At 65.1% G+C, this 228,801-nt stretch carries 201 protein-coding genes, 2 tRNA genes, 8 pseudogenes and 1 riboswitch (1 of these 212 cut by a window edge); of the genes and pseudogenes, 78 read left to right on the top strand and 133 right to left on the bottom strand.

Annotated elements, in window-relative coordinates; all coding sequences use genetic code 11:
- Window positions 1–65: 65 nt before the first annotated feature.
- Complete coding sequence (locus tag RGUI_RS01140; protein WP_081531373.1) at window positions 66–1,667, bottom strand: NAD(P)H-hydrate dehydratase; 1,602 nt, start codon at window positions 1,665–1,667, stop codon at window positions 66–68.
- 169 nt (window positions 1,668–1,836) lie between these two features.
- Between RGUI_RS01140 and RGUI_RS01145 the strand changes: the two genes are divergently transcribed.
- Together RGUI_RS01145 and glnA are read left to right on the top strand one after the other, a co-directional pair.
- The gene (locus RGUI_RS01145) at window positions 1,837–2,175 is read left to right on the top strand and encodes a P-II family nitrogen regulator (protein WP_081531374.1); all 339 of its coding nucleotides are present in this window, start codon (window positions 1,837–1,839) and stop codon (window positions 2,173–2,175) included.
- Between the two features lie 75 nt (window positions 2,176–2,250).
- Complete coding sequence (glnA, locus tag RGUI_RS01150; protein WP_081531375.1) at window positions 2,251–3,657, top strand: type I glutamate--ammonia ligase; 1,407 nt, start codon at window positions 2,251–2,253, stop codon at window positions 3,655–3,657.
- A 414-nt stretch (window positions 3,658–4,071) separates the two neighbouring features.
- Here glnA and RGUI_RS01155 read toward each other — a convergent pair whose 3' ends face one another.
- Together RGUI_RS01155 and RGUI_RS01160 are read right to left on the bottom strand one after the other, a co-directional pair.
- Window positions 4,072–4,677, bottom strand: coding sequence for a biotin transporter BioY (locus RGUI_RS01155; protein WP_081535912.1), 606 nt, complete (start codon window positions 4,675–4,677; stop codon window positions 4,072–4,074).
- Window positions 4,678–4,745: 68 nt separating this feature from the next.
- Complete coding sequence (locus tag RGUI_RS01160) at window positions 4,746–5,210, bottom strand: DUF6314 family protein (protein ID WP_253798714.1); 465 nt, start codon at window positions 5,208–5,210, stop codon at window positions 4,746–4,748.
- Between the two features lie 25 nt (window positions 5,211–5,235).
- Here RGUI_RS01160 and purB point away from each other — a divergent pair, with 25 nt between their 5' ends.
- The 4 genes from purB (at window position 5,236) to RGUI_RS01175 (ending at window position 9,058) form a co-directional block, all read left to right on the top strand.
- Window positions 5,236–6,546 carry an adenylosuccinate lyase gene (gene purB / locus RGUI_RS01165; RefSeq protein ID WP_081531377.1) on the top strand — a complete coding sequence of 437 codons (1,311 nt, stop codon included), beginning with the start codon at window positions 5,236–5,238 and terminating at the stop codon, window positions 6,544–6,546.
- Between the two features lie 104 nt (window positions 6,547–6,650).
- Window positions 6,651–6,815, top strand: a complete 165-nt coding sequence (locus tag RGUI_RS21050) for a hypothetical protein (RefSeq protein WP_156882831.1) — start codon at window positions 6,651–6,653, stop codon at window positions 6,813–6,815.
- A gap of 163 nt (window positions 6,816–6,978) precedes the next feature.
- Window positions 6,979–8,043, top strand: coding sequence for a flagellar motor switch protein FliG (locus RGUI_RS01170; protein ID WP_172841051.1), 1,065 nt, complete (start codon window positions 6,979–6,981; stop codon window positions 8,041–8,043).
- Between the two features lie 124 nt (window positions 8,044–8,167).
- Complete coding sequence (locus RGUI_RS01175) at window positions 8,168–9,058, top strand: lysophospholipid acyltransferase family protein (protein ID WP_081531379.1); 891 nt, start codon at window positions 8,168–8,170, stop codon at window positions 9,056–9,058.
- 10 nt (window positions 9,059–9,068) lie between these two features.
- Here RGUI_RS01175 and RGUI_RS01180 read toward each other — a convergent pair whose 3' ends face one another.
- Window positions 9,069–9,767: a thioredoxin family protein gene (locus tag RGUI_RS01180; RefSeq protein ID WP_081531380.1), complete on the bottom strand. Its 699-nt coding sequence runs from the start codon at window positions 9,765–9,767 to the stop codon at window positions 9,069–9,071.
- A gap of 223 nt (window positions 9,768–9,990) precedes the next feature.
- Between RGUI_RS01180 and acnA the strand changes: the two genes are divergently transcribed.
- Both acnA and RGUI_RS01190 read left to right on the top strand, forming a co-directional pair.
- Window positions 9,991–12,741, top strand: coding sequence for an aconitate hydratase AcnA (gene acnA / locus RGUI_RS01185; RefSeq protein WP_081531381.1), 2,751 nt, complete (start codon window positions 9,991–9,993; stop codon window positions 12,739–12,741).
- A gap of 122 nt (window positions 12,742–12,863) precedes the next feature.
- A complete protein-coding gene (locus RGUI_RS01190; protein WP_081531382.1) occupies window positions 12,864–13,487 on the top strand; it encodes a hypothetical protein in 624 nt (207 codons plus the stop codon).
- A 267-nt stretch (window positions 13,488–13,754) separates the two neighbouring features.
- Here the strand turns inward: RGUI_RS01190 and RGUI_RS01195 are convergent, their stop codons facing one another.
- The 10 genes from RGUI_RS01195 to yajC all read right to left on the bottom strand — a co-directional run bounded on the left by RGUI_RS01195 (window position 13,755) and on the right by yajC (window position 20,792).
- Window positions 13,755–14,303 carry a DsbE family thiol:disulfide interchange protein gene (locus RGUI_RS01195; protein WP_253798717.1) on the bottom strand — a complete coding sequence of 183 codons (549 nt, stop codon included), beginning with the start codon at window positions 14,301–14,303 and terminating at the stop codon, window positions 13,755–13,757.
- Window positions 14,296–14,454: a heme exporter protein CcmD gene (gene ccmD / locus RGUI_RS01200; protein WP_081531383.1), complete on the bottom strand. Its 159-nt coding sequence runs from the start codon at window positions 14,452–14,454 to the stop codon at window positions 14,296–14,298. The genes RGUI_RS01195 and ccmD overlap by 8 nt, the downstream gene beginning before the upstream one ends.
- Window positions 14,451–15,179 (bottom strand): heme ABC transporter permease, encoded by a 729-nt coding sequence (locus RGUI_RS01205; RefSeq protein ID WP_081531384.1) that lies wholly within the window; start codon window positions 15,177–15,179, stop codon window positions 14,451–14,453. The genes ccmD and RGUI_RS01205 overlap by 4 nt, the downstream gene beginning before the upstream one ends.
- A 55-nt stretch (window positions 15,180–15,234) precedes the next feature.
- Complete coding sequence (gene ccmB / locus RGUI_RS01210; RefSeq protein ID WP_081531385.1) at window positions 15,235–15,891, bottom strand: heme exporter protein CcmB; 657 nt, start codon at window positions 15,889–15,891, stop codon at window positions 15,235–15,237.
- Window positions 15,888–16,502 (bottom strand): heme ABC exporter ATP-binding protein CcmA, encoded by a 615-nt coding sequence (ccmA, locus tag RGUI_RS01215; RefSeq protein WP_081535914.1) that lies wholly within the window; start codon window positions 16,500–16,502, stop codon window positions 15,888–15,890. Before ccmA ends, ccmB begins: the two co-directional genes overlap by 4 nt.
- Before the next feature lie 190 nt (window positions 16,503–16,692).
- Window positions 16,693–17,058 carry an Mth938-like domain-containing protein gene (locus tag RGUI_RS01220; RefSeq protein WP_081531386.1) on the bottom strand — a complete coding sequence of 122 codons (366 nt, stop codon included), beginning with the start codon at window positions 17,056–17,058 and terminating at the stop codon, window positions 16,693–16,695.
- A gap of 9 nt (window positions 17,059–17,067) precedes the next feature.
- Window positions 17,068–17,823 carry a sulfite exporter TauE/SafE family protein gene (locus RGUI_RS01225; protein ID WP_081531387.1) on the bottom strand — a complete coding sequence of 252 codons (756 nt, stop codon included), beginning with the start codon at window positions 17,821–17,823 and terminating at the stop codon, window positions 17,068–17,070.
- Window positions 17,816–18,787 (bottom strand): protein translocase subunit SecF, encoded by a 972-nt coding sequence (gene secF, locus RGUI_RS01230; protein WP_081531388.1) that lies wholly within the window; start codon window positions 18,785–18,787, stop codon window positions 17,816–17,818. Before secF ends, RGUI_RS01225 begins: the two co-directional genes overlap by 8 nt.
- A gap of 7 nt (window positions 18,788–18,794) precedes the next feature.
- On the bottom strand, window positions 18,795–20,456 hold the full coding sequence (gene secD, locus RGUI_RS01235) for a protein translocase subunit SecD (RefSeq protein WP_081531389.1): 1,662 nt from the start codon (window positions 20,454–20,456) through the stop codon (window positions 18,795–18,797).
- Window positions 20,457–20,462: 6 nt separating this feature from the next.
- Window positions 20,463–20,792, bottom strand: a complete 330-nt coding sequence (gene yajC / locus RGUI_RS01240) for a preprotein translocase subunit YajC (protein ID WP_172841052.1) — start codon at window positions 20,790–20,792, stop codon at window positions 20,463–20,465.
- Window positions 20,793–20,928: 136 nt separating this feature from the next.
- On the opposite strand from yajC, the gene RGUI_RS01245 reads away from it, so the two are divergent.
- The 6 genes from RGUI_RS01245 (at window position 20,929) to RGUI_RS01265 (ending at window position 25,597) form a co-directional block, all read left to right on the top strand.
- On the top strand, window positions 20,929–21,498 hold the full coding sequence (locus RGUI_RS01245) for a trypsin-like serine protease (protein ID WP_081531390.1): 570 nt from the start codon (window positions 20,929–20,931) through the stop codon (window positions 21,496–21,498).
- On the top strand, window positions 21,495–21,644 hold the full coding sequence (locus tag RGUI_RS21055; RefSeq protein WP_156882832.1) for a hypothetical protein: 150 nt from the start codon (window positions 21,495–21,497) through the stop codon (window positions 21,642–21,644). The genes RGUI_RS01245 and RGUI_RS21055 overlap by 4 nt, the downstream gene beginning before the upstream one ends.
- 397 nt (window positions 21,645–22,041) lie before the next feature.
- Window positions 22,042–22,824: a hypothetical protein gene (locus RGUI_RS01250; protein ID WP_156882833.1), complete on the top strand. Its 783-nt coding sequence runs from the start codon at window positions 22,042–22,044 to the stop codon at window positions 22,822–22,824.
- 5 nt (window positions 22,825–22,829) lie between these two features.
- Window positions 22,830–23,570 carry a pentapeptide repeat-containing protein gene (locus tag RGUI_RS01255; protein WP_081531392.1) on the top strand — a complete coding sequence of 247 codons (741 nt, stop codon included), beginning with the start codon at window positions 22,830–22,832 and terminating at the stop codon, window positions 23,568–23,570.
- 36 nt (window positions 23,571–23,606) lie between these two features.
- Complete coding sequence (serS, locus tag RGUI_RS01260) at window positions 23,607–24,896, top strand: serine--tRNA ligase (protein ID WP_081531393.1); 1,290 nt, start codon at window positions 23,607–23,609, stop codon at window positions 24,894–24,896.
- Window positions 24,896–25,597, top strand: a complete 702-nt coding sequence (locus tag RGUI_RS01265; protein WP_081531394.1) for a hypothetical protein — start codon at window positions 24,896–24,898, stop codon at window positions 25,595–25,597. The genes serS and RGUI_RS01265 overlap by 1 nt, the downstream gene beginning before the upstream one ends.
- Window positions 25,598–25,869: 272 nt before the next feature.
- Here RGUI_RS01265 and der read toward each other — a convergent pair whose 3' ends face one another.
- Genes der through RGUI_RS01280 form a run of 4 tightly spaced genes read right to left on the bottom strand, consistent with a single transcriptional unit; the run spans window position 25,870 to window position 29,403 of the window.
- Complete coding sequence (gene der / locus RGUI_RS01270) at window positions 25,870–27,339, bottom strand: ribosome biogenesis GTPase Der (RefSeq protein WP_081531395.1); 1,470 nt, start codon at window positions 27,337–27,339, stop codon at window positions 25,870–25,872.
- A 49-nt stretch (window positions 27,340–27,388) separates the two neighbouring features.
- The gene (locus RGUI_RS21990; RefSeq protein ID WP_253798732.1) at window positions 27,389–28,225 is read right to left on the bottom strand and encodes a PQQ-like beta-propeller repeat protein; all 837 of its coding nucleotides are present in this window, start codon (window positions 28,223–28,225) and stop codon (window positions 27,389–27,391) included.
- The gene (locus RGUI_RS21995; protein ID WP_253798735.1) at window positions 28,222–28,710 is read right to left on the bottom strand and encodes a hypothetical protein; all 489 of its coding nucleotides are present in this window, start codon (window positions 28,708–28,710) and stop codon (window positions 28,222–28,224) included. The genes RGUI_RS21990 and RGUI_RS21995 overlap by 4 nt, the downstream gene beginning before the upstream one ends.
- Window positions 28,711–28,764: 54 nt before the next feature.
- Complete coding sequence (locus RGUI_RS01280) at window positions 28,765–29,403, bottom strand: hypothetical protein (RefSeq protein ID WP_081531396.1); 639 nt, start codon at window positions 29,401–29,403, stop codon at window positions 28,765–28,767.
- Window positions 29,404–29,678: 275 nt separating this feature from the next.
- Here RGUI_RS01280 and RGUI_RS01285 point away from each other — a divergent pair, with 275 nt between their 5' ends.
- The 4 genes from RGUI_RS01285 (at window position 29,679) to RGUI_RS01300 (ending at window position 35,144) form a co-directional block, all read left to right on the top strand.
- Window positions 29,679–30,893: an efflux RND transporter periplasmic adaptor subunit gene (locus tag RGUI_RS01285; protein WP_081531397.1), complete on the top strand. Its 1,215-nt coding sequence runs from the start codon at window positions 29,679–29,681 to the stop codon at window positions 30,891–30,893.
- Window positions 30,890–34,462, top strand: a complete 3,573-nt coding sequence (locus RGUI_RS01290; RefSeq protein WP_081531398.1) for an efflux RND transporter permease subunit — start codon at window positions 30,890–30,892, stop codon at window positions 34,460–34,462. The genes RGUI_RS01285 and RGUI_RS01290 overlap by 4 nt, the downstream gene beginning before the upstream one ends.
- A 138-nt stretch (window positions 34,463–34,600) precedes the next feature.
- On the top strand, window positions 34,601–34,852 hold the full coding sequence (locus RGUI_RS01295; RefSeq protein WP_081531399.1) for a type II toxin-antitoxin system ParD family antitoxin: 252 nt from the start codon (window positions 34,601–34,603) through the stop codon (window positions 34,850–34,852).
- Complete coding sequence (locus RGUI_RS01300; protein ID WP_081531400.1) at window positions 34,833–35,144, top strand: type II toxin-antitoxin system RelE/ParE family toxin; 312 nt, start codon at window positions 34,833–34,835, stop codon at window positions 35,142–35,144. Before RGUI_RS01295 ends, RGUI_RS01300 begins: the two co-directional genes overlap by 20 nt.
- Window positions 35,145–35,175: 31 nt before the next feature.
- On the opposite strand, the gene RGUI_RS01305 is transcribed toward RGUI_RS01300, so the two are convergent.
- A complete protein-coding gene (locus RGUI_RS01305) occupies window positions 35,176–37,017 on the bottom strand; it encodes an ABC transporter ATP-binding protein/permease (RefSeq protein WP_081531401.1) in 1,842 nt (613 codons plus the stop codon).
- A 92-nt stretch (window positions 37,018–37,109) separates the two neighbouring features.
- On the bottom strand, window positions 37,110–37,241 hold the full coding sequence (locus RGUI_RS22320) for a hypothetical protein (protein ID WP_256387865.1): 132 nt from the start codon (window positions 37,239–37,241) through the stop codon (window positions 37,110–37,112).
- 130 nt (window positions 37,242–37,371) lie between these two features.
- Here RGUI_RS22320 and RGUI_RS01310 point away from each other — a divergent pair, with 130 nt between their 5' ends.
- The gene (locus RGUI_RS01310; RefSeq protein ID WP_081531402.1) at window positions 37,372–37,929 is read left to right on the top strand and encodes a TIGR00730 family Rossman fold protein; all 558 of its coding nucleotides are present in this window, start codon (window positions 37,372–37,374) and stop codon (window positions 37,927–37,929) included.
- Here the strand turns inward: RGUI_RS01310 and rarD are convergent.
- Window positions 37,866–38,810: an EamA family transporter RarD gene (gene rarD, locus RGUI_RS01315; RefSeq protein ID WP_081531403.1), complete on the bottom strand. Its 945-nt coding sequence runs from the start codon at window positions 38,808–38,810 to the stop codon at window positions 37,866–37,868. The genes RGUI_RS01310 and rarD overlap by 64 nt on opposite strands.
- A gap of 5 nt (window positions 38,811–38,815) precedes the next feature.
- Window positions 38,816–39,955 carry a pyridoxal phosphate-dependent aminotransferase gene (locus RGUI_RS01320; protein ID WP_081531404.1) on the bottom strand — a complete coding sequence of 380 codons (1,140 nt, stop codon included), beginning with the start codon at window positions 39,953–39,955 and terminating at the stop codon, window positions 38,816–38,818.
- A 59-nt stretch (window positions 39,956–40,014) separates the two neighbouring features.
- Here RGUI_RS01320 and RGUI_RS22455 point away from each other — a divergent pair.
- From RGUI_RS22455 to RGUI_RS01335, 4 genes and pseudogenes are all read left to right on the top strand, one after another.
- Window positions 40,015–40,368: pseudogene (locus RGUI_RS22455) on the top strand (M48 family metallopeptidase); the annotation flags it as partial.
- Between the two features lie 98 nt (window positions 40,369–40,466).
- Window positions 40,467–41,366, top strand: a complete 900-nt coding sequence (locus RGUI_RS01325; RefSeq protein ID WP_371587444.1) for a tetratricopeptide repeat protein — start codon at window positions 40,467–40,469, stop codon at window positions 41,364–41,366.
- A complete protein-coding gene (locus tag RGUI_RS01330; protein ID WP_081531405.1) occupies window positions 41,363–42,079 on the top strand; it encodes a thioredoxin domain-containing protein in 717 nt (238 codons plus the stop codon). Before RGUI_RS01325 ends, RGUI_RS01330 begins: the two co-directional genes overlap by 4 nt.
- 90 nt (window positions 42,080–42,169) lie before the next feature.
- Window positions 42,170–42,916 (top strand): DsbA family protein, encoded by a 747-nt coding sequence (locus RGUI_RS01335; RefSeq protein ID WP_081531406.1) that lies wholly within the window; start codon window positions 42,170–42,172, stop codon window positions 42,914–42,916.
- A gap of 76 nt (window positions 42,917–42,992) precedes the next feature.
- Here RGUI_RS01335 and ispG read toward each other — a convergent pair whose 3' ends face one another.
- From ispG to RGUI_RS01355, 4 genes are all read right to left on the bottom strand, one after another.
- Window positions 42,993–44,129: a flavodoxin-dependent (E)-4-hydroxy-3-methylbut-2-enyl-diphosphate synthase gene (gene ispG, locus RGUI_RS01340; protein ID WP_081531407.1), complete on the bottom strand. Its 1,137-nt coding sequence runs from the start codon at window positions 44,127–44,129 to the stop codon at window positions 42,993–42,995.
- Window positions 44,130–44,218: 89 nt separating this feature from the next.
- Window positions 44,219–45,460, bottom strand: coding sequence for a helix-turn-helix domain-containing protein (locus RGUI_RS01345; RefSeq protein ID WP_081531408.1), 1,242 nt, complete (start codon window positions 45,458–45,460; stop codon window positions 44,219–44,221).
- A gap of 119 nt (window positions 45,461–45,579) precedes the next feature.
- On the bottom strand, window positions 45,580–46,803 hold the full coding sequence (gene hemA / locus RGUI_RS01350) for a 5-aminolevulinate synthase (RefSeq protein ID WP_081531409.1): 1,224 nt from the start codon (window positions 46,801–46,803) through the stop codon (window positions 45,580–45,582).
- A 450-nt stretch (window positions 46,804–47,253) separates the two neighbouring features.
- Window positions 47,254–47,835, bottom strand: a complete 582-nt coding sequence (locus RGUI_RS01355; RefSeq protein WP_081531410.1) for a hypothetical protein — start codon at window positions 47,833–47,835, stop codon at window positions 47,254–47,256.
- A gap of 128 nt (window positions 47,836–47,963) precedes the next feature.
- Here RGUI_RS01355 and RGUI_RS01360 point away from each other — a divergent pair, with 128 nt between their 5' ends.
- Complete coding sequence (locus RGUI_RS01360) at window positions 47,964–49,337, top strand: M20/M25/M40 family metallo-hydrolase (RefSeq protein WP_081531411.1); 1,374 nt, start codon at window positions 47,964–47,966, stop codon at window positions 49,335–49,337.
- A 346-nt stretch (window positions 49,338–49,683) separates the two neighbouring features.
- On the opposite strand, the gene RGUI_RS01365 is transcribed toward RGUI_RS01360, so the two are convergent.
- The 12 genes from RGUI_RS01365 to RGUI_RS01420 all read right to left on the bottom strand — a co-directional run bounded on the left by RGUI_RS01365 (window position 49,684) and on the right by RGUI_RS01420 (window position 65,384).
- Entirely contained in the window at window positions 49,684–50,256 is a 573-nt protein-coding gene (locus tag RGUI_RS01365; RefSeq protein WP_081531412.1) for a VPLPA-CTERM sorting domain-containing protein, read from the bottom strand.
- 177 nt (window positions 50,257–50,433) lie between these two features.
- Window positions 50,434–50,655 (bottom strand): RND transporter, encoded by a 222-nt coding sequence (locus RGUI_RS01370; protein WP_081531413.1) that lies wholly within the window; start codon window positions 50,653–50,655, stop codon window positions 50,434–50,436.
- Window positions 50,656–50,684: 29 nt separating this feature from the next.
- Window positions 50,685–50,761 (bottom strand) — tRNA-Asp (locus tag RGUI_RS01375).
- Window positions 50,762–50,791: 30 nt separating this feature from the next.
- A tRNA-Asp gene (locus tag RGUI_RS01380) sits at window positions 50,792–50,868 on the bottom strand.
- 121 nt (window positions 50,869–50,989) lie between these two features.
- Window positions 50,990–51,931 carry a zinc metalloprotease HtpX gene (gene htpX, locus RGUI_RS01385; RefSeq protein WP_081531414.1) on the bottom strand — a complete coding sequence of 314 codons (942 nt, stop codon included), beginning with the start codon at window positions 51,929–51,931 and terminating at the stop codon, window positions 50,990–50,992.
- Between the two features lie 226 nt (window positions 51,932–52,157).
- Window positions 52,158–54,050: a 4-alpha-glucanotransferase gene (locus RGUI_RS01390; RefSeq protein WP_081531415.1), complete on the bottom strand. Its 1,893-nt coding sequence runs from the start codon at window positions 54,048–54,050 to the stop codon at window positions 52,158–52,160.
- Entirely contained in the window at window positions 54,047–56,137 is a 2,091-nt protein-coding gene (gene glgX, locus RGUI_RS01395) for a glycogen debranching protein GlgX (RefSeq protein ID WP_081531416.1), read from the bottom strand. The genes RGUI_RS01390 and glgX overlap by 4 nt, the downstream gene beginning before the upstream one ends.
- Window positions 56,134–57,561: a glycogen synthase GlgA gene (gene glgA, locus RGUI_RS01400; RefSeq protein WP_081531417.1), complete on the bottom strand. Its 1,428-nt coding sequence runs from the start codon at window positions 57,559–57,561 to the stop codon at window positions 56,134–56,136. Before glgA ends, glgX begins: the two co-directional genes overlap by 4 nt.
- A complete protein-coding gene (glgC, locus tag RGUI_RS01405) occupies window positions 57,558–58,820 on the bottom strand; it encodes a glucose-1-phosphate adenylyltransferase (RefSeq protein ID WP_371587092.1) in 1,263 nt (420 codons plus the stop codon). Before glgC ends, glgA begins: the two co-directional genes overlap by 4 nt.
- Before the next feature lie 18 nt (window positions 58,821–58,838).
- Window positions 58,839–61,049 (bottom strand): 1,4-alpha-glucan branching protein GlgB, encoded by a 2,211-nt coding sequence (gene glgB, locus RGUI_RS01410; RefSeq protein WP_081531418.1) that lies wholly within the window; start codon window positions 61,047–61,049, stop codon window positions 58,839–58,841.
- A gap of 4 nt (window positions 61,050–61,053) precedes the next feature.
- Window positions 61,054–63,459 carry a glycogen/starch/alpha-glucan phosphorylase gene (locus tag RGUI_RS01415; protein WP_081531419.1) on the bottom strand — a complete coding sequence of 802 codons (2,406 nt, stop codon included), beginning with the start codon at window positions 63,457–63,459 and terminating at the stop codon, window positions 61,054–61,056.
- A gap of 533 nt (window positions 63,460–63,992) precedes the next feature.
- Complete coding sequence (locus tag RGUI_RS01420; protein ID WP_081531420.1) at window positions 63,993–65,384, bottom strand: divergent polysaccharide deacetylase family protein; 1,392 nt, start codon at window positions 65,382–65,384, stop codon at window positions 63,993–63,995.
- Window positions 65,385–65,525: 141 nt separating this feature from the next.
- Between RGUI_RS01420 and RGUI_RS01425 the strand changes: the two genes are divergently transcribed.
- The 7 genes from RGUI_RS01425 to lexA all read left to right on the top strand — a co-directional run bounded on the left by RGUI_RS01425 (window position 65,526) and on the right by lexA (window position 71,556).
- Window positions 65,526–66,107 carry an aminodeoxychorismate/anthranilate synthase component II gene (locus RGUI_RS01425; RefSeq protein WP_081531421.1) on the top strand — a complete coding sequence of 194 codons (582 nt, stop codon included), beginning with the start codon at window positions 65,526–65,528 and terminating at the stop codon, window positions 66,105–66,107.
- Entirely contained in the window at window positions 66,104–67,123 is a 1,020-nt protein-coding gene (trpD, locus tag RGUI_RS01430) for an anthranilate phosphoribosyltransferase (RefSeq protein WP_081531422.1), read from the top strand. Before RGUI_RS01425 ends, trpD begins: the two co-directional genes overlap by 4 nt.
- The gene (locus RGUI_RS21060; RefSeq protein WP_156882834.1) at window positions 67,120–68,343 is read left to right on the top strand and encodes a hypothetical protein; all 1,224 of its coding nucleotides are present in this window, start codon (window positions 67,120–67,122) and stop codon (window positions 68,341–68,343) included. The genes trpD and RGUI_RS21060 overlap by 4 nt, the downstream gene beginning before the upstream one ends.
- On the top strand, window positions 68,340–69,149 hold the full coding sequence (trpC, locus tag RGUI_RS01445) for an indole-3-glycerol phosphate synthase TrpC (RefSeq protein ID WP_081531425.1): 810 nt from the start codon (window positions 68,340–68,342) through the stop codon (window positions 69,147–69,149). The genes RGUI_RS21060 and trpC overlap by 4 nt, the downstream gene beginning before the upstream one ends.
- The gene (moaC, locus tag RGUI_RS01450) at window positions 69,149–69,628 is read left to right on the top strand and encodes a cyclic pyranopterin monophosphate synthase MoaC (protein ID WP_081531426.1); all 480 of its coding nucleotides are present in this window, start codon (window positions 69,149–69,151) and stop codon (window positions 69,626–69,628) included. Before trpC ends, moaC begins: the two co-directional genes overlap by 1 nt.
- Window positions 69,625–70,797 carry a gephyrin-like molybdotransferase Glp gene (gene glp, locus RGUI_RS01455; protein ID WP_081531427.1) on the top strand — a complete coding sequence of 391 codons (1,173 nt, stop codon included), beginning with the start codon at window positions 69,625–69,627 and terminating at the stop codon, window positions 70,795–70,797. Before moaC ends, glp begins: the two co-directional genes overlap by 4 nt.
- Window positions 70,798–70,866: 69 nt before the next feature.
- A complete protein-coding gene (lexA, locus tag RGUI_RS01460) occupies window positions 70,867–71,556 on the top strand; it encodes a transcriptional repressor LexA (protein ID WP_081535917.1) in 690 nt (229 codons plus the stop codon).
- Here lexA and RGUI_RS01465 read toward each other — a convergent pair.
- Window positions 71,550–73,580, bottom strand: a complete 2,031-nt coding sequence (locus RGUI_RS01465; RefSeq protein WP_081531428.1) for a ComEC/Rec2 family competence protein — start codon at window positions 73,578–73,580, stop codon at window positions 71,550–71,552. The genes lexA and RGUI_RS01465 overlap by 7 nt on opposite strands.
- Before the next feature lie 78 nt (window positions 73,581–73,658).
- Between RGUI_RS01465 and gltX the strand changes: the two genes are divergently transcribed.
- The 3 genes from gltX to RGUI_RS01480 all read left to right on the top strand — a co-directional run bounded on the left by gltX (window position 73,659) and on the right by RGUI_RS01480 (window position 77,046).
- Window positions 73,659–75,071, top strand: a complete 1,413-nt coding sequence (gltX, locus tag RGUI_RS01470; protein WP_081531429.1) for a glutamate--tRNA ligase — start codon at window positions 73,659–73,661, stop codon at window positions 75,069–75,071.
- Between the two features lie 86 nt (window positions 75,072–75,157).
- On the top strand, window positions 75,158–76,453 hold the full coding sequence (gltA, locus tag RGUI_RS01475; RefSeq protein ID WP_081531430.1) for a citrate synthase: 1,296 nt from the start codon (window positions 75,158–75,160) through the stop codon (window positions 76,451–76,453).
- Between the two features lie 155 nt (window positions 76,454–76,608).
- A complete protein-coding gene (locus RGUI_RS01480) occupies window positions 76,609–77,046 on the top strand; it encodes a hypothetical protein (protein WP_156882835.1) in 438 nt (145 codons plus the stop codon).
- A gap of 17 nt (window positions 77,047–77,063) precedes the next feature.
- On the opposite strand, the gene RGUI_RS01485 is transcribed toward RGUI_RS01480, so the two are convergent.
- From RGUI_RS01485 to RGUI_RS01500, 4 genes are all read right to left on the bottom strand, one after another.
- On the bottom strand, window positions 77,064–77,840 hold the full coding sequence (locus RGUI_RS01485; RefSeq protein ID WP_081531432.1) for an enoyl-CoA hydratase-related protein: 777 nt from the start codon (window positions 77,838–77,840) through the stop codon (window positions 77,064–77,066).
- Between the two features lie 76 nt (window positions 77,841–77,916).
- Window positions 77,917–78,378 (bottom strand): cytochrome c-type biogenesis protein, encoded by a 462-nt coding sequence (locus RGUI_RS01490; RefSeq protein ID WP_081535918.1) that lies wholly within the window; start codon window positions 78,376–78,378, stop codon window positions 77,917–77,919.
- Window positions 78,379–78,386: 8 nt separating this feature from the next.
- Complete coding sequence (locus tag RGUI_RS01495) at window positions 78,387–80,363, bottom strand: heme lyase CcmF/NrfE family subunit (RefSeq protein WP_081531433.1); 1,977 nt, start codon at window positions 80,361–80,363, stop codon at window positions 78,387–78,389.
- Window positions 80,364–80,600: 237 nt separating this feature from the next.
- Window positions 80,601–80,861 carry a hypothetical protein gene (locus RGUI_RS01500; RefSeq protein WP_081531434.1) on the bottom strand — a complete coding sequence of 87 codons (261 nt, stop codon included), beginning with the start codon at window positions 80,859–80,861 and terminating at the stop codon, window positions 80,601–80,603.
- A gap of 387 nt (window positions 80,862–81,248) precedes the next feature.
- Here RGUI_RS01500 and RGUI_RS01505 point away from each other — a divergent pair, with 387 nt between their 5' ends.
- Both RGUI_RS01505 and RGUI_RS01510 read left to right on the top strand, forming a co-directional pair.
- Window positions 81,249–81,842 carry an exopolysaccharide biosynthesis protein gene (locus tag RGUI_RS01505; RefSeq protein ID WP_081531435.1) on the top strand — a complete coding sequence of 198 codons (594 nt, stop codon included), beginning with the start codon at window positions 81,249–81,251 and terminating at the stop codon, window positions 81,840–81,842.
- Between the two features lie 153 nt (window positions 81,843–81,995).
- On the top strand, window positions 81,996–83,384 hold the full coding sequence (locus RGUI_RS01510) for a DEAD/DEAH box helicase (protein WP_081531436.1): 1,389 nt from the start codon (window positions 81,996–81,998) through the stop codon (window positions 83,382–83,384).
- A 51-nt stretch (window positions 83,385–83,435) separates the two neighbouring features.
- Here the strand turns inward: RGUI_RS01510 and RGUI_RS01515 are convergent, their stop codons facing one another.
- The 32 genes and pseudogenes from RGUI_RS01515 to RGUI_RS01670 all read right to left on the bottom strand — a co-directional run bounded on the left by RGUI_RS01515 (window position 83,436) and on the right by RGUI_RS01670 (window position 113,879).
- Entirely contained in the window at window positions 83,436–84,122 is a 687-nt protein-coding gene (locus RGUI_RS01515) for a VPLPA-CTERM sorting domain-containing protein (RefSeq protein ID WP_081531437.1), read from the bottom strand.
- A 204-nt stretch (window positions 84,123–84,326) separates the two neighbouring features.
- Window positions 84,327–86,000, bottom strand: a complete 1,674-nt coding sequence (locus tag RGUI_RS01520) for a ribonuclease J (protein ID WP_081531438.1) — start codon at window positions 85,998–86,000, stop codon at window positions 84,327–84,329.
- Window positions 85,997–86,775: pseudogene (locus RGUI_RS01525) on the bottom strand (type III pantothenate kinase). Before RGUI_RS01525 ends, RGUI_RS01520 begins: the two are co-directional and overlap by 4 nt.
- 10 nt (window positions 86,776–86,785) lie before the next feature.
- A complete protein-coding gene (locus RGUI_RS01530; protein WP_256387868.1) occupies window positions 86,786–87,565 on the bottom strand; it encodes a biotin--[acetyl-CoA-carboxylase] ligase in 780 nt (259 codons plus the stop codon).
- On the bottom strand, window positions 87,555–88,997 hold the full coding sequence (nuoN, locus tag RGUI_RS01535; protein WP_081531439.1) for an NADH-quinone oxidoreductase subunit NuoN: 1,443 nt from the start codon (window positions 88,995–88,997) through the stop codon (window positions 87,555–87,557). Before nuoN ends, RGUI_RS01530 begins: the two co-directional genes overlap by 11 nt.
- A gap of 10 nt (window positions 88,998–89,007) precedes the next feature.
- Window positions 89,008–90,549, bottom strand: coding sequence for an NADH-quinone oxidoreductase subunit M (locus RGUI_RS01540; protein ID WP_081531440.1), 1,542 nt, complete (start codon window positions 90,547–90,549; stop codon window positions 89,008–89,010).
- 1 nt (window position 90,550) lies between these two features.
- Window positions 90,551–92,650 (bottom strand): NADH-quinone oxidoreductase subunit L, encoded by a 2,100-nt coding sequence (gene nuoL / locus RGUI_RS01545; protein WP_081531441.1) that lies wholly within the window; start codon window positions 92,648–92,650, stop codon window positions 90,551–90,553.
- Between the two features lie 6 nt (window positions 92,651–92,656).
- Window positions 92,657–92,962, bottom strand: a complete 306-nt coding sequence (gene nuoK / locus RGUI_RS01550; RefSeq protein ID WP_081531442.1) for an NADH-quinone oxidoreductase subunit NuoK — start codon at window positions 92,960–92,962, stop codon at window positions 92,657–92,659.
- Between the two features lie 49 nt (window positions 92,963–93,011).
- On the bottom strand, window positions 93,012–93,620 hold the full coding sequence (locus tag RGUI_RS01555) for an NADH-quinone oxidoreductase subunit J (protein WP_081531443.1): 609 nt from the start codon (window positions 93,618–93,620) through the stop codon (window positions 93,012–93,014).
- The gene (locus tag RGUI_RS01560; protein WP_081531444.1) at window positions 93,617–94,033 is read right to left on the bottom strand and encodes a carboxymuconolactone decarboxylase family protein; all 417 of its coding nucleotides are present in this window, start codon (window positions 94,031–94,033) and stop codon (window positions 93,617–93,619) included. Before RGUI_RS01560 ends, RGUI_RS01555 begins: the two co-directional genes overlap by 4 nt.
- On the bottom strand, window positions 94,030–94,524 hold the full coding sequence (gene nuoI, locus RGUI_RS01565) for an NADH-quinone oxidoreductase subunit NuoI (protein WP_081531445.1): 495 nt from the start codon (window positions 94,522–94,524) through the stop codon (window positions 94,030–94,032). The genes RGUI_RS01560 and nuoI overlap by 4 nt, the downstream gene beginning before the upstream one ends.
- Before the next feature lie 3 nt (window positions 94,525–94,527).
- The gene (nuoH, locus tag RGUI_RS01570; RefSeq protein WP_081531446.1) at window positions 94,528–95,565 is read right to left on the bottom strand and encodes an NADH-quinone oxidoreductase subunit NuoH; all 1,038 of its coding nucleotides are present in this window, start codon (window positions 95,563–95,565) and stop codon (window positions 94,528–94,530) included.
- Window positions 95,566–95,640: 75 nt separating this feature from the next.
- The gene (nuoG, locus tag RGUI_RS01575; RefSeq protein ID WP_081531447.1) at window positions 95,641–97,662 is read right to left on the bottom strand and encodes an NADH-quinone oxidoreductase subunit NuoG; all 2,022 of its coding nucleotides are present in this window, start codon (window positions 97,660–97,662) and stop codon (window positions 95,641–95,643) included.
- 41 nt (window positions 97,663–97,703) lie between these two features.
- On the bottom strand, window positions 97,704–98,132 hold the full coding sequence (locus tag RGUI_RS01580; protein WP_081531448.1) for a DUF5333 domain-containing protein: 429 nt from the start codon (window positions 98,130–98,132) through the stop codon (window positions 97,704–97,706).
- 2 nt (window positions 98,133–98,134) lie between these two features.
- Window positions 98,135–99,430, bottom strand: coding sequence for an NADH-quinone oxidoreductase subunit NuoF (gene nuoF, locus RGUI_RS01585; protein ID WP_081531449.1), 1,296 nt, complete (start codon window positions 99,428–99,430; stop codon window positions 98,135–98,137).
- A 228-nt stretch (window positions 99,431–99,658) separates the two neighbouring features.
- Window positions 99,659–100,375, bottom strand: a complete 717-nt coding sequence (locus RGUI_RS22000) for a hypothetical protein (RefSeq protein ID WP_253798741.1) — start codon at window positions 100,373–100,375, stop codon at window positions 99,659–99,661.
- A 75-nt stretch (window positions 100,376–100,450) separates the two neighbouring features.
- Window positions 100,451–101,185, bottom strand: a pseudogene (nuoE, locus tag RGUI_RS01595) (NADH-quinone oxidoreductase subunit NuoE); the annotation flags it as partial.
- Window positions 101,185–101,550: a hypothetical protein gene (locus tag RGUI_RS01600; protein WP_081531450.1), complete on the bottom strand. Its 366-nt coding sequence runs from the start codon at window positions 101,548–101,550 to the stop codon at window positions 101,185–101,187. The gene RGUI_RS01600 and the pseudogene nuoE, both read right to left, overlap by 1 nt.
- Window positions 101,550–102,761, bottom strand: coding sequence for an NADH-quinone oxidoreductase subunit D (locus RGUI_RS01605; protein ID WP_081531451.1), 1,212 nt, complete (start codon window positions 102,759–102,761; stop codon window positions 101,550–101,552). Before RGUI_RS01605 ends, RGUI_RS01600 begins: the two co-directional genes overlap by 1 nt.
- A complete protein-coding gene (locus RGUI_RS01610) occupies window positions 102,761–103,369 on the bottom strand; it encodes an NADH-quinone oxidoreductase subunit C (RefSeq protein ID WP_081531452.1) in 609 nt (202 codons plus the stop codon). The genes RGUI_RS01605 and RGUI_RS01610 overlap by 1 nt, the downstream gene beginning before the upstream one ends.
- Window positions 103,370–103,371: 2 nt before the next feature.
- Window positions 103,372–103,905, bottom strand: a complete 534-nt coding sequence (locus RGUI_RS01615) for an NADH-quinone oxidoreductase subunit B family protein (protein WP_172841055.1) — start codon at window positions 103,903–103,905, stop codon at window positions 103,372–103,374.
- Entirely contained in the window at window positions 103,896–104,261 is a 366-nt protein-coding gene (locus RGUI_RS01620; protein ID WP_081535920.1) for an NADH-quinone oxidoreductase subunit A, read from the bottom strand. Before RGUI_RS01620 ends, RGUI_RS01615 begins: the two co-directional genes overlap by 10 nt.
- Window positions 104,262–104,518: 257 nt before the next feature.
- Window positions 104,519–105,313, bottom strand: coding sequence for a crotonase/enoyl-CoA hydratase family protein (locus RGUI_RS01625; protein ID WP_081531454.1), 795 nt, complete (start codon window positions 105,311–105,313; stop codon window positions 104,519–104,521).
- Window positions 105,306–106,184: a hydroxymethylglutaryl-CoA lyase gene (locus RGUI_RS01630; protein ID WP_081531455.1), complete on the bottom strand. Its 879-nt coding sequence runs from the start codon at window positions 106,182–106,184 to the stop codon at window positions 105,306–105,308. The genes RGUI_RS01625 and RGUI_RS01630 overlap by 8 nt, the downstream gene beginning before the upstream one ends.
- A gap of 84 nt (window positions 106,185–106,268) precedes the next feature.
- Complete coding sequence (locus RGUI_RS01635; protein WP_081531456.1) at window positions 106,269–106,928, bottom strand: glutathione S-transferase family protein; 660 nt, start codon at window positions 106,926–106,928, stop codon at window positions 106,269–106,271.
- A complete protein-coding gene (locus RGUI_RS01640; RefSeq protein ID WP_081531457.1) occupies window positions 106,925–108,874 on the bottom strand; it encodes an acetyl/propionyl/methylcrotonyl-CoA carboxylase subunit alpha in 1,950 nt (649 codons plus the stop codon). Before RGUI_RS01640 ends, RGUI_RS01635 begins: the two co-directional genes overlap by 4 nt.
- Window positions 108,864–109,289 (bottom strand): ASCH domain-containing protein, encoded by a 426-nt coding sequence (locus RGUI_RS01645; protein ID WP_081531458.1) that lies wholly within the window; start codon window positions 109,287–109,289, stop codon window positions 108,864–108,866. The genes RGUI_RS01640 and RGUI_RS01645 overlap by 11 nt, the downstream gene beginning before the upstream one ends.
- Window positions 109,290–109,449: 160 nt before the next feature.
- Window positions 109,450–109,860, bottom strand: coding sequence for an ASCH domain-containing protein (locus RGUI_RS01650; protein WP_081531459.1), 411 nt, complete (start codon window positions 109,858–109,860; stop codon window positions 109,450–109,452).
- A 158-nt stretch (window positions 109,861–110,018) separates the two neighbouring features.
- Window positions 110,019–110,429 (bottom strand): ASCH domain-containing protein, encoded by a 411-nt coding sequence (locus RGUI_RS01655; RefSeq protein ID WP_081531460.1) that lies wholly within the window; start codon window positions 110,427–110,429, stop codon window positions 110,019–110,021.
- Between the two features lie 12 nt (window positions 110,430–110,441).
- On the bottom strand, window positions 110,442–112,046 hold the full coding sequence (locus RGUI_RS01660; RefSeq protein ID WP_081531461.1) for a carboxyl transferase domain-containing protein: 1,605 nt from the start codon (window positions 112,044–112,046) through the stop codon (window positions 110,442–110,444).
- A 112-nt stretch (window positions 112,047–112,158) separates the two neighbouring features.
- Complete coding sequence (locus RGUI_RS01665) at window positions 112,159–112,677, bottom strand: lysozyme inhibitor LprI family protein (RefSeq protein ID WP_081531462.1); 519 nt, start codon at window positions 112,675–112,677, stop codon at window positions 112,159–112,161.
- Window positions 112,678–112,715: 38 nt separating this feature from the next.
- The gene (locus RGUI_RS01670) at window positions 112,716–113,879 is read right to left on the bottom strand and encodes an isovaleryl-CoA dehydrogenase (RefSeq protein ID WP_081531463.1); all 1,164 of its coding nucleotides are present in this window, start codon (window positions 113,877–113,879) and stop codon (window positions 112,716–112,718) included.
- Between the two features lie 136 nt (window positions 113,880–114,015).
- Between RGUI_RS01670 and RGUI_RS01675 the strand changes: the two genes are divergently transcribed.
- Window positions 114,016–114,477 (top strand): CreA family protein, encoded by a 462-nt coding sequence (locus tag RGUI_RS01675; protein WP_081531464.1) that lies wholly within the window; start codon window positions 114,016–114,018, stop codon window positions 114,475–114,477.
- A 121-nt stretch (window positions 114,478–114,598) separates the two neighbouring features.
- On the opposite strand, the gene RGUI_RS01680 is transcribed toward RGUI_RS01675, so the two are convergent.
- Both RGUI_RS01680 and RGUI_RS01685 read right to left on the bottom strand, forming a co-directional pair.
- A complete protein-coding gene (locus RGUI_RS01680) occupies window positions 114,599–115,786 on the bottom strand; it encodes a DegT/DnrJ/EryC1/StrS aminotransferase family protein (protein WP_081531465.1) in 1,188 nt (395 codons plus the stop codon).
- 3 nt (window positions 115,787–115,789) lie between these two features.
- The gene (locus RGUI_RS01685; RefSeq protein WP_081531466.1) at window positions 115,790–116,461 is read right to left on the bottom strand and encodes an HAD-IA family hydrolase; all 672 of its coding nucleotides are present in this window, start codon (window positions 116,459–116,461) and stop codon (window positions 115,790–115,792) included.
- Between the two features lie 125 nt (window positions 116,462–116,586).
- On the opposite strand from RGUI_RS01685, the gene glmU reads away from it, so the two are divergent.
- Window positions 116,587–117,936: a bifunctional UDP-N-acetylglucosamine diphosphorylase/glucosamine-1-phosphate N-acetyltransferase GlmU gene (gene glmU / locus RGUI_RS01690; RefSeq protein WP_081531467.1), complete on the top strand. Its 1,350-nt coding sequence runs from the start codon at window positions 116,587–116,589 to the stop codon at window positions 117,934–117,936.
- Window positions 117,937–117,940: 4 nt separating this feature from the next.
- Window positions 117,941–119,763: pseudogene (gene glmS / locus RGUI_RS01695) on the top strand (glutamine--fructose-6-phosphate transaminase (isomerizing)).
- 752 nt (window positions 119,764–120,515) lie between these two features.
- Here glmS and RGUI_RS01705 read toward each other — a convergent pair.
- Complete coding sequence (locus RGUI_RS01705; protein WP_081531469.1) at window positions 120,516–123,077, bottom strand: FAD-dependent oxidoreductase; 2,562 nt, start codon at window positions 123,075–123,077, stop codon at window positions 120,516–120,518.
- A 64-nt stretch (window positions 123,078–123,141) separates the two neighbouring features.
- Window positions 123,142–123,999 (bottom strand): formyltetrahydrofolate deformylase, encoded by an 858-nt coding sequence (gene purU, locus RGUI_RS01710; protein ID WP_081531470.1) that lies wholly within the window; start codon window positions 123,997–123,999, stop codon window positions 123,142–123,144.
- Between the two features lie 394 nt (window positions 124,000–124,393).
- Between purU and RGUI_RS01715 the strand changes: the two genes are divergently transcribed.
- From RGUI_RS01715 to RGUI_RS22005, 3 genes are all read left to right on the top strand, one after another.
- Entirely contained in the window at window positions 124,394–125,440 is a 1,047-nt protein-coding gene (locus RGUI_RS01715; RefSeq protein WP_081531471.1) for a GlxA family transcriptional regulator, read from the top strand.
- Window positions 125,441–125,675: 235 nt separating this feature from the next.
- On the top strand, window positions 125,676–126,779 hold the full coding sequence (locus RGUI_RS01720) for an ABC transporter ATP-binding protein (RefSeq protein ID WP_156882836.1): 1,104 nt from the start codon (window positions 125,676–125,678) through the stop codon (window positions 126,777–126,779).
- A gap of 79 nt (window positions 126,780–126,858) precedes the next feature.
- Window positions 126,859–127,026, top strand: coding sequence for a hypothetical protein (locus RGUI_RS22005; RefSeq protein WP_156882837.1), 168 nt, complete (start codon window positions 126,859–126,861; stop codon window positions 127,024–127,026).
- 47 nt (window positions 127,027–127,073) lie between these two features.
- On the opposite strand, the pseudogene istB reads toward RGUI_RS22005, so the two are convergent.
- The 12 genes and pseudogenes from istB to RGUI_RS01785 form a co-directional block, all read right to left on the bottom strand.
- Window positions 127,074–127,900, bottom strand: a pseudogene (istB, locus tag RGUI_RS01725) (IS21-like element helper ATPase IstB).
- A pseudogene (gene istA, locus RGUI_RS21070) lies at window positions 127,833–129,575 on the bottom strand (IS21 family transposase); the annotation flags it as partial. The pseudogenes istB and istA, both read right to left, overlap by 68 nt.
- Before the next feature lie 149 nt (window positions 129,576–129,724).
- Window positions 129,725–130,330 (bottom strand): annotated as a pseudogene (locus RGUI_RS01740) (transposase); the annotation flags it as partial.
- A 189-nt stretch (window positions 130,331–130,519) separates the two neighbouring features.
- Window positions 130,520–131,929, bottom strand: a complete 1,410-nt coding sequence (locus RGUI_RS01745) for an L-serine ammonia-lyase (RefSeq protein ID WP_081531474.1) — start codon at window positions 131,927–131,929, stop codon at window positions 130,520–130,522.
- Window positions 131,930–133,198, bottom strand: a complete 1,269-nt coding sequence (gene glyA, locus RGUI_RS01750; protein WP_081531475.1) for a serine hydroxymethyltransferase — start codon at window positions 133,196–133,198, stop codon at window positions 131,930–131,932.
- 17 nt (window positions 133,199–133,215) lie between these two features.
- Window positions 133,216–133,770 (bottom strand): sarcosine oxidase subunit gamma, encoded by a 555-nt coding sequence (locus RGUI_RS01755; RefSeq protein WP_081531476.1) that lies wholly within the window; start codon window positions 133,768–133,770, stop codon window positions 133,216–133,218.
- A 12-nt stretch (window positions 133,771–133,782) separates the two neighbouring features.
- Entirely contained in the window at window positions 133,783–136,773 is a 2,991-nt protein-coding gene (locus RGUI_RS01760; RefSeq protein WP_081531477.1) for a sarcosine oxidase subunit alpha, read from the bottom strand.
- A complete protein-coding gene (locus RGUI_RS01765) occupies window positions 136,770–137,072 on the bottom strand; it encodes a sarcosine oxidase subunit delta (RefSeq protein ID WP_081531478.1) in 303 nt (100 codons plus the stop codon). The genes RGUI_RS01760 and RGUI_RS01765 overlap by 4 nt, the downstream gene beginning before the upstream one ends.
- Window positions 137,073–137,111: 39 nt before the next feature.
- Window positions 137,112–138,365 carry a sarcosine oxidase subunit beta family protein gene (locus RGUI_RS01770; RefSeq protein ID WP_081535922.1) on the bottom strand — a complete coding sequence of 418 codons (1,254 nt, stop codon included), beginning with the start codon at window positions 138,363–138,365 and terminating at the stop codon, window positions 137,112–137,114.
- Between the two features lie 273 nt (window positions 138,366–138,638).
- A complete protein-coding gene (locus RGUI_RS01775) occupies window positions 138,639–139,766 on the bottom strand; it encodes a hybrid-cluster NAD(P)-dependent oxidoreductase (RefSeq protein WP_081531479.1) in 1,128 nt (375 codons plus the stop codon).
- Window positions 139,763–141,037, bottom strand: a complete 1,275-nt coding sequence (locus RGUI_RS01780) for an SRPBCC family protein (RefSeq protein ID WP_081531480.1) — start codon at window positions 141,035–141,037, stop codon at window positions 139,763–139,765. The genes RGUI_RS01775 and RGUI_RS01780 overlap by 4 nt, the downstream gene beginning before the upstream one ends.
- 485 nt (window positions 141,038–141,522) lie before the next feature.
- Window positions 141,523–144,357, bottom strand: coding sequence for a DUF2339 domain-containing protein (locus RGUI_RS01785; protein WP_172841056.1), 2,835 nt, complete (start codon window positions 144,355–144,357; stop codon window positions 141,523–141,525).
- 267 nt (window positions 144,358–144,624) lie between these two features.
- Between RGUI_RS01785 and RGUI_RS01790 the strand changes: the two genes are divergently transcribed.
- The 5 genes from RGUI_RS01790 (at window position 144,625) to RGUI_RS01810 (ending at window position 148,523) form a co-directional block, all read left to right on the top strand.
- Complete coding sequence (locus tag RGUI_RS01790) at window positions 144,625–145,269, top strand: YfdX family protein (RefSeq protein ID WP_081531482.1); 645 nt, start codon at window positions 144,625–144,627, stop codon at window positions 145,267–145,269.
- 160 nt (window positions 145,270–145,429) lie between these two features.
- Window positions 145,430–145,750: a YidH family protein gene (locus RGUI_RS01795; protein WP_081531483.1), complete on the top strand. Its 321-nt coding sequence runs from the start codon at window positions 145,430–145,432 to the stop codon at window positions 145,748–145,750.
- Between the two features lie 203 nt (window positions 145,751–145,953).
- The gene (locus RGUI_RS01800) at window positions 145,954–147,234 is read left to right on the top strand and encodes an NAD(P)/FAD-dependent oxidoreductase (RefSeq protein ID WP_081531484.1); all 1,281 of its coding nucleotides are present in this window, start codon (window positions 145,954–145,956) and stop codon (window positions 147,232–147,234) included.
- Between the two features lie 24 nt (window positions 147,235–147,258).
- Window positions 147,259–147,954: a DUF4336 domain-containing protein gene (locus RGUI_RS01805; protein WP_081535923.1), complete on the top strand. Its 696-nt coding sequence runs from the start codon at window positions 147,259–147,261 to the stop codon at window positions 147,952–147,954.
- A gap of 53 nt (window positions 147,955–148,007) precedes the next feature.
- Window positions 148,008–148,523: a DUF1269 domain-containing protein gene (locus tag RGUI_RS01810; RefSeq protein ID WP_081531485.1), complete on the top strand. Its 516-nt coding sequence runs from the start codon at window positions 148,008–148,010 to the stop codon at window positions 148,521–148,523.
- A gap of 78 nt (window positions 148,524–148,601) precedes the next feature.
- Here the strand turns inward: RGUI_RS01810 and RGUI_RS01815 are convergent, their stop codons facing one another.
- Window positions 148,602–149,948 (bottom strand): HAMP domain-containing sensor histidine kinase, encoded by a 1,347-nt coding sequence (locus RGUI_RS01815; protein ID WP_081531486.1) that lies wholly within the window; start codon window positions 149,946–149,948, stop codon window positions 148,602–148,604.
- A complete protein-coding gene (locus RGUI_RS01820) occupies window positions 149,935–150,612 on the bottom strand; it encodes a response regulator transcription factor (RefSeq protein ID WP_081531487.1) in 678 nt (225 codons plus the stop codon). The genes RGUI_RS01815 and RGUI_RS01820 overlap by 14 nt, the downstream gene beginning before the upstream one ends.
- Window positions 150,613–150,699: 87 nt before the next feature.
- Between RGUI_RS01820 and RGUI_RS01825 the strand changes: the two genes are divergently transcribed.
- From RGUI_RS01825 to RGUI_RS01840, 4 genes are all read left to right on the top strand, one after another.
- Entirely contained in the window at window positions 150,700–151,305 is a 606-nt protein-coding gene (locus tag RGUI_RS01825) for a hypothetical protein (RefSeq protein WP_081531488.1), read from the top strand.
- A gap of 267 nt (window positions 151,306–151,572) precedes the next feature.
- The gene (locus RGUI_RS01830) at window positions 151,573–152,235 is read left to right on the top strand and encodes a DUF1344 domain-containing protein (protein WP_172841057.1); all 663 of its coding nucleotides are present in this window, start codon (window positions 151,573–151,575) and stop codon (window positions 152,233–152,235) included.
- A 55-nt stretch (window positions 152,236–152,290) separates the two neighbouring features.
- A complete protein-coding gene (locus RGUI_RS01835; protein WP_156882839.1) occupies window positions 152,291–153,403 on the top strand; it encodes an alpha/beta fold hydrolase in 1,113 nt (370 codons plus the stop codon).
- Window positions 153,404–153,421: 18 nt separating this feature from the next.
- Window positions 153,422–155,845, top strand: a complete 2,424-nt coding sequence (locus RGUI_RS01840) for a plasma-membrane proton-efflux P-type ATPase (protein ID WP_081531490.1) — start codon at window positions 153,422–153,424, stop codon at window positions 155,843–155,845.
- Window positions 155,846–156,029: 184 nt separating this feature from the next.
- Here RGUI_RS01840 and RGUI_RS01845 read toward each other — a convergent pair whose 3' ends face one another.
- Window positions 156,030–156,521, bottom strand: coding sequence for an asparaginase domain-containing protein (locus RGUI_RS01845; RefSeq protein WP_081531491.1), 492 nt, complete (start codon window positions 156,519–156,521; stop codon window positions 156,030–156,032).
- Window positions 156,522–156,755: 234 nt separating this feature from the next.
- Between RGUI_RS01845 and RGUI_RS01850 the strand changes: the two genes are divergently transcribed.
- Window positions 156,756–158,195: a sodium:alanine symporter family protein gene (locus RGUI_RS01850; protein ID WP_081531492.1), complete on the top strand. Its 1,440-nt coding sequence runs from the start codon at window positions 156,756–156,758 to the stop codon at window positions 158,193–158,195.
- A 134-nt stretch (window positions 158,196–158,329) separates the two neighbouring features.
- Here RGUI_RS01850 and RGUI_RS01855 read toward each other — a convergent pair whose 3' ends face one another.
- Both RGUI_RS01855 and RGUI_RS01860 read right to left on the bottom strand, forming a co-directional pair.
- Entirely contained in the window at window positions 158,330–160,366 is a 2,037-nt protein-coding gene (locus RGUI_RS01855; RefSeq protein WP_081531493.1) for a bifunctional diguanylate cyclase/phosphodiesterase, read from the bottom strand.
- Window positions 160,357–161,220, bottom strand: coding sequence for a phosphate/phosphite/phosphonate ABC transporter substrate-binding protein (locus RGUI_RS01860; protein WP_081531494.1), 864 nt, complete (start codon window positions 161,218–161,220; stop codon window positions 160,357–160,359). The genes RGUI_RS01855 and RGUI_RS01860 overlap by 10 nt, the downstream gene beginning before the upstream one ends.
- A gap of 436 nt (window positions 161,221–161,656) precedes the next feature.
- Here RGUI_RS01860 and RGUI_RS01865 point away from each other — a divergent pair, with 436 nt between their 5' ends.
- Together RGUI_RS01865 and RGUI_RS01870 are read left to right on the top strand one after the other, a co-directional pair.
- On the top strand, window positions 161,657–163,558 hold the full coding sequence (locus RGUI_RS01865) for a methyl-accepting chemotaxis protein (RefSeq protein ID WP_081531495.1): 1,902 nt from the start codon (window positions 161,657–161,659) through the stop codon (window positions 163,556–163,558).
- 236 nt (window positions 163,559–163,794) lie between these two features.
- The gene (locus RGUI_RS01870; RefSeq protein WP_172841058.1) at window positions 163,795–166,284 is read left to right on the top strand and encodes a bifunctional diguanylate cyclase/phosphodiesterase; all 2,490 of its coding nucleotides are present in this window, start codon (window positions 163,795–163,797) and stop codon (window positions 166,282–166,284) included.
- A gap of 34 nt (window positions 166,285–166,318) precedes the next feature.
- On the opposite strand, the gene panC is transcribed toward RGUI_RS01870, so the two are convergent.
- Together panC and panB are read right to left on the bottom strand one after the other, a co-directional pair.
- On the bottom strand, window positions 166,319–167,170 hold the full coding sequence (gene panC, locus RGUI_RS01875; RefSeq protein ID WP_081531497.1) for a pantoate--beta-alanine ligase: 852 nt from the start codon (window positions 167,168–167,170) through the stop codon (window positions 166,319–166,321).
- Entirely contained in the window at window positions 167,167–167,997 is an 831-nt protein-coding gene (gene panB / locus RGUI_RS01880) for a 3-methyl-2-oxobutanoate hydroxymethyltransferase (RefSeq protein WP_081531498.1), read from the bottom strand. The genes panC and panB overlap by 4 nt, the downstream gene beginning before the upstream one ends.
- Window positions 167,998–168,150: 153 nt before the next feature.
- Here panB and RGUI_RS01885 point away from each other — a divergent pair, with 153 nt between their 5' ends.
- Window positions 168,151–169,620, top strand: coding sequence for an ABC transporter substrate-binding protein (locus RGUI_RS01885; RefSeq protein ID WP_156882840.1), 1,470 nt, complete (start codon window positions 168,151–168,153; stop codon window positions 169,618–169,620).
- A 139-nt stretch (window positions 169,621–169,759) separates the two neighbouring features.
- On the opposite strand, the gene RGUI_RS01890 is transcribed toward RGUI_RS01885, so the two are convergent.
- Window positions 169,760–170,965, bottom strand: a complete 1,206-nt coding sequence (locus RGUI_RS01890; protein WP_081531500.1) for an aminopeptidase P family protein — start codon at window positions 170,963–170,965, stop codon at window positions 169,760–169,762.
- A gap of 221 nt (window positions 170,966–171,186) precedes the next feature.
- On the opposite strand from RGUI_RS01890, the gene RGUI_RS01895 reads away from it, so the two are divergent.
- The 8 genes from RGUI_RS01895 (at window position 171,187) to RGUI_RS01930 (ending at window position 179,546) form a co-directional block, all read left to right on the top strand.
- The gene (locus RGUI_RS01895; protein WP_081531501.1) at window positions 171,187–172,131 is read left to right on the top strand and encodes an ABC transporter permease; all 945 of its coding nucleotides are present in this window, start codon (window positions 171,187–171,189) and stop codon (window positions 172,129–172,131) included.
- Complete coding sequence (locus tag RGUI_RS01900; protein ID WP_081531502.1) at window positions 172,128–172,949, top strand: ABC transporter permease; 822 nt, start codon at window positions 172,128–172,130, stop codon at window positions 172,947–172,949. The genes RGUI_RS01895 and RGUI_RS01900 overlap by 4 nt, the downstream gene beginning before the upstream one ends.
- A complete protein-coding gene (locus RGUI_RS01905; RefSeq protein WP_081531503.1) occupies window positions 172,946–174,517 on the top strand; it encodes an ABC transporter ATP-binding protein in 1,572 nt (523 codons plus the stop codon). The genes RGUI_RS01900 and RGUI_RS01905 overlap by 4 nt, the downstream gene beginning before the upstream one ends.
- A gap of 9 nt (window positions 174,518–174,526) precedes the next feature.
- The gene (locus tag RGUI_RS01910) at window positions 174,527–175,975 is read left to right on the top strand and encodes an aldehyde dehydrogenase family protein (protein ID WP_081531504.1); all 1,449 of its coding nucleotides are present in this window, start codon (window positions 174,527–174,529) and stop codon (window positions 175,973–175,975) included.
- Between the two features lie 10 nt (window positions 175,976–175,985).
- Window positions 175,986–177,098: a hypothetical protein gene (locus RGUI_RS01915; protein ID WP_156882841.1), complete on the top strand. Its 1,113-nt coding sequence runs from the start codon at window positions 175,986–175,988 to the stop codon at window positions 177,096–177,098.
- Window positions 177,099–177,131: 33 nt separating this feature from the next.
- Window positions 177,132–177,872: a glucose 1-dehydrogenase gene (locus tag RGUI_RS01920; RefSeq protein WP_081531506.1), complete on the top strand. Its 741-nt coding sequence runs from the start codon at window positions 177,132–177,134 to the stop codon at window positions 177,870–177,872.
- 67 nt (window positions 177,873–177,939) lie between these two features.
- On the top strand, window positions 177,940–178,932 hold the full coding sequence (locus RGUI_RS01925) for a P1 family peptidase (RefSeq protein ID WP_081531507.1): 993 nt from the start codon (window positions 177,940–177,942) through the stop codon (window positions 178,930–178,932).
- A gap of 53 nt (window positions 178,933–178,985) precedes the next feature.
- On the top strand, window positions 178,986–179,546 hold the full coding sequence (locus RGUI_RS01930) for a hypothetical protein (RefSeq protein WP_081531508.1): 561 nt from the start codon (window positions 178,986–178,988) through the stop codon (window positions 179,544–179,546).
- 100 nt (window positions 179,547–179,646) lie between these two features.
- Here the strand turns inward: RGUI_RS01930 and RGUI_RS01935 are convergent, their stop codons facing one another.
- Both RGUI_RS01935 and RGUI_RS01940 read right to left on the bottom strand, forming a co-directional pair.
- Entirely contained in the window at window positions 179,647–180,459 is an 813-nt protein-coding gene (locus RGUI_RS01935; RefSeq protein ID WP_081531509.1) for an alpha/beta hydrolase, read from the bottom strand.
- Window positions 180,460–180,580: 121 nt separating this feature from the next.
- Window positions 180,581–180,943: a globin domain-containing protein gene (locus RGUI_RS01940; RefSeq protein ID WP_253798746.1), complete on the bottom strand. Its 363-nt coding sequence runs from the start codon at window positions 180,941–180,943 to the stop codon at window positions 180,581–180,583.
- 223 nt (window positions 180,944–181,166) lie between these two features.
- Here RGUI_RS01940 and RGUI_RS01945 point away from each other — a divergent pair, with 223 nt between their 5' ends.
- From RGUI_RS01945 to RGUI_RS01965, 5 genes are all read left to right on the top strand, one after another.
- On the top strand, window positions 181,167–183,323 hold the full coding sequence (locus RGUI_RS01945; protein WP_081531511.1) for an esterase-like activity of phytase family protein: 2,157 nt from the start codon (window positions 181,167–181,169) through the stop codon (window positions 183,321–183,323).
- A gap of 187 nt (window positions 183,324–183,510) precedes the next feature.
- A complete protein-coding gene (locus RGUI_RS01950; RefSeq protein ID WP_253798749.1) occupies window positions 183,511–184,629 on the top strand; it encodes a hypothetical protein in 1,119 nt (372 codons plus the stop codon).
- A 482-nt stretch (window positions 184,630–185,111) separates the two neighbouring features.
- Entirely contained in the window at window positions 185,112–186,005 is an 894-nt protein-coding gene (locus RGUI_RS01955) for an SPFH domain-containing protein (RefSeq protein ID WP_081531512.1), read from the top strand.
- Window positions 186,005–186,271 carry an NfeD family protein gene (locus tag RGUI_RS01960; RefSeq protein WP_081531513.1) on the top strand — a complete coding sequence of 89 codons (267 nt, stop codon included), beginning with the start codon at window positions 186,005–186,007 and terminating at the stop codon, window positions 186,269–186,271. The genes RGUI_RS01955 and RGUI_RS01960 overlap by 1 nt, the downstream gene beginning before the upstream one ends.
- A 164-nt stretch (window positions 186,272–186,435) precedes the next feature.
- Window positions 186,436–188,370 (top strand): elongation factor G, encoded by a 1,935-nt coding sequence (locus RGUI_RS01965; protein WP_081531514.1) that lies wholly within the window; start codon window positions 186,436–186,438, stop codon window positions 188,368–188,370.
- Between the two features lie 63 nt (window positions 188,371–188,433).
- Here RGUI_RS01965 and RGUI_RS01970 read toward each other — a convergent pair whose 3' ends face one another.
- From RGUI_RS01970 to RGUI_RS01995, 6 genes are all read right to left on the bottom strand, one after another.
- The gene (locus tag RGUI_RS01970) at window positions 188,434–188,907 is read right to left on the bottom strand and encodes an Hsp20 family protein (protein WP_081531515.1); all 474 of its coding nucleotides are present in this window, start codon (window positions 188,905–188,907) and stop codon (window positions 188,434–188,436) included.
- Window positions 188,908–189,045: 138 nt separating this feature from the next.
- Entirely contained in the window at window positions 189,046–189,807 is a 762-nt protein-coding gene (locus RGUI_RS01975) for a serine protease (protein WP_081531516.1), read from the bottom strand.
- A 3-nt stretch (window positions 189,808–189,810) separates the two neighbouring features.
- A complete protein-coding gene (locus RGUI_RS01980; protein ID WP_371587114.1) occupies window positions 189,811–190,641 on the bottom strand; it encodes a serine protease in 831 nt (276 codons plus the stop codon).
- A gap of 63 nt (window positions 190,642–190,704) precedes the next feature.
- Window positions 190,705–191,985, bottom strand: coding sequence for a glycolate oxidase subunit GlcF (gene glcF, locus RGUI_RS01985; RefSeq protein WP_081531517.1), 1,281 nt, complete (start codon window positions 191,983–191,985; stop codon window positions 190,705–190,707).
- 4 nt (window positions 191,986–191,989) lie between these two features.
- Window positions 191,990–193,117: an FAD-binding protein gene (locus RGUI_RS01990; RefSeq protein ID WP_081535927.1), complete on the bottom strand. Its 1,128-nt coding sequence runs from the start codon at window positions 193,115–193,117 to the stop codon at window positions 191,990–191,992.
- A 60-nt stretch (window positions 193,118–193,177) separates the two neighbouring features.
- On the bottom strand, window positions 193,178–194,611 hold the full coding sequence (locus RGUI_RS01995) for an FAD-linked oxidase C-terminal domain-containing protein (RefSeq protein ID WP_081531518.1): 1,434 nt from the start codon (window positions 194,609–194,611) through the stop codon (window positions 193,178–193,180).
- 83 nt (window positions 194,612–194,694) lie between these two features.
- Between RGUI_RS01995 and RGUI_RS02000 the strand changes: the two genes are divergently transcribed.
- Window positions 194,695–195,396: a DUF599 domain-containing protein gene (locus RGUI_RS02000; protein ID WP_081531519.1), complete on the top strand. Its 702-nt coding sequence runs from the start codon at window positions 194,695–194,697 to the stop codon at window positions 195,394–195,396.
- 36 nt (window positions 195,397–195,432) lie between these two features.
- Window positions 195,433–195,783: a hypothetical protein gene (locus RGUI_RS02005; protein WP_172841059.1), complete on the top strand. Its 351-nt coding sequence runs from the start codon at window positions 195,433–195,435 to the stop codon at window positions 195,781–195,783.
- Window positions 195,784–195,804: 21 nt separating this feature from the next.
- Here the strand turns inward: RGUI_RS02005 and RGUI_RS02010 are convergent, their stop codons facing one another.
- Genes RGUI_RS02010 through RGUI_RS02025 form a run of 4 tightly spaced genes read right to left on the bottom strand, consistent with a single transcriptional unit; the run spans window position 195,805 to window position 202,491 of the window.
- Complete coding sequence (locus tag RGUI_RS02010) at window positions 195,805–197,856, bottom strand: glutamine amidotransferase (RefSeq protein WP_081531521.1); 2,052 nt, start codon at window positions 197,854–197,856, stop codon at window positions 195,805–195,807.
- On the bottom strand, window positions 197,853–200,615 hold the full coding sequence (locus tag RGUI_RS02015) for a DUF4159 domain-containing protein (RefSeq protein ID WP_081531522.1): 2,763 nt from the start codon (window positions 200,613–200,615) through the stop codon (window positions 197,853–197,855). Before RGUI_RS02015 ends, RGUI_RS02010 begins: the two co-directional genes overlap by 4 nt.
- Complete coding sequence (locus RGUI_RS02020) at window positions 200,615–201,487, bottom strand: DUF58 domain-containing protein (protein ID WP_081531523.1); 873 nt, start codon at window positions 201,485–201,487, stop codon at window positions 200,615–200,617. Before RGUI_RS02020 ends, RGUI_RS02015 begins: the two co-directional genes overlap by 1 nt.
- Complete coding sequence (locus RGUI_RS02025) at window positions 201,484–202,491, bottom strand: MoxR family ATPase (RefSeq protein WP_081531524.1); 1,008 nt, start codon at window positions 202,489–202,491, stop codon at window positions 201,484–201,486. Before RGUI_RS02025 ends, RGUI_RS02020 begins: the two co-directional genes overlap by 4 nt.
- Before the next feature lie 59 nt (window positions 202,492–202,550).
- Here RGUI_RS02025 and RGUI_RS02030 point away from each other — a divergent pair.
- Window positions 202,551–203,152, top strand: a pseudogene (locus tag RGUI_RS02030) (DUF1285 domain-containing protein).
- Between the two features lie 70 nt (window positions 203,153–203,222).
- On the opposite strand, the gene polA reads toward RGUI_RS02030, so the two are convergent.
- From polA to RGUI_RS02050, 4 genes are all read right to left on the bottom strand, one after another.
- Entirely contained in the window at window positions 203,223–206,036 is a 2,814-nt protein-coding gene (gene polA / locus RGUI_RS02035) for a DNA polymerase I (RefSeq protein WP_081531525.1), read from the bottom strand.
- A 63-nt stretch (window positions 206,037–206,099) separates the two neighbouring features.
- Window positions 206,100–206,870 (bottom strand): DsbA family protein, encoded by a 771-nt coding sequence (locus tag RGUI_RS02040; protein ID WP_172841060.1) that lies wholly within the window; start codon window positions 206,868–206,870, stop codon window positions 206,100–206,102.
- 4 nt (window positions 206,871–206,874) lie between these two features.
- Window positions 206,875–207,687, bottom strand: coding sequence for an alpha/beta fold hydrolase (locus RGUI_RS02045; RefSeq protein WP_253798752.1), 813 nt, complete (start codon window positions 207,685–207,687; stop codon window positions 206,875–206,877).
- Window positions 207,684–207,893: a zinc-finger domain-containing protein gene (locus RGUI_RS02050; protein WP_081531528.1), complete on the bottom strand. Its 210-nt coding sequence runs from the start codon at window positions 207,891–207,893 to the stop codon at window positions 207,684–207,686. Before RGUI_RS02050 ends, RGUI_RS02045 begins: the two co-directional genes overlap by 4 nt.
- Window positions 207,894–207,993: 100 nt before the next feature.
- Here RGUI_RS02050 and RGUI_RS02055 point away from each other — a divergent pair, with 100 nt between their 5' ends.
- Together RGUI_RS02055 and RGUI_RS02060 are read left to right on the top strand one after the other, a co-directional pair.
- Complete coding sequence (locus tag RGUI_RS02055) at window positions 207,994–208,938, top strand: ABC transporter ATP-binding protein (protein ID WP_081531529.1); 945 nt, start codon at window positions 207,994–207,996, stop codon at window positions 208,936–208,938.
- Window positions 208,935–209,486, top strand: coding sequence for a pseudouridine synthase (locus tag RGUI_RS02060; RefSeq protein WP_081531530.1), 552 nt, complete (start codon window positions 208,935–208,937; stop codon window positions 209,484–209,486). Before RGUI_RS02055 ends, RGUI_RS02060 begins: the two co-directional genes overlap by 4 nt.
- 59 nt (window positions 209,487–209,545) lie before the next feature.
- Here the strand turns inward: RGUI_RS02060 and RGUI_RS02065 are convergent, their stop codons facing one another.
- Both RGUI_RS02065 and RGUI_RS02070 read right to left on the bottom strand, forming a co-directional pair.
- Window positions 209,546–209,926 carry an HIT domain-containing protein gene (locus RGUI_RS02065; protein ID WP_081531531.1) on the bottom strand — a complete coding sequence of 127 codons (381 nt, stop codon included), beginning with the start codon at window positions 209,924–209,926 and terminating at the stop codon, window positions 209,546–209,548.
- A gap of 87 nt (window positions 209,927–210,013) precedes the next feature.
- A complete protein-coding gene (locus tag RGUI_RS02070; RefSeq protein WP_253798755.1) occupies window positions 210,014–210,787 on the bottom strand; it encodes a ZIP family metal transporter in 774 nt (257 codons plus the stop codon).
- 95 nt (window positions 210,788–210,882) lie between these two features.
- Here RGUI_RS02070 and RGUI_RS02075 point away from each other — a divergent pair, with 95 nt between their 5' ends.
- The gene (locus RGUI_RS02075) at window positions 210,883–212,046 is read left to right on the top strand and encodes an alpha-hydroxy acid oxidase (RefSeq protein ID WP_081531532.1); all 1,164 of its coding nucleotides are present in this window, start codon (window positions 210,883–210,885) and stop codon (window positions 212,044–212,046) included.
- A gap of 102 nt (window positions 212,047–212,148) precedes the next feature.
- Window positions 212,149–212,769: a 50S ribosomal protein L25/general stress protein Ctc gene (locus RGUI_RS02080; RefSeq protein ID WP_081531533.1), complete on the top strand. Its 621-nt coding sequence runs from the start codon at window positions 212,149–212,151 to the stop codon at window positions 212,767–212,769.
- A gap of 93 nt (window positions 212,770–212,862) precedes the next feature.
- Here RGUI_RS02080 and RGUI_RS02085 read toward each other — a convergent pair whose 3' ends face one another.
- Both RGUI_RS02085 and RGUI_RS02090 read right to left on the bottom strand, forming a co-directional pair.
- A complete protein-coding gene (locus tag RGUI_RS02085; protein WP_156882842.1) occupies window positions 212,863–213,291 on the bottom strand; it encodes a hypothetical protein in 429 nt (142 codons plus the stop codon).
- A 411-nt stretch (window positions 213,292–213,702) separates the two neighbouring features.
- The gene (locus RGUI_RS02090) at window positions 213,703–214,014 is read right to left on the bottom strand and encodes an antibiotic biosynthesis monooxygenase (protein WP_081531535.1); all 312 of its coding nucleotides are present in this window, start codon (window positions 214,012–214,014) and stop codon (window positions 213,703–213,705) included.
- Between the two features lie 89 nt (window positions 214,015–214,103).
- On the opposite strand from RGUI_RS02090, the gene pth reads away from it, so the two are divergent.
- Entirely contained in the window at window positions 214,104–214,793 is a 690-nt protein-coding gene (pth, locus tag RGUI_RS02095; RefSeq protein WP_081531536.1) for an aminoacyl-tRNA hydrolase, read from the top strand.
- 8 nt (window positions 214,794–214,801) lie between these two features.
- The gene (locus RGUI_RS02100) at window positions 214,802–215,185 is read left to right on the top strand and encodes a DUF2237 family protein (protein WP_081531537.1); all 384 of its coding nucleotides are present in this window, start codon (window positions 214,802–214,804) and stop codon (window positions 215,183–215,185) included.
- Here RGUI_RS02100 and RGUI_RS02105 read toward each other — a convergent pair.
- Window positions 215,139–215,603, bottom strand: a complete 465-nt coding sequence (locus RGUI_RS02105) for a helix-turn-helix transcriptional regulator (RefSeq protein ID WP_081535929.1) — start codon at window positions 215,601–215,603, stop codon at window positions 215,139–215,141. The genes RGUI_RS02100 and RGUI_RS02105 overlap by 47 nt on opposite strands.
- 621 nt (window positions 215,604–216,224) lie before the next feature.
- Here RGUI_RS02105 and RGUI_RS02110 point away from each other — a divergent pair.
- Window positions 216,225–216,416: a hypothetical protein gene (locus RGUI_RS02110; RefSeq protein WP_216640091.1), complete on the top strand. Its 192-nt coding sequence runs from the start codon at window positions 216,225–216,227 to the stop codon at window positions 216,414–216,416.
- A 321-nt stretch (window positions 216,417–216,737) separates the two neighbouring features.
- Here RGUI_RS02110 and trpB read toward each other — a convergent pair whose 3' ends face one another.
- The 13 genes from trpB to RGUI_RS02175 all read right to left on the bottom strand — a co-directional run.
- Window positions 216,738–217,958 carry a tryptophan synthase subunit beta gene (gene trpB, locus RGUI_RS02115; protein WP_081531539.1) on the bottom strand — a complete coding sequence of 407 codons (1,221 nt, stop codon included), beginning with the start codon at window positions 217,956–217,958 and terminating at the stop codon, window positions 216,738–216,740.
- Between the two features lie 15 nt (window positions 217,959–217,973).
- A complete protein-coding gene (locus tag RGUI_RS02120; protein WP_172841062.1) occupies window positions 217,974–218,420 on the bottom strand; it encodes a GNAT family N-acetyltransferase in 447 nt (148 codons plus the stop codon).
- Window positions 218,421–218,590: 170 nt separating this feature from the next.
- On the bottom strand, window positions 218,591–219,247 hold the full coding sequence (locus RGUI_RS02125; protein WP_081531541.1) for a phosphoribosylanthranilate isomerase: 657 nt from the start codon (window positions 219,245–219,247) through the stop codon (window positions 218,591–218,593).
- A gap of 8 nt (window positions 219,248–219,255) precedes the next feature.
- The gene (locus RGUI_RS02130; RefSeq protein WP_081531542.1) at window positions 219,256–219,621 is read right to left on the bottom strand and encodes a lipopolysaccharide assembly protein LapA domain-containing protein; all 366 of its coding nucleotides are present in this window, start codon (window positions 219,619–219,621) and stop codon (window positions 219,256–219,258) included.
- Complete coding sequence (gene ihfB / locus RGUI_RS02135) at window positions 219,622–219,924, bottom strand: integration host factor subunit beta (protein WP_081531543.1); 303 nt, start codon at window positions 219,922–219,924, stop codon at window positions 219,622–219,624.
- A gap of 286 nt (window positions 219,925–220,210) precedes the next feature.
- Complete coding sequence (rpsA, locus tag RGUI_RS02140) at window positions 220,211–221,890, bottom strand: 30S ribosomal protein S1 (RefSeq protein WP_081531544.1); 1,680 nt, start codon at window positions 221,888–221,890, stop codon at window positions 220,211–220,213.
- 240 nt (window positions 221,891–222,130) lie between these two features.
- Entirely contained in the window at window positions 222,131–222,367 is a 237-nt protein-coding gene (locus tag RGUI_RS02145; RefSeq protein WP_081531545.1) for a hypothetical protein, read from the bottom strand.
- Window positions 222,368–222,723: 356 nt separating this feature from the next.
- Window positions 222,724–223,329, bottom strand: coding sequence for a d(CMP) kinase (locus tag RGUI_RS02150; protein WP_081531546.1), 606 nt, complete (start codon window positions 223,327–223,329; stop codon window positions 222,724–222,726).
- Window positions 223,326–224,678, bottom strand: a complete 1,353-nt coding sequence (gene aroA, locus RGUI_RS02155; protein WP_081531547.1) for a 3-phosphoshikimate 1-carboxyvinyltransferase — start codon at window positions 224,676–224,678, stop codon at window positions 223,326–223,328. Before aroA ends, RGUI_RS02150 begins: the two co-directional genes overlap by 4 nt.
- Window positions 224,679–224,828: 150 nt before the next feature.
- A complete protein-coding gene (locus tag RGUI_RS02160; RefSeq protein WP_081531548.1) occupies window positions 224,829–225,545 on the bottom strand; it encodes a tRNA (guanosine(46)-N(7))-methyltransferase TrmB in 717 nt (238 codons plus the stop codon).
- Between the two features lie 141 nt (window positions 225,546–225,686).
- A complete protein-coding gene (gene metK, locus RGUI_RS02165) occupies window positions 225,687–226,853 on the bottom strand; it encodes a methionine adenosyltransferase (RefSeq protein WP_081531549.1) in 1,167 nt (388 codons plus the stop codon).
- A 6-nt stretch (window positions 226,854–226,859) separates the two neighbouring features.
- Window positions 226,860–226,910: riboswitch (SAM-SAH riboswitch) on the bottom strand.
- Window positions 226,911–226,944: 34 nt separating this feature from the next.
- Entirely contained in the window at window positions 226,945–228,441 is a 1,497-nt protein-coding gene (gene lnt / locus RGUI_RS02170) for an apolipoprotein N-acyltransferase (RefSeq protein WP_081531550.1), read from the bottom strand.
- 32 nt (window positions 228,442–228,473) lie between these two features.
- Window positions 228,474–228,801: the 3' portion of a hemolysin family protein gene (locus tag RGUI_RS02175; protein ID WP_081531551.1), read on the bottom strand. The gene runs 563 nt beyond the window's last position; only the last 328 of its 891 coding nucleotides appear in the window; the start codon falls outside the window, past its right edge; it ends in the stop codon at window positions 228,474–228,476.

Below are 228,801 nucleotides of genomic sequence, written 5' to 3' on the forward strand. Positions count from 1 at the left end.
GCGAGGGGAAAAACACCCAAAAGGGTTAAGGTCCTGCGCGTCCTGTCCGCCTGTGCCGGACCGGGTTACACCTCCCCTTGGGCAAGCGCCTGCAAGACGCCGGGCAACGCCTCTGGCAGGTCTTCGGCGATCAGCCCGGCGCCGAAACGGCGCGCGGCTTCGGCATGCAGCCATGCCGCATTCCGCGCCGCCGGATAGGGCGACAGCCCCCGCGCCAGAAGCCCCGCGATCATCCCCGCCAGCACATCCCCCGCGCCTGCCGTCGCCAGCCACGGCACGGCCCGGTCATAGAGCGCGGCATGGATCGACGCCTGACCATCCGGCGCGGCGATCACCGTGTCCGGCCCCTTCATCAGAACGATGCATCCGGCCAACCGGGCGGCCTCCCGCGCCGCATCGACCCGTGAATAGGCCGGCCCGTGTTGCGCCGGTTCGGCCAACCGCGCGGCGATGTCCGGAAACAGCCTTGCGAACTCTCCCCCATGGGGTGTCAGCACGCAAAGCGGATGCAGGGCCGAAAACAGCGCCTTGTCCCCCGCCACCAGGGTCAGCGCATCGGCATCCAGAACGGTGGGCCGTCCCGCGGCCAAAACGGTGGCCACCAGCTCCCCCTCCCGGTCCGACAGGCCCATGCCCGGCCCCACGCACAGCGCGTTCAGCCGCGGGTCCTGCAGCAACGCGGCAAGCGTTTCGGCTTCGTCACAGCGGCGCAACATGACGGCCGTCACATGGCAGGCGCACTCCATCAGGGCCGCCCCGGGTACCGCGAGCGTCACCAGACCCGCCCCGATCCGCAACGCCCCCCGGGCGGCAAGCCGCGCCGCACCGGTACGCCCGGCCCCGCCCGAGATCACAAGCGCATGGCCATGGCTGTACTTGTGCCCGTCCCCGGGTCGTTTCAGGACGGCGGTTGAGGGGCGCTCGACCGTTCGGAGACTCTCCGTCGCCCGCCCCGCAGGATCCTCGCGCTCTTCCGGGGGCGGTAACCCGATATCAACGAGTCTGAGCTTGCCACAAAGCCCCGCCCCGTCGGGCTGCCATCCGGCATCCGGTTGCAGAAAATGGCCGATCTTTGCCCTGTGAAACGTCACCGTCAGCGCCGCCGGCATGGCCGTGCCAAGGACCCGCCCGCTGTCGCTGCACATGCCCGACGGCAGATCGACCGCCACCGTCGGCGGCCCCGCGCCGTCCCCCCAAAGCCGCGCATAGGCGAGGAACGACCGAAGCGGGGGCGCGTCCGCGACCGGGCGGCTGAGCCCCGTGCCAAACAGGGCATCGATGAAAACCGCCGCCCCCAATGCGATCAGATCGTCCACGGATGCCATGTCGGCGGCGGCACCAACCGGCCCAAGCTCTTCCCAAAGCACACAATTCCGGCGTGCATCCAGCGGCAACCGCTCAGCCGCGCCGAACATGAACACATGCACTTGCCAGCCGCGCGCCTTCAGCAGGCGCGCAATGACGAACCCGTCGCCACCATTGTTGCCGGGCCCGCACAGAACCACCGCCACCGCAGGGGCCGCCCTCAACTCCGGCCATTCGTCCAGAATCGCGTCCACCACGCCGCGCCCGGCACGCTCCATCAGGCTCAGACCAGAGACCGCGCCCGACTCGATTGCGCTTCGTTCGGCGGCGCGCATCTGTGCCGCAGTCAATAATTCACCCATCTGATTGCCTCGGCGTTTCATTTCTGCTCAATACTCTGGCAGAGCGCTCATGTGACAGGCAAAGACCAGCTTCGCGCGAAGACGGGTCTTCTGCCCGAACTCTATGCAATTGTAGCCGGCATGGGGAAGTGCTCTGTCCCGTTTGACAATCACGGCGAGGAGGCCCTGCATGAAAAAGATCGAGGCGATCATCAAGCCCTTCAAGCTCGACGAGGTCAAAGAGGCCCTGCAAGAAGCAGGTGTCCAAGGCCTTAGTGTGATCGAGGTAAAGGGCTTCGGCCGCCAGAAGGGGCATACGGAGCTCTACAGGGGCGCCGAATACGTCGTCGATTTTCTGCCCAAGGTGAAAATCGAGGTCGTGCTGCCCGACGATCAGGTCGATACTGCTGTCGACGCAATCGTGAATGCCGCCAAGACCGAGAAGATCGGCGACGGCAAGATCTTCGTTTCCCCGGTGGAGCAGGCGATCCGCATCCGTACCGGCGAAACCGGCGAAGACGCACTCTAAGCCAAGCAAGACATTGTCAGGCCGGGCCAACCGGCAACCCAGGGACCATACCTAAGAAAAGGGGATGAAGGTCACATGAGCAAAGACGCAGTTCTCAAGACCATCAAGGACGAGGATGTCGCCTATGTCGATATCCGTTTCACCGATCCGCGCGGCAAGCTGCAGCACGTGACGGTGATGGCCGACCAGGTGGACGAGGATTTCCTTGAAGAAGGCTTCATGTTCGACGGCTCGTCGATCGCCGGCTGGAAGTCGATCGAAGCATCGGACATGAAACTGATGCCCGACACCGAAAGCGCCTATATCGATCCGTTCTACGCCGAAAAGACGCTGTGCGTGCACTGCTCGATCGTCGAGCCCGACACCGGCGAAGCCTATGACCGCGATCCGCGCGGCACCGCCGAGAAAGCCGAGGCCTACCTGAAATCCAGCGGAATCGGCGACGTCGCCTATTTCGGCCCCGAGGCCGAATTCTTCCTGTTCGACGACGTCAAATACGCCGTTTCCCCGAACAAGGTGGCCTATGAGATCGACGCCGACGGCGCCGCCTGGAACACCGACGCCGAGTTCGAAATGGGCAATACCGGCCACCGTCCCGACTTCAAGGGCGGCTACTTCCCGGTGAACCCCTCCGATGACGGGCAGGACATCCGTTCGGAAATGCTCTCGACGATGAAGCGTCTGGGCATGAACGTGGACAAGCACCACCACGAGGTGGCCACCACCCAGCACGAGCTTGGCCTGATCTTCGACAGCCTGACCAAGCAGGGCGACAACCTTCAGAAATACAAGTATGTCATCCACAACGTGGCGCTGGCCTACGGCCGCTCGGCGACCTTCATGCCGAAGCCGATCCAGGGCGACAACGGCTCGGGCATGCATGTGAACATGTCGATCTGGAAGGACGGCAAACCGCTGTTTGCCGGCGACAAGTATGCCGACCTGTCCCAGGAAGCGCTCTACTACATCGGGGGCCTGCTGAAGCACGCCAAGACGCTGAACGCCTTCACCAACCCGTCCACCAACTCCTACAAGCGCCTGATCCCCGGCTTCGAAGCCCCGGTTCTGCGCGCCTACTCGGCCCGCAACCGCTCGGGCTGCGTGCGGATCCCGTGGACCGAAAGCCCGAAGGCCAAGCGCGTCGAGGCCCGCTTCCCCGACCCGTCGGCGAACCCTTACCTGTGCTTCTCGGCCCTGCTGATGGCCGGTCTCGACGGGATCAAGAACAAGATCGATCCGGGCGAGGCGATGGACAAGAACCTCTACGACCTGCCGCCGGAAGAGCTGGAAGGCATCCCGACCGTCTGCGGCTCGCTGCGCGAAGCCCTGGAGGCGCTGGAAGCCGACCACGACTTCCTGCTGGCTGGCGACGTGTTCACCAAGGACCAGATCGGCGGCTATCTCGACCTCAAGTGGGAAGAGGTCTACGCCTTCGAACACTGCCCGCACCCGGTCGAATACAAGATGTATTACAGCTGCTGATCGACAGCGGAACCGGAACGATAGAGAGGCGCCTGCGGGCGCCTCTTTTTTTGTCTTGGCAAGGCACGCCAAGGCGCCGCCATGTCTGGTGTGAGAGAATGACCGCTTGTGCCAGCGGTGCCTTTGACGTCAGGGAACCGGGCATGGAGCGAAGGACGGTAGGCCCGCCCGCGTTATCGCCGGGCCGCCCGCACGGCGCGGTGCGCCGTTAAAGCGTGCGCGACAAACGGATCGCAGACGCACTTGGAACGATAAAGCGTGCAGGCTGGTCCGTTGGTGCGCCGCGCCTCGACCCCGCGATCGCCCCGCTCTCTTGAAGGTTCCGGCCACACCGGCAAGGGTCACAAAACAATAAAAGAAAACGCGGCCCCCAAAGGGCCGCGCTCCAACTCTGTAAGCGATCGGTCTTGTGCGTCAGGCGCGCAGCTTGCCGATCAGCTTCCACACCGCCGGGATCAGCAGTGCGGCCAGCGCCAGTTTCAGCGCGTCGCCGATCAGGTAGGGCGTCAGGCCCCAGTTGAGCGTCTGCGCCCAACCGGTGGTGAACTGGTTCAGCCACAGCACACCCGGCACATAGATCAGCGCGTTGCCGACCAACAGCGCCGCCGCCATCCCGAGGACCGAGCGGTCAAGCCCGCGCCGCGCCGCAAACCCCAGCGCCAGCGTCGCCAGCACGTAGCCCACAAGATACCCGCCGGTGCCGCCCATCATGTAGGACAGGCCGTTCACCTCGGCCGTGGACGAGGCGAACACGTCAAAGCCAAGCGCGCCCACCAGCATGTAGCCGAGGATCGTCACCAGACCCAGCCGCGGGCCATAGGCCGCGCCCAGCGTCAGCACCGCGAAGGTGCCCAGCGTGATCGGCACGGGCGAGGGCCACATCGGCACCCGGATCTTGGCCGCGACCGTCAGCAGGGCGATCCCGGCGACGACCAGCAGCGCCTGCTTCACGCGCCGGGCGGTGCCATGATCGGCAAGCAGATTTTCGGCAAGCACCTTGTCGGTGAGGGTATGGGCCATGGTTCGGTTACTCCCGTTGCATTCGTTCAGCCGGTTTTGCCCCAGCCCCCGCCAGCGCGCAAGCCCCCTCACCCCGCCGGCGCAAAGTCAGACCGCATGACATAGTCCTTTCGCGGGCCGCTGACCTGCCAAACGCTCGTCCACCGGGGCCACTGCGCGAAATCATAGCGCACGTGATATCGGTCCGGCGCGCAATCATGCATCGCCTCGGGGCGGTCACCGGGGCCGATGGCATGAAAGAACCGGCCATCGTTGAAGAACACCTCTACCCCGCCCGGACCCTGCCGCCAGAGATACTGCCGCTCTGCCGTCATCGGCGCCTGCCCCGGCAGGCAAAGCACGCCGCGCTCGACATACATCAGCCCGCCGTCGCCCGGCGAAAAGCACGCCCGCCCATCGAACCGAGCGTTCTGGCCGGCATATGCGTCGCGGATCTCTCGCGTCAGGGTCCAGTCGCCGACAAACTCTTCCAGATCCGGCATGATCGCGCGCTCCTTGCCCCGTCCTCCGCCAAGCGCTATCAGACCCTGCATTCCCGTTCCAAGCCAAGGCTCGCCGATGATCCCCCGTTATGCCCGCCCCGAGATGACCGCGATCTGGGACCCCGCCACCAAGTTCCGCATCTGGTACGAGATCGAGGCCCATGCCTGCGACGCACAGGCCGCCCTTGGCGTGATCCCCAAGGAAAACGCCGAAGCCGTGTGGAAAGCCAAGGATGTGGAGTTCGACGTCGCCCGCATCGACGAGATCGAGGCCGTCACCAAGCATGACGTCATCGCCTTCCTGACCCATCTGGCCGAACATGTCGGCAGTGACGAGGCCCGCTTTGTCCATCAGGGCATGACCTCGTCCGACGTGCTGGATACCTGCCTGAACGTTCAGCTTGCCCGCGCCGCCGACATCCTGCTGGCCGACATGGACAAGCTGCTGGCCGCACTGAAGCGCCGCGCCTATGAGCACAAGGACACGGTGCGCATCGGCCGCAGCCACGGCATCCATGCCGAACCCACCACGATGGGCCTGACCTTCGCGCGCTTTTATGCCGAGATGGACCGCAACAAGGCCCGCCTTATGGCCGCGCGGGCGGAAATCGCCACTGGCGCCATTTCCGGCGCGGTCGGAACCTTCGCCAATATCGACCCCGCCGTCGAAGAGCATGTCTGCAAGATGATGGGCCTGACGCCGGAACCGATTTCCACGCAGGTGATCCCCCGTGACCGGCACGCGATGTTCTTCGCCACCCTCGGCGTGATCGCCAGCAGCATCGAGAATGTCGCGATCGAGATTCGCCACATGCAGCGGACCGAGGTTCTGGAAGGGGAGGAATTCTTCTCTGCCGGGCAAAAGGGCTCCTCCGCCATGCCGCACAAGCGCAACCCGGTGCTGACCGAGAACCTGACCGGTCTGGCCCGGCTGGTGCGCGCCACCGTGATCCCGGCGCTGGAAAACGTGGCGCTCTGGCATGAGCGCGACATCTCGCATTCCTCTGTGGAACGCGGCATCGGGCCGGATGCGACCGTCACGCTCGATTTCGCGCTGAACCGGCTGGCGGGCGTGATCGACAAGATGGTCGTCTACCCCGAGAACATGTTGAAGAACATGAACAAGTTCAAAGGCCTGGTGATGTCCCAGCGGGTGCTTCTGGCGCTGACGCAGGCCGGGGTCAGCCGCGAGGACTCCTATCGCCTTGTTCAGCGCAACGCGATGAAGGTCTGGGAAGAAGGCAAGGACTTCAAGGAAGAGCTTCTGGCAGATGCGGACGTCACCGCGGCCCTTTCGCCGGCAGAGATCGAGGAAAAGTTCGACCTTGGCTATCATACCAAGCATGTGGACACGATCTTTGCACGGGTCTTCGGCGAAACGGCGTAAAGAGCGGCTTGGGGCAGCTTCCGCAACCTGAAGTGGCGCAGGGCAGTTTGGAAATCCGGATTTCCGTGCTACCTTGTGTCGCACATGGACTAGGGAGATGCACCATGACCTTCAGGATGATCGTCTCGGCGGGCCTTCTGGCGCTTGCCCCGACACTGGCACTGGCCGAGGGATGCGGCTGGGAGAAGAAGATGAATGCCAGCCAGTGCGGCCAGGGCCAGACCTACGACACCGCCTCGGGAACCTGTGTGGATCAGGCCACAAGCTGAGGCTTCCCAACATCAATCAGCCTTGATGGCGCGGTGCTTCACCGCGCCTTTTTCTTGCCCGAAACCCCGAATATTTCGCCCGAATAGTTCAAATGCTACGGGTCGCACGAAGCCATGCTTACTGCGCCTTAACGATGATCGGTCCAACTACCCGCAAAAGCGAATGGAGCGCAAAGTGAACAGCCTGGCGCAGTTTTCAGACTTCGGGGATGCCGCCCTGCCCCCGCCTTCCGGACTGACCCGCCGGCAGAAGGCGGCGATCATCGTGCGGCTGGTCCTGAACGAGGGGATCGAGTTTCCGATCGGAGAGTTGCCCGCCCAGCATCAGGCCGGAATTACCGACGCAATCGCCGATATGCGCTATGTCGACGACAACACGCTGCAATCGGTGATCATGGAATTCATCGCCGAGCTGGAACAGTTCGGCCTGTCCTTTCCCGGTGGCATCGACGGCGCGCTGGCCCTTCTTGGCGATCATCTCAGCCCCGAGGCTTCGGCCTATATAAAGGCCAAGCACGGGCGCATGGGCGGGCCGGACCCATGGGCACTTCTGTCCGCACAGGATCCCGCGAAACTTGCCGAACTGCTTGTCGACGAAGCCCCGGAAATCGGGGCGGTCGCGCTTTCGAAGCTGCCCAGCGACGTGGCCGCCAAGATCCTTGGGAACATGCCGGGGGCACAAGCCCGCCGCGTGGCGCTTGCCATTTCGAAAACCGGCAGCGTGCCGCCCAGTGCGGTCGTGCGGATCGGCAAGGCGCTGGCCGACCGGATGTCGGACACCCCTGTCGTCGCCTTCGATACCGAACCGGAACTGCGCATGGGCCAGATCCTCGATGTCGCCACGTCTGCCACGCGCGACGATGTTCTGGAAGGGATTGCAGAAGAGGACGAGGAACTGGCCAAGCGCGTCCGCATGGCCGTCTTCACCTTCGCCGACATCGCAACACGGGTCGAACCGCGGGATATCCCGTCGATCACCCGCGCCGTGGAACAGTCGGTCCTGATCACCGCAATGGCGGGCGCCGATGCAAAGTCGCAGGCCGCGGTCGACTTCATCCTGAACAACATCTCGCAGCGCATGGCCGACCAGTTGCGCGACGAAGTCTCCGAACGGGAAAAACCGTCTCAGGAAGAGGCCGAAGAGGCGATGTCGCAGATCACCAGCAGCCTGCGCGGGATGGAAGCCGCGGGCGAGATCACGCTGAAATCCGGCGCCCCGGAAGAGTGATGCCCAAACCCCTTGGGGGTGACGGGCGGCGGGTACGGGCCCTTGCGCGGCTTGTGCCCGGCCCTGCACTTTCCTATCACGGCGCCAGTCGACACCCCGGCAGGCAGAGGCATGACGGCAGCCGATGAAAAGGCGCGCAAGCAAAGCAGCACTGATCGCGGACTGGATCGTGGACCGTGCCTTGCGGGGGCTGATCGGGCTGGCGTTGCTGCTGCCCTATGACCGGCGCGTCGGCTTTGTCGGATGGGTGACCCGGGCGGTGGTTGCACCGCTTGCCGGGTACCTGTCCCGGGCCGAGGCGAATCTTCACCTCATCCACCCCCGGATGCCGAAGGCCGTGCGGCGCCGCATCGCGCGCGCCGTGGCCGACAATGCCGGGCGCACCCTGATCGAGAACTATTCCACGCAAGATTTCCTGGCGCGCATGGCCGATGCCACCCCGCATGGCCCAGGTCTTGCCGCGCTGGAGGCTGCCCGCGCCGCCGGCCGCCCGGTGATTCTCGTCACCGGCCATTTCGGGAATTACGAGGCCGCCCGTGCGGCCCTTGTCGCACGGGGGTTCCGCATCGGCGGTCTTTACCGCCCAATGGCAAACCGCTTCTTCAACGCCCATTACAAGCGCACGATGGAGGCGTTCGGCGGCCCGGTCTTCCCCCAGGGCCGCAAGGGCACGGCCGGTTTCGTGCGCCATCTGAAAGCCGGCGGCATCCTGGTTCTGCTGACCGACCAGCACGACCGGCGCGGCCCCGTCCTGTCCTTCATGGGCCACCCGGCCCGCACCGCGCTATCGGCCGCCGAGCTGGCCCTGCGATACGGGGCCGATCTGATTCCCTTCTACGCCCGCAGGCTGCCCGACGGGTTGTCCTTTGATATCGAGATCGAGGCGCCGGTTCCCCATACCGATGCGGAACAGATGACACAGGCCCTGAATGATCGGCTGGAAGCCCGGGTCCGGGCGGCGCCAGAGCAGTGGTTCTGGATTCACAGGCGCTGGAAAGTCGGCAAGGGCGGATAAGGCCCGCGACTCAGCGCATTTGCAGGGCTGCGAGGATCCGCCCCGGCCCCCGTTCCTGCACGATGGCCACGACGGGTTCGTCGCCGTCGGTCTCGACATCGACCACCAGCGGCTCCGCCCCGTTCCAGCGGGTGACGGCCTGCCACTGGTTCACGATATTGGTGTAAAGCAGGGTCTTGCCGGCATTTTCCCCGCGCTTGATCTCGACCGATTTCTCGGGGATGTAGCTGACGATCTGCAAGATGACGTCTTCGTCGAACACCCTGTCAGAGGTCACCGTGACCTTCACGTCGTTTCCATCCCGATCCATGTGGATGCTGACGGGGCTTTCCAGTTTATGATTGGCTTCTATCGCCGCGGCCAGGTCCATCGGGCGATAGCCGACCACGTGATCCGTTCCGCCAACGACCATCTGCGGCGTATAGACCGTCTTTTTCCCCGCCACGCGGGCATAGGCCTTTTGGCGCACGGTGTTGGCCGGGTCGGCAAAGACATCCTTCCAGCCGATATAGTCCCAATAGTCGACATGCAGTGCCAGCGGGATCACGTCGGTCCGCTCGGCCAACTCGGCGATCAACTCATCGGCCGGCGGACAGGACGAACACCCCTGCGACGTGAACAGCTCCACCACCACCGGTCCCCCGTCGGCGCGGGCCAGACCCGCGGCGGCGAGCCACGCAACCGTCAGGACCGAGATGAATTTGCGCATGTGTTTCGCCCCCGTCTCCCCTTGTCCAACTTACCTACCGGAGCCGGTGCACACCTGCCAATCAAGGATTCGGGAGCCTGCCGCGCGCATTGGCCGCTTTTCTGTGAACTTTTGTGCACCGTAGTATACAAAAAACGTCGATGCCCCCTTGAACGCCTTCAAACGTTAGGGCATGAGCAAGCGTAAACAGATACGCGCCCCTTATCACGGAGACCGACCATCCATGCCGATCATTGTTGGACAGGACACCGCCAAGACCCGCAAAACGCTCACCGCGGGGGGCAGCACCGTCGCCTACTACTCGATTCCCGCGGCCGAGGCGGCGGGCCTTGGCAACTTCGCCCGCCTGCCCGCGGCGCTGAAGGTCGTGCTTGAAAACCTGCTGCGCTTCGAAGATGGCAAGACCGTCAGCGTCGACGACATCAAGGCGTTCTCGGAATGGGCCGACAACGGTGGCAAGGCCCTGCGGGAAATCGCCTATCGCCCGGCCCGGGTGCTGATGCAGGATTTCACCGGCGTGCCCGCGGTCGTTGACCTTGCCGCGATGCGCGACGGGATCGTGGCCCTTGGCGGCGACGCGCAAAAGATCAACCCGCTGAACCCGGTGGATCTGGTCATCGACCACAGCGTGATGATCGACGAATTCGGCAACCCGCGCGCCTTCCAGATGAACGTGGATCGCGAATACGAACGCAACATCGAACGCTACACCTTCCTGAAATGGGGTCAGAAGGCGTTCAACAACTTCCGCGTGGTCCCGCCCGGCACCGGCATCTGCCACCAGGTGAACCTGGAATACCTTGCGCAAACCGTCTGGACCGACACCGACCAGAATGGTGAGGAAGTGGCCTATCCCGACACGCTGGTCGGCACCGACAGCCACACCACCATGATCAACGGTCTTGGCGTTCTGGGCTGGGGCGTCGGCGGGATCGAGGCCGAGGCCGCGATGCTGGGCCAGCCCGTGTCGATGCTGATCCCCGAGGTCGTCGGCTTCAAGCTGACCGGAGAGATGGTAGAAGGCACCACCGCGACCGACCTTGTCCTGCGCGTCGTCAAGATGCTGCGCGACAAGGGCGTGGTCGGCAAGTTCGTCGAATTCTATGGCCCCGGCCTCGATCACCTGCCGCTGGCCGACCGTTCGACCATCGCGAACATGGCGCCCGAATACGGCGCGACCTGCGGCTTCTTCCCGGTGGATGACGAAACCATCCGCTATCTGCGCCAGTCGGGCCGGGACGAGGGGCGCATCGCGCTGGTCGAAGCCTATGCCAAGGAAAACGGGTTCTGGCGCGGGCCGGATTACGACCCGGTCTATTCCGACACGCTGGAGCTGGACATGGGCGATGTCGTGCCCGCCATCTCTGGCCCGAAACGCCCGCAGGATCACCTGCCCCTCGACCAGGCGGCGGAGTCCTTCTTCAACGTGGTCGCCGAATACCGGGGCGAGGATGAAAGCCCCGCAGCCCAGGACATGCTGGCAGAGGCCCCTGCCCCCGACGTGCTGTCCGACCCGCGCAAGACCGCGAAAGTCGACGGCGAAGAGTACGAGATTCGCGACGGCGCGGTCGTGATCGCCTCGATCACCTCCTGCACCAACACCTCCAACCCCTATGTGATGATCGGGGCCGGTCTGGTGGCGCGCAAGGCGCGCGCGCTGGGCCTGACCGCCAAGCCGTGGGTCAAGACCTCTCTCGCCCCCGGGTCGCAGGTCGTCAGCGCCTATCTTGAGGCCGCGGAACTGCAAGAGGACCTCGACGCGCTGGGCTTCAACCTCGTGGGTTACGGCTGCACCACCTGCATCGGCAACTCCGGCCCCTTGCAGGAGGAGATCTCCAAGGCCATCCACGACAACGACCTGATCGCGACCAGCGTGCTGTCGGGCAACCGCAACTTCGAGGGACGGATCAGCCCGGACGTGCGCGCCAACTACCTCGCCTCGCCGCCGCTGGTCGTCGCCTATGCCATCGCGGGCGACATGAATGTCGATCTTACCCGCGACCCCATTGGGCAGGACAAGGACGGCAACGATGTCTTCCTGAAAGACATCTGGCCGACCCAGAAAGAGGTCGCGGACCTTGTCGAGAAGACCGTCACGCGAGAGGCGTTCCAGGCGAAATATGCCGACGTCTTCAAGGGCGACGAAAAATGGCAGGCGGTGGAGACGACCGAGCAGGAGACCTATGACTGGCCCGAGGCGTCGACCTATGTCCGCAATCCCCCGTACTTCCAAGACATGGGGATGGAGCCGGGCGAGATCACCGATATCGAGGGCGCCCATGCCCTTGCCGTCCTCGGCGACATGGTCACCACCGACCACATCAGCCCCGCGGGGTCGTTCAAGGACACAACGCCTGCCGGCCGTTACCTGACCGAACGGCAGGTGCCCCAGCGGGAGTTCAACTCCTACGGCTCCCGCCGCGGCAACCACGAGGTGATGATGCGCGGCACCTTTGCCAATATCCGCATCCGGAACGAAATGCTGTCCGGCGTGGAAGGCGGCTATACCAAGGGGCCCGACGGCAACCAGACCTCGATCTTCGAGGCCGCGATGGCCTGGCAGGAAAAAGGCACCCCGCTTGTCGTGATCGGCGGCGAACAATACGGTGCCGGGTCCTCCCGCGACTGGGCGGCCAAGGGCACCGCGCTTCTGGGCGTCAAGGCGGTCATCGCCGAAAGCTTTGAGCGTATCCACCGCTCCAACCTCGTCGGCATGGGTGTCATCCCGTTCGAATTCACCGGCGAGGATACCCGCAAAACGCTGGAACTGACCGGGGAAGAAACCTTCTCGATCAGCGGCTTGGCGGGCGATCTGAAACCGCAGGACGAGGTGCCCTGCACCATCACCTATGCGGACGGGTCGACCAAGACGATCACGCTCAAATGCCGGATCGATACCGCGATCGAGAAGGAATATGTCGAACATGGCGGTGTGCTGCACTACGTGCTGCGCAACCTCGCCAAATCGGCCTGATCCCGCGAACGGCGAAAGAACTTTCTTGAACTGAAAGATGCACCCCTGCCACGGCGGGGGTGTATTGCTTTTGGGCAAGGCATCGCTAAGCTCTGATCCGTCGATCAAAGCTATGTCACGATATGCCATCGCAAACCGTTTCCTACCCGCCCACAGCGCTCGCGAAGAACGCGACTCACAAGGAAAAGGGCGCATGGGGAGAGGCGGTTGTCGCCGCGCAGCTTTTTTCCAGCGGGGTCGACTGGATCTTCATCCTCGAAAACTCCCGCGGCCAGGGCTTTGACATCATCGCGCTGGAGGACGGCGCGACGCAGCGCGTTCTGACCTTCATCGAAGTGAAGTACAACACGTCGCGATTAAGCGCGCGTCAGAAAGAAGGCGGCGAAGCCTATGCCATCGCATCCATTTGCGAGGCATCGTTCCTCGAAAAGTTCGGCTCTGCCACCGACACGTCCAGAATCATGCGCAGGGTTGGACCGCCCGGCAAATCCGGTCAGGCCATCGTCACCGAAAGCAGCGCGACGGAGATCAGAGACGCGGTCATGACCCTGTTGAACGACCGTCCCGGCAAGCTGTCACAGACTGAAATCGACGAACTTCTCGTTCAGATGGGCGTCAATACGCCGATCACGCCCAAACCGGCCCGGCCTGCATGGCTGGGGCAAAACTCCATTCCGGTTGTGGTGAACTACCGCGTCAGCAGGGTCATGCCGGGCGGAAATATCCTCGACAGTCTTTGGCCCTGATCTGTGCGGCCCCGCCCGACGGGGGTCGACGGGCGCGCAACAGGGCCCGGGGGGCCGGAACCGAAGCCCTCCGGCGTTTCCAATCGCAGAACGCTGTGTTCACAGGGAATGAAAGTTAACGACCTATGAACGCCTCTGCCGCCGCGGTATCGTCCTGACAGTGCCAGAGAAAAGACATAGTCAGGGCGACGGGTCGTTGCCCGCATTTGACAAACGGGCCTTTATTTTTCGACCGCCCCGCCATCGTGCCGGGCACCGGCCCCGCGGCTATTGAGCCGCAGCTTTTTCCAGCGCGGGCAGTATGATCCGCGTCAGCACATCGGCAGTGATCGGACCGGCATGGCGAAGGTGTATGACACCTTCGCCATCCACCACGAAGGTTTCCGGCGCGCCATAGACACCCCAGTCGATCTTGGTCCGCCCGGTCGTGTCTTCCCCCAGCGCGGTAAAGGGATTGCCCTCCCGCTCCAGGTACCCGGTCGCGCGGGCGGGGGTGTCGTCATAGTTGATGCCGTGGATCACGATGCCCTGCTCTGCCATCGCCAGAAGCTGCGGATGCTCCTGCCGGCAGGCCACGCACCATGTGCCCCAGAAATTGACCAGCTTGGCGCCCGGCTCCCGCAGCACGTCATCGGTCAACAGCGGCACATCGGCCAGCGGCGCCAGGGCCACCCCCGGCGCCGCCTGCCCGATCAGGGTAGAGGGCAGCGCATTGGGATCCTCCCGCTGCATGCCGATGAAGAACAGGGCCGCAAGCCCGGCAAAGATCACCGGCGGCAGGAACATCAGGGGCGAGAGTTTCTTCTTGTCAGCCATCGGATTTCCTGCGTGCTTCGATTTCATCGAGTTGCCGGCGCACCCGCCCGCCCCGCCACAGCGACATCAGGATCAGCCCGACCATCAGGACCAGCGACACCCCATAGGACGACAGCACCGCGGCGGCGTATTTTCCAAGCTCCGGAATCATCCCATCCGCTCCCGCGCGACAAGCGCCTGAATGCGCCGGGCCCGTATCTCGGTTCGCGTGCGAAACAGAACCAGCGTGATGAACAGCAGAACGAACCCCGCGATGCAAACCAGAAGCGGCAGGTAATAGACGTTGGCCACGTTCTCTTCCTTGTCGAGCGAGAGAGAGGCGCCCTGATGCAGCCCCTGGTTCCAGAAATTCACCGCATAGCGAGACAGAACCGCAAAGACCGAGCCCACGATGCACAAAACGCTGGTCAGGTCGGCGGCGGCGTCGGGGTTCTCGATCGCCTCCCACAAGGCCATGTAGCCAAGGTAGAACAGGAACAGGATCAGGAAGGAGGTCAGTCGCGGGTCCCACGCCCAGTAGGTGCCCCACATCGGCTCTCCCCAGATCGCCCCGGTCACCAGCGCGATCAGCGTCATGGTCACCCCCACCGGCGCCGCCGCGCGGGCGGCAAGGGCCGACACATGGTGACGGCGCACCAGCCAGATCAGCGAGGCCACCAGCATCATCAGCCACGCATTGATCGCCATCAGCGCGGCGGGCACGTGGATGTAGATGATCTTGACGGTCGAGCCGAAATTCACAGCCTCTGGCGTCAGGAAGAACCCCCAGACCAGACCCACGGCAATGCAGAGCGCCGTGGCCACCGCAAAGAACGGCAGGACCACGTCGGTGGTGCGCATGAATTTCTGCGGGTTGGCATATTCCCAAAGCGACATGAGCGTTTCCTAGTGACGTTTCCGGTGGGCCTCAAGTGACGAGCACGTGAGCCCCCTAGCGCAGGTTGATACGGATCGCCGCAGCCGCGGCAAAGGGCAAAAGCGCCAGCGTCGCCAGCGTGATCCCCGCCAGCATCAAAAGCGGCGTGGCGGTCGCCATCCCGTCGGTACCGCGCGTGACGGTTTCGGCCCCGAAGATCAGCGTGGGCACGTAAAGCGGCAGCACCAAGAGCGACAGAAGCAGCCCGCCGCGTTTCAGCCCCACGGTCAGCGCCGCGCCGAACGTGCCGATCATCGACAGCGCGGGCGTGCCAAGCGCAAGGCTGACCACCAGCCACAGGTATCCGGTGCTTTCAAGATGCAACAGAAGCCCCAAGCCCGGCGCGGCCAGCGTCAGCGGCAGCCCCGTGGTCACCCAATGCGCCGCCGCCTTCATCGCCACGACGCCTTCCAGCGGGATCGGGGACGTCGCCAGCAGGTCAAGCGAGCCGTCCTCGTAGTCCAGCGCGAAGATCCGGTCGAGCGACAGTAGGCAGGCCAGAAGCGCCCCAACCCACAGGATGCCCGGCGCGATGGCCGACAGGATGGCACTTTCGGGGCCGACACCGAAGGGCACCAGAACGACAAGGATCAGGAAGAACGCCAGCCCCAGCCCGAAGCCGCCCCCGGCCCGGATCGCAAGGCTGAGGTCGCGAAGGAACAATGCGATCACAGGAAGGCCTCGTCAAAATGATCCAGTTCGCGCGGGACGGCGCGAAACTGCGCGACATCCAGTTCCCGCGCCTCGAACCCCAGATCGATATGGGTCGCGATCAGCGCGGCCCCGCCCCCCGCCAGATGATCGGCCACCGCCCGCCCGAAGAGCGCAACCGAGGCCACGTCGAGCGACACGGTGGGTTCATCCAGCACCCAGATCGGCCGCCCGGTGACCACCAGCCGCGCCAACCCCAGCCGCCGCTTTTGCCCGGCCGACAGGTTCTGAGCCTGCCGGTGGCGCAGATCGGTCAGGTTGAACGCCTCCAGCGCAGCCTCGATCCCGTCATGGGCAAAGATGCTGGCCCAGAAGGCCAGGTTTTCCGCGACCGTCAGGGTGCCCTTCAACCCGTCCGCATGGGCGGCATAGGCCATCGTCTCTGGCGGGACGGACACGGTGCCCTTGACCGGCGGCTGAAGCCCCGCAAGCGTGCGCAAGAGCGTCGTCTTGCCGATCCCGTTGGGCCCGCGCAAAAGCAGCGCCTGCCCGGCGGCCAGCGTGAAGCGGACCCCTTCCAGAACGGGCACGCCGCCCCGGGCACAGGCCAGATTTTCAACGATCATTTCCATGGGGGCGAGGCATAGCGCAAAGCCGGGCGGGCGGAAAGCGGCAAGCGGCAAGCGGGAGCTCCCGCCCGGGACCGGCGCGGGGCAAGCCCGCCTGGTCCCGGTTGGGCCGGGCGCGCCCATGCGGGCGCGTGCCTCCGGCGGGGGTATTTAGGCCAAGAAGAAGGCAGGCGCAGACGCTGGTACGCCGACGTCAGGCAGCCGGGCCGACGGGGAGGAGCGCGACGGCCACCCGCCGCCCTTCGGACAGCAGCACGTTGTAGGCGCGCGCGGCCGAGGGCGAGGCCATGATTTCGACGCCGAGCCCCGCCTCCTCCAGCCGCGGCTGAAGGCGGTTGGGCAGCGGCGCAAGGCTGTTGCCGGTCCCGATCAGAAGCACGTCGATCCGGCCGGCCAGCGCCATCAGCGGGGCTTCGTCGCCGGTTCCGCCCCAGTGGAGAAGCCGGCCGTCGGCGACAAGAACCGTGCCTTCCTGCACCTCACCGCCGACGCGGAAGAAACCCGGCCCGTAGCCGTCCACCGGCAGGCCCTGCGGGATGTGCATCTCGGAAAGTTTCATGGGATCCTTTCAACTGTCGAACAGCGGCAATCCGGCAAGGATTGACAGCGCGATGATGGCATAGGCGAGCCACCGGTAAAACCGCTCCCGCGTTGGTGTGAACAGCCGCTGACCGATCAGCAGCGCCAGAACGTAGGGCACCGCCACCAGCAGGCTGAGCGCGAGCGCCCGGCCCGAGATCATGTCCCGCAGCAGGAGCGTTCCCAGCACGCCGATATCGAGGACCATCAGGAACAGGATGGTGTTGGCCCGCACCCGCGCGGCACCCGCCGTGCCGGCAAGGTAGAACAGCATCACGGGCGGCCCGGCCAGCCCGGTCAATCCGCCCAGCCCGCCCGCCGCCGCGCCGATCCCGGCCAGACCCGGCCGCGTGACGGTGCCGTGATAGCGCCAGCCCGACAGAAGCGCGATCAGCGTCACGCTGGCCACGCCCGCAATGCCCCAGCGGATCGGAATCGGGTCAAGCACGGCCAGAAGCGCGACGCCAAGGGGCGCGGCCAGAACCGCCGCGGCCGACAGAATCCCGACCTCGGGCAGGTCGGCCTGCCGCACCGCGCGGGGGCCAAGCGTGCCCCATGTCGCGATATCGGCCAAGGTCAGGACCACCAGCGCCTCGACCGGGGGCAAGGCCCTTGTGGCGACCGGCATCACGATCAGCGCCGTGCCGAAGCCGGTGAAACCGCGGACAAGGCCCGCGGCGAGATAAACGGCGATCAGGAAGGGCAGGCCCGGGACCGCAAGCGCGGCCCCGAACGCCTCAGGCATCGACGTTGGCGAATTGCGTGCCCGCGCCGCCGTCGCTGTCCTTGGACCAGTCGCGTTTCACACCCAGCATCAACAGGATGTTCGACGCCACGAAGACCGACGAATAGGTGCCCACGACCACGCCCCAGATCATCGCGAAGACGAAGCCGCGGATCACGTCGCCGCCCAGGATGAAGAGCGCGATCAGCGCCAGCAGCGTGGTGAACGAGGTCATAACCGTCCGGCTGAGGGTTTCGTTGATCGAGAGGTTCAGCACCTCTTTCAACTCCATCTTCTTGTACTTGCGCAGGTTTTCGCGGACCCGGTCGAACACGACCACGGTGTCGTTCAGCGAATAGCCGACGATGGTCAGAAGGGCCGCGATGATCGCGAGGTCGAACTTGATCTGGATCGCGGCAAACACCCCGATGGTCAGGACCACGTCGTGGATCAGCGCCGCGACAGCGCCAAGCGCGAACTGCCATTCGAAGCGCAGCCAGATATAGACCAGCACCGCCCCGATGGCGGCCAGCACCGCAAGAACCGCGGTCTGTACCAGCTCGCCCGACACTTTCGGCCCGACGCTTTCGACGGACGGGAAGGTGATGCTGGGATCGACCGTTTGCAACGCCTCCTCGACCGCGGCGATCATCTGGGCCTGCGCGCTTTCCTGCCCTTCCTGCGCCTGGATGCGGACCTGCGCGACATGCTTGTCCTCGCCAAAGCCGGGATCGAAGACCTCGGAAATCGTGACATCGCCAAGGTTCAGCGTCGACAGGACGTCGCGATAGGCGCCGACATCGACGGGTTGCGCGCTTTCGGTGCGGATCGTGGTACCGCCGCGGAAGTCGATCCCGAAGTTGAGCCCGAGGATCAGGAACAAAAGGATCGAGGCCACGACCGCGGTCACCGATCCACCGAAGGTGAATTTCGCGGCGGCGAAGAAGTTCCAGTTCGTTTCGGAGGGGACGAGTTTCAGACGCATTGGGCCCTCACACGACAAGAGTTTTGGGGCGGCGACGGTCCAGCCACATCACGATCATCAGCCGCGTCACGAAGATCGCGGTGAAGACCGAGGTGACGATCCCAAGGCCGAGCGTCACCGCAAAGCCCCGCACGGGACCGGCGCCCATGACATACAGGATCACCGCGGTGATGAAGGTGGTGATGTTGGCGTCGATGATCGCCGACAGCGCGCGTTCATAGCCCAGTTCGATGGCCCGGGATGGCCCGCGCGCGGATTTCAGTTCTTCCCGTATGCGTTCGAACACCAGCACGTTGGCGTCGACCGCCATCCCGATGGTCAGAACGATACCGGCGATACCCGGCAGGGTCAGCGTGGCCCCGATCAGCGACAGAAGCCCGAAGATCAGCCCCACATTGATCAGAAGCGCCGCATTGGCGAACAGCCCGAACCGGCCATAGCTGGCCCACATGAAGCCCAGAACGGCGACAAAGGCCACGACGCAGGCGATCTTGCCCGCCTCGATGCTGTCGGCGCCAAGTTCCGGCCCGATGGTGCGTTCTTCCAGAAAGACCAGTTCGGCGGGCAGCGCGCCGGCATTCAGCAGCACGGCAAGCTGGGACGCGGTTTCGGGCGTGAAGGTGCCGGTGATCTGCCCCGACCCGCCCAGGATCGGCTCCCGGATCACGGGGGCAGAGATCACCTCGTCATCCAGCACGATGGCAAAGGGCTGGCCGACGTTTTCGGTCGTGTATTGGCCGAACTTGCGCGCACCAGAGGCGTTGAAGCGGAAACTGACCGAGGGCAGACCGTTCTGGTCCTGATCGGCAAGCGCTTGGGTCAGGTCCTCTCCGCTGACCACCGCGGCCCGTTCGAGGATGTAATAGACCCCCTCGTCGTCCATGTCCGGCAGCAGCACATTGCCCGTGCCCGGATTGTCGTTGGGGTTGGAGGTGCGCGAAACCACCGGATGAAAGGTCAGCTTCGCAGTCGTCCCGATCAGGGCCTTCAATTCGTCGGCAGAGCCGATTCCCGGCACCTCGATCAGGATGCGGTCGTTGCCCTGTTTCTGGATCGTCGGTTCGCGGGTGCCGACCTCGTCCACCCGGCGGCGCACGACCTCCAGCGACTGCTTGATCGTGCGGGTGTCGGTCAGCAGTTTCTCTGCCTCCGACAGGGTGACTATCAGCGTATCGCCCTGCCCCCGCACCTCGATATCGGAACTGCCGACGCCGGTCAGGCTGGTGACCGGGCGGGCGAGCTTTCTGACCGCGGCGATCGCCGTCTGCATCCCCTCGGGCTGAGAGATCCGGATCCGCAATTCATCGGGCGGGCCGTCCTGCCGGCGGATCGTGCCGACCTCGGCCCGCACCTCGCGCAGGGCGTCGCGCACATCGGTCCACATGCCGTCGATCCGGCCGGCATAGACCTGATCGACCTTCACTTCGGCCAGAAGATGCGCGCCCCCCCGCAAATCGAGGCCCAGATTGACGATGCCCGAGGGCAGCCATGACGGCCATGCCCCGCGCTGGGCGACGAGGTCTGGGGTTTCCCCCTGGTTTTCGATCAGCTTGACGGCCTGGTTATGCCGCTCCACCCGTTCGTAAAACAGGTTGGGCGCGGCCAGTGCCAGCCCGATCAGAACGACGGCCCAGATCGTGACCCGTTTCCACAGCGCGATGTTCAGCATGGGGGCTTACGCCTTCTCCGCCGGCTCGGTCTTGTTGATCACCTGGGCAATGGTGCCGCGGATCACGCGAACCTTGACGCCCTCGGCGATCTCGACCTCGACTTCCTCGTCGTCCTTGACCTTCGACACCTTGCCGATCAGCCCGCCCTGGGTGACGACCTGATCGCCACGGCGCAGGCTGTCGACCATTGCCTTGTGCTCTTTCATCTTCTTCTGCTGGGGACGGATCAGCAGGAAATACATGATCGCGAAGATCAGGATCAGCGGAACGAACGAGCCGAAAGCGCCCATGGCGCCGCCACCGGCCGCTTGCGCGAACGCAGGTGTTGCAAACATGTGAAATTCCCCTCTTGGCGGGCGCGGAAACGGCCCGGTTCTCGGTTGGCGCGCACCCTATTGCGTGGCCTCTGGCTTGGCAAGGCGCGCGGCTTGCCGCTTCTAATGGCCGCGCGGGTCGGGCATAGCAAGGGCCATGTCGACTCGTTTTGGCTCTGCCCTCTGCCTCGCTCTCCTGCTTGTGATGGCGCATCTGCCCGCCCACGGGCAGGCCGTCCCGCTAAGCGATGCCGACCATGTGGCGTGGCGCGCGGTGGGGCGGGTCAACGTCGCGGGGCTGAAACGCCGGGTGATCTGCACCGGCACGCTGATCGCGCCCGACAAGGTGCTGACGGCGGCCCATTGCCTGTATGGGTTGGGCCGCGGGCTCTTGGCCTCGCCGGCGGATGTGCATTTCGTCGCCGGATGGCTGAAGGGCGGCTATGCGGCCCATCGCACCGGCGTCGCGATCCAGATCTTTCCCGGCTACACCCCCGGCAAAAGCACCACCCCCGAACGGCTGGCCGCCGACATGGCCATCGTCACGCTGGAGGCGCCGATTGCCTCTGCCGCCGCGCGCCCCATCGCCCCCGACCCCGACGCCCGGCCAAAGGGGCGCTGTCGATCATCGGCTACCGGCGCGACAGGCCCAATGCACTCAGCCGCCTGTCGGGCTGCAATATCCGCGCGGCAGAGCGGCGTCTTCTGGGCCTCGACTGCCCGGTGACCTTCGGCACCTCCGGCGCGCCGGTCTTGGCCGAGACGGACAAGGGCTGGCGGGTGATCGGTGTGGTCTCTGCCGGCAATAACGGCGACGGCCCGGTGCGCACCATCGCCGCCCGGCCAAGTGCTGCTTTCCTGAACGCGCCCTGAGGGGCGGGCGAAAAGTTTCGCATGCGAAACAGATTGATAGGGGGTTAACCGGAGGGCGTCGCAAGACGGCCCCCGGGCCAAACCCGCCCCCCCTGTGCCAAGGGCAGCGCCCGACCCTGGGAGGGCGCCGCGGCACACCCGAGCAAAGCGCTTTATCCCGAAAGCCCGAACGACCTGCCCGCAGCGAACGCCGCCGCCACAGCGCCCTCCCGCCCCAAGGGTCGGGCGCGGCCCGGGCTGGTCGCCCGCGCCAAGCGTGGGGGATCGCCCGCCCTCGCCCACCCACGCGGGCCCGGTGGCGCCGCAGCCCGGTCGCCCGATTGGCCGCACCTGTGCCCGGTTCACAGGGGCAGGGTGTTTGGGCAAGCTGTGGGGGACGTGACCACCGGGGGCGATGATGACCGGCAGACTGAAGACATTCCGGGATTGGTTGTCCTGCCTGTGGCGGCCGGATTTCGCGCGCTGCACGGGCTTCGGGCTGATCGTCCGCGCACTCGTCCTGCTTGTCGTCCTTGCGCTTCTCTCGATTCCGCTGCTTGCGCTCCTGTCACTCATCGTCCAGTTCGTGCTGGCGACCCTGCCGTATGAGGCGATCCGCAGCCTTCTGAACCTGCCCGAAACGGGCACCGTACTCGACAAGTTCAGCCCGTTTAAATCAGGGAAGGCCGAGGTCGATCAGTTCGAGGCGATCCGCAATATCGGCCTTGGCCTTGCCGCGTTGATCGGCGTGCCCTTCCTAATCTGGCGGTCCGTGGTGGCGCAGGCGCAGGCGGACACCGCGCAGCGGCAAGCGGATCTGGCCGAACAGGGGCTGATCACCGACCGGCTGACCAAGGCGGTGGAGGGGCTGGGGGCGATGAAGACCGTCAAGCGGCAGCGTCGGGATGACGACGGCATCCTGCTCTATGCCAAAGGCGGGGACGGCGAACCGGACACGGCCCAACCGCTGATCGAAGAAGTTACTGAACCCAATATCGAGGTCCGCATCGGCGCGATCTATGCTCTGGAACGCATCAGCAAGGACAGCGACCGCGACCATGCGAACATCATGGAAATCCTGTGCGCCTATATCCGGGAGAATGCCCCGGCGAAGGATACGAGGACGCCAGAGCAGGACGGGATCGCCCGGTGGAGGAGTTGCCCCAAAACGCCCCTGACGACAACCGGAACGCATACCTGAAGGCCATGGAGGACCGCACAGAGAAATTGAAGGCCTGGGCAAGAGACCTCGCCCCGCCCCGCAGTGATGTCCGGATCGCGCTGGAGGTTATCGGGCGGCGTGCGGCAAACCGGATCGTGTTGGAAAAGGCGGAAAACTACCGGCTCGACCTTCGGAAGGCCAACCTGCAAGGCGCCGAACTGAGGGGGGCACATCTGGAGGGGGCCGACCTCTGGGAGGCGCGTCTGGAGGGGGCCATCCTCAGTGGGGCGCATCTGGAGGGGGCCATCCTCAGTGGGGCGCATCTGGAGGGGGCCAGCCTCGGGGAGGCGCATCTGGAGGGGGCCTTCCTCGGGTGGGCGCATCTGGAGGGGGCAAACCTCGTGTGGGCGCGTCTGGAGGGGGCCAACCTCGTGTGGGCGCATCTGGAGGGGGCCAGCCTCGAGGGGGCGCGTCTGGAGGGGGCCGGCCTCGTGGTGGCGCGTCTGGAGGGGGCCTTCCTCGAGGGGGCGCGTCTGGACAATCGCACATCCTTCACGGCGGCTACTCTCCGAGGTGCCGCCGTGAAGGATGTGGATTTTACACCAATAGCACTCACACAGGATCAGATCGACTCCGCCTTCGGCGATGGCTCCACCAAACTCGGCAATCTGAAGCGCCCCGCGCACTGGCCCAGCGCCGACCTCAACGGGCACGAGTTCGAGGAAGAATGGCGCCGCTACCTCTCCAACCCCGCCTCTTACGTCCCTCCGCAAGATCGGGCATAACCCCCGCGACTCCGACACCACCCCGAGGATACTCCCATGCACGACATCCGCGCCATCCGCGAAGCCCCTGACGCGTTCGACGCCGCCCTTGGCCGCCGGGGGCTGGCGCCCGTGTCGCCGGATATCCTTGCCATAGATGCCGAGCGGCGGGCCAAGATCCTCGCCGCGGAAACCGCGCAGGCGGAGCAGAACAAGGCGTCCAAGGAAATCGGCAAGGCCAAGGCGTCGGGCGATGAGGCGGCGTTCGAACGGCTCCGCGCGCTGGTCGCCGACAAGAAGGCCGAGGTCGCCCGCCTGAATGACGAGGCCAAGGCCGAGGATGCCCGCCTGACCGACATGCTGATGGGCCTGCCCAACCTGCCGCTGGCGGATGTGCCCGACGGCGCGGACGAGGCCGACAATGTCGAACGCCACCGCTGGGGCGCGCCGCGCGAGTTCACCTTTGCGCCGAAGGAGCATTACGACCTGGCCGGCGTCAAACCGGGCATGGATTTCGAGACGGCGGCGAAGCTTTCCGGCGCGCGGTTCGTCGTGTTGAAGGGCGCGGTCGCGCGGCTGCACCGGGCGCTGGCGCAATTCATGCTGGACACCCATGTCACCGAGAACGGCCTGACCGAGGTCAACGCCCCCGTGCTGGTCCGCGAAGAGATGATGTACGGCACCGGGCAATTGCCGAAATTCGGCGAGGACAGTTACCTGACGCGCGAGGGCTGGTGGCTGATCCCGACATCGGAGGTCACGCTGACCAACACCGTCAATGACACGATTCTGGACGAGGCCGACCTGCCCCGCCGGATGACCGCCCATTCCCTGTGCTTCCGGTCAGAGGCTGGCAGCGCCGGGCGCGACACCGCCGGCATGCTGCGCCAGCACCAGTTCGAGAAGGTCGAGATGGTTTCCATCGTGCACCCCGAAAAGGGCCGCGAGGAACATGAGCGGATGACGAAATGCGCCGAGGGGATCCTTGAAAAACTCGGCCTGCCCTATCGCACCATGGTGCTGTGCACCGGCGACATGGGCTTTGGCGCGCAGATCACCCATGATCTGGAGGTCTGGCTGCCGGGGCAGAACACCTATCGCGAGATCTCCTCGGTCTCGCTGTGTGGCGATTTCCAGGCGCGGCGGATGAATGCGCGCTTCCGGCCACAGGGCGGCAAGCCGGAATTCGTGCATACCCTGAACGGCTCCGGCCTTGCCGTGGGGCGCTGCCTGATCGCGGTGCTGGAAAACGGGCAGGAAGAGGACGGATCGGTCACCCTGCCCGAGGCCCTGCACCCGTATCTGGGCGGCAAGACGCGCCTGACCGCAGAGGGGGAGTTGGCCTGATGGACCCGATCAAGGCGGTCTTCGTCTTCGTCGCGACGCTGTTTTTCGTGATCTCGGCGGTCTATCCGGGCGGGTTCACGGGGTTCGAACCCGACCAGTTCCCGGTGCCGCAGGACAACCCGCCGGTGCAGCCCGCGGGCTATGCCTTTGCGATCTGGGGGCTGATCTATGTCTGGCTGACGGTCTCGGCCGTGTTCGGCATGGTCAAGCGCGGGACGGACCCGGTGTGGGAACCCGCGCGCCTGCCGCTGATCCTGTCGGTCGGGCCGGGCGCGGCGTGGATCGGGGTGGCGCAGATGTCGCCGCTCTGGGCCTCGGTCCTTTTGTGGTGGATGCTGGCGATGGCGCTTTGGGCGCTGGCCCGCACGCCCTTCGTGGACCGGTGGTGGTATCAGGCGCCCTTGGCCGTCTATGCTGGCTGGCTGACCGCGGCAAGCTGGGTGTCGGTGGGCCTTTTGGGCGCGGGCTACGGGTTGGTTTTCGGAGAGGTCATCTGGGCGCTGATCGCATTGGCCGGGGCGCTGGTGACGGGTGCGCTGGTCCTGTTGTGGCTGGATCGGGCGCCGGAATACGGGGCCGCGCTGCTTTGGGCGCTGGTGGGCGTCGTGGTGGCCAACCTTCTTGCCGTGCCGGTGGTGTCGATTGCCGCGATTGCGGGCATCCTGCTGATCGGGCTGATGACGGTGCGCGCGGCGACCTGAGACAAGGCCCCTGCGCTGGGATATTCAAGTGTCGGCTTCAGTTTCGCCGTAGCCGAAAGCGCGGAATCGAGGGGCGTCAGCCCCGCCGCGCCATCGACGGGCCAACCCCACGGCCCGGCGATTTGGCAAAACCCGCGCAACGCCCAAATGTTCGACGGAAATGGCGTCATAAAGGACACCGATCCACCGTCGGATCGCCGCGCCCCGGCCCGTCGATGGCGCGGCTCCGCACAACGATCTGAAGAACGGCCTTGTCAGGCGGGCGACCGACCTTACCCGCCCGCCGGCCCCTTGCCCAGATGTTTACGCAGCCGCGAGGGCGTGGATTTCTTGCGGCCCTTGAAGGGGTTCTTGTCGCCCTGCCCGCGGAAGTTGAGCCGAATCGGCGTTCCGGGCATGTCGAAATCCTCTCGCAGGCCATTGATCAGATAGCGGCGATAGCTTTCGGGCAGTTTCTCGGGGATGGAGGCCATGACGACGAATCCGGGCGGCCGGGTCTTGGCCTGGGTCATATAGCGCAGCTTGATCCGCCGTCCGCCGGGCGCGGGGGGCGGGTGCATCTCGACCATACCGGCCAGCCAGCGGTTCAGCTTTGCGGTGGGCACGCGGCGGTTCCAGACCTTGTAGGCGGACAGGCACGCATCATGCAGCCGGTCGAGCCCCCGGCCCGTCAGTGCCGACACGGTGACCAGCGGCGCGCCGCGCAATTGCGGCAGCAGGCGGGCAAAGTCTTCTTTCAGCGCCTTCAGCTTGCCCTGCCGGTCGTCCTCCAGATCCCATTTGTTGATCGCCACGACGACGGCGCGGCCCTCGCGCTCTGCCAGGTCGGCGATCTTCAGGTCCTGCGCCTCGAACGGGATCTGGGCGTCCAGCAGGACCACCACGACCTCGGCGAATTTCACGGCGCGAATCCCGTCGGACACCGACAGCTTCTCGACCTTGTCCTGCACCTTGGCCTTTTTGCGCATCCCGGCGGTGTCATACAGGCGCACGGGCGTGCCCTGCCAATCCTTCGACACCGAAATGGAGTCGCGGGTGATCCCGGCCTCGGGGCCCGTCAGCAGGCGGTCCTCGCCCAGAATGGCGTTGATCAGGGTGGACTTGCCCGCATTGGGGCGGCCCATGACTGCGATCTGCAAGGGGCGCGCCGGGGTCGGCATGCGCAGGGTTTCGCCCTCGTCCTCGCCGTCATCCTCGATATCGACATCGGTTTCCGGCGCGGCCTCGGCATCGATCTCTGCCTCGGCATCCTCGATCAGGGGGGCAAGGGCGGTGTAAAGCTCCCCCAGCCCCTCGCCATGTTCGGCGGACAGGCGGATCGGTTCGCCAAGGCCCAGCCCGTAGGCCTCCAGCACACCGGCATCGGCGGCGCTGCCTTCGCCCTTGTTGGCGGCAAGGATCACATTGGCGGATTTCCGGCGCAGGATCCCGGCAAAGACCTCGTCATCGGGCAGAACGCCCGCGCGGGCATCGATCAGGAACAGGCAGGCATCGGCCATGCCGACGGCGCGTTCGGTCAGCGCCCGCATCCGGCCCTGAAGGCTTTCATCGGTGGCCTGTTCCAGACCGGCGGTATCGATCACGGTAAAGCGCAGATCGCCCAGCCGCGCCTCGCCCTCGCGCAGATCGCGGGTGACGCCGGGCTGGTCGTCGACCAGGGCCAGGCGCTTGCCGACCAGGCGGTTGAACAGCGTCGACTTGCCCACATTGGGGCGGCCGACGATGGCAAGGGTGAAACTCATTCGTGCCTCCAGCACGCAGCAAAGGCGATCCGCCTACACCAATCCGCGGTCAACGGAAAGCGTGGAGTTCCCCGCGCGCGGACACCACGTAAAGCGTGCCACCCGCCACGACCGGACGAGATGCCGCCCCGCCGGGCAGATCGACCTCGGCCAGCAGCGCGCCGCTTTCGGGGCTGAAGGCACGCAGGAACCCGTCGCTGGAGGCCACCCACAAACGCCCGCCGGCCAGGATCGGCCCGTAATGGGCATAGATCGCCTTGCGCCGATGCACCTTCTTCTTGGTGAAATAGGGCAGATCCATCGACCAGATGGTTTCCCCGTTGCGGGCGTCCAGCCGGATCAGCTTGTCCTCGTCCGACATCAGGAACACCGACCCGGCGACCGGCAGAACGCTGCCATAGGCGCCTTCCTCTGCGGTCCAGATGCGTTCCCCGTCGGTGGTAGAGACCGCAACGGCGCGGCCCGCCTGGTTGGCGGTATAGACGACCTTGCCCGCGATCACGGGATCGGCGGTGATGTCGTTCATGTTGGCATAGACAAAGCCCCGGCGCTGGCCCGCGACGGTGGCCGCCCAGACCCGCACCCCGCTTTGCCGGAGCGTCGCCACCAGTTCGGCCGAGGCGAACGGGAAGATGGCCAGCCGGTCGGACACCGCGGGAGAGGCCCCGCCGATCATGCCAGAGGGCGCAGGCGTTCCGGGCAGTTGCCACAGGACGCGGCCGTTCGATGCCTTGACTGCCCAGGCGCGATTGTCGCGGCTGACGATATAGACGATGCCGTCGCGATAGGTCGGCGCGCTTGTCACCGGCGCGTCGGTGCGCTGGGTCCACAGCTCCTTGCCCGTTTCGGGGTCGAGCGCGACGAGCGTGCCGAAACCGGTGGTCACGAACAGCCGCCCGTCACCGAAGGCCAGCCCCCGCCAGAGGCATCGCCCGTGCGTTCGCCGGGCAGGGTCAGATCCCGGTTCCACAGTTCAGCGCCGCCGGTCGAGACCGCAGTGACGCGGCTGCGCGAATCCATCGCGAAGACCCGCCCGCCCGCGATCACCGGGGTGGCCGTGATCCGGTGGCGGCGCTGGTCGCCGGCCCCGATCGACGTCGACCACAGGCGCGTGGGCAGCGCGGCCAGCGCATCATGGCCTGCAAGATGCATCGCGTTGCCGCCCAGTTGCGGCATGTCGGCGCGCGAGACCTGTTTCGGCAGCGTGATCTTGCGGCTCTGGGTCCGGGGCTCTGCCGCGGTGTCGGCGGTTTCGCCAAGCACGGCCTCGCGCACGCCGAAGCGTTCGCCCTCCAGAATATCCTCTTTCGGGCCGCAGGCGGTCAGCGTGGCCAGAACCGCCAGAATTCCAATCGTCCGGCCGTATGTCACAATACACGCCCCCACTGAAACGGCCATCGGCGCGGCCGCGATTTGCCCCGCGGCTCAGCCCGCATCCGGCTCTCCGCCAAGGGCCACGATCAACTGAGCCGCCCGCTGGCGCAAGCCCGGGCTCGCCTCGGCATCCTGGATCAGCGACTGAAGATATTCGATCGCCTTGTCGCCGTTGCCGGCGTCGATTTCGGCCAGCGCCATCTGTTCCAGCGCAAGCGGACGATAGGGCCGGCCCGGTTCGGCCAGCGGGGCCAGCATCGCCAGCCGCTCTTCCGGCTTGAAGGTGCGGCCTTCGATCATCACCAGCTTCAGTGCGGCCAACTGGGTATAGCGCACCGGCAGGGTTTCATCCTCGGCCACCGACCGCAGCGCCGCGGCACCGGAGGCGGGCATTTCCCCCGCTTTCAGCAGGGACAGAAGGGCCGCCGTCTCTCCCTCTGCCGACAGGGCGGTCAGCGCGTCGATCCGGGCGTCCCGGTCGGGTTTTTCAAGGGCTGCGTAGATCGCATCGCCCAACGCCTCTGCCCGCGCCTGATCGCGGGCGCGGGTCCACTCCCGATAGGATGTTCCGGCCACGACCAGCACGACCAGGGCGATCGCGATCCAGCCATAGCGGCGCATGAACGCGAACAGACGGTCGCGGCGCACCTCTTCGGTCACTTCCTCGATGAAACTGTCGGATTGAGTCATGGCTTCCCGTTCGGACGCTGCGTGAACATGCACCGCGAAATGCGCAGCACATCTCCGCTCTCTTACCGCAGGCGGCGCAGCCTTGCCAAGCCCGCGTGCACCCTGCCCGCGTCCACTTGCGATGCTTGTGTTTTTCACCTAATTTGAACCAATCGGTTTACCCAGCCGTCGCAACGATAAGATCCGTCCTGTGTCCGCCTGTGGCGACACCCGGAAAAAGCGGACCTGACAGGACGAGGTCCGACAGGAGTTTTGCGGAAAAGGTCGTAACGTTCATGCGTTGGATTTCAATGCTCACCGCCATGCTGGTGACGCTGTCGCTCTACCTGCTTTTGATGGAGCGGGAGAGCGTGATGGCCTTTGCCGGTGCCCAGCCCGCGGCAGAGCCCGACACCGCCGCCAAGGTCGATACCCTGCGCCGCGTGTCCGTCGTCGCCCAACGCAGCGTTGCGCGGCCGTTTGCGGCCCATGTTCTGGTGCGCGGCCAGACCGAAGCGGCGCGCGAGGTCGATGTCCGCGCCGAAACCGGCGGGCGCGTGATCTCGGAACCCTTGCGCAAGGGCGCAACCGTGGCCGAGGGCAGCGTTCTGTGCGAGCTTGATCCCGGCACGCGTGAGGCCAGCCTTGCCCAGGCCGAGGCCGCACTGGCCGAGGCGAAGGCCCGCCTGCCCGAGGCCGGTGCCGGTGTCACCCGGGCCGAGGCGCAACTGACCGAGGCGGAAATCAACGACCGCGCGGCCCGGCGCCTGTCGGAGGAAGGCTTTGCATCCGAAACCCGGGTTGCGGCCACGGCCTCGGCCGTATCGACGGCGAAGGCGGCGCTGGTCTCGGCCCAGGCCGGGCTGGAAGCCGCGCAAACCGCGATCCGCACCGCCGAAGCATCGGTTGCCGCGGCCCGGAAGGACATCGAACGGCTGACGATCCGCGCGCCCTTTGCGGGCGTTCTGGACAGCGACGCGGCGGAACTTGGCGCGCTCATGCAGCCCAGTTCGCTTTGCGCCACGGTGATCCAGCTTGACCCGATCCACCTTGTCGGCTACGTACCCGAAACCGAACTGGGCAAGATCCAGCCGGGCGCTCTGGCCACCGGGCGGCTGGCCTCTGGCCATACGGTTCAGGGCGTGGTCAGCTTCATCGGGCGCATGGCCGACACCGATACCCGCACTTTCCGGGTCGAGGTCGAAATCGACAACAGCGATGGCATGATCCGCGCCGGGCAAACCGCCGAAATCCTGATCGCCGCGCCGGCCCAAAACGCGCATCTGCTGCCGCAATCGGCGCTGACGCTGGACGATGCCGGGCGGCTGGGTGTCCGGCTGGCGGCCGATGGTGACGTGGCGCGCTTTGCCCCCGTCGAGGTGTTGAACGACACGCTGGAGGGCATCTGGGTCCAGGGCCTGCCGCAAGACGCCAACGTGATCGTCGTGGGGCAGGAATTCGTCTCTGACGGGGTGCCGATCCGGGTCACCCAGCGCGAGGGCCGGCAATGACGGGCATCGTCGACTGGGCCGCGTCGCGCGCGCGCATGATCGTGGCCCTTGTGATCCTGTCGCTTGTGGCCGGGGTTATGGCGTATGTGAACCTGCCCAAGGAAGGCGAGCCGGATATCGAGATCCCGGCGCTTTTCATCTCGGTCCCCTTCCCCGGCATTTCCGCCGAGGATGCCGAGAAGCTGTTGATCGAGACGATGGAGACGGAGCTTTCCGATCTCGACGGGCTGGACAAGATGGAGGCGACGGCGCGCGAGAACTATGCCGGTGTCGCGCTGGAATTCGAATTCGGCTGGGACAAGACCAAGATCATCGCCGATGTCCGCGACCGGATGAACACCGCCGAGGCCAAGTTTCCCGACGGGGCCGAGAAATACACGATCAACGAGATCAACTTCTCGGAATTCCCGATCATCATCGTGAACCTGTCGGGCCCGGTGCCCGAACGCACGCTGATGCAGGTGGCGCAGGATTTGCAGGACCGTCTGGAAGGGCTGGAACCTGTGCTGGACGTGGTGCTGGCCGGCCATCGCGACGAGATGGTCGAGGTCATCATCGACCCGCTGCGGCTGGAATCCTACAACGTCACCGCCGGCGAACTGGTCAACGTCGTGGTGCGCAACAACCAGTTGATCGCGGCAGGCGAAGTCGACGCACCGGGCGGCACCTTCTCGGTCAAGATCCCGTCGTCCTTCGACGAATCGCAGGACCTTTACAACCTGCCGGTCAAGACCAATGGCGACCGGGTGGTCACGCTGGGCGATGTGGCCGATATCCGCCTGACCTTCGAGGATCGGACCTCCACCGCGCGCTTCAACGGGGAGCCGACGATTGCGCTCCAGATCGTCAAGCGCAAGGGCTACAACATCATCGACACCTCGGCGCTGGTGAAGGAAGAGCTTGCCAAGGCCCAGGCCGAATGGCCCGCCGATCTGCGCGAGGCGGTGATTGTCGGCACCTCGAACGACCAGTCGACGACCGTGGCATCCATGGTGCGTCAGCTTGAAGGCTCGGTCCTGACCGCCATCGCGCTGGTGATGATCGTGGTGCTGGCCTTCCTTGGCACCCGGTCTGCATTGCTGGTGGGCTTTGCGATCCCGTCCTCCTTCCTGTTGTGCTTCGTGCTGCTGGGCGTGATGGATGTGGCGGTGTCCAACATCGTGATGTTCGGGCTGATCCTTGCGGTGGGCATGCTGGTCGACGGGGCCATCGTTGTGGTGGAATATGCCGACCGCCGGATATCCGAGGGCACCGGCCCGATGCACGCCTTTGCCGAGGCCGCCAAGCGGATGTTCTGGCCCATCGTCAGTTCGACCGCGACCACCCTGTGCGCCTTTCTGCCGATGCTGTTCTGGCCCGGGGTCCCCGGCGAATTCATGGGGCTTTTGCCGGTCACGCTGATCTTCGTTCTGTCGGCCAGCCTGATCGTTGCGCTGGTCTATCTGCCGGTCGTCGGCGGCGTGGCGGGGCGGTTTTCGCGCATCCTGTGGCGGGTCACGGCGCGGGTGCGGCCCCTGCCCGTGGTGCTGCGCGCGGGGCTGATGGCGGTGGCGCTGGGGCTTGTCTTCCTCGGCTCGATGCAGATGCTGAACCCGGCCTACCTGATCCCGGCCGGGGGCGACGGCGCAATGGCGATCCTGCCCGGCGTCGTGATCTTCACCCTTGGTCTGGTGGCCAGTTCCATCGCGGTCAACAGTTTCCGGACCTTGCGCAAGACGCCGGTGAAGGCCGGCTATCGCCGCACGCCCATCGGCCATCTGATCAAGTTCATCGCGGGCAACCCGATCATGCCGGTGCTGACCATCGCCGGGGTGCTGGCCTTTGTCTTTTCGGTCTTCACCTATTTCGGGCAGCACAACAACGGGGTGGAATTCTTCGTCGCTTCTGAGCCGGAACAGGCCATCGTCTATGTCCGCGCGCGGGGCAACCTGTCGCTGGAGGAAAAGGACGCGCTGGTGCGCGAGGCCGAAGATATAGTGCTGGCCGAACCGGGCATCCTGAACGCCTTTTCCTTTGCGGGCGACGGGGGGCTGAACCAGAATACCGGCGGCGCCTCGCCCCCGCTGGACACGATCGGCCAGATCCAGCTAGAGCTTGTCCGGTGGGAGGATCGATCCCACGACCCCTATCTTGACGGCGATCTGGTCCTTGAACGGATCGAGGCGCAGCTTTCGGAACTGCCCGGGATCGAGACCGAGATCCTGAACCTGTCCCGCGGGCCGGCCTCGGCCAAGCCCGTGCATCTGCGGATGAAGGGCGACGATTGGGACAGCGTGACCCAGGCCGCCGAAACCGTCATCGCGAAATTCGAGGCCACCGAGGGCCTGCGCGATATCGAGGACACGATGCCCCTGCCCGGGATCGACTGGCAGATCAATGTCGATGTCGAAAAGGCCGGGCGCTTCGGCGCCGACGTGGCCACCGTGGGCGAGATGGTCAAACTGGTGACCCGCGGCATCCTGCTCGACACGATGCGGGTGCCGACCTCGGACGAGGAAATCGACATCCGCGTGCGCCTGCCCGAACCCGACCGGGTGCTGGCCACGCTGGATACGCTGAAGGTGCGCACCGATCAAGGCCTTGTGCCGCTGTCGAACTTCATCACCCGGACGCCGGTGGAGAAACTCGGCCGCATCAACCGGGATGAGGGCAAGCGCTATTTCGACGTCAAGGCAGCGGTGGAAAGCGGGCTGGTCAATGAAAACGGCCAGCCGATCAACGACAACGAACGGATCGCCCGCCTGACCGAGTGGCTGGACACCGGCCCCCTGCCCGCCGGGATCGAATGGGAATGGACAGGCGATCAGGAGGACCAGAAGGAATCCGGTGCCTTCCTGTCCAAGGCCTTCGGCGCGGCGCTGGGGCTGATGTTCATCATCCTGCTGGCGCAGTTCAACAGCCTGTACAACGCGGTGCTGGTGCTGCTGGCGGTGGTGCTGTCGACCACGGGCGTGCTGATCGGGATGCTGGTGATGAACCAGCCGTTTTCGATCATCATGACCGGGACCGGCATCGTGGCGCTGGCCGGGATCGTGGTGAACAACAACATCGTGCTGATCGACACGTTCCAGGAATATGCCCGCTATATGCCGCGGATCGAGGCGATCATCCGCACGGTCGAGATGCGCCTGCGCCCCGTTCTGCTGACAACCGTCACGACGATGGCGGGCCTGTCGTCGATGATGCTGGGGGTCAGCTTCGACTTTCTCAATGGCGGCTATTCGGTCGACAGCCCCACGGCGCTGTGGTGGAAGCAACTGGCCACGGCGGTGGTCTTCGGCCTGGGCATCGCGACGATGCTGACGCTGGTCTTCACGCCCTCGCTGCTGGCCCTGCGGGAATGGTTCCGGGTGGGCGCCTATGGTTCGGCCCGGCGGCTGAGCGCCTTCATCGGCGGGCCGGACAGCCGCGCCAGCCGCGACATGGCCCTTGCCGAGGCCGCCCGACGGTTGGGATCGCCGGAATTGCTGTGGACGGAAGACGACCTTGCCGCCGGTGACGCAGAAACGCTGGAAGAGCGGATGCTGGACCGGCGGAGCCCGGGCGGGCCGCTGCGGGCGGCGGAGTAGCGCGATACTTAACCCACACAGAGCGCCAGAGAGTCCGACACCCATTATTTCGGCCTGAAACCGCAAGTGAGGAAACGGACGGCCGCAGTTGGCATGCTTTGCCAATATATGCCATCATCTGGCTGGATGGAGGTACCCATGGCAACAATGAACGTTTCGCTTCCGGACCCGATGAAGGATTGGGTCGAAGGCCAGACCAAGAGCGGACGCTACAGCAACGCCAGCGACTATGTCCGCGACCTGATCCGGCGCGACCAGGACCGCCAGATGGCCATTGCAGAGGTGCAGCAGTTGGTTGACCAAGGGCTTGCAAGCGGTCCTGCGCAAGACTTCGATATGGACGTTTTCCTGACGGGAAAGCGCAAGGACCATGTCGGAAAGCCCGAGTGAACGGTATCGCCTTTCACCAGCGGCACGGGCCGATCTGAACGGTATCTGGAACTATACGGCAAGGATGTGGTCGCCCGACCAAGCCGATGCCTATCTGCGCAATCTCGGCGAGACGTTTCTCATTCTGTGCCGTCATCCCGAAATCGCCAGAGAGCGAACCGAGATCGATCCGCCGGTCAGGCTGCATCCAACCCGGTCGCACCTGATCATCTATCGGATCGAAGACGACCACCTCGTGATCATCCGCGTCGTGCATGGGCGCCAAAACTGGCAGGTGTTTCTGAACGAGTAGCAGCGGCGTAAGGGGTGACTTTCCGCAACCCTTACGCCGCCTCGATATCCTCGTCCTCGCCGGCCTGCTGGCGTTGCCACATCGCGGCATAGCGGCCGCCGCGGGCCAGAAGGCCATCATGGGTGCCGCGTTCCACGACAAGGCCCCGTTCCAGCACCACGATCTCGTCGGCGTCGGCGATGGTGGACAGGCGGTGGGCGATGGCGATGACCGTGCGGCCCTCTCCCATCGCCTTCAGTTGCGCCTGAATCCCGGCCTCTGTCTCTGAATCGAGTGCCGATGTCGCCTCGTCCAGCAGCAGGACCGGCGGGTTCTTCAAAAGGGTCCGCGCAATGCCGACCCGCTGTTTTTCGCCGCCCGACAGCTTCAGCCCGCGTTCGCCCACCTGCGTTTCGTAGCCGTTGGGCAGACTGGCGATGAAGTCGTGGATCTTCGCGGCCTTGGCGGCCTCTTCGATCTCGGTCCGGGATGCCTCGGGCCGGCCATAGGCGATGTTGTAATAGATCGTGTCGTTGAACAGCACCGTGTCCTGGGGCACCACGCCGATCCGGGCATGCAGGGACTCTTGCGTCACGTCGCGCACATCCTGACCGTCGATCACCACAGCCCCGTCCGTCGCGTCATAAAAGCGGAACAACAGCCGCCCGATGGTGGACTTGCCCGCACCGGACGGGCCGACGATGGCGACCTTGCGGCCCGCAGGCACCGTCACGCTGACCCCGTGCAGGATCGGGCGTTCGGGGTCGTAGCCGAAATGGATGTCGCGAAACTCCACCGTGCCGCCGGTGACCTTCAGCGCGGGGGCGCCGGGCTTGTCCGTCACCTCGGCGGGTTGTTCCAGCAGGTCGAACATTTCGGACATGTCGATCAGGCTTTGCCGGATCTCGCGATAGACGGTGCCGAGGAAATTCAGCGGCATGGTGATCTGGATCATGTAGGCATTGACCATGACGAAGTCGCCGGTGGTCAGCTTGCCCGCCTGCACCCCCATCGCCGCCATGACCATCACCGCGATCAGGCCGCCGGTGATCAGGAAGGCCTGTCCGAAATTCAGCAGGGCGAGAGAGACCGAGGTCTTGATCGCGGCGTCCTCATAGCCCGCCATCGCCTCGTCATAGCGTTCGGCCTCTCGCCGTTCGGCGCCGAAGTATTTCACGGTTTCGAAGTTCAGCAGGCTGTCGATGGCCTTCTGGTTGGCGTCGGTGTCCTGCTGGTTCATCCGGCGGCGGATCTTTACCCGCCAGTCGGTGACCACGAAGGTGAACTTGATATAGGCCGCGATGACCGCAGCCACGACAGCCAGATACCAGATGTCGAAGGCCAGCGCGAAGATCACCCCCACCATTGTCAATTCGATGATCAGCGGGCCGATGCTGAACAGCAGGAAGCGCAGCAGGAACTCCACCCCCTTAACCCCACGTTCGATGATCCGCGACAGGCCGCCGGTCTTGCGCGTGATGTGGAAGCGCAGCGACAGGTTGTGGATATGGGTGAACGTCTCCAGCGCAAGCTGGCGAAGTGCCCGCTGCGCCACCTTGGCGAAGATCACGTCGCGCAGTTGCTGAAAGCCGTTGGTCATCAGCCGCGCCATGCCATAGGCGACGGTCAGGCCCACCGCACCCACCGCCAGCATGGCTGTCTCCGACGCGCCCTCCCCGGTCAGGGTATCGACCGCTGCTTTATAAAGCAGCGGCATCAGGACCGCGACGACCTTGGCCAGAACCAGCGCGGCCATGGCCAGAACCACCCGGCGCTTGGCCCAGGTCTGCCCCTCTGGCCAGAGATAGGGCGCCACCTTGCGGATGGTGCGCATCCCCTTTTCACGGTCGAGTTGCGAGAGGTCGGCAGTCGTGGGTCGTCTTCCGCGGCGCATGGATCGGGCTTCTTTCGGTAAATTCGGCGCACACTAATGCCGCATGTGCGAAAAGACCAGTGACCAGATCACCTTTGCCGCGTGGCCGGTTGCTAGCCGTCGGGTTGCGGCTGAACGATTTCCGTCGGCGGCGCATCCTTCGGCACATCGTCGTCATTGGACAGGAACCAGCGAACGACCATCAGCACGATCAGAACCTCCCCGCCAATGAGGATCCAGTTCATGGTTTTTCCCTTGGTCTTCCCGTCCGGCATGGCTGTCCCTCCCCGTGCGCAAGCACCGCGCTCCCTGCGCTTGCGGGACCCTACCAAGCCCGTTATCAGGGGGCCAGACATCCGTCAGCCGAGGCTTTCCATGACCGCCCGAATTCCGTCCGTCTGCGTCTTTTGCGGCTCCCGCGATGGTGGGCGCGCCCGATATTCCGAAGACGCGGAAACGCTGGGGCGCGCGATTGCCGGGGCGGGCTGGCGCGTCGTCTATGGCGCGGGCGATATCGGGCTGATGGGGCGCGTGGCCCGCAGTGCGCAACAGGCCGGCGGGCTGACCTTTGGCGTGATCCCCGTGCACCTGTTCGACCGGGAGGTCGGCAAGCGCGACCTGTCCACCTTCGTCGTCACCGAGAACATGCATGAGCGCAAGAAGGTCATGTTCATGAATTCCGACGCGATCGTGGTGCTGCCGGGCGGTGCGGGGTCACTGGACGAATTCTTCGAAGTGCTGACTTGGCGCCAGCTGGGTCTGCATGAAAAGCCGATCTTCCTGCTGTCCAGCGAAGGGTTCTGGACGCCGCTGACGGGCCTGATCGACCATTTCATCGCCGAGGGCTTCGCCGAACGGACGCTACGCGACTATTTCCGTGTGGTGGATGACGTCGACGCCTTGATGGATGCCCTGCGCGCCGCCCTGTCCTGACGCAGCGATTCCGCCGAATAGATTGCCAGCGCCGTCCAGATCAGGGCGAAGGCGAAGGCATGCCAGCCGGTGAAGGCCTCGCCAAACACCAGCGTCGCGACGAAGAACTGAAGCGTCGGGTTCACATACCCCACAAGGCCCAGCGTGGCATAGCCGATGCGCTTGGCCGCATAGGAAAACAGGATCAGCGGCGTGGCGGTCAGCGGGCCTGACAGCATCAGCAGCACACTGTCGGACAGGTCATGCCCGAAGGTGGCAAGGGTGCGGCCCGTCAGGCCCGGCCAGCCATGGCCATGCACCCCCCACAGCCAGACCAACGCCACGGGCGCCAGCAGAAACACCTCTGCCGTGACCGAGACGACAGGCCCCGCCGGCACGCCGCGCTTGGCCAGCCCGTAAAGCCCGAAGGTCACCGCCAGCGCCAGCGAAACCCACGGCGCGGCCCCCAGCCCCCATGTCAGGCCAGCGACCGCAAGGCAGGCCAGCCCCACCGCGCCCCATTTGACCGGGGAATGCCGCTCGCCAAGCAGCAGATAGCCAAGCGCGACGGCGACAAGCGGGAAGATGTAATAGCCAAGGCTTGCCTCTACCGCGCGGCCGATCTGGATGGAGTAGATGAAGAAGAACCAGTTGGTCGACACCATCAACGCGGCAAAGGCCACCAGCGCCAGCGCGCGGGGGCGCGTCAAAAGCCGGGCCAGTTCGCCCAACCGCCCCTGCCCCGCCAGCACCAGACCGAAGAACACCAGCGACCACAGCGTCCGGTGACCCAGCACTTCCTCTGGCGGGACATGGGCGAGCAGCTTGTAATACATCGACGACAGGCCCCAGATGACCGAGGCCCCGATCATCGCGAGAACGCCTTTGCGCGCCTCGTCCATCCCCGTTACCGGTCGGCCATGAAACGGGCGAGCCGGGCAAGCCCTTCCTCGATATCCTCGGTCGAGCGGGCATAGGAAAACCGCAAGGTCCCGGCCCCCCGGACCGGATCGAAATCCAGCCCCGGCGTGACCGCGACACCGGCCTTTTCAAGGATCTCCGCGGCAAAGGCGCGGCTGTCATCGGTCAGGTCCGACACATCGGCATAGACATAGAACGCCCCGTCGGGCGGCGCGATATTGGTGAATCCCGCCTTGGGCAGACCGTCCAGCATCAGGGCGCGGTTCCGGCGGTAGACGGCCATGTTGGCCTCCAGCTCCTCGCTGCAGTCCAGCGCGGCAAGGGCCACCACCTGGGACGCATGGGGCGCGCAGATGAACAGGTTCTGCACCAGACGTTCCACCCGGCGGATATGATCCTCTGGCACCACCATCCAGCCGACGCGCCAGCCGGTCATCGAGAAATACTTGGAAAACGAGTTGATGATGTAGACATCGTCGGTGACCTCCAGCGCGGTCACGGCTTTCCGCTCATACTCGATGCCATGATAGATCTCGTCCGAGATAAAGGCCGCACCCCGGGCCTGCGTCGCCCCGATCAGCGCGGCCAGCGCGTCCCGATCCAGCATGGTGCCAGAGGGGTTGGCGGGTGACGCCACAAGCAGCCCGTCCAGATCGTCCGGCAGATCCTCGGGCACCGGTTGCAGGCGGTGCTGGAGCGCGGTCTCGATCATCACGGTTTCAAGCCCCAGCGCCTGCAGGATCGCCTTGTAGGAGGGATAGCCGGGCGCGCCGATACCCACCCGCGCCCCGATGTCGAAAAGCGAGGTGAAGGCCAGCGTGAACCCGCCCGAGGACCCCGGCGTGATCACCACCCTGTCGGGGTTCAGATCGACCCCGTACCAGTCGTCGTACATCTTCGCGATGCGGGCACGCAGCGCCGGCAGGCCCAGCCCCACGGTATAGCCAAGGGGGTTGTCCTCCATCGCGCGGGCAAGGGCGGCGCGGGCGGCGGCGGGCGCCGGTGTGCCGGGCTGGCCGACCTCCATATGGATGATATGACGCCCTGCGGCTTCGGCGCGCGACGCGGCCTCCATCACGTCCATCACAATGAAGGGATCGACCTCACCGCGCCTTGATACCCGCATGCCCGCCTCCTTAAGGTGCTGCCATGCGGGCTTTCTTCCAGCGCAAAGGCACAAGGTCAATGGCACCCGTCCGGTCCCGCCCCTTCGCGTCCTTGGCGGGTACGCTGTTCCTGGCCGTTTCGCTGTTGCTGGCGCCCTTGCCGCTGCGCGCGCAGACCCTGATCCGCGATGCGGAGATCGAACATGCGCTGCGCGAACTGACCCGCCCCTTGGCCAATGCGGCAGGGGTCGGAACCTCTTCGCTGAAAATTCTGGTGCTGAACGACAGCGACATGAATGCCTTTGTCGCCAATGGCCAGACGATCATCATCCATTCCGGGCTGATCCTGCGGCTGGGCAGTGCTGCGGAATTGCAGGGGGTGATCGCGCACGAACTGGCCCATATCGCCAACGGTCATTTTGCCCGGCGCCTGTCCAACCTGCAAAACGCCCGCTCCGCCGCGGCGCTGGGGCTCGTCGCCTCTCTGGCCGTGGCGGCGGCGGGCGGGGAGAGGCCGCCGCGGGGCTGGCCATCGGCACCGGGTCGGCCGCGCAAAGGCGGTTTTTTACCCATACCCGGGCCGAGGAAGCCTCCGCCGACCAGGCGGGGGTTCGATACATGGCACGGGCCGGGGTTGCGCCGCAGGCGATGGTGGAGGTGCTTGACCGGTTTCGCGGGCAGGAATCGCTCAGCGCCGCGCGGCAGGATCCGTATGTGCGCACCCATCCCCTGACCGCGGACCGGCTGCGCGCGATGAAGGGGTTCGCCGCGGCCTATGCCGACAAGGCCAGGGACGATCCCGAGGCCGAATACTGGTTCGCCCGCGCCAAGGGCAAGCTGGGCGCCTTCCTGCAAAGCCCGCGCTATACCCTGCGCAAGGTCGGCAAGGATAGCTCCGGCATCGCGCATATGCGGCGCGCCATCGCCTATCACCGGCAGCCCAACCCCGACAAGGCCGCCGCCGAGATGCGCGCGTTGGAGGCCGAGCGCCCGAACGACCCCTATGTGCATGAGCTGAAGGGGCAGATCCTGCTGGAATCCCGGCGCTTTGCCCCCGCGGTCAAGGCCTATGCCCGCGCGGTGGACCTCGCCCCCGGAAATGCGCTGATCCTTGGCGGATATGGCCGCGCGCTTCTGGCACTCAACACCAAGGACGGCAACCGAAAGGCGCTGGCCGCGCTGGAAAAGGCCCGGGCGCGCGACCCCTATCAACCGCGGCTCTTGCGCGATCTGGCGGTCGCCTATGCCCGGGGCGGCAATAACGGCATGGCCTCTGTCGCGACGGCGGAACGCTATGCGGTCATGGGGCGGATGAAGGATGCCGCCATGCATGCGGAACGCGCGATGGGGATGGTGCCGCGCGGTTCCCCGGGCTGGCTGCGGGCGCAGGATGTTCTGGCCACCGCCGAAGCGGCGAAAAAGCGCGGATGAGATTTGCGCTGGTCTTCCTTCTCATGGCGCAGACGGCCCATGCGGGGCTGTTCGACGCGCGGGAGCGTGCGGCCCTGGGCCAGGAACTGCGCGCCTACCTGCTGAGCCATCCGGAGGTGATCGGCGAGGCGCTGGCCGGTGCGGAAGACCGCCGCTATCAGGCCCATGTGGACGACGATCTGGCCCTGCTGAACCGTCACGCCGCGGCGCTGTTTCACGACAACCGGGACTGGACCTTCGGCAATCCCGCGGGCGATGTCAGCATGGTGGTCTTCATCGACTACGGATGCGCGGCGTGCCAACGGGCGCTGGACGCCGCGCGCGAAGTGCTGGCATCGGACCCGGGCCTTCGCCTTGTGGTCAAGGACACGCCCAGCGGCCCCGACATGACCGCCGCGCGCTTTGCCGAGGCCGTGCGCCAGATCGCCCCGCCCGAAACCTACATGCAGGCGCAGGACGCGTTGTTCGCGGCCCCGGATTTCACGCCCGAGACGTTGAACGCCATCGCGCGGGCGCTGACCCTTGACCCGGCGGCGGTTACCGCGCGCATGGCGGCGCCCGAGACCGCGGCGCGACTGATGGCCAACCGGGCGCTGGCCGACGCGCTCGACCTTGGGCCGCCGTCCTATGTTCTGCCGCGCACGATGGTGCGCGGCGACGTCCCCGCCATCGCGCTGTCCCGTATCGTGGAATCCATGCGCCGCAAGAAGTGACCGGGCCGCCCCCATTTCCCCATTGGCCCCGCCCCCGTGATATGGTGGAAAGGACAGCGACCGCGCACGTAAAACGAAAGAGACCGACCCATGACCCGCATTTCCACCGCCGCGCTTCTGGCCCTCGGCCTCGCCACCTCGGCCCATGCCTTCGATATCACCGACATGACCGAGTCTGAACGCAGCGCCTTCCGCGCCGAGGTGCGGGCCTATCTGATGGACAACCCCGAGGTGCTGATGGAGGCCATCGGCGTTCTGGAAGAGCGCCAGGCCAAGCAACAGGCGGCCAGCGACGAAACCCTTGTCCAGACCAATGCCAACGCCTTGTTCGAGGATGGCTATTCCTGGGTCGGCGGCAATCTTGACGGCGACATCACCATGGTCGAATTCGTCGACTACAAATGCGGCTATTGCCGCAAGGCCCATGACGAGGTCGCCAAGCTGGTGAATACCGATGGCAACATCAAATTCATCCTGAAGGAATTCCCGATCCTGGGGCAGGAATCGGTGCTGTCCTCCCGCTTTGCCATCGCGACCAAGCAACTGGCCGGCGACGACACCTACAAGAAGGTGCATGACAAGCTGATCACCTTCCGTGGCACGATCAACGACGACAACCTGCGGCGTCTGGCAGAGTCCTTCGATCTGGATGCCGATGCCGTCATGGCGCAAATGGCCGCGCCAGAGGTCGATACGGTTCTGGCCGAAAACCGCGCGCTGGCGCAGCGCATGAACATATCCGGCACGCCGACCTTCGTTTTGGGCCCGAAAATGCTGCGGGGCTACGTGCCGCTGGACGGCATGCGCCAGATCGTGGCGGGCGTGCGGGCAGAGTGAAAACGAAAAAGGGGCGGCTGAGCCGCCCCTGTGAAGGTCGAACTTCCCAAAAGGCCGGCGCAGCGCCGGCCTTTCGTTATTCCGCAGCTTCCACTTCGGCCGCGGCCGCGGCGGCCTCGATCTCGGCGGCTTTCTTTTCCACCTGCGCGACGATGTGGTCCACCATCTCCTCGTTCGAGATGCGGTGGTCCTGCTTGCCCGCCAGATAGACCATGCCATTGCCCGCGCCGCCGCCGGTAAAGCCGACATCGGTCATCAGCGCCTCACCGGGGCCATTCACGACGCAGCCGATGATCGACAGGCTCATCGGGGTCTTGATGTGTTCCAGCCGTTTTTCCAGCGCCTCGACCGTCTTGATCACGTCAAAGCCCTGCCGGGCGCAAGACGGGCAGGAGATGATGTTCACGCCGCGATGGCGCAGGCCCAGCGATTTCAGGATCTCGTAGCCGACCTTGACCTCTTCCACCGGGTCTGCCGACAGCGACACGCGGATCGTGTCACCCACGCCCGACCAAAGCAGGTTGCCGAGGCCGATGGCCGACTTGATCGTGCCGGACACGAACCCGCCCGCCTCGGTGATACCAAGGTGGAGCGGCGCATCGGTCGCCTCGGCGATGCCCTGATAGGCGGCGGCGGCCAGGAACACGTCAGACGCCTTCACGCTGATCTTGAACTCGAAGAAGTCATTGTCTTCGAGGATGCGGATATGTTCGAGCGCGGATTCGACCATCGCCTCCGGGCAGGGTTCGCCGTATTTGTCGAGCAGGTGCTTTTCCAGCGACCCGGCATTCACCCCGATCCGCATCGAACAGCCGTGGTCGCGGGCGGCCTTGATGACCTCTTTGACCCGCTTCTCGTCCCCGATATTGCCGGGATTGATCCGCAGGCAGGAGGCGCCGGCCTCGGCCGCCTCGATCCCGCGCTTGTAGTGGAAATGGATGTCGGCGACGATCGGCACCGGGCTTTCGGCGACGATCTCTTTCAGCGCGCGCGAGGAATCCTCATCCGGCACGGAAATCCGCACGATGTCCGCCCCGGCCTCTGCGGCGCGCAGGACCTGACCGATCGTGCCCTTGATATCGGTCGTGACCGTGTTGGTCATGGTCTGGACCGAGATGGGCGCATCGCCCCCCACGGCCACGGGGCCAACATGAATCTGACGGGACTTGCGGCGTTCGATATGGCGCCAAGGGCGCGCAGCGTGGAGCGACATCGGAATAACCTGTTCGGGCGTTGGGTGTTTACGCCTTCTGGATAGTGGATTAACCGCCGCCACGCAACGCGCGCCGGTGTCGCCTCTCGCTATTGCGACCCGGCGTCGCCCTCCGTCAGGCCCTGTTCAAGCTGGGCGAGCGCCACGGCAAGGTCGGGATCGGCCTGAAGATCGGCAAGCTGGTACTTCTCGGTCAGCGCGTCGGCGGACAGTTCGACATTCTTGGCGACCTGTGCCCCCGCCAATGCGGGTCCATAGGTCTGGCCGTTGACCGCGAAATAGACCGACCCGGAATTGCCCGCGCGCAGGCGCGGCGCCTCTTCGGTTTCGGGCAGGACATAGCGTTCGCCCGCATCGAGTATCTTTTCCAAAAGAACGGTGCCATCCGCCGCCGAGACGCGAACCCAGGCCGGACGCACGGCCAGAATGGCGACCTCGGGCCGGGTGTTTTCGGCAACGACCCGAACCGATGTGTCGCGCGGCGGCGTTCCACCGGCCAGCGGGCGTTCGACATAGATGGTTTCGGCACCGGGCGCGGCGCGGGCGATCCGGCGTACCGGGTCCTCCGACACCAGAATGCCGATCTCGCCGGGGTCGAGCGTTGCAATCGGGCCGTCGCGGGCGACCATCACGGGTTTGTCCAGCGCCTGCGGGCGATAAAGCCGGTCCAGATCCTCGGTCGACGGCGGGGTCACCGACATGTCGGCGGTGACGACATCATTCACCTGGTCAAGCGGATCCACATCGACGATCAGCCCGGGTTGCTGATCGATCGGGGCCAGCTTGACCTGCTGGATTTCCTTCAGCACCGACCAGCCGCCATAGCCAAGCGCGGTGGTCAGGGCGAGCAGCACAAGGCTCGACCCGATGGCACCGGGTTCGATCCGCAGCGGGAAGTTTTCTTTCCGGGGTGCGAACAGCCCGTTGGGATCGGCAAACGGGTCGCGGCCCTTCGCCGTGCTTTTCGACGAGGTGGTCTTGGTGCCCGAGACGTTGGATTCGACGGTGTCGCTGGTCGCGAACGCGCCCTCTTCGCAGAAGCGGCGATAAGCCCATTCCGCGTCGAGCCCAAGGTATCGGGCATAGGACCGCACGTAACCCGCGATGAAGCCGGGCGTTTCGAACGCGGCCGGATCGGCGTTTTCGATGGCTGCGATGTATGTCGCCCGGATCTTGAGTTCACGCTGAACATCAAGCAGCGACTTCCCCAAGGTTGCACGTTCACCGCGCATGACATCGCCGAGCCGAAGCTCGAACTCGTCAAACCCCTTGGGGGTAGATACCTCTTGAGAGCCCTCAGCCGTGCCTCGCGGCTGCCTGCGCCTTATCATATGTACTGCCCCGTGCCTGCCTGTGTGTCCCCGGTTTAGGACGGCGACGCAAGGGAATCGCCGTCCTTCTTAAGAGATCGTATCACAAGCACGCGAGCCATGCACCCGCGGAAGCAGTGTTATGCGGTCAGTTCGGCGCGATTCAGCGCACACTGCGACCAGAGCTCGTCCATCGCGCGGATCAGGTGATCCATCTGCTCGGGCGAATGCACCGGCGACGGGGTAAAGCGCAGACGCTCCGTCCCGCGCGGCACGGTCGGGTAGTTGATCGGCTGAACATAGATGCCATAGCCCTCAAGCAGCATGTCCGAGATGCGCTTGGTGTGGACCGGATCGCCCACGATCAGCGGCACGATGTGGCTGCCGTGGTCGATGACCGGCATGCCCAGACCCTTGAACCGGGCCTTCATGACGCGTGCGCGGTCCTGGTGCTGTTCACGCAGGCTGCTGTCGGTCTTGAGGTGGCGCACCGATGCGGCCGCCCCGGCGGCCACGGTGGGCGGCAGCGAGGTGGAGAAGATGAAGCCCGGCGCGTAGGAGCGCACGGCGTCACACATTTTCGCCGACGACGCGATATAGCCGCCGAACACGCCATAGGCTTTGGCGAGGGTGCCGTTGATGATGTCGATGCGATGCATGAGGTTGTCACGCTCGCACACGCCGGCGCCGCGGGGGCCGTACATGCCGACGGCGTGCACCTCGTCGATATAGGTCAGCGCGCCGAATTCGTCGGCCAGGTCGCAGATTTCCTCGATCGGGCCAAAGTCGCCATCCATCGAGTAAACCGATTCAAAGGCGATGACGATCGGGCGGCCCTTCTCGATCTTCTCAAGGATTTCACGCAGATGGGCGACATCGTTGTGACGGAAGATGTGCTTTTCACAGCGTCCGCGGCGAATGCCCTGGATCATCGAGGCGTGGTTCAGTTCGTCCGAGACGATCACGAGGTTCGGGAACAGGACCGGAAGGGTGGAGAGGGTCGCGTCGTTGGCGTTATAGGCGGAGGTGAAGATAAGCCCCGCCTCTTTCTGGTGCAGGTCGGCGATCTCGGCCTCCAGCGCCTTGTGATAGACCGTGGTGCCAGAGATGTTGCGCGTGCCGCCGGACCCGGCGCCGGTGGCTTCCAGCGCTTCGTGCATCGCGCTGAGCACAACGGGGTGCTGGCCCATGCCCAGATAGTCGTTACCGCACCACACGGTGATATCCTGCTGCTCGCCATCCGGGCGGCTCCAGACCGCTTCGGGGAACGCGCCCTTGCGCCGCTCGATATCGATGAAGGTGCGATAGCGACCTTCTTCGTGCAGGCTGTTGATGGCGCCGTCCAGTGCTGCGGAATAGTCCAACGGGTCTCTCCTTCGTTTTCGGGCACTCCGGCCCTTTTGCCCTTCCACTTTGCCCGCTGTGCGGGTCCTGGTCCGGGCTACCCCCGCATTGACGGGGTTTTGGTTTTACCCTTCGACACCTGCCCCTGAACCCCGGTCCGGCCCGAGGGATGGTGCCGCTCTCGTTCTCCCTGTCCGTCTTTCATATTCGAAAAACGCCAGATGTCTAAGCGCGATGCTGACGAAATGTCCAATCCTTTGCGCCGGATTGCCGCATTTTCTGCGTCTGGCGTTCCGATCGGAAACCTTGTCCTTGCGGAACCGACAAACGTTCGAAACGCGGCCCGAATCCTTCGGGTGCCGTTCGCGCGCGTCGCGTGATCTGAACCATAGCGACGTTCTGCGCGCTTGAACATTGATTTCTGTCAATCTGGTTAGACAGATTGTCTGTAAACCCGCGTAGACACATCCCTAGCGGTCGGCCACGACCACCCGGCAATCGGTCGCCCCGGGATGGGCCCCGCAGGCCGACAGGGCCGATGCAGCCGCCCCCGCCCCCTTTTGCACGGCCCATTTCCCCGTCATGGGCGAGATCGCCAGCGCCTTTTCCCCGCCACCGCGGCCGTATTCCTTGCGCAGTCCCGCCGTCGCCGCGGCGCTGAGGGTCAGGGGCCGGTCCGTCCAGCCCTTCGGCACCACCTCGGCCGCGATCACGCAGGGCTTGCCCCCCTTGCGGACCGAATCGCACTGCGCCAGGGCGGCGCGGCGGGCCGAGGCCACATCGTGAAAGTTGGTCGCCGCAAGCGTGGCGTTGGACACCAGCCCCTCTGACGGGGCCACGGCGATGGCGGCGTAGTAGGCCTGCCGCTTCCCGGCGAAGACCAGCGCCTTGCGATCCTGTTCGGACAGGAAGTCATAGGGAACGATCCGGACCTCGACCTTCTTGGTCCCGAATACCAGCTTCCGGGCGGTCTTTCCGTCCACCGGCTCTGCCCCGGCCACGCTGGCAAGGCAAAGCGCAAGCGCGGCCCCTGCTGCTCCGATCCGTTTCATCGCATCCCTTCCGTTCTTTTCATCCCGGTCAAAGCCTACCCTGCCGGCATCCCCGTCGCCACCCCTCTGGACGGCCCGGTTCGGGCTGCTAGGCTTTCCCACAACCCGACACTGACGGAGCCCCCAAGATGACCCTCGATCCCGTGCTGAGCCGAATCGATGCCGATCTGCCGCAAGCCCTCGACCGGCTGATGGCGCTCTTGCGCATCCCCTCGATCTCGACCGACCCGATGCATGCCGCCGATTGCGCAAAGGCCGCGGACTGGCTGGCCGAGGATCTGCGGGCCATCGGCTTTGACGCCGCGCCCCATGTCACCCCCGGCCATCCGATGGTGGTGGGCAAGGGCGGCGACACCGGGCCGAACCTGCTGTTTTACGGCCATTACGACGTGCAGCCCGTCGATCCGCTGGACCTTTGGGATCGCGACCCGTTCGACCCGGCGCTGGAGGACACGCCGGCGGGCAAGGTGATCCGCGCCCGCGGCGCCTCTGACGACAAGGGCCAGTTGATGACCGTTGTGGAGGCCTGCCGGGCTTGGAAGGCGGTAAACGGCACCCTGCCCGCCCGCATCACCATGTTCTTCGAGGGGGAGGAGGAATCGGGCTCGCCCTCTCTCGTGCCGTTCCTGAAGGACAATGCGGGGATGCTGACCTCCGACATCGCGCTGATCTGCGACACGGGGCTGTTCGACGCGAAAACCCCCGCCATCGTCACCATGCTGCGCGGGCTTCTGGGGGAAGAGGTCACGATTACCGGCCCCGATCTGGACCTGCATTCGGGCATGTATGGCGGCGCGGCGATGAACCCGATCCGCGCGCTTGCCGGGATCATCGCGGCCCTGCATGACGACACGGGCCGGATCACCGTTCCCGGCTTTTATGACGGCGTGCCCGAATTGCCCAAGGCGGTGGCCGCCCAATGGCAGGGTCTGGGCTTCGATGCCGGCGAATTTCTTGGTGCCGTGGGGCTGTCGACCCCGGCGGGCGAGCAGGATCGCAGCGCGCTGGAAATGATCTGGTCGCGTCCCACCTGCGAGGTCAACGGGATCACCGGCGGCTATACCGGCGCGGGCTTCAAGACCGTGCTGCCGTCGAAGGCCAGCGCCAAGATCAGCTTCCGCCTTGTCGGCCAGCAGGACCCGCTAAAGATTCGCGAGGCCTTTCGCGCCATGGTCCGGGAGATGCTGCCGCCCGATTGCACCGCCGAATTCGCCGATCACGGCGCCTCCCCCGCCGCGCAGATGGCCATCGGCGACCCGGCCTTCGAAAAGGCGCGGCAGGCGCTGTCCGACGAATGGCCGAACCCCGCGGCCTATGTCGGCTGCGGCGGCTCGATCCCGGTGGCGGGCTATTTCAAGGAGGTACTGGGGATGGATTCGATGCTGATCGGCTTTGGCCGCGACAACGACGCGATTCACTCCCCGAACGAGAAATACGACGTGGAGAGTTTCCACAAGGGCATCCGAAGCTGGGCAAGGATCCTGGCGGCGCTGGCGGGCTGAGCCCCGGCGCGGGCCCGTGGAAACTCTACGCGGGCTCCGCCCGTTCGCCGCGCGAAGGCGCCCCCGGCGCCTTCACAAGAATCGCGGCTCACTCCACAAGGGCATCAGAAGCTGGGCGCGAATCCTGGCGTCGATGGCGGGCTGAGCCCAAGCGCGGGTCCGTTGATGCCAGATGCGAAGGTGCCTGATGCACCTTCGCAGGAAGCGCCGTTCTACAGGCTTTGATAACAGGCTTACGGGGTATGAAATCCCGCGAGCCCGCCGAAAGGTGTGGAGAGCACCGACCGGTGACCGCCTCAGTCTGCTTTCGCAACGCGGCGCTCCCCACGGATGAAAGGCCCGGAGGCTACTTTCCTTTACGCGACGCCAAACGGGCCATGCCTGCGACCCCGCAGACAAGAAGAAGACCAGAGGCAGGAACCGGGACGGTCGGCGCGGTCAAGGTCCCCGGCGCCTCGAACTTGGCGAAAAGCCAGTTGTACGGCGAAACCGAATGGTCAAAGTCAAGTTCCCCGGAGAAATCGGCAAAGCGCATCCAGGGGGCATCGCTGGTGTCATGACCGACTTGTTCGGCATAGAACCTGTCGATCGTCACGGTGTGTACCAGCCACAGAACCTCGGAGGTTCCGTCCGAGATTTCCGGGGTTGTGGGTTCGGCGTTCAGAACAGACATGATGGCATCTGCCGCGGCATCGGCGTCCGTCTCATTGCCCAGGAAGTGCGGGTCGCCGCCTCCATAGATGTCCAGATAGCTGCCGCCGACGAAATGCACATCATAAACGGATCCGTCGAACGAGAAATCCGTGATCCCAAGCGCATTTCCGGACATCGGGTTGTACAAGACGTCAGCCGAAGACGGCACGGCAAGTGCGGCAAATGCGGCAGCGGCAACCAGCCTGAAACGAAAGTCTTTTCTCATTATTTCCTCCTTGGGCGTTCATTCAGATTCGAATTGAACTGAACTGCATTTTTGGCCCGGCCCAGACCTCCTGCGGGAACGGGTTGACCCAAGGTAAGATACGCCTTGTCGAGACGTCCAGAAGATTCCTGAGAGAGGGGCGGCAGTTCACCTGTGGTCGTGAAGCAGGTGCGCGCTTTATCGGCTGACGACCATCCGGCCAACTTTGGCCATCAACAGAAGCCACGGCGCGCCATGCAGGCACAGATCGAAGAGATCGATGCCGCGGCGCAACTCTCCGGCCGCCAGCATCTTCAGCTTTTCCCAGATATGCGGCTCCGGCAGGAACGGGGCCAGCCCGATGCTCAGCGCCATGACCACGACCAGCGACAGGGGCAGTTCATCGAGAAAGCGGGACATGGATATTCCGGAAAACTTGGGGGGGAAAGTGGCGCGGTTGACGGGGCTCGAACCCGCGACCCCCGGCGTGACAGGCCGGTACTCTAACCAACTGAGCTACAACCGCGCATCGCATCGGGTTCGGTCTGGAAGGCGGTGGCGCGGTTGACGGGGCTCGAACCCGCGACCCCCGGCGTGACAGGCCGGTACTCTAACCAACTGAGCTACAACCGCAGCGCCTTCCGGGCTTGCCCGGCGTGAGGTGCCTTTTATGCGGCGGTGAAACCGGCGTCAAGCACCGACCGCCGCGAATTTCCGACCTTTCTCAATCCCCTTTCCATTGCGGGCCGTCCGCTCAGGACCACGGGCCCTTGCGTTCGGGCGCTCGCGCCGTTGCCCGCCCCGCCCAGGGACCGGCCGCCCCCTGTACCGGACCCCGCGCAGGCCGTGCCGCCGGCGTCGGCTTGCCGGCCATCGCCTCCAGCGCGGCAATGCGGTTTTCGGTGTTGGGGTGGGTGGAAAACAGGTTGTCGATCTTGTGCGCATGAAGCGGGTTGATGATGAACATATGCGCGGTGGCGGGGTTGCGCTCTGCCACGTGGTTGTCGATCCGCTCTGCCGCGGTCTGGATGCCGCGCAGGGCAGAGGCCAGCCACAGCGGATTGCCGCAGATCTCGGCCCCCACGCGGTCGGCCTCGTATTCCCGGGTGCGGCTGATCGCCATCTGCACCAGCCCCGCCGCCATCGGCGCCAGAATCGCCATCGCAAGCGTCCCGACAAACCCCATCTGGTTGTCGCGGTTGCCACCGAAGAACAGCGCGAAGTTCGCAATCGCGGAGATCGCCCCGGCGAAGGTCGCCGTCACGGTCATGATCGCGGTGTCGCGGTTCTTGATATGCGCCAGTTCATGGGCGACGACGCCGGCGATCTCTTCCCGGCTCAGACGTTGCAGCAGCCCCGTTGTGACGGCCACCGCCGCGTTTTCGGGGTTGCGGCCGGTGGCAAAGGCGTTCGGCTGGGGCTGATCGATGATATAGACCGCGGGCATCGGCATGTCGGCCCGGCGCACCAGCCCCGCCACCATGTCGTAAAGCCCGGTGCGGTCGCCGGGGCCGATGACCTGCGCATTATACATGCGCATCACCATCTTGTCGGATCCCCACCAGGTGAAGACGTTCATCCCCGCGGCAAAGACCAGCGCCAGCACCATGCCGGCACCACCACCGATCAGATAGCCAAGCCCCATGAACAGGGCTGTCATCGCCGCCATCAGCATTGCGGTTTTCATGTAGGACATGCCCAAGACCTCATTCTTTCACAGATACCTTGCAGGTGGGGACGTCGCCCCCCTTGCTTTGCCCTTCATATTGGGCGGCAGGGCTGCGCTGCCAAGAGTTTGGCCCCGACTGCCGTCGCTCTCATCCGCCCTGGAAGGCCCTTTCGCGGCATGTGCGTGTCGCCACGCGCGGATTGTCGGCTCAGGCGGAGGTGGTTGATGACGTCAGGCCCTGACCCCGCCGGTTTCAGCCCACTGTCGGCCCCGCATCGCAGCCCCGCCCCGCGGCGCGCATGATCGCAGCCACGCGCCCGAGACCGGGGTCGTTTGCGATTTCGGCAGGTCCCTTGCCCAGCCGCCTGCGCCAGTTCGGGTGGCTGTCGACGGTGCCGGGCAGGTTGGGCTGGTCGGCAAGGCCCAGCACATCCTCGGCCTGCACGGCCACCAACCGGGCGGGCGACTGCGCCAATAGCGCGTGCATCGCATCGGCGCCCGTGTCCCCAGCGTGCCCGGCAAGGGCCGCAACGTCCCGTCCGCGCGCGTCCTGCATCGCCGCGGCGCTGGCGACCTCGATATGGCCAAGCCGGACGTGCCAGCCGATATCGGCCCCGGCCGTCCATCCGGCGAAGGGCGGCAGGTCATGGGTGCCGAAACTGGCCAGCACCGCCTCGGGCCAATGCCCCGTATCGGGGGAGAACATCGCAAGGCGACAGCCCATGATCCCCGCCCCCGCAAGCGCTGCCTGCAGGCCGTCGGGCACCACGCCCAGATCCTCGCCCACCAAGGCGGCGCCGGCACCGGCGGCCTCGATCCGGGCGACGGCCAAGAGCGCCTCCCGCGGCATCGCGACATAGGCGCCGGGGCCGTCCTGCGGCACCCAGAAGGCGCGGTCGAACCCGAGAATATGGTCGATCCTCAGAAGCCCCGCGAATTTCAGTTGTGCGCGCAAGGTCTCTGCCAGCGGCCGGAACCCGCGTGCGGCCAAGGCTGCGGGGATCATCGGCGCCAGGTTCCACGCCTGCCCCTGCGGCGCGAAGGCATCGGGCGGCGCGCCAAGCGAGACGCCCTGCGCAAAAAGCCCCGGGTCGGCCCATGTCTCCGCCCCTGCGGGATGGGTGCCCACGGCGAGATCAAGGTAGAGCCCCTGTGCCATGCCCACAGCGCGCCCGGCCTCTGCCACCGCGGCCAGTTGCGCCTCGGCCCGGAATTGCAGCCAGGCGTGGAAGGCAACGTCTTGTAGATGCTCTGCCGCAAAACGGGCGACGGCCGCAGAGTCGGGGGAGTGCAGATCGGCGGGCCAGTCGGTCCAGTAGGGGCCGTGGCGATCCGCCAGTGCCTGATGGATCGCGAAGCGCTGCAAGTCTGGCCCACCGGCCTTCCGAAACGCGTCCAGCGCCACGGCGTCCTCGGGTGTCAGCGCCGCGAAGGCCGCCCTCAGGCAGGCCAGCCGCGCCGCGACGGCGGGTGGATACTCCACCAGTTCAGCCCCCGGCACGCGCCCCTCCCCCGCACAGGCGATATGCGCCACGCTGAACCGGCGGCGGCTGGAGGGCGAATAGGGGCTGATCGCGCCGGGGTCGGTCGGAAACCCCGCGTGGATCGGATTTATCCCGACGAACCCGGCGCCTTGCGCGCCGATACCGGACACCACGGCCCGCAGGTCGTCATAATCGCCCAAGCCCCCCGTCGCGGCATCGCGCAGGCCATAAAGCGGCAGGGTCACCCCCCAGCCACGGGACGGCAGCGGCAGCGATGCGGGGGCAGCCAAAAGCGTGGTCTCATGCCCCGCCATGGTCAGGCGATGCAGCCCAAGCGGCAGGGGCGGCAGGGCAAGGTCCTCCCCTGCCCGTCCCTCGGCGACGCTGCCGTCCTCCAGTTCCAGTCGCCAGTCGTCACCCGTCTTGGGGGCAAGCCGCGGCGCTGTTCCGGCCTCGATCACCAGCCAGTCCGGCAGGGGCCGGGCCGCCTCGGCGGCCTTCATGGCCTCCAACGTCTCGGCCGGTGGTGCGTCGGCCAAGCCCATCGCGGACAAGAGGCACCGGGTGACCTCTGGTGTGGTTTCGTGCCATGCGCCCGTCAGGTCGCGATAGCCCGGCAGGATCCCGGCATGCCGCGACAGCGCCGCCAGCGCATCGCTCACAGAACATGCTCCAGCACCAGAACGGCAACGGCGTGGGCGGGCATTTCAAGGTGGTCGGCCACCGGGATCGGCGGCTGACCGGGGCGCGATGTCTCGACATGCAGGCTCCATCCCTGCCCGGCGGGCGCCTCGGGGATGACCACCGTTGTTGCCTCGCCCGCGTTGAACACGGCGAACAGGGCATATTCCAGCGCACCATAGGCCGGCGTGCCAGAGGCCGTGCGCAACTCCACCGTCAGCAGGCGCAGATCCGGGTCTTCCCAATCGGCGCGACGCATAGGGTTGCCGTCGGCGCGCCGCCAGAACAGATCCTCGATATGGTCGATGGCCCGTTCGCGGGAATGCAGGAACATCTGCTGACGCAGGATCGGATGTTCCCGGCGGAAGGCGATCATCTCGGCGGTGAAGGCCAGAAATGCATCATCCACCGCCTGCCAGTCGATCCACGAGGTCGCGTTATCCTGGCAATAGGCGTTGTTGTTGCCCTGCTGCGAATTGCCCAACTCGTCACCGGCAAGGATCATCGGCGTCCCCTGGCTGAGCAGCAGCGTAGCCATCATGTTGCGCCGCCGCTGCGCCCGGGCCGCCCGGATCGCGCTGTCGGTGGTCGGCCCCTCGACCCCCATGTTGTCGGAGTAATTGGCGTTGTGACCGTCGCGCCCGCCCTCGCCATTGGCGTCGTTATGCTTTTGGTTGTAGCTGACGACATCGGTCAGCGTGAACCCGTCATGGGCGGTCAGGAAATTGACCGAACTGGTCGCGGGACGCCCCGAATGGTCGAATTGCGGGGCAGAGCCCACCAACCGCCCGGCCAGATCGGGCACACGGCCCGGTTCTTCCCGCCAGAACCGGCGCACACCGTCCCGGAACCTGTCATTCCATTCCAGAAACGGCGCGGGGAACGCCCCAAGCTGATACCCGCCGGGGCCGATATCCCAAGGCTCCGCGATCAGTTTGACGCGGGACAGGACCGGGTCCTGCCGCACGGCCTGAAAGAACGCGGCCCGCTGGTCAAAGCCCGCCTGGGTGCGCCCCAGCGTGGCGGCCAGATCGAAGCGGAAGCCGTCCACATGCATCACCTCCACCCAATAGCGCAGGCTGTCCATGATCAGCCGCAGCACCATCGGATGACCGGCATTGACCGTGTTTCCGGTGCCGGTGTCGTTGATGTAGTAACGCCGGTCCTCGGGCAGCAGGCGGTAATAGCTGGCATTGTCCAGCCCGCGGAAGGACAGCGTCGGGCCGAATTCGTTGCCCTCGCAGGTATGGTTGTAGACCACGTCGAGGATCACCTCGATCCCCGCGGCGTGCAGCCGCGAAACCATTCGCTGGAACTCGGCAATATCGCCGGTTTCCATATAGCGCGGCTCTGGCGCGAAGAAGCCGAGCGTCTGGTAGCCCCAGTAGTTGGTCAGCCCCTTTTCAACAAGGAACCGGTCGTTCAGGAACGCCTGCACCGGCAAAAGCTCGATCGCGGTGATGCCCAGCCGGTCGTAATGTTCCAGCATCGGGTCAGAGGCGAGCGCGCGGAAGGTGCCGGGCGACGGCACGCGCGGGTGCCGGGCGGTCAGACCCTTTACATGCGCCTCGTAGATCACGGTGTCGGTCAGCGCGGTGTCGGGCGCCCTGTCGTCCCCCCAGTCAAAGCTTGGGGCCACGACCACGGCGCGCGGCATGTAGGGCGCGCTGTCGCGCCGGTCAAAGCTGAGATCCTGCCGCGGCGTGTCGACCTCGTACCCCATCAGCGCATCATGCCAGACCGGATGGCCGGTCAGACGGCGGGCATAGGGATCAAGCAACAGCTTGTTGGGGTTGAAGCGGTGCCCCTGGTCGGGCCGGTAGGGGCCATAGGCGCGCAGCCCGTAATGCTGCCCGGGCACCAGCCCCTCGACATAACCGTGCCAGACATGGTGGGTGCGCTCGGGGAAATCGAGCCGGGCAACCTCCTCGCCCGTCCTGTCGTCGAACAGGCACAGCACCATGCGGCTTGCGTTTTCGGAAAAGACGGCAAAGTTGACGCCGTCGCCGTCGAAACTGGCACCCAGCGGATCGGGCCGCCCGGCGGTCATCATCGTGGGGATCGTCATGTTGCGGGCAGAATCCCCCGGTAAAGCGCGGCATACTCGGCCGCGGACTGGGCCCAGCCGAACGGGGCCCGCATGCCGTTGCGCTGAAGCTGCGCGTAGATTTTCGGTTGGTAATAAAGATCGCAGAACCGGTCGAGGGCCGCCGAAAGCGCCCCGGCCGAAACGGGCGCGAACTGCACGCCGGTAGCCACACCGGCATTCAGCGCCGCGGGGTTGGCGTCGATCACCGTATCGGCCAGCCCGCCGGTCCGGGCGACCACGGGCACGGTGCCGTATCTCAGCCCGTAAAGCTGCGTCAGGCCGCAGGGTTCGAACCGCGACGGCACGATGATCCCGTCGCCGCCCGCCATCATCCGGTGCGAGAGCGGTTCGTCATAGCCGATGCGCACCGCGACCTCGGGGTGGTTGTCGGCGGCCCGTAGCCAAGCCGCCTCCAGCCCTGCATCGCCGGACCCCAGCATCGCCAGACGCCCGCCCCGGGCCAGAAGCGTCGGCATCGCCTGCAACAGCAGGTCGAGCCCCTTTTGCGCCGTCATCCGCGAGACAACGATGCAAAGCGGCCCGTCGCCCTGCGGCAGGCCCATCTCCTCGACCAGGGCCTTCTTCGCCTTGATCTTGCCGCGAGGCTGTTTGAACGGGGAAATATGGGGGTCGGTCGCAGGGTCCCAGACCGTTTCGTCAATGCCGTTCAGCACGCCCACAAGGTCCCCCCCGCGGGAGCGGATCACGCCATCAAGCCCCTCACCGAAATCGGGGGTCGTCAATTCGCGGGCATAGGTCGGGCTGACGGTGGTCACCTTCCACGCATAGACCAGCCCGGCCTTGAGCGCGGAGATCTGGCCGTAGAACTCCATCCCGTCGGGCTGAAACGCCCAGACCGGCAGGGCAAGCGCCGACAGCCGATCCGCCGGCGTGATGCCCCGAAAGGCGATGTTGTGCACGGTCATCACCGTTGGGCGGTCCACCCCGCGGGCCTTCAAATAGACCGGCGTCAGCCCGGCCTGCCAGTCGTGGCAATGAACCACATCGGGTTGCCAGTCGCCGGCCCCCTCTGCCCCGATCTGCGCGCCCATCCACGAAAGCGCGGCAAAGCGGACATCGTTGTCGGGCCAGTCCTTGCCGACGAGATCGACATAAGGCCCGCCATCGCGGTTATAGAGATGCGGCGCATCGAGGATATAGACCGACAGCCCGCCTGCCTGCCCGGCCAACACCTGTGCCGGCCCGCCGAACAGGTCGGGCGCATCCCAGACCGTTTCGGTCGCACGCACCGCCGACAGAACCGCCGGGTAGCCCGGCAGCAGGACGCGCATGTCGACATCCTCCGTAGCCAGCGCGCCGGGCAAGGCGCCCACCACATCGGCCAGACCGCCGGTCTTGACCAGCGGCACGCATTCGGAGGCGACCGACAGGACGCGGATCATCCGGCGGCCCTCCGGTCCAGCATCTTCTGGGTGATCAGGGTGATCCCGTTGTCGCTTACGCGGAACCATTTGGCGTCTTCCTCCGGATCCTCGCCCACGACCAGACCTTGCGGAATGATCACGCCGCGGTCGATGACGACATTCTTCAGCCGGGCATGCCGCCCGACCTCCACGTAGGGCAGGACCACCGCATGATCGAGCACCGAGTAGGAGTTGGTGTGCACCTTGGTGAAAAGGAGCGAGTTGCGCACCTCTGTCCCCGAGATGATGCAGCCCCCCGACACCATGGACGACACGGCAGACCCGCGGCGGTCTTCCTCGTCATGGACGAATTTCGCGGGCGGCACCGATTCCGAATAGGTCCAGATCGGCCAGTTGGTGTCCCACAGGTTCAGGTCGGGCGTGAAGTCGGTCAGGTCGATATTGGCCTTCCAGAACGCATCCACCGTTCCGACGTCGCGCCAATAGGCGGGGGCGTCTTCGCGGTCCTTCACGCAGGAATCGGTGAAGCGGTGGGCCATCGCCTTGCCGGTCTTGACGATGTGGGGGATCAGGTCGCCGCCGAAATCGTGGCTGGAATTGGGGTCCTCGGCATCCCGGATCAGCAGATCGCGCAGGAATTTCCAGTCGAAGACGTAGATGCCCATCGAGGCCAGGCACATCGTCGGGTCGGACGGCATGGTCGGGGGATCGGCCGGCTTTTCGACGAAATCGGTGATCCGATCGGTTTCGTCCACGGCCATCACGCCAAAGGCGCTCGCCTCCTCCTTTGCAACGGTCAGGCAGCCCACGGTCACGTCCGCGCCGTTTGCCACATGCTGGCGCAGCATGATCTCGTAATCCATCTTGTAGATGTGGTCGCCCGCCAGGATCAGGACGTAGTCGACGCCGTAGCTGTCGACGATGTCGATATTCTGGGTCACCGCATCGGCCGTGCCCAGATACCATTTGTTCTCTGCCACCCGCTGCGATGCGGGCAGGATGTCGAGATATTCGTTCCGCTCCGCGCGGAAGAAGTTCCAGCCGCGCTGGCAATGGCGGATCAGGCTGTGGGCCTTGTATTGCGTCGCCACCGCCATCTTGCGGATGCCGGAATTCAGCGCGTTGGACAGGGCGAAATCGACGATCCGGGTCTTGCCGCCGAAATAGACCGCGGGCTTTGCGCGGCTGTCCGTCAATTCCCTAAGCCGGCTGCCCCTACCACCTGCAAGCACGAATGCCATGCTGCGGCTGGACAGCCGACTGTAACGCATTTCCATGAGAACTCCCCCTCTCGATCACGCCTCCTCCGGCATGAGATAAAGCACCGAAAGCGGCGGAAGCGTCACCTCGGCCGACGCGGGCATGGCCTGATGCGGGGTATCCGTGGCCGTGATGCCCCCCATATTGCCGCGATTGCCACCGCCATAGATCGCAGCATCGGTATTCAGCGTCTCGCGCCAGCGCCCGGCCCGCGGCAGGCCAAGGCGATAGCCGGGCCGTTCGACAGGGGTCAGGTTGGCGATGACGACCACCGGCGGATCGTCCGGCCCGCCCTTGCGCTGCCAGGCATAGACCGAGATGTCGCCGGCATTGGCCTCGATCCACTGAAAGCCGTCGCCCTCGCAATCCTTGACATGGAGCGCGGGTGTGGCCCGGTAGAAGGTGTTCAGATCGCGCACCAGCCGCTGAACCCCGGCATGCCACTGGGCGCCCAGAACGCCCCAGTCCAACTGCCCGGCCGCGTCCCATTCGGCGCGCTGGGCGAATTCCTGCCCCATGAACAGAAGCTTCTTGCCCGGATGGCCCCACATGAAGCCGTAATAGGCGCGCAGGTTGGCGAACTGCTCCCAATCGGGGCCGGGCATCTTCGACAGCATGCTGCCCTTGCCGTGCACGACCTCGTCATGGCTGATCGGCAGGATGAAGTTTTCCGAAAACGCGTAAAGCAGCCCGAAGGTCAACTGGTGGTGGTGGAACTTCCGGTGGACCGGTTCACGCGCGAAATAGTCGAGCGTGTCGTTCATCCAGCCCATGTTCCATTTGTAACCGAAGCCAAGGCCCCCGGTATCCACGGGCTGTGACACGCCGGGGAAAGACGTGCTTTCCTCGGCCACGGTCATGATCCCCGGCACCTCGCCATAGGTGACCGTGTTCATGGTCTGCAGCATGGCGATGGCTTCAAGGTTTTCGCGCCCGCCGTGGCGGTTGGGAATCCACTCCCCTTCCTTCCGGGAATAGTCGCGGTAGAGCATCGAGGCCACGGCATCCACGCGCAGCCCGTCGATATGGTATTCCTCCAGCCAGAAGAGCGCGTTGGAGTAGAGGAAGTTCGCAACCTCGGTCCGGCCGTAATTGTAGATCAGCGTGTTCCAGTCGTGGTGGAACCCCTCGCGCGGGTCGGCATGTTCGTAAAGCGCGGTGCCGTCAAACTGGCCCAGCCCGTGCGCATCGGTCGGGAAATGCGCTGGCACCCAGTCAAGGATCACGCCCAGCCCCTTGCGGTGGGCCGCGTCGATCAGGTCGCGGAATTCGTGCGGCGGCCCGTGGCGGATCGTGGGCGCAAACAACCCCACCGGCTGATAGCCCCATGAGCCGTCGAACGGGTGTTCGGAAAGCGGCAGAAACTCGATATGCGTGAAGCCCATGTCAGCGACATAGTCGACCAACTCCTCTGCCGCTTCCTTATAGGATAGCGGGCGGTTGCCCTCTTGCGCGATGCGCTTCCAGCTTCCCAGATGCACCTCGTAGACCGAGATCGGCGCGGTGCGGGCGTTGCACCCCGTGCGGCTGTCCATCCAGTCGGTGTCATGCCAGCCATAGCCGGAGATATCGCGCACCACGCTCGCCGTCCTCGGCGGATGTTCGGCGCCGAAACCCACCGGGTCAGCCTTCAGCGGCAGGACATTGCCGCCCTGCCCCAGGATCTCGTACTTGTAGCACTCACCCTCGACGATGCCGGGCAGGAACAACTCCCACACGCCGGTGGTGCCCCGCCGCCGCATCGGATGGCGCCGCCCGTCCCAGTTGTTGAACGGACCGACGACCGATACACGCAGCGCGTTCGGCGCCCAGACGGCGAAATGGGTGCCCTGCACCCCCTCATGCGTCAGGGTATGGGCACCCAGAACCTGCCACAGACGGCGATGGGTGCCTTCGCCCAGAAGGTATTCGTCCATCTCGCCGATGACCGGGCCAAAGCGGTAGGGATCTTCGAAATCCCAGGACGTGCCAGCGCCATCGGTCGCTGACAGCGTATAGGCCCCCTGCCCCGGAACCGGACCCGAAAACAGGTCCGGCGCGTCGGCATGGCGCGTCAGGGCGATACACTCCTTGCCGACGACCGCGTGCAGCGCTGCCAGCCCGGGCAGAAACGCCACCACATGGCGCACACCTTCCAAGACATGCGGCCCCAGAACCGCAAACGGGTCGTCATGGGTGCCCTCCTGCAGACGCCGCGCATCAGAGGGAGACGGAAAGGCCGTTTGGGTCGTCGGGGTCGCTGTCATGCCGCTAGCCTAGGCGGGCAGCCGAGGATTGCAACGGAGCTTGTGTCTCAGGTTCGGGCAAGGGGTCGATGTTCCAGACATCCGCCATATAGCCGCGGATCGTCCTGTCAGAGGAGAACCACCCCGACCGCGCCGTGTTGCAGGCCGCCATCCGACGCCAGGCGTCCGGATCGGCAAAGGCGGCATCGACACGGCGCTGGGCATCCCAGTAGGCCGTGAAGTCCGAACAGACGAGGAAATAGTCATGCCCGGTCAGGTTCGCGACCACGCCGCGGAACCGGTGCCGGTCACGCGGCGAAAAGACGCCCTGCGAGATTGCCTTGAGCGCGTCGGCAAGCCGCGGGTCGGCGGCGATGGCTTTGCGCGCGTGATCCTCGATCTCGCGGCGGGCCACGACCTCATCCGCGGTCATGCCGAACAGGAAGAAGTTGCGCGCGCCCACCCGTTCGCGGATTTCCACATTGGCGCCGTCCAGCGTGCCGATGGTCAGCGCCCCGTTCAGGGCGAATTTCATGTTGCCGGTGCCCGAGGCCTCTTTGCCCGCGGTCGAGATCTGCTCGCTGAGGTCGGAGGCCGGGATCAGGCGTTCGGCAAGGCTGACATTATAGTTCGGCAGGAACACGACTTTGAGGTACCGGTTGGTGTCGGGGTCGTTGTTGATCAGCGCGGCCACGTCGTTGATCAGGCGGATGATCTCTTTCGCGAAGACATAGCCCGGCGCGGCCTTGCCTGCGAAGATCTTCACCCGCGGGACCCAGTTGCCGTTGGGGTTGGCCTTGATGTCCTGCCAGAGCGCGATGGCCTCAAGGATGTTCAGATGCTGGCGCTTGTATTCGTGGATGCGCTTGATCTGGACGTCGAACATCGCCTCGGGGTCGACCTTGACGTCATGGGCGGTCGCCAGCCAGTTCGACAGGTCCACCTTGTTGTCGCGCTTGGCCGCGGCATAGGTGTCAAGGAAGGCCGGGTCGGTCAGGCTCGGCTCCAGCTTCTCAAGCTGTTCGAGATCGTCAACCCAGCCCTCGCCGATGGTGGCGGTGATCAGGCGGCTGAGCCGCGGATTGGCCGACAACACCCAGCGACGCGGCGTGACGCCGTTGGTCTCGTTCACGATGCGGTCGGGATGCAGGCGGTGAAGCTCGGCAAAGACGGTCTGCTTCATCAGTTCGGTATGCAGCGCCGACACGCCGTTGACCTTGTGCGCCATAACGAAGGCCAGTTCGCCCATCTTGACCTCGCCGTTTTCGCGCAGGGTCACCTTGCGGTCGGGCTGCTTGACGGCATGGGCGGCATCGATCCGCTCGATCAGTTGCATGTGGCGCGGCAGAAGACGGGTCATCAGGTCCTCTGACCAGCGTTCCAGCGCCTCGGGCATCAGGGTGTGGTTGGTGTAGGACAGACAGCCGCGCGCGGTCACGATGGCCTCGTCCAGCGGCATGCCGTTCTCGTCATGCAGAAGCCGCACCAGTTCCGGCCCGGCAATCGCGGGGTGGGTGTCGTTCAACTGGATCGCGGCCTTTTTCGGCAGATCGGCCAGGGCGCCGCCTTCCAGTTTCAGACGGCGCAGGATGTCGCGCAAGGACGCGGCGGTGAAGAAATACTCCTGCTTCAGCCGCAGTTCCTTGCCCTGTTCGGTGGTGTCGTCGGGGTAAAGGACCCGGCTGATCGTGCGGGCCAGCGCCTCCCCCTCCGCCGCGGCGGCGTATTCACCACGGTTGAAGCGTTCGAGGTCGAAGCCCTGCACCGGCTGCGCCGACCACAGGCGCAGCGTGTTCGCCCAGCGGCCATTCCAGCCGATGATCGGCGTGTCGAAGGCCGCGGCGATGACCGCCTGTTCGCCATGCCAGACGGATTTGCCGTTTTCCTCGACCACCTCGCCGCCGAAGGACATGCGGAACTGAACGTCGCGGCGCTGAAACTCCCAGGCGTGGTACTGGTTCAGCCAGTCTTCGGCGGTTTCGATCTGCCGCCCGTCGACGAAGGACTGGCGGAACAGCCCGTGTTCATAGCGGATGCCATAGCCCACGGCAGGACAGCCGATGGTCGACATCGATTCCATGAAACAGGCAGCCAGCCGGCCAAGGCCGCCATTGCCGAGGGCCGCATCCGGTTCGTCCAGCAGGACAGCCTCTGGCGAGAGACCCAGGTCCTTCAGCGCGGTGCAGGCCTGTTCGTTCAGGCGCAGGTTGACGATGGCGTCCTCCAGCAGGCGGCCGATCAGGAATTCCATCGACAGGTAGTAGACCCGCTTGGCCTTGGCCTTGCGCGTTGCATTGGCCGCGGCGAACCAGCGGTCCATCAGCCGGTCGCGCACCGCCAGCGACAGCGCGATGCGCCAGTCCTGAAGGGTTGCGTGCTCCGTATCGGTGCCAAGTTCGTAGGTCAGATGACGCATGATCGCGTCGCGCATGTCAGCGGCGGTCAAGGAAGCCTCCGGATGTGGTCAGGATACGCCAGGCGCGTTGCCTGAGGTATGGGCGAAAAACCTGTCCGGCTTCAAGCGCAAGCTTCACATGTGTGAATTGGGGCCCGGTGCCGACACAGGTGGCCGGGACCGGCGGTGCAATGGCGCGCGGCGTCGGGACCGGACGGGTCAGACAGCGACCAGACCCGCCGATCCAATGGCACAGTTTGAGGACTTGCCGGGTGAGATTGCCCGATGCTGGGCGCGAAAAACGCCGCGACCAAAGGGGCCGACCGCGGGTGCGTCGTCGCTCCGGTACGGTGCCCGCTGCTCCTTGGCACCTGCGGATAGTGTCCCCGTATCCGGCCCCGGTGCGGCGGGCCACCCGTTTCGCAGTGATGGTAATTCAGGCGATTTTCAGAACTGCGCGGCATCCGCAGGCAGGACGATGAAACGCCGCAGCCCGATGCGCGGGAACGTCGCAGCCGCCGCAGACGAATCAGGCGCCCCGGCGCGCGGAAATCCTGTGCCGGCCTTTTTCACCGCGCACGGAGCACCGCCGACACCGGGGCAAGCTCGAACGCCATCGAAGAGCTTTCCAGCGTCCAGGCGTAGAGCGCCTTGACCGTTTCGGCATAACTGTGCGCGACCACCACGGCGTGCCCGTCGCGTTTGGCCGGAAGTACGCCCGCATCCAGCATGTCGACCAGCCGGGCAGTGCTGAGCGGAACCTCGTCATCCAGGACAGAGACCCCGGCAAAGTCGACCCCGGCCTTTTGCGCAAGCTCCGCCGCCTGCCCCCCTGCACCACTGTCGGACAGCAGACCATGACCGGTCTGTTTCAGTCGTGCCACCAGTTGCGGGAGGGGCGCCCCAGCGTCCGGGCCCGAGAGGTCGAGAACCGCGACGGATCGATCAAGGGCGTCCGGCTGTCCCGCCCCCCCCAGCGTCACGACCTCGAACCCCGCCGCGCGGTAGGCCGCTGCCGCCTCGTCCGCATCGGGCCGCGCCGGGTCGATGGCGAACGTGACGGGGAATGGAAAGGCCAGCAGGATCGTCCGCCGCAGCCCCATCTCGCCGACATCGATCAGGACAATCGACACCAGCGCCCCGCCACTGTTTGGCGTGAACGGCACGGCGTTGCGCTCAAGGGCCGGGTCTTGCGCCGGCATGTCGGTCGCCACAGCGGGCGCAGCGTGTAACACGGGCGCATCGAAGGCACCGAACGCAGGCGCCGGGTCTGCGGGGGCTGCCGTCGGCTTCGTATCCGGCTCTTCGGTGCGGCTCTGGACTTCGGTCTCGGGGGTGGCCGGGCCAAGCACGGCGGGGCTGGGAAACACCGGATCCTCCGGTGCCATCTCGGGCGGGGCCTCTGCCACCTGAGGCGTCATCGGTTCACCGGCAAAGTCGGTCAGCGGCGCCGGGGCCGCGACAGGCGCGGTTTCAAGATCGGAGACACCGGCAAGATCGGCGATCCCGCCCGGGGCCGCCACGCGCGGCGCGCTGCGCGGCTCTTGCGCGGTTTCTGTCTGCGCCTTTGCGGGCTCCGCCGTCTGAACGCCAAAGGCCGACCCCGGGGGCAATTCGATATCCACGGTCGGACGCGCCGCCTGAACCCGCGGCGCGGTGGTCTGCGGGACCGGGGTTTCGCGGACGGGCGCCGGCGGGGAGACTGGCGCGGGATCGTCTGCGACGGCAGGGTCCTGCGCGGCGACGCTGGGTGCGGGGGGCGTTTCGGGGACGGTCAGAACCGGCTGGGGCTCTGGCACTTGGGGCGTTTCAGGTTCCGCCGCCGCGTCGTCAGCCACCACGGCGACAGGCGGGTCGCCCGTGTCAGGCGCGGGCAGCGGATTGGCCAGCGAGATCAGCACAAGGGTCACCATCGTCACCAGCGCGCCCCAGACGATGCCGCTTATCACGCCCTTGCCCATGTCCTGCTCCGACCTGCTGCTGTTGCCTCGTGCCGCTGCGGGGTCGCGCCCGCGCCGCCGCCCCTTGACCGGGGCGTGCCGCTCTGAGCATGTATAGCCCGACCGTGACCCGGGTTCACCCCCTTTCGCAAAGGTGTTCCGATGCTGCTCCTGATCGATAACTACGACAGTTTCACCTATAACCTAGTGCATTACCTAGGGGAGCTTGGCGCGGAAACGAAGGTGGTGCGCAACGACGCGCTGAACGTGCAGGAGGCGATGGCCCTGCGCCCCTCTGCAATCCTGTTGTCGCCCGGTCCCTGCGACCCGGCGCAGGCGGGCATCTGCCTTGCGCTGACCCGGGCTGCGGCAGAGACGGATATCCCGCTGATGGGTGTCTGCCTTGGCCATCAGACGATTGGCGAGGCGTTTGGCGGGCGGGTGGTGCGCGCGGGCGAAATCGTCCACGGCAAGATGGGCACCATCGCGCATGACGCCACCGGGGTGTTCGCCGGGTTGCCGTCGCCGTTTCAGGCGACGCGCTATCACTCCCTGATCGTCGAACGCGAAAGCCTGCCCGACTGCCTTGCGGTCAACGCCTGGCTGGACGACGGGACGATCATGGGCCTTTGCCACCGCGAAAAACCGATCCACGGGGTGCAGTTCCACCCCGAAAGCATCGCGTCCGAACATGGGCACCGATTGCTGAAGAACTTCCTCGATACCGTGAAGGAACCCGCATGAGCGACGATCTTAAACCGCTGATCGGGCTGGCCGCCGACCGCCCGCTGACCCGTGCCGAGGCAGAGGCCGCATTCGAGGCGCTGTTCGAGGGCGAGGCAACCCCCAGCCAGATCGGCGGCTTGTTGATGGCGCTTCGGACACGGGGTGAAACGGTGGACGAATTCGCCGCGGCCGCGGGCGTGATGCGCGCCAAGTGCAAAAAGGTCGAGGCGCCCGAGGGCGCGATGGACATCGTCGGCACCGGGGGCGACGGCAAGGGGACGCTGAACATCTCGACCGCGACGGCCTTTGTGGTGGCGGGCGCGGGCGTGCCGGTGGCCAAGCACGGCAACCGGAACCTGTCGTCCAAATCGGGCGCGGCGGATGCGATGGGCCAGATGGGCATCAACGTCATGATCGGCCCCGATGTCGTGGAAAAGGCGCTGAAGGAGGTCGGGATCGGCTTCATGATGGCGCCGATGCACCACCCGGCGATGGCCCATGTGATGCCGACGCGGATGGAACTGGGCACGCGGACGATCTTCAACATCCTCGGGCCGCTGACCAACCCTGCCGGTGTCAAACGGCAACTGACCGGCGCGTTTTCGCGCGACCTGATCCGACCGATGGCCGAAACACTCGGCGCGCTGGGGTCGGAGGCCGCATGGCTGGTGCATGGCGGGGACGGCACTGACGAGTTGTCCATCGCAGCCGTGTCCTATGTCGCCGAACTGTCTGGCGGCGCGGTGACCGAGCGCGAGGTGCATCCCGAAGAGGCTGGCCTGCCCGTGCATCCGTTCGAGGATTTGCTGGGCGGCACCCCGGAACACAACGCCCGCGCCTTTGCCGTGCTGCTGGACGGCGAGGTGTCGGCCTATCGTGATGCGGTTCTGCTGAATGCCGCCGCCGCGCTAGTCGTGGCTGGCAAGGCCGCGCGCCTGACCGAGGGCGTTGAGATGGCGCGCGAGAGCATCGACAGCGGTGCCGCGAAGGCCAAGGTCGAAGCTCTGGCCGCAATCACCTCGGAGGCCGGATGACCGACCCGGATGGTTCGGTGCTATCCCAACGGCTGGAGGCCATCGCGCGCGACACCGGGCTGACGGACGGGGTCAAGAAGGAACTGATCGCCGCCCTGTCCGCACAGGCGGAGGCAAAAGCGGGCCGCGAGGCCGAGCAGACGCGCTTTGCAGCCCAGCACCGGCGCGGACGGTGGAGCACGCCGCTGGCGGTGGCGCTGACGGGCCTCATCACCCTGTCGGGAAACTTTGCCTTCTACTATTGGCGGGCCGACCAGGCGGCCGTGCACCAGTCGGCCCAGGCGGATCAGGACGCCGCGAATGCCCGCCAGATCGCACAGGCCAATGCCGAGGCCGAGCGTCGATTGCAGCGGGACAAGTTCGAGGCAGAGCAGAACCAGGCCGCCCTGTCCTTCCAGTACGAAGTCATCAAGAGTGAACTGGCCAAACGCGAAAGCCCCGAGGCCCGCGCCAATGCCCTGCGCTTTCTGGTGCGCGTCGGCATTCTGGGGGAACCGCTGATCCTGAGCGAGATCGACACCATCATCGCCGAGGTTCAGGGCGGCGACGCGGACGCGCTGCCCCCCGTTGGTGGCGCCGGCACGGAATATTCGCACGACTATTCGCCCTGCAAGGACACGCGCTTCATCGACCGGGCCGGGCCGATGATGGTGGACCGGATGCGCAAGGTCGGCGGGCTGGACGGGATCGCCATCTCTCCCGATGCGCCGGCATGGATCGCGGCGCTGCGGGATGTGCTTGCGGACAACGGCGTCTGTGCCCCGGACCAGATCGGGATGGTCTTCGCGATTGCAGCGATCGAAACTTCCGGTTTTTCCCGGTTCGAGGTAACGGCCGAGCAAGCCCGCGACATATTCGAGCGGTTCTATGAAGGGCGCGAAGGGCTTGCCTCTGAGCTTTATCCCGAGGACGGTGCCGTCGAGAAATTCCGAAACCGCGGCCTGAACATGGTTTTCGGTCGGCCGAACTACGAATTTCTCGCCACGGCCCTTCAGCGCCCTGAATTGCTGGACGACCCCGACCTTCTGGCCCGTGACCCGGAGCTGTCCGCACGCGCGGTGGTTGCCACCTATCGGCGTTTGGGACTATTCAGCCGATGCCCGCCGGGAAATTGCGATGTCGATCACATCCTGCGACGGACGCTTGGGACGACAGCGATGTCCGGGCGCGTGCAGGACATGATCGCGGCAGCCACGAGATATCTGGAAGAAGCCCAATGACCGATACGATCCTCGACCGCATCAAGGCCTACAAGCTGGAAGAGGTGGCCGCCGACAAGGCCGCGAAGCCCCTGTCAGAGGTGGAGGCCGAGGCCCGCGCCGCAGCCCCGGTGCGGGGGTTTGCGGCCGCGCTGACGGCGAAGGCCGCCACCGGCTATGGCCTGATTGCCGAAATCAAGAAGGCCAGCCCCTCCAAGGGGTTGATCCGCGAAGAGTTCAACCCGCCCGAACTTGCCAAGGCGTATGAATCCGGCGGCGCCGCCTGTCTGTCGGTGCTGACCGACACGCCGTCCTTCCAGGGGGCCAAGGCGTATCTGACCGCGGCCCATGACGCCGTGGCGCTGCCCTGCCTGCGCAAGGATTTCATGTACGACATCTATCAGGTGGCCGAGGCGCGGGCGCTGGGCGCCGACTGCATCCTGATCATCATGGCAAGCGTTTCGGACGCGCAGGCGGCCGAGTTGGAAGATGCGGCCTTCGGCTGGGGCATGGACGTCCTGATCGAGGTGCACGACGCCGCGGAACTGGATCGCGCGCTGGCGCTGAAATCCCCGCTGATCGGGATAAACAACCGCAACCTCAAGACCTTCGAGACCACGCTTGAGACGACAAAGGCGCTTGCGCCCCGCGTGCCAGCCGACCGCCATGTGGTCAGTGAATCCGGCCTCTACACCCCCGCCGACCTGGCCGAGATGGCCGGGCATGGCGTGCGCCGCTTCCTGATCGGGGAAAGCCTGATGCGGCAGGCGGACGTCACCGCCGCGACGCGTGAGATCCTGTCCAACCCGCTGGTCGGCGCCGACTGATGGCGGACCTTACCCATTTCGATGCCGAGGGCCATGCCCATATGGTCGACGTCTCCGACAAGGCCGTGACGTCCCGCGTGGCCGTGGCCGAGGGATGGGTGAAAATGCGGCCCGAGACATTGGCGCTGGTGACCGAAGGCCGGGCGAAGAAGGGCGACGTTCTGGGCGTGGCGCGGCTGGCCGGGATCATGGGGGCGAAGAAGACCGCCGATCTGATCCCGCTGTGTCATCCCCTGCCCGTGACCAGGGTCGCGCTGGAGTTGGCCCCCGACACCGCCCTGCCCGGCGTGCGGATCACGGCCACGGTCAAGACCACCGGCCAGACCGGGGTCGAGATGGAGGCGCTGACCGCCGTCTCAACCGCCGCGCTGACGGTTTATGACATGCTGAAGGCCGCCGAGAAGGGGATGGAGATCGGCGGTATCAGCCTGACCCTGAAGGATGGCGGCAAGTCCGGCCGGTACGAGGCGCCCGCATGATCTCCGTCGACGCGGCGCTGGCGCAGCTTTTCGCGCTCGTCTCCCCCCTGCCGGTGGAGGATGTGCCCTTGGGCGAAGCTGCGGGCCGCGTTCTGGCCCGCCCCGTCGCCGCGCGCCGGGATCAGCCGCCCTTTGCCGCCTCGGCGATGGATGGCTATGCCGTGCGGTCGGAGGATGCGACCGTCGGCGCAACGTTGACCGTCATCGGAGAGGCGCGCGCGGGCGAAGGCTTCACCGGAACGGTGGGCGCGGGAGAGGCCGCCCGCATCTTCACCGGCGCGCCGGTTCCCCCCGGCGCCGACCGCGTCGTGATCCAGGAGGACGTGAACCGCGACGGCAACCGGATCACCCTGACCGACCGGCTGGACAAGGGGCCGCATATCCGGGCGATGGGCGCCGATTTCCGCGCCGGCGATACTATCTGCGCGCCCCGGCGCCTGCGTCCTGCCGATCTTGCGCTGGCCGCGGCGATGAACCTGCCCACCCTGCCCGTGCATCGCCGCCCCGATGTGGCCCTGATCGCGACCGGCGACGAACTGGTGATGCCGGGGGAGGATCCGGGGCCCGACCAGATCATCGCCTCCAACAGTTTCGGGCTGAAGGCGATGATCGAGGCCGAGGGCGGGATTGCGCGCCTTTTGCCGATCGCGCGGGACACGGTCGCCTCTCTGAAAACCGTCTTTGCGCTGGCGGAAGGGGCCGATCTGATCATCACCATCGGCGGTGCCTCGGTCGGCGACCACGATCTTGTGGCCCCGGTGGCGGCAGAGCTGGGGATGGAACAGTCCTTCTACAAGGTCGCCATGCGGCCCGGCAAACCGCTGATGGCGGGCCGCATGGGCACCGCGGCGATGGTGGGGCTGCCCGGCAACCCGGTGTCGGCGCTGATCTGCGGGCATGTCTTTTTGCTGCCCATGCTGCGGGCGATGCAGGGTCTGCCCGCCGAACCGGCCCCGTTGCGGCGCGGCGTTCTGGCCGCCGATGTGGCCGCCAACGGCCCGCGTGCCCATTACATGCGCGCCCGGATCACGCCAGAGGGTCTGGTGCCCTTCGAAAAACAGGACAGCGCGCTCCTGACAATCCTGACCGAAGCGCAGGCGCTGATCGTCCGCCCCCCCAGCGATGGCCCGCGCGGCCCTGGCGAGGCTGTGGATTACCTTCCGCTCTGATTGCGGCAACTTGACACAAAACGAGAACATGGATAGAACATGGGCGAACGGATCATGTTCGAGGGCCCTATGCTGACGCGCAAACAGCTCGACCTGCTGGAATTCATCCACAAGCGGATGCGACGGGACGGTGTCCCCCCATCCTTTGACGAGATGAAAGAGGCGCTGGACCTGCGGTCCAAATCCGGCATCCACCGCCTGATCACCGCGCTGGAGGAACGGGGTTTCATCCGCCGCCTCGCCCACCGCGCCCGCGCCATCGAGATCGTCAAACTGCCCGAGGCGCTGGAGGCCAAAGGCTTCCACCCCAGGGTGATCGACGGCGACGTAGCGCCGCCCCCGCCCGCCGGCGCGATGGAGGTCGAGGCCATCCACGCGCTGGAGGTGCCCGTCATGGGCCGGATCGCCGCGGGCACCCCGATCGAGGCGATCTCGGAAGTGTCGCAGCGTATTGCCGTGCCGGGAAACATGGTGTCGGGCAAGGGCCATCACTATGCGCTGGAGGTCAAGGGCGACTCGATGATCGAGGCCGGGATCAATGACGGCGACGTGGTGGTGATCCGCGAACAAAACACCGCCGAGAACGGGGAAATCGTCGTCGCCCTTGTCGATGGCTACGAGGCGACGCTGAAGCGCTTTCGCCGCAAGGGGGACATGATCGCGCTGGAGGCCGCGAACCCGGCCTTTGAAACCCGTATCTTGCGCAGGGATCAGGTGAAGGTTCAGGGCCGGTTGGTCGGGCTGATCCGCAGTTACTGAGACCACGGGCGCCGGCCTGCCACCTCTCTTGCGCCGACAATGCGCGGGCCCTCGGGCCCTGCCCAGATCGCGATGGCACCGGTCTTTTCAAGGTGACGTCGGTCGAACAGGATGCACCCCTCCGGCGGTGACGTGACGGTTTGGGGCACCACGACCCAGCCCATTTGACAGGCCGGGCCGATATGATCCTGCCAACCGCGGCCGGTGGTCAGCGTGATCCGGGTATCCCCCACCATCGCCCATCGCGCCGTCGGTGTGCCGCCCAATCCGGGTCGGGCGAAGGCGGTTTCCTGATCGGCGAGGTCGCCGTCGTTTTCCAGCCAGCTCAGCGCGACAAACCCCTCGCCCCGCGGTTTGGAAAGCGCCCGCCCCTCTGGCCCGATGACCCCGATCAACCCGCCGCTTTCTGCGATCAGCAAAGGGGGGCGGGCCGTCTGTGCCCAGATCACAAGCGCCGCAACCACCGGCGCTACCCCGCCCCATCGTGCGCGCCCCTGCCAGAGCAGAACCCAGACCGCCCCAAGCGCCAGCAGGGGCAAGACGAAGGGCCCCGGCGCGACCACCGGCCAGACCGCGCCCTCCAGCCCCGCGACCCAATCGGCCACCCCAAGGATCCATGCAATGCCCCAGCGCATCGGTTCCAGCCCCAGCCCCGCCAGCCCGAACGGGGCGAGGCAGGCCGCCACGACCGCCGCAGGGATCACCAGCGTGCCCATCAGCGGCACGCTCAGCAGATTGGCCAGCAATCCGTACTGGGCGACCTGGTTGAAATGGGCCGCGCCGAAGGGGGCCGTCGCCAGCCCCGCCACGACGGAGGACAACACCACCGCGAGCGGCGCGCGGAGGGCACGCGGTACGCGCTGAAAACGCTCCGGCAAATCCCGCAGCGCGCTGAACACCGCCACCAGCGCCGCAGTTGCGGCAAATGACATCTGGAACCCCGCCTGCGTCAGGCTTTCGGGCGCCAGCAGCAGAACGATCAGCGCGGCCACGGCCACCGCCCGCAAGGTCAGCGCCCGGCGATCCGCCAGAACCGCGCCCAGCACCACCGCCACCATGACAAAGGCGCGTTCCGTTGCGACATTGCCCCCCGACAGGGCCAGATAGGCCGACCCCGCCCCCAACGCACCAACAGCGGCGATCTTCTTGATCGGCGCGCGCAGGACAAGCCACGGGATCAGCGCCAGCCCGAACCGAAGACCGCCGAAGACCACCGCGGTCAGCAGGCCCATATGAAGACCGGAGATCGCCAGAAGATGCGCAAGATTGGCATCGCGCAGGTTTTCAACGGTACCCCTGGACATTGCGGAGCGGTCGCCGGTCAGGATCGCGGCGGCAAAGGCCCCCTGATCGCCGGGCAGACGGGCCCGCAGTGCGGCGGACAGGTGCATCCGAACCCGGTTGACCGGCAGCGACAGGCCACCCGCCAGGGCGGACATGGCCACGGCGGGGCCGCGGGCATAGCCGACCGCCCCCAATCGGTCGAACCACGCATGGCGGCGGAAGTCGAACCCGCCCGGTTCCGCCGGGGCCGCTGGCGGGGACAGATGGGCCATGGCGGCGACGCGCGTGCCGGGCACCGGTGCGTTCAGCCCCCACGGGCTGTGCAGCGACAGGCGGATGCGGGCGGGCGTTGCCCCGGGCGGGATACCCTCCAGCCAGACGCGGTCAAGGGTCAGGCGCGGCGCATCGGACAACGACCGGTCAAGGGCCAGAACCCGTCCCTCCACCGCCCCGTAGAACCGATGCTCAAGCTTGGGCGCGGCCACCAGATGGCTGCGGCCCCCGGCGAGCGCCAGCCCGAGCGCCACGAGGGCGATGCCTGCCAGAACGGGACCCCACCGGCCCGGCCACCGCGTCGCGGCAAGCCCGAGCAGAACCCCAAGCCCCGCGGCAGCGGCAAAGACCCAGACCGATGGTTCGACCCGAAGCGCGAAATAGAGCCCGATCCCGATCGCCAGCAGAACCGGGGCCCATGGAAACAGATGCCCCCTCTGGGCCTCCAGCGCGCGAAGCGGCCCCACCGCTTGTCCTCTCCGAACCGATCTCCTAGACAGGCGGCAACGTTATCTCCACCCAAGTGAACAAAAGGTTAACGCCCAATGACCCACGCGTCGGACGCCCCCGTGGTCACCCGTTTTGCCCCGTCGCCCACCGGCTTCCTGCATATTGGCGGGGCCCGCACGGCGCTTTTCAACTGGCTCTATGCCCGGGGCCGCGGCGGGAAATTCCTGCTGCGGATCGAGGATACCGACCGTGCGCGGTCGACCCCCGAAGCGACCGAGGCGATCCTGAAGGGCCTGACCTGGCTGGGCCTGGACTGGGACGGCGACGCGATCAGCCAGTTCGCCCGCGCCGACCGGCATGCGGAGGTCGCGCAGGAGATGCTGGCCAACGGCCACGCCTACAAGTGTTTCGCGACGCAGGACGAAATTGCCGCCTTCCGGGAACAGGCCAAGGCCGAGGGACGCTCCACCCTCTATCAAAGCTCGTGGCGAGAGGCCGATCCGGCGGACCATCCCGACGCGCCGTATGTTGTCCGCCTGAAAGCGCCCCGCGAGGGCGCCACGGTGATCGAGGATCAGGTGCAGGGCAATGTGACCGTTCAGAATGCGCAGCTTGACGACATGGTGTTGCTGCGGTCGGACGGAACGCCGACCTATATGCTGGCGGTGGTGGTGGATGACCACGACATGGGCGTGACCCATGTTATCCGCGGCGACGATCACCTGAACAACGCCGCGCGGCAGATGCAGATCTATCAGGCGATGGGCTGGGACGTGCCGGTCTGGGCGCATATCCCGCTGATCCACGGGCCGGACGGCAAGAAGCTGTCGAAACGCCACGGCGCGCTGGGGGTCGAGGAATACCAGGCCATGGGTTACCCGGCGGCGGCCGTGCGCAACTACCTTGCCCGGCTGGGCTGGTCCCACGGGGATGACGAGTTCTTCACCGATGCGCAGGCGCTGGACTGGTTCGGCTTTGACGGAATCGGCAAATCCCCTGCACGGTTCGATTTCAAGAAGCTCGAAAACCTGTCGGGCCAGCATATCGCCGCGATGGACGATGCTGCACTGCTGCAAGAACTGACCGAATTTCTGGCCGCAACCGGGCAACCCGACCTGACCGCTGCACAAAAAGATGGGCTTGAGCGCGCCGTGCCGATGATCAAGTCAAGCGCGAAGACATTCCCGCAACTTATTGAGAAGGCGCACTTCGTCTTGGCCACGCGTCCGATCGTGCCGGACGAAAAAGCGGCGAAGGCGCTGGATGATGTATCCCGTGGTATACTGGCTGAATTGACGCCGCAGTTGCAGCGTGCTAGCTGGTCCCGTGACGCGCTGGAAGCGGCGGTCAGTGAGGTTGCCGAAGCAAGGGACATGAAACTCGGCAAACTGGCAGGCCCCTTGCGCGCCGCACTGGCCGGGCGCACCGTATCGCCCAGCGTATTCGACATGATGCTCGTCATCGGCCGGGAGGAAACGCTCGCCCGCCTGACGGACGCCCAGGGCTGAGGCACGGTGCCGAAAGCCCAGCACGCCACTGGCCGGTGCCGTCCATGGGAACGCGGCGCCGGTTTTCCGAAAGAAGAGGGACTTTCATGGCTGACGGCAACAAGACTGCAACGCTGACCCTGGGAGATAAATCCATAGACCTTCCGGTGCTGACACCCAGCGCCGGCCCCGAGGTCGTGGATATCCGGAAGCTCTACTCCGGCATGGGGATCTTCACCCACGATCCGGGCTTCACCTCGACATCGTCCTGCGAAAGCTCGATCACGTTCATCGACGGCGACAAGGGGGAACTCCTCCATCGCGGTTATCCCATCGACCAGCTGGCCGAGAAATCCCACTTTCTGGAGGTCTGCTATCTGCTGCTGTACGGCGAACTGCCGACCGCGGCGCAGCTTGAAGACTTCGAGAACCGCGTCACGCGCCACACCATGGTGCATGAACAGATGCACCGCTTCTTCACCGGGTTCCGGCGCGATGCCCACCCGATGGCGGTCATGGTCGGTGTGGTGGGCGCAATGTCGGCCTTCTACCACGACTCCACCGATATCGCCGATCCGTGGCAGCGCGAGGTCGCCTCGATCCGCCTGATCGCGAAGATGCCGACGATTGCGGCGATGGCCTATAAATACACCATCGGCCAGCCCTTCGTGTATCCGCGCAACGACCTCGACTATGCGTCGAACTTCCTGCGCATGTGCTTTGCGGTTCCGGCCGAGGAATACGAGGTCGACCCGATCCTCACCCGCGCGATGGACCGGATCTTCACGCTGCACGCGGACCACGAACAGAACGCCTCTACCTCTACCGTGCGTCTGGCCTCCTCTTCGGGCGCCAACCCGTTCGCCTGTATCGCCGCGGGCATTGCCTGTCTTTGGGGCCCGGCCCATGGCGGTGCGAACCAGGCCTGTCTGGAAATGCTGCGCGAGATCGGCACGGTCGACCGCATCCCCGAATACGTCGCCAAGGCGAAGGACAAGAACGACCCGTTCCGCCTGATGGGTTTTGGCCACCGGGTCTACAAGAACTTCGACCCGCGCGCGAAGGTGATGAAGCAGTCCGCCGACGAGGTGCTGGACCTGCTGGGGGTCGAGAACAACGAGACGCTTCAGGTCGCCAAGGAGCTGGAGAAGATCGCGCTGGAGGACGAGTATTTCGTTTCCAAGAAACTCTACCCCAATGTCGATTTCTATTCCGGCATCATCCTTGACGCGATGGGCTTCCCCACCTCGATGTTCACCCCGATCTTCGCGCTGTCGCGCACGGTGGGCTGGATTTCGCAGTGGAAGGAAATGATCGCCGATCCGGGGATGAAGATCGGCCGCCCGCGCCAGCTTTATACGGGCGCGACGATGCGCGACTACGTCGACGTCGAGGATCGTTGAGACATCGGGCCGCCTTTGGGCGGCCCTTCTCATTCCGGGCCGTGCAACTCATGCGCTGCATGTCGGACAAAACATGTTAAACTGTTCTCATTTGAAGCGGGAGTGAGCGGCACTTGCGCCTTTCACTTTTCCAAGAGCGAATGGGAAATGACATGATGAGTATGAATTTGCGTGCCGCGCTGGGTGCGGTACTGGCCCTTTTGGCCCTGACTGGGCCAGCGGCCCATGCCGCGGATCTGAAAACCATGAAAATGCCATCGCGGTCCGGCCAATACACCGTCTCGTGGAGGGGCATGGCCGACAAGATCTACATCCGCTATACCGTTGTCCGGCACGAAGGCCTGTACCACGTCTGCGGCAACTACGCGATGACGGGCCATTCCCAAGGGACCTCCTTCCGAAAGGGCATACGCAGCATGTACATCACCCTGGATGACAAGGAGATTCTGCGGAACCTGATCTTCTTTACCCGCCATGCCTCTCGCGACGCGCTTGTCGGCGGCAAGGCGGCCTGCCGCAAGACCAAGACCAAGGCCACCGGCGGCGGTCACCAGATCGGCATCGGTTCGGGCAAGACGATCTTCAATGACTGATCCCCGCCCTGCGCGCTTCAACGCCCCTCGTACTGTGCCTTGCGCTTTTCAAGGAAGGCAACGACCCCTTCCTTGAAATCCCGGGTCGCCCCGCAGGCACCCTGCAATTCGGCCTCAAGCGAAAGCTGCGCCTCCAGATCGTTGTCGAAGGACGACCGGATCGCCCGTTTGACATGCTGATAGGCCACGGTCGGCCCGGTGGCCAGTTGCGTGGCGCGGGCCTGCCAGTGGGCCGTAAAACCGTCCTCCGGCACCGCCTCCCAGATCATGCCCCAGTCGGCGGCCTGCCGCGCGGGGATCGGTTCGGCAAACAGGGCGGCCGCCATCGCCCGGGCAAACCCCATCTGCCGCGGCAGCCAATAGGTGCCGCCCGCATCGGGGATCAGCCCGATCCGGGTGAAGGCTTGCAGGAACATCGCGGCTTCTGACGCGATCACCACGTCGCAGGCCAGCGCAAGATTGGCGCCCGCCCCCGCCGCCGGGCCGTTCACCGCCGCAATCGTCGGAATGGGGCAATCAAAGATCGCCCGCAGCATCGGTTCATATTCATCCCGCAGCGTCCGTTCGAGATCGATATTGCCGATATTCGCCTTGTCGCCCAGATCCTGCCCGGAACAGAAGGCCCGCCCCGCCCCGGTCAGCACCATGACCCGGGCTTCCTCTGCGGCGTGGCGCACGGCGTCGCGGATCTCCGCCCGCATCTGGGTGTCGAGGGCGTTCATGACCTCGGGACGGTTCAGCGTCACCGTGGCGATGTCGTCGGCAACGGTATAGTCGATGACCTTGTAGACCATGGGTACAGTTCCCTCCCGCTTTTGCCGCAGATTACAGGGATCGGCAGGAAGGGGAAGACCGACGCAGGGGAATGCGTCAGCCCTGCCCGCCCATGATTTCCTTCAGCCGCGCCTCTTCCTCGGCGCTCAGGGCCTGCGGCTCATTGCTGTCGCGCCCGCGGCGGGAGCGGATATAGAACACCCCCGCGATCAGGCCGAGCCCCAGCATCGCCGGACCGGCGACATAAAGCACGAGGTTGGAGCCCGTCGCCGCCGGCTTCAGCAGGACATATTCGCCGTAGCGATCCACCAGATAGCCGATGGCCTCGTCATCGGTATCCCCGGCGACCAGGCGTTCGCGCACCAGAACGCGCAGTTCCTTGGCCAGCGACGCGTTGGAATCGTCGATGCTTTCATTGCGGCAGACAAGGCAGCGCAAACCCTTGGAGAGTTCCCGTGCGCGCGCCTCCAGCGCCGGATCGTCTAGGATTTCGGACGGCTCCACCGCAAGCGCCGGCGCGGCAAGGCCAAGGGAAAGGGCAAGGATCAGGCGTTTCAGCATTCGTTTCACTCCGCAGGCACGGCCGAGGAACCGGCATGTTTCCGGGCGCCCGCGGCCACCCGCACCCGCCGGTCCGACAGGCTGAGAACCCCGCCAAGGGCCATGATGATCGCACCCGCCCAGATCCAGTTGGCGAAGGGTTTGATATAGGTCCGGACCGCCCAGCCGCCGTTCTGCTGCGGATCGCCGATCGCGATATAGACATCACGGAAGATGCCGTTGTCGATCGCCGCCTCGGTCGTGGGCATGCCCGCCACCGGGTACATCCGCTTTTCGGGATGGAGTGTCGCGATCTGCCGGTCGCCGCGCCAGACCGACATCGTGCCGGTCGTCGACATGTAGTTCGGGCCTTCCACGCGCTCGACCTTTTCCAGGACGAAACCGTAGTCGCCCACCTCGAACCGCTCACCAATCTGGGCGACGCGGATGTCCTCCTGGCTCCACGCCATCAGCGTGGCGATACCCAGCATGGTGATGCCAAGGCCGGAATGGGCCACTGCCTTGCCCCAGTCCGCCCGCGGCAGGCGGGTCAGTCGACGCGCCTTTTCACCCATCGCCCCGCGGCCCGCGCGCGTCCACAGATCGACCGCCGCCCCCGCGATCAGCCATGTGCCAAGGCCCATGCCGACCGGGCCAAGGGCGCTTTTGCCCGACTGCATCGCCCAGGCCAGCGCGCCAAGAGCCAGCGCAAGCCCAAGCGCCGGCAGAACGGCCAGCAGCGCCCGCCCCATCCGCGCCCGTTTCCACGGCAGGATCGACCCGATGGGCAACAGAACACCCAACGCCACCATGAAGGGCGTGAAGGCCATGTTGAAGAACGGCGCGCCGACCGACAGTTTGCGTGCAAAGGCCATCTCTGCCACCAAGGGCCAGATCGTGCCGACGAACACCACGAAGGCCGCAACCGCCAGCAGGATGTTGTTGAACACCAGCGCGGATTCGCGGCTTGCGACGCCGAAGACGCCCTTGGCCTCCATCGCGCTGGCCCGCGCGGCATAAAGCGTCAGCGCGCCCCCCATGAAGACGGCAAGGATGATCAGCAGGAATACCCCCCGCGTCGGATCGGTCGCGAAGGCATGGACAGAGGTGATGATGCCCGACCGGGTGATGAACGCCCCGATCAGCGAAAACCCGAAGGCCACGATGGCCAGAAGCACCGTCCAGCTTTTCAGCGCCTCGCGCTTTTCCACCACGATGGCCGAGTGCAAGAGCGCCGCCGCGATCAGCCACGGCATGAAGGACGCGTTTTCCACCGGGTCCCAGAACCAGAACCCGCCCCAGCCCAGTTCGTAATAGGCCCACCACGACCCCAGCGCGATACCGATGGTCAGGCAGATCCATGCCGCCAGCGTCCACGGCCGGACCCATCGCCCCCAGGCGGCATCCACCCGCCCCTCGATCAGCGCGGCGACGGCGAAGGAGAAGCAGATCGAAAGCCCCACATAGCCGAGATAGAGAAACGGCGGATGGAAGGCGAGACCGGGATCCTGCAACAGCGGGTTCAGATCCTGCCCGTCGAAGGGCGCCACCGCCAGCCGCTCAAACGGGTTGGAGGTGAACAGGATAAAGGCGAAAAACGCCGCCGCGATAGAGGACTGCACGGCCAGCACCCGCGCGCGCAGCGTCGGCGGCAACCCGCCCCCGAACCACGCAGCCAGCGCACCGAACAGCGTCACGATCAGAACCCACAGCAGCATGGAGCCTTCATGGTTCCCCCAGACGCCCGACACCTTGTAAAGCATCGGTTTCAGCGTGTGAGAGTTCTCGACCACCACCAGCAGCGAGAAATCGGACGTCACGAAAGCATAGGTCAGCGCCGCGAAGCTGAACGCCGTCAGCATGAACTGCGTCATCGCGGCAGGTTCGGCCATGGCCATCCAGCCGCTCCAGCCCTTGTGGGCACCGATCAGGGGGATCACCGCCTGCATGACGGAGATCGCGAAAGCGAGGGCGAGGGCGAAGTGGCCGAGTTCGATAAACATGGACCGACTAATAAGCTTAACCATCCCCGGCGCAAACGGATTCTTGGCCTCGCCAAGGGCGCCTGACAGGAACGTGAGCAGGCCGCCGGGCAACTCAGACAGGCGGCGCGTCGACGAATGGGCACCTTGCCGAAAACACAAAGCTCCCCGTCCGTGCAGGGCGGGGAGCGGATCTCGTTCGCATGTGGAACTCCCCCGTTTCGACAGAGGGTTGTGCGCTTGAAAGACGGCTTGGTCTTATTCAGCCTGCATCACGGCCTTGGTGGGATAGCAGCGCCCGACTTTTCCGTGAGAGTTCGGCGCACAGGACCAGATGGTGGTGCCGTTGGCATCATGGATCGCCTGGCCAAGATGGGATCTCTTGACGGCATCCTTGTCCACACGCACCCAGGACTTCGAGACCGGGGAATAGACGTGGGACGCTTGCGCCAGCACCGGCAGCGCCGTCATTGCGGTACAGCCGATTGCAAGGGCTGCCACGGTCAGGACCTTTTTCATGGGAAACCTCCTTCGCATTTGTCCTGATGGGATGATTTGTCAGCCGACTTACAAAAGCAAACGACGGATATTTAAATTGCGCAGCAAACGTGATTAACGCGTTTATCGTCAATGACTTGGGCACATCCCCCAGTTTAGCAAAATTGAAAACATGCACCTCGTGTGCGCCTTTCGGCGACAGGGCCGCCACAACGAAACACGGTGTCCGCCCCCACACGCCCTTGCGTCGCTGCGACTCTCGCAGGCCCCGATGCGGCGCGCCCGGATCGCTGCGTTGCGGCAAGGCCTTGATTTCAAATTGCTGCACGGCGACATGGAGGGCGGGGCTCCGTATGCCCCTTCGAATCTGCCGGGCGGTCCGGCATCAGGCGGGATGCCCTTTGCGCGATGACGCGGCACAAAGACGACTGGATCATCTCAAGCTTGCTGGAGGATCTCCAGAACCTCGCGCTGTCGAAGGCCGATGTCAGCATATCGGATCTGATCGACACCGTGGGGTCGCGCGGATTCGGCCCGCTTCTGATGGTGCTGTCGGCCTTTCTGATCCTGCCCATCGGCATGGTGCCGGGCATCCCCGCCGTCGTGGCCGTCTTCATGATCCTGATCGGCGGGCGGATGATGACCGGCAATGACCGGCTGTGGCTGCCCGAACGGGTCGGGCGTGTGTCCTTCTCGGGCCATATGCTTGCCGTGTCGGTTGCGCGGGCAGAGCCGACCGTCTTGTGGATGCGCCCCTTCGTCGCCCCGCGGTTGGCCTTTCTGATCGACAGCGCGGTGGCGCACCGGATACTGGCCCTGATCCTGATGGCAACCGGCGTGATGGTTCTGGTGGCCGGGTTCATCCCCGGCCTGCCCTTCGCGTTGTCCTTTCACGTGCTGCTGCTGGGGCTTGCGTTGTCCACCCGGGACGGATTTGTCGCGCTGTCGGGCTATGGCATCCTCATCGGCGAGGCACTCGTCATCTGGCGAATCTTTCTGTAGCGCCCTGCGACCGGGATGCCGAACCGGATCACTTGACGAAAAACGCCTTTTAACCTATGCACACGCACAGTTGATGAAGCGACTGGTAATTCGGCCGGTCGGGCCGCGTGGAAAGTGCGGCCGCTCTCGCCGCAACTCACGTTAAGGACCCGCATGACCACATTCGCCGATCTGGGGCTGGACCCCAAGGTATTGTCCGCCGTAGCCGAGGCCGGCTACACCTCCCCCACACCGATTCAGGCCGGGGCCATTCCCCCTGCGCTTGAAGGACGCGATGTTCTTGGCATCGCCCAGACCGGGACGGGCAAGACGGCGGGCTTCGTTCTGCCCATGATCACACTTCTGGGCCGTGGCCGTGCCCGCGCGCGGATGCCGCGCAGTCTGGTTCTGGCGCCGACGCGCGAACTGGCCGCACAGGTGGCGGAAAACTTCGACACCTATGCAAAGAACACCAAGCTGTCCAAGGCGTTGCTGATCGGCGGCGTCAGCTTCAAGGAACAAGAGGCGCTGATCGACAAGGGCGTCGACGTGCTGATCGCGACGCCGGGCCGCCTGCTGGATCATTTCGAGCGCGGCAAACTGCTTTTGACCGGCGTTCAGGTCATGGTGGTGGACGAAGCTGACCGGATGCTCGACATGGGGTTCATCCCCGATATCGAGCGGATCTTCCAGTTGACGCCCTTTACCCGCCAGACGCTGTTTTTCAGCGCGACCATGGCGCCGGAAATCGAACGGATCACCAACACCTTCCTCTCGGCCCCGGCCCGCATCGAAGTCGCCCGCGCGGCCACGACCGCCGAAAGCATCGAACAGGGTGTTGTTCACTACAAGGCCAGCCGCAAGGATCGGCAGGCGCGCGAGAAACGCGAACTTCTGCGCGCGCTGATCGAGTTGGAGGGCGAGGCCTGCCGCAACGCGATTATCTTCTGCAACCGCAAGACCGAGGTCGACATCGTCGCCAAATCGCTGAAAAAGCATGGCTACGACGCGGCCCCCATCCACGGCGACCTGGATCAGTCGATGCGGATGCGGACACTGGATTCGTTCCGCGAGGGGTCTTTGCGGCTGTTGGTGGCCTCTGACGTCGCCGCCCGCGGGCTCGACATCCCCGCCGTGTCCCATGTGTTCAACTACGACGTCCCCTCCCATGCGGAGGACTACGTTCACCGGATCGGCCGTACCGGCCGCGCCGGGCGGTCCGGCAAGGCGCTGACGATCTGCGTGCCCCATGACGAGAAATGGCTGGCCGCGATCGAGGCGCTGGTGGAAAAGGAAATCCCCCGCATCGAAAGCCCGCTGACATCTCCGGCGGCCGACAGCGACCGGGGACCCAAGGCAGAGGATCATCCTGCCGCCCCCGTCAACGCCCGGGGTGACGACGCGCCGCGTCCCGAACAACGGAAATCGGGCCGCAACCGCCGGGGCGGGCGTGACCGCGGTGGCCGGGACGAACCGGTCGTCGGCATGGGCGATCATATGCCGGCCTTCCTGCTGCGGTCGTTCAAGCCGAAAACGGAAACCGCCCAGGAAGCCGTCGAATAACGAAGGGCGTCGGCCGCGGCCGACGCCCCTTGCGTTTTCTCAGAACTCGGGTCAGCCGCGGCGGCGCAGCGCCGCCAGACCACCAAAGCCCGCCAGCAACAGCGGCAGCGTCGCCGGCAGCGGCACGGCCGAGGTTTCCGACGCGGCAAGGTTCGAGAACTGCGAATAGTTGCTTTCGACATAGACGCCGACATTGCCGGACAGGAACGTGCTGTCGGTCACCGTACCGCTGGTGATCGTCGTGAGCCCCTGCATGATCGAATATGTGATGTCGTTGCCGGACCGCGAGATCGAGAAGTCGTAGGTCACATTCAGCGTCCAGTACAGGTTCGAGACATTGGCCAGAACCGTATCGGTCCCGCCGTTTTCGACGATCAGCCAGAACCCGTTCTCGGTCGAGGAGCCGCCATCCCAATAGCCGTTGCCTTCCCACCCCATGCGGTAGTGGTTGGAGGTATCGGTCCAGCCAAAAACAACGCCCATATTGTCGTTGTCGGACGTTGCGCGCATCGTGCCGGTATAGGTGAAGTCACCGTTCAGGCTGAAATCACTTACCAGCGTCGTGTGGGCGTTGCGGCCGATGGAGGCGGATGTACCGCCCGTCGTCCAATAGTTCTGATAATACAGTTGATTGTCAGCCGGCGCCGCTGTCGACGTCCAGTTGCTCGTATCGATGGTGGCGGCTTGCGCAGCGCCACCGGCGGCCATCACGGCCACGGCTGCAAGAATGCGTTTCATAATCTGTTCCCCTAGTGAACCATTTATACAGGCTGAAAGACCGGCACCGGAAATAGATCCGACAAATGGACCGGCACGCTTTCAACTGAAATCTTGCTATCAATATTGGACAGGTGGCCAAAGAGAATCTGGCCAAAAGCGGGCAATAGCCCACTTAATTGAAGACAGTCGTTTTCAAGACTGCCAATTGTTTCTTGAAACCGTTTAAGCCGACAAACGGCTGATCACCACGGTCACTTCAGGCTTTTTGCCGATCTCGTTTTGCGACACCTGCCGCACGATCCGGCGCATCGCTTCCTCGATCTTGTCGTCGTTGCGCATGGTCTTGGGTTCGGCCCGGCCAAGGAACTGGTCAAGATCGGCCTCCAGCACCTCGGCAAGCGGGGCTTTCGAGTTGCCCTTTTCGGGCAGGCCCATCAGTTCGACCCAGGGCTCGCCCAGCGGTTCGTCCTCTTCGTCGATGATCAGCGTGACGATCACATGGCCGTTCAGCGCCATCCTGATGCGGTCGCGCACGACCCCGTCCAGCGCGCCGATCTGTACCGATCCATCCAGATAGGTCCGCCCGGTCTCGATCATGTCGGCGACGCGGGGAATGTCCGGCGTCAGGTCAAGCATGGTGCCATTGGGCGCCAGAACCGCGTAATACCCGTTTTCGCGTGCCAGCTTTACATGCTCCCGCAGGTGTCGGTGTTCACCATGCATCGGCACCACGGTCTTGGGGGCGACCAGTTGGTGCACCTGCGACAGGTCCGGACGGTTGGCATGGCCGGAGACGTGGTACAGATCCGCCGCGTCGTCCACGACATCGACGCCCATTTCGGAATAGGCGTTCACCACCCGCAGGACGTCGCGTTCGTTGCCCGGAATGGTCTTGGACGAGAACAGGAAGGTATCGCCCTCCTTCATCTCCAGCCCCATATAGCGCCCGCGCGACAACTGGCCGGAGGCCGCGCGCCGCTCCCCCTGGCTGCCGGTGACAATCAGCATCAGATGGTTGCGGGGAATATCCGCGGCTTCTTCGGGGCTGACGGTCTTGGGGAAGTCGGTCAGGATCCCGGTTTCCACCCCGGCCTCGATCATCCGGCGCATGGCCCGCCCCAAAAGGCACACCGACCGCCCGGCATCCCGCCCGGCCTCTGCCAGCGTCTTTACCCGCGCGATGTTGGAGGCAAAGGTCGTGGCGACGAACATGCCCTCTGCCCGTTCGACAAGCTGTCGGATCGCGGGGCCCACCGTCGCCTCGGACCGGCTGGGATTGGGCGAGAACACATTGGTTGAATCGCAGGTCAGCACCTTGACGCCCGGCTCTGCCACCTTGGCCCACAGGTTTCGGTCGAACGGGTCGCCCAGGATCGGTGTGACATCCAGCTTGAAATCGCCCGTATGCACGACGCGCCCCGCCGGGCTGTCGATCACCATGGCAGAGCTTTCGGGGATCGAATGAGACACGGGCAGGAACGCCACCTTGAACGGCCCGGCATTGATCTGCTGCGGCCAGATATCGACGATGTTGACCGCTTCGGGGTCCTGCCCCTGCTCCTCCATCTTGCGGGCCGCATGGTTGCCGGTAAAGGGACGGGCATAGACCGGCGCCTGAAGGCGCGACCACAGGTGGCCAAGCGCGCCGATGTGATCCTCATGCGCATGGGTGATGAAGATCGCCTCCAGCCGGTCGCGGCGTTCCTCCAGCCAGGCGATATCGGCAAAGATCAAATCGACCCCCGGCGTCGTGTCCATGTTCGGGAAGGTCACGCCGATATCGACAAGGATCAGGCGTTCTTTCCCCGCAGGCCCGTACCCATACACATAGGCATTCATCCCGATCTCCCCCGCGCCGCCGAGGGGGAGATAGATCAGTCGGTTGTCGCTGCTCATTGCGCCTGTTGTTCCTTGTTATAGGCGTGGATCACGGTCAGGCCGTGCATGGTCAGATCGTCTTCGATGGTGTCAAATAGCACATCGCCCTGCGCGAACAACGGGGCAAGCCCCCGGTGCCGATGACGCGCATGGGCCTATCGTATTCGCCGCGGATACGGTCGCAGATTTCGCGCACAAGCCCGACATAGCCCCAGAACACGCCCGACTGCATACAGGCAACCGTGTTGGTGCCGATGACCGCCTGCGGCTTGGTCACGTCGACATGGGGCAAGGCGGCGGCGGCCATATGCAGCGCCTCAAGGCTGAGATTGACGCCCGGGGCAATCACCCCGCCGACATAGGCCCCGTCTTCGGCCACCACGTCAAAGGTGGTCGCGGTGCCGAAATCCACGACGATCAGGTCGCCGCCATGCCGGTCATAGGCGCCCGCGGCGTTGACCAGACGGTCGGGGCCGACATTGGTGCCCGCATCCACCCGCGGTGGATTGGGCAGCAGGCAATCGGGTTTTCCCACAACCAGCGGCCGGGCGTTGAAGAAGCGGTCGGCGAAGACGCGCAGGTTGAAGACCACGCGCGGCACGGTGGACGAGATGATGAGATCATGGATCTCCGGCTCGATCCGGTAGTGCCGAAGGAGGGTGGAGAACCAGACATGGTACTGGTCCGCCGTGCGGGTGTGTTCGGTCGCGGTGCGCAACGTGCACAGAAACTGCTCCCCGTCCCAGATCGAAAAGACGGTGTTGGTGTTGCCGCAATCGATACAGAGAAGCATGGGTCAGCCTTCAGAAAAACACGTCCGCGGCCGCAATCACACGCTGGCCACGGGGCGTATCTAGAACAAGCTGCCCGTCCTCGTCCACCGTGCGGAAGATGCCCCGGACCTCTTCGGTGCCGGTGCGCGCGGTGATCTCCTCCCCCCGTTTCGCGGCCTGGTCCAGCCAGGCGGCACGCAGGGGGCCAAAACCGTTATCCTGGAAGAACCGCTGTTGATGGGCAAAATGTTCGGCCAGGAAAGTGAGGAATTCCAGCGGATCGATCGCGTCGCCCGTCGCGTCGGCCAGCGTCACCGGCGGGTGCTGGCCGGGCTCAAGCCCCACGGGCGCTGGCGCGGTGTTCAGGTTCACGCCGATCCCGATGGAAAGCTGCGTAACCTTGTGCCCATGCCCGTCAGAGGCCAGCAGGATGCCCGCCAGTTTCCCCCCGGACAAAAGCACATCGTTTGGCCATTTCAGGCTCAGCGCCGTGCGATCCTCCACATAGGCAAGAAGCGTGGCGAAAAGCGCATAGGACGCGACGAAGCTGAAAAGCGCAGCCTTGGCCGGGGGGCAGTCGGGCTGCATCGCCAGCGTGGCAGACAGGTTGCCCTCCGGTGCCGCCCATGCGCGCCCACGACGCCCGATGGCAGCGGTCTGGCGCCGCGCCGCGATCCATGTGGGCCGGGCGAAAGGCGCGCGGCGGCGCGCCTCTGCCATGGTGCTGTCGACCTCGTCCAGCAGGATCAGGTCGTGTCCGGCCGGCCAGTGCCAGCCGGCCTGCCCCGCCGGTCCGTCCTCAGTTGACAAGGCTTTGTGCCGCGGCCTGTGCCAGCCCCTCGACCCCGAAGAGGTTGATGACACCCGCCACCATCGCGAAGGCCGAAACCATCATCACGCCCCAAAGCGAGGGCGCCATCGTCCCGTCAAGCTGCGGATCGCCCTCCTCTCCGAAATACATGAAGAACACGATGCGCAGGTAGTAGAACGCGCCTACGACCGAGGCCAGCACCCCGGCCACCGCCAGCCAGACAAGCCCCGCATCCACCGCGGCCTTGACCACGTAGAACTTCCCGAAGAAGCCCACCAGCGGCGGCACACCGGCCAGGCTGAACAGCAGAACCAGCATCGCCAGCGCCTTCAGCGGTTCACGCGCGGACAGCATGTTCAGGCTGGCGATATCGGTGACCGGCTGGCCGTCCTTCTGCATCGACAGGATGAAGGCGAAGGTGCCGACGCTCATCGTGACATAGATCGCCATGTAGACCAGCATCGCCTGCACGCCCATCTCGGTCCCCGCGGCGAGCCCCATCAGCGCATAGCCCATATGGGCGATCGAGGAATAGGCCATCAGCCGCTTGATGTTGCGCTGCCCGATGGCCGCAATCGCGCCCAGCACCATCGACAGGAGCGACAGGACGGCGATCACCTGCCCCCAGTCGCCCGGCACGCTGCCGAACGCCTCGTGCAGGACGCGCGCCATCAGACCCATGGCGGCCATCTTGGGCGCTGCCGCAAAGAAGGCCGTGACCGGCGTGGGGGATCCTTCGTAGACATCCGGCGTCCACATGTGGAACGGCACCGCCGACACCTTGAAGGCCAGACCGGTGATCATGAACACCAGACCGAACAAAAGCCCGATGGACATGTCGCCCTCGCCCAGCGTCGACAGGATGCCGGAAAACAGCGTCGTGCCCGAATAACCATAGGTCAGCGACGCGCCATAGAGCAGAAGACCCGAGGACAGCGCGCCAAGGACGAAGTATTTCAGACCGGCCTCGGTCGATTTCAGGCTGTCCCGGCGCAAGGACGCAACAACGTAAAGCGACAGCGACTGAAGCTCCAACCCCATATACAGCATCATCAGATCGCCGGCCGAGACCATCAGCATCATGCCGACAACCGCCAGCGTGATCAGGATCGGGAACTCGAACAGCAGCGTCTTCTGCCGTTTCATGTAATGGTTGCTCATCATCAGAACCGCGGCGGCAGAGACAAGGATCACCACCTTGGCAAAGCGCGCGAACCCGTCATCGATCACCGCGCCGCCAAAGGCCGTTTGCGTGCCCCCCGCGGTCAGACCGACCCAGACGGCCATCACGAAGAACAGCGCGGCCGTCACCCAGTTCAGAATGGGCCCAAGCCTGTCCTTGCCCGTATAGACCGCGCCCACCAGCGCCAGCATCGCATAGATGGCCAGCGCGATTTCCGGCAGCAGGACATTGATATCGGCAGAGATCATCGCACTCCCCTCAGTTCTGGGCCAGCCGCGTGGCGGCCTCGGCGTCGATCAGCGCCGTTTGGTAGTTGTTCAAAAGCGCCTCGACCGAGGGCCCGATGATGTCGGTGATCAGCGCCGGATAGACCCCCAGAAGCAGCGTCATCACCACCAGCGGCGCGAACATCGCCTTTTCCCGCAGGTTCATGTCGGTGATGCTGCGCAGGGATTCCTTGATCAGGTCACCGAAGACCACCCGGCGATAGAGCCAGAGCGCATAAGCAGCCGACAGGATCACGCCCGTCGCGGCCACCGCGGCAACCCATGTGTTCGCCTGGAACACGCCGACCAGCGTCAGGAATTCACCGATGAACCCGGACGTGCCCGGCAGCCCGACATTGGCCATGGTGAACAGCATGAACACCAATGCATAGGCCGGCATCCGGTTCACCAGCCCGCCATAGGCGTCGATGTCGCGGGTGTGCATCCGGTCGTAGATCACGCCCACGCACAGGAACAGCGCCCCCGAGACGAAGCCGTGGCTGATCATCTGGAAGATCGCGCCATCCACGCCCTGCTGGTTCGCTGCGAAGATCCCCATCGTGACATAGCCCATATGAGCGACCGAGGAATAGGCGATCAGCTTCTTCATGTCCTGCTGCGCCAGCGCGACGAGCGAGGTGTAGACGATCGCGATCGCCGACAGCCAGAACACGAACGGCGCCCATATGTCAGAGGCCACCGGCATCATCGGCAGGCTGAAGCGCAGGAAGCCGTAGCCGCCCATCTTCAACAGGATCGCGGCCAGAATGACCGACCCCGCCGTCGGCGCCTGCACGTGGGCATCGGGCAACCATGTGTGCACCGGCCACATCGGCATCTTGACCGCGAAACTGGCGAAGAAGGCCAGCCACATCAGCGTCTGCATGCCGCCCACGATGGTCTTGCCTGCGATGGTGATGTCGCCATGGCTGAATTCGTGGTTCAGCAGCAGCACGATGTCGGTGGTGCCCGCATCGATATACATCGCCACCATGGCCACCAGCATCAGGACAGAGCCGAGGAAGGTGTAGAGGAAGAACTTGAAGGTGGCGTAGATCCGATTCTTGCCGCCCCAGATGCCGATGATCAGGAACATCGGGATCAGCCCGCCCTCGAAGAACAGGTAGAACAGGACCAGGTCGAGCGCGCAGAACACGCCCAGCATCAGCGTTTCCAGCAGAAGGAACGCGATCATGTATTCCTTGACCCGATGGGTGACGTTCCAGCACGCGCCGATGGTGATCGGCATCAGGAAGGTCGTCAGCATCACGAACAGGACAGAGATCCCGTCGACCCCCATCTTGTAGGTCAGCCCGATCAGCCAGTCGCGTTCTTCCACGAACTGGAACCCGGTATCCTTGGGGTCGAAACCGAACAGCACGAAGAGCGAGACGAAAAAGGTTGCCGTCGTCGCGATCAGCGCCAGCCATTTCGCGTTGCGCTGGGCCGCGGCATCATCGCCCCGCAGGAACACACCCAGGATGATCGCCGCGATCATCGGGGTGAAGGTGATGATGGAAAGCAGGTTGGTCATGTTATTGCGCCCCCCCGGCCAGCGTCATCCATGTGATCAGAACCGCGATGCCGATCACCATCGCGAAGGCATAGTGGAACAGGTACCCCGATTGCATCCGCCCGGCGACGCGGGTGAAGAACGGGATGATCCCCATCGCCAGCCCGTTGATGCCGCCATCGATGATGCTGCCATCGCCCCCTTTCCAGAGGGCACGGCCGACATTTCGGGCGGGGTTGACGATGATCGCGTCGAACAGTTCGTCGAAATACCACTTGTTCAGCAGGAACAGGTAGAGCGGCCGGAAGGTCTGCGCGAACTTGCCCGGCAGATCCGGCGACTGGATGTAGAAGGTGAAGGCCACGAACAGACCCGCCAGCATCGCCATGAACGGCGCGGCCTTGACCCAGTCGGGCGCGTGGTGGGCGTTGTCCATCGAATGGTTGTCCGCGCCCATGTAGATGGCGCCCTCGCCCGGCATGGCATGCGCGACGGCCATCGTATGACCAGCCTCGGCCCCATGCGCGGCCTCGCCATGTGCAGGCTCGCCATGTCCGGCCTCTGCCCCATGTCCGGCATCTGCCGCGGTCTCATGCGTCGGGATACCGTAGAACTGGTTCACCTGGTCATGGTCACCGAAGAAGTCGGAATACCAGACCATCCCGGCGAAGATCGCCCCGACCCCCAGCACGCCCAGCGGCACAAGCATGTTCAGCGGGCTTTCATGGGCGTGGTCGTGGGTGTGCTTGTTGCCCCGCGGCTCCCCCCAGAAGGTCATGAACATCAGCCGCCAAGAATAGAAGCTGGTGAAAGCCGCGGCGATGACCAGCGCCCAGAAGGCCAGATAGGCATGGCCGCCCCAGGCGCTTTCGATGATCGCGTCCTTGGACAGGAAGCCGGCAAAGCCGAAATGGGTCAGCGGGATGCCGACGCCGGTGATGGCAAGGGTGCCAACCAGCATCGCGGCAAAGGTGAAGGGGATCTTCTTCCTGAGGCCCCCGTAGTTCCGCATGTCCTGCTCGTGATGCATCGCATGGATGACCGAGCCCGCCGCGAGGAACAGAAGCGCCTTGAAGAACGCGTGGGTCAGCAGGTGGAACATCGCGGCGGAATAGACGCCGACGCCTGCCGCCACGAACATGTAGCCCAGCTGCGAACAGGTCGAATAGGCGATCACCCGCTTGATGTCGTTCTGAACAAGGCCCACCGTGGCCGCGAAGAACGCGGTCGCGGCGCCGATCACCACCACCATGGTTTGCGCAGCAGGTGCGAATTCCATCAGCGGCGACATCCGGCAGATCAGGAAGACGCCCGCCGTCACCATCGTCGCGGCGTGGATCAGGGCCGAAACCGGCGTCGGCCCCTCCATCGCGTCGGGCAGCCATGTATGCAGGAAAAGCTGTGCCGACTTGCCCATCGCCCCGATGAAAAGCAGCACGCCGACGACATTGGCCGCGTTCCATGTGCCGGAGAGGAAGCTCAACTCCGTTTCCGCGATGGTCGGGACGGCGGCGAAGATGTCATCGAAATTCACGCTGTCGACAAGGAAGAACAGCGACGCAATCCCGAGGATGAAGCCGAAATCGCCCACCCGGTTGACCACGAAGGCCTTGATCGCCGCCGCGTTCGCCGAAGGTTTGCGATAGTAGAACCCGATCAGCAGGTAGGAGGCGACGCCCACGCCCTCCCAGCCGAAGAAAAGCTGGATGATATTGTCGGCGGTCACCAGCGCCAGCATGGTGAAGGTGAAGAAGGACAGATAGGCGAAGAAGCGCGGCTTGTAGCTTTCGCCCTCCCGCCATTCCGGGTCGTGATTCATGTAGCCGAAGCTGTAGAGATGCACGAAGGCCGACACCGTGGTGACCACGATCAGCATGATTGCCGTCAGCCGGTCAACCCGGATCGACCAGTCGGCGGCCAGCGTACCGCTTTCGATCCAGCGGAAGATCTCGATCTGCCGCATCTCGCCGTCGAAGCCGATGAACACCACCCAGGACAGCACCATCGACAGGAAGACCATTGCCGTGGTCACCCACATCGCGGCCTTTTCGCCCAGCATCCGGTAGCCGAAGCCGCACAGGATGGCCCCGATCAGCGGGGCAAAGAGGATGATCTTTTCCATGAACCCTTACCCCTTCATCATGTTGATGTCGTCCACCGCGATGGACCCGCGATTGCGGTAGAAGCAGACGAGGATGGCAAGCCCGATGGCGGCCTCGGCCGCGGCGACGGTCAGCACGAACATGGTGAAGACCTGCCCCACCAGATCCCCCAGCGCGGCAGAGAAGGCCACGAGGTTGATGTTGACCGCCAACAGCATCAGTTCGATCGACATCAGGATGACGATCACGTTCTTTCGGTTCACGAAGATCCCGAAGACCCCGATGACGAACAGCGCCGCGGCCACCGTCAGGTAATGTTCAAGTCCAATCATTCCGTCCCTCCGGGCCTTTTGCCCGCTTGTCCTGTCGGTTCGTCCGGGGTCAGAGACCCTGCCCCGGTTTCACGTCTTTCAGTTCCATCGCCTTGGCCGGGTCACGATACATCTGCGCCAGCACGTCTTGCCGCTTGATGTCGGGCCGGTGGCGCAGGGTCAGCACGATGGCCCCGATCATTGCCACCAAGAGGATCAGCCCCGCGGCCTGGAACAGATGGATGTAGTCGTCATAAAGAAGGTTGCCGAGCGCCTGCGTATTGTGCTGCGCCTCGCTCACCGGGGCCTGCCGCAATTCGATGGCCGTGTCGGCCGTCTGCCAGACGCCGAAGACCATCACCAGTTGCGCCAGGAACACCGCCCCGATCAGCGCCGCCAGCGGCAGGTAGGAGGCCATGTGCGCCTTGAGTTCGGTGAAATCGACATCCAGCATCATCACCACGAACAGGAACAGCACCGCGACCGCGCCCACATAGACGATGACCAGCAGCATCGCGACAAATTCAGCCCCCAGCAGGATAAACAGCCCCGCCGAAGACAGGAACGCCAGGATCAGCCACAGCACCGAATGCACCGGGTTGCGTGCCAGGACCACGAACAGGCCCGAAGCCACGGTAACGACCGCAAAGCAGTAGAAGGCGAAGTCCGCAAAGCTCATTGGCCGGTCTCCTTGTCCGTATCCTGTTCCTCGAACACCGCATGCGCCAGTTCCAGCGCGCGGCTCATCGCGGGGATGCCGCCCAGCATGCCCATCTGGTAGATCACTTCGGAAATCTCACGCTCGGTCGCGCCGGCCTCCAGCGCGTGGCGCACGGTCATGCGGAACTGCACATCCGCCTGCGCGCCCAGAACCGTCAGCCCCGCGATGACCGCCAGCAGCCGGGTGCGCGCATCCAGCCCCTCGGGGTTGAAGGTGTTGCCCCACATCATTTCCATGAAGTCCTTGGGCATGGTCGGCATCAGCTTGTCGAAACCATGCACCTGAAAGCTCTCCAACGCGGGGTTGAAGGCGCGGGCCATCTTGTGGCTCTGCTCCATCATCTGCTGGAAGAGTTTCGCGAAATCGCTCATCGGTAGGGGGCGTCCATCTCTAGGTTGCGGGCGATCTCGGCTTCCCAGCGCTCGCCGTTGTCCAGAAGCTTCTGCTTGTCGTAGAACAGCTCTTCCCGGGTTTCGGTGGCGAATTCGAAATTCGGCCCCTCGACAATGGCATCCACCGGGCAGGCCTCCTGACAGAAGCCGCAATAGATGCATTTCGTCATGTCGATGTCATAGCGCGTGGTCCGACGGGACCCGTCCGCGCGGGGTTCGGCATCGATGGTAATCGCCTGCGCGGGGCAGATCGCCTCGCACAGCTTGCAGGCGATGCAGCGTTCTTCCCCGTTCGGGTAGCGCCGCAGGGCGTGTTCGCCGCGGAAGCGGGGCGAAAGCGGGCCCTTTTCGTGCGGGTAGTTCACCGTGGCCTTGGGCGCGAGGAAGTACTTCATCCCCAGCCGCATGCCCTCAAGAAAGTCCATCAGCAGAAAATACTTGCCCGCGCGGGTCCAGTCGATTGCAGCCATTGATCAGCCTCCCACCGCCCAGCGGGCATAGGCGCCGCCGAACAGTTCGAATTGCGCGAAGAACGCCACCACCACGACCCAGATCAGCGACATCGGCAGGAACACCTTCCAGCCCAGCCGCATCAGCTGGTCATAGCGATAGCGGGGCACGATGGCCTTCACCATCGCGAACATGAAGAAGAAGAAGCCCATCTTGGCGACCATCCAGATGGCCCCATCCGGCAGGCCCGGAATGGGCGACAGCCAACCGCCGAAGAACAGGAGCGTGATCAGCGCGCACATCAGGAAGATGGCGATATATTCGCCCGCCATGAACAGAAGGAACGGCGTGGAGGAATACTCCACCTGATAGCCGGCCACGAGTTCCGATTCAGCCTCCGGCAGGTCGAAGGGCGGGCGGTTGGTCTCGGCCAGGGTCGAGATGAAGAACAGGAACACCATCGGCAGATGGGGCAGCCAGTACCACGAGAAAAGGCCAAAGCGTCCGTCCTGTGCCCCGACGATGTCGCCGAAGTTCAGGCTGCCCGTCGACAGGATCACCCCGATGATGATCAGGCCGATCGACACCTCATAGGAAATCATCTGCGCCGCCGAACGGAGCGAGCCGAGGAACGGGTATTTGGAGTTCGACGCCCAGCCGCCCATGATGACGCCGTAGACCTCAAGCGAGGAGATCGCGAAGACGTACAGAACCGCCACGTTCAGGTTCGCCAGCACCAACCGGTCGGAGAACGGGATCACCGCCCAGGCCGCCATCGCCATGACGAAGGAAATCAGCGGCGCCAGCATGAAGACGGGGCGGTCGGCGCCCGCCGGGATCACGACCTCTTTCACCACGTATTTCAGCGCGTCGGCCACCGTCTGCAAAAGCCCGAAGACCCCGACGACGTTCGGCCCCTTGCGCATCTGCACCGCGGCCCAGATCTTGCGGTCCCCATAGACGAGGAACAGCAGAGAGATCATCACGAAGGCGATCACCATCAGCCCATGCGCCATGAGCGTAAGCGCGATCCCAAGCCCTGTATCCAGAAAATCAGCCATTCGCGTCGTCGTCCCTCACACCGTCTGTCTTTCATGCGCCGCGCCGCGGGCGCACGCGTCGTTTCTGCCCGCCATCTATTCCGCCGCCACCGCTTCGGCGGCGCGCGCCCGTGCATCGGCCGACAGTTTCGCCATCAGTTGCGAGGCCCGGGCAATCGGGTTCGTCAGGTAGAAATCCCCAACCGCATAGCGGAAATCGGCCGTCGCGGGTTTCGCAGCGGCAACCGCTGTCCACGTATTCACCGGCACCTCGTCGATCAGCCCCAGATGCGGCACCTGTGCAATCAGCCGTTTGCGCAAGGCGGCCAGCGAGTCATAGGGCAGCGTTGCGCCCATCTGGCCCGACAGCGCCCGCAGGATCGCCCAGTTCTCCTTCGCCTCACCCGGCGGGAAGCCGGCGCGCAAGGCCAGTTGCGGCCGCCCCTCGGTATTCACGAAGAGGCCCGTCTCCTCGGTATAGGCGGCACCCGGCAGGATGATGTCGGCCCGGTGCGCGCCGCGGTCGCCGTGGCTGCCCTGATAGATCACGAAGGTCCCGTTGCCGATGTCGATCTCGTCGGCACCAAGGTTGTAGATCACGTCCACATCCTTGATGGCGGCCTCCATGCCGGCTTCGGTCACCGCGCCGATATCCATCGCGCCCACGCGCGACGCGGCGGTATGCAGGACAAGGAAGCCCGATTGGGTCACCTCGGCCATCTTCATCGCCTGCCCCAGAACGGCGGCGCCGTCGGCCTCGGTCAAGGCGCCCTGCCCGACGATCACCAAGGTCTTTTTGGCCTTGGTCGCGTCGCTGACACCCTTGGCCACGGCGTCGACCAGCGCCTGCCGCCCGTCGCCCATATGGGCGTAGTCATAGGTCAGGTCGACCTTCGGTCCGATCAGGCCGATCTCTGCCCCGCGCATCCATGCCTTGCGGATGCGCGCGTTCAGAACCGGCGCTTCCGTCCGGGGGTTGGTGCCGATCAGCAGGATCATCTCGGCGTCGTCGATATCCTCGATGGTCGCCGTGCCGACATAGGCCGACCGGTTCCCCTCTGGCAGCTTGGCGCCGTCGGTGCGGCATTCCACCTGTCCGCCGATGCCTTCGACCAGGTCTTTCAGGGCGAATGCCGCCTCGACCGGGACCAGATCGCCGATCAGGCCGGCCACCTGCTTGCCCTTCATAGCATCGGCCGCGGCGGTCAGCGCCTCGGCCCAGCTTGCCGGGCGCAGCTTTCCGTTTTCGCGGATATACGGGCGGTCAAGCCGTTGGCGGCGCAGCCCGTCCCAGACAAAGCGGGTCTTGTCGGAAATCCATTCCTCGTTCACGCCGTCATGGTTGCGCGGGATGATCCGCATCACCTCCCGCCCCTTGGTGTCGACCCGGATATTCGACCCCAGCGCATCCATCACGTCGATGGTCTCTGTCTTGGTCAACTCCCACGGGCGCGCGGTGAACGCATAGGGTTTCGAGGTCAGCGCGCCCACCGGGCACAGGTCGATGATGTTGCCCTGCAGGTTGCTGTCCAGCGTCTCGCCCAGATAGGCGGTGATCTCGGAATCCTCGCCGCGACCCGTCTGCCCCATCTGGCTGATCCCCGCGACCTCAGTCGTGAAGCGGACGCAGCGGGTGCAGGAAATGCACCGGGTCATGCAGGTGGCCACCAGCGGCCCCAGATCGAGGTCTTCGTTGGCGCGCTTGGGCTCGCGATAGCGGCTGAAATCCACGCCATAGGCCATCGCCTGGTCCTGAAGATCGCATTCGCCGCCCTGGTCGCAGATCGGGCAATCGAGCGGATGGTTGATCAGCAGGAACTCCATCACGCCCTCGCGGGCCTTCTTGACCATCGGGCTGTTGGTCTTGACCACCGGCGGCGCACCATCGGGCCCCGGGCGCAGATCCTTGACCTGCATCGCGCAAGAGGCCGCCGGCTTGGGCGGGCCGCCCACGATTTCCACAAGGCACATCCGGCAGTTGCCCGCGATGGACAGCCGCTCGTGATAGCAGAAGCGGGGGATCTCGATCCCCGCCTCTTCGCAGGCCTGAAGCACCGTCATGGCCGGATCGACCTCGATCTCGCACCCGTCGATGATGATCTTGCGTAGCTCTGCCATTCCCTAACCCTGTCTTGCCGCCCTCTGCCGGGCGGTCTCTCCTATCTTCCGCGCAAGAGCGACCCGGTGAACGTTCCGTTCTTCATCTCTTCCCGGCCAAGCCGGCAATAGCTCTGGGCATCGCCCTCCACCACGCCATGATCGGCCAGATATGCGTCGCGCCGCGCCCGCATCAGCGCCCGCTCCTCCTTCGACTTCAGGAACGCCTTGACCTCGTCCTCCGAATAGCCAAGCGACCGGGCGTAGTTTTCCAGCTTCTTGGCCTGCTGCCAGACGAAGAACATGCGCGCCGAAATCGTGGGGCAGTTCTTCTGGATCTCGTCCCCCAGGGACGCGGCGAACAGCGTGTCGTAGATCCGCGCGTTCTCTCGCAAGGGCGGCAATTCCTGCGCCCCCGACGCGGGCACGCCCGCCGCCGTGAACAGGGCCGCGGCAACCGCCGCCGCCGTATGTCTGCCCCCCCAAATCATCCCTATTCTGCCGCCACCGCGCTGGTGCGGCCGGTCTTGGCGGCTTTGATCCGGTCCTCGATCTCGTCGCGGAAATGCCGGATAAGGCCCTGGATCGGCCAGGCCGCCGCGTCGCCAAGGGCGCAGATCGTATGACCCTCGACCTGCTTGGTCACGTCGAACAGCATGTCGATCTCTTCCAGCTCGGCCTCGCCCCGGATCAGGCGTTCCATGACGCGCATCATCCATCCCGTACCCTCCCGGCAGGGGGTGCACTGGCCGCAGCTTTCATGCTTGTAGAATTTCGACAGCCGCCAGATCGCCTTGATGACGTCGGTGGACTGGTCCATCACGATCACCGCCGCGGTCCCAAGGCCCGACCTTTGTTCCCGCAGCCAGTCGAAATCCATGATCGCGTCGTCACACAGATCAGCCGGCAAAAGCGGCACCGACGACCCGCCGGGGATCACCGCCTTGAGATTGTCCCAACCGCCGCGCACACCGCCGCAATGGCGATCCAGCAGTTCGCGCAGACCGATGGACATGCTTTCCTCGACCACGCAGGGGTGGTTCACATGGCCGGAGATGGCAAACAGCTTGGTGCCGGCATTGTTGGGGCGGCCGAAGCTGGCGAACCAGTCGCCGCCGCGGCGCAGGATCGTGGGCACGACCGCAATCGATTCAACGTTGTTCACCGTGGTCGGGCAGCCGTAAAGCCCTGCCCCCGCCGGGAAAGGCGGTTTCATCCGGGGCATGCCCTTCTTGCCTTCAAGGCTTTCCAGAAGCGCGGTTTCCTCGCCACAGATATAGGCGCCGGCGCCATGGGCGAGATACAGGTCGAAATCCCAGCCGGACCCAGCGGCATTCTTGCCCAGCAGCCCCGCATCATAGGCCGCGTCGATGGCCGCTTGCAGGGCCTCGCGCTCGCGAATGTATTCGCCGCGGATGTAGATATAGCTCGTATGCGCCTGCATCGCGAAGCTGGAAATCAGCGCCCCCTCGATCAGCGTGTGCGGATCGTGGCGCATGATTTCGCGGTCCTTGCAGGTGCCGGGTTCGGACTCGTCGGCATTGATGACGAGGTAGTGCGGCCTCCCGTCGCTTTCCTTCGGCATGAAGGACCATTTAAGACCGGTCGGGAAACCAGCACCGCCGCGACCGCGCAGACCGGATTTCTTCATCTCGTCGATGATCCAGTCTCGCCCTTTCGCGATGATCTGGGCCGTGCCGTCCCAATGCCCACGGGCGCGCGCGCCCGCTAGGCTGCGGTCATTCATCCCGTACAGATTGGTAAAGATGCGGTCCTGATCGGTCAGCATGTCGTATCCCTGTCGGTTCTGTCGGGGCCGCCTTCGGGCAACCGGTTCTTGTGTCTTGCGTCCGGCAGAAGGCACGGGGCCACCTGCCGGGCGTTTTCATTGTGACGCGGTCCGGGGCGGGGCCTGTCGTATCTCGGCACATCCCGCCGCGCCGCAGCGAGCCCCGGAAGGGGACCCACCCCGTCGCGCCTGTCTTTCAGGTCGTCCCTTCGGATCGGCGAACCGGCCCTAGTTGGACGACATCAGCACCTTGGCCTGACCGACCCAGTCATCGCGACTGACACGGCCCTTGAACCCTTCAAGATGCTCATCGACCCATGCGACCTCTTCCGCGGTCCAGGCCGCGATCTGGTCGAAATGGTAGAAGCCCAGTTCATTGCAGAGCTTTTCCAGCTTGGGACCGACGCCCTTGATCAGCTTCAGGTCGTCCGCACCGCCAGCACGGGGGCCGGACAGAGCTTCAGGGCGTGTTCCCGCCTCTTGAGACGCGGCGACGGGAGCCGCTTCAGGCTTTGGGGGCGTCTCTTCGGCAACCGGTTCAGGCTTGGGGGCCGGCTTCGGTTTCGGTGCGGGCGCCGGTTTCGGGGCCGGAGCCGCCTTCGGGGCGCTCTTGCCAACGGTCGGGGCGACCTTGGGCGCATCGGCGCCGGGTTTCTTGGCCGTAACGATCTCGATCTTGGCATTCGCCTCGCGATAGGGGGCGACATTGGCATCCGCTGCGCGCATCGCCGCGGCAGTTGCGCCCAGTTCTTCGTCGGTCTTGAGGAAGCTGACGCTCCACCAGATACCGAGGAAGAAGATGGTGCCGACACCACCGGCCAGTGCGATCAGCGCCCAGAGGCCGAGCGCATACATCGCCACGGCAACGAAGACGCCGGCCACGGCGGCCATCAGCCACCAGAAGATGGCCATCTTGATCCTTGCTTCACTGCGAGAAATATTCATCTGTTCTCTCCGCTTCGACGGTTATTCGTCTGACGTATTTGTAACGCGTCCTTCGCGTCATGTCTTGACGTCTTCCGCCGCAGCCCCCGCACGGCCCCAGGGGGCCAAAAGGGGCACTTCGGTGCCGTCTATCCGTTTCACCGTGTCACCGATTCTGGTCGCCAGTTCGACCGAGGCATTCTGGGTCACCGCATCCGTGATCTGTTCGTTGATCGCCGGCCGGGCGAGGCTGGTCAGGCCCCCCAGCGGTTCGGACGAGAACCGGCCGTTTTGCGGCCCCGGCGTCGGAACCTTGCCCGCGGACAGTTCATCCAGAATGCGGGCAAAGCTTTCGGCCGTCAGATCCTCGTAGTAGTCCTTGCCGATCTGCACCATCGGGGCATTCGAACAGGCGCCAAGGCATTCGACCTCTTCCCATGTGAACTTGCCATCGGTCGACAGGGTATGGGGTTTGTCGGCGATCTTTTCCTTGCACACCCCGATCAGGTCTTCCGCCCCGCAGATCAGGCAGGAGGTCGTGCCGCAGACCTGCACATGGGCGATGGACCCCGTGGGCTGCAACTGGAACATGAAATAGAAGGTCGCGACCTCGAGCGCCCGGATATGGGCCATGCCCAGCATGTCGGCCACGTATTCGATGGCCGGGCGGGTCAGCCACCCCTCCTGCTCCTGCGCGCGCCACAACAGCGGGATGATCGCGCTGGCCTGACGGCCCTCGGGGTACTTGGTCAGCTGCGTTTCCGCCCATTTCAGGTTGGCGGGCGTGAAGGCGAAGCTTTCGGGTTGTTCATCATGCAGGCGGCGCAGCATCAGGCAGCTCCGGTCAGTTGGGCCAGAAGGGCGAGACCGGCAACGGTCGTCGCCGCCACTCCGGCGGTCATGTGCGAGGCGATGGGCTTGCCCGCGCGACGGTAGATCAGCGCATCGGCAAGGGACATCTCGGCAAACACGGCAAAAAGGAACGCGATCACGGCCATGTTGCCGTACCATGCCGCCCCCAACGCCAGCAGGGTGAAGCCCAGATACCGGTCGGCCATGACGGCGGGCAGGTTTTCAATCTGGTGCGACACACGGGCCATGGTCCAACGCGGGGCCACGGCAAAGCCCACGGCCAATACGCCCGTCGACACCGCGCCTGCGGCCGAAAGCCCTATGACAACCGGCGACAGGGTCATCAGCGGTCGATCTCCCCGAACACGACATCCATGGTGCCGATGATCGCGGCCACGTCGGCCAGTTGGTGACCGCGCGTGATGTAGTCGAGCGCCTGAAGGTGCAAAAAGCCCGGCGCGCGCAGCTTGGCACGGTAGGGTTTGTTGGTCCCGTCGGCGACCAGATAGACGCCGAATTCGCCCTTGGGGGCCTCGACCGCGCAATAGACCTCGCCCGCGGGCACGTGGAAGCCCTCGGTATAAAGCTTGAAGTGATGGATCAGCGCTTCCATCGAGGTCTTCATGTCGCCACGAGTCGGCGGGGTGATCTTGCCGCGGGCCAGAACGTCGCCCTTTTCCTTGCGCAACTTGTCGCAGCACTGGCGGATGATCGAGGTCGACTGCCGCATCTCCTCCATCCTGACAAGGTAACGGTCGAAACAGTCGCCGTTCTTGCCGACCGGAATCTGAAAGTCGAACTCGTCATAGCATTCATAGGGCTGCGCCCGGCGCAAATCCCATGCAAGGCCAGAGCCGCGCACCATCACGCCGGAAAAGCCCCAGTCGAGGATGTCCTTCTCGGTCACCACGCCGATATCGGCGTTCCGCTGCTTGAAGATCCGGTTCTCCGTCAGCAGGCCGTCGATATCGTTGATGACCTGCGGGAACTCCTTCGCCCAGGTGTCGATATCCTCGATCAGCTCTGGCGGCAGGTCCTGATGGACACCCCCGGGCCGAAAATAGGCCGCGTGGAGACGTGCCCCGCAAGCCCGTTCGTAGAACACCATCAGCTTTTCGCGTTCCTCGAAGCCCCAGAGCGGCGGCGTCAGCGCGCCCACATCCATGGCCTGCGTGGTCACGTTCAGCAGGTGGTTCAGCACCCGGCCGATTTCGGAATACAGCACCCGGATGATCTGCGCCCGGCGCGGCACCTCAACCCCGGTCAGCTTCTCGATGGCCAGGCACCACGCATGTTCCTGATTCATCGGCGCGACATAGTCGAGGCGGTCGAAATAGGGCAGGTTCTGCAGATAGGTGCGCGACTCCATCAACTTCTCGGTGCCGCGGTGAAGCAGCCCGATATGCGGATCGGCGCGTTCGACGATCTCGCCGTCAAGCTCTAGCACCAATCGCAAAACGCCATGTGCAGCAGGGTGTTGCGGCCCAAAGTTGATGTTGAAGTTGCGGATTTTCTGTTCGTCCGTTCGCGCGTCGTGGAAAGCGTTGTCTTTCATCACTTCGCCCCCTCGGCCTTTTGGTCACCGGGAAGGATGTAGTCGGCCCCTTCCCACGGGCTCATGAAGTCGAACTGGCGGTATTCCTGAACCAGTTTCACCGGCTCATAGACCACGCGTTTCTGCGCCTCGTCATAGCGCACCTCGGTATAGCCGGTGGTCGGGAAATCCTTGCGCATGGGATGCCCGCGGAACCCGTAATCGGTCAGGATGCGGCGCAGGTCCGGATGGCCCGAGAAGATGATGCCGAACATGTCGAACACCTCGCGCTCGAACCAGTCGGCGGACGGGTGCACCGACTCGATCGACGGGATCATCTCGTCCTCGCGCACACCGCACAGAACGCGGATGCGCTGGTTCTGGTACATAGACAGGAAGTGATAGACGACGTCGAAACGCGCCTCCCGCTCGGGGTAGTCGACAGCAGTGATATCGACCAGCGTCGAGAACCGGCAGGTGCCGTCGGTCCGCAGAAATTCCACCAGACCAAGGATCGAGGCGGGGGCGGCGCGCAGGTTCAATTCCCCATGCGTGACGGTCCAGGACAGGATGCAATCGGGACGCTTGGCCGCGATATGCTGGCCAAGTTCGTTCAGGGCCTCTTCCATACTCACCTCACGATGGTCCCGGTGCGGCGGATCTTCCGCTGAAGCTGAAGGATGCCATAAAGCAGCGCCTCGGCCGTCGGCGGACAGCCCGGCACGTAGACATCCACCGGCACGATGCGGTCGCAGCCACGCACGACCGAATAGGAATAGTGGTAATAGCCGCCGCCATTGGCGCAGGATCCCATGGAGATCACGTAGCGCGGCTCGGGCATCTGGTCGTAGACCTTGCGCAGGGCCGGCGCCATCTTGTTGGTCAGCGTACCCGCCACGATCATCAGGTCGGACTGCCGGGGAGAGGCCCGCGGCGCAGTGCCGAAGCGTTCAAGATCATAGCGCGGCATCGAGGTGTGCATCATCTCCACCGCGCAGCAGGCCAGACCGAAGGTCATCCAGTGCAAGCTGCCCGTCCGCGCCCAGTTGATGATATCCGCCGTCGAGGTGACGAGGAAGCCGCGGTCCTGCAACTCGGCATTCAGGGCCTTCGTCGCGTTTTCCGGATCGGCCCCGGCGGTGTTGACACCCGTCATCACTCCCATTCCAGCGCCCCCTTCTTCCATTCGTAGGCAAAGCCGATGGTCAGCACGGCCAGGAAGACCATCATCGACCAGAACCCGACCAGCCCGATGGCGCCAAAGGACACCGCCCAGGGGAACAGGAAGGCGATTTCGAGGTCGAAGATGATGAACAGGATCGCGACGAGGTAGAAGCGCACGTCGAATGTCATCCGCGCATCGTCAAACGCATTGAAGCCGCATTCATAGGCCGAAAGCTTCTCGGGGTCGGGATTCTTGATCGCCACGATCAGCGCGGACAGCATCAACAGAAGGCCCAGACCGATGGCCATCCCGAAGAAGATCGCGACTGGCAGATATTCCCTCAGCAGGTCTTCCACCCTTTCCACCCTCCACTTCAGCGCGCAATGTTGCATCCTGCGCGTCTGTTTTCCGACAGTGACGTTAACCGTGCCACCGGGACCGGGTCAACATGCCCGATCCTGTCTCTCGCGCCATCTGATATCGCGGTGTGCGGTGAATGTATACAGTTGTGCGCATTGAAAATTGGCCGGATTGCCGCACAGGAAAAAAACGCAGGAAATTTGTGCATTTCTCGCAATTTCGTGAAGTCACAACAGGCGCGGGAACGGATCGCTCAGGCCGGGTCGGCGTCGATCCAGCGGGGTTTGCGCCGGTCAAAGAAGGCCGCGATTCCCTCTTCCGCCTCCTCGCTTTCCCACGCCGCCACAAGGCGCTCGATGCTCTGCTCGATCACCGTGTCGTCGATCCGCGGGCCAAGGCTGCGAAGCTGCGCCTTGGCCTTCGCCACCGCCCCCGGCGCACAGGCCAGATAGGGCACGATTTCCGCTTCGGTCGCGGAATCGAGTTCCGCCTCGGGCACCGATCGGGCCAGCAGGCCCAGCGCCACGGCCTCGTCCGCACCGAACCGCCGACCGGACATGAACACCCGCCGCGCGGCGGCTTCGCCCATCCGGGCGACGACATAGGGCCCGATGGTCGCCGGAATCAGCCCCAGCCGGGTTTCGGTCAGCGCGAACCGCGCGGTATTGACGCCCACCGCAACGTCGCAGACCGAAAGCAGCCCGATCCCGCCGCCGAAGGCCTGCCCCTGCACCCGCCCGATCAGGGGCTTGGGCAGGGTGTTGAGCGCGCCCAGCATATGGGCCAGCCGCCGTGCCTCTGCCGCGCGGGTGTCGCCATCGGCCTGCATCTGGTCGCGCATCCACGCCAGATCGCCACCGGCACAGAAACTCGCCCCCGCCCCGGTGAGGACGACAACGCGCACGTTCGGATTGGTGCCAAGGCTGTGGGCCGCGGCCTGAAGATTGTCGATCAGGCCCTTTGACAGCGCATTGTGTTTGTCCGGCCGGTTCAGCGTCACGGTCGCCACGCCCCGGCTGTCGAGATCGACGTTCAAGTCATCATGCATGGCCCTGCCCCTCCGTCTGACTGCCGCGCATGGCCCGCGCCATGGCTGCCGCGCGCCGAACCGTTTCCAGATCCAGCCCGGTCCGGTATCCCAGCGCGTTTAGCCGCTCTGCCACCGCCTCCGTCGCCACATTGCCGGTCGCCCCCTTGGCATAGGGACAGCCGCCCAGACCACCCACCGCGGCATCGAACACGCGCAACCCCAAATCGAGAGACGCCTCGATATTCTCAAGCGCGCGGCCGCCGGTGTCGTGGAAATGCCCCGCGAGACGTTCCGCCGGCACCACTGTCAGAACCGCGCGCAGCATGGCCGTCACCGTCTCCGGCGTGCCCTGTCCGATAGTGTCGCCAAGGCTGATCTCGTAGCAGCCAAGGTCCAGCAGACGTTCGGCCACCTCGGCCACCTTGCCCGGTGGCGTCGGCCCGTCATAGGGGCAGTCGGTGACGCAAGAGACATAGCCGCGCATGCGCATGCCGTCGGCCCGGGCGGCCTCTGCCACCGGGGCGAAACGATCAAGGCTCTCGGCAATGGTGGCGTTGATATTGGCGCGGCTGAACCCCTCGGACGCCGCGCCGAAAATGGCGATCTCGTCCGCCTTTGCGGCCTTCGCCCGCTCATAACCCTTCAGGTTCGGCGTCAGCGCGGCATAGCGCACCCCCGGCGCCCGCGCGATCCCGGCCAGAACCTCGGCGCTGTCGGCCATCTGGGGGACCCATTTCGGGCTGACGAAACTCGCCACCTCGATCCGCTTGAACCCCGCGCCGCTGAGCGTGTCGATCAGGGCGATCTTGTCGGCGGTGGGAATCGGGTTGGGTTCGTTCTGCAACCCGTCGCGGGGGCCGACCTCAAATATCTCGACATCGTCCGTCATGGCCTGTTTCCGGATGCAAGAGGAGCGACGCGCAGATCAAGACCGGTTCGCCTAGGTGCCCGCCCGCGCCTTGCCCCGGCAGTGTCAAACATCCGGCGCCTCATAGAAATCCCGGGCGTAGATTTCCGCCGGGCCATCCTCGGCCAGCGCCCTTTGAAACCCGGCCCGCGCCTGAAGCCGCCCGAAATAGGCATCCACGGCAGGCAGCAGGTCCGCTGGCACAAAACGGCGCGCGACCATCACGCCATAGCCCACATTCGTGTCGACCGCCGAAAAGCCCGACGGCAGCAGCCAGTCATGGCGCTCCACCACCCGGTCGACAACCTCCAGCACCTTTTCCAGCCGCTTGGCTTCCAGCCTCATCACGGTGGGGCTGCGCATCCAGTCCTCGCGCAGCGCGATGTGCTGCTGGGTCAGGCTGGCGATGTGCTGGCCCATCGTCTCGGCAAAATGCAGCCATTCCAGCCAATCGGCGCGGTCTTCATCCCCGGGAAAGCGGCCCAGCCCGCAATCGGGGCGGGTTTCGACAAGGTATTCGGTGATCGCCCCGGATTCGAACAGAACCCGCCCGTCGATTTCCAGCGCCGGCACGCGGCCCGCGGGCGACAGGGCAAGGAATTCGGGATGGCGCAGGGACTTGTCGAAGAAAGAATGATGCACGAACTCGAAATCGAGGCCCATTTCGTGCATCAGCCACAGCGTCCGGAACGACCGCGCCTGCGCGCAGTGGTGCAGCCGGATCATGCAAGTTCCTCTTCGGTTTCTTCCAGACGGATCAACGCCGCACCTGCCTCCACCTGCGTGCCGGGCTGCGCCAAGAGCTCCGCCACCTGCCCGTCGCGGGGGGCGGTCAGGGTGTGTTCCATCTTCATCGCTTCCAGAATGGCAAGGGGCTGACCGGCTGTCACGGCCTGTCCTGCGCTCGCCAGCACGGCTTTCACAAGGCCCGGCATCGGCGCCTCTACCACGTCGGAATGGGCCCCGGCCCCTGCGGCCCGGTCCAGCGGGTCGACCACGTCGAAACTGAAGGTGCCCTGGGCACCGCCGAAGACATGGATCGTCGCGCCCTCGCGCAGCACCCGACCGGGCGCCGTTCCCGCGATGCGCCACCCCTGCCCGTCGCGATGCGCCTCCAGCGTGGCATCGCCGATCTCGACCGTGGCGCGGCCCGGACCTTCGAACAGCACCACGCCGGCGATCTCCTCGCCCTTGTGGCGCAGAACCAGCGTGCGCCGCAGCGCCGCCCAAAGGGTGAACCCGGCCAGCGGCCCCTCGGGCGGGGCGGCCGCAGCAAGCAGGGCCGCCGCCTGCATCGGCAGCGTCGCCGGCGGTTCGACAGTCAGTTGCGCCAGATCACGGCCGATCAACCCGGTGTCGACCTCGCCCACCCGAAAGCCCGGATGCCGGGCCAGCGACATCAGGAATGCCAGATTGGTAACGGAACCTGCGACCTTGGTATCCTCCAGCGCGCGGTTCAGACGGCTAAGCGCCACCGCGCGGGTTGCCCCATGCACGATGATCTTGGCGATCATCGGATCATAGAACGGGCTGATCGTGTCGTCCGTGCGCACCCCGGTATCGGCGCGAATGCCGGGCGGGAACGCCAGATGGGCGAGCCGACCCGTGGCAGGCAGGAAGCCCGCGGGCACGTCCTCGGCATAAAGCCGCGCCTCAAACGCGTGGCCGGTCAGCGGGATCTGGTCCTGCCGCAGCGGCAGCCCCTCGCCCGAGGCGACGCGCAATTGCCATTCGACAAGGTCAAGGCCGGTCACGGCCTCGGTCACTGGATGTTCGACCTGAAGCCGGGTGTTCATCTCCATGAACCAGAACCGGTCGGGATGCAGCCCCTCGGACCCGTCCACGATGAACTCCACCGTGCCGGCGCCGGAATAACCGATGGCCGTCGCCGCGCGCACCGCGGCCTCCCCCATCGCGGCGCGCATCTGGGGCGTCATGCCGGGGGCCGGGGCCTCTTCGATCACCTTCTGGTGGCGGCGTTGCAGGGAACAGTCCCGCTCGTACAGATGCACGGCGTCGGTTCCGTCGCCGAAGACCTGCACCTCGATATGGCGGGGCTGTTCGATGTATTTCTCGATCAGGACGTCCGCATTGCCGAAGGCGCCCTTGGCCTCCGACCGGGCCGAGGCCAGCGCGGCGGCAAAGTCGTCCGCATGGTCCACCCGCCGCATGCCCTTGCCGCCACCACCCGCGACGGCCTTGATCAGCACCGGATAACCGATGGCCTCTGCCGCGCCGGCCAGATGATCGTCGGCCTGGTTGTCACCGTGATAGCCGGGCACCACAGGCACACCCGCCTGCTCCATCAGGGCCTTGGCCGCGTCCTTCAGGCCCATCGCCCGGATCGCCGCCGCCGATGGCCCGATGAAGGTCAGCCCGGCCTCCTCCACCGCCTGTACGAAATCGGGGTTCTCGGACAGGAAGCCATAGCCGGGATGGATCGCCTCTGCCCCGGTATCCAGCGCGGCGCGAATGATCAGATCGCCCTTGAGATAGCTTTCCGCCGGCGGGGCTGCACCGATCGGCACCGCCTGATCGGCCAGTGCGACATGGCGGGCCTGCTCATCAGCCTCGGAATAGACGGCAACGGTGGCCACGCCCATCCGGTGCGCGGTCTCGATGACCCGGCAGGCGATCTCTCCACGGTTGGCAACCAGGATCTTACGAAACATGAGGTGCGCCTCCCAATTCCTCGATCACCTCGAAGCGAACGAAGATCATCTCCATCTCGGAATCGAACCCGCCCTGATCCCTGAAATAGGCGGCGCATCCGCGGCGCCAGTCGGCGAGGTCGTCGAATTCAGCCTGGGGCAAAACGCGGGCCTCGTCCATGTCGCAATAGCGCAGGAGTTCGACCTCGAGCGTCTTGATCGCGAAGACGGGGCGCCCCGTCCAGTCAAGGGCGATGCCAATCCGCTCCGGCTCCGGCATGAAGCCTTCGCGGGAATACTCCGCAAGGGCGGCGCTGCCCGCGGTTCTCTTGCCGGAGCGCATCTGCGCAAGCGCCTCTGCGTTGCGCTCGGCACTGTCGCCGGGTTTATAGGGATAGGCCCCGGGGAACCGGTCGAGGGCTTCGTCAAGCGTCATGGTATGTCCCAACTACACACGGGAAACACCGAACCGTAACATATGATTTGGCATGATCAACGCCGCCGAAAGGATAGGCGCGACACGGCGACTGCCCGGGTCGATGACGCCGCGGTTGCCCGGTGCAAGAAGGGCAATCGGACGCCCCGGAACCACCGGCCTAGGCTTCGAAATCCTCGATCACCTCAAAGCTGACGAAGATCATCTCCATCTCCGAATCGAAACCGCCCGCCTGCCTGAAATAGCCGCCGTAGGCGCGGCGCCAGTCTGCAAGGTCTTCGTATTCGGCCAGGGCTGCGACATGGGTTTCGTCAATGTCGCAGTAGCGCAGTTCTTCCACGGCGAGTGTGCGGGTGGCCAGAACCGGGTTCCCCGTCCAGTCGAGGGCAATTCCGATCCGGCCGGCTTCGGGCTTGTTCTGGGTCTCTGAAACGTCGGCAAGCGCGGCACAGGCGGCCGTTCTCTTGCCCGCGCGCATTAGGGCCAGAGCGTCGGCATTGCGTTCTGCGTTTTCGCCTGGCTTGTAACGAAAGGCACCGGGATAGCGTTCTAAAGCCTCGTCGAGGGTCATCGTCCGTCCTTCCAGGATTCCGGAACGTCACGACGTGTTCCGGACACGCGAGTGTGGCGCTGCCTACACCGACAGCACTTCGCGGTTCCTCCCCCAACCGCGCAAATCGGTAGCCGAGCAACACGCGATTGGCAATCACGGTAACCCCGAATACCGACTTAGGTCTTAAAGTCCTCGATCACCTTAAAGTGACGCATCACCATCTCTGCCTCGGAATCGAAGCCGTCATTCCGGACGAAGAAGGTGCTGTATTCCCGCTGCCAGTCATCAAGGTCGACATAGCCGCCCTGCGGCCGCACGCGGATTTCGTCCATATCGCAATAGCGCAGACGCTCCACCATGATCGTGCGGGTGGCAACCACCGGTCGGCCCGTCCAATCCAGCGCGATCTCGACGCAGCCCTCCTGAGGCACCTGCGAACTGTCATCGAATTGAGACAATACCGCGCAACCGGCCGTCTTGACCCCGGTACGAATGAGTTCGAGCATTTCGACATTCTGTTCCGCGTCCATGCCGGGACGATAGGCGAGCGCCCCGGGAAACCGATCGAGGGCATCATCAAGCGTCATGGTCTGCGCGTCCTACATCCGAAAGACACCAAAACGGGTTCCACCAATTGGTGCGTTCAACGCCGCCGACAAGGACAGCGCCAGCACATCCCGCGACTTGCGCGGATCGACGATTCCGTCATCCCACAGTCGGGCAGACGCGTAAAGTGGGTGCCCCTGCGTCTCGAACATCTCGATGGTGGGGCGTTTGAACGCACCCTCCTCCTCGGCCGTCCATGTGCCCCCCGACCGTTCGATCGCGTCGCGTTTCACGGTCGCCAGAACGCCCGCTGCCTGCTCGCCTCCCATCACGGAAATGCGGGAATTCGGCCATGTCCACAGGAACCGGGGCTGATAGGCGCGACCGGCCATGCCGTAATTGCCCGCCCCGAAGGACCCGCCGACGATCATCGTGATCTTCGGCACACTCGTCGTGGCGACCGCGGTGACCATCTTGGCCCCATGCCGCGCGATGCCCTCGTTTTCGTACTTTCGGCCGACCATGAAACCGGTGATGTTCTGAAGGAAGATCAGCGGCGTGCCGCGCTGGCTGCACAGTTCGACGAAATGCGCGCCCTTCTGGGCGGATTCCGAAAACAGGACGCCGTTATTGGCCACGATCCCGACCGGGCAGCCCCTCACATGGGCAAAGCCGGTGACAAGGGTTTCCCCGAAGCGCGGCTTGAATTCGTCGAAGCGAGAGCCGTCGACGATCCGGGCAATCACCTCGCGGATATCATAGGGGGTGCGCAGATCGGCGGGCACGACGCCCAGCAACTCCTCGGGGTCGTAGGCCGGGTCTTCCGGGGTTTCCCAGCGAACCGTCGCGGGCTTTTCGCGGTTGAGATGGCTGACGGCCCGGCGTGCTAGGGCCAGCGCGTGGGCATCATCCTCTGCCAGATAGTCCGCGACACCCGACAGCCGGGTATGCACATCGCCGCCGCCGAGGTCTTCGGCGCTCACCACCTCGCCAGTCGCGGCCTTTACCAAGGGCGGGCCAGCCAGAAAGATCGTCCCCTGGTCGCGCACGATGATGGTCACGTCCGACATGGCCGGCACATAGGCCCCGCCCGCGGTGCAAGAGCCCATCACGACCGCGATCTGCGGGATGCCCTTCGCGCTCATCCGCGCCTGATTGTAGAAGATGCGCCCGAAATGGTCCCGGTCGGGGAAGACCTCGTCCTGATTGGGCAGGTTGGCCCCGCCGGAATCGACCAGATAGACGCAGGGCAGATGGCATTCCTCGGCGATCTCCTGCGCGCGCAGGTGCTTTTTGACCGTCAGCGGGAAATAGGTGCCGCCCTTCACGGTCGCGTCGTTGCAGACGACCATGACCTCCTGCCCCTGCACCCGGCCGATCCCGGCGATCACGCCCGCCGCGGGCGCCGCGCCGTCATACATCCCGTGCGCGGCCGTCGCGCCGATTTCCAGAAACGGACTGCCGGGGTCGAGCAGGTTGGCCACCCGTTCGCGCGGCAGCATCTTGCCCCGGGAAAGATGCCGCTCACGCGCCTTTTCCCCACCGCCCGCTGCGGCCTGCGACGCGGCCTCCTGCACCACGCGCAGGGCGTCAAGATGGGCGGCCCGGTTGGCCCGGAACCCCTCGGCAGAGGGCATCGCGGATGACGTCAGGCGCATCTGGGTCCGCCTTCTACACGCGATTCAAAGGCCGGATCCCACCACATCTGCACCGTCTCCCTTCAACTGGCCCCCGCGGCGGCCTCTCCCAAAACCGCCGCAGGGACGTGCATCATTTCGTTTCCATGTACTTGACCGCGCTTTCCAGGAACATCGCCTGTTCGCCCACACGCTTCATCGTGCAGCTTGCGGCGGCGGTCATCGGATAGGGGGTGCCGCGGCGCATCATCGCCTCTACCGCGCAGCGGATTTCTTTCCACTCGGCCCATTTCTGCTGCTGGGCCTCAAGGTCCACGGTCAGCTGAAACGGCACGTCCTTCGCTTTCGGGTTCTTGGAGAATTCCGCATCCGCGGCCTCGGCCAGCGCCATCATCTTGTCATAGGCCGCATCCATCCGGCCCTTCCAGTATTCCGACTCCGCCTGCATGCACATCGCGATGTCGCTGTTGGAGGGGCTTTTCATCCGCTGAAAGCACTTCCGCGCGGATTCACCGATGCAGGTGTCGTCTGCCCCGGGCAGCCGCTGCTTCTTCATGCAGTCGAGCGTGGCCTCGGGGCTGAACTTGATCTGCTGGGCGGTTGCGGGGGCTGCTGCGGCAAGAACAAGTGCAAGGATCAGGGGGAGTTTCATGGGAGTCACCTCAGAAAGTTGAGTCAATAACTCACCATTTATCCCATCGCCTTCATAAGTTCACGCCCCACCAGCATGCGCCGAATCTCTGAAGTGCCCGCGCCGATCTCCATCAGCTTGGCATCGCGGAACAGGCGGGCAACCGCGCTGTCGGCCAAAAATCCAGCCCCACCCATGGCTTGCACGGCCTGGTGGGCCTGTTTCATCGCCTCTTCGGACGCGTACAACACGCAGGCTGCGGCGTCCTGCCGCGTCACCGCGCCGCGATCACAAGATCGTGCAACCGCATAAACATAGGCCCGGGCGCTGTTCATCGCCGTGTACATGTCCGCGATCTTGCCCTGCATCAGCTGAAAATTACCGATGCTTTCGCCGAACTGCTTGCGGTCGCGCATATAGGGCATGATCTCGTCCAGACAGGCCGCCATGATTCCGGTGCCGATGCCAGCCAGAACCACGCGTTCGTAGTCCAGACCCGACATCAGCACCCGAACGCCCTTGCCCTCCTCGCCAAGGACGTTCTCGAAGGGGACTTCCACATCCTCGAAGATCAACTCGCCCGTGTTCGAGCCGCGCATTCCGAGCTTGTCGAAATGGGGAGATGTGGAGAACCCCTTCATTGTCTTTTCAACGATGAAGGCGGTGATGCCTTTCGGCCCCGCCTCCGGATCGGTTTTCGCATAGACCACCAGAGTATCGGCATCCGGCCCGTTGGTGATCCAGTATTTCGTCCCGTTGAGGGTATAATAGCCGTTCTTCTTCTCGGCCCGCAGTTTCATGCTGACCACGTCGGAGCCGGCCCCGGCCTCCGACATGGCAAGCGCGCCCACATGGGTGCCCGAGATCAGGCCGGGCAGGTATTTCCGTTTCTGCTCATCCGTGCCGTTCAGCTTGATCTGGTTCACGCACAGGTTGGAATGTGCGCCGTAGGACAGCGAGACGCTGGCAGAGGCGCGGGCGATCTCCTCGATGGCGATGGTGTGGGCAAGATAACTCATGCCCGCGCCGCCATATTCCTCGGGCACGGTGACGCCTAGAAGGCCAAGCTCCCCCATCTCGCGCCACAGATCCGCCGGGAACTCGTTCGTCCGGTCGATCTCTGCCGCGCGCGGCTTCACGCGGTCCTGCGCCCAGCGATGGACCATGTCGCGCAAGCTGCGCGTATCCTCGTCGAGGTCGAATTCCATCGTCGCGTTAAACATGCGCAGACGTCCTCCCGTGGCGCTTATTGAACAGCCGTTCATTAACTACCACCGCCCCCCTGCGGCGTCAATCGCGGTGGTAACGGCCCGCCGGCGTTCCTACCTTGGTCTGCAAACGCGTTCGAAGGAGCCTGACATGAAGCGCCCTGCCCTTGCCGCCCTGCTTGGCCTGCTGATCCCTCTTGCCGCCCCCGCCGAAGAGGTCGGGCGTATCGGCGTGGACTGGACCGGCAACGACATCATTCTTGAGGCCGTCCACGACCCCAAGGTGAAAGGTGTCACCTGCCACATCGCCTATTTCGACCGGTCCTTCCTTGACCGGCTGAGCCAGGGAAACTGGTTCGAGGACCCCTCCAACGCCTCCATCGCCTGCCGCCAGACCGGCCCGATCGAGATCGGCGACATTGACCGCGGCAAGGACGGGGAGGAGGTGTTCCGCGAGCGCCGCTCGATCATCCTGAAATCGCTGCGCATCAAGCGCGTCTATGACGAGGCGAACCGGACGCTGATCTATCTGGTCCACGCGCGGGAGTTGACGCAGGGCTCTGCCAAGATGTCGATTTCCACCGTGCCGCTGTTCGGATCCGGGGCGGAGTAGAATCCGCCTGGCTTGCGTGGATCGGCGGGTCGCAAACTGCGCCATCGACGGGTGGCGGCACGCAATTCCCCGTTGGTTCTGCACCGGAACCTCTGTGGACGAGGGCTCGGTGATTTGCAGCCTAACCCCGCGCCACCTCGTCGCGAATGATCCGCGCAATTGCCGCACAATCCTCTTCGCTGAAGGTCAGCGGCAGCCGCATGTCGATCAGCCCCTTCAGAACCCGATCCGTCTGCGGAAGGCTGTCGGGCGCGGCATAGCCCCAGTGGTCATAGCGCGAGGTGAAGCCTGCGGGCCTGTCCGCCCCGAACCATTTCAACTCCACCCCGCGGGCGGCGCAGCGGGAAAGGAACACCTCGATCTCGGCGGGCGCATGATCCGGCAGCAGGAACTGGAACGACGACCCGACATATGACTCCGCCGCGGGCCGCGGGATCAGGCGCAGGCCATGCAGATCGGCCAGCCCCGCCTCCATCGCACGATAAAGGCGGTTCCAGCGGGCCACCTGATCGGACAGCATCCGCAGTTGAGGGCGCAGGATCGCCGCGCGCAGGTTGTCCATCCGGCCCGAGACATTGGGCGTCTCCCCCACCAGACCTTCGAATGCCGCGGCAGGCGGCGCGGCGCGGTGGCGGTCGAACAGCATGTAAGAGCCCGACAGAAGGATCGCGCGGGCCATCACCTGCGGATCATCGCTGACGATCAGCCCGCCCTCCCCGGAATTCATGTGCTTGTAGGTCTGGGTCGAGTAGCAGCCAAGCACCCCATGCCGCCCCGAGGGCGTGCCGTCCCACGCGGCCCCCATCGTGTGGGCGCAATCCTCGATCACCGTGACACCCGCGCCGTCGCAGACCTCCATCAACCGCCCCATGTCGCAGATATGCCCGCGCATGTGGCTGAGCATCAGGACCCGCGCCCCGTTTTCGCCGATCCGCAAGGCCAGATGGTCGAGATCGATCACCAGATCCTCCGTCACCTCGACGAAGACCGGCTGCGCGCCGACACTGGCAATCGCACCGGGCACGGGGGCCAGCGTGAAGGCGTTGGTCAAAACCCTGTCGCCCGGCCCGACCCCGACGGCCCGCAAGGCGCAGGCCAGCGCATATCCGCCCGAGGCCACGGCCAGACAATACCGCGCGCCGGTAAAGGCCGCGAACTCCTCCTCCAGTCGCGCGGTCTCTGCCACCTCACCGGGGGCGACGTTATAGCGGTGCAGGCGGCCGTGGCGCATGACCTCAACCGCCGCCGCGATGGCCTCGTCCGGGATCGATTCCTGCTGGGTGAAACTGCCGGTAAACCGCTCTGTCATCGGTCACACCGCCGGGATCAGACGTTCGACCAGCGCAGCGAGGTCGTCGTAATGCGGCAGCAGCGCCTCGGGCTCCAGCCCCGGCATCTGGTCCGCCGCCGGGCCGAAGGTGACCAGAACGCAAGGCACGCCCGCAGCCCGGGCGGTGTCGCGGTCCGTGGCGCTGTCGCCGATCAACACCGAGCGGGCGATATTGCCCCCCGCCCGGTCCACCGCCGCGCGATAGGGGGCGGGGTCGGGTTTGCGCACCGGCAGCGTGTCGGCCCCGACCAGCGACTGGAACAGGTCCCGAACGCCAAGCCGCTGTAACAGGGGTTCGGCCAGACCCTCGGGCTTGTTGGTGCAGATCCCCACCGCATAGCCATCGGCCCTGAGCCGCGTCACCGCGTCGACGGCGCCGGGATACATCCGGGTCCGACGGTCGATATCGCGGGCATAGTGATCTAGGAACAGCGGAAATTGCGCTGTCACCGCCTCTTCGACCGCATCATGCCCCAGACGCTCGAACCCCAGGCGCAGCATGGCCCGCCCGCCAAGGAACGCCGTCGCGGCATCGGCCACCGGGTCCAGCGGCGCCCCCTGCCCCAGCGCCTGGAAACAGGCATTGGCGGCGGCGATCAGGTCGCCGCTGGTATCGGCCAATGTGCCGTCGAGATCGAAGATAACCGTTCGCATTGCTCACCCCCGCGCGAAACACCGCCGCCCCGGACGCATGGCAAGCAAGGATAAATACTGCTAGCGGTTGCGAAACGGCAGCACCGCGATAAAAGGATTGCGGTCGAAAGAAAAGAGGCGCCCCGATGTCCACAGCCTTGATCATCCTGGCCGCCGGTCAGGGCACCCGGATGAAATCGGAAAAGCCGAAGGTCCTGCACGAGGTTGCAGGGGCCGCTCTGCTCGAACATGCGATGCGGTCTGGCGCGGTGCTGTCGCCCGCCCGCACCGTTGTCGTGGCCGGGCATGGCGTGGACGAGGTGCGCGGCGCGGTGCTGGACATCGACCCCGATGTCGATGTCGTGCTGCAAGAAGAACAACTGGGCACTGCCCACGCGGTCGCACAGGCCAAGCCCCCGCTCGACGGGTTCGAGGGTGACGTGATCGTGCTTTATGGCGACACCCCCTTCATCCGGCCAGAGACCATCGCGGCGATGGCCGAGGCGCGCAAATCCCACGCGGTTGTCGTGCTGGGGTTTGAGCCTGCCGATCCGGGCCGCTATGGCCGGCTGGTGATGAACGGCGACGAACTGGACCGCATCGTCGAATACAAGGACGCCGGAGAGGCCGAACGCGCCATCGGCCTGTGCAATTCCGGCGTGATCGCGGCCGAAGCCACGCTGCTGTTCGACCTGATCTCGGAAATCGACAACGAAAACGCCTCGGGCGAATACTACCTGACTGATGTGGTGGGGCTGGCCCGCGCCCGCGGTCTGTCCGCCGGCGTTGTTATCTGTGACGAGGATGAAACGCTGGGCGTCAACTCCCGCGCCGATCTGGCCTGCGCCGAAGCCGCGTTTCAGGCCCGCGCCCGGGCAGATGCGCTTGACAACGGCGTGACGTTGACCGCGCCAGAAACCGTTTTCTTCGCCTTTGACACAGTCATTGGCCGCGACAGCGTGGTGGAACCCAACGTCATTTTCGGGCCTGGCGTCACGGTTGAATCCGGCGCCCATATCCGCGCCTTCAGCCATCTGGAGGGGTGCCATGTCAGCCGCGGCGCGGTGGTCGGCCCCTTTGCGCGCCTGCGCCCGGGGGCGGAGCTGTCCGAAAACGTGCGCGTCGGCAATTTCGTCGAAGTCAAGAACGCGCAGGTGGCCGAAGGCGCCAAGATCAACCACCTGACCTATATCGGCGATGCCACCATCGGGGCCGCGGCCAATATCGGGGCCGGCACCGTGACCTGCAATTATGACGGCGTCTTCAAGCACCGGACCGAGATCGGCGCCCGCGCCTTCATCGGGTCGGACACCATGCTGGTGGCCCCGGTGCGCGTGGGCGAAGACGCGATGACCGCCTCGGGATCGGTCATCACCGGCAACGTGCCGGACGGGGCGCTGGCACTCGGCCGCGCCCGGCAGGAGAACAAGGCGGGCCTTGCGCGCAAGCTGATGGACAGGCTGCGCGCGGAAAAGGCCAAGCGGAAAGGGATTTGAGCAGATGTGCGGAATTGTCGGCGTACTTGGGGATCACGAGGTTTCTCCCATTCTTGTCGAGGCGCTGAAGCGTCTGGAATACCGGGGTTACGACAGCGCCGGCATCGCGACGGTCAATGACGGCCGGCTGGACCGCCGCCGCGCGGTCGGCAAGCTGGTCAACCTCTCCGACCTCTTGGTCCACGATCCGCTGCCGGGCAAGGCCGGTATCGGCCATACCCGCTGGGCCACCCATGGCGCGCCGTCGGTCGCTAATGCCCATCCGCACAAGGCCGGGCCGGTCGCCGTCGTCCATAACGGCATCATCGAGAATTACCGCGCGCTGCGCGAAGAACTCGACGCCGATGGCGAGGGCTTCGAAAGCGACACCGATACGGAAACCATCGCCAAGCTGGCCGAGGCTTACCTGAACGACGGCGCCTCCCCGCAAGAGGCCGCCGAGCGCACGCTCGCCCGGCTGGACGGGGCTTTTGCGCTTTTGTTCCTGTTCGAGGGCGAGAGCGATCTGATGATCGCCGCGCGCAAGGGCAGCCCGCTGGCCATCGGCCATGGCGACGGGGAGATGTTCGTCGGCTCCGACGCGATCGCGCTGGCCCCCCTGACCAACCGGATCACCTATCTTGAGGAGGGCGACCGCGCCGTCGTCACCCGCGCCGGCGTCGAGATCTTCGACATCGACGGCCAGCCCGCCACGCGCGAAACCAAGACCATCGAAATCGATGCCAGCCGCGTGGAAAAGGGCGGCTACAAGCATTTCATGGCCAAGGAGATCGCCGAACAGCCCACCGTTCTGGGCGAGGCGATCCGCTATTACCTGGCCCAGGACGAACGCCGGATCGTTCTGCCCGAGGGCGGGATCGATTTCACCGGCGTCAACCGGATCACGATGGTGGCCTGCGGCACGGCCTATCTGGCCTGTCTGACCGCGAAATACTGGTTCGAGGAGCTTTCCGGCCTTCCGGTGGATGTCGATATCGCGTCGGAATTCCGCTACCGCGAACCGCCGATCCCCGACGGCACACTGGCAATCTTCGTCAGCCAGTCGGGCGAAACCGCGGATACGCTGGCTGCGCTGCGCTATTGCAAGGGCCGCGCCGACCGGATCGTCGCGGTCGTCAATGTCACGGAATCCTCGATCGCACGGGAAAGCGACCTGTCGCTGCCGATCCGTGCCGGTGCGGAAATCGGCGTTGCTTCGACCAAGGCGTTCACCTGTCAGCTTGCCGTGCTGGCGCTCTGCGCGCTGGAGGCCGCCGCCAACGGCAGAAGATCGACGAAAAGGCCCTTGCCGGCCATCTGAACGCCCTGCTGCGCGTGCCCGGACGGCTGAACGCCGCGATGGCCCTGCACGACCAGATCGAGGATATCGCCCGCGACCTGGCCGAGGCCGAGGATGTCCTGTTCCTTGGCCGTGGGTCGATGTTCCCGCTGGCGTTGGAAGGGGCGCTGAAGCTGAAAGAGATCAGCTATATCCATGCCGAAGGCTATGCCAGCGGCGAGTTGAAGCACGGCCCCATCGCGCTGGTCGATCCCACCGTGCCGGTGATCGTCATGGCACCCCATGACCGGTTGTTCGACAAGTCGGTGTCGAATATGCAAGAGGTCTTGGCCCGCGGCGGCAAGGTGCTGCTGATCACCGACGGACGCGGCGCGTCTGAATCCGCCGGGCATGTCTGGCACACCATCGTCATGCCCGAAACGCCCGACCTGTTCGCCCCGATCCTCTACGCCCTGCCCGCCCAACTTCTGGCCTATCACACCGCCGTTGCAAAAGGCACCGACGTGGATCAGCCACGCAACCTCGCAAAATCCGTAACGGTGGAGTGAGGCGCGGTCGGATGGGGCGGCCCCCTGCGCGAGAAAAATAAATTTCGGACAGACTGGCGGATATGGCGGGCTCTCTGTTCAGGAGGCTGGTGAAAACGCACAGGACAGCGCCGACGGTCGAAACCTTTCAGAACATCGTCCCCAAGCTGGCCCGGGCGAACAGCCCGGGCCGCGCCCGACCCTGCTTGTCTTGCTCCATCGTTGCTCACGAGGAACGGTTTTCTATCGCGACGATGCGGCTTCAAGTTCTTCAGCAGCGAGTTCGCAGATACTCATGGATGGTTCAGGCGAAAGGTGCACCAAAGCCATGATAGCGCGAATGGTCAGAAAGGCGCGGGTTCTGGCCGGGGGCGAGACGACAGTCCCTGTAGGACGGGACACAGCACATCGTCAAAGGGGCGACCCAGTCGACCTTTCGGAAAGACGACACATCGCGATGACGATGGGCGTCATACGCGATGTCAAACTCGGCGATAAGACCGTCCTGGCCGCCTGTGCGGTCAAGGCGCGCTGAGCTTTGCCGATGCGCTCGCCCTAAACGACCCGCTTGACGAGTTCCAGACCTAGGCAACCGCCAAGGCGTGAACGACGCGGGCCCGGCCATCGCTGGTTCCGGGCCGCGACCTTCCGCAAGTCTGTCGACCTTGCTTCGGTCGCGCGCCGCACCCGGACGGCGCCCTTCGACAATAGCGTTATAGAGCCCCCTGACGGCCTTAGCAGATCAGCTCATCAGGGGATAGGGACACGTCTGCTCAACTGCGCGGTTTCAGGTTCTCCGGATCGTACAGCGGGGCATAGCCGATGCCGGCCACTTCCACCTCATAGACCTCATCGAAATAGGTCACGTTCAGCTTGCGTCCTTGCTGGCAGTAGTCCCAAGGCAGGTAGGCCAGCGCGATGTTCTTGCCGATGCTCGGGCCAAAGGCGATGGAGGTTGCGTAGGAACGGCGGCCGAGCGCGTCGATCAGGGTCTCGCCCGTCTCAGGGTCCAGCACCGGCAGCGTGCCGACCGGGTAGCGCGCGACGCCCGTACTGTCGACATTGTCGGTCATGACAAGGGTGCACAGCATCGCCGGCTGGTGGTCGCGGGCGCGATACTCCAGATGCTTGTCCTTCCCGCGGAAGTCCGCCTCCTTGACCTTCGGCCGGGCGAGGTCTGCCTCGTAAAGGTTGTACTGGGTGTGAAGGTCTGCGTTCTGCAAGCGCAGGGATTTTTCCAACCGGCGGGAGTTGGCGTAGGTTTCCACACCCACGGCCATCACGCCCGCCGCGCGCAACGCGTCCCAAACCGCAAGACCATCTTCATAGCGCATGTGAAGCTCCCACCCCTGCTCACCGACATAGGAGATGCGGAAGGCGGTCACGGTCTTGCCAGCAATCTCCACCGGGCGGATCGCGGCGAAGGGGAAGTTCTCCTTGTCCAGCGCATCCGGGTCCGCGACGATCTTCTTCAGGTTTTCGCGGGCGTTCGGCCCCCAGATGCCGATAGTCGTGTAATCTTCGGTCACGTCGGTGATGGTGACGTCCAGCCCCCTGTCCTGCGCCACCCGGCGCATGTAGGTCAGGTCGCGCGGGCCCGCATCTGCCCCGTTCACCAGACGGCAGCGATCCTCCATCCGGAACACGGTGAAATCGGCGCGGACATTGCCCTCGTCGTCCAGCATGTGGGTATAGATGCCCTTGCCGACAGTGCCGTCTCCGCCGATCTTCGCGGCGCAAAGCCACTCCATCAGCGCGACGTGATCCGGCCCCTCGATATCCGTGATGTGGAAATGCGAAAGGTTGATGATCCCGCAATCGGCGCTCATCTCAAGCTGCTCGGCATTGGAGACGCGCCAGAAATGGCGGTTGTCCCACTCGTTCTCGCGCAGCGGCACCTGGTCGGCGTATTTCTCCAGCAGGTGCTCGTTGGCGGCGTAGCCGTGGGCGCGTTCCCATCCGCCAAGTTCCATGAAATAGCCGCCAAGCTCGACCTCTCGGTCGTAGAATGGCGAACGGCGGATGCCGCGGCCCTTGGAGAACGGCTCTCGCGGATGGACCGGGGGGTTATAGATCTTCTTGGCGGTTTCCCAGCAGCGGTCCTCGATGAACTTCTCTTCCAACTGGAAGTCATTGAACCGCGCATAGTCGATGCCGTGATGGTCGATCTCTGTCCGGCCATAGGTCATCCAGTCGGCGATCAGCTTGCCCATGCCCGGGCCGTCCTTGACCCAGATCGCCACGGCATACCACAGGCCACGCAGCTTGCGGCTTTCGCCCATCGACGGGCCGCCATCGGTGGTGGTCTGCAGAAGGCCGTTGAAGGAATGACTTTCGTTGAAGCCCAGTTCCCCAAGGATCGGGGTCAACTCCATCGCGCGTTCCAGCGGTTCGATCACGTCCTCAAGCACAAGGTCGCGCATCGACGGCCCAAGCCGCGCCTGGCCCTTTTCGAGAATGTCGCGCGGATGCACCATGCGCGGCTCTTTCTCGTAGTAGTAGCCCCACTCGATCTGGCCGCCCTCGGTCGTCTTGGGATCGCCCGTGTCGCGCAGATAGGCCGAATTGCCCTGATCGCGCAGCAGCGGTCGCCCGATTTCAAGACCGGTGCCTTCGAACTCGGTATACGGGCCGAAAAAGGTCAGCGGATGGTCGACCGGCATAACCGGCAGGTCTTCGCCGGCCATGTCCGCGATCAAACGCCCCCAAAGCCCGGCGCAGACCACGACATGATCGGCCATGATCGTGCCGCGATGGGTTTTCACGCCCGTGACGCTCCCGTTTTCAGAGATCAGATCCAGTGCCGGGGTGTTGGCAAAGGCACGCAGCTTGCCGGCCTTCTCGGCGGCATCGACCAGCTTGCCCGCGACGGTCTGCGAGCGGGGCACGACAAGCCCGGCGTCCGGGTCCCACATCGCGCCCTGGATCTGGTCTTCCTCAAGAAGCGGGAACTTTTCCTTGGCCTCGGCGGCGCTGATGATCCGGACATTGGTGCCAAAGGCCCGACCCGAATCCACCCGGCGGCGCAGTTCGGCCATGCGTTCGTCATCGCCCACGCGGGCCACTTCCAGACCGCCGATGCGGCTGTAATGGCCCATCTTCTCGTAGAAATCCATCGAGTACATGGTCGTCCAGCAGGACAGCAGGTCATGGCTGGTCGCATAGCAGAAGTCCGACGCATGGGCGGTGGAGCCGATATCGGTGGGAATGCCCGACTTGTCGATGCCGACGATGTCGTCCCAGCCATTTTCGATCAGGTGATGGGCGACCGAGGCGCCGACGATCCCGCCAAGACCGACGATGACGACCTTGGCCTTTTCCGGAAATGCGGACATGACTCTCATTCCTTCCTTGCGGGACACCCGGGCGCGCGGCGCACCGGGATAGGTGACTTCTGTATCACGGGTTGAACACAACGGTGCGGTGATCGTTGAGCATCACCCGTCCTTCGAGATGGTATTTGACGGCACGGGCCAGCACACGCGACTCGATATCCCGCCCGGTCGCGACGAAATCGTCGGCGGACATGGCATGGGTCACCCGTTCGGTTTCCTGTTCGATGATCGGGCCTTCGTCCAGGTCGGGGGTCACGTAGTGCGCGGTCGCCCCGATCAGCTTCACCCCCCGTTCATGCGCCTGATGATAGGGCTTTGCGCCCTTGAAGGACGGCAGGAACGAGTGGTGAATGTTGATGATCATGCCGTAGAGCATGGTCGACAACTCATTGGTCAGGACCTGCATATATCGGGCAAGGACCACCAGTTCGGCCTTCGTCTCCTTGACCAGATCGACCAGTTTCGCCTCCTGCTCGGCCTTGTTTTCCTTTGTCACAGGCCAGTGGTGGAATGGGATGCCCTCCTGCTCTGCGATCTTGCGGGCATCTTCGTGGTTGGAGACGATCGCCGCAACCTCGGCATCCAGCCAGCCCACCTTGATCTGGTACAGAAGATGCAGCAATGCGTGATCGAACTTCGACACCATGATGATGATCTTCGGGCGCCGGTCCATGTCCTCTATCCCCAGTTTCATGGAAAAGCGTTCGACGGCGGGCTTGAGGGCAAGTTCCACAGCCGCCTTGTCAAGGTCTTCTGGCGCCCTGAACGCAAGCCGCAGGAAGAACTTGTTCGTCTGCCGATCCCAGAACTGGTTGGATTCGATGATATTGGCGTTCCGTGAGGCCAACGCCGTGGTCACGGTGGACACGATGCAGGGACGGTCGTCGCAGGCAATGCGCAAGATGTAGGAAGTATCGCTCATGCTCGGGTGCCCTGATCAAGGGCGCAGGTCCGACCGGGGGCGCGAGACAACGTCTGAAAGAAGATGATACTGTCTGGCACGTCTGTTGTCGGCATCGCGGTCCCTCACTCTTGCGGGGCACTGCCCCGGGTCTTTCTGGGGGCCATCGCGGGGCCCGGCTTTCCTCGCCCGCCCCGGAAACGGGGTTCCGGACGGTCTGACGCCCACGCGTGATGGCGCAGGCTGTGCGATATGCGCGGATCTTTGGACATGAACACGCCCTTAGACAGCGCATCCGATTTCCGTCGGCACGGCGTACAAGCTGACAATTTTTGCGCCGATAGACAGAATGTTTGCGTCAAAACGGGATTATCGCTACGACGCTTCTTATTTCTATTTCATGTCAAGGTAGGCGATGACTGCGAAGTTCGACCCGTCACAAGCCGGAAAGCCGCGGGCGACCCCGCTGCGCGCGATGAAACCAAGGGCCGAGGGTCCGCGGCTGACGGTCGGCTTCATTCTCGCCCGGCGGTTCACGCTGTGTGCCTTTGCCAATTTCGTGGATGTTCTGCGGCTCGCGGCCGATGAGGGCGACCGAAGCCGACCGATCCTGTGCACATGGACGGTCCTGTCGGACACGATGGATCCGGTCCCCTCCAGCAGCGGAGTGACGATCCAGCCCAAGGAGCGGCTGGGCGATCCTAGGCGGTTCGACTATATCGTTGTGGTCGGCGGCCTGATGGATGAAACGCCCGCACTTGGTCCGGCCTATCATCGGTTCCTGCAGAATGCGGCAGAGGCCGGCGTTCCGCTGATCGGTGTCTGCACGGGCGCGTTCTTCTTGCACCGCGCCGGGCTGATGGACGGATACAGATGCTGTGTCAGCTGGTTCCACCATTCCGATTTCCTGGAACAGTTCGACGGGCTCGACCCGGTCGCCGACCAGATCTTCGTGGTCGACCGTGACCGTCTGACCTGTTCCGGCGGCGCGAGTTCGGCGCATCTGGCGGCCTATCTCGTCGACAAGCATGTCGGGCGCGCCCAAGCCAGCAAGAGCCTGCATATCATGATCATCGACGACGCCTTGCAGGCCGAGAAACCGCAACCCGGCATTCCGCTGGATCTGAAAACGCAGGATCCAATCGTCCAGCGTGCCCTGCTGATCATGCAGCAGCATATCGACACGACAATCACCATGCAGGAAATCGCGCAGCGGATGGGCCACAGCAAGCGTCAGATCGAACGCCATTTTCGCCTGGCGCTCAACACCTCGCCGCAGGCGGCCTTTCTCAACATGCGGCTTGAACTGGCGCGACACCTGATCCGGAAAAGCCAGAAATCGATCGCCCAGATCGCGGTGGATTGCGGATTTTGCGATTCATCGCATTTGAGTCGCATGTTCCGACGCCAGTTCGGTGATACACCGCAGGCCTATCGTGGGTCGGCCACGCCTGACGACTGAAATGCTGTCGCAAATTGCCGCGCAATTAGACCGCCGCCAGGCCGCCTTGCACAAACCCTAAGCATCCCAATAACAACTGCCCGAGCAATGTGCGCAGTGGCGCAAAACTTCTACGGTTTGGGCGCATATATACTGCCGGGAAGGCCCCCGAACTCTCATTAGTCCGCGAATTATCAATCTCGTCCGGTGCCGAACGGTGACGCGACGGGGTGACAGGAAACGCGGGAGAGATCGGGTGATTGAGGCAAGGCAAGGCGATGCGTTCGTGTCCTTCGAACACGTGCAGAAGAGCTACGATGGCGAGACGCTCGTTGTAAAAGACCTCAATCTTCAGCTTTCCAAGGGTGAGTTTCTGACCATGCTTGGGCCGTCGGGCAGCGGCAAGACCACCTGCCTGATGATGCTGGCCGGGTTCGAGACCGCGACCCATGGCGAAATCCGGCTCGACGGGCGCCCGATCAACCAGGTGCCGCCGGACAAACGCGGGATCGGCATGGTGTTTCAGAACTATGCCCTCTTCCCGCATATGACCGTGGGCGAGAACCTGTCCTTTCCGCTGGAAGTCCGCGGCATGGGCAAAAGCGACCGCGAAGACAAGATCGTGCGGGCGCTCGACATGGTGCAGATGCGCGGCTTTGCCAATCGCCGCCCGGCACAGCTTTCGGGCGGTCAGCAGCAACGGGTCGCTCTGGCACGCGCGCTGGTCTTCGACCCCAAGCTGGTGCTGATGGACGAACCGCTTGGCGCGCTCGACAAGCAGTTGCGCGAGCATATGCAGTTCGAGATCAAGCACCTGCACGAAACGCTTGGCATCACGGTCGTCTACGTCACCCACGACCAGGGCGAGGCGCTGACCATGTCGGATCGCGTCGCGGTGTTCAATGACGGACGCATTCAACAGCTTGCCCCGCCCGCAGAGCTTTACGAACGCCCGCAGAACAGTTTCGTGGCCGGTTTCATCGGTGAAAACAACAAGCTGCCCGGCGTGATCGAAGAGTTGAACGGCGATCGCGCGCTGGTCCGGCTGCATGATGGCGAGGTGATCGACGCGACCTCGGTGAATATCCGCGCCAAGGGTGAAAAGACCCTGGTGTCGATCCGCCCCGAACGTGTGGAATTCCGCCCCGACGCGATCCCGGCCGGGGCCCATACGGTCGACGCCGAGGTGCTGGAAGTCATCTATATGGGCGACATCCTGCGTACCCGCATGCGCGTTGCCGGCTCCGACGACTTCATCGTCAAGTGCCGCAACACCATCGACCAGATGCAACTGACCCAGGGCCAGCATATCCGCATCGGGTGGAATCCGCTCGATGCACGCGCGCTCGACCTTGTCTGAGAACCGCGCCGAACGCCCCGGACCTGCACGGCCGGGACATTCCCGATCTGCCCTCCTTAACGAGAGAATGGAGAGACTAGTGAAACGACAGACCCTTCTTGCCCTCACCACGGCGCTTGGCGGCTTTGCCCTGCCCGCGCTGGCCGACGATATCACGGTCATGAGTGTCAATCGGCATTGGATCGTGACCCCCTATCGGCGCCGAAAATTGACCCCCTTGGAGCTGAGCTGGCCCGGCGCTGCGTAGTCCCCATGTAACGCAGCGGCGGCGGGCCAGCGTGGTGGGCCATTTCGCTATGCTCGGTTCTTGAAGCGCCAGCTTTCGTTTCCGGTCTCGACGATCTCGCAGTGGTGGGTCAGGCGGTCGAGCAGAGCGGTGGTCATCTTCGCGTCGCCGAAGACGGTGGGCCATTCGCCGAACGCGAGGTTGGTTGTCACGATGATCGAGGTCCGCTCGTAGAGCTTGCTGATCAGGTGGAACAGGAGCTGGCCGCCGGTCTGGGCGAAGGGGAGATAGCCGAGTTCGTCCAGGAGTGAGCCATCGCGTCGCCATGCGTTCGAGACCGATGGCGAACAAGTCCAGACGAGAGATCAGGTCCGCTGTCCGGCCCTGTCGTTCGGCCCGGGCTTCGGCGTCGAGCTTGTTCACCAGATCGACGACGTTGAAGAACCGGCCCCGGCGGCCGCGTCGGATACAGGCGCGTGCAATGCCGACCGCGAGATGGGTCTTTCCTGTGCCGGTGCCGCCGATCAGCACGAGGTTGCGTTGATGATCGAGGAAGTCTCCGGCGGCGAGATCACGGATCAGGGTCTCGTTGACCTCGGCGGTCTCGAAGTCGAACTCGTCGATTTCCTTGGCCAGCGGCAGCTTGGCGATGGTCATCTGGTATTTGATCGAGCGCGCGCTCGCCATTGTTCTTGAACCAATGGCGCTCAATGGCTCGCTCTCACTGATCTCGGCGGTCAGGAGGTCGCCAATGATCTGATGCGGCTCGTGCTGTCGCTTGACCGTCACGCTGGAAGCGTGCCTCCGGCGCGACGGCGATGATCTCGTCGTAGGCTGTCCTCATGCCGTAAAGCTTCAGTTGGCCCATGGCGGCCAGCACCTGTGATCGTTCCATTCGTTGTTCTCCTGAGACTGTCATAGCGATCGCAATTGGCGGCAGGCTCGCAGGCCAGCTTCAGCGCATCCGGCGTCGTGATTGTCAGCGGCGGTGGCGGTTCGCGGTGACGGGCCAGGCTGTTCAGCACCACCCCTGCGGAGTGGACATTGTGAGACAGGGCCTCGGCGCAGGCGGCTTCGACAGCTTCCAGCCCATCGGTGAGCACGGCACCGAGGATATCGACCATTTGCCGGTCGCCGCCGGGCTGACGTTCGAGCTTGCGCTGCACACGGCGCAGGGCTGGCGGCAGGTCCCAGTCCTTGAAGGGCGCGTTCGCCATTGGTCTCGAACACATGGCGACACAATGGCTCACTGCGCAAGGCGCCTGGCTTGCGCGCCAGAACCGGGATGTAATGGAGTGGATCGTAGATCGTCTTGCCGCGACCGAAAGTCCGTTCATGCCGCCCCACGACCTGACCGTCCTGCCAGCATTCCAGGCGATCGGCATAGGCGCGGATCTCGACGGGCCGCCCGACCGCGCGGGCATCGACCGAGTAGCGGTTCTTGTCGAACCGCACGAGGCAGGGTGAAGGGTGTCTCGGAATTGGTCCGGTGGACCAATTCAGCCCTGAACGGGCGGAGCCCCGGACTTGGATACCGCGGCCGGGACGGCGTGGAATCCATCGAACGCACCGACATAGGGCACCAGGCTCGACCGTTCCTCTTCGAACACTTCCCAGATCGTCTTGTCCGGATTGTCGGGGTGTCGGTTCGCCTTGGCATAGGCGATGCATCGGTTCTCAAGCCAGGCGTTCAACTCGGCAAAGGATTTGAACTTCGGCCGCGGCACGAAGAACCGCCGCCGGAGCACACCCACCTGGTTCTCGACCTGGCCCTTCTCCCAACCCGACGCCGGGGTGCAGGGCCGTTCATTGAGGCGCCATTGGTTCAAGCCCAGTGGACGGCGGCTCGACGAGGTAATGCCCGCACATCTGCTGGAAACGGCGATTATAGGCCCGATCCTTGCCGACAAAGATCGTGTCCACGGCTGTCTTCGCTCGACCATTGTTCTTGAACCAATGGCGAACAAGGTCTCGCTGTCGTAGATGCCCCGCGCGCAGGCGCCGCCGAAGAAGGCGAACGCGCTGTCATGCGCGTCGAACACCATCTCCTGGGTCTCTCTGGGATAGGCCCGCACGAACGGCATCCGGCTGTGACACAGGCGGACATGGGCCACCTTGACCGTTACGGTCACGCCATCAAGGATCACGATCTCATGGCTCCAGTCGAACTGGTAGGCCTCGCCCGGATCGAAGCTCAGCGGCACATAAGCGCTTGCCGACGCCTCCTGTGTCGCCTTCGTCCAACTGGACGCATATCGGCGCACGGCGTCATAGCTGCCGTCATAGCCTCGGTTGCGCAGTTCCTCGTAGATCCGGATCAGCGTCAGCCGTTCGCGCTTCGGTCGGCGCGCATTCTCGGCCAGAAGTTCGTCCAGATCCGATCGCCAGGGGTCGATCTTCGGTCGGGGCTGCGTCGTGCGATCATAGGTAAACCCGGTTGCCCCCGATCTGATGACTTTGCGCACCGTGTTCCGAGACACCCGCAACTCACGGCAGATCTGCTTGATCGACTTGCCTTCAACGAAATGCGCCCGCCTGATCTTCGCGCGCGCCGGGTGGGCTCGAACCAGTGGCGCCCACCGGCTTGCTCTCCACAACCAACATCACCTGACTGCTCCCTCATGCTTTTGAGGAAGCTTCTGATCAGAATTATCAGGGGGGTCACTTTTGGATGCCGATCACCCCAAGATGGGGGTCAATTTTGCATGCCGTTCCACACGTAGCGCCCGACCTGGCCCGCCAGCCGCGGCGCGAGGCGGGCGTAGCTCTGGCGCAGGGCGAGCTCGGCCTCGCGGGCGAGCTTCACCAGGCGCAGGCGCGCCTTCTCGTAGAGCCGCGCGTCGGTGGGGTGGGCGATGGCCTTTTCCATGACCGTGGTGTCCACGATCACCGCCTCGGCGGAGCGCTCGCGGATCACGCCAGCCTCGCGCCCCGCCTCGATCGTCTTGGTCAGCAGCCATTCGACGCCCTCTTCCCCGATCCGCCCGCGCCAGCGCGTGAGCGAGGACGGGTCGATCGGGGGCCGGTGCTGAAAGAACGTCTCTCCGCAGAAATGCTGGTAGTAGGGGTTCTCGACCCAGCGGGCGACCACGGCCTCGTCCGACAGCCCGTAGGCGGGCTGGAGGTACAGCAGCCCGGCCACAATCCGCGGCGAGGTCGCCGGCCGGCCCGTGTGCGAGGGGAAGAACCCGGCCCATTCGCGCTCGAAGAATGCCCAGTCGATGAGCGCCTCGAGCCGCACGAGCTCGTGGCGCATGTCGATCATCGCGGTGAGCCGCGGGCGCAGCAGATCGTCCTGTTCGGGAGCGCGGGACTTCGGCTTCATGGGGCATCCGGGATTGCAGGGTTCTGACCAGAATCGTAGCAAACCCTGCAGTTCAGAAATAGCTCGAACGCCCTCTCAGCCAGCCAAATCAGAGGCTTGGGGGTTGTTCAGGACCGACTCATGAGTGCCAAAACAACAAGACGCGCAGGCAAGAACCTGCGCGTCTTGTTTTTGGCTACGTAAGGTTCGTCAGCACTCCGGCAGATTTACGGCGATCCCCCCTGTCGAGGTTTCCTTGTATTTCAGGTCCATGTCATGGCCGGTGTCGCGCATCACCTTGATGCAGTTGTCCAGCGGCATGAAATGCTGGCCATCCCCGCGCAGCGCCAGCGACGCGGCAGAAACGGCCTTTATCGCCCCAAGCGCGTTGCGCTCGATACAGGGCACCTGAACCAAACCGCCGGCCGGGTCACAGGTCATGCCCAGATGATGTTCCAGCGCGATCTCGGCGGCGTTTTCCACCTGCGCATTCGTGCCGCCAAGGGCTGCGCACAGCCCCGCCGCCGCCATGGCCGCGGCAGAGCCGACCTCGCCCTGGCAGCCGACCTCGGCCCCGGAGATCGAGGCGTTGTGCTTGATCAGCCCGCCAATAGCGGCGGCCACCAGCAACAGATCGCGGCACCCCGCTTGCGTGGCACCGATGCAGTGTTGCCGGTAATAGCGCAGAACCGCCGGAACCACGCCCGCCGCCCCGTTGGTGGGGGCGGTGACCACACGCCCGCCCGCGGCGTTTTCCTCGTTCACCGCGATGGCATAGACGCTCATCCAGTCATTGGCCTGATGCGGCTGGGCAAGGTTGCGCCCCTGTTCGGCGACAAGCTGATCGTGGATCGCCTTGGCCCGCCGCCGCACATTCAGACCGCCGGGCAACACCCCCTCTTGCGCCAGCCCGCGGTTCAGGCAGTCGTCCATCGCCTGCAGGATCGCGTCGATCCGCGTGTCCAGGGCGCGGCCATGCAACACGGTTTCATTGGCGCGCTTCATCGCGGCGATGGAGAGCCCGGCGCGGGCACCCATCTCCAGCATTTCCTGCGCCGAGCCGAACGGATAGGGAAAGGCATGCGCGGCCTTTTCCGCGTGCAGGTCCGGTTGGGCCTGCTGCTGCGCCTGCAGTTCGGCCTCGGTCAGCACGAAACCACCGCCGACCGAGTAATAGGTCTGCCGGTGATAGGTGTTTCCAGCGCGGTCACAGGCCCACAGGATCAGGCCGTTCGCATGCCCCGGCAAGGGTGGGCCATAATCGAAAACCAAGTCCGTCTCGGGCACGAAGCGCAAGTCGCGCAGCCCGTCGGGCCGGACGATGCCTTCGCGGCGCACCGTCGCCTCCAACGCTTCGGCCGCGTCGGGGTCGAGCGTTTCAGGCCGCAACCCGCAAAAGCCCAGGATCACCGCACGATCGGTGGCGTGGCCCTTGCCCGTAAAGGCAAGCGAGCCGTGCAGGCTGGCCCCCAGACCGTAAAGATCGCCAGCCCCGGGAATCCGGTCCACCCCGCCACGCAGAGCGTCGAGGAACCGCGCGGCCGCCAGCATCGGCCCCATCGTATGCGACGATGACGGGCCGATGCCGATCTTGAAGACGTCGAAGACCGACAGGAACATCTACGACCCGTAAATTGGGAAGGCTGCGCAAAGCGCCCGGATCTCGGCGCGGACTTCGGCTTCGACCTGTTGGTCCCCCTCGGGCGTTGCGGCCAGCGCGTCGATCACCCGCAGGATCAGCGCGCCGATCCGATCGAATTCCTCCGTGCCGAAGCCGCGCGTCGTGCCCGCCGGGGTCCCAAGCCGGATGCCCGAGGTCACGAAGGGCTTCTCGGGATCGTTCGGGATCGCGTTCTTGTTGCAGGTCAGCCCCGCCCGTTCCAGCCCGATCTCGGCCACCTTGCCGGTCACGCCTTTCGGGCGCAGATCGACCAGAACCATGTGACTGTCGGTGCCGCCGGATACGATGCCGAGGCCACCCGCCTTCAGCACCGCGGCCAGTGCCTGTGCGTTCTCGATCACGCGCGCGGTATAGTCGCGGAACTCCGGCTGCAACGCCTCGCCGAAGGCCACGGCCTTGGCCGCGATCACATGCATCAGCGGGCCGCCCTGGTTCCCCGGAAAGACGGCGGAGTTGAGCTTTTTCGCCAGTGCCTCGTCATCGGTCAGGATCACGCCGCCACGCGGGCCGCGAAGGGTTTTGTGCGTGGTCGAGGTTACCACATGCGCATGGGGCACCGGATTGGGATACAGCCCCGCCGCGATCAGCCCGGCATAATGGGCCATGTCGACCATCAGATAGGCGCCCACCTCATCCGCGACCCTGCGGAAGCCTTCGAAATCGATCCGGCGCGGATAGGCCGAGGCCCCGGCCACGATCAGCTTCGGCCGCGTCTCAAGCGCCAGTGTGCGGACCTTCTCCATGTCGATCAGATGGGTTTCGGTGTCGACCTCGTAGGACACGACGTCGAACCACTTGCCCGACACGGTCACGGGAGAGCCATGGGTCAGGTGCCCGCCATGGGCCAGCGACATCCCCATGATCCGGTCGCCCGGTTGCAGCAGGGCAAGAAACACCGCCTGATTGGCTTGCGCACCGGAATGCGGCTGCACATTGGCATAGCCGGCGCCGAACAGCGCCTTCAGCCGGTCGATGGCCAGCGCCTCCACCTTGTCGACGAATTCGCAGCCGCCGTAGTAGCGCTTGCCCGGATAACCTTCGGCATATTTGTTGGTCAGCACCGAGCCTTGCGCCGCCATCACGTCGGGGGAAACGATGTTCTCGGAGGCGATCAGTTCGATTTGGATCTGCTGGCGGTCGAGTTCCGCGGCAATGGCCGCGGCAACAGCGCTGTCGGAAATCCGCTGGGTCTGAAGGTGATCGAACATCAGGACAGTCCTTTGTGTCAGGCGGCTTCGGCGGCCAGTTCGCGGCATCCGGTCTCGAACGTCCGGGCAAGGAAGGACGCGAAGCTGTTCCAGACATCCATCCGGAACCGGTCTTCCGCATCGCGCCAAAGCACCACGGTTGCCCCATCGAAAAAGGTGCGCCGTGCCTCGCCCACCCCGATCGATGCGATGTCGCGGGCGCAACCGATGGTCAGCAGTCCCGCCGCGCGCGCGCCTTCTATGACGAAGGTGACTTCGCGCCCCGAGATGTCAACCGCGCTGTGGGGTGTATCCGGATAGATCGCGGCCAGCGCCGCGAGCGTCGGCGCAACCCTTTCCATCGGCAGGATCAGGGTCCACTCGTCGGGGCCGAGACAGGCCGCCTCGATCCCGTTTGCCGCGGCTCTGCCCCCGATCTTTGCGGGCAGCGCCAGACCCAGCGCGGAGTTGATGGCGGACAGATCCCCCCGGGCGCGCAACGAGATGCGTCCCGCCATCCCGGAGACCGAGACGCGCGCGGCCGATGTGTCCGCCACGACCGACGGTGTCAGAGAAGAAACGGTCTTGGGCATTCTGACCTCCGATCAGATTTTCAGACGGGTGTTTTCGGGATCGTGGAAGACCGTCGGGACGATCTTCGCGGCGATTGTGCGGTCGGGCATCGGGATATGGACGGTCTCGCCCATTCGGCCCTGCCCGCCTGCCACCAACGCCAACGCGATCGGCTGGCCGGTGGTCCCGGTATCGTAGGACGAGGTCACATGGCCCACCATCGTCATCGGCACCGGCTGATCGGGGTCGAAGACGATCTGCGCCCCCTCTTCCAGCTTGGAGCCATCCTCGGTCAGCAGGCCCACAAGCTGCTTTCGGCCCGACGCCGCCAGATCGGGCCGCGCAAGGCCGCGCATCCCGACGAAATCGGGCTTCTTCTTGCCGACGGCCCAGCCCATGCCCGCGTCATAGGGCGTGACGGTGCCGTCCGTATCCTGACCGACGATGATATAGCCCTTTTCAGCGCGCAGCACGTGCATCGTCTCGGTGCCATAGGCGGTGATGCCGTAGTGCTGGCCCGCCTCCCAGAGCGTGTCCCAAAGCTGCCGGCCCATGGGCGCGGGCACGTTGACCTCGAACCCGATCTCGCCGGTGAAGCTGACCCGGAACAGACGCGCGGGCATCCCGGCGACCGTGCATTCGGTGCAGGACATGTGCGGGAAGGCGTCGTCGTTCAGTTCCACCCCCTCGACCAGCGGCGCGAGCAGTTTGGCGGCGTTGGGGCCATTCAGCGCAATGGTCGACCATTGCTCGGTCGTGGAGGTCAGCCAGACATTCAGTTCGAGCCACTCGGTCTGGAGGTAATCCTCCATCATGTTCAGGACATGCGCTGCGCCGCCAGTCGTCGTGGTGACATGAAACCGATCCTCGGCCATGCGCCCGATCACCCCGTCGTCGCGGATGAACCCATCATCGCCACAAAGCAGGCCATAGCGGCAGCGCCCGGGCGCGAGCTTGGTCCACGGGTTGGTGTACATCCGGTTCATGAACTCGACGGCATCGGGGCCGACCACCTCGATCTTGCCCAGCGTCGACGCGTCGAAGATACCGAGCGATGCGCGCGTGGCGCGGCATTCGCGGCGCACCGCCGCGTCCATGTCCTCGCCCGGTTTCGGGAAGTACCAGGCCCGGCGCCACTGGCCGACGGGTTCGAACACGGCCCCGTGCTCCTCCGCCCAGGCATCGATCTGGGTCTTGCGGACCACCTCGAAATGCGCGCCGCGGTGATACCCGGCAAAGGCCCCGAACGTCGTCGGCGTATAGGGCGGGCGGAACGTGGTCAGTCCCACCTGAGGCGGCGCCTTGCCAAGCGCATCGGCCGCGATGTTCAGGCCGTTGATGTTCGACATCTTGCCCTGATCGGTCGCCATGCCGTTCGTCGTGTAACGCTTTACATGCTCGATCGAGCGCATCCCCTCGCGCACGGCAAGACGCAGGTCCTTGGCCGTCACGTCGTTCTGGTAGTCGACAAAGGCCTTGGCCCGGCCCGGGCTCAGATCGGTCGGCAGGTCCTTGTGGGACTGACCGGTTCCGATGCGGTCGTCGGCAACACGATAGGACGCGGCCCCGACCGGCTGTCCCAGCGCGTCGGCCACCTCGCCCCCGCGCAGGGCACCGTCGTTCAGCGCAGCTTCGACCCCCCAAAGGCCGCGGCCCGCACCCGCGATGACGCAGTCCTCCGGCGTCCGGTCCGGCAGGAAGGTGGTGCGGTCATCGTCCCAGGCGAGACTGCCCTTGGTGTGAGAGAAGAGATGCAGGGACGGCGTCCAGCCCCCCGACATCAGCACGCAATCGCAGGCGATCCATTCTTCTGCGCCCACCTTGCCATCCGTGACGGGGTTGATGCGCAGGCCCGTGACCCGCAGGCGGCCCTTGCTCCCCGTGGCGGTGTGCGACAGCCGCGTGGGGATGCCGCGCGCGCGGGCCTCCTCCAGCAAATCTGCGCGCACCTCTGCGCGGGTGTCCGCGATGGCCTGCACCCGTGCGCCCGCATCCTGCAGATCGAAGGCCGCGTACCACGCGCTGTCATGGCTGGTGATGACCGCGGGCCTGTCCCCCACCCGCACACCGTATCGGTTCAGATAGGTCTGCGCGGACCCCGCCAGCATCATGCCCGGGCGGTCGTTGCCATGGAAGACAAGCGGCTTTTCCAGCGCGCCCTGCGCCAGAACCACCTGCTTCGCCCGCACGCGCCAAAGCCGTTCACGCGGCGTGTCGGCGGGCAGTTCGGAAAGATGATCGGTCAGCTTTTGCACCATGCCGATCATGTTCTGGTGGTAGTAGCCTATGGCGGTCGTCCGGGTCATGATCTTCACGCCCGCGGCCTTCAGCGCGTCGATCTCCGCCGCCAGCCAGTCCCAGGCGGGTTTGCCATCGATCATCGCCTGCGGTTCGGACAGCAGCGTGCCGCCCGGCTCTGCGTTTTCGTCGACCAGAACCACCGACAGCCCCCTGCCCGCCGTCGCCCGCGCCGCCGCCAGACCGGCCGGCCCGGCGCCAACGATCAGGACATCGCAATGCAGGTTGCGCGAGGCATAGGTGTCGGGGTCTTCCTCGGTCGGGGATACCCCCAGCCCGGCCGCCGAGCGGATGAACGGCTCATAGACCTTGTGCCAGAAGCTCGCCGGCCACATGAAGGTCTTGTAGTAGAACCCGGCCGAAAACAGCATATAGGCTGCATCGTTTACCGCGCCGATGTCGAATTTCAGGCTGGGATACTTGTTCTGAGAGGTCGTGTTCAGACCCTCCCAGATCTCCTGCACCGTGGCGCGCGTGTTGGGTTCGAACCGGCCCGGTCCGCGGCGCGTTCCGATCAGCGCGTTGGGCTCTTCCGATCCGGCGGAAATGGCGCCGCGGGGACGGTGATACTTGAAAGACCGGCCCATCAGATGCGTGCCATTGGCCAGAAGCGCCGAGGCAACGGTATCGCCCATCAGCCCCTCATAACGCTTGCCATCGAAGGTGAAGGTCACGGGTTTGGAGGGATCGACACGTCCCCGGCCGTTCACGCGATACGTCGTCATTCCTGTTTCTCCAGCAACGCAGAGAGGTCCGGGCGCGGCTCGCCCGCCTTGTAGGTGGTCAGGAAACGGTCGCTGACCGTGTCGCGCACCGCATTGAAATAGCGACCGCAGCCGTGGAAATGCCGCCAGCGTTCGAAATGCGGTCCCTTCACGTTGGCCCGCAGGAACAAAAAGCGCTCCCACTCTTCATCGCTTTGCGCGGAGGGGGTCTGCGGGCGCGCGATATGGGCCTCGCCGGCATAGGTGAACTCGACCTCGGGAAGGGTCTCGTCGCAATAGGGACAATGGATCAGAAGCATGGGAATGACCTCGGTAGGCGTCTCTTGGTTTCGCGCCGATCAGTGCGCGACAGCAGCCGCGGCGGCTTCGTCGATGAGACGGCCAGTCCGGAAACGCTCAAGCGTGAAGGGGGCGTTGATCGGGTGCGGCTCGTCCTTGGCGATGGTATAGGCGAAGACATGGGCCGACCCCGGGGTGGCCTTGAACCCGCCCGTGCCCCAGCCGCAGTTGACATACAGGTTCTGGACAGGCGTCTTGCCGATGATCGGCGACCGGTCGGGGGTGTTGTCGGTGATGCCCGCCCATTTGCGCAGCATCCGCATGCGGTTGAAGATCGGAAACACCTCGGAAATCGCCGCGATCGTATGTTCGATCAGCGGCAGCCCGCCCCTTTGCGAGTAGCTGACATACTGATCGGTGCCTGAACCGATCACCAGTTCGCCCTTGTCGGACTGGCTGCAATAGGCATGGACCGCGTTCGACATCACCACGCAGGGAAAGATCGGCTTGACCGGTTCCGACACTAGGGCCTGCAGCGGCATGGACTCCAGCGGCAGACGGACATCCGCCGTCGCCATGACCATGCTGTTGTGGCCAGAGGCCGATACCCCGATCTTCTTGGCCTTGATGAAGCCTTTCTCGGTCTCCACGCCGATCACGGCCCCGTTCGGCCCACGGCGGATCGCGGTCACCGCGCAGTTCTGGATGATATCGACGCCGCGCGCAGCCGCCCCACGGGCATACCCCCAGGCCACCGCATCATGGCGTGCGGTGCCCGCGCGTTCCTGCAATGCGCCACCCATCACCGGGTACCGGGCGGACTTTGAAATATTCAGCGGCGGGCAGTAGTCCTTGCACTCTTCGGGCGTCAGCCAACGGTTGTCGACGCCGTTCAGGCGGTTGGCATGGATATGTCGCTTGAAGCTTTGCACGTCATGCACATTGTGCGCCAGCATCAGGCAACCGCGGCGCGAATACATGACGTTGTAGTTGAGTTCCTGGCTCAGCCCCTCCCAAAGGTCGACGGCATGATCGAACAGGCGCGCGCTTTCGTCATAGAGATAGTTCGAGCGGATGATCGTCGTGTTCCGCCCCGTGTTACCCCCGCCAAGCCAGCCCTTGTCGATCACCGCGACATTGGTGATCCCGTGCTCCTTGGCCAGATAGTACGCCGCGCCCAGCCCGTGCCCCCCGGCACCCACGATCACCACGTCGTATTCGGGTTTCGGCGGACTGTCGGGCCATTGCTCGGTCCAGTTCTTGTGACCGGTAAGGGCGTTCTGCAATAGGCTGAGGGCGTTGAAACGGGTCATCTTGTGGCGGGACTCTCTGAAGCGCGTTTGCAGCATAATCGCGCCGAAGCCCGCCAAATAATCGGATATTTGCGCCACGACCCATGAAAGACTGCGTCACGGTGGCGTTTATTCCGATCCCCCTATTCGTGGGCATGCCAGCAGGATGTCTTCAGGCACAGACGCACGACATCCGCGCCAAGTCGCGTCGCAGAAGTACAGCCGTTCATGTCCTACGAAAAGCGTGCCCACCGCCCTGTTCAGGGTCACACGCGCACGCCATGAAAGCAGCCGTCAGAGTTCGACCTCGATGTCGGAGACCGGCGTCGAACAGCAGATCAGGATCTTGCCCTGATCGATCTCGCGCTGACGAATTCCGCCGCCATGCTGCATATCAACGGATCCCGAACTGAGTTTTGCCTTGCACGTTCCACAAATCCCGCGCTGGCAGGAATACATCGGCAGCAAGCCCGCCTCGCGCGCAGCGGACAGAACGGTCATGCCCGGGCTGCATTCCACGACGTTGCCGCTTTTGGTGAAACTGACGCGGAACGTCTGGCCGCTCACTTCCGGCGCGGCCGAGGGTTCGTCGAACGTCCCCGCGGTCTCGGCGCCGAAATCGAAGCTTTCCTCGAAATAGCGCTGCATGTCGAACCCGACATCGCGCAGAAGCGCGCGCACACCCTCCATGAAAAGCGCTGGCCCGCAGCAAAAGATCTTGCGATCCATGAAGTCCGGCGACATCAGCCGGAGCATCTCGGGGTTCAGCCGCCCGGTGAACCCGCACCAGCCATGATGCGCCAAGGCGGTTTCGCAGGTGAAGGCAAGCTTCAGCCCGGGGTTCTGCGTGGCAAGCAAGCGCAGCTCGTCGTGAAAGATGATATCCGATGGTGTGCGCGCCGCATGGATGAAATGCAGGTCGTAAGGTTCCGACAGATCGCAGGCCGTCCGCGTCATCGACATGATCGGGGTGATGCCGCTGCCCGCGGAGATGAAGAGCAGCTTTTCTTCCGCCGTAGCGTCGGTTGTGAATTCGCCTGCGGGGCCGCTGACGGTCACTTCCCGGCCCGGCGCCATGTTGTCATGCAGCCAGTTGGAGCCCGGGCCGCCGGGCACGCGCTTGGTCGTGATCTCGACGCGATAGGGACGCGCGGCCGACCCCGACAGCGTATAGCTGCGCGTGACCATCCCCTCGACCGGCAAGTCGAAGGTCATGTACTGCCCCGGATAGAACCGAAAGGCACGCGGCTCGCGCGCCGAGAAGACGAAGGTCTTGACGTCATGCGTTTCTTGCCGGACCTGCCGGCAGACCAGAATGTCGTCCTGTTCCGGATCCCACAGCGGTACGCGCGTCGCCTCGGTGATCGTGGGGTCGGTATCGCCGCGGTCGCGCTGGTTTTCGGGGGAGTCAGCAGGTGTCATTCGGCGGCCATCCCTTGGGTTTCGTCTGCGAAATGGTGTTTCAGCCGCCCGATATACCAATCGCAGAATGCCTCGACATGCGGTTCGGTAAAGCGTGAATACGGGCCCGGCTCATAGGCCGGTTGCTGGCTGCCAAGCTGCGCCAGACGCACGAGGTCGGCATCCTGCTGGTTGGTCATCCGCCAGACCTGTGTGAGGTTGTCGAGGCTGTAATGCTGCCCCTCGATCGCGTCCTTGTGGACAAGCCAGGTGGTGCGCACCAGCGTCCGATCCGGCGCAAGCGGCAGCACCGAGAAGCATACGATGTGATCGCTCATGAAATGGTGCCAGGAATTCGGATGGGTCCAGAAGCTGAGACCGCCGAGCTTCGCATCCGTGAAGTCGCCCAGCAGTTTCTTGCAGGCAACGCGCGTGTCGAGCGTGTGGGATTCCCCTTCTCGCATCAAGGGCAGGCGCATCGTGCGAAAGCCCGTGACACTCGACAGCCGGTCCACCTCGGCCGATGGCAGGCCACAGGATTCCCAACGGCTGTGATCGCGTTCGATGGACTCGGTATAGGCCTTGACGTCTTCGGAACGGCGCTCACCCAGTTCATCGGGCGAGAAGCCGAACCCGAATTCGGACAAGGGAATAGTCAGTTGGGGATGGTTCGCCTCGCAGTGATAACACTCGCGATTGTTCTCCATCGTCAGTTTCCAGTTGCCCTCCTCGACCAGATCGGTGCTGTGGGCCACCTTGCAGTTCGCAAGGTCGTGCGGTGCAAGGTAGGGTTCCATCGCCTGCGCCATCTCTTCGATGTCATCGGGGGCAGTCTCGGCCAGACAGATAAAGATCAGCCCCGCAATCGACCGGACATGAACGGGTTTGAGCCCGTGACAGCTCTTGTCGAACCCGGCGCCCATATGTTCGGCCAGGATCAACTCCCCGTCTTCGTTATAGGCCCAGCCGTGATACCGGCAGACGATGTTGCCGATCGTGGCCGCGCGCTCGTCGACCAGCCTGGCGCCACGATGGCGGCAAACATTGTGAAAGCCGCGGATCCCCATATCGTCGCCGCGCAGCAGAAGAATGGAGGCCTCGCCGATCTCGACCGTCACGCAATCGCCAGGCTCCGGCAATTCCGGTTCGACCGCCACGAAGATCCAGTGCGTGCCAAAGATCGCGTCGAGGTCGAGCTTGAGAATGTCGGGGGAATTGTAGAACGGCGCTTCAAGGCTCTTGTAGGGGGCCCGACGCTCTACAAGGTCACGAGGGGAAGGAGAGGAGGACAATTTCGGATACCTCGCTATCGAATCTGAGGGATGGTGACGTGTTTCGCGACATGTGGCGACTCCTGCTTGGCCGATCCTGCCCGCCGCAACGCCTGCGCCTTGACTGGGTTACAATGCTTCTTCGCTTCGCGCCCGCAGCGCAGAACGCTTGCGGCAACCGGGCGGGAAGAATGCGACATGGGCGCACAGATTGGCGCGGCAGATCCAGACGTAGCGAAAATACCACAAAACCCTCCCTTCCCGAAGGGACGAGCATCCATCCCCGGGGTCGCTGAACGCTCCGGCCCGTTTGCTCGCACCGAACAAGCTTTTGCACCTGTGCGACACGCACGTTTGGTGATGCGGGCACGGTGCGACACTGACCGAGGGCCGCCTCCCGTGGGCCGGCGCCGAGCTCTGGGCAATTGTGCCGGAATGACCGGCGGCACGTCCGTCTGCAACTGCGTGAACCGCGCGCTGGTTCTGTGGGCACGGGCGGCCGGGTATCACGCGTCGTCGCGCCGGTCCGGTCTTGATCCTGATGTGAAGACAAAACGCCGATACACCCGCCCGATTCCGATCAGTGTCAGGCCGAGGCCAAGGAAGGAGGCCACGCGGTAAAGCCCCGCAAGATCGGACATGTCGTACAGGAACACCTTTATGACCGTGACGATCAGCACGGCGAGGGAGGCGTAGCGCATCGCCTGTGAGCCCCGCCATATTCCGACCGCCAGCAGCACCAGGGCAAAGGCGATCCACACGACCGAATAGGCATAGAGTTCGGCATCGCCCGGCGGGCTTTCCCATGTCAGCGAAATGTCGGCGCCCCGAAACGTCCGGCGGGTTTCCAGCGAGAGATAGACAAACAGCAGGATACCGGCCCCGGCCTGCAACGCCTGTCGCGCACGGTCCGGCAGATCGAAGCCGCGGCGAGAACCGATGAGCGCAAAGCCCACAGCGGGCAGGATATAGGCGAGGCCCAGAAGGTTGATCACGGGCAAGCCCCCGACAGGCTCTCCAGACACAAGCGGATTGTTTTCGATCACATGGCCCACCCCGACAAGCAGGCCCGCTGCAAGCAGAAGCAGCCCACCTGCAAACTGCATCCAGGGGCGGTCTTGCGTGATCTCACGCCGCAGGCACACCGCCGCCCCGGTGATCCACCAGACCGACTGGACCGCAGAGTCGAACAGGGTCCATCCTTCGGGACGGATGGTGCCCGAGGTCCAGAGTTTCAACTGCAACGCCACCATCAGAAAGGCAAAGCCGAGGGCGAGGATCTCACACAGGATCACCAGCGGAACACGGTGGCCGCCATCGCCACGTGCGAAAAGACGCGCGGCCCCGGTCATTGCCGCCGCGGGCAGGCCGTAGCCATAGATCACCCAGCCGAACAGCCCCGCAACCCCGCCCTGATAATCGAGAACCGCAGGGTTGGCGACAAGGCGCACAAGAACCACGCCCGCCATGACCATGGCGATGGCCTTCACTTCCGCGACCCGGATCCGGTCCCAGATCCACGCCAGGGCAAGGATCTCGACCGACAGGGCGACGGTCAGCCAGGCTTCGCGCAGCAGACAGGTGAAGGCGAGCGCGAGCACGGCCGTGCAGCCCGCGGCATAGAGGGCGAGCGCGACGTTCCGTCGGTCCCCACCCGTTCGCCGCGCGACCGACAGCGCCGCAAGCAGCAGCAGGACAGCAAGGCCCATGCCGACCGTCGCCCAGCTTATGTCGATCTCGAACGCGCCGATGCGCCAGTACCCGATGACGAACAGCAAGACGGGCATGCCCGCGGACAGCCCCGACCAGAGCGCCACCGTGCGGCCCCGCGGCAGCGCGAGATAGCCGCCGAGCCCGAAGAGCGCAGCAAAGCCCCACAGCGCCCGGGAAAAGACAAGAAACTCCGGCGGCATCACGAATGGGCCGAAAGCATTCGCGCCGCTCGCCGTTCCCAATTCCTGCAACCGCGCGGGCAGGCTGATCTCCACCGGCTGGGGCCACAGGACGAAACCCGCAAGGACAATCAGTGCGGATGCCACCGCGAGGCTTTCAAGCGTCTGACGCCAGACGCCCATTGCCAGCGCCACGGCACCGTAAAGCGCCAAGAACATGAAGGCTGCCGTGTTGAAACCGCAGAGATCCGCATAGAGGAGCAACAAAACCCCGCACAGCGTAAAGCCAAGCCCGGAAGTGTCCGCCAGCATGGCCGACATCCAGCGCCACAGCGGTGTTTGCGGGACCTTCACGGGCAGCCGCGTCGAAAGCCCCGCGAAAAGCGCGGCAAGCCCGACACCGTAACTGCCAAGAACGCCCTGGTCGGCCGCCGACCAAGCCCAATCCAGCCAAAGCAGCGGCCAGAAAAGCGCGCCGACCAGCGTGAGGGCGGCAAACCACCACCACTTTCGCCAGACCATAACGGCAAGGCACCCGGCGCTAAGCAGCCAAAGGTAAAGGAAAAGCGGCAGCGCTTGGGGCTCTGGGCTCTCGGTCAGCGCCGGGACGAGATAGCCCCCGGCCAGCCCCATCAACGCGACGAACCACCCCTGCCGGAGCGCAAGCCCAAGCGCCGCATAGGAGACCAGCCCAAGCCCGATGAACGCAACCGCCGGGCCGATCAGCCCGTACATCCCATGCGCGGCATAGAGTGCTGCGAAGATTGCGAACAGGCCGGAGGCTGTCAGCGCCGGCGGCACATAGTCCGGGCTCAGCGCGCGGGCCACCTGTCGAACCGGCCGTCTTTCCGTCCACTCGCCCGCCGACAGAAGCATCCCGCCAAGGATCAAACCCGCCAGAACCCGCGCCATCGGCGTAAGCCAGCCCTCGTCGATCGCATAGCGGAACAGGAAGACGGCACTCAGGGCGATCGCGACCGCACCAAGCCAGATCATCCACTGGGAGGCGAGCGTTTCCTCCATGCCCGATCGCGGGGGTGCAGGCGTCTCGGCCTGCGCGTCCGAAGACCAGGGTTCAGGCGTAGACCCCACGTAAAGCGTGTCTGCCTCTCCCTCTGCGGCAATGCGCGTCTCACGATCCTCGGCAGCGGGAATTGGCGGCACATCTTCGTCGCCCAGAGGTTCGGCCTCATGCTCCGGGCTGCTTTCGGTCGGTGGGGCCTCTTCGACTTCCGCACCTGCGTCCGGCTGTGGCGCCACCTCCGCCTGCGCGCCTGCGCCGTCGAGCTTTCCTCGCCGTTCCCGACTTTCAGTCAGGAGCTCAGCAAGCCGGGCCACCTCCTGTTCAAGGCGCTCGGCCCGCTCTCGTGCCTTCTTTGCGACCGCGAGGGCGACCAACGGCATGGCCAAGACATAGACGATCAAGACGACAGTAAGGAGAATGCCCATCTGCCTATCGTCGCACAAACGCCACCTTTCATGGCAGGAATTTATCGGGCGAAAGGGCGCAGGCTGGTTTGCGCAAGCGCAGAGCCTTTTGATTGCATGGACACCACGGCCCAAGGGCATCGCAACCCAAGGTCTGCGCCCCTCCCCCGTTGTGAAGATGCTCACCCCGCCCCCCGCGCAAAGCCTGGCGGATTTGTAAGGTCGAGGTCAGATCCACTTCAGCCGGTGCAGGCATGATCAAGCCATCGACAAACAACGGAGGAAACCATGAAGACCGCTTCCAAACTCACGGCCGTTGCGCTGGCCGCCCTGATGACGACCACCGCAATCGTTTCGCACGCAGCCAACGCGCCCGCCCCGGCGCCGGCCTACCAGACGCAAGAGCAGATGCTGACCACCGCCGATGAGGCGCTGACCGCGGTCACGCGGGCCCATGCCGCGCGGCTGGCCCTGTTCGACAACGACGTGGAAGCCGCAAAAGCGCGGCTGGCCGAGGCTCGCACCGCCTTTGACAAGGCCGACAAGACCCTGAACGATCTGACCATCGGCGATACCGAGGATCCGACCAACCCGACGCAATACCTGCCCTTCGACATGTCGATGGCGTTGACCGACCATTTCGTCGCGACCGAGGAAAACAAGCAGGCATTGGAAAAAGCCTATGGCCTGATCCAGACCGGATCGCCCGATGACGCGGTGGAGGTTCTGCGCCTCGCCTCGATCGACGTGAACGTCTCGGCCGCGATGCTGCCGGTGGTCGAGGCATCCGACCAGTTGCAGCAGGCCCAGACCTTCATCGACAACGGCGACTACTACAAGGCCAACCTCGCGCTGAAGGCGCTGGAGGACTCGGTCATCATCCGCAGCTTCTCCATCGATGAGATCCCGCAGCAGGGTGCCAGTATCTTCTGATCTGGATAGTCGCCCGCCAACGGCCCCGGCGCCATCACCGCCGGGGCCTTTTCTTGCGTGCTCCCCTTCGACATGGCGTTGTGTTTGAAACGGGGTTTCAGGGTCCCGATCTTCCGGCCCCTGTGTTAGGTCCAGACCGAAAGCTTCGAAGGACGCAACGGTGATCCCGAATTACACCTCGCACGCCGCGAACGAACGCACGTTCCTTGCCTGGGTCAGAACGGTCATCGCGATAGAGGGCTTCGGCCTTGTCGCCGCACGCCTGCGGCCCGAAACGCCCCTGGTCTGGAGCGAGGTTGCCCTTCTGGTGGCCGGGGGTGTTGTGATCCTGCTGGCCTATCTTCGCATGCAGCGGATCAGGCGCCTGCTGGACAAGGCAGAGCGCAGCCCGGACGAAACCGGCCTGTCGAGTGCCTTTCTGGTGCTTCTTGTCGCGGCGCTGTTTGCCCTCTTCGGGATGTTCGTGCTGCATGTGAGGTGAGCCTGTCGCCATCGTCGGTCCGGTCGCGATCTGCATGTCGCCCGCGCCTGTCAGAAGGCGGTTCCGGCACGCGTCACGAGCGGCCTTCTTGCATGTCCAGGATCGGACATCCCGACGCTTACGGATTTGTAAGCACCGCTCCAGCCCCCTGACAGGAGTCCTTCCTAGATTGGTCCCATCAAACGAACCCGAAGGAGGGGGCCATGTCGAAAGCAAAACAGAAAACCCGCGTGCTGGTTCTTGGCGGCAATTTCGCCGGGCTGGGCGCTGCGCAGAAAATCCGCGACCATGCGGGCGATGCGGTGGAGATCACCGTGATCGACCGCAAGGCCTATCTCGACTACATCCCGAACATCCCGCTGGAAATTTTCGAGGGCCGCGATCCGGCCGTCACCATGCATATGCCGCTGGTCGATGCGTTGGCCGAGGACGATATCCGCTTCGAACAGGCCGAGGTCGAGGGCATCGACGTCGAGACCAAGACCGTCACGCTGCGCCCGAACGAACGCCCCGGCGCGCCCCGTTATACCAAACCCTATGACAAGCTGGTGATCGCGCTGGGGGCCCGGCTGGCCTATGACGAGATCGAGCGTTTTGCCGAATATGGGCACACGGTGTCGGATGCCTGGCATGCGAACCGCCTGATCGATTATCTGAAGAATGACTACAAGGGCGGGCCTGTCGCCATCGGCTCTGCCCGGTTCGAACAGGGCCACCGCGGGCGCCCCGACTGGCTGCCCACGGCGCTGGCCGCCTGCGAAGGGCCGCCGGTGGAACTGGCCCTGTCGCTGGCCCATTGGCTGGAGGAACACGGCAAGGGTGGCGCGAAGGATATCACGCTTTTCACCCCCGCCGAACTGATCGCCGAGGATGCCGGCGACGAGGTGGTGCACCAGCTGCTGGAGGCGGCCAGCGAGATGGGCTTCGGCTATATCAACAAGGTTGAGGACATCGCGCGCATCACGGCAGAGGGCATCGAGTTCGCCAATGGCCAAAGCCTGAAGGCCGAGCTGAAGATCGTGTTCCCCAACTGGAAGCCCCACAATTTCCTGCAGGGCCTGCCGATCAGTGACGAGGTGGGCTTTGTCGTCACCGGGATGGACATGCGCAACCCCGATTACCCGGACGTCTTCGCCTGCGGCGATGCCGCCGCGATCACGGTGCCGAAGCTGGGTGCCATCGGCCATCAGGAAGCCGAGGTCGTCGGCCGTCAGATCGCCAAGGATGTGGGGGCGCTGCCCGCGAACGAGGCCGATGAACCCTGGTCGCCCGAGGTGCTGTGCATCGGCGACATGGGCGGCGGCAAGGCGTTTTACATCCATGCAACCGCCTGGTTCGGCGGCGATATTCAGGAGCTTCGTATGGGCCGGCTGCCCTATGCCCAGAAGGTCGCCTACAAGGAGCTGTTCTTCCGCAACAAGGGGCGCGTGCCCAACTGGGGCGTGCCTCTCGCGAAATGGTCGGCCGAGGAAATCGCGGTCTGACCCGGGATGCAGGAGGACGCGGTCATGGAACATCCGTTCACCGAAGTCGTTCCCGGCGTGATTTGGGTCTCCCCCTACCCCGTTCGCTACGCCGGAACGCGGTTCGAGGCTCGGATGACCGCGATCCGCCTGCCCGATGGCCGAGTGGTCTTGCATTCTCCCGGACCACTCGGCCACACCCACCTGGCCCGGCTTGCAGAGATTGGCCCGGTCGAGTTCCTGATCGCACCGGGCACCTATCACCATTTGCACATGGCCGAGGCGCAGGCCGCCTTTCTGCAAGCGGAAACCCATATCTGCCCGGGGATCGCGCGCAAGCGGCCCGACCTGCGTTTCGACGCGATGCTGTCCGACACCGCCCCCGCGGCCTGGGCCGGCGTCATGGATCAGGTCGTCCTGCGCGGCAGCCGCTGGATGTGGGAGGTCGTGTTCCTGCACCGCGCGAGCCGCACGCTGATCGTGACCGATCTGATCGAGTTGTTCACCGACGCCACCCCGCGGATCGACTGGAAACTCAAGGCGTGGTGGCGCCTTTTCGGGATGTGGAACAAACCGCACCCCGCCCCTGAGTACCGCTTTGGCTGGCGCGACCGGACGGCCGCGCGCGAGAGCCTTGCCCGCATTCTCGCCTGGGACTTCGACCGGATCATCCTGTCCCACGGCGATCTTGTCGACCGGGGCGGCAAATCCGTCGCCGCGGCCGCCTTTGCAACCGTCTGACCCGTGACGCGGGTCGGACATCTTTGAACCCTGAAACCGAAAGGACCAGACAAATGACCGAACTTCTCGTGATCGGCTATGACACCCCCGAAAAGGCCGAAGAGGCGCGCGACGATCTTTTCCGCCTGTCCCGCAACTACCTGGCCGAGGTCGGCGATGCCGTTGTCGCAACTGCCGACGACAAGGGTCGCGTGCGGCTGAACCAGATCGTGACGCCGTGGATGGTGGGCGCGACCGGCGGCTCTTTCTGGGGCTTGCTGATCGGGCTTCTCTTCCTGCATCCGCTGCTGGGTGTGGCGTCCGGCGCCGCGGCGGGCGCCGTGTCCGGCGCGCTGTCGGATTTCGGCATCCGCGACGATTTCATGAAAGACGTCGGGCGCGTCCTGCAACCCGGTCAGGCGGCGCTCTTCATCCTCGCCAACAAGGCCAGTTCCGAGCGGGTGATCGAGCAGCTTGCGACGCATGGCGGCGAGGTGCTGCGCACCAATCTCAGCCACGCCGATGAAGAACGGATCAAATCCGCCTTTGCAAACGTTCAGAAGGCAGAGGCCGAGGCGCACGCGGCCTGACCGATCAAGACCCCCCGCTCCGCTCTACCCAGACGGCCCCCGCAGCAACGGGGGCCGCTTCGTTCCGTGTCCCGGTATTCACCCGTGAGGAAACTGAACCGACACCCGAAGCCCCGGCGCATTGTCTTCCAGCGTCACCTCTGCCCCATGATGCTGGGCAATGGCCCGCACCAGGGCCAGGCCAAGGCCGGTGCCTTCGGTGGAGCGGCTTTGATCGCCGCGAAAGAACGCCTCGAACGCGCGGTCGCGGTCGTCGGGCGGCATGCCCTTGCCGGTGTCGGCCACGGTCAGGGTGACGGCCCCCGCGGGGTTGGTCTCTGCCGACAGCGCGATCCGGGCACCCGGCCCGGCATGGGTAATCGCGTTTTGTACAAGGTTCGCGACAAGTTGCGCGATCATGCCCGGATCGCCACGGGGCGTGGCCGCGGTGGCCTGCCAGTCAAGCTGCTGGCCCTCATCCTCTGCCAACGGACCGTAGGTCTCTGCGATCTCCTGAAAGATGGGGCCAAGCGGAACGGCGGCGAAATTCAGGCCCGGCTCGGCGGCCTCAACCCGCGCAATGCGCAGGATCGTTCCGATGATCGAGGACAGGCGCGTCAGATCCTCCAGCGCGGCATCGAGGGCGGGCAGCGGGTCGGCCCCGCGGTCCACCTGTCGCCGCGCCTGATCCAGCCCCAGCGTGACGCGCGACAAGGGCGTGCGCAGGTCATGGGCGATGGCAGAGACGCTGCGATCCTTGCGCGCGACCAGATCGGACAGCCGGGCGAGATGGCCGTTCATCCGCCGCGCGATCCGGTCGATCTGGTCGTTCTGATCGGACACCGGCAACCGTGCCGCCATCTCTCCCGCGCCGACACGGTCAAGCGTGGCCTCCATCGCTTCCAGCTTTCGGAAACTGCCCGCGCTGACGCCGTAACCGATGGTAAGCATGGCCAGCACGATCACGAAGCCCGCGGTGCCAAGCGCGCGCACCAGCGTCGTCTCGGCCGTCTGCATGACGTCCAGCGTCTGGCCGCTGACCAGCCGCAGGCTGCCAATTGGAACGGCGTGAAAGAGCGCGGTCTTCGGCCCCGCAGGGGACGCAAACTCTACCCGGTGCCAACCGGCGGCCAGATCGGGTATGCCGGGCGTGCCGGCAAGCCGTTGGCCCGACATGTCGTAGAGGGCGACCGCCGTGTAGGAGGGGCGCGGCAAGGCCGCCAGCCCCGCCACCATTTCCGCGAACGCCTCCGGCCCTTCCAGCCGGAAGACCTCGATGAGCAGCGCCTCGTCTTCCACGATCAACGCGCGCGTCTGGGCCAGCATCTCGCCGCGCACATAGGTATAGGCAAGCGCCCCGACCGAAATCAGAACGACCAGGAACAGCACAGCCGACAGGAACACCGCCCGGAAGGCGGCGCCGGAGAGCACATTACCGCGGTCCATGCAGGGAATAGCCGGCGTTGCGGATGGTGTGGATCAGGGGCACATCGAAGGGCTTGTCGATCTTCGCGCGCAGCCGGCTCATATGGGTTTCCAGCACGGTGGTGTTCGGTTCGAAACTGTAGTTCCAGACCCGTTCCAGCAACAGCGTGCGGGTCATCACCCGGCCGGCATTGCGCATCAAAACCTCCAGCAGCGCGAATTCCTTGTTCTGAAGTTCGATCAACTGCCCCTGCCGGGTCGCGGTGCGGGCCAGCAGGTCAAGCTCCAAGTCGTGCACCTTGAGCGTAGTGTCCGCCGCGCCCCCCTTTTGCCGCCGGGTTACCGTGGCAATGCGCGCCAGAAGTTCCTCGAAATGGAACGGCTTGGACAGGTAGTCATCGGCCCCGGCCTTCAGCCCCTCCACCCGGTCGTCGACCTCGCCCATCGCGGTCAGGAAGATCACCGGCACGTCCTTGCCCGCCGCACGCAGCGCCTGCACCAATGACAGCCCGTCCATCCCGGGCATCATCCGGTCGAGGATCGCCAGATCGCAGCCGTTATAAAGGGAAAAGGCCAGCGCGTCGCGGCCATCGGCGAAATGCTCCACGCTGTGGCCCTCTTCCTCCAGCCCGGCGCGGATGTAGTCGGCCAGCGCGGCGTCGTCTTCTGCAAGCAGGATCTTCATGGGACTTCCCCTTGATGCAAATGCGATCCTAACGGGACGCCGGGCGAAAGCACATTACGGATTTGTAAGCCGCAGGACAGCCGGGCGGTGGCGGCCATCGTCATGATGACGTGGTGTTTCAACCATCCGCCGGAAAAGGAGGGCGCGATGATCAGCCCGGGCCATGGCGTGATCGAGTCGAAATCCGGGTCCTCCGGGCTGGCCGCCATCGGCGCGGCCTTCGGCATGTTGGGTGTAGGCGCAGCGCTCTTGCCCAGAACGGGCTGGGTGACGGCAGATGTCGAGATGGGCCTTGTTCTGAGTGGCTGGAGCCTGACCGGCCTTGGCTTTGTCGGCCTCCTGCGGCCCATCCCGGAATGGCGCGCCTATGCGGTCTTCTTTGCATGTCTGCTTTGCGCGGGGCTTGTGGCCGTTCAGGCCGGACCGGTCGGCCCGCATGGTCTGACGATGCTGATCGTGATCGGACTTCTGGCCCACGGCGTTCTGTCGGTGCTGTTCGGGCTTCATCTCAGCGGGCAAAGGCCGGGCTGGCGCAGCGCGGTGGCCAGCGGTGTCTGCGCCCTTGGCGCTGGGCTGTTCATGATCGCAGGCTGGCCCGACCGCTCTGTCCGGCTGGTCGGGCTCTTGCTTGGGGCGACGTTCCTGGCGACCAGCGTGTCGTTCCTCCGTATGGCACGCGCAGCCCTGCAATAGATCCCATTTCCCCAACGGTATCGTCGCGACCCGCCGGCCAGGACCCGGCGGGCGCTTGGCGTTTTGGCACCGCGGGGAACGACACCTCCGCCGATCCGGAGCGATCCGCAAATCGTGAGCTTACGATTTTGTATTGGCCCGGACAGCCGCAGGAACGGTTGCCATCCCATGTTTCCCTTATCGAGCGACGCGGTACCGCCACAGCGAGAAACGCGCCCCCTCGACCAAGGAAACCCTGCTGCAACGCAGACCAAAAGGATCGAAAAAATGAAAAAATCGCTTCTTCCCCTCACATTCGCCGTGATCGTCGCGGCCAGCAGCGCCGCCTTTGCGGGGCACTCTATCGGGCAAATCCAGTCCATCGATCATACCGCCAACGCCGTGACGCTGATGGATGGCACCACGTACAGCTTTGTGCGCAGTGACAATGACAACCCGCTGAATGGCTTGCGCCCCGGCAATACCGTCGACATCCTCTGGCTGCAGAACGGCAATGCCCGGGTCGGCAAGTCGCTCTCGCCCATGTCCGGGGACTATGCCACGGGCACCATCCAGTCGCTGGACCCCGTGGCCGCCACGGTGACGTTGAACGATGGGCGCATCTTCCACTTTGCGCAATCCTCCGAAACCAACGCGACGCTGGGTGCGGTCAGGCCGGGTGACGTCGTCTCGGTTGCCTACCACGAAGCATCGGGCACCCTTCGCGGCGACGCCCTGGGAACCGTGGGGGGCGACCATGTCACGGGCACGATTGCCTCGATCACCGGTGATACGGTGACCCTGAAGGATGGCAGCTCCTACGTCTTTTCGGACAGGCACAGCATGCGCCAAAGCCTCGCCACCCTGAAGGCGGGCGACCGGGTCGACATCCTGTGGGCGCCGAGCGGCCAGCTCCGCATGGGCAACGCGATCAGCCCGGTCAATGGATAAGGCCGCACGCCCCCGGCATGCTGACCCATGCCGGGGGCCCGCTTCGGTGACAAAAATGCACAACACAGAAACGAAATACGAACATTCGGTGCCGTGGTTCTGGCCGATGGCCGCCGCGATGGAGATGGAGGCGGCAGGCCTGCGCGCCTGGGAGGATGAGCTTCGCTTCATCGGCGAGGCGGCGGAGATCACCGATCCCGACCTGCCCGACTGGGCCACCAAGAATGACATCCTCCTTGATCTCGACACGATGCGCCTGCGCGATTTCGGGGGCACCGGTGGCGGTCTTCCGGTGATCGTTGACGCGCCCTATGCCGGCCACTCCGCGACCATCGCGGATTACGCACCGGGGCAAAGCCTTGTCGAAACGCTGTTGGCCGCGGGGCTGGGCCGCGTGTTGGTCACGGACTGGAAGCCCGCCACATCCAAAATGCGCGATTTCGACATCGACAAATATCTGGCCGAAATCAACGTGGCCGTGGACGATCTGGGCGGACGGGCCATCCTTGTCGGCCTGTGCCAGGGGGGCTGGATGTCGGCGATGTTTGCCGCGCGCTTTCCGGCCAAGGTGGCCGCGCTGGTGCTGGCTGGATCCCCCATCGACACCGATGCCGGCGACGGGCCGATCCGGCGTCTTGCGCATGAGACGCCGCTCTCGGTCTATGAAGAGATGGTCGCGGCGGGGGACGGGCGGATGCCGGGGCAGTTCATGCTGGCGGGCTGGAAGAACATGCATGCCGGCCAGCAATATATCGGCAAGTTCGTCGATCTGTACCAGCATATCGAGGATCGCAACTACATCGAGCGGACCGAACGGTTCGAGCGCTGGTACGAGAACCCCATCGACCTGCCGGGGCGCTACTACCTTCAGGCTATCGACCTGCTGTTCAAGCAGAACCTGCTGGCCAAGGGGGCCTTCGTCGGGCTTGGGGAAACACTGTCGCTGTCCCGCATCACCTGCCCCCTGTTCCTGCTGGCCGGAAAGGCCGACGACATCACCACGCCCGAACAGGTCTTCGCCGCCGAGGGGCTTGTCGGCACGCCGCACGACGCGGTCCAAAGAACGCTCGTCGAGGGGGGGCATATTGGGCTCTTCATGGGGCGAAAGACGCTGGGCGAAACATGGCCCGGCATCGCGTCATGGGTTGCCGCGCAAGGCGCCGCGTGAGATCGGGAAGGCATCAGGATGAAACACGCACGCACGGACGAAATGGCACCCGATACACCCGATTTGCCGCAGACAAATCCCGATCACGGCCTCACCACGGCAGAGGCTGCCGCGCGGCTGGAAAGGTTCGGCCCCAACACCCTGAACGAACAGCACAAGAGCCTCTTGTCGCGCTTGTTCGGCTATTTCTGGGGCCCGATCCCGTGGCTGATCGAACTGGCGGCGGTCCTGTCGCTGGTGCTGGGCGACTGGGCCGATTTCGGGGTGATCCTCTCCATGCTGCTGGTCAATGCCGGCGTGGGGTTCTTTGAGGAGAACAAGGCCGACAATGCCATCGCGCTGCTGAAGCAGAAGCTGGCCCCCATGGCCCGTGTCAAACGCGACGGGCAGTGGCGAGAACTGCCCGCCGAAGGATTGGTGCCCGGTGACATCGTGCGGCTGGAGATCGGCAATATCGTGCCCGCCGACCTGCGCCTGACCCGCGGGGCCTGGCTGTCGGTAGACGAGGCCGCGCTGACCGGTGAAAGCCTGCCGGTCGACAAGACGCCGGGCGATACCGCCTATTCCGGTGCGGTTGTCAAGCTGGGCGAGATGGAGGGCGAGGTTACCGCGACGGGCATGCAGACCTATTTCGGGCGCACGGCGGCGCTGGTGCAATCGGCCGATCACCCCTCGCATTTCCAGCAGGCCGTGATGCGGATCGGCAATTTCCTGATCATCACGGCGCTGGCGCTGGTCGCGCTGATCCTGGTTGTCTCTCTCCTGCGCCAGAACCCGGTGCTGGAGGCGGTGCAATTCGCCCTGATCCTGACGGTGGCCGCGATCCCCGTGGCCCTGCCGACCGTGCTGTCGGTGACGATGGCGGTGGGCGCGGAACGGCTGGCAAGGATGAAGGCCATCGTCTCGCGCCTTGTCTCGATCGAGGAAATGGCCGGGGTCGATGTCTTGTGTTCGGACAAGACCGGGACGCTGACGCTGAACGAACTGACCGTGGAAACCCCTCACCCGGCCGATGGCGTCTCAGGCCGTGACCTGCTGCGCGCAGCGGCACTGGCCTGCAATACCGAGGCCCCCGACGCCATCGATGCCGCCGTTCTGACCGCGGCCCGGGCGGGCGACGGGCTGGAGGCGTATGAGCGCACAGGCTTCACGCCCTTCGACCCGGTGTCGAAGCGGACCGAGACAAAGGCGAGCAAGGCGGGCGAGGACTGGCGCTTTTCCAAGGGGGCGCCGCAGGTGATCCTGGACCTCGTGCAACCGGCGCCCGCCCTGCGCAAGGATGTTGAGGCCGAGGTTGACAGGCTGGCCGCGCAGGGCTTTCGCACCATCGGCGTGGCGCAGGCGCGCGGGGCGGACGGCTGGACGTTCCTCGGCCTGATCCCGATCTTCGACCCACCCCGCCCCGATGCCGCCGACACCATCGCCCGGGCCGAAGCGATGGGCGTGACCGTCAAGATGATCACCGGCGATCACGAGGCCATCGCCCGCCAGATCGCCGGCCAGTTGGGTCTTGGCCAGAACATGCAGCCCGCGGGACAGTTGCTGGAGGGCGATAGCGCGACCGTGGCCGAACGCGTGCACAGCGCCGACGGGTTCGCCCGCGTGTTGCCCGAGCATAAATTCCGCATCGTCGAGGTGCTGCAGGAGGCGGGCCATATCGTGGCCATGACGGGCGATGGCGTGAACGACGCCCCGGCGCTGAAACGGGCCGATGCCGGGATTGCGGTCAGCGGGGCGACCGATGCCGCGCGTGCGGCCGCCGATCTGGTCCTGACCGACAAGGGGCTTTCGATCATCACCGAGGCGATCGCCGAGGCGCGCCGGATTTTCGAGCGGATGACCAGCTACGCCACCTTCCGCATTGCCGAGACCATCCGGGTGCTGCTGTTCATGACGCTGACCATTCTGGTCTACAACGTCTACCCGGTGACAGCGATCATGATCGTCCTGCTGGCCGTGCTGAACGACTTTCCGATCATGATGATCGCCTATGACAATGTCGGCGTGTCGGAACGCCCCGTCCGTTGGAACATGCGCCTCGTGATCACCCTGGCGAGTGTTCTGGGTGTCATGGGGGTGATCGAGACCTTCCTGCTCTTCTGGTATGTCGACAGCATCGCCCAGTTGCCAGCCGACGTGATCCAGACGGTGATCTTCCTGAAACTGCTCGTCTCGGGGCACATGACCCTTTTCGTCACGCGCAACCCTGGCTGGTTCTGGCAACGCCCCTGGCCCGCGCTGCGCCTGTTCGCCACGACAGAGGCAACGCAGGTGATCGGCACGCTGATTGCCGTCTACGGGCTGTTCGTCACGCCCATCGGATGGTCGGTGGCGCTGCTCGTCTGGGCCTATTGCCTGGCATGGTTGCCGGTAGAGGGGGCGCTGGCGATGTTCGTCCGGCGCCTTCTGCGGCGGGGAAGTGTTCCGGACGAAGGATCGTAACGGTCGGGGCCATGAATCCTAACAGGCTGCTGAAGAAAGCCGTCGATATGCGCCGACGGTCGAAACCTTTGGGAACATCGTCCCGAAGCTGGTCCGGGCTACCAGCCCGGGCCTTTCTCCATCGTTGCTCACAAGGAATGGTCTTCTATCGCGACGATGGGATTTCCGGTTTTTCAACAGCGCGCTAGGCGTCAAACCTGCCCTGCTCCACATTCTTGTTCAGGCGTTCGGCGGGGAAGACCCGGCCGTTCATCACGCCCCAAACGCCCGGGGAGAGCACTTGTGCCGCCACCACGGCGCCGCCCAGATTGAACTCCCCATCCGAGGCATAGAGCGAAAAGGGCCGCATCGCACCGGTCAGGACAACGGTCTTGCCCGCGACGCGTCCGTCCAGAAAACGCGCGGTCTCTCCCATCGTGCCGGTGCCGTGGGTGATGACGATGGCAGGCTCGGGCGCGGCCGTGACCGCGGCGGCAATCGCATCGCGGTCCGCGTCATCGAAATGAAGACTGTCCTTCAGCATCAAAAGCTCTATGGCCGGAAAGTGGCATCGCCCGATCCGCAACATCTCCGGAATATGCGTGGACCCGTCCGGCGAAAAGGACAGACCCTCGACCCGGGTATCGTGAACCTTGTCGATGGTGCCGCCCGTCACGATGATCCTGAGATCCTTCATCGGTGCATGTCCTTTCGAATACCCAGCATTCACGCGGCTTGCAGGCCCATGCCTGCCGGAAAACCGGCCTTCGGCCAAGCGCATGTCGCCAAAGAACGGGCATTTCGACCGCGTGACAAGAGGATCTCTCCCCCAAGGGTCAGAAATCATTGGGATCCGCGCGCATCCCCGCCCTAGGCTTGGGCATGGCAGTGCGGTCGCGCATCCTGCCGAATAACAACAGGGAGTTGGGATATGGGACTATTGGAAAGCCTGTTCGGGCTGATCGGCGACCTGACATGGGGATGGGCGTTGATCCCCCTGCTTGTCGTCTTCGGGCTGTTCATCACCGTTCTCACGGGCTTCGTTCAGTTTCGGTTCTTCATACGCATGTTCCGAAGTCTGACAGGCGCCGACACCGCGGATGACCCCAATGGCATTTCCAGCCGCGAGGCGCTCTTGCTGTCGGTCGGCGGACGCGTCGGCGGCGGCAATATCGCCGGTGTGGCGGTCGCGATCACGCTGGGCGGGCCGGGTGCGGTCTTCTGGATGTGGGCCATCGCGCTGGTCGGCATGGCAACCAGCCTTGTGGAATGCACGCTGGCGCAGCTGTTCAAGCGGCGCGAACCCGATGGCATGTTCCGGGGTGGACCGGCACGCGCGATCATCCACGGCCTGGGGAATGACTTCCGCTGGCTGGCCGTGCTTTATGCCGTCTGCCTGATTGCCTCTTTCGCCATCGGCTTCAACGCGTTCCAGGGCAACACCGTCGCCGGGGCCGCGCAAGACAGCCTGGGCGTGCCGCGTCTGTGGACCGGCGGGGTTCTTGCCGTCGTGGCCGGGTTCATCGTCTTTGGCGGCATCCACCGGATTGCCAAGGCCGCAGATGTCGTCGTGCCGATCATGGCCGTCGCCTATCTGGCCATGGCAGCGGTGATCATCCTGCTCAACCTGTTCTCGGTGCCCGGGGTGCTGTGGGACATCGTCACCAATGCCTTCGGGTTTCAAGAGGCCGTGGGCGGGGGCATGGGCGCGGCCATCGCCCAAGGCCTGCGCCGGGGTCTCTTCTCGAACGAGGCCGGGCTTGGATCGGCGCCGAACGTGGCGGCCACGGCCGATGTTCGTCACCCGGTCGCACAGGGGATCACCCAGTCGCTGTCGGTCTTCATCGACACCATCATGATCTGCACCTGCACGGCCCTGGTGATCCTGTTGGGGGATGTCTATGTGCCGGGCGCGGAAGGCGTCGATGGGGTGGTGCTGACCCAGCAATCGCTCGTCTCGCATCTGGGCGGCTGGACGCAGTATTTCCTGACCTTCATCATCTCGCTCTTCGCGTTCTCCTCGATCATCTACAACTACTACCTTGGGGAAAACGCCATGACCGTGATCACCGAAAAGCCCGTCGCGCTTATCGGGTTGCGGCTGGTGGTGATCGGGATCGTGTTCCTTGGGGCGACGGCGCCCGCTGCGACCTCGGTCTTCTTCTTCTCGGACCCGATGATGGGCATCCTTGCCGTGGTCAACCTGGTGGCGCTGATGATGCTGCTGCCGACCTGCCTGCGGTTGCTTCGGGATTTCAAGGCGCAGCTTGCGGCCGGGGTCGATCGCCCGGTCCTGAACCCCGACGATTTCCCGGATCTGGACATCGACCGCACCGCATGGACCCATGGCGCCCCCGTGGCACGCGCCTGAGACCAAATTACGGAGCGCGGTTCGCGCCGCGCTCCGCTTCCTGCGCCAATCTGTCGAGACGACCCAAGTTCGGGCGAGACAGGGTGTGAAACAGCGATCCCACTCGATCTAGCCATGGTCAGCTTTTGAGCCGATCACTCCGCCGGCAGCGCCTCCAGCCGCTGCGATCCGTCGCCCAAACGCTGCGACAGCCAGACGGACGCATCCTCCATGCTCATCGCCTGCCCGCACAAGAACCCCTGAACCGCATCGATCCCGAGAGAACCCAGTTGCCGCAGGTCGGCCTCCGTCTCGACCCCTTCTGCCAATGTCTCGACATCCAGCGACGAGGCCATGCCGGTAAGGGCCTTGAGGATATGACGCTGCTCGGGCGAGGCGGCGATGCCCTGCACCAGTGACTTGTCCAGCTTGATCCTGCCCACCGGAACCGTCACGAGCGTGCGCAAGGCCGCATTCCCGGTGCCGAAGTCGTCGAGTTCCAGAACGCAGCCGGCCTTGTGAAAGGCCATCAGGTTGGCGCGCGTCGCCCCGATTTCGGCGTCTAGAACCACGCTTTCCAGGATCTCGATGGCGATGTTTTCGAACGGGACACCGCCGCACCAGATCAGGTCAAGCAGCCGGTCGGCGGTGTCCGTGGTCTGCAACTGCCGTTCGGTCAGGTTGAGGCCCAGTTTGATACCCCGCGCCTGCGGCCAGGTCTCAAGCGCCTGCACCAGCCAGTCGAGCGCGTTGGCGCGCACCGTCCAGTCGATGTCATGCAGAAGATCGCCGTCGCCGATCACGTCGATGAACTCGCCGGGCGAAAGCAAACCGCGACGCGGGTGTTGCCAGCGCACCAGAACCTCGAACCCGACCGGTGCCAGGTCCGCCACGGAGACCTGCGGTTGCAGGTAGGGTACGAATTCGCCGCGGGCCAAGCCTTCGCGGATTTCCTCTTCGATCTTGGCCTTGTCCGTCACCCGGGTCCGCATCGTGGAATCGAACACCGTCAGGCGCCCGCGCCCGCCCGCCTTCGACGCATAAAGCGCGATATCGGCCGCCACGATGGCGTCTTCGATCTGCTTGTCCGTGGCGCCAGGGGGCACGCGGCTCATGCCGACACTGGCACCGACGAAAAGGGACCGCCCCTCCCACGGGACGGGCCGGCGCAGATCGCGGATCGCGTCGCTTGCGATCCTGGACGGTTCCTGCCCGTCGGATGACTCGGGAAGCGCAAGGACAAATTCGTCCCCCCCGGCACGCGCGACCAGCCCGCCCACCGGGATCGCCAGCACATCAAGGCGAAAGACGACATTCTTCAGGATCGCATCGCCCGCGGGATGCCCGTGAACATCGTTGACCTGCTTGAAATGGTCCAGATCGACATGGAGCAGATGCACGCCGCGCCCGGCCGCGGTTTCGCGATGCAGAAATTCCTGCAGGCCCAGACGGTTCGATGCCCCTGTCAGGTGATCGCTGCGCAACTGCGCGTCCAGCTTGCGGCGCTCTGCCTCAAGCGCGGCACTCATCGCGTTGAAGGACCGTGTCGCCTCGCTGATCTCGTCATTGCCCCGGGCCGGAATGCGAAACCCCGTGTCGCCCGCGGCCACCCGCGCCGCACCGTCGCGCAGCAACGCGACCTGCCGGCCAAGACGTGCGGCCATGATATAGGCGGCAACCGCCATGACCGTCGCGATCCCGGCCGAAAACAGCAGGTTGAACATGCGGCTGTTTCGCAGCGAGGTGCTGATCCAGTCCCTGTCCATCTCGATCCGAACCGTGCCGATCTTCATCCCGGCAGCGTTCAGCGGCTGTTCGGCAAGCAGCGTGTTGCGCGACGAAACGAAATGCCGCCCCTCATCGGATGATGGGGCCGTTCCGGTTTCCGACGGCGCGCCGGCATCGGCCGCCTGCCGGCTCAGCAACGTGCCATCGGCCGCCCAGACGGCCGCCAGCCGGACCGAGGGTTCGGCGACAATAGCCCGCAGAACATCGTCGATGGTCGCAAGGTCATAGACGATCACCGCATCGGCCAGCGCACCGGACACGAGTTCGAGGGCAAGCTCTGCCTGTGCGCGTTCCTGCCGGTCGGACAGACGCTGCGCAAGCAGCAGGTTCCCCGAGACAAGGCCGATCAGGCTGACCACGACAAGCGCGACAGCCCCCAGCGTGAGCTTGACCTTCAGCGGCATCTATCCAGCGGCGCAGGGTCCAGGGCCAGCCCGGCATGTTCGGCCGTGATGTCAAGCGACCGCACGTCGTCCCATGATGCGTCGTCGGCCGGGACGATGGCCCCGATGGCCAGCCCCGCGGCAATATCCGGCTGCTCGGCGGCCAGCCCGGCAAGAAGCCCGGCAATTTCGGCAGAGGTCTCGCCCGACACCCGGGGATGCACCGCAAAGGCATGGGGCGTATAGCCGGTGGTGGTGTGAATGACGCGCAGCTTCGCCCGCAGATCAGGCTCCAGCGCGTTCAGGGTGCGCTGGATACCGCCCCCGGCCGGAAAGATGCCCTGCGCGACCGTCTTGTAGACCGAAACATGGCTGCGCACGTAAACCGGCTCATAGCCGATGCCTTGTTCGTTCAGCTCCGCACGTTGCACCACGCTCGCCGCGAACGCGCCCGGACTCGGAAAGGCGATCTTTTCGCCATCGAGTTCGGACAGCGCCTGCATCGGGCTGTCGGCGGCCACGACCATGATTCCCTTCAGACGCTTTTCGGCGCGATGGGCGATCCCCTCATATCCGACGAGGTCGTGATAGGTCGTATAGTGGAAGGGGTTCATATAGGCGATGTCATAGGCCCCGGCCGCCACGCAGGCCTCGAACGACGGGATGTCCGGCGACACCTGCAGCGCGACCGGCTGCCCCAGGCGCTCTTCCAGAAACGTGGCCAGAGGGGCCCAGCGGGCAAGGATTTCCTTGGCCGATTGCTGCGGCACGACGCCAAGCACGAGGGGCTCTTGATCCGCCGCGGCGCTTCCCTCGGTGAAGGAGGCCAGCGCTATGGCCGCGGCAAGACAGATCGAATGACGGGTCGGGCGCATTGCACGGTCTCCTTTCGGGCGTTCGGACACAGATGCGCAGCGATTCCTTTATTCATCGGTAGGAACGCGCATCTGTATGCTTCGATTTTTCCGATAATTTCATATGGAAATCAGGCATTCCCAAAGCGGCTTTACGGTTTTCCGGTGATCTCTGGGTGCTTTCAAATATCGAAAAAATCGCCCGAAAAAGTTCCGGGGACCGCCCCGAAAAAGACGCGAATAGAGGGCATTTTTACCGTTCGATGAGAAACGCGTTGAGGGGGGCCGTTATTCCGTCGTGCGGCCCACGGGAATGAATGCAGGCGGCGACGGGCTTTCACGGCCGGAAACAGGGCGTTGAAGGGTCGGCACCAAGAAAATCGCCGTGGGAAAGACAAGCGCAGGCAGATCCGGGAACTGCCAAGAACAGGGCGATCGCGCCCGAGAAGGGATAAGAATGAAGATCTTCAAATCACTCTCGATTCGGGTCGCACTGGCGGTGGGGACCGCCCTGTTGATGCTTACGCTATCGATCACGCAGGTCGTGGTGCTGGAATACCAGACGGAACATGCGATGACCAAGGCGGCACAACAGCGCCAGACCACCTCACTGCATGTGCTGGTCGATCAGTTCAGTTCCGAATTCGGCGGGATCGAGGTGCGCGGGGCCGCCGGTGGCGATCTCGAACGCGTCACATGGGATGCCCTGCCCGAGATCGCGGACCATTCGGTCATCGATCATGTCGGGTCGATTTCGGGCGAAACCGCCACGCTTTTCAAGTGGGACGAGGCCCAGGGCGACTTTCTGCGGGTATCGACGAACATCAAGAAGCCCGATGGGTCGCGCGCCGTGGGGACGATGCTGGGCCGCAAGAACCCCGTCCACGCCGCGATGCTGCGCAAGGAAACCTATCGGGGGGAGGCGCTGATCCTCGGCAAGGAATACCTCACCATCTATCAGCCCATCCTGTCCCCCGCGGGTCAGGTGATCGGCATCTTCTATGTCGGTGTGGACCGCGGGCAGATCGACGCCGCAATCGTCCAACAACGGTTCCTGTCCGTTCTGGTGTCGGGCATTCTGATCCTTGCGGCCCTGGGCCTGATGATCTGGATGCTGAATGTTCTGCTTCGCCCGCTGGGCAAGCTTGGCAAGGCGTTCGACCGCATGGCTGGGGGCGATCTGGACACCCTGGTTCCGTACACGGATCGCAAGAACGAAATCGGTGAAATCGCGACACGCGCCGATGCGTTCCGCGTGAAACTGGTCGAGGCCCGCCAGCGCGATGAGGAAGCGCACCGCAAGCAAGAGCAGGAAGCGAAAGTGGTGCAAACCCTTCGCGAGGGGCTTGAGCGCCTGGCCGCCGGCAATCTGACCCGGTCGCTGGACCAGCCCTTCCCGCCGAATTACGAAGCCTTGCGGATGGATTTCAACGCGACGCTCGACACGCTGAACGACCTCTTGGGCGCCATTGTCGAAACCACATCCGAGATCCGCGGCAAGACGGAAGAGATCAGTTCCGCCTCTGACGACCTTTCCCGGCGGACCGAAAACCAGGCCGCCACGCTGGAAGAAACAGCCGCCGCGCTGGACGAGCTGACCTCCAGTGTCCGCTCCGCCGCTGAAAGCGCATCGGAGGTTGAGAATGTCGTGAAATCCGCGCGGAAAGATGCCGAAAACAGCGGCCGCGTGGTCGAGGACGCCATCGGCGCGATGTCGGGGATCAAGCGGTCCTCGGACGAGATCAACCAGATCATCGGCGTGATCGACGATATCGCTTTCCAGACCAACCTGCTGGCGCTGAACGCAGGGGTGGAAGCCGCCCGTGCGGGCGAAGCCGGGCGTGGCTTTGCCGTCGTCGCCTCGGAAGTCCGGGCCCTTGCCCAACGTTCGTCGGAGGCCGCCAAGGAGATCAAGCAGCTTATCGCTGCCAGTGCCGAACAGGTGGATTCCGGTGTGTCGCTGGTGAACCGCGCCGGCGAGGCGCTGACCGATATCGTCAGCCGCGTCGGCACGATTGCCGAGTTGATCTCGGAAATCGCCACCGGGTCGCAGGAGCAATCGGTGGGTCTGGGCGAGATCAATGTGGGCGTCACCGAACTCGACAAGGTCACCCAGCAAAACGCCGCCATGGTCGAGGAAGTGACCGCCGCCAGTACCACGCTGAAAAGCGAGTCCACGACGCTGGACACCATGGTGGAGCGCTTCCAGCTTCGGCGCGAAGGTCGGCGGACTGCCCCTGCGCCCGTGATGCCGCGGGAAAGCGCGGCACCCGCCCCGATGCCGCGCGCCGCGGAGCGGACCGAAACCCACCCGCCCGCACGCAAGGTCGCCAATGGCGGCGACTGGCAGGACTTCTGACCCCCAAGCCATCCACGGGACCCGGGCACCGCGCCCGGGCCCGGCATGGCACGGCAAGGGCATGCGGACGAGATGCATGCCGGCCCACGATACGCGCCATCTCCGACGTCGACCATAAACCCAGGAAACGCGTAGAATTATTCAGAGTCAGGGGTTTGTTAGCCAAGGCTTAGGTTGATTGTTCGATCAAGGCAAAGCGCTAACGGCCCGGCGGGCACTTCATGCAGGAAGGTTGGATGCAGCCAAGCGATCCGCACCCTGAACGACGCGAGTTCTCCATCCTCCTGTCCGGGGAGGGTGTCGTGCTTGGCGCGACTGCGGATGCCATTGCCGCCATCGGTCTCGACCCGCAGACAGCCGTCGGCAAGAATCTGGGCGACCTGATCGGCGCAGAAGACGCTTTGTCACTGGCCGAAACGCTAGCGGCTGTCGCCCGGGATCCGTCCCGCCCAGTACCGGTCAGTCTCAGGATCGCGACTGCTGCCAGTTCGGAGGGGACGCTGTCCTGCTTGGCCAGTCCGTTCCTGCTGCCCCCTGCGACGCGCGCGGTTCTGCTGCGCGAGGCCGGCACCGCGCAACAGGCGGCGGACAAGAGGCTTCAGCGCCTGACCCACGACCTTCCCGTTGCGTTCTACGAAAGCCACGAAACCGCCGCGGGCGTGGAAACGCTGACCTTTCTCAGCGCAAAGATCTTCGACCTTCTGGGCGTTCCCGAAGATGCCCCTGTCGACGGCTGGAATGCCCTGTTTGCAAATGTCGATCCCGGCGACCTGTCGGAGCTTCGGTCCCGGCGCCGCGACGTGCGCAGGCGCCCCTACCGGATCGAGACAACGCTGCGGATACATCACCCCGAGAATGGCCTGCTTTGGGTCAACCTCGCCGCGGTTCCGAGCGTGCAACCGGACGGCTCGATCCGCTGGCATGGTCATTTCGCCGACGTGACCGAACAGATGACCGCCGAAAGCAGGCTGTCAGAGGCGGTACGGGATCTCTACACCGCTCATGAGCGGATGAACCGGCTTGCCGACAATTCGCCGGGCGCGTTGTTCGAATACCGCGAAGACGCAGAGGGCAATGTCACCTATCCCTATTTCAGCGCACGGTTCCCAACCTTGATGGGGGTGCGGCCTGAAATCATCGACGCCGATCCGGCGGCATTGCTTGACCACATTCATTCCGAGGATCTCGCCGAGATCATCGAAAAGATGGCGGTCTCGCGGGACACCCTGTCGCTTCATATGGCGCGCTTTCGGGTCGACCATCCCAAGGATGGCGAAAGATGGCTGCGTGTGAACGCCATGCCCTTCCCGCAACAGGATGGATCGATCGTCTGGTACAGCAACCTTCTTGACGTCACGGCCGATGCACGGCGCGAAGAAGACCTCCGCCGTGCCCATCAAGAGGCCGAGGAGATGCGGGCCGAGAACGAGCGGCAGGCGCTCCATGACGGGCTGACGGGGCTGCCGAACCGCCGATATTACGACCGGGTCCTTGCCGACCGCTTGTCCGCGGCTGGCACAGGCGGTGCGCGCGATTGCATCCTTGTGCGGCTCGACCTCGACCACTTCAAGAACGTCAACGACACCTTGGGGCACGAAGCGGGCGACGCCGTTCTGGTCCGCGTGGCCGAGGTCTTGCGCCAGACCCTGCGGGCAGACGATTTCATGGCGCGCATCGGCGGGGATGAATTCTCGATCCTGATGGCGCCCGGCCTTGCGCTTGACGATGCGCGGGTGCTGGTGGCCGACATTCAGGACAAGCTGGCGGAACCCTTGATCTATGGCGGCCGGCAATGCCGTTTTGGGGCGAGCTTCGGGTTGGCCTCGACCAACGATCTGGCCGCGATGGGCGAGGACATCCAGCTGTTTGCCGACGCCGCGCTTTACCGGGCCAAGGACGGCGGCCGGAATCGGCAGGAGATCTTCACGCCGGAACTGCACCGGGAAATCCTGCATGATCGGCGCCTTGCCGTCGAAATCCACGAAGCGCTGGACGGCGACCAGTTCGTCCCGTTCTTCCAGCCACAGGTCGCCGCCGATGACGGAAGGTTGGTTGGCGTCGAAACGCTTTTGCGGTGGAATCACCCGACCGCGGGTCTGCTGGCCCCCGACGCGTTCATGGACGTGGCAGAGCAGTTGCGCGTCGTCGCCGACATCGACCGCCTGATGATGGAAAAATCCCGCGATGCCCTGGCGCGCTGGCGGAAAGAGGGCCTGGTCGTACCCAAGATCAGCTTCAACGTGTCCTCGGGCCGCATGCACGACCCCGATGTGGTTGCTCTGGCCAGTGACATGGCCACCGGGGACACGCGGGTAACCTTCGAATTGCTGGAGTCGATCCTCGTGGAAGAGGAAAGCGACGCCTTCAAGTTTCATCTCGACCGGCTGCGTGCCGCCGGGATCGATATCGAGATCGACGATTTCGGCTCCGGCCACGCCTCGATCATCGCGGTGATGGAGATCGGCCCCTCGGCCCTGAAGATCGACAAGCGGATCGTCCTGCCGGTGGAGGAGGACCTGCGCGCGCGCAATCTGGTTCGCGCCATCGTGGAAATCGCCGAAACGCTTGGCATCCAGACGGTGGCCGAGGGCGTGGAGACCGAGACCCAGGCCCGGATCCTGCGCGGGATCGGCTGCGGCGTGCTTCAGGGCTACCTGTTCGCACGGCCGCTGGACGAACGGGCATTCCTGACCTTCGCGCTTGGGCGGGAACGGCAAACCGCCTGACCGTCCGGCCGCGCCGATGGCCCGAACCTGGCCCTTAGCCCGCCCGGACCGGCACGTTGTCGATCAGCCGGATATCGTCAAGGCTGGCCGCGACCAGCAGGCGGGCGGGGCCGGACAGCGACGCCACGGGCGCCAGCGATCCTTCCGCGCGCAACTCCAGGTACTCGACCTCGGCATAGCCGGCGGCAAGGATGACCTTCCGAGCCGTCTCCAGCGTGGCCGCGACGTCTTCGCCCCGCCCAATCGCGTCCGCCGCGCTTGTCAGCGCGGTGTATAGCGCCGGGGCCTTTGCCCGCGCCGCCGCCGACAGGCGCAGGTTGCGGGACGACAGCGCCAGCCCGTCGCCCTCCCGCACCGTGGGGCAGGCAACGACCTCGATAGGAATATCCAGATCGCGCACCAGCCGTTTCACGACTAGAAGCTGCTGATAGTCCTTCTCGCCGAAGAACGCGCAATCGGCCTGCGTTTGCAGGAACAGCTTCGTCACCACCGTCGCCACGCCGTCGAAATGGCCGGGCCGGTGGGCGCCGCACAGCCCCGCGCTGACCCCGGCGACCGAAACGGTCGTCGAAAAGCCCTCGGGATAGACCTGATCGGGATCGGGCACATAGATCGCATCGACCGCGAAGGGGGCAAGCTTGGCGGCGTCGCTCTCCTCGGTCCGGGGATAGTTCGCCAGATCCTCGGGGTTGTTGAACTGCCGGGGGTTCACGAAGATCGTCACGATGACCCGGTCGGCCGCCGCCTTTGCAGCCTGAACAAGGCTCAGATGCCCTTCGTGCAGCGCGCCCATGGTGGGCACCACGGCGATCCTGTCACCGTTTCCACGCCACTCGCGCGTCAAAGCCCTCAGATCGGCCAGCTTGCGCAGGATCGGGGCGGTCATGACGACGCCCCCGGGCTGTCGGCAAAGACATGCTCTGGCGCCGGGAAGCGGCGGGCGCGGACGTCTTCGGCATAGGCGGCGATGGCCGCGCCCGCCGCCTGCCCCAACTCGGCATAGGCCTTGGCGAATTTGGGCCTGAAATCGGTGAACAGGCCCAGCATGTCATCGACCACGAGGATCTGCCCGTCGCACCCGGCAGAGGCGCCGATCCCGATCGTCGGGATCGCGATCTCCCCGGTCACGCGGTCGGCAAGGGCCGCGGGCACCTTTTCCAGAACCACCGAAAAGGCGCCGGCCTCGGCCACGGCCTTTGCATCGGCCAGAACGCGCGCGGCATCCGCACCACGGCCCTGCACCTTGTAGCCGCCCAGCGCGTTGATCGCCTGCGGCGTCAGCCCGACATGCCCCATCACCGGAATCGACCGGGCGGTCAGGAACCGGATCGTCTCGGCCATCGCGACCCCGCCTTCCAGCTTGACCGCCCCGGCCCCGGTTTCCGCCATCAGCCGCGCGGCATTGCGGAACGCCTGCTCGGGGCTTTCCTCGTAGCTGCCGAAGGGCATGTCGATGACCATCAGCGCATGGGACAGGCCCCGGTCGACCGCCTGCCCGTGCAGGATCATCATCTCCATCGTCACGCCCAGGGTCGAGGGCAGACCGTGCAGCACCATGCCGACGCTGTCGCCGACAAGCACGACATCGCAGTCCCCGTCGACCAGCCGGGCGACCGGGGTGGTATAGGCGGTCAGGCAGACCAAAGGCGTATCGCCCTTGCGGGCCCGCACATCCATGGGCGTCAGACGACGGGGTCTGGCGGTGGCACTCATTCTTTTCCTCCACTCACACGCGAAAGGTGGCGCGCCTTATACCGTGCTGCGCCGCAGAATCCAGCCCAACCCGTCACGATATGCGTCCGCCCCTTGCCTTGGGCCGGTTTCCCGCCTCTGATGGGGGTGTCATTTCGAAAGGGAGACCGCAGAATGCGTCTTGTTCCCACCGCCCTGCTGCTGGCCGCGCTGGGCCCGTTCCCGGCCTTTGCCGCACAGGACACGCTCACCATCGGCATGGTGCTGGAGCCGCCCAATCTCGACCCCACCGGGGGTGCGGCGGCCGCGATCGACGAAGTCGTCTATGCCAATATCTTCGAGGGGCTGACCCAGTTTGCCCCGGACGGCGCCATCGTGCCGGCGCTTGCCGCAAGATGGGAGGTGAGCGACGACGCCACCGTCTATACCTTCCACCTGCAGGACGGCGTGACCTTCCACGATGGCACGGTGATGGACGCCGAGGATGTGAAATTCACCCTCGACCGCGCGCGGGCCGCGGACAGCACGAATGCGCAAAAGGCCCTTTTCGCCGGGATCGACAGCGTGGAGGTCGTGGACCCGCTGACCGTCCGCGTCACCCTGTCGGCCCCGAACGGCAACTTTCCCTTCAACATGGCCTGGGGCGACGCGGTGATCGTCGCCCCCGAAAGCGCGGAAACGAACGCGACCACCCCGGTCGGCACCGGCCCCTTCACCTATCAGCGCTGGGTTCAGGGCGACCGGGTCGAGATCGCGCGCAACCCCGATTACTGGGGCACGCCCGTGGCCCTGTCGCGCGCAACCTTCAAGTTCATCTCCGATCCCAACGCCGCGTTTGCCGCGATGATGGCGGGCGATGTGGACGCCTTCCCCAACTTCCCCGCGCCCGAGACGCTGTCGCAATTTCAGGCCGACCCGCGGTTCAAGGTCATCGTCGGCTCCACCGAGGGCGAGACGATCCTGGCGATGAACAACAGGTCCGCGCCGCTCGACGATGTGCGGGTACGCGAAGCCATCGCCCACGCCATCAATCGACAGGACATCATCGACGGGGCGATGTTCGGCTATGGCACCCCCATCGGCACCCATTTCGCCCCCCACAACCCCGATTATGTCGACCTGACGGATCTGTCGGCCCATGACCCCGAGCGGTCGAAGGCCCTGCTGGACGAGGCCGGCCAGACAGACCTGAAACTGCGCCTCGCCCTGCCGCCCCCCACCTATGCCCGCCGGGGAGGTGAGATCCTGGCCGCGCAGCTGCGCGCCGTCGGGATCGAGACGGAGATTTCCAATCTCGAATGGGCGCAATGGCTGGAACAGGTGTTCCGGGGCAAGGACTTCGACCTGACCATCGTCAGCCATACCGAACCGATGGACATAAACATCTATGCACGGCCAGACTATTATTTCGGCTATGGCGCGCCCACCTTCATCGCTCTGATGGACAGGCTGACGGGCACCACCGACCCCGCGGCGCGCTCGGCGATCCTGAAAGAGGCGCAGACCATGATCGCCGAAGAGTACGTCAATGCCTATCTCTTCCAGCTGGCCAAGACAGGTGTCGCAAATGCGAAGATCAAAGGACTGTGGGAAAACGCGCCGACCCAGGCCAATGACCTGACCGGGGTCCACTGGACGGACTGACCCGCACCCCAATTGAGCGCCTGCGGCGCACGGCTTTGTGCCCGCCCCTGTCGGGGCGGGCGGTGCCGGGTATTTGGACCAAGAAGAAGAACGATCGGGGCTTCTTCTTGGGAAAAATACCCTAATCCTGCCGGTGCCGTCAGCCCACCACGTTGAACTCTGGGCCGTAGGGGTAGCCCGTGATGTTCTCGGCCCCGTCCTCGGTGATGATCAGGATGTCGTGCTCGCGATAACCGCCCGCGCCCACCTGTCCCTGCGGGATGGTCAGCATTGGCTCCATCGAGATCACCATGCCGGGTTCCAGCACCGTGTCGATATCTTCTCGCAATTCCAGCCCGGCCTCGCGCCCGTAGTAATGCGACAACACGCCGAAGCTGTGCCCATAGCCGAAGCTGCGATATTGCAGCAGGTCCCGTTCCCCCAGGAAGGCATTGATCGCATGGGTCACCCCCGCGCAGGTCGCACCGGGCCGCAAGAGCGACATGCCATATTCATGGGCGGCGACATTGGCCTGCCAGATGGCCAGGCTGTCTGCATCGACGTCGCCCACGAACAGGGTGCGTTCCAATGCCGTGTAGTAGCCCGAGATCATCGGGAAGGTGTTGAGCGACAGGATATCGCCGCGCGCCAGGCGCCGGGCGGTGACCGGATTGTGGGCGCCATCGGTGTTCAGCCCCGACTGGAACCAGACCCATGTGTCGCGGTATTCGGCATCCGGAAACCGTTTCGCGATGTCCAGCTCCATCGCGTCGCGCCCGGCCATGGCCACGTCGATTTCGCGCACCCCTTCCTTGATCGCGTCGCGGATGGCATAGCCGCCGACATCGGCCACCGCGGCCCCGGCGCGGATCAGGGCAATTTCAGCGGGGCTTTTCCGCATGCGCTGCTGCATGGTGGCCGGTGCGATGTCGAGGGAGCTGTGCGGGGCCAGAAAACCGTCAAGCCGTTCTTTCTGCGCCAGCGTCAGGTGGTCGCCCTCATACCCCACGGCGCGGCCCGTGCCGGCGACATGGGCAACCGCGCGCCAGAAATTGTCGCGCTGCCAGTCGGTATAGGTCAGGTTGTCGGTGTGGCAGCGCCGCCAGGGCTGACCCGCATCGATCCCCGCACTGATCGTGACGGCCTCCGACGCGGTGACGACCAGCGCGTAGGGGCGGCCGAAGCTGCAATAGAGAAAGCCCGAATAGTAGGCCACGTTCTGCATCGAGGTCAGCACGACCACGTCGGCGCCCGCGGCGTCCATCGCCGTGCGCAGGCCCATCAGGCGGGTATCGTATTCCGTTCCGGAAAACGGCAGCGGGGTCTTCTCGCCATTATGAAAGCGGAAGAAGTCGGGTCGGGTCATCTTGTTAATCCCAGGCTCGGGCCCGGCGCGCGCCGGGCAACTCTGTTCCCGGCGTACAGGACGACAGGCGGCAGCACCGCCGGGCGGGGGCACAGAACGCACGCGCCCCGTGGCGACGCCATCGCCACACAGCCCGACATGCACCTTAGCCAAGCCCGGCATGCCTGCAAGCCCTCATGATGGACTGGCGCGAGTCGCCCCCCTGCCCTAGGCTGCGCACCATGTTGCGCTATGCGATGTCCCGCCTGATCTCTCTGACGCTCAGCCTTGCCGCGGCCAGCGTGGTGATCTTTGCGATGATCGAGGTGATCCCCGGCGACCCGGCGGCCTTTATGCTGGGGCTGAACGCCGCGCCGGAAGCCGTGGAAGCCCTGCGCGCGGAGCTGGGGCTGACCGGGTCGGTCTGGGAACGCTACATCGACTGGACGGGGGGGACGCTCTCGGGCGATTTCGGGCAGTCCTATACCTACCGCATCCCCGTGGCAGAGCTTGTCGCGCAGCGCCTGTGGGTGTCGCTGCCGCTGGCGTTGTTCGCGCTGACGCTGTCCACGGCGATTGCCTTGCCGGTCGGACTCTGGGCTGCATCGCGGCGCGGGCGTCCGGCGGATATCGGTGTGATGGGCGCCACGCAGCTTGGTATCGCCGTGCCCAATTTCTGGTTCGCGATGCTTCTGGTGCTGGTCTTCGCGGTGCATTTTCGCTGGTTCTCCGCGGGCGGATTTCCGGGCTGGGGGGCCGGGATCCTGCCCTGCCTCAAGGCGCTGACCTTGCCGGCTATCGCCCTGGCCCTGCCGCAGGCGGCGATCCTGGCCCGCGTGATGCGCTCTGCCGTGATCGAGACGCTGGGCCAAGACTATATTCGCAGCGCGCGCGCCAAGGGGCTGAGCCGGGGACAGGCGATCCGCCGGCACGCCTTCCGCAACGCGCTGATCCCGGTGCTGACGATCATGGGGCTGCAATTCTCGTTCCTGCTGGCGGGTGCGATCATCATCGAGAACGTGTTCTTCCTGCCCGGATTGGGGCGGCTGATCTTTCAGGCGATCACCCAGCGCGACCTGATCGTGGTGGAAAGCGTTGTTATGCTGCTCGTCTTCGCGGTCATCCTCGTGACCTTCCTTGTCGATCTGGCCTATGCCCTCGTCGACCCAAGGTTGAGGCGCCGATGACGGGACGGGTGCAACTGATTGCGGGCGGCGCGCTCAGCGCCGTGTTCCTGATGGCGGCGCTCGTCTCGCTGGTCTGGGTGCCCCATGACGTGGCGACCCTGACCATCGCCGACCGGCTGCAACCGCCGACGGGCACCCATCCGCTGGGCACCGACCAGTTCGGCCGGGATGTGCTGTCGATGCTGATGGTCGGGGCGCGGACCTCCATCGCCGTTGCGCTGGTCGCGGTCGGCATCGGCATCGGCATCGGCGTACCCTTGGGCCTGATCGCGGCGGCGAACCGGGGCGGGCTGCTGGACGAACTCGTCATGCGTGCCAATGACCTGATCTTCGCCTTTCCCGCGCTTGTCATCGCGATCCTGATCACCGCGGTTCTGGGCCCCTCGGCGGTCAACGCGATCCTTGCCATCGGGATCTTCAACATCCCCGTCTTCGCGCGGGTGACGCGCGGCGGCGCGCTGAGCCTTTGGACGCTGGACTATATCCTTGCCGCCCGGGTGGCGGGCAAGGGGCGCGCGCGGATCAGCATGGAACATATCCTGCCCAATATCGCGAACCTGCTGATCGTGCAGGGCACGATCCAGTTTTCGCTGGGCATTCTGGCCGAGGCGGGGCTGTCCTATGCCGGCCTTGGCGCGCAACCGCCCACGCCCACCTGGGGCCGGATGCTGGCCGAGGCGCAGACCATGATCTACACCGCGCCGCGGCTTGCGATCCTGCCGGGGCTGGCCATCGTGCTGATGGTGCTGGGCCTGAACCTGATGGGCGACGGGCTGCGCGATGCGCTCGACCCGCGGATCAGGAGGGCGGCACGGTGATCTCGGTCGAGCGCGTGTCGGTCGCGATTCACGGCAAGCCCGTCCTGCGGGACGTGTCCTTCCGCGTGGCACGGGGACAGGTCGTGGGGCTTGTCGGGGAAAGCGGATCGGGCAAGTCGATGACGGCGCTGGCGCTGATGCGGCTGTTGCCACAGGGGGCGGCGGCCACGGGTCATGTCCGGCTGGATGGCACGGATCTGAACCGGCTTTCCGAGACGCAGATGTGCGGCATCCGCGGCCGCGACGTCGCGATGATCTTTCAGGAACCGATGACCGCCCTGAACCCCTTGCAGGACATCGGCGATCAGGTGGCCGAGACACTGGTGGTCCACGGTGCGAGTAGCCGCGGCGATGCAAGGCGGGAGGCCGCGCGGCGGCTTGACCGCGTGGGGCTGCCGGAACGCTATTTTCCCCTGACGCGCTATCCGCACGAGCTGTCCGGCGGACAGCGGCAACGGGTCTGCATCGCCATGGCCATCGCCCTGCGCCCGCAGGTGCTGATCGCCGACGAACCGACCACGGCGCTGGATGTGACGACACAGGCGCATATCCTCGACCTTCTGACCGAACTGGTGGAGGAAGAGATGATGGGCCTGCTGCTGATCACCCATGACCTTGCGGTGGTCGCAGGCGTCTCCAACCGCCTTGTCGTCATGCAAGAGGGGCAGATCGTGGAACAGGGCCCCACGGCCAAGGTTCTGCGCGAACGCAGCCACCCCTATACGCGCGCGTTGCTTGAGGCGTCGTCGCACCAGCCCGACGCCGTGGCCACGGCCCATGACATGCCCTTGTTGCAGGTGCGCGACGCCGTGCGCGAGTATCCGCGCCCCCGTGCCGGTCTTTTTCGCGGGCAAGAGCCCTTCCGCGCCGTGGCCGGGGTCAGCTTTGACATCAAGCGCGGCGAAAGCGTCGGTCTGGTGGGCGAATCCGGTTGCGGAAAATCGACCCTGACGCGCGCGATCCTCGGGCTTGATCCCTTGCAGCGGGGCGAAATCCGGCTGGATGGCGATGTGGTGCATGCGGGCGAGCACATGCCGATCCATCTGCGCCGCAAGATGCAGGTGGTGTTTCAGGACCCTTATGGCAGCTTCAATCCCCGCCATCGCGTCGGGCGCCTGATTGCGGAACCCTTCCACCTGACCGGCCATCCGCCCGATGCCGAGGCGCAGATCGACGCGGCGCTGACCTCGGTCGGTCTGTCACCCGCGGACAAGCACCGGTTCATCCATGAATTCTCGGGCGGGCAGCGGCAGCGAATCGCGATTGCCCGCGCGCTGATCACACGGCCGGAACTGATCGTGCTGGACGAAGCGGTCTCGGCGCTCGATGTCCGGGTGCGGGCCCAAATCCTGGATCTTCTGGCGAATTTGCGGGCCGACCTCGGCCTGTCCTATCTTTTCATCAGTCACGATCTGAACGTGGTGCAGGCGATCACCGACCGGGTGCTTGTGATGCGGGCAGGCAAGATCGTGGAACAGGGCGCGACGGAAAAGGTGCTGCAAGACCCCACGCATCCCTATACGAAGGAATTGCTGGAGGCGGCTCCGGCCCTGATTTTGCCGCAGTGAGGACTTGTGATGCGCGAACTTTGGTTCAGTACGGACAGCTGTTTCATCGGCGGTTTCTGGACGCAACCGGCGTCGCGCGAATTCCTGCCCGTCGAAAATCCCTCTACCGGCGCGCCGATCGGGTCGATCGCCCGCGGCAAGGTGGCCGATATCGACGATGCGGTGGCCGCGGCGGGCGATGCGCTGAAAGGGCCCTGGGGCCGGATGGCGGCGGCCGAACGCGGGCGGCTTTTGACGCGGATCGGGCATTTCGTGCGCGCCAAGACCGAAACCCTGGCCCGGATCGAGGCGACCGATGTCGGCAAACCGCTGACACAGGCCCGCGCAGACGCCGCGGCCCTTGCCCGTTACCTTGAATTCTATGGCGGCGCCGCCGACAAGATCATGGGGGAAACGATCCCCTATCAGGAAGGCTATACCGTCTATACCTTGCGCGAACCCCACGGGGTCACGGGCCATATCATCCCTTGGAACTACCCGATGCAGATCATTGGGCGGTCCGTCGGCGCGGCGCTGGCGATGGGCAATGCCTGCGTTCTGAAACCGGCCGAGGATGCGTGCCTGTCCGCGCTGGCCTTTGCCAAGTTGGCAGAGGAGGCGGGCCTGCCCGCCGGTGCGTTGAACGTCGTGCCGGGGCTGGGAGAAGAGGCCGGCGCCGCGCTGGCCGCGCATCCCGATGTCGCCCATATCTCCTTCACCGGGTCGCTGACCGTGGGGCGGCTGGTGCAGCAGGCGGCGGCGCGGCATGTGGCCCCCGTCACGCTGGAACTGGGCGGAAAGTCCCCGCAGATCGTCTTTGCCGATGCCGATCTGGACGCGGCCCTGCCCTTCCTTGTCAATGCCGGCATCCAGAATGCGGGGCAGACCTGTTCGGCCTCGTCGCGGATCCTCGTCCAGCGCACGATTTACGAAGAGGTGCTGCGCCGGATGTCCTACCGCTACCGCGCCTTGCAGGTTGGCCCGGCGCTGGACGACATGGATGTCGGCCCGCTGATCTCGAAGGCGCAGAAGGAGATCGTCGAAGGGTATCTTGCACGCGGCGCGGATCTGGAAATCGCCGCAGAGGGGCGGATCATCGGCAATGCCCCGGCGGGCGGCCACTACGTCGCGCCCCGGCTTCTGGCCAATGTCGCGCCGAACCATGTTCTGGCGCAGGAAGAGATCTTCGGCCCGGTCCAGACCCTGATCCCGTTCGAGGATGAGGAGGAGGCCATCGCGATTGCCAACGGCACCGGCTATGGGCTTGTGGCCTCGGTCTGGTCGCGGGACGGGGCGCGGCAGATGCGGATGGCTAAGGCGCTGCGGTCGGGCCAGGTCTTCATCAACAATTACGGGGCCGGCGGCGGTGTCGAACTGCCCTTCGGCGGCGTCGGAAAATCCGGTCACGGCCGCGAAAAGGGGTTCGAGGCGCTTTACGGCTTCTCCACGCTCAAGACCGTCGCGGCGCGGCATGGGTGACGCCCCGGCGATGACGACCGACAAAGACCGGATTGCCTTTGCCACGCTGGCCCATGCGGACCTGACCCAGACGCCCCTCCGCCGCGACCATTTCGTGCCAGCGCAGGCGCGGGACGACGCCTATCACGCGGCCTATGACCGAACGACGCTGTGGTACGATGCGTTCTGGCGCGACGGACGGGTCGTGCTGGTCGCGCCGCGCCTGTTGAATTTCTGGCCCGCGCTCAAGGCTGCCGATATCCGTCTGGACGGCGTACCGGCAAAGCTGGGCAGGCGGGCACGCTTTCACCGGCATGAGGTGCTGCACATCCCCGCGCGCCAAAGACCGAAGACGATTTCGGTCACAGGCCCGGACTGGTCGCTTGAAACCGATCTGAGCATCTCCGCGCTCGACCGGTTCGCGGGGCGCAATGTGATCCTGACGATCTCAAAAGACAACGATCTGGACTGGATCCGCGATTTCGCCCGGTTCCACCAACGCACCCAGAGGGCCGAGGCGATCCTGTTCATCGACAACGGCTCCTCCGCCTATGGCCCCGACGATATCGCGGCGGTGCTGGCGGATGCCGGGCTTTCGGGCACGATCCTGTCCGCCCCGCTCCCCTATGGCCCGGTGGTGCAGGACAAGCGGAACCGGCACCGCGCCAACTTTTTCCGCACTGCCATGCTGAACCTTGCCCGGTTGCGGTTCCTGTCGCGGGCGCGGGCGGTGCTGAACGTCGATATCGACGAACTGGTCTGGACCGATGGCCCCAGCATCTTCGACATCGCCGCGAATGCCCGGTTCGGCTTTGCCCCGTTCGGGGGGGCGTGGCGCCACCCGCCCGACGATCTGGACCGCGCCCCCCGCCATGCCGACCATGTGTGGGCACAGGAGGCCTCGCCCAAGACCCCGGCGAAATACGCCGTCGCCCCGAACCGCCTGGCCGGGCGGTTCAGTTGGGACGTGCACCGGCTGGAAGGGCTGCCGCTGAAATCGGCCTTTCTGCGGGAGGATGCAGGATATTGGCATTGCTCCTGCATTTCGACAGGCTGGAAATACACCCAGCGCCTGACCCATCGCGGCGGGGACCGGATCGACCCGCGCTGCGTGCAGGCCTTTCAATCAGCCCTGCCCGGTTGAACGGGCGTCGGGCCCCACGAACGGGAGGACGGGATGAGACTGACGGACAAGACCGCAATCGTGACCGGCGGCGGATCGGGCTTTGGCGCGGGGATCGCCCGCAAACTGGCGGCCGAGGGCGCGCGCGTGATGGTCGCAGATATCGCCGTGCTAAAGGCGGAAGCCGTGGCGCTGGAGATCGGCGGTCTGGCCCAGCATGTGGACGTGTCCGACGACCGCTCCGTCGCCAATCTGGCCGAGGTCGCGCTGGCGGTGTTCGGGCGGGTGGATATTCTGGTCAACAATGCCGGCATCACCCATCTGCCGCAGGCGATGGAAGACGTGTCCGAGGAGGAGTTCGACCGCGTCTTCGCCGTGAACGCAAAATCCGTCTACCTGACCGCGCGGCATCTGGTGCCGCATATGAAGGCCAATGGCACCGGTGCGATCCTGAACGTCGCCTCCACCGCCGGGCTGTCGCCCCGGCCGCGGCTGAACTGGTACAATGCCTCAAAGGGCTGGATGATCACGGCAACCAAGGCGATGGCGGTGGAACTGGCGCCGTCGGGCGTGCGGGTCAACGCGCTGGCGCCGGTGGCGGGGGAAACGCCGCTTTTGAAAAGCTTCATGGGTGAGGACACGCCAGAGATGCGGGCCAAGTTCCTGTCCACCATCCCGCTGGGGCGGTTTTCAACGCCTCAGGACATGGGCAATGCCGCGGCCTTCCTGTGTTCTGACGAGGCGTCGATGATCACCGGTGCGGTGCTGGAAGTGGACGGCGGGCGCTGCATCTGACAGGGCGCGCCAGGTGGTTACCGTGGCACCATGGGTATTTTGACCAAGAAGAAGGGGCGCGCGTGCAATGCAACCAGGACGGCGGAACCTGATCACGGATGTGGCCGGGCTGAAGGTCGGGCAGGCCGAGGATGCAACCGTGAAGACGGGCGTCAGCGTTCTGGTGGGCGATGCGCCTTTCGTGGCCGGGGTGCATGTGATGGGCGGCGCGCCCGGCACGCGGGAGACCGACCTGCTGTCCCCCGACCGGCTGGTCCAGGAGGTCGATGCGCTGGTGCTGTCGGGCGGGTCGGCCTTCGGGCTGGATGCGGCCTCGGGCGTGGCGGACGGGCTGCGCGCGATGGGGCGCGGGTTCGCGGTCGGCGGGCAGAGGGTGCCCATCGTGCCGGGGGCGATCCTGTTCGATCTCTTGAATGGCGGTGACAAGGACTGGGCGGACAACCCCTACAAACCGCTGGGGCGCGCGGCGCTGGCGGCGGCGGATGCCGACGTTGCACTTGGCAGCGCGGGCGCGGGCTATGGGGCAACCACGGCCGATCTGAAGGGCGGGCTAGGCTCGGCCTCGCTGGTGCTTGACTGCGGCATCACGGTGGGCGCGCTGGTCGCGGTCAATGCGCTGGGATCGGCGGTTATGGGCGGCGGGCCGAAATTCTGGGCCGCGCCGTGGGAGATTGGCGGTGAATTCGGCGGGCTGGGGCAAGGGCGCCACGACCCCGCGACAGAGCCGCGGCCAGAGGCGGCACTGGGCGAGGCCACCACGATTGCCATTGTGGCCACCGACGCTGCCCTGACCCAGGCGCAGGCCACCCGGCTGGCCGTGGCCGCCCATGACGGGATGGCGCGCGCGCTGGTGCCCAGCCACACGCCCTTTGACGGCGATCTGGTCTTTGCCGCGGCCACCGGCGCGGTGCCCCTGCCCGATGCGGGCTTCGATGCGCTGAGGCTGGGCCATGCGGCGGCGGTGTGCCTGGCGCGGGCCATCGCGCGCGGGGTCTATCACGCCAGCCCCGCCCCCGGCGACACGCGCCCTTGCTGGCAGGCGCGTTTCGGGCGGGCTTGAACACGACGATCCGGGTGATAGCCTGATGGGCACCCTATTTGCGGAGGACCCCCATGAAACGCCTGATCGTGACCCTGTCGCTGATCGCCCTGCCCCTGTGCCCCGCCACCGCCGACGAGGTGACCGACACGCTGCAAAGCGCCATCGACGCCTATGAAGACGGCGATGTCCAATACGCGCTGGAAGAACTCACCTATGCCCAGCAACTGCTGCAGGCGATGAAGGCCGAGGGGCTGGTGGCCTTCCTGCCGCCCGCGCCTGCGGGCTGGACCCGCGAGGTCAACATGGAGATGAACCAGGGTCTGGCCATGATGGGCGGCGGCACCGGGGCGGAGGCCACCTATGACGGCGGGGGCCAGTCGGTCACGTTGACGCTGATGGCCGACAACCCGATGGTGGGGGCCATGGCCGCGATGTTCGGCAACCCCATGCTGATGGCCACGCAAGGCCAGATCATCCGCATCGGGCGGCAGAAATTCGTGGATCAGGGCGGCGAGGTGACCGGGCTGGTCGACAACCGGATTCTTGTGCAGGTGAGCGGCGCGTCGAATGACGCGATGATGCCGCTGTTGCAGGCGATCGATTTCGACGGTCTGGCGCGGTTCGGCCGCTAGAGCGGGTTGCGGAAAGGTGAGAACCGGTTTTCCGCTGCTCGACCGCGCGAAATCACTAGGTCAGAGCGCTTCGCACGACTGCGGATGAGCAAGGTGCGCCCTAGGCGCCCGCGACGGTGCCGGTCAGCGCGCTGTCAGGCTGTTCCAGCCCGGCGATCACGTCGAAATGGTGGCTGCCCTCCTCGATCTTCAGTGCGGCGCCGGGCCACGCCGCGGCCAGCCATCGGGCCTGATCCAGAAAGACGGGGCGTTCCGCGCCGCCGACCCAGACCGTGACGGGCACGCCGGGCCGGGGCGTCCGCAAGGCCGGGCTTTCGGCGCGGGCGGCGGCCTCATCCAACCGGAAGCGTTCGTTCATCTGCGTCTTCCGCAGCGGGCGCAGATCCGACACGGGCGAGATCGGCACGACGCGTGCAATGCGCGACGCCACCTCGGGGGAGAGCGGAACATCGTCGCACAGCATCCGCGCCGCCAGATGGCCGCCTGCGGAGTGCCCGGTCAGGTGGATGGGCCCGTCAGGGTGCATCTGCGCGATATGCTGAAGCGCAGCGGTGATGTCGCGGGTGATGTCGGCGATGGCGACCTCTGGCACCAGCCGGTAGGATGGCATCGCGACCGCCCACCCATGCGCCAGCGGCCCGGCGGCCAGATGCGACCAGACCGATTTGTCGAACCGCATCCAGTAGCCGCCATGGACGAACATAACCACCCCGCGGGCCAGACCCTGGGGCTGAAACAGGTCCAGGCGCTGCCGGGGATGAGGGCCGTAGGGCACGTCGATCTGGCCGCCCGCCTTGGCCCGGAAGGCCGCGGCCGCGGCGGCCCAACGTGGCGGATAGGTCTCGGCCCGGGGAATATGGGCCGCGTTGGCATAGGCGTCATCCCAATCGACCCCGTCCCCTTCTGCAGACATCTCCCCGCCCCCACATTTTCCCCTGATTCACTTAACATTTGGACTTAGAGTGACTCCAGCCCCAGGCGAAGCAAAATCGCGTTCCGATCGGGGCCTATCCAACGGTCTGCCTGCCCGCGCGTCAGATGGCGGGGGCGTCATCCTCAAGAAACCCTGTTGCCAGCATGATCTCGACGATCTCGTCATAGGCCGCAGCCCAGGCCCGTTGCAGATCCTCGGTACAGGCGTCGCCGTAGAAATCGCAGACGGCCTGATGGAAGGCCTGACCGCCGATGGCGAGATATTCGGGCGTCACCCCCTTTTTGGCATGCATCCGGGCGACATATCCGACCGAGGTTTTCAGCCGGTTCCGATCCCCGATCTGGCCGATCAGCATGGCAAGCGCGCCGGAAAACACCTTTTTCTGCTTGGCCATGTCATTGCCGAAAAGCGCGCGCGACTCCGGCGCGATTTCGAACAGGCGGGTATAGAAGTGGTCCGCCATCCGGCCCTTTGAGGAGAAAAGCCGCTTTGCACTGTCAACAACGATACTGGTGTACTGCGGGTCCATGGATACCCCTGAAATAGTTGACGCGATGTTCGCCGCATCCCCCTAACAAGCCATGAAGATCGGCGGTCACCCCGGCGCGACATACGGCGCCCGACCGTCATCCAGACGTCACACAAGACCGCCATTGAGGTCGGCACGAAACTTCTGGAGTCCGATCATGACCGCACGCCTTCTGGGCCTGACCTCCGTTCTGGCGCTGTCTGCCGCCGCCGCGCCGGCCGAAATGAATTTCAACCGCATCGCGTCGTTCCCCGTGGTGAAGAACATGGCTGCAAGCCAGGACACCACGGCCGAAACCTCGCCCGAGATCATCGTGGCCACCCCCGACGGCATGCGGCTGGTCTATTCCGACAGCCCGCTGGGCGCCATCGGCATCGTCGATATCTCTGACCCCGCCAACCCGCAGCCCGGCGGCAACGTGATGCTGGATGGGGAGCCGACCTCGGTCGCCGTGGTGGGCAACCGCGCCTATGTCGCCGTGAACACCTCGGACAGCTACACTGCCCCGTCGGGCCATCTGGCCGTGATCGATCTGGCCACCAAGCAGGAAGTCACCCGTTGTGATATCGGCGGCCAGCCCGACAGCGTGGCGACCGATGCCAAGGGCAGCTTCATCGCCATCGTGATCGAGAATGAGCGGGACGAGGATGCCGGCGACGGGCGCGTGCCGCAGATGCCCGCGGGCAATCTGGTGATGATCGACCTGGCCGACGACACCGCGCAATGCGACACGATGAAGGTGGTCGACATGACCGGCCTGGTCGAGATCGCCCCCGAAGACCCGGAACCCGAATATGTCGACATCAACGGTCTGGGCGAAACCGTTGTCACGATGCAGGAAAACAACCACATCGCCGTGGTGGCCCGCGACGGGTCGATCCTGAACCACTTCTCTGCCGGAGCCGTGGATCTGGAGAATATCGACACCATCGACGAACGCGGCGCGATCCTGCCGGTCGACAGCCAGATGGGCCGCAAGCGCGAGCCCGACACCGTGAAATGGCTGGACGACGACCATTTCGCGATTGCCAACGAAGGTGACATGGACGGCGGCAGCCGCGGCTGGAGCATCTTCCACAAGGACGGCACGCTGGTCTATGAAAGCGGCCCGTCTTTTGAGCACGCGATCATCCAGATCGGCCACTACCCCGACAAACGCTCGGATGCCAAGGGCGTGGAGCCTGAAAGTCTGGCCAAGGGCACCTTTGGCGGCGTGCCGATGGCCTTTGTCGGGTCCGAACGTGGCTCGATCATGGGCGTCTACGACATTACCGACATGGCGAACCCGGTGCTGACCCAACTGCTGCCCTCGGGCATCGGGCCGGAAAGCTTTGCCGTGATCGCGGATCGCAATCTGATCGCGTCGGCGAACGAGGCCGACCTGATCGAGGATGGCGGCGCCCGCGCCCATGTGATGATCTACGAATATCAGGAGGCCCCGGCCGCCTATCCGATGCTGACCAGCGCCGGGATGGAAGAGCTGACCGGCTGGGGCGCGATCTCTGGCATGGTGGCCGACAAGGACGGCATCGTCTGGGCGGTGAACGACAGCTTTTACGGATTCCAGCCGACGATCTTCAAGATCGACACGACGCAGACACCGGCCCGGATCGTCGATGCGATCCGCGTCACCCGAAAGGGCTATCCGGCGCAGAAGCTGGACATGGAAGGCATCACGCTGGACGGCGAGGGTGGCTTCTGGGTGGCCTCCGAAGGGCGGACCGACCGTGTGGTGCCGCATGCGCTGTATCACATCAACGCCGATGGCGAGATCACCAAGGAGGTCGGCCTGCCTGCCGAACTGATGGCGGTCGAAAAGCGCTTTGGCTTCGAAGGTGTCACCAAGGTGGGCGACACGCTGTGGATGGCGGTGCAGCGCGAATGGAAGGACGACCCCAAGAACTTCGTCAAACTGGTGGCCTACAACACCAAGACGGGCGACTGGGGCGCGGTCCGCTATGAAAAGGCGCAGCCGGAAAAAGGCTGGGTGGGCCTGAGCGAGATCACCGCCCATGGTGACCATGTCTATGTGGTGGAACGCGACAACCAGCACGACTATCGCGCCGTGACCAAGAAGATCTACCGCATCCCGCTGGCCGATATGACGCCCGCACCGCTGGGCGGCGATCTGCCGGTCGTCTCCAAGGAACTGGTCCGCGACCTGCTGCCCGACCTGACCGCCACCGGCGGATATGTGCTGGACAAGGTCGAGGGTCTGGCGATTGCTGCAGACGGCACGATGTGGGTGTCGACCGACAATGACGGCGTCGACGACCATTCGGGTGAAACGATGTTCTTTGCGATCAAACCGTAAGACCGCGGCCCTTTCTGCGGCGGCCCCCGTTCAAACGCGGGGGCCGTTTTTCGTCGCAACGGCGCCCCGCCCGACCGAAACAATGCGCGCCGCGGCACCCTGCCGCGCCGCACGGGTGCATCTGCATGGCACCCAGACGTGGTATCCTTTCCCCAAAGGCAACCCGGTGGCCCTGTGGGAGGGAGACATGCAAGGAAGAATTCTGACCATCATCGTCATGCTGCTGACGGCCCAGCCGGCGGCGGCAGAGGAACGTGACGCGCTTCTGGACTTTCAGGGCGACAGTTTCCGCGCCGGCGGCACGGTCGTTTTCGACAAGACCGGTACGGACGACCTGTTCATGGCCGGCGAAACCGTGCGTGCAGAGACCGATATCGCGGGCTCGGCCCATATGGCGGGCCGCAAGGTGCGATTGTCGGGGGCGGTGGGCGGCGACGCCTATCTTGCCGGGATGGACATCGAACTGAGCGGCCCGGTCGCGGGCGACGCGACGCTGGCCGGCTATGACATCACCGTCGGCGAAGTCGGCGGCGACCTGCGGATTTCGGGCGGCAAACTGCGCATCGAGGGGCCCGTTGGCGGCTATGCCATGATCGCGGGGGAAGAAGTGCATATCGCCGGGGTCATCGCCGGCGATGTCAGCCTGACGGCCAGCGAAGTGGACTTTTCCGAAGACGCGCGGATCGACGGCCAGATCACCGTCTACGAGGAAACGCCCGGCAAGCTGGAGATCCCGGAAACCGTCGCCCCCAAGGCACAGATTGAGCGCCAGGACCTCTCCAAATGGGAAGACCGCCCCCATCACGTGCGGGAATGGACGTGGTACGGCGCCGCGGGCGGTTTCCTGATGGGCGTGATCGTGGTTGCCGCCATCGCGGCGCTGATCGCGGCCGTGATCCCGCAGACGCTGGCAGAGATGCGGCGCGGCGTGCTTGCACGGCCGTTCCGCAGCCTCGGCATCGGCTTTGTGGCCCAGTCGGCGCTGGTGGGGTCCGCGGTGCTGTTCGCGATGACGATCATTGGCCTCGTTCTGACCCCGGCCGCGGTGTTCCTGGCGTTCCTCGCGGGGTTTGCCGGTTACGTGGTCGGCGTCTACGCCTTCGGGGTTGGCCTGCATCTGGCCTTTGGCCGGCCGGAACCGGCCAGCATCGGGCAAAGGGCGCTGGCGGCGGGCACGGGGGCGCTGGCCGCCGGGCTGATCTCGCTGATCCCGCTGCTGGGCTGGCTGTTCGTTCTGGCGCTGGTGCTGGCGGGCGTCGGGGCCATCGCCCAGCGGACGCTGGACCCGGTTTCACACGCCGCCTAAAAAACAGAAACCCTGCCGTCGCAAGAGAAAACGGTTCCTTGTGAGCAGCGTCGGAGCGAGGCAAGTCGGGCCGCGCCCGACCCTGGGTGGGCGCATTGAAACGCTTGTGCCGATCGGTTTATCTCAAAAGTCCGAACGACTTACGGGATCCGCAGGACATCGCCAATGCGCCCTCCCGGGGGGGAGGGTCGGGCGCGGCCCGGGCTGGTCGCCCGGACCAGCTTCGGGATGATGGTCCGAACGCTCTTGACCTCAGGCGCATGTGGTGGGCTTTTTCAGCGGCCGCTTAGGCGCAAGCCAGCGATACAGTGCGGGCCGCCCGATGGGACGGCCCGGACTCGATCATACGATCCGGGCCGCCCCAAACGCCCGCTTGCCTAGCCGCGACAGATAGCGCACCCCTAGTCTCCGCGGGGGCGAATGCGAGTCGCGCAGGAAAGCCAAACGATTGCATCCGGCGCACACCCACAGGAGACCGAACAATGACCCTTGAAGACGTGCTTGAAGCTGCGCTTGGCGGCAATCTCGTCGTGCTCCTCCTCGCCGCGCTGGTCATCCTCAGCGTCGTGCTGGGGGTGCGCATCGTGCCGCAGTCGGAAAAACATGTGGTCGAGCGGTTCGGGCGCTTGCGCGCCGTGCTGGGGCCGGGGATCAACCTGATCATCCCGTTTCTGGACCGGGTCGCGCACAAGGTGTCGATCCTGGAGCGGCAATTGCCCAATGCCAGCCAGGATGCGATCACCGCCGACAACGTCCTGGTACAGGTGGAGACCAGCGTCTTCTATCGCATCCTCGCGCCGGAAAAGACCGTCTATCGCATCCGTGACGTGGATGGCGCCATCGCCACGACCGTCGCCGGTATCGTCCGCGCCGAGATCGGCAAGATGGAGCTCGATCAGGTTCAGTCGAACCGCTCCGACCTCATCTCCACGATCAAGGAAAGCGTCGAGGACGCGGTCGAAAACTGGGGGATCGAGGTGACGCGGGCCGAAATCCTTGACGTCAATCTTGATGCCGCCACCCGCGAGGCGATGTTACAGCAGCTCAATGCCGAACGCGCCCGCCGCGCGCAGGTCACAGAGGCCGAGGGCAAGAAACGCGCAGTGGAACTGGCCGCCGACGCCGAGCTTTACGCAGCCGAACAGGAGGCCAAGGCGCGGCGCATCTCGGCCGAGGCCGAAGCCTATGCAACGCAGGTCGTCGCGCAGGCGATCGCGGATCACGGCATCGAGGCCGCGCAATATCAGGTTGCCCTGAAACAGGTCGAGGCGCTGACCGCCGTGGGCCAGGGCGACGGCAAGCAGACGATCATCGTGCCCGCGCATGCGATGGACGCCTTCGCCGACGCCTTCAAGATGCTGGCGGGGCGCAAGTGATGGCGACGGCGTGGTGGGTCTGGCTGGCGGCGGCCGGCGTTCTGGGCATTCTTGAACTTCTGGCCCCGTCCTACATGTTTCTCGGCTTTGCCATCGGGGCCGGATCGGTGGGCGTCGCGCTCTGGCTTGGGCTCGATCTCGCCTTGCCCTGGCTGGTTCTGTGCGCCGCGGTTGTCGCGCTTGTGTCATGGCTGGTCCTGCGCCGCCTGCTTGGCGTGCGGGCGGGTCAGATCAAGATCTGGGACCGCGACATAAACGAAGACTGACCGGTCGCCGCGCCGGGGCCGCGCCTGCGGCCCGATGCCCGGAAATTGCGCTTGACCTTGCGCGATGTATACGGGGAACATCGGTCGACAATGGGCCTGTCGCCCTGCCATCCGGCGACCCCGAACGGGCCCGTGCCCAACATGAAACGGGAGGCGATATCCTCATGCGCTGCTTCACGATCCTCGGCCCCTCGCAGGCCGGCAAGACGACGCTTCTCAAGGCGCTCAGCGAACTGGACGGGCGCCCTACGGTGGCCGACTTCAGCGACGTGCTGACGGTGCGCGAATTCACCTATCTGAACGAACCCTGGGCGGGCTTCGACATCGCGGGGGGGCCGGATTATCTTGGCCATGCCGGTGAGGCGCTGGCCGCAAGCGATGCCGCCATTCTGTGCGTGGCGCCCGACCCGGATGCCGCGGTGCTGGCCGCCCCCTATCTGCGGCTGATCGAGGCGTCGGGTGTGCCCTGCTTCATCTTCATCAACAAGATGGATCTGGACGAGGCGCGCATTCGCGACATCGTCGCCTCCCTTCAGGCCTATGCCAACCACCATATCGTGCTGCGACAGGCGCCGATCCGGGATGCGGACGGGCATGTCGTGGGCGCGGTCGATCTGATCTCGGAACGGGCATGGGAATATCAGGAGGGCAAACCGTCGAAGCTGATCGAGATCCCCGACGATCTGCATGATCGGGAACAGGAAGCCCGGGGCGAGTTGCTGGAACACCTTGCCGATTTCGACGACCACCTTATGGAAGAATTGATCGAGGATCGTGAACCGCCGACCGACGAGGTCTACAAGATCCTGGCCGAGGCCCACCGCGACAACGCGGTCATCGCTGCCTATCTGGGGGCGGCAAGCCACGGCAACGGGCTGACCCGGCTGATGAAAGCGCTGCGCCACGAAGCCCCGCGAATGGACCAGATCGGCGCGCGCCTGGGGGTGGAGGCACCGCTGGCCATCGGCGTTGCGTCAGAGACCCGGCGCCATGTCGGCAAGTCCACCCTGCTGCGCGCACTCGCCCCCGGGATTCAGCATGCCGCGCCCCTGGCCGGCGGCGGGATCGGCAACCTGACGGGCATGGACGGCAAGCCCGCGAATGAACCGCTGGAGCCCGGAACACTGGCCATCGCCGTGAAGTCCGACCATCTTGAGCCCGGCTTTGCCTACACCGCTGACGGCTCTGCCCCCCTGCCCGGCTGGACGCGCGGCCGTGCGCCCGGCTATGCGCGCATCCTTATGCCCGCGAACGAACGTGACGATGCAAGACTGTCGGCCGCACTGACCCGGCTGGCCGCCAGCGATCCGGGGATGGAAACCGAGCAGGACAGTGAAACCGGCCATGTCGTGGTGCGGCTGCAAAGCCCGATCCACATGCGCCGTATTCTGGCCAAGCTGAAGGACGAGTTCGGCGTCGAGGCGGAGGAACAGCCCGTTTCCGGCATCTATCGCGAAACCATCACCAAGCCCGTGGACACCCACCATCGCCACCGCAAGCAATCGGGCGGCGCCGGGCAGTTCGCCGATGTGCATCTGACCGTGCGCCCGCAGGGCCGCGGCGCGGGCTTTGCCTTCGACGAAACGGTCAAGGGCGGCGCGGTGCCCAAGAACTACATCCCCGCGGTCGAGCATGGGGCGCAGGACGCCCTGCAACAGGGTCCCCTGGGCTTTACGGTGGTCGATGTCGCGGTCACACTGACCGACGGCAAGCACCACGCGGTCGACAGTTCCGACCATGCCTTCCGGACCGCGGCCAAGAACGGCGTGCGCGAGGCGCTGGAACAGGCCGGCCCCGTCGTCCTGCAACCGATCGAGCGGGTGGAGATTCACGTGCCGTCCGTCTATAGCGGCTCGCTCGTTGCGCTTGCCGGCAGTCTCAAGGGGCAGGTTCTGGGCTTTGAGGGGCACGGCAAGGCGCGCGGCTGGGACGTGTTCCAGGCCCTGATCCCCGCCCCCGCGAAGGAAGAGCTGTTCCAGGCCCTGGGCGGGCTGACCCACGGCACCGCGTGGTTCGAGGCCCAGTTCGACCATTACGAGGAACTGCACGGCAAGGATGCCGAAAAGGTCCGGCAAGCCCGCGCAGAAGAATTGGCCTGACAAGAAACCAAAAGACGCGCGGGTTCCCCCGCGCGTCTCCAACTGTCGAAAAGTGACGGCCGATCAGGCGGTTGTGGTCTCTTTTTCCACCGTTGCATCAATGGCACGGGTGGTCCCGGCCGAAATCTCGATCCGGCGGGGTTTCAGCGCCTCGGGCATTTCGCGGATCAGGTCCACATGCAGCATGCCGTCCGCATGGGTGGCCCCCGTTACCCGCACATGATCGGCAAGGGCAAAGCGCCGTTCGAAAGCGCGGGTGGCGATCCCGCGGTGCAGATAAGTGCGCTCCTGCTCGTCCTCGGCCTTGCGGGCGGCGACGACAAGCGCGCTGTCCCTCACCTCGACCGACAACTCATCGGCGGTGAAACCTGCCACGGCAATCGAGATGCGATAGCCGTTTTCCGAGGTCTTCTCGATATTGTAGGGGGGATAAGCCGGCTGGGTCCCGTCATTGGCGAGAAGCCGGTCCATGATGTCGGCAACGCGGTCAAAGCCGACGGTGGCACGGTAGAGCGGTGCAAAATCGTAGTGGCGCATATCAGTCATCCTCCTGTGAGCGATGTCATGTCATGCCCTCCCTTGGCGTTGGGACGGGCGGGAAATGCGGGCCCGTTCGGCGCCCGCAAGGTTCAGTTAGGATGGGCTTTTCGGGCTTTCAAGGCCCCGGAAATGGCCTTAGCGGCGAAAGAAGCCCAGAATTCCACCCGCCCCGGCGCCCGAAAAGGCAACCTGCCGGTCGGTGGCGTCCGGCACCGGAGCAACGCGGAGGATCGCCCTAAGCTCGGCCAGCGCCGCGGATGCCTCGGCCCCGTAGATCACAACGCCGTCTTCGTCCCGTACCATGCCCGACACGATGCCGATCAGACGTTGCCGCCCCGGCGCGGCGTCCATCACCGGGGCACCGGCCACGCCGCGCCAGTCGGTGCACCGGATGGCATAGGCCCCGGGTGCGCGATCCAGGACGACACAGGGCGATGCGGATCCTGCCGTGCCATGCCCGGGGTCGGACAGGACAAGAACCTTGCCGCCCGGCGCCACGGCACGCCCCGGGGCAAGCGGCAACGCGATCTCGGGCGAAATCGGGCAGTCGAGTCGAAGCAGGGCCGCACTGCTGCGCAAATGATAGAGCGCCTCGCCCAGTCCGCCCGCATGATCGGGAGAAATGACGGCGCGATGCACGCCAACAGGGCCCTCTTGCCCCATGCGAAAGGCAAGCCCTTCCAGATCGACGGGCGCGCCGCTGTCGTCCAGCAGGCACCGGGCCGCCGTCAGAACCAGATCGCCCGCGACCAGAGCGGCGGTACAGTACCGGCCATCCGACCGCTCCAGCCGGCCAATGGCGGCCTCGCCAACAGGCGTATCCGCAAGCGCCCGGCCCGGCGCGGCAACAGCGACCAACCCCATAACAATCGACAGAAACAGCCCGCGCCACCGCATCACTCACGGCCTTAGAAACTTGGCACCAGAGGCCTCGCGTGCCCCACCCTGACCGAAGCGGTGCATCGGGGGAAGATCGGTTCCAAGAACCTCGCGCCCCATCGCCAGTCGGCGGCGCAGCCCGTCCAGTTCATCGCCAAGCGCGGTGCCAAGCGCCACCTTGCGGTCCGCGACCTCCGCCTTGGCGGACACCACGGACACGATGCGCGGCACGCCGTCCTCGATCCGGAAGACCGGCGCCCCGGAGGACCCGAAATCGACATCGCAGGACAGAACGAGGATCTTCGGTCGCCCGGCCAGAACGTGGCAGACCTCTTGCAGCGCCGGCGCCTCGGCCCGGCCCTGCGCATAGGACACCACGCCAACCGCCTGCCCCTTGCGCGGCTTGTCCGCGGTTGCAAAGGGCTCCACCCCCGGCAGGCGAATGGCGCGGTCCAGCTGCAAAAGCGCCAGATCATGGGCCACGCGCGCGGCGTCGGCCTGCCCGTCATAGCGATAGTCCGAATGCACCACGCCACGCGCCACCTGCCGATACGCCTCGGCCCGGCCATTGCGCCACCCGGCGCGAAATTCCATTTCGGTGATGTCCACCGCCCGCCCGGTTCGGTCGTCGAACAGGCAATGGGCCGCGGTCAGCACAAGGTCGGGGGCCACCAGCGCACCGGTACAAAACCCGCCCTGCCCGATGTCCAGCCGCCCGACAGCCTGCCACCCGCGCGCCACGACGCCGGTTTCCAGACGCCTCAGCGCAGTATCCGCCGGCGCGGCAAGCCCCGGTGGCAAAAGAAGAACCAGCACACAAAGCGCCAGCAGGCTGAGGATCATGCGGACCATGAACCGCGCCTATCAAAGTCACCGGGCAGGAATGTGACCGTCGCGGGGCGCGGCACGGGGGCGTCAGCCCAAAGCGCGCGGTTTCGGCCCGCCGGTGGCCCAGTCCAGCAACTCCACCGTATGCACAACCGGCACCCCGGTGCCCGATCCGATCTGCACCATGCAGCCGATATTGCCCGCGGCGATGACCTGCGGCGCCGTCGCCTCAAGCGTGCGGATCTTGCGGGCCTTCAGCTTCGCCGAAATTTCCGGCTGAAGCAGGTTGTAGGTCCCGGCAGAGCCGCAGCACAGATGGGGGTCCGCCGGCTCTACCACCTCGAACCCTGCCTGGCGCAGCAGTTCCTTGGGCGCGGTCTTGACCTGCTGGCCGTGCTGCAACGAACAGGCCGCGTGATAGGCAACGCGCATCCCGCCCCGCCCCTGTGGCAGGTCGAGCCGCTGGAGCAGTTCACTGATATCGACGGCGCGCGCGGCCACCGCCTGCGCGGCCTCGGCCAGCGGATCGCCCGCGAACATATGGCCATAGTCCTTCACCGTTGTGCCGCAGCCGCTGGTATTGATGACGATGGCGTCCAGCCCCTCCCCCTGAATCTCCGCATTCCATGCGCGGATATTGCGGGCGGCCTGCGCGTGGCTTTCGCCGTCCTTTCCCATGTGATGGGTCAGCGCCCCGCAACAGCCCATGCCGCGGGCGATCACCACCTCGCAGCCCAGCCGCCGGAGCAGACGGATCGTCGCGTCGTTGATATCGGTGTCGAGCGCCCGCTGCGCGCAGCCGGTCAACAGCGCCACGCGCATCTTGCGGGGCCCGTGGGCGGGAAACACCTGCGGCGCGTCGTTTGGGCTGGGCTTCGGGACGCTTTCGGGCACCATCGCCAGCATCGCCTTCAGCCGCGCATCGGGGATCAGTGCGGCCACCGGCCGCCCCAGCTTTGCCGCCTTCATCGCCAGCCGGAACCGCGCCGGATAAGGCAGGATGCGCGCCAACAGCCAGCGCAGGGCGCGATCCGTGAAGGGGCGCCTGTAGGTCTTTTCGATATGCGCGCGGGCATGGTCGACCAGATGCATGTAGTGGACGCCCGAGGGGCACGTCGTCATGCAGGCCAAGCAGGACAGGCACCGATCGACATGGCGCACGGTCTTCTCATCCGCGGGCCGTCCGCTTTCCAGCATGTCCTTGATCAGGTAGATCCTTCCCCGCGGGCTGTCGAGTTCATCGCCCAGCACCTGATAGGTCGGGCAGGTCGCGGTGCAAAACCCGCAATGCACGCAGGCGCGCAGGATGTCGTTGGCCTGCGCCAGCCGCGGGTCCTGCAACTGTTCGTCAGTGAAATGCGTCTGCATCAGGTCAGCCCATCACGCCGGGATTGAGGATATTGCGCGGGTCGAACTTCGCCCTCAGCGCCTGTGCCATCGCGGCCAGCGGCCCTGGTTCGGGCTGGAACATCGGGATCTTCGCCTGCGTCTCGGCACTGGCCCGCACCAGTGTGGCATGACCCGGGATGCCCGTCAGATCGGGGCGGATATCGCGCCCCGGTGCAACCCGCGCCCAGACCAGCCCCCCGCCCCAGTCATAGAGCAGCCCATCTGCGCCAAGCGCCGCCCCGACGCGCGGCCCATCGGAGGGTTTGACGGAGATCCGCCAGACATCCCCGGGCGCATCGGCAAAGCCTTCCACATCACGGACCCACCGCCAGATCGCGGCAATGGCGTCCGGCGCGGTCTCGACATGGCTGTCGCCGAACTGGGCCAACACGGCTTGCAGACGGCCGGCCCGATAGCGCACGGATTCCGCGAACCCCTCGATCCGAAGCATGGTCTCGGCCGCGCCTCCCGGGCCCGCGGGCGCATGGGCAGCGCCAGAGACCTCGAACGGTGAGGCGAGTGCCGCGGACAGCGCCTGCACCGCCGTGGCATCGTCCAGCCCGTGCAGGACCAGCGTCGCCGCGGCCTCCGGCTTTGGCAGGACCTTGAAACTCACCTCGCTCAGCACGCCCAGCGTGCCCCTGCTGCCGGCCATCAGCTTGACCAGATCATAGCCGGTGACGTTCTTCATCACCCGCCCGCCATTGCGGATGACATCGCCACGCCCATCGACGAACCGCACGCCGATCAGCGCGTCCCGGCAGGCGCCGGCCTGAATCCGTCGCGGGCCAGAGACATTGGCCGCCACCACGCCACCGATTGTGGGCTCGCCTGCCGTGCCCAGCAGGTGCCGGTGATCCATCGGCTCGAACGCCAGCCGCTGCCCCTCGGCGGCCAGCACGGCCTCGACCTCGGCCAGGGGGGTGCCCGCCCGCGCCACAAGGGTCAGCGCCCCCGGTTCGTAGAGGTCCACGCCGGACAGCGCGGCCACGCTTAACGGCATTGCCGCGCCGCCGGCGCGACCGTCCCGCGTGCCGCCGCCCGAAATCGCCAAGGGCCCCGTGGCATCGGCCACCGCCGCGGCCAATTCGGCCTCTGTTTCCGGTCTGATCATGCGTCTGGTCCTAAAGTCTTTCGGGGAATTCGCGCCCGCGGGGACTGGATGCAGGCCCTAACCTGCTCTGCGGTCCGCCGTGGCCTCCAGCGGGAAGACCTTTGCCGGGTTCAACAGCCATTTCGGGTCGAACACGTCTTTCACGCGCAGCTGCGCCTCGATATCCGGCGCGGCGAACTGCACCGTCATCAGGTCACGTTTTTCGACGCCCACGCCATGTTCCCCGGTCAGGCAGCCACCGGCCTCGACACACAGTTTCAGGATATCTGCCCCAAAGGCCTCGCACCGTTCCAGATCGCCCGGCTTGTTGGCGTCGAACAGGATCAGCGGGTGCATGTTGCCGTCGCCCGCGTGGAACACATTCGCCACGTCCAGCCCGTAGTCCTTCGACATCTCGCCGATCCGGCGCAGCACGAAGGGCAGCGACGATACCGGGATCGTCCCGTCGAGGCACATGTAATCGTTGATGTTGCCCATCGCACCAAAGGCCGATTTGCGGCCCAGCCAGATCCGCGCGCTTTCCTCGGCCGATCCGCTTTCGCGCAATTCCACCGGGTCGTGCTTGCGCGCGATTTGCAGGATCACGCCAAGCTGTTCGTCAATCTCGGCGGGGCTGCCCTCGACCTCGACGATCAGCAGCGCCTCGCAATCGGGGTATCCGGCCTTGGCGAAGTCCTCTGTCGCGCGGATGCAGGGGCGGTCCATGAACTCGATCGCCACGGGCAGGACGCCCGCCTTGATGATATCGGCCACGCAGGCCCCCGCGACTTCGGAACTGTCGAACCCCATCAGGACGGGCCGCGCGCCCTCGGGCTTGGGCAGGATGCGCAGGGTCGCCTCCGTCACCACGCCCAACTGGCCTTCGGACCCGCAGATCAGCCCCAGCCAGTCGTAGCCTGCGGCATCCAGATGCGCGCCGCCGATCTCCACCACCGTGCCGTCCATCAGCACCAGCGTCACCCCCATCAGGTTGTTCGTCGTCACCCCGTATTTCAGGCAATGGGCGCCACCGGAATTCATCGCGATATTGCCCGCGATGGCACAGGCAAGCTGGCTGGAGGGATCGGGCGCGTAGAAGAACCCAGCCTCCTCCACCGCGCCGGTCACAGACAGATTGGTGCGCCCCGACTGCACCCGGATGAAGCGGTTGTCGTAATCGACCTCCAGCACCTCGTTCAGGCGCGCAACGCCCAGGATCACGCTGTCGGCGGTGGGCAGCGCCCCGCCCGCAAGGGAAGTGCCCGATCCGCGGGGCACCACCGGCACGCCTTCCTCATGACAGATGCGCAGGATGTCCGCGACCTCTTGCGTGCTCGACGGCAGCACCACGGCCAAGGGCGGGCACCGATAGGCGGTCAACGCGTCGCATTCATAGGCACGGGTCTCCGTCGGATCGTGGATCACCGCGTCCCGCGGCAGAACCTTGGCCAGCCGCCGCACGACGTGGCCTTTCTTTTCCAGCACCCGATTGTTCGGGACGGGCATGTCCATAAGCTGTCCTCCCCAGCATTGGTAAAAAATTATAACCAATATTTCGCACTGACAAGCACAATTCCTTCCGCTTAGCTGCATTCATGGAATTGATGGACCGCATCGCCCTGTTCACACCGCTTGACGCCGCGGCGCTGGCCCTGTGGCTCGCCGCGTGGATCGGCATCGGATACGCGATTGAAAAGCCGCCAGAGGGGCGCCCGACGGTTTCTGTTCTTATGGCGCGGTTCCGGCGCGACTGGATGCGCCAGCTTGTGACGCGCCAGCCCCGCATCTTCGACGCGACGATCCTGTCGACCCTCCGTCAGGGGACGACTTTCTTCGCCTCGGCCTCGATGATCATCATCGGCGGCGGGCTGGCGCTGATCGGCAATACGGAACGGCTTTTGGGCATTGCCGAGGATCTGACGCTAAAGGACGAACCCGCCATCGTCTGGGAACTGAAGATCATGGCGATCCTGCTGCTGGTGGCGAATGCGTTCCTGAAATTCGTCTGGTCGCACCGGCTGTTCGGCTATTGCGCGGTGATCATGGCCGCCGTCCCGAACGACAGCAAGGACCCGCTGGCCTATCCGCGCGCAGCACAGGCGGCCGAGATCAACATAAACGCGGCCCGCAGCTTCAACCGGGGCATGCGCTCGCTCTACTTCGCCTTGGGCGGTCTGGCGTGGTTGCTGGGGGCGGTGCCGCTGATCGTGGCCACGACCATCACCGTGATCGTGTTGGGCCGGCGGGAGTTCACGTCGAATTCCCGCAAGGCGCTGATGGCACGCACGGGAAAGTGAGCCGCACCCGCCCCCCGGTCTGGCATGCTAAAGGTCATGCGATACGTCCTGCCCTGGCTTTTTCTTGCCGCCTGCCCCGCCCTTGCGGATCCGCCAAAGGTTGTCGGGGCCGAGGCCCGGCCCGGCGCGTCCGGCTGGACGGTTTCGGTCACGCTGGCCCATCCCGATACCGGCTGGGACCATTATGCCGACGGGTGGGAGGTTCTGGCCCCGGACGGGACACGGCTGGGACTCCGCGACCTGCTCCACCCCCATGTCACCGAACAGCCCTTCACGCGCAGCCTGTCGGGCGTGGCGATCCCGGATGGCGTGCCAGAGATCACCATCCGCGCACGCTGCAGCCGCGACGGCTGGACAGGCCCGCCCTATCACCTGCCCCTTGAATAGCGACACCGGGCGGGATGGCCGCTATCGCTGCCCTTCGCGCAGCCATGCGCCCACGCTGAGGAAGGCCGCGATCAACAGCATCAGCCAGGCGGGGGCGAGCGGCGTCACGGTCACATCGGCGGTCATATAGGCGTCGCGCGGGGTGATGCCGACCCAGCCGCGCCCGGCGGCCAGCCGCCCTTCGCGGACCCGGCGGATATCGGGCAGGCGCTGATAGACCGGCAGGATGCCCCCGCGCGTTGCGGCGACCGGCTGTTCCAGCTTTGTCCCGCTAGCGATGGTTTCCTCGAATTCCCGGGGCGCGGCGGGGCCAAGGGCGATGACGGTCTCAAGCTCGCCATCGCTCAACCGGTAAAGCCCGATCTCGGGGCCGTCATAGGTCGCAGCGAAACGGCCCGGCGCCACCTCGGCCAGATCGACGGTCACGGTCTCGCCATCGGGGCGCGTGATCTCCACCTGCCGGGCCTCTTCAGACAGGGACCGGCGCAGGATCGTCACGGTCTGGCCCTCTGCCTCGGCCCGCAGGGCCTCTTCCTCAAGGTCGGGTTCCTTCATCATCCAGTGGGCCAGCCGGCGCAGCAGTTCAAGCTGCGGTCCCCCGCCCTCGAACCCCCGGTTCCAAAGCCACGCATGGTCAGACGCCAGAAGCGCCACGCGCCCCTCGCCCGGGCGGTCCAGCACCAGAAGCGGGCGGTCGTCGACCCCGCTCATCACCACCTGCCCGCCCGTGGTCTTAAGATCGATCAGGCGGAACCAGCGGCCCCAGTCCCCGCCAGCCTCGGCCTTCAACCCGGCGGTCACGGGATGGCGCGCGCCCAGATCGGTGACTTCGGGCAGGTACCCTTCCTCGATCACACGCGCGGTGGGCGTGGCGGGCAGGACGTCAGACAAGGGCGAATGATAGATGCTGTCCGCACTGGCGAAATCGGGACCGGCGGCAATCAGCACCGCACCGCCCTTTTCGACATAGTCGCGCACATTGTCGAGGTAGAGCATCGGCAGGATGCCGCGCCGCTTGTACCGGTCGAAGATGATCAGGTCGAATTCGTCGATCTTGTCGAGAAACAACTCCCGCGTCGGGAAGGCGATCAGCGACAGTTCCGTCACCGGCACGCCGTCATGCTTGTCCGGCGGGCGCAGGATCGTGAAATGCACCAGGTCGACGGAACTGTCGGCCTTCAGAAGGTTCCGCCATGTGCGTTCGCCCGGATGCGGCTTCCCCGACACCAGCAGAACCCGCAGCCGGTCGCGCACGCCGTTGATCTGCACCACCGCCGCGTTGTTGCGGTCGGTCAGTTCGCCGGCCTCCGTCGCGACGGAGAACTGGATCACGTTGCGCCCGCCATGGTCCAGCACCACCGGCAATTCCAGATCACGGTTGAGCGGCACGGTATAGGTCTGCGGCTCTGCCCCGTCGATGGCGATGGAGATGCGGGTGTTTTCCCCCAGACCGGCCGGCACCGCGCCCTGATCCTCGATCCGCAGCGTCAGCGTGACTTCCTCGCCCAGAATCGCGAAGGCCGGGGCGTTCTTGACCACCAGTCGCCGATCCCAGTCGTCCTCCTGCCCGGTCAGCAGGGCATGGAGCGGCGCAGGCAGGGCCGGGGCGCGGTCGATATCGTGCAACTGCCCGTCGGTCAGCAGGATCGCCCCGGCCAGACGGGCGCGGGGCACCTCGGCCAGGGCCTCGGTCAGGGCGGTCATCAGCAGCGTGCCTTCGTTCCCGTCACCATCGCCCAGCCGCAGGATGCGCAACTCGGTATTGTCCAGCGCCTCGACCTCTGCCTGGACATGGGCAATCGCGGCCTCGGTCTGGTCCGGACGGTCGGCGATGCGCTGGCTGGCGCTTTCGTCGACGACCAGAACCACGATGTCCGACAGGGGCGTACGTTCTTCGGTCTGGAGCGAGGGGTTCGCAATGGCCAGCAGCGCGGCCGCAGCCGCCAGCCCCCGCAACCACCAGCCCGCCAGACCGCGCCAAACCGCGAAGCCGGTCATCGCCAGTGCCAGCGCCAAAACCGCCCAAAGCACAGGCCACGGCAACAGCGGGTCGAAGATCACGGAACCGGTCATTGGCCCAGCCTGTCCAGAAGTGCGGGCACATGGACCTGATCGGATTTGTAGTTGCCGGTCAGCACATGCATGATCAGGTTCACCCCGAAGCGGAAGGCGATTTCCCGCTGCCGTTCGCCCGAATAGCCACGGCCCACGGGGTACATCGCGCCGCCGTTTCCATCGACGGCCCAGGCCGCCGCCCAGTCATTGCCGCCGATGACCACCGGCGTCACACCGTCATTGAGGTCGCGGAAAGGCATCCCCTCGGCACGTTCCGCATCGGGCGGCGCGGCCTCGACCCAGACATCGCGGCTGTTGTAGCGGCCGGGAAAGTCCTGCAGCAGATAGAAGGTGCGGGTCAGCACATGGTCGCCCGGCACCGGCTCCAGCGGCGGCACGTCCAGCGGCGCGGCCAGTTGCTGAAGCCGCCGCCCTTCGGGCGAGGCGCCACCGAACCGCGCGACATCGGCATCGCGGGTGTCGAACAGGATCATGCCCCCGCTGCGCAGATAGCGGTTGAGCTTGGCATAGGCTTCGGGCGAGGGCATCGACTGGGTTGCGGTCACGGGCCAGTAGAGGAACGGAAAGAACGACAGCTCATCGGTTTCAAGACTGACGGCAATCGGCTCTGCCGGTTCGATCGACGTCCGCTGCCGCAGCTTTTCCGACAAGCCAAGCATCCCGGCGCGGGCAATCCTGTCCACGCTGTCATCGCCGGTCAGGACATGGGCCAGAACGACCTCGGTCGTCGCGCGAAGCGCAAGCGCATCGTCCGCCGCCTGCGCATCCGCCGGATGGGGCAACGCCAACGCCAGCAACAGCGCCGCCACCATGCCGGAGCGCCGCCCGCGCAGCCGCCCCGACAACCACAGAGAGGCGAGGATATCCAGCGCCAGCAGCAGCAGCGCCGCGGTCAGAACCCAGCCTTTCAGCAACGTCTCTCTCGCCACCGCCAGACCCTCTACGGGTATGCGCGCTGGCCATGCCGCGGGGGCGATCTGCGTATCCGCGCCGATCACGTTCAGCGCAAGGCGGCGGTCGTCCCCGGCATAGAGCCCCGGCGGCAGGTCCGGGCCGGGACGTGCCACGACCAGACGGTCCCCCGCCACACCGGGCAGCGTTCCGGCCTTTTCAACATGGCCGAACCCGTCAAGCACCGCCTCGGCCACCCATGTCGTGCCTTCCAGTTCCGCGGCATCCGGCCGGGCGGGCGTCGTTGAGACGGCCAACCGTTCCAGCATCTGCACGAAAAGTCCCGACAGCGGCAGCGTGGACCATTCCGCATTTGCGGTCACATGGAACAGCACCACCTGCCCCTGCCCCAGCTTCTTGCGGGTGACCAGCGGTGTGCCATCGGTCAGCGCGGCAATCGAGCGGTCGGCCAGTTGCGGGTCGGGCTGGGCCATCACCTGCGCGGCGACCCGGACATCGCCGGGCACGGGCAAGCCGAAGAAGGGCGAGGTCTCGGCGAACGGACGCAGGGATTTGGGCTCCCCCCAACTCATCGCGCCACCCACGGTTCGCCCACCGGCGCGCAGGCGCACCGGCATCAGCGGGTCTTCTTCGGCCCGGCTGACATTGGACGCGGCCAGACGCGGCCCGGCAAAGCGCAGCAGCAACCCGCCCTTTTCCACCCAGCCCTGCAACGCCTCCGCCTCGGCCGGGGCAAGCGTCGCGACATCGGCCAGAACGATGACGTCAGGGTTGGCGGGGATGATGTCGGTCAGGCTGCCGTCGATCAGGTCGGCATTGGGTTCCAGCGCCTTATGCAGGTAATGCAGGGGCGACAAAAGCTGCAACGCCTCCAGATCGTCCCGACCGGCCAGCAAGGCGACCTCGCGCCGTTTCAGGCTGTCATCGGTCAGGCTGACGGCCCCGGCGGACCGGACGCCCTCGATCGAAAAGCGGCTGATGCGGTTGCGCAATTCCGGCGGCAGAACAAGGCTGACATCGGCCTGCCTTGCGCCGGGTTCGAATACCACCGGCGCGCGGGCCAAAACGCGCTCGATGCCGGCCGGGTCCTTGCCGGTCGCGGCCAGCGTGACTTCGGACGCCTCCACGGCCTGTGCCCGCAGGGCTGTCAGCCGCAGCGCACCGTCTTCGAAAACCGGCGGGCGCAGGGCCAGAACGGGCCGCGGCGTTTCAAGAACACGCACGGCACCCCGCGCCTCGAACGCGGACAGGATCGTTTCCCGACCGGGATAGTCCACCCCGCCCGACAGCCAATAGGTGTCGAACCCGCCCGACAGCCCTTCTGCCCAGTCTGAAACCACCTCGACCGACGGCAGCCAGGGGGCGGGTTTCAGGCCCGGCACGCGCGCGGCCCACGCCTCTGCCGCCTGAAACGGAAGACCGTCTTCGGGCAGGGCCGTCGCCTGCACCACGGCCACGGGGCGGCCGTCCCGCCCGGCCTCTTCCAACAGGGCTTCCACCCGATCGATCCGGCGGGGCCAGTCGCGGGCATCCGCCCATGTGCCATCCATAAATACCAGCAGCGGCCCGCGCCCCGGTTGCCGGTCCTGCGGGTTCAGCACCGGCCCGGCGAAGGCTACGATCAGTGTCGCAATCGCCAGCATCCGCAAAAGCAAGAGCCACCACGGCGTCTTGTCGGTCTGCGTCTCGTCATCGGTCAGGCCCAGCAGCAGCGCGACTCCCGGAAAGCGGCGCCGGATCGGCGCGGGCGGCACCGCGCGCAGGATCAGCCACAACAGCGGCAAGGCGGCCGCGGCCCAAAGCAGAAGCGGCGCCGTGAAACCGATCGGGCCCAGCGTCCACATCAGCGCCTCCGCTCAAGCGCGCGGAACAGCCACAACAGCGCCGCCTGCGCGCCTTCCCCGGTGTGATGCGTCGTGAAATGCCAGCCGGTGCTGCGCGCAAGCTCACTCAGATGCGCCTTGCGCCGGGCCAGCCGGCCCAGATATCGCTCGCGCAACTCCCCCGCTTTCAGGGTCTCATGGCTGAGCGTGCCGCCCATGCTCTCAAAGATCGTCCGCCCGTCATAGGGAAACGCCTCTTCCGCGGGGTCGAGGATCTGGATCAACGCCCCCTTGACGCCGCGATCCGCCGCCTTGGTCAGCGCCTTTTCCAACGGCTCGAACGGCCCAAGGAAATCCGACAGGAACACGGCGCGGGAATGGGCCGGCATGCCGCGCGTTTCGGGCGCGCCATAATCGGCACCCTGCCCGTCGGCCCCCAAAGCCTCGGCAAGGCGCAAAAGTTGCAGCGGCCCCCGACGCGCCGGCAAACGCCCCGACAGCCCGACACGCTCCCCCCCCCGGGTCAGCAGCACGGCCAGCGCCATCGCCAGAACCCGGGCGCGGTCGGCCTTGCTGGGATGGTTGGCCTCTCCGGAAAACTGCATGGAGGCCGCATCGTCGACCCAGAGCAGCACGCTTTGCGCCGCCTGCCATTCCTTTTCCCGCACGAAATGCGCATCCGACCGGGCCGACCGGCGCCAGTCGATCATCCGCGCCTCGTCCCCCGCATGGGCGGGGCGGTATTGCCAGAACTCGTCGCCCGTGCCGGCGCGCCGGCGCCCATGTTCGCCCAGCAGCACCGCCTGCGCCAAATGCTCGGCCTCGGCCAAAAGCGGCGGCAGCGCCTCGGCAAGGCCCTCGGCCCGGGCGCGGAGGGTGGCGGCGTCGCTCACGCGGCGGCCTCGACCCGGACGACCTCGCGCGCAACCTGATCGATGACAGCAGACAGATCCTCGCCCCGGGCGCGTGCGGCAAAGCTCAGCGCCATGCGGTGTTTCAGCACCGGACCGGCCATCTTGATGACGTCATCGGCGGAGGGGACCAGCCGACCTTCCAGCAGCGCCTGTGCCCGCACCGTCAGCATCAACGCCTGCGCCGCCCGCGGGCCCGGGCCCCACGCCACCGTCTCGCGCACGATCTGCGGCGCTTCGGGCTGGTTCGGGCGGCAGGCGCGGACCAGATCCAGGATCAGGTCGACGACGACCTCTCCCACCGGCATCCGCCGGACGGTCTGCTGCGCGGCGATCAGTTCCTCGGCCGTGAACACCTGATGGGAGTCCTCCTCGGACAGGCCCGTGGTGGCGATCATGATGTCATGCTCTGCCTTGCGGTCCGGATAGGGCACGTCGATCTGCACGAGGAAGCGGTCGAGCTGCGCCTCGGGCAGCGGATAGGTGCCCTCCTGCTCGATCGGGTTTTGCGTGGCCAGAACGTGGAAGGGCGGGGTCAGCGGATGGGCCTCCCCGGCAATGGTCACCGATTTTTCTTGCATCGCCTGCAACAGGGCTGATTGGGTCCGGGGGCTTGCCCGGTTGATCTCGTCCGCCATCAGCAACTGGCAAAAGATCGGCCCCTCGATGAACCGGAAGGCGCGGCTGCCATCCTCGGCCGTCTCAAGCACCTCGGAGCCGAGAATATCGGCCGGCATCAGGTCCGGCGTGAACTGGATCCGCGCGCCATTCAGCCCCATCACGGTCGACAGCGTCCCCACCAGACGGGTCTTGCCCAGCCCAGGCAGGCCGATCAGCAACCCGTGACCTCCGCACAGAAGCGCCGACAGGGTCAGGTCGACCACACGGGGCTGACCGATGAACCGCTTGGTGATGCTCGCCTTGGCCTCGGCCAGCTTCTCGCTCAGGCCCTCGATTTCGGACACCAGCTCTGTCTCTCCGGCCATGACATATCTCCCGCTCCGCTTACATGGGACATTAAAGGCAGATATCCTTCGCGGTACAAATGACAAAAAACGAAAGCGGACAAATGATCGTGAGACCCGACGCAGACCGCATCGCCGAGGCCGCCCAGGCCGCCGCCCGGTCCGGCCACCTGCCGCCGGTGGACGACTGGAACCCGCCCTTCTGCGGCGATCTCGACATCCGCATCGCCCGCGACGGAACATGGTTTTATCTTGGCACGCCAATAGGAAGGCCGGGCTGGTGCGCCTCTTCTCCACCATCCTGAAGCGGGAGGGCGACCGCTATTTCCTTGTCACCCCGGTCGAAAAAGTGGGCATCACCGTCGATGATGCGCCTTTCGTGGCCGTGGATTTCGAACGCGATGACAGCAGGGCAGAGCCGATCCTTCGGTTCACCACGAATGTCGGCGACCGCGTCGAGGCCGGCCCCGATCACCCCATTCGCGTTTTGCGCGATTCGGAGACCGGAGAACCCGCCCCATACGTGCATATCCGCGGCGGGCTGGAGGCGTTGATCGACCGCAAGAGCTTTTACCGGCTGGTCGAGATCGGCACCCGTGAATCCCATGAGGGGCAGGACTGGTTCGGCCTGCGCTCCGGCGGGCAGTTCTTCCCCGTCATCCCGTCGGCAGAGTTGGACTGAGAGCGACCGCCCCCTTCTTCTTGGCCCAAATACCCCGACGCAGGACGCGCCGCCGCGCATGCCGCCGGGATCAGTGCGCTTCGGCCCAGTTGGCCCCCTGCCCGGCGTCCACCACCAGCGGAACGTCCAGTTTCACGGCCGGCATGGCGGCGTTCTCCATCACCTCGCGCACCGCGCTGATGGTTGCATCCTCGGCGCCCTGCTCCACCTCGAAGATCAGTTCGTCATGCACCTGAAGCAGCATCTTGGCCGGCAGGTCGGCAATCGCCGCGGGCATCCGGATCATGGCGCGGCGGATGATGTCGGCCGCGGTGCCCTGGATCGGCGCGTTGATCGCGGCACGCTTGGCAAAGCCGGCCTTGGGTCCCTTGGCGGAAATCTCGGGCGTGTGGATCCGGCGCCCGAACAGCGTCTGCACGAACCCGTGCTCTTTCGCAAAGGCGACGGTGTCGTCCATGTAATCCTTGATGCCCGGGAACCGTTCGAAATACCGGTCGATGAAGCCCTGCGCGTCTGACCGCGGGATGCGCAGGTTGCGCGCAAGGCCAAAGCCCGAAATGCCGTAGATCACGCCGAAATTGATCGCCTTGGCCTGCCGCCGGATCTCGGGCGTCATCTGCTCCATCGGCACGTCGAACATCTCTGAGGCGGTCATGGCGTGGATGTCCTGCCCCTCGCGAAACGCCTGTTTCAGCGCGTCGATCCCGGCCACATGGGCCAAGATGCGCAACTCGATCTGGGAATAGTCGAGGCTGATCAGCCGCATGCCGGTGTCGGCCACGAAGGCTTCGCGGATGCGCCGGCCTTCCTCGCTGCGCACGGGGATGTTCTGCAGGTTCGGGTCGGTCGAGGCCAGCCGCCCGGTCACCGCGCCCGTGATGACGTAAGATGTATGAACGCGCCCCGTGTCGGGGTTGATATGGTCCTGCAGCGCGTCGGTGTAGGTCGATTTCAGTTTCGACAACTGCCGCCAGTCCAGCACGCGGGCGGGCAGATCGTGCCCCTCGGCCGCCAGATCCTCCAGCACATCGGCGCCGGTGGCATAGGCGCCGGTCTTGCCCTTCTTGCCGCCGGGCAGGCTCATCTTGTCGAACAGGATCTCGCCCAGTTGTTTCGGGGAGCCGACGTTGAAGCTTTCCCCCGCCAGTTCGTGAATCTCCGCCTCCAGCCCGGCCATCTTCTGGGCAAAGGCGTTCGACATGCGGGAAAGCGTGTCACGATCGACCTTGATACCGGTCATTTCCATCTCGGCCAGCACCGGGACCAGCGGACGTTCCAGCGTCTCATAGACGGTCGTGACCTTGCGCTGATGCAGTTGTGGCTTGAAGACCTGCGACAGGCGCAGGGTGACATCGGCGTCTTCGGCGGCGTATTTGACCGCCTCATCCACAGGCACCCGGTCGAATGTGATGGCCGATTTTCCCGAACCCAAGAGCGACTTGATCGGGATCGGCTCATGTTCAAGATAGCGCTCGGACAGCGTGTCCATGCCGTGCCCGTGCAGCCCGGCATTCAGCGCGTAGGACATCAGCATCGTGTCGTCTATGGGGGCCACGTCGATGCCATAGCGGGCCAGAACCTTGGCGTCGTATTTCATGTTCTGGCCGATCTTCATCACCGCCGGGTCCTGCAACAGCGGCTTCAGCATCCCCAGTGCCTCGTCCATCTCCATCTGCCCCTCCGCCCTGGTATCGGAGCCGAAGAGATCGTCTGACCCACCCCGGTGACCGAGGGGGATGTAACAGGCCTGCCCAGGTTCGACCGACAGCGAGACGCCCACCAGATCACATCGCATCTCATCCAGCCCGGTCGTCTCGGTATCGACGGCGATCCAGCCGCGGGCATGGGCCCGGTCGATCCAGACCTGCAGCGCCTGCGCGTCGCGGACGCATTCATATGTCTCGGGCGCAAAGGGCAGCTTGTCCGGGCCATCGGCGTCTTTTGACGGGTTCGCGCCGGCCGGGTTGGTGTCTGCCATCACCGGGGCCTCGACCCCCAGGCTGTCGGAGATCCGCTTGGTCAGGGTGCGGAACTCCATGCCGGTCAGGAATCCCAGCAGGGCGTCTGCGTCGGGTGCCTTCACCTCCAGATCGTCCAGCGTGACGTCCAGCGGCGTATCCACATCCAGCGTCACCAGCTTTTTCGACAGCTCGATCTGGGCGCGATGGTCGATCAGCGTTTGGCGGCGTTTGGGCTGCTTGATCTCCTCGGCCCGGTCCAGAAGCGTTTCCAGATCCCCGAAATCGTTGATCAGCAAGGCGGCGGTCTTGATCCCGATCCCGGGCGCACCGGGGATGTTGTCGACACTGTCCCCGGCCAGCGCCTGCACGTCGATCACGCGGTCCGGGCCGACACCGAACTTTTCCTCGACTTCCTCGACCCCGATCCGCTTGTTCTTCATCGCGTCCAGCATTTCGACGCCATTGCCGACCAGCTGCATCAGGTCCTTGTCGGAGCTGATGATGGTCACACGACCGCCAGCCTCCGTCGCCTGCCGGGAAAGCGTTGCGATGATATCGTCGGCCTCGAACCCTTCCTTTTCGATACAGGCGATGTTGAAGGCGCGCGTCGCGTCGCGCGTCAGGGGGATCTGGGGGCGCAGGTCGGCGGGCATTTCGTCCCGGTTGGCCTTGTACTGGTCATACAGATCGTTGCGGAAGGTGTGGCTGCCCTTGTCGAACACCACCGCCACATGGGTCGGCGCATCGGGGCCCGCGTTGTCCTCCACATATTTGTGGATCATGTTGCAGAAGCCGCTGACCGCCCCCACCGGCAGCCCGTCGGATTTCCGCGTCAAGGGCGGCAGCGCGTGGAAGGCCCGGAAAATGAAGGCCGAGCCATCGATCAGATGCAGGTGGCAGCCCTTGCCGAAATTGCCGCTCATGGTCGGGGTCCCCTTCGCTGTCCTCTCCCGGTCTTGCCACGAAGTCGCGCCGCCCGCCAGAGGTCAGGCACAAGGGGCGGTCGCCGCCTCCTCGGCTTCCAGCGCGATCAGGCGATCCAGGTCATGGGCTTCGATCCGGCCAAGGACGGCCGTGCGCCCGACGACCAGCGCTGGCGTGCCCGGGAAACCGAAGAGATCGGCCAGCCCCCGGCTTATGCCAAGCTGCCGGTCGATCTCTGGCCGTTGCAAGTCTGTCACCAGACGCGCGCCATCAAGGCCGAGGTCTTCGGCCACCTGCCGGAAATAGGAGGGCGTCGGCACCAGGGACGACCCGATCATGCGGGCATGCCACGCCGCCGCCCCGCCCTGCATCCCGGCGGCAAGGGCGGCCCGCGCCGCGATCCGCGAGGACGCGCCCAACAGGGGGAGTTCGTGCCACGTGATCGAGATCGGCGGCCCGCCGCCGTCCGCCCTTTGAACCAGAAGCGGCGTCAGCACGCGGCAATACCGGCAGTGATAATCCGAAAAATAGGCCACCGGCACCGCCGCCCTCGACGGCCGCCCGAACAGATGGCGGCAAAGGTCCTCGCGCAGACCGGGCACTGCCGGCACGGCCTCTGCCCCGGTGTCGGGGTCCAGCCCGATCAGCACCGGAGAGACGGCGGAAACATCGCCGCGGGCGATCCGGCGAAACCCGTCAAGGCCCGGAACGGGTTGGAAATCGAAGGCCGCGGGAAAGACGCGGCGCACCAGCCCCGGCCCGCGCGACAGCGCCCCATAGGCCAGCGCGATCCCCCCAAGCCAAACCAGGTTGCGGCGTGTGCGGCTTGTCATCGTCTCACCCGAAGAAATCCAGGGCCTGTGCAAGGATCGCCTCCGGCGCATCCTCTTGCACCAGATGGCCCGCGCCGGGCACCCGGACAAGGCGGCAACCGGGCAGACGCGCAGCCAGTTCCTCGCCCTTGGCAATCGGGATCCAACCGTCTTCCTCGCCCCAGATCAGCCGCACGGGGCAGCGAAGCGACGGGTAAAGCGGCTCCACCTCGTCGGTCAGGGCCATGTCCATCTGCGCGATCTGGCGATAAAAGGCGGGCTGTCCCGTCTGCCCCAGCCACGGTTCGAGGTAAGGCGCCAGCGCGGCATCGGATAGCCCCGCATGGGATGCCGTGCGGATATAGGCGGCCAGCATCGCGTGCTGCATGTATTCCGGCACGCCCGCAAACGCCGCCTCATGCCGTTTCACATGGGCCACGAACGGGCTGCCCCAGGGGCGCAGCGCCACCGGATCGATCAGCAAAAGCCGGTCATAATCCAGCCCGTCCAGCAGATGCGCGCGCAGCGCCGTTGCCCCGCCGAAGTCGTGGGCAATCACCCCGGGCGTGGTCAACTGCCAATGGGCGAACAGCCCCGCCAGAACCCCGTTCTGAACCCCAAGCGAGACATCGCCCGCAGGCTTGGCCGACTGCCCATAGCCCAGCAGGTCGAACATGTAGACCGTGTGGCGCACCGCCAGAACAGGCGCGATCCGATGCCAGACATGGGAGGAAAACGGCGTGCCGTGAACCAGCACCAGCGCCGGCCCCTGCCCCATCACCCATGTCGCGATGCCCTGCCCGCCGATGCGGACATGCACCGGCGGCGGCAGCATCATTTCACCTTGTCGGCAAAGCTTTCATGGACGAACCGCTTGTCGCAATAGCCGCATTCGACATAGCCCGTGTCATGGGGGATGATCAGCCACACGCGGGGGTGGCCCAATGCGGGGCCGCTGCCGTCGCAGGCCACGCGCCATGCGGACACGATTTCGGTTTCGGGGGCGTCAAGGGCCTTGGGATGCCCGGGCGCTTCGGTGGCCATCTATGTCTGCTCCAGTCGTTGCCGGGCGACGGGGTCGCCTTAGGTTTCGCGGCATGATAGCGATTGGCCCGACACGGGCAAGCGGCATTGGGGGCGCAACATGGGCGGCAACGCGATCGAGATCGAGGACCTTCGGAAAACCTATGCCGCAAGCGGCAGCCAGCCCCCGAAAGAGGCGCTGAAAGGCGTCGATCTGGATATTCCGGCGGGGTCGATCTTTGGTCTTCTGGGGCCCAACGGCGCGGGCAAGTCGACGCTGATCAACATCCTTGCGGGGCTTGTACTGAAAACCTCGGGCAAGGTGCGGATCTGGGGCTTTGACCAGGACGTCAACCCGCGGCAGTCCCGCGCCTCCATCGGGGTGATGCCGCAGGAGTTGAACATCGACCCGTTCTTCACCCCCCGCGCCGCGCTGGAGGTTCAGGCGGGCCTTTATGGCGTGCCGAAATCCCAACGCGTGACCGACCGGGTACTGAAGGCCATCGGGCTGACCGACAAGGCCGATGCCTATGCGCGAAACCTGTCCGGCGGCATGCGGCGGCGGCTGCTATTGGGCAAGGCGCTGGTCCATCGCCCGCAGGTGCTGGTGTTGGACGAACCGACCGCGGGGGTGGATATCGAACTGCGCCAGATGCTGTGGGCCAATATCCGCCGCCTGAACGAGGAACAGGGCACCACCATCATCCTGACCACCCATTACCTGGAAGAGGCGCAGGAGATGTGCGACGAGATCGCCATCATCAATCATGGCGAGGTGATCGCACGCGACACGACCTCGGCCCTGATCGGCCGGATGGACGCCAAAACGCTGGTCATCCACCCCGAGGAAGAGGTTGGCGTACCGGACATGCCCGCAGGCGTGGAAAGCTGCAGTCGCCGCGACGGCGCGCTGTGTTTCACCTATCGGCGCAGCCAGATCGCGACCGGTGCCCTGATCGAAGCGGTGCGCAAGGCAGGAATCACGATCCGCGACATCGCCACCGAAGAACCCGATCTGGAAGACGTCTTCGTCGAGCTGACCTCGGAGAAGAAGGGCGCGGCGTGAGCCGGGTCATCCTGTTCAACAAACCCTGGGGTGTTCTTTCGCAATTCACCGCTGACGGCCCGCCCCGGCCCGACCGCCGGACGCTCGCCGAATTCATCGACGTCCCCGGTGTCTATCCCGCCGGACGGCTGGACCGGGACAGCGAAGGCTTGCTGGTGCTGACCGATGACGGGCGGTTGCAGGCGCGGATCGCGAACCCCAAGACCAAGACGCCCAAGACCTATTGGGTGCAGGTGGAGGGGCTGCCCTCTGACAAGGCGCTTGCGGCGCTTCGGGATGGCGTCACGCTGAAGGACGGCCCGACCCGACCGGCACAGGTGCACCGGATCGAAGGGGAGCCCCCCGGTCTTTGGCCCCGCACGCCACCGGTGCGGTTCCGCAAATCTGTCCCAGACTGCTGGATCGCGCTAACCATCACCGAGGGTCGCAACCGGCAGGTCCGCCGGATGACGGCAGCGGTTGGGCACCCGACGCTCAGGCTGATCCGGTACCGCGTGGGGGACTGGACGATAGACGGTCTCGACAATGGCGGCTGGCGTCAGGTCTGACGCCAGCTATCCGTCCCGTTTGACGGCGAAACGACCAGCCTCACCGCCATGTCATCGGCTTAGGCCTTGCCCAGCATCCGCCCCAGATTGCGCCCGGCAAGGATGTGCACGTGCAGATGCGGCACCTCTTGCACGGCGTCCTTACCGGCGTTGGAAATCAGCCGGAAGCCGGCTCCGCCCTCTCCCGGTTGCAGTCCCTTCATCTGGCAGATCTGCCCGACCACCCGGTTGAAATCGGCGATCTCGGCGTCCGACGCCTCCAGCGCGAAATGGTCATAGCAGACATAGGGGCCCTTGGGGATCACCAGCACATGGATCGGGGCCTGGGGCGCGATGTCGTTGAAGGCCAGCGTATGCTCGGTTTCCAGAACGGTGTCGTTGGGGATCTCGCCCCGGAGGATCTTGGCAAAGATGTTCTGGTCGTCATAGACGTAGGGCATGGGGTCCTCACTCCGAAATGGGTTGGTCGCCGGTGCGATCTTGCCCTGTTCATAGGCGATCGGCCCGGAGGCTGCCAGAGCCGCGGCTCAGCCCAGCGTCACATCCAGCACCATCATCAGGATCAGACCGGCGGTCAGCCCAGTCGTCGCCCGGTTCTGATGCCCGTGGCGGTGGGTTTCGGGGATGATCTCGTGGCTGATGATATAGACCATCGCCCCCGCCGCGAAGGCCAGACCCCAGGGCAACAGATGTTCTGACACCGACACGGCGGCGGCACCGATCACGCCCCCCACCGGTTCGATCAAACCAGTCGCCAGCGCGATCAGGAACGCGCGGAACCGGCCATAGCCCTGGCCCGCCAGTGCCACGGCCACCGCCAGCCCCTCTGGCGCGTTTTGCAGGCCGATGCCGGTGGCCAGCGACAGGCCGTTGGCCACATTGCCACCGCCGAAGCCCACACCGACGGCCATGCCCTCGGGGAAATTGTGAATTGTGATCGCGATGACGAACAGCCAGATCTTGGCCAGCGCCGCGGCCTCGGCCCCCTCGCGCCCCTCGACGAAATGTTCGTGCGGCAGCAGTTCATTCATCGCCGCCACGGCAAGGGCGCCAATCGCGATTCCGGCCCCGGTCAGAAGCGCGGCCACGACCACGCTGCCATACAGCCCCTGTGCCGCGTCGATCCCCGGCAGGATGAGCGAAAAGAACGACGCCGACAGCATCACGCCAGCGGCAAAGCCCAGCATCGTGTCATTGGTCCGGCGGGAGAAGCTGCGCCCGAACAGGATCGGCAGTGCCCCGACGCCGGTCATCAGACCGGCCGCAAGGGAGGCGAGAAGACCCAAGGTTACGATACTCATACCCTTGCATGGCGGATTGGCCGGGACGCAGCAATCCCCGTTGCGATGCCGGGCGCCGATTGGTAAAGCCGTTTTACCAAAGCGAGGGACCAGCCATGGCCGTGATCACCACCATCGAAGACCTGCGCCGCATTTATGAGCGCCGCGTGCCCCGGATGTTCTACGACTATTGCGAAACCGGCAGTTGGACCCAGCAGACCTTCCGCGACAACACCACGGATTTCGAGAAGATTCGCCTGCGCCAGCGCGTGGCCGTGGATATGGAGGGTCGGTCGACCGCCACGCAGATGATCGGGCAGGATGTGGCGATGCCGGTGGCCCTGGCCCCGGTGGGGCTGACCGGCATGCAATCGGCCGATGGTGAGATCAAGGCCGCCAGGGCGGCAGAGAAGTTCGGCGTGCCGTTCACGCTGTCCACGATGTCGATCTGTTCCATCGAGGATGTGGCGGCCAACACCACGAAACCCTTCTGGTTCCAGCTTTACGTGATGCGCGACGAGGACTACGTCGCCAGCATCCTTCAGCGCGCGAAAGACGCGAACTGTTCGGCGCTGGTCCTGACTCTGGATCTGCAGATCCTCGGCCAGCGGCACAAGGACCTGAAGAACGGCCTGTCCGCGCCGCCCAAGCTGACCCTGCAGACGATGATGAACCTTGCCACCAAATGGGGCTGGGGGCTGGAGATGCTGGGCACGCAGCGGCGGTTCTTCGGCAATATCGTCGGCCACGCCAAGGGGGTGAGCGATGCCTCCAGCCTGTCGGACTGGACGGCAGAACAGTTCGACCCGAGGCTTGACTGGGACAAGGTGAAGAAACTGAAGGAGCAGTGGGGCGGCAAGCTGATCCTGAAGGGCATTCTGGATGCGGAGGACGCGCGCCGCGCCGCCGATGTGGGTGCCGACGCGATCATCGTGTCGAACCACGGTGGGCGGCAGCTTGACGGGGCGCTGAGTTCGATCCGCGCCCTGCCCTCCATCGTCCGGGCCGTGGGCGACCGGGTGGAGGTGCATTTCGACGGCGGCATCCGGTCCGGTCAGGACGTGCTGAAGGCCATCGCGATGGGCGCCAAGGGCACGTATATCGGGCGGGCCTATATCTATGGCCTTGGCGCGATGGGCGAGGCCGGCGTGACCCGCGCGCTGGAGGTCATGCACAAGGAGCTTGATACGACGATGGCCCTGTGCGGGCGCAAGTCGATTGCCGGTCTTGACCGCGACATCCTGCTGGTGCCCGAGGATTTCGAAGGGAAATGGGCCTGACGGCCATTTTGCCCTTCCAATTTACGGCGCTCTCGGCTATGCGCGCGGCTTCACACGGGCATACACCCTTGGAGGATGCCCATAACCTTAGGAGAATGACCAATGGCAGGTGAGATCCCTGATCTTCACGCCACGGTACGGACGGGGACGGGCAAGGGGGCCGCTCGTCAATCTCGTCGTGAGAATCTCGTACCGGGCATCGTTTATGGCGGCGGCGCAGAACCCGTGGCCATCAACCTCAAATACAACGAGCTGCTGAAGCGCCTGAAGGCTGGCCGCTTCCTCTCGACGCTGTTCAACCTCAAGGTCGACGGTCAGGAAGACGTGCGCGTCATCTGCCGCGGCGTGCAGCGCGACGTGGTCAAGGACCTTCCGATCCATGTCGACTTCATGCGCCTGCGCCGCGCCTCCCGCATCAACCTGTTCATCCCGGTTGAGTTCGTGGGCGAGGAAACGTCGCCGGGCCTGAAGAAGGGCGGCGTTCTGACCGTGGTGCGTCCGGAAGTCGAGCTCAAGGTGACCGCGGGCGACATCCCCGAGAAGCTGACCGTCGACGTGTCGAAGCTGAACATCGGCGATATCGTGCATATCTCGGACATCACCCTGCCCGAGGGCACGCGCCCGATGATCACCGACCGCGACTTCGTGATCGCCAACATCTCGGCCCCGTCCGGTCTCCGCTCTTCCGAAGATGAAGAGGCCGAAGAGGGCGCGGAAGAATAAGCCGCCGCTTTCGTGGCAAAGGCAAAACGGGGCCATGCGGGCCCCGTTTTTCGTTTCAGGACCCAGGTCCGGTCTGTCGGCGCCGACGCGTGTTCAGTGAAACGCCCGGTCAAAGGCGTAGGGTGAAAACGGATCGACGCTGCCCAGAAGGCCAGGCAGGCCAAGACAGAACCGGTGCATTTCCTCTGCCTCGTCGCTGGCCGCCGGGGTACTGATACCGGCGGGCCACCACACCTCGAACAGCATCGTCTGGCTGTCTTCATCGATGCGCGGGCGCAGGTAACGATCTTCGAATTCCTCAACCCATCCGATCTGGTGCCAAAGCTGTTCGCGCTCTCGCGTCCATGTGCTTTGCCCTTCCAGCGCGTCCAGCATCCGCCAATGCTGATCGATCATGTCGCGCGCCCATGCCACGCACAGGATCCCCGCCTTCAGCCTTGCGGTTTCCACCTCATCCGACAGCGGGCCGGCATGGGCCTCCCACTCATCGGCGGCAACGAAGGCTTCGACCTCGGGGGGCATGGACACCGGGGGTTCGGCGGCGCGTGTGAGTCCGGGAACGAGGGAGAGGATCAGGGAAAGTCCCACAAGCCATTTGCGGAACGGCACGGGTTGTCGGGAATTACACCGGGCATGCGGCGCGGTTCTCGGCATTGTCGACTGCGTTTCCATCGGCGTTTCCCCTTCGTCCGTTCCGCCCGCCTCCCTCCGGGCCCTGTCCTGTCTTCCATGCCGTTGACGGCTGTTGGCTCTTTCAAGCTTGCACAAGCTTAGGGATCGCCGGGTTTCGGAATGGTTTTCGGACCGTACAACCGTTCTAATTGCAGATATTCTGCACGAAAAATGCGCCAATGCCCATTATCCGGGCATTGACGCATGCAGGACTAGGTGCCTTCGACGATCGGGCCGCCCTCGACGTCGCGGCCCTTGGGATCAGCTCAACGCCTGAACGGATTCAAAGATTTCCAGTTCCGGCGGCTCAAGGTACAAATCCGACGGCCCCTTGGCCCCCTTGTGCGCGGCGCGAAAGGCCTCTGACTTGGTCCAGGTGGTGAAGGCCTCCTCGCTTTCCCAGAAGGTGTGAGAGGCATAAAGCCGGTGGTCGTCCCGGTGCGGGCCTTTCAGCAGATGGAACGACACGAAGCCCGGCACGGTCTTCAGGTGGCTGTCCCGGCTCTTCCAGACGTCTTCGAACGCCTCTTCGCAGCCGGGTTTGACCTTGAAACGGTTCATCGTCAGATACATCGGGTCCCTTCCCTGTTTCGGCGCGTGACTGGCCTTTCGGCGCAGTTCAGGGCATGAAGGCATAAAGTGCAAGCGGCAGGGAATGACAAATGCGTCTGTTCGTGGGGCTGGGCAATCCGGGTGCGAAATATGCGGGCAACCGGCATAATATCGGTTTCATGGCCGTCGACCGGATCGCCGCGGATCACGGGTTCTCCCCCTGGCGCGCCAAGTTCCAGGGCCAGATGGCAGAGGGGCGGCTGGGCCCCGAAAAGGTCGTCCTGCTGAAGCCGGAAACCTTCATGAACCGCTCCGGCGATGCGGTGCAGGCGGCGGTGCAGTTCTACAAGCTGACCCCCGCCGACGTGACGGTCTTCCACGACGAACTGGACCTCGCCCCCGGCAAATGTCGCGTCAAGGCAGGTGGCGGGCATGCGGGGCATAACGGCCTGCGCTCCATCCACGCGCATCTCGGCCCCGATTACGGCCGCGTGCGGCTGGGCATCGGGCATCCGGGCCACAAGGACCGGGTGTCGGGTTACGTGCTGTCGGATTTCGCCAAGGCGGATCAGGACTGGCTGGACGATCTGATGCGGGGGATTTCCAACGGCGCCGCGAACCTTGCCGGCGGCGATACGGCGCGGTTCCTGAACGCGGTGGCCCTGCGGGTGGCGCCACCGCGCAGTTCGACCACGGCCCCGAAATCGAAGCCCAAGGAGAAACCCGAGGCGAAGACTGGCGTTGAGGACGCAGTGGACGACCGCTCACCGCTTCAGAAACTGGCCGACCGCTTCCGATAGGAGAGACCATGCCCAATGACAAAGTCCCATCGGTCAATGTGCTGGGCGGCACGCTCACGCCCTGCTCGACCGCGCCCATGACCGGGTTCTTCCGCAATGGCCTGTGCGACACCGGCCCGCAGGACACCGGCAGCCACACTGTCTGTGCCGTGATGACCGCCGAATTCCTCGCCTACTCCAAATATGTCGGCAATGACCTGTCCACCCCGCGGCCGGAATTCGGCTTTCCGGGCCTGAAACCGGGCGACCGTTGGTGCCTGTGCGCCAGCCGGTTCCTTCAGGCCCATGACGAGGGCTGCGCCCCGCAGGTCGACCTCAGCGCGACGCATGAGGCCGCCTGCGACGTCATTCCGCTGGCTGTCCTGACAGACTATGGTCTGCCCCACCGGTGACGACAGACATCAGGCTATCATCGAACAACCCGTCGATGAAAAGGCTCAGAAGCTGGGCCCGCCCGCTGACGCCGGCCTTGCGATAGATCGCGGCCGTCTGGGCCTTGACCGTCCCTTCAGAGGTCGAGCGCACCCCGGCGATTTCACGCGTCGACAGCCCCTTGATCAGGAACAGCGCCACATCGCGTTCGGCCGGTGTCAGATCCCACTGGTCGAAACGTTCCGACACGATCTCCATGAACGCGCCCGACGCGCGGCGCAGCCGATCCTCCGCATGCTGACGCGCCCGCAAGGACCGCAGGAACAATGTCGCCGTCACGGCCATCCCAAGCCCCAACCCGAGGACAGCGCCAATCTGGATCAGTTCATAAAGCGTCCATGGAATCGGCGGGGTCTGCAGACCAAGCACGCTTGACATGATGTCATAAATGAAAAAGCCAGCGCAGCAGGTCTGAAGCGCAAGTAGCACAAAGAAAGCAATTCGATCAGTCACACAGCGCCCCGGCTAGTCGTTATCGGGCGGCGGGCCCGGGGGCGGGGAACCCGGCGGTGGCGCGCGGTCTGGCGGCTCGCGCCCAGGCGGCGGACCATCCGGCGGGGCACCACCGGGCGGCTGGGGCGCATCGCTTTGCGAACTACCCCCGGACACGGTGCGATCAGCCGACCGTCTTCCCTTGGCATCGTTCGTCCGGTGGCGTGTCACGGTATTTTCGGGCCCGTACGTAATGTCGCGGATCACCCCGTTGCGGTCGAAAACGATCTCTCGCGTGCTCGACGGACCATACGCCACAATTCTCGTCCGGCGAAGGAACGTGCGCGAAACCTCGAACCGGGTATATCCCTCTCGCACCATATCAGCGATGGCCGCGTCCCGCAGATCGGTTTGCGCGGTGGCGGCAACCGCCCCCGTAATCCAGCCAACGAAAAGGAGAAGGAATCCGTATCGTGTCATATTGCTATGCGCCAAGGTCCTTCTGAGGTCTGGCAGTCGCATTCCTGATCGTGCTCATACCGAGGCCGGATCGTCTTGTTCAGCATCTTGAGCGAGGCCTTGCCAAACGTGAAGGTTGTGATCGTCAGGGTCGTGGTCATCGTCGCGGTCATCGACATCACGGTGGTCGTTTTCATGGTCCGCGCCCTGATCATGGCGCTTTTCTCCGGAGTTGTCATCGGGCCCGCGATCCTTTTTCTGGATAGGGCCGCCGCGTGCCAGCAAGGGAAGAAGAGGTGAGACTAGGGTAATGTGCCGCTCAGACCGCTGGGGGATATGATCTGAACGCCTCCTCTTCTTCTTGCAGCCAACTCGTCTACCGGACCGATAACTCTGTCACTGGTTTCCGCAACAACGGAGAAACGAGCTTTACGCGGCGGCCAAGCGCCATGATGACGCCTGCCCCCCGATTAGCCGGTCATCGCCGCTGCGATCTATACGCCAGAGGTTTGTTCCCACCCCGGTAAACCCTCGAAATAAGTATATAAACTTTGGTTTAGGGCGAAAAAGACGGGATTCCGGCGCATAACCCGGATCGGTTGGCCGATCCGAGTCGCTTCTTCAGATGTCGAAGCCCAGATGCTGCGCCACGGTAAAGATATCCTTGTCGCCGCGCCCACACATGTTCATGCAGATCAGGTGATCGGCGGGCAGATCGGGCGCGATCTTGGCCACATGGGCCAGCGCGTGCGACGGTTCCAGCGCGGGAATGATGCCCTCGGTCTCACAGGACAACTGGAAGGCGGCCAGCGCCTCCTTGTCGGTGATCGACACATACTCCGCCCGGCCGGTTTCGTGCAGCCAGGAATGTTCCGGCCCGATTCCGGGATAGTCGAGGCCCGCGGAAATAGAGTGCCCCTCCAGGATCTGCCCGTCCTCATCCTGTAGCAGATAGGTCCGGTTGCCATGCAGCACGCCGGGGCGGCCGCCGGTCAGGCTGGCGCAGTGTTCCATCTTCTCGTCCACACCCTTGCCCCCGGCCTCCACGCCGATGATCCGGACAGAGGGGTCGTCGAGGAAGGGATAGAACAGGCCCATCGCGTTCGACCCGCCGCCGATGGCCGCGATGATCGTGTCGGGCAGACGGTCCTCGGCGGCCATCATCTGCTCTTTCGCTTCCTTGCCGATGATCGACTGGAAGTCGCGCACCATCGCCGGATAGGGATGCGGCCCCGCCACCGTGCCAATGCAGTAGAACGTGTCGCGCACATTGGTGACCCAGTCCCGCAGCGCGTCGTTCATCGCGTCCTTCAGCGTACCGCGGCCCGATGTCACCGGGATCACCTCGGCCCCAAGAAGGCGCATGCGGAAGACGTTTGGCTTTTGCCGCTCGACGTCATGGGCGCCCATATAGACCACGCATTTCATGCCGAACTTGGCGCAGACGGTTGCCGTGGCCACACCATGCTGCCCCGCCCCGGTTTCCGCGATGATCCGCGTCTTGCCCATCCGGCGGGCCAGCAAAAGCTGCCCAAGCACGTTGTTGATCTTGTGCGCGCCAGTGTGGTTCAGTTCGTCCCGCTTGAAATAGATCTTCGCCCCACCCAGACGGTCCGTCAGGCGCTCGGCGAAATAAAGCGGCGAGGGACGGCCCACGTAGTGGGTCCACAGGTGGTTCATCTCGTCCCAGAAGCTCTGATCGGTCTTGGCGTGTTCGTACTGCGCCTCAAGCTCCAGGATCAGCGGCATCAGCGTTTCGGACACGAACCGCCCGCCGAAGATTCCGAACCGTCCGCTTTCGTCCGGTCCCGTCATGAAACTGTTGATGAGGTCTTCGGCCATCTCTCGCTCTCCCGGTCAGTCGAGCCTTTGTGTATAGCTTGTCCCCGACGCGGTAAAGCCGACCCCTTCGATCATTCCCATCACGATCTCTTCGCGGATCGCCGTGATCTGGATCAGGCCGCAACCCGCGGCGCGCGCCCGGGCCTTGGCATCCTCGATCATCTGCTGTTCAAGCCCCTGCCCGACCATGTCCGGGGCGACGCGCAAGGCGGCCACCTGCGCGCGGCGCTGGCCGGGATTCGAAAGCCCCGAGAAGAAGATCAACTGACAGCACGCCACGATACGGGCGTTCATCTCTCCGACGATCAGATGGTTTTCAGGTTCGGCCGCCATCGCGTCAAAGGCGGCCTCGTAGGGCCCGACATCCACGGCGACGGCCCCCGGCCCTGCCGTGCCATCGTTGAAAAGTGCCGTTATTTCCAAAACATCCGCGCGCCGCGCCGGCCTGGCCGTCAAACTCATCCAATACTCCCCACGATTTGGGCACCCCATACAAAGGTGACTCTAGCAGGTTTCATGGAGCCCACTACGGACACAATGCCAGTATCGTTCAAATCGGCGGAATTTCGTTCACGGCATGACGGCGCAGGGTTGTGCCGACCGGTGCGATTTCCCGGAAACCGGGCGCTGGATCAGGCGACGCTGACGCCGCGGGCCGCCCCTATGAACCGGGAAATCCTGTCCGCATCCTTCACGCCCGGGCTGGATTCGACGCCCGAGGACACGTCGACCTGCGACGCCCCGGTCAGATCGATGGCCTGTGCCACGTTGTCCGGCGTCAGACCACCGGCAAGCATCCAAGGCACCGGCCAGCGGCGATTGGCGATCAGGCGCCAGTCGAAGGCCAGCCCGTTGCCGCCGGGCAGATCGGCGCCCCTGGGGGGTTTGGCATCGACCAGCAACTGGTCGGCCACCTTGGCATAGGTTTCAAGCGCGGGCAGGTCGTCTTCGGACGCGACGCCCACGGCCTTCATCACCGGCAGACCAAAGCGGGCCTTGACGGCGGACACCCGGTCGGGGCTTTCCCGCCCGTGAAGCTGAAGCATGTCAATCGGCACGCGGTCGAGCAGTTGCCCAAGCTGATCGTCATCGGCATCGACGGTCAGCGCGACCTTGGCAATGCCCGGCGCGACCTCAAACGCCAGGGTCCGGGCGGCTTCAACGTCAAGATGGCGGGGCGATTTCGGGAAGAACACGAAACCGACATAGGCAGCGCCGGCCGCAGAGGCCGCCGCGACGGCGTTTCGGTCCGTCAAACCACAGATCTTGACCCGAACGCCGCCCGCCATCGCAACACCTATCGCGTCTTCACGCCTTGCTCGACCAGCGCGAGGATCTCGTCCCGGCCCTCGCTGCGGTGCTTTTCGGCATGCAGCTTTTCAAGCTCGCGCTTCATCCGCACGGCCTCGCGCCGCTGGCGGGCCGCGATGGAGCGTTGCTTGCTTTCGCGAATCCATTCCCAAACGAAGCCGATCAGAAGCCCGACCAGGATCCCGGCAAAGCCCACGACATAGAGCGGCACCTCGACGGAATACGAGAAGCCCGAGAAGGTGGCCAACTCATCGGCCAGCAGGTTGATGGTGACGATGTCGCGGTTGGCCGTGGCCACCACGACAAGACAGATCGCGATCGCGATCAGGAGAAGGTAGCGGATGTAGCGCATCTAGTCTTCCGTTTCGTCCGTTTCATTGCCGTTCAGGCGATCACGTAGCAATTTGCCCGTCTTGAAGAAAGGCACGTATTTCTCGGCCACGTCCACGGATTCCCCGGTACGCGGGTTCCGGCCCAGTCTCGCGTCGCGCTTCTTGACCGAAAACGCACCGAAACCACGCAGTTCGACCCGGTCGCCCCGGGCCATGGCCGCGATGATCTCCTCGAAGATCGTGTTGACGATCCTCTCCACGTCACGCTGGTAGAGATGCGGATTTTCCTCCGCGATCATCTGGATCAATTCCGATCGGATCATATCCTGTCCGTTCCCGTTAAAGGCCATTCCCGGCAAACGCTGCGGAGGCTTGCCGACTATAGCCGTCTTTTCAGCTTCGAAGAAACAGAAAGCCATTGAAAAGACGCGGGAAACTTCGTGAAACAATCAAAGGTTGCGCCATTGGGACGCGTTTTCCGGAATTGACTTGGGCGAATCAACCGAAGCGGCAAAGGCACCGCTATACGCATCGGCCTTAATGATTCGTAAAAACGCAAACGGCCCCACACAAAAGTGCGGGGCCGCAGGACCGGACAGAACCGGCGTCTTACTTGTCTTCGCCTTTCAGCGCAGCGCCAAGAATGTCGCCGAGCGACGCGCCGGAGTCGGAGCTGCCGTACTGCTCGACAGCTTCCTTCTCTTCCGCGATCTCGCGCGCCTTGATCGACAGGCCAAGACGGCGGGTCTTGTTGTCGATATTGGTCACGCGCACATCGACGTGGTCGCCGACCTGGAAACGCTCGGGCCGCTGTTCAGAGCGGTCACGGCTGAGATCGGACCTGCGGATGAAGGATTTCAGGCCGTCATACTCGACCTCGATCCCGCCATCCTCGATCGCGGTCACGGTGACCGTGATGATCGAGCCGCGCTTCACGCCGCCCACGGCGTCGGCGAACGGATCACCGCCCAGGGCCTTGACCGACAGCGAGATACGCTCTTTCTCGACATCGACCTCGGTGACGACGGCCTTGACCATGTCGCCCTTGCGGTATTCCTGGATCGCCTCTTCGCCCCGCTGGTCCCAGCTGAGGTCGGAGAGGTGCACCATGCCGTCGATGTCGTTGTCGAGACCGATGAACAGACCGAATTCGGTGATGTTCTTGACCTCGCCCTCGACCTCGGCGCCCTCGGGGTGGGTCTCGGCGAAGACTTCCCACGGGTTGCGCATGGTCTGCTTGAGACCCAGCGAAACACGGCGCTTGGCGGTGTCGATCTCCAGCACCATGACGTCGACTTCCTGAGAGGTCGAGACGATCTTGCCGGGATGGACGTTCTTCTTCGTCCACGACATTTCCGAGACGTGCACCAGACCTTCGACACCGGGTTCCAGTTCCACGAAGGCACCGTAGTCGGTGATGTTGGTCACGCGGCCCTTGTGGACCGTACCCAGCGGGTACTTGGCGCCGACGGTATCCCACGGATCGTCCTGAAGCTGCTTCATGCCCAGGCTGATACGGTGGGTTTCCTTGTTGATCTTGATGACCTGAACCTTGACGGTCTCGCCGATCGACAGGATTTCCGACGGATGGTTGACGCGGCGCCAGGCCATGTCGGTGACGTGCAGCAGGCCGTCCACACCGCCGAGATCGACGAACGCGCCGTATTCGGTGATGTTCTTGACCACACCGTCGACCGCGTCGCCTTCGTTCAGCTTGCCGATGATCTCGGCGCGCTGCTCGGCGCGGGACTCTTCAAGGATGGCGCGGCGCGAGACCACGATATTGCCGCGGCGGCGGTCCATCTTGAGGATCTGGAAGGGCTGTTTCAGACCCATCAGCGGGCCCGCATCGCGCACCGGGCGCACATCCACCTGAGAGCCGGGCAGGAACGCCACGGCACCGCCCAGATCGACGGTGAAGCCGCCCTTGACGCGGCCGAAGATCGCGCCTTCGACACGGGCGTCGTCGGCATAGGCTTTTTCCAGGCGGTCCCAGGCTTCCTCGCGGCGGGCCTTGTCACGGCTGATGACGGCCTCTCCGCGGGCATTTTCGACGCGGTCGAGGAACACTTCAACCTCGTCGCCCACTTCGATTTCCGGGGCCTCGCCGGGATTGGCGAATTCTTTCAGATCGACGCGGCCTTCCATCTTGTAGCCGACATCGATGATGGCCTGACCCGCCTCGATGGCGATGATCTTGCCCTTGACGACACTGCCTTCCGCGGGCGTGTCGATTTCGAAGCTTTCTTGAAGGAGGGCTTCGAATTCCTCCATGCTGGTATTAGCCATGTGGTCTCTAGAGTTCCTTTACATACGCTTTTTCTGGCCGGGCGGTTGTCTCCGCCGGTCTTGGGTTGGTCACTCGGGCATCAGCGTAAAACAAAGAGGGCCGGAGGATGTTTCCGACCCCTGCTCGTCTTGTTCTACGGTCTTGCTGCCTTGTCGACGGCCGCGCGTATACAGACTTTGCGCCGAAATCGCAAGGGGCTTGCGTTGCGGCCGGTCATGGCCGCAACGCTTTTGGTACCGTTACCACCATTGCGTCCGGTCGGGCGGCCGCGTTGGCGGCAACGGTGGCAGCCCGATATCTTCGCGCAGGTGGTTGTCGAGTTGCCCAAGCCGGGCGTTCCCGGGACGGCCGCGCCCGTCGAACAGCGCCACAAGCGCCGCGCCGAGAACGCGCCACGCGCCGTGCTGTTCGATCACGCAGGCGATCGACAGCGGGGGGACGACCCGGCCTGCCGGCCGGTCTGCAAGTTCTGTCATTTTGACTCACGGATGTCCTGACGGAATCCGTGCCCTGGGTATGGAGATGGAAGGAGTCCGGACAGACGACTGCCGCGGCAGTCGGTATCAGGACGGTGAGGTGGTCTTGAAAAGGTCGGGGATGGCCCGGGGATCCCGAGCTATCGGATCAGCAATGTCGCCAAGTTCGGCGCGATTGCTGTTGCCCGACGGATTGACCGAAACAGCGCTTGGAAACGCGATAGTGAACTTTCATGTCACGCCCCCTTGACTTGCGTGTTTCGGACACGGGTCTTATGGCAGATTTTGCCCCGCACGCCAACCCTTTTGACGGCAAGGGCCGCACCTGCGGCAAGGGGACCACAATCAGGCGCGGATTACCGGCGCGCCTCGATGGCCGCGACGGCAGCGGCGACCGCCTCGTCGATAGACATTTGTGACGTGTCGAGGATCTTGGCGTCTTCGGCCGGTTTCAGCGGTGCGGTCGCCCGTGCGCTGTCCCTGGCATCGCGGTCACGCGTCGCCTGCAGCACCTCGTCGAACGTCGTTTCCACCCCCGCGGCAGCCAGTTCGCGATAGCGCCGCTCTGCCCGGACCGTATCGCTTGCTGTGACGAACAGCTTGGCCGGCGCCTCGGGACAGATCACCGTGCCGATATCGCGCCCGTCCAGAACGGCGCCCCCGGCGCGTGCCGCAAAGGCACGTTGAAAGTCGACAAGGGCCGCGCGCACTTCGGGGATCGCGGCGACCTTGCTGGCAGCCTCTGACACTTGCGGGGTGCGAAGGTCGTCCCGCTGCAAGACATCCGTCTGCAATGTCTCCGCCGCCTCGACCGGATCGAGGCCGTCGAGCATCCGCGCACCAACGGCGCGATACAATAGACCCGTATCGAGATGGGCAAAGCCGAAATGGGCCGCGACCGCCCGGCTGATCGTGCCCTTGCCCGCCGCAGCGGGGCCGTCCACGGCCACTGTAAAGGTCATCGGTTGGACCTCGACAGATGCGCGCCGAGACCTTCCATCAGCGCCTCGAAAATCGGGAAGGAGGTCGAGATCGGGCTGGCGTCGTCGATGGTGACCGGATTTTTCGACGCGAAGCCCCCGCAGAGGAATGACATCGCGATCCGGTGGTCCAGATGCGTCGCGCAAGTGGCGCCGCCAGGCAATCCGCCCGGTCCCTGCCCCTCCACGATCATCCAGTCCTCGCCCTCTTCCACCTTGGCGCCACAGGCGGCCAGCCCCGCGGCCATCGCCGCGATCCGGTCGCTTTCCTTCACGCGCAGTTCCTTGACCCCGCGCATCGTCGTGGCGCCCTCGGCAAAGGCGGCGACCACGGCAAGGATGGGGTATTCGTCGATCATGCTGGGCGCGCGCTCGGGCGGCACCTCGATCCCCTTCATGTCGGGGGAGAAACGGGCGCGCAAATCGGCCACCGGCTCGCCGCCTTCCTCGCGCTCGTTCTCATAGGTCAGGTCGGCGCCCATCTCGCGCAGCGTGGTGAAAAGACCCGCCCGCGTGGGGTTCAGCCCGATACCGGGCACCAGCACGTCCGACCCTTCGGTGATCAGCGCGGCACAGACCGGGAAGGCCGCGGAACTGGGGTCGCGCGGGACAGCGATGGTCTGCGGCACCAGTTCCGGCTGCCCGGTCAGGGTGATGACCCGCCCCTCCTCGGTCTCTCCCACCCGCAGGTCTGCGCCGAACCCGGTCAACATCCGCTCGGTATGATCGCGGGTCGCCTCCCGCTCGATCACGACGGTTTCGCCGCGGGCGTTCAGGCCGGCCAGCAGCACGGCGGATTTCACCTGCGCCGACGGCACGGGCACGGTGTAGCGCACAGGAACGGGGTCAGCCGCCCCCACGATGGTCATCGGCAGCCGCCCGCCGGACCGGCCAACGGCCTGCGCCCCGAAGAGCGCCAGCGGATCGGTCACCCGCCCCATCGGGCGTTTGCGCAGCGATGCATCGCCGGTAAAGGTCGCCGTGACGGGCGAGGTCGCCATCGCTCCCAAGATCAGCCGCACGCCCGTGCCGGAATTGCCGCAGTCGATCACGTCCTCAGGCTCGGCAAAGCCGCCCACACCCACGCCATGCACATGCCATTCGCCCGGCCCCAGATGGGTCACCTCGGCCCCGAAGGCCCGCATCGCATGGCCCGTGTCCAGCACGTCCTGCCCCTCCAAAAGCCCGGTAATCCGCGTCTCGCCGACACTCAAAGCGCCGAGGATCAGTGCCCGATGGCTGATCGACTTGTCGCCCGGAACCTCTGCCACGCCTTTCAGCGGCCCGGCGCGGCGGGCGGTCATCGGGATCGGTTCACCATGGGCAGACATGGGGCAGGCTCCTTACCGTACATTGCCCGCGGATTACCCAATCGGCCACGGGGCGTCCAGTGCGCGCGATGTCCGCGCGACCAGCGGCGGACGCTTCTTCACGACGATGATTCCCGCTGCGCTGGTATCACCGCGCCGCGATGTGAAGGCTCAGTCCCGGCGAAAGGTCAGGTAGTGGGGCATGCGACCCTCGCGCAGGGCCTTTTGTTCATAGCGGGTCGAAATCCAGTCGGGCCAGGGTTTGCGCCAATCCTCGGGCGCTTCCGCCAGCCATGTGAATCCCGACCTCGGCACCTCGATCAGGGTCTGGCGGACATAGTCGGGAATGTCCGTCGCCACCCGCAGAATGGCCCCCGGCTTCATCACCCGGGCAAGCGGCCCCAGAAACTCCGGCGTCACGAACCGCCGCCGGTGATGTTTCTTCTTCGGCCACGGATCGGGATACAGAAGAAAGGCACGGGCGATGCTCGCCTCGGGCAGGACATCGAACAGGTCGCGCGCATCGCCGGGATGGACGGCAACATTGTCAACGCCGGCCGCCCGTATCTTGCCCAGCAGCATGGCCACGCCGTTGATGAAGGGTTCGCAGCCGATGATCCCCGCGCCGGGGTTCTGGGCGGCCTGATGCACCATGTGCTCCCCCCCGCCGAAGCCGATTTCCAGCCAGACCTCGCGCCCGCCGAACCGTTCGCCAAGATCAAGGGGGGCGCGGTCCGGGTTTGCCTCCCAATCGACCGGCCCGGGCGACAAGGCGGCTAGGTCTTCGTCCAGATAGGTCCTCTGGCTGTCGCGCAACGTCTTGCCATGGCGCCGACCATAAAAGTTGCGCCAGCCGCGCTGCGGGGTGGTATCGGGGGTATCGTTCATCGCCGCGGCTCTCGTCCGGGGGTATCGTCCTTGTCTGGCCTTCGCCCGTTCATGGCAGGCCCGGCCAGTGGTCCAAAAGCACGGGGCGCGTACCTGTTGGCACGCGCCCCGACGCGACGGGCATCGGCCCGACGCAAGCCTTTAGATTTCGGCCTTGATCTTTTCGACCAGATCGGTGCGTTCCCAGCTGAAGCCGCCATCGGCCTCGGGCGCACGGCCGAAGTGACCATAGGCAGAGGTGCGCGCATAGATCGGCCGGTTCAGCATCAGATGCTCGCGGATACCGCGCGGCGTCAGGTCCATGACCTTGGCAACGGCCTTCTCGATCTCGGCCTCGGGCACCTCTCCGGTGCCGTAGGTGTCGACATAGATCGACAGCGGCTTGGCCACGCCGATGGCGTAGGAAAGCTGCAGCGTGCACCGTTTCGCCAGACCGGCGGCCACGATGTTCTTGGCAAGGTAACGCGCCGCATAGGCCGCGGAGCGGTCCACCTTGGTCGGGTCCTTGCCGGAGAACGCGCCGCCGCCATGGGGGGCGGCCCCACCATAGGTATCGACGATGATCTTGCGGCCCGTCAGGCCCGCGTCACCATCGGGCCCGCCGATCACGAAGGTGCCCGTGGGGTTGACCCACCACTCGGTCCCGTCGTGAACCCATCCCTCGGGCAGAACCTCACGGATATAGGGCTCCACGATGGCGCGGATGTCGTCGGAGGTCTGATCTTCGCTGGCATGCTGGGTCGACAGCACGATGGAATCGACCGCGACGGGCTTGCCGCCTTCATAGCGGATCGAAAGCTGCGATTTCGCGTCGGGCCGCAGCGAAGGTTCCTGGCCCGATTTCCGCACCTCTGCCAGACGCCGCAGGATGGCGTGGGAATACTGGATCGGCGCGGGCATGAGTTCCGGCGTCTCGTCGGTGGCATAGCCGAACATGATGCCCTGGTCGCCAGCCCCGTCCTTGTCGACGCCCTGCGCGATATGGGCCGACTGCTCGTGCAGGAAGTTCATGACGTGGCAGGTGTTCCAGTGGAACTTGTCCTGCTCGTAGCCGATGTCCTTGATGCAGTCGCGGGCGATTTCGCCGATCGAGCCCATGAATTGCTTCAGCTTGTCCTTGTCGGACAGCCCCACCTCGCCGCCGATCACCACCATGCCGGTGGTGGCGAAGGTCTCGCAGGCGACGCGGGCATTGGGCTCTTCCGCCAGGAAGGCGTCGAGGACGGCATCCGAAATCCGGTCGCAGACCTTGTCGGGGTGGCCCTCCGAAACGGATTCGGAGGTGAAAACGTAATTTTCGCGTGTCATGGAAACTGCTCCGTTATGATATATCCCCGCCACGCCAGGAAGCCGTTGTGGTGGTTCGACCAGACGCGCATACGCCGCGACGCGCCCGGATTCAATCGGAATTTCGAAACCGGCCTGCGACCAATACGGAGAAAGCCAGCAAGATCAGGACGGCGACCGGCCAATCCCCCGTTTTTGAATAGACCGTTTCCGGCAATGCCGGCGGCAGCGGTGCGGTCAGAACACCGGCCGTCCCCAGACCAAGGGACGCCGTCACCATGCCCGTCGGACCGATGACCGCCGAGACGCCGGTATTGGCAGAGCGGACCATGGCAAGCCCCTGCTCGACCGCGCGCAGCCGCGCCAGCCCAAGATGCTGGTACGGCCCGGTCCGCGTGCCGAACCAGGCGTCATTGGTGATCTGTAACAGCCAGTCCGGCCGCGATCCGGCCCGCAGGTCCTGCGGAAACACGGCCTCGTAACAGATCAGCGGCAGGACATTTCCCAGACGATCCCCAAGGTTCAGAACCTGGGGCCCGGGACCAGAGGCATAGCCAAAGACATCCTCTGCGGCGAGGCCCTTGATCCCGAAGCGCCCCAGCAAGGGTGCGAAGGGGATGTATTCACCGAAGGGCACGAGGTGATGCTTGTCATAGACATCGGTCGCCACCCCGCCCGGCCCGACGACAGCAAGGCTGTTATAGACCCCGCCCTCGCCGTGGCGCTGAATGCCGACGACCGCGGGCCTGCCACCCGCGGCCTCCGATATCGTCGCAAACGCCGTATCCGCCCAGTTCAGCAGGACGGGGACGGAGGTTTCGGGCCAGACGACAAGGTCGGGCGCGGGGTCGGTTCCGTCTGCGGTGAACGCCAGCGCGCGATCCCAGAAGATCGGGATCATGTCCTCACGCCATTTCAGATGCTGGGCGGCATTCGGTTGAACCAGCCGGACGACAGGGGCATCCGGGGCCGGTGGCAGCGGTCGGACCTCACGGATGTGACCGCCAAGCCAAACAAGTGATAGAATCGCCAAGGACAGCGCCGCCCCCACGGCGCGCAGCGGCCCGATCGGCAGCACCAGCGGCAGGGCCGCCGCCAGCGTCGTGAACAAGGTCAAACCGTATTGCCCGACAAACGCGGCCACCTGCATCAACGGCGTACCGATCCAGATATGCCCCACCAAGGCCCAGGGAAAGCCGGTCAGCACATAGCCACGCGCCAGTTCGACCCCCGCCATCGCGACCGCAAAGATCAGGGCCCGCCCGCGCGGTCCCCTGCCCGCCCAGACCGCGACCGCCCCGGCCGCCCCCCAGAACAGGGCCAGACCGCCCGCCATCGCCCCAAGGGCAAAGGGCGCCATCCAGCCGTGCCGGGCGATATCGACGAGAAACGGTTCGACAATCCAGGACAGCGACAGCGCGAAATGCCCTGCCCCGCCAGCCCACGCACACCGGGCCGCCGCAAGCGGGGTTTTCGCGCGCGCCACCAGCCATGTCAGCCCGATAAGTGCGCCAAGCCCCAGAGGCCATATGGAATAGGGCACCTGCCCAAGGGCCATCAAAAGCCCAAGGCCGAACGCACCGGTTGCCGGGGTCAGGAAACGCGTCATCGCACGTCGCACGCGTGCAGGCCTCCGGGGGTTCAGGCGGTCTCGGCCACGGGCAGACGGACGCGCAGGCGCTTGATCCGGCGGGGATCGGCATCGATCACCTCGAACTCCGCCCCCTGCTCGTGTCGGACGATCTCTCCCCGCGCGGGCACGCGGCCGGTCATCATGAAGACCAGCCCGCCCAGCGTATCGATCTCTTCCTCGTCGCCCTCATCGACGAGTTTCATGCCGATCTCGCCCTCGAACGCATCGAGAGGCGCGCGCGCCTGAACGAGGTAGACCCCCGGCTTTTCAAGTGACCAGAGCATGCCCTCATCGACGTCGTGTTCGTCCTCGATCTCGCCCACGACCTGTTCGATC

The sequence above is a fragment of the Rhodovulum sp. P5 genome, assembly GCF_002079305.1.
Lineage (GTDB): Bacteria > Pseudomonadota > Alphaproteobacteria > Rhodobacterales > Rhodobacteraceae > Rhodovulum.

Excerpts from the sequence above, each read along its gene's own strand:
- RGUI_RS01140 (WP_081531373.1), bottom strand. The coding sequence starts at position 1,667 with ATGGGTGAATTATTGACTGCGGCACAGATGCGCGCCGCCGAACGAAGC.
- RGUI_RS01145 (WP_081531374.1), top strand. The coding sequence starts at position 1,837 with ATGAAAAAGATCGAGGCGATCATCAAGCCCTTCAAGCTCGACGAGGTC.
- glnA (WP_081531375.1), top strand. The coding sequence starts at position 2,251 with ATGAGCAAAGACGCAGTTCTCAAGACCATCAAGGACGAGGATGTCGCC.
- RGUI_RS01155 (WP_081535912.1), bottom strand. The coding sequence starts at position 4,677 with ATGGCCCATACCCTCACCGACAAGGTGCTTGCCGAAAATCTGCTTGCC.
- RGUI_RS01160 (WP_253798714.1), bottom strand. The coding sequence starts at position 5,210 with ATGCAGGGTCTGATAGCGCTTGGCGGAGGACGGGGCAAGGAGCGCGCG.
- purB (WP_081531377.1), top strand. The coding sequence starts at position 5,236 with ATGATCCCCCGTTATGCCCGCCCCGAGATGACCGCGATCTGGGACCCC.
- RGUI_RS21050 (WP_156882831.1), top strand. The coding sequence starts at position 6,651 with ATGACCTTCAGGATGATCGTCTCGGCGGGCCTTCTGGCGCTTGCCCCG.
- RGUI_RS01170 (WP_172841051.1), top strand. The coding sequence starts at position 6,979 with ATGGAGCGCAAAGTGAACAGCCTGGCGCAGTTTTCAGACTTCGGGGAT.
- RGUI_RS01175 (WP_081531379.1), top strand. The coding sequence starts at position 8,168 with ATGAAAAGGCGCGCAAGCAAAGCAGCACTGATCGCGGACTGGATCGTG.
- RGUI_RS01180 (WP_081531380.1), bottom strand. The coding sequence starts at position 9,767 with ATGCGCAAATTCATCTCGGTCCTGACGGTTGCGTGGCTCGCCGCCGCG.
- acnA (WP_081531381.1), top strand. The coding sequence starts at position 9,991 with ATGCCGATCATTGTTGGACAGGACACCGCCAAGACCCGCAAAACGCTC.
- RGUI_RS01190 (WP_081531382.1), top strand. The coding sequence starts at position 12,864 with ATGCCATCGCAAACCGTTTCCTACCCGCCCACAGCGCTCGCGAAGAAC.
- RGUI_RS01195 (WP_253798717.1), bottom strand. The coding sequence starts at position 14,303 with ATGGCTGACAAGAAGAAACTCTCGCCCCTGATGTTCCTGCCGCCGGTG.
- ccmD (WP_081531383.1), bottom strand. The coding sequence starts at position 14,454 with ATGATTCCGGAGCTTGGAAAATACGCCGCCGCGGTGCTGTCGTCCTAT.
- RGUI_RS01205 (WP_081531384.1), bottom strand. The coding sequence starts at position 15,179 with ATGTCGCTTTGGGAATATGCCAACCCGCAGAAATTCATGCGCACCACC.
- ccmA (WP_081535914.1), bottom strand. The coding sequence starts at position 16,502 with ATGGAAATGATCGTTGAAAATCTGGCCTGTGCCCGGGGCGGCGTGCCC.
- RGUI_RS01220 (WP_081531386.1), bottom strand. The coding sequence starts at position 17,058 with ATGAAACTTTCCGAGATGCACATCCCGCAGGGCCTGCCGGTGGACGGC.
- RGUI_RS01225 (WP_081531387.1), bottom strand. The coding sequence starts at position 17,823 with ATGCCTGAGGCGTTCGGGGCCGCGCTTGCGGTCCCGGGCCTGCCCTTC.
- secF (WP_081531388.1), bottom strand. The coding sequence starts at position 18,787 with ATGCGTCTGAAACTCGTCCCCTCCGAAACGAACTGGAACTTCTTCGCC.
- secD (WP_081531389.1), bottom strand. The coding sequence starts at position 20,456 with ATGCTGAACATCGCGCTGTGGAAACGGGTCACGATCTGGGCCGTCGTT.
- yajC (WP_172841052.1), bottom strand. The coding sequence starts at position 20,792 with ATGTTTGCAACACCTGCGTTCGCGCAAGCGGCCGGTGGCGGCGCCATG.
- RGUI_RS01245 (WP_081531390.1), top strand. The coding sequence starts at position 20,929 with ATGTCGACTCGTTTTGGCTCTGCCCTCTGCCTCGCTCTCCTGCTTGTG.
- RGUI_RS01250 (WP_156882833.1), top strand. The coding sequence starts at position 22,042 with ATGACCGGCAGACTGAAGACATTCCGGGATTGGTTGTCCTGCCTGTGG.
- RGUI_RS01255 (WP_081531392.1), top strand. The coding sequence starts at position 22,830 with ATGGAGGACCGCACAGAGAAATTGAAGGCCTGGGCAAGAGACCTCGCC.
- serS (WP_081531393.1), top strand. The coding sequence starts at position 23,607 with ATGCACGACATCCGCGCCATCCGCGAAGCCCCTGACGCGTTCGACGCC.
- RGUI_RS01265 (WP_081531394.1), top strand. The coding sequence starts at position 24,896 with ATGGACCCGATCAAGGCGGTCTTCGTCTTCGTCGCGACGCTGTTTTTC.
- der (WP_081531395.1), bottom strand. The coding sequence starts at position 27,339 with ATGAGTTTCACCCTTGCCATCGTCGGCCGCCCCAATGTGGGCAAGTCG.
- RGUI_RS01280 (WP_081531396.1), bottom strand. The coding sequence starts at position 29,403 with ATGACTCAATCCGACAGTTTCATCGAGGAAGTGACCGAAGAGGTGCGC.
- RGUI_RS01285 (WP_081531397.1), top strand. The coding sequence starts at position 29,679 with ATGCGTTGGATTTCAATGCTCACCGCCATGCTGGTGACGCTGTCGCTC.
- RGUI_RS01290 (WP_081531398.1), top strand. The coding sequence starts at position 30,890 with ATGACGGGCATCGTCGACTGGGCCGCGTCGCGCGCGCGCATGATCGTG.
- RGUI_RS01295 (WP_081531399.1), top strand. The coding sequence starts at position 34,601 with ATGGCAACAATGAACGTTTCGCTTCCGGACCCGATGAAGGATTGGGTC.
- RGUI_RS01300 (WP_081531400.1), top strand. The coding sequence starts at position 34,833 with ATGTCGGAAAGCCCGAGTGAACGGTATCGCCTTTCACCAGCGGCACGG.
- RGUI_RS01305 (WP_081531401.1), bottom strand. The coding sequence starts at position 37,017 with ATGCGCCGCGGAAGACGACCCACGACTGCCGACCTCTCGCAACTCGAC.
- RGUI_RS22320 (WP_256387865.1), bottom strand. The coding sequence starts at position 37,241 with ATGAACTGGATCCTCATTGGCGGGGAGGTTCTGATCGTGCTGATGGTC.
- RGUI_RS01310 (WP_081531402.1), top strand. The coding sequence starts at position 37,372 with ATGACCGCCCGAATTCCGTCCGTCTGCGTCTTTTGCGGCTCCCGCGAT.
- rarD (WP_081531403.1), bottom strand. The coding sequence starts at position 38,810 with ATGGACGAGGCGCGCAAAGGCGTTCTCGCGATGATCGGGGCCTCGGTC.
- RGUI_RS01320 (WP_081531404.1), bottom strand. The coding sequence starts at position 39,955 with ATGCGGGTATCAAGGCGCGGTGAGGTCGATCCCTTCATTGTGATGGAC.
- RGUI_RS01330 (WP_081531405.1), top strand. The coding sequence starts at position 41,363 with ATGAGATTTGCGCTGGTCTTCCTTCTCATGGCGCAGACGGCCCATGCG.
- RGUI_RS01335 (WP_081531406.1), top strand. The coding sequence starts at position 42,170 with ATGACCCGCATTTCCACCGCCGCGCTTCTGGCCCTCGGCCTCGCCACC.
- ispG (WP_081531407.1), bottom strand. The coding sequence starts at position 44,129 with ATGTCGCTCCACGCTGCGCGCCCTTGGCGCCATATCGAACGCCGCAAG.
- RGUI_RS01345 (WP_081531408.1), bottom strand. The coding sequence starts at position 45,460 with ATGATAAGGCGCAGGCAGCCGCGAGGCACGGCTGAGGGCTCTCAAGAG.
- RGUI_RS01355 (WP_081531410.1), bottom strand. The coding sequence starts at position 47,835 with ATGAAACGGATCGGAGCAGCAGGGGCCGCGCTTGCGCTTTGCCTTGCC.
- RGUI_RS01360 (WP_081531411.1), top strand. The coding sequence starts at position 47,964 with ATGACCCTCGATCCCGTGCTGAGCCGAATCGATGCCGATCTGCCGCAA.
- RGUI_RS01365 (WP_081531412.1), bottom strand. The coding sequence starts at position 50,256 with ATGAGAAAAGACTTTCGTTTCAGGCTGGTTGCCGCTGCCGCATTTGCC.
- RGUI_RS01370 (WP_081531413.1), bottom strand. The coding sequence starts at position 50,655 with ATGTCCCGCTTTCTCGATGAACTGCCCCTGTCGCTGGTCGTGGTCATG.
- htpX (WP_081531414.1), bottom strand. The coding sequence starts at position 51,931 with ATGTCCTACATGAAAACCGCAATGCTGATGGCGGCGATGACAGCCCTG.
- glgX (WP_081531416.1), bottom strand. The coding sequence starts at position 56,137 with ATGACGATCCCCACGATGATGACCGCCGGGCGGCCCGATCCGCTGGGT.
- glgA (WP_081531417.1), bottom strand. The coding sequence starts at position 57,561 with ATGATCCGCGTCCTGTCGGTCGCCTCCGAATGCGTGCCGCTGGTCAAG.
- glgC (WP_371587092.1), bottom strand. The coding sequence starts at position 58,820 with ATGGAAATGCGTTACAGTCGGCTGTCCAGCCGCAGCATGGCATTCGTG.
- glgB (WP_081531418.1), bottom strand. The coding sequence starts at position 61,049 with ATGACAGCGACCCCGACGACCCAAACGGCCTTTCCGTCTCCCTCTGAT.
- RGUI_RS01415 (WP_081531419.1), bottom strand. The coding sequence starts at position 63,459 with ATGCGCGACGCGATCATGCGTCATCTGACCTACGAACTTGGCACCGAT.
- RGUI_RS01420 (WP_081531420.1), bottom strand. The coding sequence starts at position 65,384 with ATGGGCAAGGGCGTGATAAGCGGCATCGTCTGGGGCGCGCTGGTGACG.
- RGUI_RS01425 (WP_081531421.1), top strand. The coding sequence starts at position 65,526 with ATGCTGCTCCTGATCGATAACTACGACAGTTTCACCTATAACCTAGTG.
- trpD (WP_081531422.1), top strand. The coding sequence starts at position 66,104 with ATGAGCGACGATCTTAAACCGCTGATCGGGCTGGCCGCCGACCGCCCG.
- RGUI_RS21060 (WP_156882834.1), top strand. The coding sequence starts at position 67,120 with ATGACCGACCCGGATGGTTCGGTGCTATCCCAACGGCTGGAGGCCATC.
- trpC (WP_081531425.1), top strand. The coding sequence starts at position 68,340 with ATGACCGATACGATCCTCGACCGCATCAAGGCCTACAAGCTGGAAGAG.
- moaC (WP_081531426.1), top strand. The coding sequence starts at position 69,149 with ATGGCGGACCTTACCCATTTCGATGCCGAGGGCCATGCCCATATGGTC.
- glp (WP_081531427.1), top strand. The coding sequence starts at position 69,625 with ATGATCTCCGTCGACGCGGCGCTGGCGCAGCTTTTCGCGCTCGTCTCC.
- lexA (WP_081535917.1), top strand. The coding sequence starts at position 70,867 with ATGCTGACGCGCAAACAGCTCGACCTGCTGGAATTCATCCACAAGCGG.
- gltX (WP_081531429.1), top strand. The coding sequence starts at position 73,659 with ATGACCCACGCGTCGGACGCCCCCGTGGTCACCCGTTTTGCCCCGTCG.
- gltA (WP_081531430.1), top strand. The coding sequence starts at position 75,158 with ATGGCTGACGGCAACAAGACTGCAACGCTGACCCTGGGAGATAAATCC.
- RGUI_RS01480 (WP_156882835.1), top strand. The coding sequence starts at position 76,609 with ATGAGTATGAATTTGCGTGCCGCGCTGGGTGCGGTACTGGCCCTTTTG.
- RGUI_RS01485 (WP_081531432.1), bottom strand. The coding sequence starts at position 77,840 with ATGGTCTACAAGGTCATCGACTATACCGTTGCCGACGACATCGCCACG.
- RGUI_RS01495 (WP_081531433.1), bottom strand. The coding sequence starts at position 80,363 with ATGTTTATCGAACTCGGCCACTTCGCCCTCGCCCTCGCTTTCGCGATC.
- RGUI_RS01500 (WP_081531434.1), bottom strand. The coding sequence starts at position 80,861 with ATGAAAAAGGTCCTGACCGTGGCAGCCCTTGCAATCGGCTGTACCGCA.
- RGUI_RS01505 (WP_081531435.1), top strand. The coding sequence starts at position 81,249 with ATGACGCGGCACAAAGACGACTGGATCATCTCAAGCTTGCTGGAGGAT.
- RGUI_RS01510 (WP_081531436.1), top strand. The coding sequence starts at position 81,996 with ATGACCACATTCGCCGATCTGGGGCTGGACCCCAAGGTATTGTCCGCC.
- RGUI_RS01515 (WP_081531437.1), bottom strand. The coding sequence starts at position 84,122 with ATGAAACGCATTCTTGCAGCCGTGGCCGTGATGGCCGCCGGTGGCGCT.
- RGUI_RS01520 (WP_081531438.1), bottom strand. The coding sequence starts at position 86,000 with ATGAGCAGCGACAACCGACTGATCTATCTCCCCCTCGGCGGCGCGGGG.
- nuoN (WP_081531439.1), bottom strand. The coding sequence starts at position 88,997 with ATGATCTCTGCCGATATCAATGTCCTGCTGCCGGAAATCGCGCTGGCC.
- RGUI_RS01540 (WP_081531440.1), bottom strand. The coding sequence starts at position 90,549 with ATGACCAACCTGCTTTCCATCATCACCTTCACCCCGATGATCGCGGCG.
- nuoL (WP_081531441.1), bottom strand. The coding sequence starts at position 92,650 with ATGGAAAAGATCATCCTCTTTGCCCCGCTGATCGGGGCCATCCTGTGC.
- nuoK (WP_081531442.1), bottom strand. The coding sequence starts at position 92,962 with ATGATTGGACTTGAACATTACCTGACGGTGGCCGCGGCGCTGTTCGTC.
- RGUI_RS01555 (WP_081531443.1), bottom strand. The coding sequence starts at position 93,620 with ATGAGCTTTGCGGACTTCGCCTTCTACTGCTTTGCGGTCGTTACCGTG.
- RGUI_RS01560 (WP_081531444.1), bottom strand. The coding sequence starts at position 94,033 with ATGAGCGATTTCGCGAAACTCTTCCAGCAGATGATGGAGCAGAGCCAC.
- nuoI (WP_081531445.1), bottom strand. The coding sequence starts at position 94,524 with ATGGCTGCAATCGACTGGACCCGCGCGGGCAAGTATTTTCTGCTGATG.
- nuoH (WP_081531446.1), bottom strand. The coding sequence starts at position 95,565 with ATGGCTGATTTTCTGGATACAGGGCTTGGGATCGCGCTTACGCTCATG.
- nuoG (WP_081531447.1), bottom strand. The coding sequence starts at position 97,662 with ATGGCAGAGCTACGCAAGATCATCATCGACGGGTGCGAGATCGAGGTC.
- RGUI_RS01580 (WP_081531448.1), bottom strand. The coding sequence starts at position 98,132 with ATGATTTGGGGGGGCAGACATACGGCGGCGGCGGTTGCCGCGGCCCTG.
- nuoF (WP_081531449.1), bottom strand. The coding sequence starts at position 99,430 with ATGCTGACCGATCAGGACCGCATCTTTACCAATCTGTACGGGATGAAT.
- RGUI_RS22000 (WP_253798741.1), bottom strand. The coding sequence starts at position 100,375 with ATGAATATTTCTCGCAGTGAAGCAAGGATCAAGATGGCCATCTTCTGG.
- RGUI_RS01600 (WP_081531450.1), bottom strand. The coding sequence starts at position 101,550 with ATGACCCTGTCGCCGGTTGTCATAGGGCTTTCGGCCGCAGGCGCGGTG.
- RGUI_RS01605 (WP_081531451.1), bottom strand. The coding sequence starts at position 102,761 with ATGAAAGACAACGCTTTCCACGACGCGCGAACGGACGAACAGAAAATC.
- RGUI_RS01610 (WP_081531452.1), bottom strand. The coding sequence starts at position 103,369 with ATGGAAGAGGCCCTGAACGAACTTGGCCAGCATATCGCGGCCAAGCGT.
- RGUI_RS01615 (WP_172841055.1), bottom strand. The coding sequence starts at position 103,905 with ATGGGAGTGATGACGGGTGTCAACACCGCCGGGGCCGATCCGGAAAAC.
- RGUI_RS01625 (WP_081531454.1), bottom strand. The coding sequence starts at position 105,313 with ATGCATGATGACTTGAACGTCGATCTCGACAGCCGGGGCGTGGCGACC.
- RGUI_RS01630 (WP_081531455.1), bottom strand. The coding sequence starts at position 106,184 with ATGACGGACGATGTCGAGATATTTGAGGTCGGCCCCCGCGACGGGTTG.
- RGUI_RS01635 (WP_081531456.1), bottom strand. The coding sequence starts at position 106,928 with ATGATCCGGCTGCACCACTGCGCGCAGGCGCGGTCGTTCCGGACGCTG.
- RGUI_RS01640 (WP_081531457.1), bottom strand. The coding sequence starts at position 108,874 with ATGTTTCGTAAGATCCTGGTTGCCAACCGTGGAGAGATCGCCTGCCGG.
- RGUI_RS01645 (WP_081531458.1), bottom strand. The coding sequence starts at position 109,289 with ATGACGCTTGACGAAGCCCTCGACCGGTTCCCCGGGGCCTATCCCTAT.
- RGUI_RS01650 (WP_081531459.1), bottom strand. The coding sequence starts at position 109,860 with ATGACCCTCGACGAGGCTTTAGAACGCTATCCCGGTGCCTTTCGTTAC.
- RGUI_RS01655 (WP_081531460.1), bottom strand. The coding sequence starts at position 110,429 with ATGACGCTTGATGATGCCCTCGATCGGTTTCCCGGGGCGCTCGCCTAT.
- RGUI_RS01660 (WP_081531461.1), bottom strand. The coding sequence starts at position 112,046 with ATGCGCCTGACGTCATCCGCGATGCCCTCTGCCGAGGGGTTCCGGGCC.
- RGUI_RS01665 (WP_081531462.1), bottom strand. The coding sequence starts at position 112,677 with ATGAAACTCCCCCTGATCCTTGCACTTGTTCTTGCCGCAGCAGCCCCC.
- RGUI_RS01670 (WP_081531463.1), bottom strand. The coding sequence starts at position 113,879 with ATGTTTAACGCGACGATGGAATTCGACCTCGACGAGGATACGCGCAGC.
- RGUI_RS01675 (WP_081531464.1), top strand. The coding sequence starts at position 114,016 with ATGAAGCGCCCTGCCCTTGCCGCCCTGCTTGGCCTGCTGATCCCTCTT.
- RGUI_RS01680 (WP_081531465.1), bottom strand. The coding sequence starts at position 115,786 with ATGACAGAGCGGTTTACCGGCAGTTTCACCCAGCAGGAATCGATCCCG.
- RGUI_RS01685 (WP_081531466.1), bottom strand. The coding sequence starts at position 116,461 with ATGCGAACGGTTATCTTCGATCTCGACGGCACATTGGCCGATACCAGC.
- glmU (WP_081531467.1), top strand. The coding sequence starts at position 116,587 with ATGTCCACAGCCTTGATCATCCTGGCCGCCGGTCAGGGCACCCGGATG.
- RGUI_RS01705 (WP_081531469.1), bottom strand. The coding sequence starts at position 123,077 with ATGTCCGCATTTCCGGAAAAGGCCAAGGTCGTCATCGTCGGTCTTGGC.
- purU (WP_081531470.1), bottom strand. The coding sequence starts at position 123,999 with ATGAGCGATACTTCCTACATCTTGCGCATTGCCTGCGACGACCGTCCC.
- RGUI_RS01715 (WP_081531471.1), top strand. The coding sequence starts at position 124,394 with ATGACTGCGAAGTTCGACCCGTCACAAGCCGGAAAGCCGCGGGCGACC.
- RGUI_RS01745 (WP_081531474.1), bottom strand. The coding sequence starts at position 131,929 with ATGTTCCTGTCGGTCTTCGACGTCTTCAAGATCGGCATCGGCCCGTCA.
- glyA (WP_081531475.1), bottom strand. The coding sequence starts at position 133,198 with ATGTTCGATCACCTTCAGACCCAGCGGATTTCCGACAGCGCTGTTGCC.
- RGUI_RS01755 (WP_081531476.1), bottom strand. The coding sequence starts at position 133,770 with ATGCCCAAGACCGTTTCTTCTCTGACACCGTCGGTCGTGGCGGACACA.
- RGUI_RS01760 (WP_081531477.1), bottom strand. The coding sequence starts at position 136,773 with ATGACGACGTATCGCGTGAACGGCCGGGGACGTGTCGATCCCTCCAAA.
- RGUI_RS01765 (WP_081531478.1), bottom strand. The coding sequence starts at position 137,072 with ATGCTTCTGATCCATTGTCCCTATTGCGACGAGACCCTTCCCGAGGTC.
- RGUI_RS01770 (WP_081535922.1), bottom strand. The coding sequence starts at position 138,365 with ATGACCCGTTTCAACGCCCTCAGCCTATTGCAGAACGCCCTTACCGGT.
- RGUI_RS01775 (WP_081531479.1), bottom strand. The coding sequence starts at position 139,766 with ATGACACCTGCTGACTCCCCCGAAAACCAGCGCGACCGCGGCGATACC.
- RGUI_RS01785 (WP_172841056.1), bottom strand. The coding sequence starts at position 144,357 with ATGGGCATTCTCCTTACTGTCGTCTTGATCGTCTATGTCTTGGCCATG.
- RGUI_RS01790 (WP_081531482.1), top strand. The coding sequence starts at position 144,625 with ATGAAGACCGCTTCCAAACTCACGGCCGTTGCGCTGGCCGCCCTGATG.
- RGUI_RS01800 (WP_081531484.1), top strand. The coding sequence starts at position 145,954 with ATGTCGAAAGCAAAACAGAAAACCCGCGTGCTGGTTCTTGGCGGCAAT.
- RGUI_RS01805 (WP_081535923.1), top strand. The coding sequence starts at position 147,259 with ATGGAACATCCGTTCACCGAAGTCGTTCCCGGCGTGATTTGGGTCTCC.
- RGUI_RS01810 (WP_081531485.1), top strand. The coding sequence starts at position 148,008 with ATGACCGAACTTCTCGTGATCGGCTATGACACCCCCGAAAAGGCCGAA.
- RGUI_RS01815 (WP_081531486.1), bottom strand. The coding sequence starts at position 149,948 with ATGGACCGCGGTAATGTGCTCTCCGGCGCCGCCTTCCGGGCGGTGTTC.
- RGUI_RS01820 (WP_081531487.1), bottom strand. The coding sequence starts at position 150,612 with ATGAAGATCCTGCTTGCAGAAGACGACGCCGCGCTGGCCGACTACATC.
- RGUI_RS01830 (WP_172841057.1), top strand. The coding sequence starts at position 151,573 with ATGAAAAAATCGCTTCTTCCCCTCACATTCGCCGTGATCGTCGCGGCC.
- RGUI_RS01835 (WP_156882839.1), top strand. The coding sequence starts at position 152,291 with ATGCACAACACAGAAACGAAATACGAACATTCGGTGCCGTGGTTCTGG.
- RGUI_RS01840 (WP_081531490.1), top strand. The coding sequence starts at position 153,422 with ATGAAACACGCACGCACGGACGAAATGGCACCCGATACACCCGATTTG.
- RGUI_RS01845 (WP_081531491.1), bottom strand. The coding sequence starts at position 156,521 with ATGAAGGATCTCAGGATCATCGTGACGGGCGGCACCATCGACAAGGTT.
- RGUI_RS01850 (WP_081531492.1), top strand. The coding sequence starts at position 156,756 with ATGGGACTATTGGAAAGCCTGTTCGGGCTGATCGGCGACCTGACATGG.
- RGUI_RS01855 (WP_081531493.1), bottom strand. The coding sequence starts at position 160,366 with ATGCCGCTGAAGGTCAAGCTCACGCTGGGGGCTGTCGCGCTTGTCGTG.
- RGUI_RS01860 (WP_081531494.1), bottom strand. The coding sequence starts at position 161,220 with ATGCGCCCGACCCGTCATTCGATCTGTCTTGCCGCGGCCATAGCGCTG.
- RGUI_RS01865 (WP_081531495.1), top strand. The coding sequence starts at position 161,657 with ATGAAGATCTTCAAATCACTCTCGATTCGGGTCGCACTGGCGGTGGGG.
- RGUI_RS01870 (WP_172841058.1), top strand. The coding sequence starts at position 163,795 with ATGCAGCCAAGCGATCCGCACCCTGAACGACGCGAGTTCTCCATCCTC.
- panC (WP_081531497.1), bottom strand. The coding sequence starts at position 167,170 with ATGACCGCCCCGATCCTGCGCAAGCTGGCCGATCTGAGGGCTTTGACG.
- panB (WP_081531498.1), bottom strand. The coding sequence starts at position 167,997 with ATGAGTGCCACCGCCAGACCCCGTCGTCTGACGCCCATGGATGTGCGG.
- RGUI_RS01885 (WP_156882840.1), top strand. The coding sequence starts at position 168,151 with ATGCGTCTTGTTCCCACCGCCCTGCTGCTGGCCGCGCTGGGCCCGTTC.
- RGUI_RS01890 (WP_081531500.1), bottom strand. The coding sequence starts at position 170,965 with ATGACCCGACCCGACTTCTTCCGCTTTCATAATGGCGAGAAGACCCCG.
- RGUI_RS01895 (WP_081531501.1), top strand. The coding sequence starts at position 171,187 with ATGTTGCGCTATGCGATGTCCCGCCTGATCTCTCTGACGCTCAGCCTT.
- RGUI_RS01900 (WP_081531502.1), top strand. The coding sequence starts at position 172,128 with ATGACGGGACGGGTGCAACTGATTGCGGGCGGCGCGCTCAGCGCCGTG.
- RGUI_RS01910 (WP_081531504.1), top strand. The coding sequence starts at position 174,527 with ATGCGCGAACTTTGGTTCAGTACGGACAGCTGTTTCATCGGCGGTTTC.
- RGUI_RS01915 (WP_156882841.1), top strand. The coding sequence starts at position 175,986 with ATGACGACCGACAAAGACCGGATTGCCTTTGCCACGCTGGCCCATGCG.
- RGUI_RS01920 (WP_081531506.1), top strand. The coding sequence starts at position 177,132 with ATGAGACTGACGGACAAGACCGCAATCGTGACCGGCGGCGGATCGGGC.
- RGUI_RS01925 (WP_081531507.1), top strand. The coding sequence starts at position 177,940 with ATGCAACCAGGACGGCGGAACCTGATCACGGATGTGGCCGGGCTGAAG.
- RGUI_RS01930 (WP_081531508.1), top strand. The coding sequence starts at position 178,986 with ATGAAACGCCTGATCGTGACCCTGTCGCTGATCGCCCTGCCCCTGTGC.
- RGUI_RS01935 (WP_081531509.1), bottom strand. The coding sequence starts at position 180,459 with ATGTCTGCAGAAGGGGACGGGGTCGATTGGGATGACGCCTATGCCAAC.
- RGUI_RS01940 (WP_253798746.1), bottom strand. The coding sequence starts at position 180,943 with ATGGCGGACCACTTCTATACCCGCCTGTTCGAAATCGCGCCGGAGTCG.
- RGUI_RS01945 (WP_081531511.1), top strand. The coding sequence starts at position 181,167 with ATGACCGCACGCCTTCTGGGCCTGACCTCCGTTCTGGCGCTGTCTGCC.
- RGUI_RS01950 (WP_253798749.1), top strand. The coding sequence starts at position 183,511 with ATGCAAGGAAGAATTCTGACCATCATCGTCATGCTGCTGACGGCCCAG.
- RGUI_RS01955 (WP_081531512.1), top strand. The coding sequence starts at position 185,112 with ATGACCCTTGAAGACGTGCTTGAAGCTGCGCTTGGCGGCAATCTCGTC.
- RGUI_RS01960 (WP_081531513.1), top strand. The coding sequence starts at position 186,005 with ATGGCGACGGCGTGGTGGGTCTGGCTGGCGGCGGCCGGCGTTCTGGGC.
- RGUI_RS01965 (WP_081531514.1), top strand. The coding sequence starts at position 186,436 with ATGCGCTGCTTCACGATCCTCGGCCCCTCGCAGGCCGGCAAGACGACG.
- RGUI_RS01970 (WP_081531515.1), bottom strand. The coding sequence starts at position 188,907 with ATGCGCCACTACGATTTTGCACCGCTCTACCGTGCCACCGTCGGCTTT.
- RGUI_RS01975 (WP_081531516.1), bottom strand. The coding sequence starts at position 189,807 with ATGCGGTGGCGCGGGCTGTTTCTGTCGATTGTTATGGGGTTGGTCGCT.
- RGUI_RS01980 (WP_371587114.1), bottom strand. The coding sequence starts at position 190,641 with ATGGTCCGCATGATCCTCAGCCTGCTGGCGCTTTGTGTGCTGGTTCTT.
- glcF (WP_081531517.1), bottom strand. The coding sequence starts at position 191,985 with ATGCAGACGCATTTCACTGACGAACAGTTGCAGGACCCGCGGCTGGCG.
- RGUI_RS01995 (WP_081531518.1), bottom strand. The coding sequence starts at position 194,611 with ATGGACATGCCCGTCCCGAACAATCGGGTGCTGGAAAAGAAAGGCCAC.
- RGUI_RS02000 (WP_081531519.1), top strand. The coding sequence starts at position 194,695 with ATGGAATTGATGGACCGCATCGCCCTGTTCACACCGCTTGACGCCGCG.
- RGUI_RS02005 (WP_172841059.1), top strand. The coding sequence starts at position 195,433 with ATGCGATACGTCCTGCCCTGGCTTTTTCTTGCCGCCTGCCCCGCCCTT.
- RGUI_RS02010 (WP_081531521.1), bottom strand. The coding sequence starts at position 197,856 with ATGACCGGTTCCGTGATCTTCGACCCGCTGTTGCCGTGGCCTGTGCTT.
- RGUI_RS02015 (WP_081531522.1), bottom strand. The coding sequence starts at position 200,615 with ATGTGGACGCTGGGCCCGATCGGTTTCACGGCGCCGCTTCTGCTTTGG.
- RGUI_RS02025 (WP_081531524.1), bottom strand. The coding sequence starts at position 202,491 with ATGGCCGGAGAGACAGAGCTGGTGTCCGAAATCGAGGGCCTGAGCGAG.
- polA (WP_081531525.1), bottom strand. The coding sequence starts at position 206,036 with ATGAGCGGCAATTTCGGCAAGGGCTGCCACCTGCATCTGATCGATGGC.
- RGUI_RS02040 (WP_172841060.1), bottom strand. The coding sequence starts at position 206,870 with ATGACAAGCCGCACACGCCGCAACCTGGTTTGGCTTGGGGGGATCGCG.
- RGUI_RS02045 (WP_253798752.1), bottom strand. The coding sequence starts at position 207,687 with ATGATGCTGCCGCCGCCGGTGCATGTCCGCATCGGCGGGCAGGGCATC.
- RGUI_RS02050 (WP_081531528.1), bottom strand. The coding sequence starts at position 207,893 with ATGGCCACCGAAGCGCCCGGGCATCCCAAGGCCCTTGACGCCCCCGAA.
- RGUI_RS02055 (WP_081531529.1), top strand. The coding sequence starts at position 207,994 with ATGGGCGGCAACGCGATCGAGATCGAGGACCTTCGGAAAACCTATGCC.
- RGUI_RS02065 (WP_081531531.1), bottom strand. The coding sequence starts at position 209,926 with ATGCCCTACGTCTATGACGACCAGAACATCTTTGCCAAGATCCTCCGG.
- RGUI_RS02070 (WP_253798755.1), bottom strand. The coding sequence starts at position 210,787 with ATGAGTATCGTAACCTTGGGTCTTCTCGCCTCCCTTGCGGCCGGTCTG.
- RGUI_RS02075 (WP_081531532.1), top strand. The coding sequence starts at position 210,883 with ATGGCCGTGATCACCACCATCGAAGACCTGCGCCGCATTTATGAGCGC.
- RGUI_RS02080 (WP_081531533.1), top strand. The coding sequence starts at position 212,149 with ATGGCAGGTGAGATCCCTGATCTTCACGCCACGGTACGGACGGGGACG.
- RGUI_RS02085 (WP_156882842.1), bottom strand. The coding sequence starts at position 213,291 with ATGCCCCCCGAGGTCGAAGCCTTCGTTGCCGCCGATGAGTGGGAGGCC.
- RGUI_RS02090 (WP_081531535.1), bottom strand. The coding sequence starts at position 214,014 with ATGTATCTGACGATGAACCGTTTCAAGGTCAAACCCGGCTGCGAAGAG.
- pth (WP_081531536.1), top strand. The coding sequence starts at position 214,104 with ATGCGTCTGTTCGTGGGGCTGGGCAATCCGGGTGCGAAATATGCGGGC.
- RGUI_RS02100 (WP_081531537.1), top strand. The coding sequence starts at position 214,802 with ATGCCCAATGACAAAGTCCCATCGGTCAATGTGCTGGGCGGCACGCTC.
- RGUI_RS02105 (WP_081535929.1), bottom strand. The coding sequence starts at position 215,603 with ATGTCAAGCGTGCTTGGTCTGCAGACCCCGCCGATTCCATGGACGCTT.
- trpB (WP_081531539.1), bottom strand. The coding sequence starts at position 217,958 with ATGGCCGAAGACCTCATCAACAGTTTCATGACGGGACCGGACGAAAGC.
- RGUI_RS02120 (WP_172841062.1), bottom strand. The coding sequence starts at position 218,420 with ATGAGTTTGACGGCCAGGCCGGCGCGGCGCGCGGATGTTTTGGAAATA.
- RGUI_RS02125 (WP_081531541.1), bottom strand. The coding sequence starts at position 219,247 with ATGGCGGGCGGCGTTCGGGTCAAGATCTGTGGTTTGACGGACCGAAAC.
- RGUI_RS02130 (WP_081531542.1), bottom strand. The coding sequence starts at position 219,621 with ATGCGCTACATCCGCTACCTTCTCCTGATCGCGATCGCGATCTGTCTT.
- ihfB (WP_081531543.1), bottom strand. The coding sequence starts at position 219,924 with ATGATCCGATCGGAATTGATCCAGATGATCGCGGAGGAAAATCCGCAT.
- rpsA (WP_081531544.1), bottom strand. The coding sequence starts at position 221,890 with ATGGCTAATACCAGCATGGAGGAATTCGAAGCCCTCCTTCAAGAAAGC.
- RGUI_RS02145 (WP_081531545.1), bottom strand. The coding sequence starts at position 222,367 with ATGACAGAACTTGCAGACCGGCCGGCAGGCCGGGTCGTCCCCCCGCTG.
- RGUI_RS02150 (WP_081531546.1), bottom strand. The coding sequence starts at position 223,329 with ATGACCTTTACAGTGGCCGTGGACGGCCCCGCTGCGGCGGGCAAGGGC.
- aroA (WP_081531547.1), bottom strand. The coding sequence starts at position 224,678 with ATGTCTGCCCATGGTGAACCGATCCCGATGACCGCCCGCCGCGCCGGG.
- RGUI_RS02160 (WP_081531548.1), bottom strand. The coding sequence starts at position 225,545 with ATGAACGATACCCCCGATACCACCCCGCAGCGCGGCTGGCGCAACTTT.
- metK (WP_081531549.1), bottom strand. The coding sequence starts at position 226,853 with ATGACACGCGAAAATTACGTTTTCACCTCCGAATCCGTTTCGGAGGGC.
- lnt (WP_081531550.1), bottom strand. The coding sequence starts at position 228,441 with ATGACGCGTTTCCTGACCCCGGCAACCGGTGCGTTCGGCCTTGGGCTT.